201 protein-coding genes, 3 tRNA genes and 2 pseudogenes are annotated in these 210,012 nt (G+C 63.1%); 118 read left to right on the forward strand and 88 right to left on the reverse strand.

The genetic code is table 11. From position 1 onward, the window contains the following. Positions 1 to 82: 82 nt before the first annotated feature. From LU493_RS04935 to LU493_RS04945, 3 genes are read right to left on the reverse strand one after another with little or no spacing between them, the layout of a single operon-like run. Positions 83 to 2,347 (reverse strand): ATP-dependent DNA helicase, encoded by a 2,265-nt coding sequence (locus LU493_RS04935; RefSeq protein WP_275286682.1) that lies wholly within the window; start codon positions 2,345 to 2,347, stop codon positions 83 to 85. Then, entirely contained in the window at positions 2,344 to 4,020 is a 1,677-nt protein-coding gene (locus LU493_RS04940) for a VRR-NUC domain-containing protein (RefSeq protein WP_275286683.1), read from the reverse strand. The genes LU493_RS04935 and LU493_RS04940 overlap by 4 nt, the downstream gene beginning before the upstream one ends. Positions 4,021 to 4,052: 32 nt before the next feature. Next, on the reverse strand, positions 4,053 to 4,580 hold the full coding sequence (locus tag LU493_RS04945) for a retropepsin-like aspartic protease family protein (protein WP_275286684.1): 528 nt from the start codon (positions 4,578 to 4,580) through the stop codon (positions 4,053 to 4,055). 100 nt (positions 4,581 to 4,680) lie between these two features. Between LU493_RS04945 and LU493_RS04950 the strand changes: the two genes are divergently transcribed. Next, a complete protein-coding gene (locus LU493_RS04950; protein ID WP_275286685.1) occupies positions 4,681 to 5,295 on the forward strand; it encodes a flavin reductase family protein in 615 nt (204 codons plus the stop codon). A 52-nt stretch (positions 5,296 to 5,347) separates the two neighbouring features. On the opposite strand, the gene LU493_RS04955 is transcribed toward LU493_RS04950, so the two are convergent. The 4 genes from LU493_RS04955 to LU493_RS04970 form a co-directional block, all read right to left on the reverse strand. After that, a complete protein-coding gene (locus LU493_RS04955; RefSeq protein ID WP_275286686.1) occupies positions 5,348 to 5,500 on the reverse strand; it encodes a hypothetical protein in 153 nt (50 codons plus the stop codon). 158 nt (positions 5,501 to 5,658) lie between these two features. Beyond that, complete coding sequence (locus tag LU493_RS04960; protein ID WP_343076081.1) at positions 5,659 to 7,077, reverse strand: MFS transporter; 1,419 nt, start codon at positions 7,075 to 7,077, stop codon at positions 5,659 to 5,661. 81 nt (positions 7,078 to 7,158) lie between these two features. Beyond that, positions 7,159 to 9,189 carry a CocE/NonD family hydrolase gene (locus LU493_RS04965; protein ID WP_275286688.1) on the reverse strand — a complete coding sequence of 677 codons (2,031 nt, stop codon included), beginning with the start codon at positions 9,187 to 9,189 and terminating at the stop codon, positions 7,159 to 7,161. Positions 9,190 to 9,204: 15 nt separating this feature from the next. Next, positions 9,205 to 10,512 carry an ATP-grasp domain-containing protein gene (locus LU493_RS04970; RefSeq protein ID WP_275286689.1) on the reverse strand — a complete coding sequence of 436 codons (1,308 nt, stop codon included), beginning with the start codon at positions 10,510 to 10,512 and terminating at the stop codon, positions 9,205 to 9,207. Positions 10,513 to 10,625: 113 nt separating this feature from the next. Here LU493_RS04970 and LU493_RS04975 point away from each other — a divergent pair, with 113 nt between their 5' ends. Both LU493_RS04975 and LU493_RS04980 read left to right on the forward strand, forming a co-directional pair. Then, on the forward strand, positions 10,626 to 10,766 hold the full coding sequence (locus tag LU493_RS04975; RefSeq protein ID WP_275286690.1) for a hypothetical protein: 141 nt from the start codon (positions 10,626 to 10,628) through the stop codon (positions 10,764 to 10,766). Next, on the forward strand, positions 10,763 to 11,050 hold the full coding sequence (locus LU493_RS04980) for a hypothetical protein (RefSeq protein ID WP_275286691.1): 288 nt from the start codon (positions 10,763 to 10,765) through the stop codon (positions 11,048 to 11,050). The genes LU493_RS04975 and LU493_RS04980 overlap by 4 nt, the downstream gene beginning before the upstream one ends. A 7-nt stretch (positions 11,051 to 11,057) precedes the next feature. On the opposite strand, the gene LU493_RS04985 is transcribed toward LU493_RS04980, so the two are convergent. Further along, positions 11,058 to 12,227: a toxic anion resistance protein gene (locus tag LU493_RS04985; RefSeq protein ID WP_275286692.1), complete on the reverse strand. Its 1,170-nt coding sequence runs from the start codon at positions 12,225 to 12,227 to the stop codon at positions 11,058 to 11,060. Positions 12,228 to 12,259: 32 nt separating this feature from the next. Then, on the reverse strand, positions 12,260 to 13,324 hold the full coding sequence (locus LU493_RS04990) for a cobyrinic acid a,c-diamide synthase (RefSeq protein ID WP_275286693.1): 1,065 nt from the start codon (positions 13,322 to 13,324) through the stop codon (positions 12,260 to 12,262). A 20-nt stretch (positions 13,325 to 13,344) separates the two neighbouring features. On the opposite strand from LU493_RS04990, the gene LU493_RS04995 reads away from it, so the two are divergent. Further along, positions 13,345 to 14,169: a helix-turn-helix domain-containing protein gene (locus LU493_RS04995; protein WP_275286694.1), complete on the forward strand. Its 825-nt coding sequence runs from the start codon at positions 13,345 to 13,347 to the stop codon at positions 14,167 to 14,169. A 23-nt stretch (positions 14,170 to 14,192) separates the two neighbouring features. On the opposite strand, the gene LU493_RS05000 is transcribed toward LU493_RS04995, so the two are convergent. From LU493_RS05000 to LU493_RS05015, 4 genes are all read right to left on the reverse strand, one after another. Next, entirely contained in the window at positions 14,193 to 14,972 is a 780-nt protein-coding gene (locus tag LU493_RS05000) for a DUF2182 domain-containing protein (protein WP_275286695.1), read from the reverse strand. A gap of 23 nt (positions 14,973 to 14,995) precedes the next feature. Next, the gene (locus LU493_RS05005) at positions 14,996 to 15,628 is read right to left on the reverse strand and encodes a DUF1326 domain-containing protein (protein ID WP_275286696.1); all 633 of its coding nucleotides are present in this window, start codon (positions 15,626 to 15,628) and stop codon (positions 14,996 to 14,998) included. 274 nt (positions 15,629 to 15,902) lie between these two features. Further along, on the reverse strand, positions 15,903 to 17,438 hold the full coding sequence (locus LU493_RS05010; protein WP_275286869.1) for an aldehyde dehydrogenase: 1,536 nt from the start codon (positions 17,436 to 17,438) through the stop codon (positions 15,903 to 15,905). Between the two features lie 24 nt (positions 17,439 to 17,462). After that, the gene (locus tag LU493_RS05015) at positions 17,463 to 18,701 is read right to left on the reverse strand and encodes a Zn-dependent hydrolase (RefSeq protein ID WP_275286697.1); all 1,239 of its coding nucleotides are present in this window, start codon (positions 18,699 to 18,701) and stop codon (positions 17,463 to 17,465) included. Between the two features lie 138 nt (positions 18,702 to 18,839). Here LU493_RS05015 and LU493_RS05020 point away from each other — a divergent pair, with 138 nt between their 5' ends. The 3 genes from LU493_RS05020 (at position 18,840) to aguA (ending at position 22,788) form a co-directional block, all read left to right on the forward strand. Continuing rightward, on the forward strand, positions 18,840 to 20,258 hold the full coding sequence (locus LU493_RS05020) for an aminotransferase (RefSeq protein ID WP_275286698.1): 1,419 nt from the start codon (positions 18,840 to 18,842) through the stop codon (positions 20,256 to 20,258). Positions 20,259 to 20,323: 65 nt separating this feature from the next. Further along, positions 20,324 to 21,667, forward strand: coding sequence for a Na+/H+ antiporter NhaC family protein (locus LU493_RS05025; RefSeq protein ID WP_275286699.1), 1,344 nt, complete (start codon positions 20,324 to 20,326; stop codon positions 21,665 to 21,667). 8 nt (positions 21,668 to 21,675) lie between these two features. Then, positions 21,676 to 22,788 (forward strand): agmatine deiminase, encoded by a 1,113-nt coding sequence (aguA, locus tag LU493_RS05030; protein WP_275286700.1) that lies wholly within the window; start codon positions 21,676 to 21,678, stop codon positions 22,786 to 22,788. Between the two features lie 24 nt (positions 22,789 to 22,812). Here the strand turns inward: aguA and LU493_RS05035 are convergent, their stop codons facing one another. Continuing rightward, positions 22,813 to 22,983, reverse strand: coding sequence for a hypothetical protein (locus LU493_RS05035; RefSeq protein ID WP_275286701.1), 171 nt, complete (start codon positions 22,981 to 22,983; stop codon positions 22,813 to 22,815). A 428-nt stretch (positions 22,984 to 23,411) separates the two neighbouring features. Between LU493_RS05035 and LU493_RS05040 the strand changes: the two genes are divergently transcribed. Both LU493_RS05040 and LU493_RS05045 read left to right on the forward strand, forming a co-directional pair. After that, positions 23,412 to 24,425, forward strand: a complete 1,014-nt coding sequence (locus LU493_RS05040; protein ID WP_275286702.1) for an LLM class flavin-dependent oxidoreductase — start codon at positions 23,412 to 23,414, stop codon at positions 24,423 to 24,425. A 77-nt stretch (positions 24,426 to 24,502) separates the two neighbouring features. Then, positions 24,503 to 24,874 carry a hypothetical protein gene (locus LU493_RS05045; RefSeq protein ID WP_275286703.1) on the forward strand — a complete coding sequence of 124 codons (372 nt, stop codon included), beginning with the start codon at positions 24,503 to 24,505 and terminating at the stop codon, positions 24,872 to 24,874. Positions 24,875 to 24,917: 43 nt separating this feature from the next. On the opposite strand, the gene salA is transcribed toward LU493_RS05045, so the two are convergent. Then, positions 24,918 to 26,228 (reverse strand): salicylate 1-monooxygenase, encoded by a 1,311-nt coding sequence (gene salA, locus LU493_RS05050; RefSeq protein WP_275286704.1) that lies wholly within the window; start codon positions 26,226 to 26,228, stop codon positions 24,918 to 24,920. Positions 26,229 to 26,440: 212 nt separating this feature from the next. Here salA and LU493_RS05055 point away from each other — a divergent pair, with 212 nt between their 5' ends. After that, the gene (locus tag LU493_RS05055) at positions 26,441 to 27,349 is read left to right on the forward strand and encodes a LysR family transcriptional regulator (protein ID WP_275286705.1); all 909 of its coding nucleotides are present in this window, start codon (positions 26,441 to 26,443) and stop codon (positions 27,347 to 27,349) included. A 21-nt stretch (positions 27,350 to 27,370) separates the two neighbouring features. Here the strand turns inward: LU493_RS05055 and LU493_RS05060 are convergent, their stop codons facing one another. The 9 genes from LU493_RS05060 to LU493_RS05100 form a co-directional block, all read right to left on the reverse strand. Further along, complete coding sequence (locus tag LU493_RS05060) at positions 27,371 to 28,576, reverse strand: benzoate/H(+) symporter BenE family transporter (RefSeq protein ID WP_275286706.1); 1,206 nt, start codon at positions 28,574 to 28,576, stop codon at positions 27,371 to 27,373. A 124-nt stretch (positions 28,577 to 28,700) separates the two neighbouring features. After that, complete coding sequence (locus tag LU493_RS05065) at positions 28,701 to 29,939, reverse strand: benzoate/H(+) symporter BenE family transporter (RefSeq protein WP_275286707.1); 1,239 nt, start codon at positions 29,937 to 29,939, stop codon at positions 28,701 to 28,703. 139 nt (positions 29,940 to 30,078) lie between these two features. After that, on the reverse strand, positions 30,079 to 30,879 hold the full coding sequence (gene benD / locus LU493_RS05070; protein WP_275286708.1) for a benzoate diol dehydrogenase BenD: 801 nt from the start codon (positions 30,877 to 30,879) through the stop codon (positions 30,079 to 30,081). Next, positions 30,876 to 31,919 (reverse strand): benzoate 1,2-dioxygenase electron transfer component BenC, encoded by a 1,044-nt coding sequence (gene benC, locus LU493_RS05075; protein ID WP_275286709.1) that lies wholly within the window; start codon positions 31,917 to 31,919, stop codon positions 30,876 to 30,878. The genes benD and benC overlap by 4 nt, the downstream gene beginning before the upstream one ends. Positions 31,920 to 31,967: 48 nt before the next feature. Then, positions 31,968 to 32,459, reverse strand: coding sequence for a benzoate 1,2-dioxygenase small subunit (gene benB / locus LU493_RS05080; RefSeq protein ID WP_275286710.1), 492 nt, complete (start codon positions 32,457 to 32,459; stop codon positions 31,968 to 31,970). 12 nt (positions 32,460 to 32,471) lie between these two features. Further along, complete coding sequence (locus LU493_RS05085; protein WP_275286711.1) at positions 32,472 to 33,851, reverse strand: Rieske 2Fe-2S domain-containing protein; 1,380 nt, start codon at positions 33,849 to 33,851, stop codon at positions 32,472 to 32,474. A gap of 57 nt (positions 33,852 to 33,908) precedes the next feature. Continuing rightward, positions 33,909 to 34,883: a catechol 1,2-dioxygenase gene (gene catA / locus LU493_RS05090; RefSeq protein WP_275286712.1), complete on the reverse strand. Its 975-nt coding sequence runs from the start codon at positions 34,881 to 34,883 to the stop codon at positions 33,909 to 33,911. A 49-nt stretch (positions 34,884 to 34,932) separates the two neighbouring features. After that, positions 34,933 to 35,223: a muconolactone Delta-isomerase gene (catC, locus tag LU493_RS05095; protein ID WP_275286713.1), complete on the reverse strand. Its 291-nt coding sequence runs from the start codon at positions 35,221 to 35,223 to the stop codon at positions 34,933 to 34,935. 42 nt (positions 35,224 to 35,265) lie between these two features. After that, complete coding sequence (locus LU493_RS05100) at positions 35,266 to 36,387, reverse strand: muconate/chloromuconate family cycloisomerase (RefSeq protein WP_275286714.1); 1,122 nt, start codon at positions 36,385 to 36,387, stop codon at positions 35,266 to 35,268. A 107-nt stretch (positions 36,388 to 36,494) separates the two neighbouring features. On the opposite strand from LU493_RS05100, the gene LU493_RS05105 reads away from it, so the two are divergent. Continuing rightward, complete coding sequence (locus LU493_RS05105; RefSeq protein ID WP_275286715.1) at positions 36,495 to 37,397, forward strand: LysR family transcriptional regulator; 903 nt, start codon at positions 36,495 to 36,497, stop codon at positions 37,395 to 37,397. Here LU493_RS05105 and LU493_RS05110 read toward each other — a convergent pair whose 3' ends face one another. From LU493_RS05110 to pobA, 4 genes are all read right to left on the reverse strand, one after another. Then, positions 37,398 to 38,159 carry an ion transporter gene (locus tag LU493_RS05110; protein ID WP_275286716.1) on the reverse strand — a complete coding sequence of 254 codons (762 nt, stop codon included), beginning with the start codon at positions 38,157 to 38,159 and terminating at the stop codon, positions 37,398 to 37,400. It lies immediately after the preceding gene. Positions 38,160 to 38,237: 78 nt separating this feature from the next. Continuing rightward, positions 38,238 to 39,023, reverse strand: a complete 786-nt coding sequence (locus LU493_RS05115) for a M48 family metallopeptidase (RefSeq protein WP_275286717.1) — start codon at positions 39,021 to 39,023, stop codon at positions 38,238 to 38,240. 59 nt (positions 39,024 to 39,082) lie between these two features. Further along, entirely contained in the window at positions 39,083 to 40,036 is a 954-nt protein-coding gene (locus LU493_RS05120) for a Gfo/Idh/MocA family oxidoreductase (RefSeq protein WP_275286718.1), read from the reverse strand. A gap of 74 nt (positions 40,037 to 40,110) precedes the next feature. Then, a complete protein-coding gene (pobA, locus tag LU493_RS05125; protein WP_275286719.1) occupies positions 40,111 to 41,298 on the reverse strand; it encodes a 4-hydroxybenzoate 3-monooxygenase in 1,188 nt (395 codons plus the stop codon). Between the two features lie 149 nt (positions 41,299 to 41,447). Between pobA and LU493_RS05130 the strand changes: the two genes are divergently transcribed. Then, on the forward strand, positions 41,448 to 42,362 hold the full coding sequence (locus tag LU493_RS05130; protein WP_275286720.1) for a helix-turn-helix domain-containing protein: 915 nt from the start codon (positions 41,448 to 41,450) through the stop codon (positions 42,360 to 42,362). 236 nt (positions 42,363 to 42,598) lie between these two features. Then, positions 42,599 to 43,507 carry an MBL fold metallo-hydrolase gene (locus LU493_RS05135; protein WP_275286721.1) on the forward strand — a complete coding sequence of 303 codons (909 nt, stop codon included), beginning with the start codon at positions 42,599 to 42,601 and terminating at the stop codon, positions 43,505 to 43,507. 124 nt (positions 43,508 to 43,631) lie between these two features. Here the strand turns inward: LU493_RS05135 and LU493_RS05140 are convergent, their stop codons facing one another. From LU493_RS05140 to LU493_RS05160, 5 genes are all read right to left on the reverse strand, one after another. Continuing rightward, entirely contained in the window at positions 43,632 to 45,083 is a 1,452-nt protein-coding gene (locus LU493_RS05140) for an aldehyde dehydrogenase (protein WP_275286722.1), read from the reverse strand. Positions 45,084 to 45,128: 45 nt separating this feature from the next. Continuing rightward, positions 45,129 to 46,418, reverse strand: coding sequence for a TRAP transporter large permease (locus tag LU493_RS05145; RefSeq protein ID WP_275286723.1), 1,290 nt, complete (start codon positions 46,416 to 46,418; stop codon positions 45,129 to 45,131). Further along, positions 46,408 to 46,935, reverse strand: a complete 528-nt coding sequence (locus LU493_RS05150) for a TRAP transporter small permease (RefSeq protein WP_275286724.1) — start codon at positions 46,933 to 46,935, stop codon at positions 46,408 to 46,410. Before LU493_RS05150 ends, LU493_RS05145 begins: the two co-directional genes overlap by 11 nt. 6 nt (positions 46,936 to 46,941) lie before the next feature. Further along, the gene (locus tag LU493_RS05155; RefSeq protein WP_275286725.1) at positions 46,942 to 47,970 is read right to left on the reverse strand and encodes a TRAP transporter substrate-binding protein; all 1,029 of its coding nucleotides are present in this window, start codon (positions 47,968 to 47,970) and stop codon (positions 46,942 to 46,944) included. A 159-nt stretch (positions 47,971 to 48,129) separates the two neighbouring features. Beyond that, entirely contained in the window at positions 48,130 to 48,819 is a 690-nt protein-coding gene (locus LU493_RS05160; protein ID WP_275286726.1) for a GntR family transcriptional regulator, read from the reverse strand. 233 nt (positions 48,820 to 49,052) lie between these two features. Between LU493_RS05160 and LU493_RS05165 the strand changes: the two genes are divergently transcribed. The 8 genes from LU493_RS05165 (at position 49,053) to LU493_RS05200 (ending at position 57,819) form a co-directional block, all read left to right on the forward strand. Continuing rightward, on the forward strand, positions 49,053 to 50,120 hold the full coding sequence (locus LU493_RS05165) for an aromatic ring-hydroxylating oxygenase subunit alpha (protein WP_275286727.1): 1,068 nt from the start codon (positions 49,053 to 49,055) through the stop codon (positions 50,118 to 50,120). Next, positions 50,117 to 51,097, forward strand: a complete 981-nt coding sequence (locus LU493_RS05170; protein ID WP_275286728.1) for a PDR/VanB family oxidoreductase — start codon at positions 50,117 to 50,119, stop codon at positions 51,095 to 51,097. The genes LU493_RS05165 and LU493_RS05170 overlap by 4 nt, the downstream gene beginning before the upstream one ends. Before the next feature lie 44 nt (positions 51,098 to 51,141). Further along, positions 51,142 to 52,152, forward strand: coding sequence for a TRAP transporter substrate-binding protein (locus LU493_RS05175; protein ID WP_275286729.1), 1,011 nt, complete (start codon positions 51,142 to 51,144; stop codon positions 52,150 to 52,152). A 280-nt stretch (positions 52,153 to 52,432) separates the two neighbouring features. Continuing rightward, complete coding sequence (locus LU493_RS05180) at positions 52,433 to 53,203, forward strand: crotonase/enoyl-CoA hydratase family protein (RefSeq protein ID WP_275286730.1); 771 nt, start codon at positions 52,433 to 52,435, stop codon at positions 53,201 to 53,203. Between the two features lie 80 nt (positions 53,204 to 53,283). Next, positions 53,284 to 54,051, forward strand: coding sequence for a 3-hydroxyacyl-CoA dehydrogenase (locus tag LU493_RS05185; RefSeq protein WP_275286731.1), 768 nt, complete (start codon positions 53,284 to 53,286; stop codon positions 54,049 to 54,051). Between the two features lie 182 nt (positions 54,052 to 54,233). Then, complete coding sequence (locus tag LU493_RS05190) at positions 54,234 to 56,021, forward strand: acyl-CoA dehydrogenase (RefSeq protein ID WP_275286732.1); 1,788 nt, start codon at positions 54,234 to 54,236, stop codon at positions 56,019 to 56,021. 40 nt (positions 56,022 to 56,061) lie between these two features. Next, on the forward strand, positions 56,062 to 56,835 hold the full coding sequence (locus tag LU493_RS05195) for an electron transfer flavoprotein subunit beta/FixA family protein (RefSeq protein WP_275286733.1): 774 nt from the start codon (positions 56,062 to 56,064) through the stop codon (positions 56,833 to 56,835). Between the two features lie 57 nt (positions 56,836 to 56,892). Then, a complete protein-coding gene (locus LU493_RS05200) occupies positions 56,893 to 57,819 on the forward strand; it encodes an electron transfer flavoprotein subunit alpha/FixB family protein (protein WP_275286734.1) in 927 nt (308 codons plus the stop codon). 355 nt (positions 57,820 to 58,174) lie between these two features. On the opposite strand, the gene fabG is transcribed toward LU493_RS05200, so the two are convergent. The 9 genes from fabG to LU493_RS05245 form a co-directional block, all read right to left on the reverse strand. Next, entirely contained in the window at positions 58,175 to 58,915 is a 741-nt protein-coding gene (gene fabG / locus LU493_RS05205; protein ID WP_275286735.1) for a 3-oxoacyl-ACP reductase FabG, read from the reverse strand. Positions 58,916 to 59,098: 183 nt separating this feature from the next. Next, positions 59,099 to 60,220 (reverse strand): hypothetical protein, encoded by a 1,122-nt coding sequence (locus LU493_RS05210; protein ID WP_275286736.1) that lies wholly within the window; start codon positions 60,218 to 60,220, stop codon positions 59,099 to 59,101. A 57-nt stretch (positions 60,221 to 60,277) separates the two neighbouring features. Beyond that, positions 60,278 to 61,468 (reverse strand): thiolase family protein, encoded by a 1,191-nt coding sequence (locus tag LU493_RS05215; RefSeq protein ID WP_275286737.1) that lies wholly within the window; start codon positions 61,466 to 61,468, stop codon positions 60,278 to 60,280. Positions 61,469 to 61,487: 19 nt separating this feature from the next. Further along, a complete protein-coding gene (locus LU493_RS05220) occupies positions 61,488 to 63,047 on the reverse strand; it encodes an acyl CoA:acetate/3-ketoacid CoA transferase (RefSeq protein WP_275286738.1) in 1,560 nt (519 codons plus the stop codon). Positions 63,048 to 63,146: 99 nt separating this feature from the next. Beyond that, complete coding sequence (locus LU493_RS05225) at positions 63,147 to 64,445, reverse strand: TRAP transporter large permease (protein ID WP_275286739.1); 1,299 nt, start codon at positions 64,443 to 64,445, stop codon at positions 63,147 to 63,149. 3 nt (positions 64,446 to 64,448) lie between these two features. Then, complete coding sequence (locus tag LU493_RS05230; RefSeq protein ID WP_275286740.1) at positions 64,449 to 64,967, reverse strand: TRAP transporter small permease; 519 nt, start codon at positions 64,965 to 64,967, stop codon at positions 64,449 to 64,451. 66 nt (positions 64,968 to 65,033) lie between these two features. Then, complete coding sequence (dctP, locus tag LU493_RS05235) at positions 65,034 to 66,167, reverse strand: TRAP transporter substrate-binding protein DctP (protein WP_275286741.1); 1,134 nt, start codon at positions 66,165 to 66,167, stop codon at positions 65,034 to 65,036. Between the two features lie 255 nt (positions 66,168 to 66,422). After that, positions 66,423 to 66,878: an acyl-CoA thioesterase gene (locus LU493_RS05240; RefSeq protein ID WP_275286742.1), complete on the reverse strand. Its 456-nt coding sequence runs from the start codon at positions 66,876 to 66,878 to the stop codon at positions 66,423 to 66,425. A gap of 23 nt (positions 66,879 to 66,901) precedes the next feature. Next, complete coding sequence (locus LU493_RS05245; protein WP_275286743.1) at positions 66,902 to 68,740, reverse strand: feruloyl-CoA synthase; 1,839 nt, start codon at positions 68,738 to 68,740, stop codon at positions 66,902 to 66,904. A 159-nt stretch (positions 68,741 to 68,899) separates the two neighbouring features. Here LU493_RS05245 and LU493_RS05250 point away from each other — a divergent pair, with 159 nt between their 5' ends. The 3 genes from LU493_RS05250 to LU493_RS05260 all read left to right on the forward strand — a co-directional run bounded on the left by LU493_RS05250 (position 68,900) and on the right by LU493_RS05260 (position 72,015). Next, complete coding sequence (locus LU493_RS05250; protein WP_275286744.1) at positions 68,900 to 69,358, forward strand: MarR family winged helix-turn-helix transcriptional regulator; 459 nt, start codon at positions 68,900 to 68,902, stop codon at positions 69,356 to 69,358. 155 nt (positions 69,359 to 69,513) lie between these two features. Continuing rightward, positions 69,514 to 71,463, forward strand: coding sequence for an FAD-binding monooxygenase (locus tag LU493_RS05255; RefSeq protein ID WP_275286745.1), 1,950 nt, complete (start codon positions 69,514 to 69,516; stop codon positions 71,461 to 71,463). Positions 71,464 to 71,544: 81 nt separating this feature from the next. Further along, complete coding sequence (locus LU493_RS05260) at positions 71,545 to 72,015, forward strand: MarR family winged helix-turn-helix transcriptional regulator (RefSeq protein WP_275286746.1); 471 nt, start codon at positions 71,545 to 71,547, stop codon at positions 72,013 to 72,015. 67 nt (positions 72,016 to 72,082) lie between these two features. Here the strand turns inward: LU493_RS05260 and pcaG are convergent, their stop codons facing one another. From pcaG to LU493_RS05300, 8 genes are all read right to left on the reverse strand, one after another. Further along, the gene (pcaG, locus tag LU493_RS05265; protein WP_275286747.1) at positions 72,083 to 72,715 is read right to left on the reverse strand and encodes a protocatechuate 3,4-dioxygenase subunit alpha; all 633 of its coding nucleotides are present in this window, start codon (positions 72,713 to 72,715) and stop codon (positions 72,083 to 72,085) included. Between the two features lie 14 nt (positions 72,716 to 72,729). Then, the gene (gene pcaH, locus LU493_RS05270) at positions 72,730 to 73,461 is read right to left on the reverse strand and encodes a protocatechuate 3,4-dioxygenase subunit beta (protein WP_275286748.1); all 732 of its coding nucleotides are present in this window, start codon (positions 73,459 to 73,461) and stop codon (positions 72,730 to 72,732) included. A 199-nt stretch (positions 73,462 to 73,660) separates the two neighbouring features. After that, positions 73,661 to 74,572 (reverse strand): pca operon transcription factor PcaQ, encoded by a 912-nt coding sequence (pcaQ, locus tag LU493_RS05275; protein WP_275286749.1) that lies wholly within the window; start codon positions 74,570 to 74,572, stop codon positions 73,661 to 73,663. Between the two features lie 180 nt (positions 74,573 to 74,752). Next, entirely contained in the window at positions 74,753 to 75,952 is a 1,200-nt protein-coding gene (locus tag LU493_RS05280; protein WP_275286750.1) for an alpha/beta fold hydrolase, read from the reverse strand. Positions 75,953 to 75,991: 39 nt separating this feature from the next. Further along, positions 75,992 to 77,200, reverse strand: a complete 1,209-nt coding sequence (gene pcaF / locus LU493_RS05285; protein ID WP_275286751.1) for a 3-oxoadipyl-CoA thiolase — start codon at positions 77,198 to 77,200, stop codon at positions 75,992 to 75,994. Between the two features lie 57 nt (positions 77,201 to 77,257). Then, complete coding sequence (locus LU493_RS05290; RefSeq protein ID WP_275286752.1) at positions 77,258 to 78,046, reverse strand: CoA-transferase subunit beta; 789 nt, start codon at positions 78,044 to 78,046, stop codon at positions 77,258 to 77,260. Beyond that, on the reverse strand, positions 78,046 to 78,864 hold the full coding sequence (locus LU493_RS05295; RefSeq protein WP_275286753.1) for a CoA transferase subunit A: 819 nt from the start codon (positions 78,862 to 78,864) through the stop codon (positions 78,046 to 78,048). Before LU493_RS05295 ends, LU493_RS05290 begins: the two co-directional genes overlap by 1 nt. Positions 78,865 to 79,079: 215 nt before the next feature. After that, a complete protein-coding gene (locus tag LU493_RS05300; RefSeq protein WP_275286754.1) occupies positions 79,080 to 80,447 on the reverse strand; it encodes a class-II fumarase/aspartase family protein in 1,368 nt (455 codons plus the stop codon). Positions 80,448 to 80,602: 155 nt separating this feature from the next. Between LU493_RS05300 and LU493_RS05305 the strand changes: the two genes are divergently transcribed. Genes LU493_RS05305 through LU493_RS05315 form a run of 3 tightly spaced genes read left to right on the forward strand, consistent with a single transcriptional unit; the run spans position 80,603 to position 83,232 of the window. Then, positions 80,603 to 81,382 carry an IclR family transcriptional regulator domain-containing protein gene (locus LU493_RS05305; RefSeq protein WP_275286755.1) on the forward strand — a complete coding sequence of 260 codons (780 nt, stop codon included), beginning with the start codon at positions 80,603 to 80,605 and terminating at the stop codon, positions 81,380 to 81,382. A 57-nt stretch (positions 81,383 to 81,439) separates the two neighbouring features. After that, positions 81,440 to 82,219, forward strand: a complete 780-nt coding sequence (locus LU493_RS05310; RefSeq protein ID WP_275286756.1) for an IclR family transcriptional regulator — start codon at positions 81,440 to 81,442, stop codon at positions 82,217 to 82,219. A 53-nt stretch (positions 82,220 to 82,272) separates the two neighbouring features. After that, the gene (locus LU493_RS05315) at positions 82,273 to 83,232 is read left to right on the forward strand and encodes an AEC family transporter (RefSeq protein ID WP_275286757.1); all 960 of its coding nucleotides are present in this window, start codon (positions 82,273 to 82,275) and stop codon (positions 83,230 to 83,232) included. A 52-nt stretch (positions 83,233 to 83,284) separates the two neighbouring features. Here the strand turns inward: LU493_RS05315 and LU493_RS05320 are convergent, their stop codons facing one another. Then, positions 83,285 to 84,217 carry a LysR family transcriptional regulator gene (locus tag LU493_RS05320; protein WP_275286758.1) on the reverse strand — a complete coding sequence of 311 codons (933 nt, stop codon included), beginning with the start codon at positions 84,215 to 84,217 and terminating at the stop codon, positions 83,285 to 83,287. A 144-nt stretch (positions 84,218 to 84,361) separates the two neighbouring features. Between LU493_RS05320 and LU493_RS05325 the strand changes: the two genes are divergently transcribed. Further along, positions 84,362 to 85,420: an SDR family oxidoreductase gene (locus LU493_RS05325; RefSeq protein ID WP_275286759.1), complete on the forward strand. Its 1,059-nt coding sequence runs from the start codon at positions 84,362 to 84,364 to the stop codon at positions 85,418 to 85,420. Positions 85,421 to 85,541: 121 nt separating this feature from the next. On the opposite strand, the gene LU493_RS05330 is transcribed toward LU493_RS05325, so the two are convergent. The 6 genes from LU493_RS05330 to LU493_RS05355 all read right to left on the reverse strand — a co-directional run bounded on the left by LU493_RS05330 (position 85,542) and on the right by LU493_RS05355 (position 92,127). Beyond that, entirely contained in the window at positions 85,542 to 86,816 is a 1,275-nt protein-coding gene (locus LU493_RS05330; RefSeq protein ID WP_275286760.1) for a TRAP transporter large permease, read from the reverse strand. A 1-nt stretch (position 86,817) separates the two neighbouring features. Beyond that, positions 86,818 to 87,372: a TRAP transporter small permease gene (locus LU493_RS05335; RefSeq protein WP_275286761.1), complete on the reverse strand. Its 555-nt coding sequence runs from the start codon at positions 87,370 to 87,372 to the stop codon at positions 86,818 to 86,820. A 65-nt stretch (positions 87,373 to 87,437) separates the two neighbouring features. Next, the gene (locus LU493_RS05340; protein ID WP_275286762.1) at positions 87,438 to 88,460 is read right to left on the reverse strand and encodes a TRAP transporter substrate-binding protein; all 1,023 of its coding nucleotides are present in this window, start codon (positions 88,458 to 88,460) and stop codon (positions 87,438 to 87,440) included. A 421-nt stretch (positions 88,461 to 88,881) separates the two neighbouring features. Beyond that, a complete protein-coding gene (gene aroQ, locus LU493_RS05345) occupies positions 88,882 to 89,322 on the reverse strand; it encodes a type II 3-dehydroquinate dehydratase (RefSeq protein WP_275286763.1) in 441 nt (146 codons plus the stop codon). Then, entirely contained in the window at positions 89,319 to 90,185 is an 867-nt protein-coding gene (locus LU493_RS05350; protein WP_275286764.1) for a shikimate dehydrogenase family protein, read from the reverse strand. Before LU493_RS05350 ends, aroQ begins: the two co-directional genes overlap by 4 nt. 97 nt (positions 90,186 to 90,282) lie before the next feature. After that, positions 90,283 to 92,127, reverse strand: a complete 1,845-nt coding sequence (locus LU493_RS05355; RefSeq protein ID WP_275286765.1) for a bifunctional sugar phosphate isomerase/epimerase/4-hydroxyphenylpyruvate dioxygenase family protein — start codon at positions 92,125 to 92,127, stop codon at positions 90,283 to 90,285. A 531-nt stretch (positions 92,128 to 92,658) separates the two neighbouring features. On the opposite strand from LU493_RS05355, the gene LU493_RS05360 reads away from it, so the two are divergent. Next, positions 92,659 to 93,348 (forward strand): HAD family hydrolase, encoded by a 690-nt coding sequence (locus tag LU493_RS05360; protein ID WP_275286766.1) that lies wholly within the window; start codon positions 92,659 to 92,661, stop codon positions 93,346 to 93,348. On the opposite strand, the gene glnE is transcribed toward LU493_RS05360, so the two are convergent. The 5 genes from glnE to LU493_RS05385 form a co-directional block, all read right to left on the reverse strand. Continuing rightward, entirely contained in the window at positions 93,334 to 96,327 is a 2,994-nt protein-coding gene (glnE, locus tag LU493_RS05365; protein WP_275286767.1) for a bifunctional [glutamate--ammonia ligase]-adenylyl-L-tyrosine phosphorylase/[glutamate--ammonia-ligase] adenylyltransferase, read from the reverse strand. The genes LU493_RS05360 and glnE overlap by 15 nt on opposite strands. Positions 96,328 to 96,411: 84 nt before the next feature. Further along, positions 96,412 to 96,783 (reverse strand): diacylglycerol kinase, encoded by a 372-nt coding sequence (locus tag LU493_RS05370; protein ID WP_275286768.1) that lies wholly within the window; start codon positions 96,781 to 96,783, stop codon positions 96,412 to 96,414. An 11-nt stretch (positions 96,784 to 96,794) separates the two neighbouring features. Then, the gene (gene dacB, locus LU493_RS05375) at positions 96,795 to 98,246 is read right to left on the reverse strand and encodes a D-alanyl-D-alanine carboxypeptidase/D-alanyl-D-alanine endopeptidase (protein ID WP_275286769.1); all 1,452 of its coding nucleotides are present in this window, start codon (positions 98,244 to 98,246) and stop codon (positions 96,795 to 96,797) included. 85 nt (positions 98,247 to 98,331) lie between these two features. Beyond that, positions 98,332 to 98,661: a DMT family transporter gene (locus tag LU493_RS05380; protein ID WP_275286770.1), complete on the reverse strand. Its 330-nt coding sequence runs from the start codon at positions 98,659 to 98,661 to the stop codon at positions 98,332 to 98,334. Further along, positions 98,658 to 99,077, reverse strand: coding sequence for a PACE efflux transporter (locus LU493_RS05385; protein WP_275286771.1), 420 nt, complete (start codon positions 99,075 to 99,077; stop codon positions 98,658 to 98,660). Before LU493_RS05385 ends, LU493_RS05380 begins: the two co-directional genes overlap by 4 nt. A gap of 112 nt (positions 99,078 to 99,189) precedes the next feature. Between LU493_RS05385 and LU493_RS05390 the strand changes: the two genes are divergently transcribed. Next, positions 99,190 to 100,092: a LysR family transcriptional regulator gene (locus LU493_RS05390; RefSeq protein ID WP_275286772.1), complete on the forward strand. Its 903-nt coding sequence runs from the start codon at positions 99,190 to 99,192 to the stop codon at positions 100,090 to 100,092. Positions 100,093 to 100,095: 3 nt separating this feature from the next. Here LU493_RS05390 and trmB read toward each other — a convergent pair whose 3' ends face one another. Beyond that, positions 100,096 to 100,788 (reverse strand): tRNA (guanine(46)-N(7))-methyltransferase TrmB, encoded by a 693-nt coding sequence (gene trmB, locus LU493_RS05395; RefSeq protein WP_275286773.1) that lies wholly within the window; start codon positions 100,786 to 100,788, stop codon positions 100,096 to 100,098. A gap of 187 nt (positions 100,789 to 100,975) precedes the next feature. Here trmB and LU493_RS05400 point away from each other — a divergent pair, with 187 nt between their 5' ends. From LU493_RS05400 to LU493_RS05430, 7 genes are all read left to right on the forward strand, one after another. Further along, a complete protein-coding gene (locus tag LU493_RS05400; protein ID WP_275286870.1) occupies positions 100,976 to 102,868 on the forward strand; it encodes a beta-ketoacyl synthase in 1,893 nt (630 codons plus the stop codon). Continuing rightward, a complete protein-coding gene (gene coaD / locus LU493_RS05405) occupies positions 102,865 to 103,344 on the forward strand; it encodes a pantetheine-phosphate adenylyltransferase (protein ID WP_275286774.1) in 480 nt (159 codons plus the stop codon). The genes LU493_RS05400 and coaD overlap by 4 nt, the downstream gene beginning before the upstream one ends. A 185-nt stretch (positions 103,345 to 103,529) precedes the next feature. After that, complete coding sequence (locus LU493_RS05410; protein ID WP_275286871.1) at positions 103,530 to 103,778, forward strand: YfhL family 4Fe-4S dicluster ferredoxin; 249 nt, start codon at positions 103,530 to 103,532, stop codon at positions 103,776 to 103,778. A gap of 372 nt (positions 103,779 to 104,150) precedes the next feature. Then, positions 104,151 to 105,680 (forward strand): C69 family dipeptidase, encoded by a 1,530-nt coding sequence (locus LU493_RS05415; protein WP_275286775.1) that lies wholly within the window; start codon positions 104,151 to 104,153, stop codon positions 105,678 to 105,680. Between the two features lie 130 nt (positions 105,681 to 105,810). Then, positions 105,811 to 107,130: an MATE family efflux transporter gene (locus LU493_RS05420; protein WP_275286776.1), complete on the forward strand. Its 1,320-nt coding sequence runs from the start codon at positions 105,811 to 105,813 to the stop codon at positions 107,128 to 107,130. A 116-nt stretch (positions 107,131 to 107,246) separates the two neighbouring features. After that, complete coding sequence (locus LU493_RS05425; protein ID WP_275286777.1) at positions 107,247 to 108,557, forward strand: short-chain fatty acid transporter; 1,311 nt, start codon at positions 107,247 to 107,249, stop codon at positions 108,555 to 108,557. Between the two features lie 128 nt (positions 108,558 to 108,685). After that, a complete protein-coding gene (locus LU493_RS05430; RefSeq protein ID WP_275286778.1) occupies positions 108,686 to 109,195 on the forward strand; it encodes an acyl-CoA thioesterase in 510 nt (169 codons plus the stop codon). 40 nt (positions 109,196 to 109,235) lie between these two features. On the opposite strand, the gene LU493_RS05435 is transcribed toward LU493_RS05430, so the two are convergent. Further along, positions 109,236 to 109,367, reverse strand: a complete 132-nt coding sequence (locus tag LU493_RS05435; RefSeq protein ID WP_275286779.1) for an entericidin A/B family lipoprotein — start codon at positions 109,365 to 109,367, stop codon at positions 109,236 to 109,238. A 203-nt stretch (positions 109,368 to 109,570) separates the two neighbouring features. Between LU493_RS05435 and LU493_RS05440 the strand changes: the two genes are divergently transcribed. Continuing rightward, a complete protein-coding gene (locus LU493_RS05440; RefSeq protein ID WP_275286780.1) occupies positions 109,571 to 110,002 on the forward strand; it encodes an HIT domain-containing protein in 432 nt (143 codons plus the stop codon). Here LU493_RS05440 and LU493_RS05445 read toward each other — a convergent pair. Next, on the reverse strand, positions 109,999 to 110,364 hold the full coding sequence (locus tag LU493_RS05445; protein WP_275286781.1) for a hypothetical protein: 366 nt from the start codon (positions 110,362 to 110,364) through the stop codon (positions 109,999 to 110,001). The genes LU493_RS05440 and LU493_RS05445 overlap by 4 nt on opposite strands. Further along, a complete protein-coding gene (locus LU493_RS05450) occupies positions 110,361 to 110,906 on the reverse strand; it encodes a hypothetical protein (RefSeq protein WP_275286782.1) in 546 nt (181 codons plus the stop codon). Before LU493_RS05450 ends, LU493_RS05445 begins: the two co-directional genes overlap by 4 nt. A gap of 173 nt (positions 110,907 to 111,079) precedes the next feature. Here LU493_RS05450 and LU493_RS05455 point away from each other — a divergent pair, with 173 nt between their 5' ends. After that, a complete protein-coding gene (locus tag LU493_RS05455) occupies positions 111,080 to 111,553 on the forward strand; it encodes a Dps family protein (RefSeq protein ID WP_275286783.1) in 474 nt (157 codons plus the stop codon). A 60-nt stretch (positions 111,554 to 111,613) separates the two neighbouring features. Here the strand turns inward: LU493_RS05455 and rmuC are convergent, their stop codons facing one another. The 3 genes from rmuC to LU493_RS05470 are packed head-to-tail and all read right to left on the reverse strand — an operon-like array spanning position 111,614 to position 116,738. Continuing rightward, the gene (gene rmuC, locus LU493_RS05460; protein WP_275286784.1) at positions 111,614 to 113,047 is read right to left on the reverse strand and encodes a DNA recombination protein RmuC; all 1,434 of its coding nucleotides are present in this window, start codon (positions 113,045 to 113,047) and stop codon (positions 111,614 to 111,616) included. A gap of 11 nt (positions 113,048 to 113,058) precedes the next feature. Beyond that, on the reverse strand, positions 113,059 to 114,525 hold the full coding sequence (locus tag LU493_RS05465; RefSeq protein WP_275286785.1) for an aminoacyl-histidine dipeptidase: 1,467 nt from the start codon (positions 114,523 to 114,525) through the stop codon (positions 113,059 to 113,061). Between the two features lie 32 nt (positions 114,526 to 114,557). Beyond that, entirely contained in the window at positions 114,558 to 116,738 is a 2,181-nt protein-coding gene (locus LU493_RS05470; protein WP_275286786.1) for a tRNA(Met) cytidine acetyltransferase TmcA, read from the reverse strand. Between the two features lie 317 nt (positions 116,739 to 117,055). Here LU493_RS05470 and dctP (LU493_RS05475) point away from each other — a divergent pair, with 317 nt between their 5' ends. From dctP (LU493_RS05475) to LU493_RS05490, 4 genes are all read left to right on the forward strand, one after another. Beyond that, complete coding sequence (gene dctP / locus LU493_RS05475; RefSeq protein WP_275286787.1) at positions 117,056 to 118,159, forward strand: TRAP transporter substrate-binding protein DctP; 1,104 nt, start codon at positions 117,056 to 117,058, stop codon at positions 118,157 to 118,159. Between the two features lie 96 nt (positions 118,160 to 118,255). Next, entirely contained in the window at positions 118,256 to 118,759 is a 504-nt protein-coding gene (locus LU493_RS05480) for a TRAP transporter small permease subunit (RefSeq protein ID WP_275286788.1), read from the forward strand. Then, positions 118,756 to 120,084 (forward strand): TRAP transporter large permease, encoded by a 1,329-nt coding sequence (locus LU493_RS05485; RefSeq protein WP_275286789.1) that lies wholly within the window; start codon positions 118,756 to 118,758, stop codon positions 120,082 to 120,084. The genes LU493_RS05480 and LU493_RS05485 overlap by 4 nt, the downstream gene beginning before the upstream one ends. Positions 120,085 to 120,232: 148 nt before the next feature. Next, positions 120,233 to 121,927, forward strand: a complete 1,695-nt coding sequence (locus LU493_RS05490) for an ABC transporter permease (protein ID WP_275286790.1) — start codon at positions 120,233 to 120,235, stop codon at positions 121,925 to 121,927. On the opposite strand, the gene LU493_RS05495 is transcribed toward LU493_RS05490, so the two are convergent. Next, positions 121,874 to 122,932 (reverse strand): ABC transporter ATP-binding protein, encoded by a 1,059-nt coding sequence (locus LU493_RS05495; protein WP_428994527.1) that lies wholly within the window; start codon positions 122,930 to 122,932, stop codon positions 121,874 to 121,876. The genes LU493_RS05490 and LU493_RS05495 overlap by 54 nt on opposite strands. A gap of 277 nt (positions 122,933 to 123,209) precedes the next feature. Between LU493_RS05495 and LU493_RS05500 the strand changes: the two genes are divergently transcribed. Continuing rightward, positions 123,210 to 124,238 (forward strand): Fe(3+) ABC transporter substrate-binding protein, encoded by a 1,029-nt coding sequence (locus LU493_RS05500; RefSeq protein ID WP_275286792.1) that lies wholly within the window; start codon positions 123,210 to 123,212, stop codon positions 124,236 to 124,238. A 479-nt stretch (positions 124,239 to 124,717) separates the two neighbouring features. On the opposite strand, the gene LU493_RS05505 is transcribed toward LU493_RS05500, so the two are convergent. The 3 genes from LU493_RS05505 to LU493_RS05515 are packed head-to-tail and all read right to left on the reverse strand — an operon-like array spanning position 124,718 to position 128,255. After that, positions 124,718 to 125,431, reverse strand: coding sequence for a sulfite exporter TauE/SafE family protein (locus LU493_RS05505; RefSeq protein WP_275286793.1), 714 nt, complete (start codon positions 125,429 to 125,431; stop codon positions 124,718 to 124,720). Continuing rightward, positions 125,424 to 126,872 carry an amidohydrolase family protein gene (locus LU493_RS05510; protein WP_275286794.1) on the reverse strand — a complete coding sequence of 483 codons (1,449 nt, stop codon included), beginning with the start codon at positions 126,870 to 126,872 and terminating at the stop codon, positions 125,424 to 125,426. The genes LU493_RS05505 and LU493_RS05510 overlap by 8 nt, the downstream gene beginning before the upstream one ends. A 3-nt stretch (positions 126,873 to 126,875) precedes the next feature. Next, positions 126,876 to 128,255, reverse strand: a complete 1,380-nt coding sequence (locus tag LU493_RS05515; protein WP_275286795.1) for a uracil-xanthine permease family protein — start codon at positions 128,253 to 128,255, stop codon at positions 126,876 to 126,878. A 128-nt stretch (positions 128,256 to 128,383) separates the two neighbouring features. Here LU493_RS05515 and LU493_RS05520 point away from each other — a divergent pair, with 128 nt between their 5' ends. After that, entirely contained in the window at positions 128,384 to 129,295 is a 912-nt protein-coding gene (locus LU493_RS05520; RefSeq protein ID WP_275286796.1) for a LysR family transcriptional regulator, read from the forward strand. 61 nt (positions 129,296 to 129,356) lie between these two features. On the opposite strand, the gene LU493_RS05525 is transcribed toward LU493_RS05520, so the two are convergent. Both LU493_RS05525 and LU493_RS05530 read right to left on the reverse strand, forming a co-directional pair. Then, positions 129,357 to 129,860: a hypothetical protein gene (locus LU493_RS05525; RefSeq protein ID WP_275286797.1), complete on the reverse strand. Its 504-nt coding sequence runs from the start codon at positions 129,858 to 129,860 to the stop codon at positions 129,357 to 129,359. Positions 129,861 to 129,949: 89 nt separating this feature from the next. Further along, the gene (locus tag LU493_RS05530; RefSeq protein WP_275286798.1) at positions 129,950 to 130,648 is read right to left on the reverse strand and encodes an ArsR/SmtB family transcription factor; all 699 of its coding nucleotides are present in this window, start codon (positions 130,646 to 130,648) and stop codon (positions 129,950 to 129,952) included. Between the two features lie 117 nt (positions 130,649 to 130,765). Here LU493_RS05530 and LU493_RS05535 point away from each other — a divergent pair, with 117 nt between their 5' ends. Both LU493_RS05535 and LU493_RS05540 read left to right on the forward strand, forming a co-directional pair. Next, on the forward strand, positions 130,766 to 131,878 hold the full coding sequence (locus LU493_RS05535; protein WP_275286799.1) for a cytochrome P450: 1,113 nt from the start codon (positions 130,766 to 130,768) through the stop codon (positions 131,876 to 131,878). Next, positions 131,875 to 132,219 (forward strand): antibiotic biosynthesis monooxygenase family protein, encoded by a 345-nt coding sequence (locus LU493_RS05540; protein ID WP_275286800.1) that lies wholly within the window; start codon positions 131,875 to 131,877, stop codon positions 132,217 to 132,219. Before LU493_RS05535 ends, LU493_RS05540 begins: the two co-directional genes overlap by 4 nt. Before the next feature lie 9 nt (positions 132,220 to 132,228). Here LU493_RS05540 and polA read toward each other — a convergent pair whose 3' ends face one another. After that, on the reverse strand, positions 132,229 to 134,994 hold the full coding sequence (gene polA / locus LU493_RS05545; RefSeq protein ID WP_275286801.1) for a DNA polymerase I: 2,766 nt from the start codon (positions 134,992 to 134,994) through the stop codon (positions 132,229 to 132,231). A gap of 160 nt (positions 134,995 to 135,154) precedes the next feature. On the opposite strand from polA, the gene LU493_RS05550 reads away from it, so the two are divergent. From LU493_RS05550 to LU493_RS05565, 4 genes are all read left to right on the forward strand, one after another. Continuing rightward, positions 135,155 to 135,448 (forward strand): DUF2782 domain-containing protein, encoded by a 294-nt coding sequence (locus tag LU493_RS05550; RefSeq protein ID WP_275286802.1) that lies wholly within the window; start codon positions 135,155 to 135,157, stop codon positions 135,446 to 135,448. 88 nt (positions 135,449 to 135,536) lie between these two features. Beyond that, on the forward strand, positions 135,537 to 136,496 hold the full coding sequence (locus LU493_RS05555; protein WP_275286803.1) for a homoserine kinase: 960 nt from the start codon (positions 135,537 to 135,539) through the stop codon (positions 136,494 to 136,496). An 8-nt stretch (positions 136,497 to 136,504) separates the two neighbouring features. Continuing rightward, a complete protein-coding gene (speA, locus tag LU493_RS05560; RefSeq protein ID WP_275286804.1) occupies positions 136,505 to 138,415 on the forward strand; it encodes a biosynthetic arginine decarboxylase in 1,911 nt (636 codons plus the stop codon). Between the two features lie 287 nt (positions 138,416 to 138,702). Then, a complete protein-coding gene (locus tag LU493_RS05565; RefSeq protein ID WP_275286805.1) occupies positions 138,703 to 141,045 on the forward strand; it encodes a glucose/quinate/shikimate family membrane-bound PQQ-dependent dehydrogenase in 2,343 nt (780 codons plus the stop codon). Between the two features lie 139 nt (positions 141,046 to 141,184). On the opposite strand, the gene LU493_RS05570 is transcribed toward LU493_RS05565, so the two are convergent. The 4 genes from LU493_RS05570 to LU493_RS05585 all read right to left on the reverse strand — a co-directional run bounded on the left by LU493_RS05570 (position 141,185) and on the right by LU493_RS05585 (position 144,905). Beyond that, positions 141,185 to 141,850, reverse strand: a complete 666-nt coding sequence (locus LU493_RS05570) for a fumarylacetoacetate hydrolase family protein (protein ID WP_275286806.1) — start codon at positions 141,848 to 141,850, stop codon at positions 141,185 to 141,187. Between the two features lie 65 nt (positions 141,851 to 141,915). Next, positions 141,916 to 142,914 (reverse strand): ectoine hydroxylase, encoded by a 999-nt coding sequence (gene thpD / locus LU493_RS05575; RefSeq protein WP_275286807.1) that lies wholly within the window; start codon positions 142,912 to 142,914, stop codon positions 141,916 to 141,918. A gap of 188 nt (positions 142,915 to 143,102) precedes the next feature. Further along, on the reverse strand, positions 143,103 to 143,798 hold the full coding sequence (locus tag LU493_RS05580; protein ID WP_275286808.1) for a metal-binding protein ZinT: 696 nt from the start codon (positions 143,796 to 143,798) through the stop codon (positions 143,103 to 143,105). A 114-nt stretch (positions 143,799 to 143,912) separates the two neighbouring features. Next, positions 143,913 to 144,905 carry a zinc ABC transporter substrate-binding protein gene (locus LU493_RS05585; RefSeq protein WP_275286809.1) on the reverse strand — a complete coding sequence of 331 codons (993 nt, stop codon included), beginning with the start codon at positions 144,903 to 144,905 and terminating at the stop codon, positions 143,913 to 143,915. A gap of 85 nt (positions 144,906 to 144,990) precedes the next feature. Between LU493_RS05585 and LU493_RS05590 the strand changes: the two genes are divergently transcribed. Beyond that, positions 144,991 to 145,719 carry a metal ABC transporter ATP-binding protein gene (locus LU493_RS05590; protein WP_275286810.1) on the forward strand — a complete coding sequence of 243 codons (729 nt, stop codon included), beginning with the start codon at positions 144,991 to 144,993 and terminating at the stop codon, positions 145,717 to 145,719. After that, on the forward strand, positions 145,716 to 146,531 hold the full coding sequence (locus tag LU493_RS05595) for a metal ABC transporter permease (protein WP_275286811.1): 816 nt from the start codon (positions 145,716 to 145,718) through the stop codon (positions 146,529 to 146,531). The genes LU493_RS05590 and LU493_RS05595 overlap by 4 nt, the downstream gene beginning before the upstream one ends. 223 nt (positions 146,532 to 146,754) lie before the next feature. Here LU493_RS05595 and hisF read toward each other — a convergent pair whose 3' ends face one another. From hisF to hisB, 4 genes are all read right to left on the reverse strand, one after another. Next, positions 146,755 to 147,528: an imidazole glycerol phosphate synthase subunit HisF gene (hisF, locus tag LU493_RS05600; RefSeq protein WP_275286812.1), complete on the reverse strand. Its 774-nt coding sequence runs from the start codon at positions 147,526 to 147,528 to the stop codon at positions 146,755 to 146,757. 3 nt (positions 147,529 to 147,531) lie between these two features. Then, entirely contained in the window at positions 147,532 to 148,284 is a 753-nt protein-coding gene (hisA, locus tag LU493_RS05605; RefSeq protein WP_275286813.1) for a 1-(5-phosphoribosyl)-5-[(5-phosphoribosylamino)methylideneamino]imidazole-4-carboxamide isomerase, read from the reverse strand. Positions 148,285 to 148,326: 42 nt separating this feature from the next. Beyond that, complete coding sequence (gene hisH, locus LU493_RS05610; protein ID WP_275286814.1) at positions 148,327 to 148,968, reverse strand: imidazole glycerol phosphate synthase subunit HisH; 642 nt, start codon at positions 148,966 to 148,968, stop codon at positions 148,327 to 148,329. Between the two features lie 126 nt (positions 148,969 to 149,094). Beyond that, complete coding sequence (hisB, locus tag LU493_RS05615; RefSeq protein ID WP_013333772.1) at positions 149,095 to 149,688, reverse strand: imidazoleglycerol-phosphate dehydratase HisB; 594 nt, start codon at positions 149,686 to 149,688, stop codon at positions 149,095 to 149,097. 177 nt (positions 149,689 to 149,865) lie between these two features. Between hisB and LU493_RS05620 the strand changes: the two genes are divergently transcribed. The 36 genes from LU493_RS05620 to LU493_RS05790 all read left to right on the forward strand — a co-directional run bounded on the left by LU493_RS05620 (position 149,866) and on the right by LU493_RS05790 (position 181,773). Beyond that, a complete protein-coding gene (locus LU493_RS05620) occupies positions 149,866 to 150,318 on the forward strand; it encodes an acetyl-CoA sensor PanZ family protein (RefSeq protein ID WP_275286815.1) in 453 nt (150 codons plus the stop codon). Beyond that, on the forward strand, positions 150,315 to 152,639 hold the full coding sequence (locus LU493_RS05625) for an AsmA family protein (RefSeq protein ID WP_275286816.1): 2,325 nt from the start codon (positions 150,315 to 150,317) through the stop codon (positions 152,637 to 152,639). The genes LU493_RS05620 and LU493_RS05625 overlap by 4 nt, the downstream gene beginning before the upstream one ends. Before the next feature lie 68 nt (positions 152,640 to 152,707). After that, positions 152,708 to 153,829, forward strand: coding sequence for an A/G-specific adenine glycosylase (gene mutY, locus LU493_RS05630; RefSeq protein WP_275286817.1), 1,122 nt, complete (start codon positions 152,708 to 152,710; stop codon positions 153,827 to 153,829). Continuing rightward, positions 153,826 to 154,098: an oxidative damage protection protein gene (locus tag LU493_RS05635; protein WP_275286818.1), complete on the forward strand. Its 273-nt coding sequence runs from the start codon at positions 153,826 to 153,828 to the stop codon at positions 154,096 to 154,098. The genes mutY and LU493_RS05635 overlap by 4 nt, the downstream gene beginning before the upstream one ends. Before the next feature lie 90 nt (positions 154,099 to 154,188). Next, a tRNA-Phe gene (locus LU493_RS05640) sits at positions 154,189 to 154,264 on the forward strand. 6 nt (positions 154,265 to 154,270) lie between these two features. Further along, a tRNA-Gln gene (locus LU493_RS05645) sits at positions 154,271 to 154,345 on the forward strand. 111 nt (positions 154,346 to 154,456) lie between these two features. After that, positions 154,457 to 154,532 (forward strand) — tRNA-Thr (locus tag LU493_RS05650). An 89-nt stretch (positions 154,533 to 154,621) separates the two neighbouring features. After that, entirely contained in the window at positions 154,622 to 155,512 is an 891-nt protein-coding gene (locus tag LU493_RS05655) for a ParA family protein (RefSeq protein WP_275286819.1), read from the forward strand. Further along, positions 155,502 to 156,911, forward strand: a complete 1,410-nt coding sequence (dnaB, locus tag LU493_RS05660; RefSeq protein WP_275286820.1) for a replicative DNA helicase — start codon at positions 155,502 to 155,504, stop codon at positions 156,909 to 156,911. The genes LU493_RS05655 and dnaB overlap by 11 nt, the downstream gene beginning before the upstream one ends. Continuing rightward, complete coding sequence (locus tag LU493_RS05665; protein ID WP_275286821.1) at positions 156,908 to 157,312, forward strand: DUF7673 family protein; 405 nt, start codon at positions 156,908 to 156,910, stop codon at positions 157,310 to 157,312. Before dnaB ends, LU493_RS05665 begins: the two co-directional genes overlap by 4 nt. Further along, a complete protein-coding gene (locus LU493_RS05670; RefSeq protein ID WP_275286822.1) occupies positions 157,309 to 158,082 on the forward strand; it encodes a hypothetical protein in 774 nt (257 codons plus the stop codon). Before LU493_RS05665 ends, LU493_RS05670 begins: the two co-directional genes overlap by 4 nt. Then, positions 158,079 to 158,291: a hypothetical protein gene (locus tag LU493_RS05675; RefSeq protein ID WP_275286823.1), complete on the forward strand. Its 213-nt coding sequence runs from the start codon at positions 158,079 to 158,081 to the stop codon at positions 158,289 to 158,291. Before LU493_RS05670 ends, LU493_RS05675 begins: the two co-directional genes overlap by 4 nt. 210 nt (positions 158,292 to 158,501) lie before the next feature. Further along, positions 158,502 to 159,206: a DUF2786 domain-containing protein gene (locus LU493_RS05680; RefSeq protein ID WP_275286824.1), complete on the forward strand. Its 705-nt coding sequence runs from the start codon at positions 158,502 to 158,504 to the stop codon at positions 159,204 to 159,206. After that, entirely contained in the window at positions 159,199 to 159,705 is a 507-nt protein-coding gene (locus LU493_RS05685; protein ID WP_275286825.1) for a hypothetical protein, read from the forward strand. Before LU493_RS05680 ends, LU493_RS05685 begins: the two co-directional genes overlap by 8 nt. After that, positions 159,702 to 161,741 carry a ParB family protein gene (locus LU493_RS05690; protein ID WP_275286826.1) on the forward strand — a complete coding sequence of 680 codons (2,040 nt, stop codon included), beginning with the start codon at positions 159,702 to 159,704 and terminating at the stop codon, positions 161,739 to 161,741. The genes LU493_RS05685 and LU493_RS05690 overlap by 4 nt, the downstream gene beginning before the upstream one ends. Continuing rightward, positions 161,738 to 162,349, forward strand: coding sequence for a DUF2857 domain-containing protein (locus LU493_RS05695; protein ID WP_035415583.1), 612 nt, complete (start codon positions 161,738 to 161,740; stop codon positions 162,347 to 162,349). The genes LU493_RS05690 and LU493_RS05695 overlap by 4 nt, the downstream gene beginning before the upstream one ends. Next, positions 162,349 to 163,620 carry an STY4528 family pathogenicity island replication protein gene (locus tag LU493_RS05700; protein ID WP_275286827.1) on the forward strand — a complete coding sequence of 424 codons (1,272 nt, stop codon included), beginning with the start codon at positions 162,349 to 162,351 and terminating at the stop codon, positions 163,618 to 163,620. The genes LU493_RS05695 and LU493_RS05700 overlap by 1 nt, the downstream gene beginning before the upstream one ends. Positions 163,621 to 163,705: 85 nt before the next feature. Continuing rightward, complete coding sequence (locus LU493_RS05705) at positions 163,706 to 164,470, forward strand: PFL_4669 family integrating conjugative element protein (protein WP_052046839.1); 765 nt, start codon at positions 163,706 to 163,708, stop codon at positions 164,468 to 164,470. Positions 164,471 to 164,672: 202 nt separating this feature from the next. Next, the gene (locus LU493_RS05710) at positions 164,673 to 165,152 is read left to right on the forward strand and encodes a DUF3158 family protein (protein WP_275286828.1); all 480 of its coding nucleotides are present in this window, start codon (positions 164,673 to 164,675) and stop codon (positions 165,150 to 165,152) included. A 6-nt stretch (positions 165,153 to 165,158) separates the two neighbouring features. Beyond that, a complete protein-coding gene (locus LU493_RS05715; RefSeq protein WP_275286829.1) occupies positions 165,159 to 165,578 on the forward strand; it encodes a hypothetical protein in 420 nt (139 codons plus the stop codon). 93 nt (positions 165,579 to 165,671) lie between these two features. Further along, the gene (locus LU493_RS05720) at positions 165,672 to 166,181 is read left to right on the forward strand and encodes a single-stranded DNA-binding protein (RefSeq protein ID WP_275286830.1); all 510 of its coding nucleotides are present in this window, start codon (positions 165,672 to 165,674) and stop codon (positions 166,179 to 166,181) included. Positions 166,182 to 166,272: 91 nt separating this feature from the next. Further along, positions 166,273 to 166,845: a PH domain-containing protein gene (locus LU493_RS05725; RefSeq protein WP_275286831.1), complete on the forward strand. Its 573-nt coding sequence runs from the start codon at positions 166,273 to 166,275 to the stop codon at positions 166,843 to 166,845. A gap of 53 nt (positions 166,846 to 166,898) precedes the next feature. Then, positions 166,899 to 167,471 (forward strand): hypothetical protein, encoded by a 573-nt coding sequence (locus LU493_RS05730; protein WP_035415423.1) that lies wholly within the window; start codon positions 166,899 to 166,901, stop codon positions 167,469 to 167,471. A 75-nt stretch (positions 167,472 to 167,546) separates the two neighbouring features. Beyond that, entirely contained in the window at positions 167,547 to 167,726 is a 180-nt protein-coding gene (locus LU493_RS20015) for a TraR/DksA C4-type zinc finger protein (RefSeq protein WP_409359854.1), read from the forward strand. A 111-nt stretch (positions 167,727 to 167,837) separates the two neighbouring features. Then, positions 167,838 to 169,883: a DNA topoisomerase III gene (locus tag LU493_RS05735; RefSeq protein ID WP_275286832.1), complete on the forward strand. Its 2,046-nt coding sequence runs from the start codon at positions 167,838 to 167,840 to the stop codon at positions 169,881 to 169,883. Positions 169,884 to 170,732: 849 nt separating this feature from the next. Then, positions 170,733 to 171,287 carry an STY4534 family ICE replication protein gene (locus tag LU493_RS05740; RefSeq protein ID WP_275286833.1) on the forward strand — a complete coding sequence of 185 codons (555 nt, stop codon included), beginning with the start codon at positions 170,733 to 170,735 and terminating at the stop codon, positions 171,285 to 171,287. A gap of 172 nt (positions 171,288 to 171,459) precedes the next feature. Beyond that, the gene (locus LU493_RS05745) at positions 171,460 to 172,224 is read left to right on the forward strand and encodes a hypothetical protein (RefSeq protein WP_275286834.1); all 765 of its coding nucleotides are present in this window, start codon (positions 171,460 to 171,462) and stop codon (positions 172,222 to 172,224) included. Positions 172,225 to 172,371: 147 nt separating this feature from the next. Next, positions 172,372 to 173,001 carry a PilL N-terminal domain-containing protein gene (locus tag LU493_RS05750; RefSeq protein ID WP_052046816.1) on the forward strand — a complete coding sequence of 210 codons (630 nt, stop codon included), beginning with the start codon at positions 172,372 to 172,374 and terminating at the stop codon, positions 172,999 to 173,001. Continuing rightward, on the forward strand, positions 172,994 to 173,788 hold the full coding sequence (locus tag LU493_RS05755; RefSeq protein ID WP_275286835.1) for a hypothetical protein: 795 nt from the start codon (positions 172,994 to 172,996) through the stop codon (positions 173,786 to 173,788). The genes LU493_RS05750 and LU493_RS05755 overlap by 8 nt, the downstream gene beginning before the upstream one ends. Before the next feature lie 10 nt (positions 173,789 to 173,798). Beyond that, positions 173,799 to 174,446 carry a hypothetical protein gene (locus tag LU493_RS05760; RefSeq protein ID WP_275286836.1) on the forward strand — a complete coding sequence of 216 codons (648 nt, stop codon included), beginning with the start codon at positions 173,799 to 173,801 and terminating at the stop codon, positions 174,444 to 174,446. Then, on the forward strand, positions 174,443 to 175,174 hold the full coding sequence (locus tag LU493_RS05765; protein ID WP_275286837.1) for a TIGR03759 family integrating conjugative element protein: 732 nt from the start codon (positions 174,443 to 174,445) through the stop codon (positions 175,172 to 175,174). The genes LU493_RS05760 and LU493_RS05765 overlap by 4 nt, the downstream gene beginning before the upstream one ends. A gap of 343 nt (positions 175,175 to 175,517) precedes the next feature. Next, on the forward strand, positions 175,518 to 176,282 hold the full coding sequence (locus LU493_RS05770; RefSeq protein ID WP_275286838.1) for a transglycosylase SLT domain-containing protein: 765 nt from the start codon (positions 175,518 to 175,520) through the stop codon (positions 176,280 to 176,282). Positions 176,283 to 176,303: 21 nt separating this feature from the next. Next, positions 176,304 to 176,885 (forward strand): integrating conjugative element protein, encoded by a 582-nt coding sequence (locus LU493_RS05775; protein ID WP_275286839.1) that lies wholly within the window; start codon positions 176,304 to 176,306, stop codon positions 176,883 to 176,885. A gap of 10 nt (positions 176,886 to 176,895) precedes the next feature. Continuing rightward, positions 176,896 to 178,905: a PcfJ domain-containing protein gene (locus LU493_RS05780; RefSeq protein ID WP_275286840.1), complete on the forward strand. Its 2,010-nt coding sequence runs from the start codon at positions 176,896 to 176,898 to the stop codon at positions 178,903 to 178,905. Beyond that, positions 178,902 to 181,082 (forward strand): type IV conjugative transfer system coupling protein TraD, encoded by a 2,181-nt coding sequence (gene traD, locus LU493_RS05785; protein WP_275286841.1) that lies wholly within the window; start codon positions 178,902 to 178,904, stop codon positions 181,080 to 181,082. Before LU493_RS05780 ends, traD begins: the two co-directional genes overlap by 4 nt. Continuing rightward, complete coding sequence (locus LU493_RS05790) at positions 181,069 to 181,773, forward strand: TIGR03747 family integrating conjugative element membrane protein (RefSeq protein WP_275286842.1); 705 nt, start codon at positions 181,069 to 181,071, stop codon at positions 181,771 to 181,773. Before traD ends, LU493_RS05790 begins: the two co-directional genes overlap by 14 nt. Positions 181,774 to 181,823: 50 nt before the next feature. Here the strand turns inward: LU493_RS05790 and LU493_RS05795 are convergent, their stop codons facing one another. Next, a complete protein-coding gene (locus LU493_RS05795) occupies positions 181,824 to 182,246 on the reverse strand; it encodes a DUF6166 domain-containing protein (RefSeq protein ID WP_275286843.1) in 423 nt (140 codons plus the stop codon). Positions 182,247 to 182,492: 246 nt separating this feature from the next. On the opposite strand from LU493_RS05795, the gene LU493_RS05800 reads away from it, so the two are divergent. The 18 genes from LU493_RS05800 (at position 182,493) to LU493_RS05885 (ending at position 197,858) form a co-directional block, all read left to right on the forward strand. After that, positions 182,493 to 182,789 carry an RAQPRD family integrative conjugative element protein gene (locus LU493_RS05800; RefSeq protein WP_275286844.1) on the forward strand — a complete coding sequence of 99 codons (297 nt, stop codon included), beginning with the start codon at positions 182,493 to 182,495 and terminating at the stop codon, positions 182,787 to 182,789. Further along, a complete protein-coding gene (locus tag LU493_RS05805; protein ID WP_084076112.1) occupies positions 182,789 to 183,019 on the forward strand; it encodes a TIGR03758 family integrating conjugative element protein in 231 nt (76 codons plus the stop codon). The genes LU493_RS05800 and LU493_RS05805 overlap by 1 nt, the downstream gene beginning before the upstream one ends. 87 nt (positions 183,020 to 183,106) lie before the next feature. Beyond that, positions 183,107 to 183,475, forward strand: coding sequence for a TIGR03745 family integrating conjugative element membrane protein (locus LU493_RS05810; protein ID WP_275286845.1), 369 nt, complete (start codon positions 183,107 to 183,109; stop codon positions 183,473 to 183,475). Between the two features lie 18 nt (positions 183,476 to 183,493). Then, entirely contained in the window at positions 183,494 to 183,910 is a 417-nt protein-coding gene (locus LU493_RS05815; protein WP_052046822.1) for a TIGR03750 family conjugal transfer protein, read from the forward strand. Then, positions 183,907 to 184,602 carry a PFL_4703 family integrating conjugative element protein gene (locus LU493_RS05820; RefSeq protein WP_275286846.1) on the forward strand — a complete coding sequence of 232 codons (696 nt, stop codon included), beginning with the start codon at positions 183,907 to 183,909 and terminating at the stop codon, positions 184,600 to 184,602. The genes LU493_RS05815 and LU493_RS05820 overlap by 4 nt, the downstream gene beginning before the upstream one ends. Next, complete coding sequence (locus tag LU493_RS05825; RefSeq protein WP_275286847.1) at positions 184,599 to 185,474, forward strand: TIGR03749 family integrating conjugative element protein; 876 nt, start codon at positions 184,599 to 184,601, stop codon at positions 185,472 to 185,474. The genes LU493_RS05820 and LU493_RS05825 overlap by 4 nt, the downstream gene beginning before the upstream one ends. Beyond that, a complete protein-coding gene (locus LU493_RS05830) occupies positions 185,471 to 186,946 on the forward strand; it encodes a TIGR03752 family integrating conjugative element protein (protein WP_275286848.1) in 1,476 nt (491 codons plus the stop codon). Before LU493_RS05825 ends, LU493_RS05830 begins: the two co-directional genes overlap by 4 nt. Before the next feature lie 43 nt (positions 186,947 to 186,989). Next, positions 186,990 to 187,391, forward strand: a complete 402-nt coding sequence (locus LU493_RS05835; protein WP_428994528.1) for a TIGR03751 family conjugal transfer lipoprotein — start codon at positions 186,990 to 186,992, stop codon at positions 187,389 to 187,391. 74 nt (positions 187,392 to 187,465) lie between these two features. After that, entirely contained in the window at positions 187,466 to 190,327 is a 2,862-nt protein-coding gene (locus LU493_RS05840) for a conjugative transfer ATPase (protein WP_275286849.1), read from the forward strand. After that, positions 190,324 to 190,911 (forward strand): DUF2726 domain-containing protein, encoded by a 588-nt coding sequence (locus tag LU493_RS05845; protein WP_275286850.1) that lies wholly within the window; start codon positions 190,324 to 190,326, stop codon positions 190,909 to 190,911. The genes LU493_RS05840 and LU493_RS05845 overlap by 4 nt, the downstream gene beginning before the upstream one ends. Then, positions 190,881 to 191,534, forward strand: a complete 654-nt coding sequence (locus LU493_RS05850) for a hypothetical protein (RefSeq protein ID WP_035415446.1) — start codon at positions 190,881 to 190,883, stop codon at positions 191,532 to 191,534. The genes LU493_RS05845 and LU493_RS05850 overlap by 31 nt, the downstream gene beginning before the upstream one ends. Further along, on the forward strand, positions 191,531 to 192,304 hold the full coding sequence (locus tag LU493_RS05855) for a DsbC family protein (RefSeq protein ID WP_275286851.1): 774 nt from the start codon (positions 191,531 to 191,533) through the stop codon (positions 192,302 to 192,304). The genes LU493_RS05850 and LU493_RS05855 overlap by 4 nt, the downstream gene beginning before the upstream one ends. Positions 192,305 to 192,327: 23 nt before the next feature. After that, complete coding sequence (locus LU493_RS05860; RefSeq protein WP_275286852.1) at positions 192,328 to 192,852, forward strand: hypothetical protein; 525 nt, start codon at positions 192,328 to 192,330, stop codon at positions 192,850 to 192,852. Positions 192,853 to 193,160: 308 nt separating this feature from the next. After that, the gene (locus tag LU493_RS05865) at positions 193,161 to 193,583 is read left to right on the forward strand and encodes a TIGR03757 family integrating conjugative element protein (protein WP_035415451.1); all 423 of its coding nucleotides are present in this window, start codon (positions 193,161 to 193,163) and stop codon (positions 193,581 to 193,583) included. Continuing rightward, entirely contained in the window at positions 193,580 to 194,536 is a 957-nt protein-coding gene (locus tag LU493_RS05870) for a TIGR03756 family integrating conjugative element protein (protein ID WP_275286853.1), read from the forward strand. The genes LU493_RS05865 and LU493_RS05870 overlap by 4 nt, the downstream gene beginning before the upstream one ends. Positions 194,537 to 194,538: 2 nt before the next feature. Then, the gene (locus LU493_RS05875) at positions 194,539 to 195,969 is read left to right on the forward strand and encodes a hypothetical protein (protein ID WP_275286854.1); all 1,431 of its coding nucleotides are present in this window, start codon (positions 194,539 to 194,541) and stop codon (positions 195,967 to 195,969) included. A 10-nt stretch (positions 195,970 to 195,979) separates the two neighbouring features. Beyond that, on the forward strand, positions 195,980 to 196,339 hold the full coding sequence (locus LU493_RS05880; RefSeq protein WP_275286855.1) for a hypothetical protein: 360 nt from the start codon (positions 195,980 to 195,982) through the stop codon (positions 196,337 to 196,339). A gap of 1 nt (position 196,340) precedes the next feature. Continuing rightward, positions 196,341 to 197,858, forward strand: a complete 1,518-nt coding sequence (locus tag LU493_RS05885; protein WP_275286856.1) for a conjugal transfer protein TraG N-terminal domain-containing protein — start codon at positions 196,341 to 196,343, stop codon at positions 197,856 to 197,858. 36 nt (positions 197,859 to 197,894) lie between these two features. On the opposite strand, the gene LU493_RS05890 is transcribed toward LU493_RS05885, so the two are convergent. Both LU493_RS05890 and LU493_RS05895 read right to left on the reverse strand, forming a co-directional pair. Then, on the reverse strand, positions 197,895 to 198,266 hold the full coding sequence (locus tag LU493_RS05890; RefSeq protein ID WP_275286857.1) for a hypothetical protein: 372 nt from the start codon (positions 198,264 to 198,266) through the stop codon (positions 197,895 to 197,897). 75 nt (positions 198,267 to 198,341) lie between these two features. Further along, positions 198,342 to 199,262 (reverse strand): Rpn family recombination-promoting nuclease/putative transposase, encoded by a 921-nt coding sequence (locus LU493_RS05895; RefSeq protein ID WP_275286858.1) that lies wholly within the window; start codon positions 199,260 to 199,262, stop codon positions 198,342 to 198,344. A 512-nt stretch (positions 199,263 to 199,774) separates the two neighbouring features. Between LU493_RS05895 and LU493_RS05900 the strand changes: the two genes are divergently transcribed. From LU493_RS05900 to LU493_RS05915, 4 genes and pseudogenes are all read left to right on the forward strand, one after another. Next, positions 199,775 to 200,284: a DDE-type integrase/transposase/recombinase gene (locus LU493_RS05900; protein WP_428994526.1), complete on the forward strand. Its 510-nt coding sequence runs from the start codon at positions 199,775 to 199,777 to the stop codon at positions 200,282 to 200,284. A gap of 479 nt (positions 200,285 to 200,763) precedes the next feature. After that, positions 200,764 to 201,177, forward strand: a complete 414-nt coding sequence (locus tag LU493_RS05905) for a hypothetical protein (protein WP_275286860.1) — start codon at positions 200,764 to 200,766, stop codon at positions 201,175 to 201,177. A 26-nt stretch (positions 201,178 to 201,203) separates the two neighbouring features. Then, a pseudogene (locus LU493_RS05910) lies at positions 201,204 to 201,890 on the forward strand (ThiF family adenylyltransferase); the annotation flags it as partial. After that, positions 201,871 to 203,139, forward strand: coding sequence for an MFS transporter (locus LU493_RS05915; protein ID WP_275286861.1), 1,269 nt, complete (start codon positions 201,871 to 201,873; stop codon positions 203,137 to 203,139). The pseudogene LU493_RS05910 and the gene LU493_RS05915, both read left to right, overlap by 20 nt. A 397-nt stretch (positions 203,140 to 203,536) precedes the next feature. On the opposite strand, the gene LU493_RS05920 is transcribed toward LU493_RS05915, so the two are convergent. Continuing rightward, complete coding sequence (locus LU493_RS05920) at positions 203,537 to 204,328, reverse strand: hypothetical protein (protein WP_275286862.1); 792 nt, start codon at positions 204,326 to 204,328, stop codon at positions 203,537 to 203,539. A 259-nt stretch (positions 204,329 to 204,587) separates the two neighbouring features. Between LU493_RS05920 and LU493_RS05925 the strand changes: the two genes are divergently transcribed. From LU493_RS05925 to LU493_RS05950, 7 genes and pseudogenes are all read left to right on the forward strand, one after another. Next, positions 204,588 to 204,827 (forward strand): hypothetical protein, encoded by a 240-nt coding sequence (locus LU493_RS05925; protein WP_275286863.1) that lies wholly within the window; start codon positions 204,588 to 204,590, stop codon positions 204,825 to 204,827. A gap of 99 nt (positions 204,828 to 204,926) precedes the next feature. Further along, positions 204,927 to 205,460, forward strand: coding sequence for a hypothetical protein (locus LU493_RS05930; protein ID WP_275286864.1), 534 nt, complete (start codon positions 204,927 to 204,929; stop codon positions 205,458 to 205,460). Between the two features lie 86 nt (positions 205,461 to 205,546). Further along, positions 205,547 to 205,945: a hypothetical protein gene (locus LU493_RS05935; RefSeq protein WP_275286865.1), complete on the forward strand. Its 399-nt coding sequence runs from the start codon at positions 205,547 to 205,549 to the stop codon at positions 205,943 to 205,945. Between the two features lie 106 nt (positions 205,946 to 206,051). After that, complete coding sequence (locus LU493_RS05940; RefSeq protein WP_275286866.1) at positions 206,052 to 206,996, forward strand: ArdC family protein; 945 nt, start codon at positions 206,052 to 206,054, stop codon at positions 206,994 to 206,996. A gap of 78 nt (positions 206,997 to 207,074) precedes the next feature. Further along, positions 207,075 to 207,212 (forward strand): annotated as a pseudogene (locus LU493_RS20020) (IS1595 family transposase); the annotation flags it as partial. Between the two features lie 192 nt (positions 207,213 to 207,404). After that, entirely contained in the window at positions 207,405 to 208,730 is a 1,326-nt protein-coding gene (locus tag LU493_RS05945) for a DcaP family trimeric outer membrane transporter (RefSeq protein WP_275286867.1), read from the forward strand. Positions 208,731 to 208,904: 174 nt separating this feature from the next. Further along, the gene (locus LU493_RS05950; RefSeq protein WP_275286868.1) at positions 208,905 to 209,918 is read left to right on the forward strand and encodes a L,D-transpeptidase family protein; all 1,014 of its coding nucleotides are present in this window, start codon (positions 208,905 to 208,907) and stop codon (positions 209,916 to 209,918) included. The last annotated feature ends 94 nt before the right edge of the window (positions 209,919 to 210,012 follow it).

The raw sequence follows: 210,012 nt of genomic DNA on the forward strand, positions 1-210,012 counted from the left end.
GTAGCTCGTAGCTCGTAGCTCGTAGCTCGTAGCTCGTAGCTCGTAGCTCGTAGCTCGTAGCTCGTAGCTCGTAGCTCAAAGCCTAGAGTCGCCACCAATCCGGCAACAACCCCCGATTCTCGGCCCGCGCGAAGCGGTCATCCATGAGCACCACCACGCCCCGGTCGTCAGGGCCGCGGATCACCCGCCCGGCGGCCTGCACCACCTTGATCATCCCGGGCACCCGGTAGGCGTAATCGTCGCCACGCCCGAAGCGAGCCTGCAGGCGCTGCTTGAGCGCCTCGTTGATCGGGTCGAAGGGCGGCAGTCCCAGAGTGACGACGAAGGCTCCCACCAGCCGCTCGCCCGGCAGGTCGATCCCCTCGGCGAAGGCGCCGCCGAGCACCGCAAAGGCGATGCCGCTGCCGCCGGGCACGAAATCGGCCAGGAAGGCATCGCGCTCCGCCTCGCTCATGCCGCGCCGCTGGGTCCTCGTCGGCACCTCCGGATGTGACGTCTCGAGCCGTGCCCGGACCGACTCGAGATAGGCGAAGCTGCTGAAGAAGGCCAGATAGTGTCCAGGCCACCGACGATACTGACCAGCCAGTTCCTCGACGATCGGCGCCAGGGAGGCCTCGCGATCCTTGAGGCGAGTCGAGATATCGGCACGGCAACGCACCTCCAGCTGTTCGGCATCGAAGGGCGAGGCAACCCGCCGCACCACGCTGTCGGCCGGCAAGCCCAGCAGGTCGAGATGGTACTCGGGCGGACTCAGGGTCGCGGAGAACAGTACCGTCGAGTGCGCCGCCTTGAAGCGCGGCGCCAGAAAGTCCGCCGGCACCAGGTTGCGCACGCCCAGCTCCGCCCGGCCACGGCCGTTGCGCCGCAGTTCGCAAAGGGAGTGGTCGCCGAAGCGCTCTGCCAGCCGGGTGAAGGTCAGCGCCTCGAACAGGACGTCGCGCAGGGCCGGATCGCCGCCTTCGGGATGCTCGGCCAGATAATCGCCGACCGCCGAGACCGTCCGCTGCAGGGCACCGAGCCAGCCATCGGGCACCGCCGCCAGGGCCTGCCATTCGGTATCCGGCGTGTCGCGCAACAACGCTCGCCAGCGCCGAACCAGGCCGCCCAGCGGTCGCTTCAGCGCCGGAGGCGCCTCGCGGTGCAGCCGGTTGAGCCGCTGTTGGGAGAGCCCGGCGCTGTACATGCCCCGCGCCCGTTCCACCAGGTTGTGGGCCTCGTCCACCAGCAGCGACAAACGCCAGTCGTCGGCCCGGGCGAGGCCATGCAGCAGCGCGCCGTCATCGAAGTAGTGATTGACATCACCGACCAGCACATCGCACCAGCGCGCCAGTTCCTGGCCCAGATAGTAGGGACAGACATCGTGCTGCAGCGCCAGCTCGCGCAGGCTCTCGCGATCCAGCCAACCTCGCTCGACGGCGGCCCGGCGCGCCTCGGGCAGCCGATCATAGAAGCCCCGGGCCAGCGGGCAGGACTCGCCATGACAGGCACGATCCGGATACTCGCAGGCCTTGTCCCGGGCCACCAGTTCCAGCACCCGCAACGGCAGGCGCGTCGCCTCCCGGGTCTCGGCACCGAGCGCCGACAGGGCATCCAGCGCCAGCCGACGACCCGGCGTCTTCATGGTCAGAAAAGCCAGCCGGTCGATATGGTGACGCGGCATCGCCATCAGGGTGGGATACAGCGCCCCCAGGGTCTTGCCGATGCCGGTGGGCGCCTCGGCCAGCAAGCAGCGACCGCTCGCCGCGGCCCGGTAGGCGTCTTCGGCGAGCGCGCGCTGTCCCGGACGAAAGTCGCCATGGGGAAAGGCCAGTCCGGCGAGTGCGTTGTCGCGGCGGTCGCGATGCTCCGACTCGCACGCCGCCCAGGCCCGGAAGCGCCGGCATAGCCCCGCCAGGAAGTCGTGAAGCTCGCCGGCTTCGGCTTCCCGGGTCAGCACCGTCTCGGTGCCGGTGACGATATCCAGATAGACCAGCGCCAGGGTCACCCGCGCCAGCCCCTCGGCCTCGCACAGCAGGGCACCATAGGCCGAGACCTGCGCCCAGTGCAGGGCTCGCTGGTTGGCGCCCATGCGCGAGAGGTCCCCACGATGCGTCTTGATCTCTTCGAGCCGTCGGCGGCGCGGATCGAAGCCGTCGGCGCGTCCAACGACGATCAGGCCCTCGATTCGCCCCGACAGCGCCACCTCGGCCCGATAGCTTTCCTCCCGGCGCGCGACCACCCGAGCATGGCTCTCGATGCCCTCGCGGGCGCTGGGCGCGGGCGTGAAGCGGTGATCCAGATCGCCCTCCCGGGCGGTGAACTCGCACAAGGTGCGTACCGCCACCCGATAACCCTCGCCCGTCGTCATGGCGCCTCCCGCCACGTCACATGACACACCGCCACCGGGATGTCATGCGACCGGAAGAAGCTCAACCAGCGGCGCTGATTGTCCTGCAGGCGGTCTCCCGGTCCCTTGACCTCGATCAATCGATAGCCCGGCGCCTCGCCATCGGGCAGGAACTGGATCAGATCGGGCAAACCGGAACGATTCGCCAGAGGGTCGGCCAGCAACCGCTCGAAGCAGGCGCGCAGATGCGTTACCGGCAGGCGCGCCAGGGCAAGCTCGACCAGCGACAGCGGTAGCCGCTCCCAGTGGACGAAGGTCGCGGCCAGCCCCTGCTTGGCATGCCAGCGATCGAGGATGGTATGGCGATAACGTCCGTCGTCCAGTTCGGCCAGGCAGGCGTCGAACCGGTCCCGGCGGCGTGCCACGAAGTCTTCGCGGCCCAGGTCCGCCGGCCCGGACTGAAAGGGATGGAAGAAGGCTCCGGGCAAAGGCGCGAAGATCGCCTCCCAGCACAGCAGGCCGAACAGCCCCGCGATCAGGGCGTTTTCCACGAAATGGACCGGCGCCCGGGGTGTGGCCAGATGCTCGGCGACGGCAAGCTCCACCCCCTCGGCGTGGGGCGGCAATGTCAGGTCGAAGCGGCTGGGCCGTGGCTCGGGCGCCTGGGGCGGTGGCGTCAACCCGAGTCGACGACACAACCTCGGCCGCAGGCGCGACAGGGCCTGGGCCTCGCGCTCACCGACCGGGGCCGCCCGCTCGAGCAGGGCATGCGCCAGCTCGTGCTCGCCGCGCCGCTCCAGCAAGCGCAGCCGGCGAATGCGCCCCTCGCCGCTCCCCGCCTGTTCGTAACAGGACAGGGCCGCATCGCCCTCTCCGCGACGCTCGGCTTCCTGCCCCAGGCGCACCAGCAAGCGTGCCCGACGACTCGCCAGCCAGGCGTTGCGCGGAGGGGCATTCCCCAGCAACGCTACCAGCGCCAGCGGACAGTCGCCCTCGTCGAGGCACTCGCGCAACCTATGGAAAACGAGGTAATCGTCGACTTCCTCGCGACAACCGAACGCCCGCGAGCCGGCATCGAAGGGCACTGTCTCGAACTGCTGCACGCCCAGCTCGGCCATCACGAATTCCGACCAGTCCTGGCGCATATTGCCGAAGAACATCAGACGCAGCCGGTCACACAACGCCATCACCGTCAGGCGTACCAGTCGATCCGGTGCCGCGGGCCACCACTCGGTCAGCGGCCGAGGCGTGATCAGCCGGGGTTCCAGTGCCTCACGCAACGCCGCCTTGCTCGAGGCGCGCGGCAGGCCGGCGGCAGCGATCTCCCCGGCCAGCGCCTGGCGCAGCTCGGGAAGGCGCAACTGGCGGAACAGCTCTCCGACACCGCATTCGGGGTCGTCCTCGACGAGGCCGGCTTCCCGCAACGACGCCAGGGCCGTCTCGACGGCGCCGATCTCGGCATACTCGAGGCGCGAGTGCCGAAAGACCTCGCCACGACGCATCACCATGCGCACCAGCAAGGCCCGGGAGGCCACCGGCAGCCGGGGAAAGGCCGCGAGAAAGCCGCGCTCGGCGTCGTTCAGCAGGTCGTCGTGCCGCGCGGCGACCCAGTCCAGCACGAACTGGAAGTTGGTCAGGTAATAGCGAGGGTCGCCGAGAGACGCCGAGACACTCGTGGCAGAAGCACTGTTCATGCATACATGCTAACAGCTCGACGCATCATGCCCTATCCCGAGGGCGTCCGGGACGGCGCCTCCAGGGTCATCCGATCCCCGCTGATCGCGATGTCGAAGCGTCCAAGATAGCTCATGCCCAGCAGGGCCTTGTCGCCCAGTCCCCCGCTGATAGAGCCGCGAACCTCCCGGGCGGTCAAACCGCCCAGGCTGACCGTGTCGAGGGTGGTCAGATGGCCTCGCGCTCGCCCATTGGCGGTGGAGAACCAGGCCTCGCCCTGCCGCTCCAGGTCGAGCCGCTCGGCCAGGGTATCGGACACCGCCACATAAGTGGCACCGGTATCCAGCAGGAAGGGAACCGGCTCGCCATTGATGCGCCCGGTGGCCACGAAATGCCCCGAGGCGTTGCGCTCGAGGATCAATGTCTCGCCGGCCTCCACATTGGCCAGATGGGCATTCGGGTTCTCCCGACGCTCCAGCACGCCCTGCAGCCACCAGGTACCGAGCCCCAGCAACAATACCCAGAACAACAGCATCATGCCGAGGCCCATGCGCCGCACCCCGCCTCCCGGTTCGCTCATTCATCGCCCTCCCCTCGTCCGGTCGCGCCCATCATGACACTGGACGCCTGCCGGCGCCCATGCTGGGATGAGGCCTCCCGTTCATCATCAAGGAGCGACCATGAGCGACGCCCTACTCACCGCCGACGCCCTCGAGGCCGGCACCATCTATCGGCTGCTTTCCGGCGCCATCGCGCCGCGCCCCATCGCCTGGGTCGCCACCATCGATGCCGCGGGACGCGCCAACCTGGCCCCCTTTTCGTTCTTCAATGTGGCCAGCGTCGACCCGCCCGTGCTGGCCTTCTCGCCGTTGCTGGACGGCAAGGGCAACGCCAAGGACACCCTGCGCAACCTCGACGAGGTGGCGGAATGCGTGGTGCACATCGGCGGCGAAGCGCTGGCCGAGCCTCTCAACGCCACCAGCGCCAGCCTGCCCCGTGGCGAGGACGAGTTCGACCACGCCGGCCTGACCAAGGCGCCGCTGGGCGAGCTCCGGGTGCCGCGCATCGCCGAGGCCCCGATCGCCTTCGGCTGCCGGCTGCGCGAGGTGATCCGCTTCGGCGACCGCCCGCGTTCCGGCAACCTCGTGCTGGCCGAAGTGATAGCGGTTCATGCCGACGACGACGTCTGGGACGGCCGCCACGTGAACATCGAGGCCCTGCGCCCGATCGGTCGCCTCGCCGGCGCCGACTACAGCCGTACCCGCGACCGCTTCGTCCTGGAACGACCACAGTGACGCAGCGCACCCGCGCGCCTCGGGGCCTGCCCGATGCGTCGACGAGCGGCGCTCAGCGCCGGGCCCGTTCCCCGAGGGCCAACGCCTGCCTCGTCTCCGCGTGAGCCCCGGTGGGCGCGTCGCCGGCCCGCGCCATGTCCATGCCGACCAGGATCACCAGCGAGATCAACGCATAGGCGGCGAAACGTTTCCATGCCCGGATCATGCTGCCCTCCTCACGGCATCATGGCCATTGGACGACAGCAGAACGCGGCGGACGTGCAGGGCCGCCGGGGCGGCGGCGGGGAGATTCAGCGTTGGCATGGCGTGTTCTTGTGGCCTGAAGTGAGCCGCCAGCATACCAGAGCCCCGCGTGCCCCTGCCTCAACCACCATGGTGGGCTTCCCACTCTCTGGCCGCCTGCATGCCTCGCGTCTGACTCACGCCCAGACAGATCAGGATAGCGACGATGAACAGCGCCGCACACAGCAGGATCGAGGCCTGCAGGCCGACCACCGACTGCAGCAGGCCCAGGCCGATGATGCCGACGACGCCGGCCAGCTTGTTGGCCAGGCCCCAGAAGCCGAAGAACTCGGCGGCCTTGCGACGCGGCGAGAACAGCCCTACCAAGGCGCGGCTGGCGGACTGGCTCGAGCCGAGGCTGAGCCCCGCCAGGCAGCCGACTACCAGGAACAGGTGCTGCGCTTCCCAACCGAGGCCGAGGCGTGCGTTGAGCCAGGCGGTAAGCTCGGGCGTGGCCCAGATCGCCAGGATCGCCGCGACCCATAACCCCAGAGTGATCAGGTAGGTCACCCGGGTACCGATGCGATCCTGGAAGGCGCCGAAGCCCAGGGCACCGGCGGCGGCCGTGATCTGGACGATGATGAACATGACATTGCGGATCGCGGCGTCCCAGCCGATCACCTGGGCACCATAGATGAAGGCGAAGGCGATGATGATGTAGACCCCCGCCATGGAGAACAGCAGGGATACCAGGAAGAGGCCCAGGTCGCGAAAGCGACGCAGCTCGTGCAGGGTCGTGGAGACCCGCTGCCAGGCGATCCGGTGATAGGGCACCCCTGGCGGCTGCGGCGTGCCGCGCTCGCGAAGCCACAGGAAGGTGGGGATGGCGGCGAGCAGGAAGAAGGCAGCGGCGAAGGGCCCCACCCAACGCACCCGATCGAAGTTCGCGGCGGTAGCCTCGCCCAGCACCACTAGGGTGAAGCCGGCGGCGAAGAGCCCGCCCACATAGCCCAGTGCCCAACCGAAGCCCGAGATGCGGCCCAGCGCCTCCGGCGGCCCCAGGTCGGGCAAGAAGGCGGCGATGAAGGACTCGCCCATCGAATAGGCGTAGTTGGACACCACGATCAGCGCCAGCCCCAGCACCACATAGCCGGGAGCCACGAAGTAGAGCATGGCGGTGGCCACGATGGTGACCAGGTAACTGGCGAACAGGAAACGCTTCTTCTCGGCTCGATAATCCATCACCGCGCCACACAGCGGGCCGGTGACCACCACCAGCAGGTAGCTGATCGACAGCGCCAGGCTCCACAGGAAGTTGGCCAGCCGATAGTCGTCGCCGCGATCCCCGACGATCACCGTGGTGAACAGTTCGCCGAACACCACGGTGATGATCAGCAGGGTGTAAGCCTGGTTGGCGAAGTCGAACATCGCCCAGCCCAGGATCTCCTTGCGCGAGGCCCAGGGCGTCGCAGGCGCGTCGGCGGTCGTCACGCTCATGGGGGCATCCCTGTCGAGAAACGAAGCCCAAGATAGCAGCCTGCTCTCGGCGCGACCATTCATTGCCTTCCTGTCGCACGCTCGCCCGCTGGCCGGTCTCCCCTCGGCGCCCTGCCAATGGCCAAGGTCGGCCCCGATACCCCGCTACACCAGATCCCGCGGTATCGTCTCGTCCCAGGTGCGGGCGAAGATGCGGGTCTCACCCTCCCAGGCATCCAGGGTGGCGCGCAGCCGGAAGTTGTCCGGATCGCTGGTCATCAGAGTGCGGGTCAGGGTGCGCACCTCCCAGTCGCCACGCTTGAAGCTGCGCTCCCACTCGGTCCAGCCGCTGACGCTGTCGTAGCTGCCGTAAGCGTAGCGGTAGCGTTCGATGACCCGGGCGGCGATCTCCAGGTCGATATCGTCGAGCCGGTAGCGCCCCTCGTCGTTGATCACCTCGAGGGTGGTCTGGTCGTTGGCCAGATCGCGGATCACCCGCCAGCTCTCCTGGGTGGGCTGGATCAGGGTCCTGGCGATCGGCGGCGCGCCTTCCGGCTCGGGGAAGGCCGGCAGGGCAGCCTCCTCCGCGGGCCGCGGCGTGCGCACCGGCAGGATCAGCCGGCTGCGCCCGGGGCACAGGGTCAGCGTGACCGGCCGCGGCGCCGGCCAGGCCAGCGGCCAGTAGCTGGTGGAGAGCGCCAGGCGGATGGCATGGCCGGCCGGGAACTGCTGGGCGATATGCTTGAGACGGACCCGGACTCGGTAACGCTTGCCCGGCACCAGCGGCTCGGGCTGCGCGTCGCTGTCGCGGTGGGTAAGGTTCAAGAGGCCATAGGAGACCCGGGTGGCCTTGTCGTCCTCGGCGACATCGATCAGCCGCAGCGCCACCATGGCCACCGGCTGGTCGGCCTCGAGTTCAAGCTCGACCGTCGGCTGGCCGCAGATTTCCACCGCCTCCTCGAGGCGCGGGGTCTGGAAGACCAGCGCCCCGCCGTCCTCGTCGCGCTGGTCGTGGGGGAGGTCCGGCGGGGCATTGTAGGAGCACCACTTGCCGGCATAGAGCCCCACCGAGAGCGGCGAGCGAATGGCGAGCATGGCATCGTCGTCCTCCTCGTCCGGGGCCTCGGGCTGCAGGTCGTGGCCCGCGGTGAGCCGAAAGGAGGCCTCGACGATACGCGGCGACGGCCAGTCAGGTTCGGACACCCAGCGCCCGGGGCGCATCTCGTAGCGCGCCGAGGGCGGCACCGACTCCTGCATCCACACCCGCAGCATGGGCTCGTCCATGATCCCGGTGTCATGTCCCTTGAGCCACTGGTCCCACCAGCGCAGCGACTCCTGGAGGAAGCCGATGGCCGGCCCCGGCACGCCCAGGTGCGGGTACTTGTGGGCCCAGGGGCCGACCAGCCCCTTGCGTGGCACCGTCAGGCCGGCCAGCAGCCGGAAGACGGCGTTGCAGTAGCCGTCGGCCCAGCCGCTGATGGCGTAGATCGGGCAGCGGATGGCCGCGAAGTCCTCGCATACCGAACCGTGCCGCCAGTAGGCATCGCGGCGCTGGTGTTCCAGCCACTGGGCCAGCCACAGGCCGCTGCCGTCGAGGCGCTCGAGCCACATTTCCCGCCAGCGGTCGCCGACCAGCGCCGGGTCCGGCGGGCAGGCGTTGCCGTCGAACATGGTCGAGGCCCAGGACAAGTTGTCGCCCAGCAGGCAACCGCCCATGTGGTGGATGTCATCGGCGTAGCGATCATCAGTGGAGCACAGGGTGATCACCGCCTTGAGTGCCGGCGGGCCCAGGGCGGCGATCTGCAGGCCGTTGAAGCCGCCCCAGGAGATGCCCACCATCCCCACCTCGCCGCTGCACCAGGGCTGGGCGACCAACCAGTCGATGATCGCCATGCCGTCGGCCAGTTCCTCGGGCAGGTACTCGTCGGTGAGCACCCCGTCGGACTCGCCGGTGCCGCGGATGTCGACCCTTACCCCGGCATAGCCGTGGCCGGCCCAGTAGGGATGCGTCTGGACGTCGCGGGCGGCGGTGAGGTCACGCTTGCGATACGGCAGGTACTCGAGGATCGCCGGCACCGGATATTGCTCGGCATCTACCGGACGCCAGATGCGCGCCGCCAGCCGGGTGCCGTCGGCCATGGGGATCCAGGTTTCCTCCTCCCGCACTACGCGGGGAAAGTCGTCGACGATGCGCATCCCTGTCCTCCTTCCTCAGCCCTCGATCTCGTCGAACTCGAACGTCAGCCGTGCCGCCAGGCGCTCGTAGGCCTCGAGCAATTGCTCCGCGCTCTCGGCCCCCATCCAGATGTAGGCCAGCGCATAGCTGTAGCTGTCCTGTTCGGGCATCGTCGACAGGCGCTGCCCGGCTTCCACCTGCAGGGCGATCACGCTGCTCGGGAAGTCCGCCTCCAGGGCGGCGACTTCCGCGTCGCTCGGCACCCGGGTGGCCACGGCATCGACGAAGAACACCCGGTAGAAGAACTTGCCCGCCACCGCGTAGTCGCCCCGGCGATGCGGCATGTCGGGGCGCCGGCCCAGCGCCAGGTCGATGGTGACCTGCTGGTGGCTGACCCCGTCGACCTTCGCGAAGAGGTCACAGTGGGACTGGGAGATGCGGGTATTGATCTCCAGCAGCCAGATGCGGTCCTGTACCTCGTCCCAGAAGTACTCGATATTGAAGGCCGAGTTGTCGAAGCCGATGTGGCGCATCACCGTGTCGGTGAGTTCGCGCATCTTGTCCTGGATGGGGGCGGGCAGCCCCGAGGGATAGCGGTAATGGAAGAAGCTCAACACCTGGGGGTAGCGCAGCGAGTCGACGATGCCGTAGCTGACCACCTCGCCCTCGAAGACATAGCCCTCCACGGTGCACTGCCAGCCGCCGATGATCTCCTCGGCCATGCAGAAGTGGCCGTCCACGGCGGCGATCTCGTCGGGCAGCCGGGCGTGCTCGAGCACGGTGTTGAAGGGGTCGGCGATCAGGCCGATATCCTCGCGCAGCTTCTCGATGGCGTGGTAGAAGTCCTCGGGGGTGTCGATGCGGAAGCCCAGCCGCGACCCCGAGGACTTGATCGGCTTGACGAAAAAGGGGAAGTAGAGCCCGGCCTCGCCGATGCGGGTCAGGGCGTCGTCGTCGAAGGGGTCGAAGGCCGTGAAGCCGGGAATGTAGTCGGGAATCACCTCCTTTTGTACCTTCCGGCTCCAGTACTTGTGCTCGCACTTGAGCAGGCTCGCCAGCGTCGGCGAACGGGTGCCGAAACACTCGCAGAGGATCGGCAGCATGGTCGAGACGGGGAAGTCCATGTAGCCGACGATGGCGTCCACGCTGCCGTCGAAGGCCTCCAGATGATCGGTCGCCTCCTCGAGCATGGCGGCGATATCGAAGACCTCGGTGTCGTAGACCGCGGCGGGATCGATGACCCCGTGGAAGCGACAGCCGCCGGCGCCCCTCAAGTGTTCGAGTCGCTCCCGATTGAGGTCGTTGAGTCCCACCACGAAGACATTGCGCACTCCGCTATCCATGATCGCCCCTTGCGGCCTCGGGCCGCGTCATCAAGGCATCACGGCCCATCCCGGATGCCTTCGCGACGATGCGAGCATCGCTTCCTGCAGCATAGTCCAGGGAGTGTCCTCCCATGACGACACGTGCTCGTGGTGCGTTGAAACGCGGTTCGTGCGCGACGCCGATCGAAGCCTCCAGCGAGCCATGTCGGGAACTCATGCTGATCGACGGGATCGTCAAGGGAGAGCTGGATCATCGTGCGGAGGAGTCATGAACCAACGAGATGCCTTTATCGAGCGCTTGAAGGACAGCCTCGCCGACTGGAACGCCGAGATCGAGGCACTGGCCGAACGAGCGCGCCAGGCCGGTGACCGGACCAGCGAACGCCATCAGGAGGACCTCGAGCGCCTGAAGGCGCGACGCGACGAGGCACGTCGTCGGCTCGACGAACTGCAGGCCTCCGGCGAGGAGGCCTGGGACGATATGCGTCAGGGTGCCGATGAGGCCTGGGAGCAGTTGCGGGAAGCGTGGAAACGGGCCAGCTCACGCTTCAAGTGAGGGAAACTCAGCGCGTCTCATCGCCGCCCGACTCGCCCCGGTCCAGACGCTCGGTCGCCGAACGCCCTCGCTGGGCCAGGCCTTCCAGGCGCTCGATCTGTGACGCCAGCTGCGGCAAGGCATCACGACGATAGTGCGCCAGGTCGTCGATCGCGCCCATGACATCGCCAAAGGCACGCTCCAGCGACTGCATGTCCAGGGTCGCCGAGGACGCCCGGGTCTGGATGTCAACGCCCTGCCGCTTCAGGGCCTCGGCGGTACCGGCGATGGTCTCGGAGGTGGCGGCATTGAGTGACTCGATGCGCTCCAGCACCAGTCGCTGGTTGGCCAGCGCCAGGGCCACCGTGGCTGCCACGCTGAGCGCCGAGACGGTGACGTTGATCGCCCGGTCCACGCCCCGCATCAGTTCGCGGTTGTTGCGGATGATGACCTCGAGGGCCAGCACGCCCTGCTGACTGACCGCCTGCTGCTGCTGGAGATCGAGAATCCGCTGACGCAGGGGGAACAGCAACTCTTCCTCGACGAAACCGCGTCGCTGTTCGTCGAGTTCCGGCAGGGCGTTTTCCAGGCGAGAGTCGATGGCGCGCCCCAGCGCGACCTGGCGCTCCAGTTGACCGAGCGTCTCGCGAAGGGCCTGTTGATCGTCGCTCAGGGTGAGATTATCCCGGGCCAGCCGGTCGCGTCCCCCCTCGAGATCGGCGATGATGGCATCGAGCGCCTGTTGGGCGGTCTCGAAGCGCTGGAAATAACGCTGCAGGCGCGTCCCCATGCCGGGAATCCAGCGTCGAAGACGATCCATCGGCCCCGGCTCCAGGCGGTGGTGACGCGGATCCAGCGAGGTCATCCGGCCCCGCAAGTCTCCCAGCGCCTTGGCGACCGCCCCGCCATCGTCTCCATCGCGGGCCAACTGGTGCAGCGGGGTCTTGAGCATCTCGCTCTGGTGGGCGGCCTGACGCTGAAGGTCGAGCCCCATCTCGTCTACTGCCCGGCGCTGCTCCGCAGCGTCACCGGCCTTGTCTCCCAGGATCTCCTCGACGAAAGCCTCGGCCGTCGCCTCGAGTTCCGGGTCCAGGGTCTCTCGATGCGCCGGCTCGTCGTGCGCCAGTTCCTCGGCGATACGCTCCACCGGCGGCAGCGAAAGGCGGCCATCCAGTTGGTCTGTGGACGCGTCAGTCATGGTGTTTCCCCCTTGTCAGCCAGGCCCCTTGCTCAATCGGATGGACGCGACTGCTGCCGCTGCCCATAACGCTCGGCCCCCTCGATGAAACGCCGTAGTTCGTCACAGGCCCGCTCCGCGCCCAGGGCGGCCTTGGGTCGGCCGGTGACCACGCTGGAAAGCGTCACCGCGGCATCGTCGAGCGCCGTCAACGCCGCTTCGTTGCGTGCCGCGAGGCGGCGCAGGGCGATCTCGGTTTCCTCGATCAGCGCCAGCCGTCGCCGCAGGGCCTCGGTCTCCTCGGCGGAGAGGCGTGGGGCATCCTTGGCGAGCCGACGGCGCACATAGTCGACATCCATGCCACGAATGCCCTTCGCCCGGTCGACCATGGCATCAAAGTCGTCGATGGCCCCGAGGCTCACCTGGTCGACCAGCGAACGTGCTCGCTCGAAGGCCAGTTCGCCGGGCTCGAAACGCGCTTCGAGCACGTCATTCACATGCCGATAGCGGCCATGGAGGCGATCGACCCGGGAGGCCAGCTCAGGGCGATCAACGCCAAGCAGCTCGCCCTTGGCACGACACAGAGCCCGGACGATCTCGTCGGCACCCACCGGCGGGCGAGATGGGTCGAGCTCGACGACGCCGGCTTCGGCGCGTGAACGCTCGCGACGGCGTGCGGCGTCATAACGGTGCTGCCGGCGGCGTGCCCGCCAGCGATGCCAACGGCGTTCCAGGGGCAACTCGACAGCGATGGCGACCAGGCCCGCCAGCCAGCCCAACAGACTGGGACCGAAGCCTCCCCACAACGACGTCAGCCACATCAGCAGGCTGATGAAGGGCAGCACGGCACCGTAACGCACCAGCACGCGCCAGCGCTGCGGGGACTCGGTGGGCAGTGCCAGCCGCGGCTTCACCAGGCCGACCAGGCACCACGGCGGGCAAGTGAGGAACAGACCATAGGCCGCCCCCTGCAGAAACTCCAGCATGGTGTCGTCGATCCTCCGCTGTTGCTCGTCCGGCCCCTTCATGATGCGGTTCCGGGCGCCGCTTAGCCACCCCGCATTGCAGGGCGGTTCACCGACCGCCTCCGTGATATGCTGCCGAATGCGGTTCATCATCCATCAGCACGGTTATCCTCGTGACTCCGACCGAGCATCTCGCCAATGCCGCCAGCCTGACCTGGCACCGTCACCTGGCCCGCCTGTTCCAGGCCGCCGCCGGCAGCGGCTTTCCGACTCTGCTGGAACAGACGCTGCGCGAGCTGGTCGGTTTCGACACCATCCTGATCAACACCTACAAGGGACAACGGCGACCGCTGCTGATTCACGACAATTATCCACCGACGCGCCGCGAACAGGGCATCGAACGCTACCTGAGCCAGGCCTACCTGCTGGATCCCTTCTTCAAGGCCGTTCACGACGGGTTGGAGAGCGGCGCGCATCGACTGCGGGAACTGGCGCCGGACCGCTTCGAGAGCAGCGATTACTATCACCACTATTACCGAGCCCTTGGGCTCACCGACGAAATCGGCCTTTTCGCCAGGGTCGATACCGACGTGGTGATGGTGGTCTCACTGGGATTCCGCGACGATGCGCCCCGGGTCACTCGCCGAGATCTGCTGGCGCTGCGCCACATCATGCCGGTGCTCGACGTCCTGCTCGGCGAGTACTGGAAGTGGCAGGAGCACCGTTTCCACCAGTGCCTGGCCGAACGCGAGCCGGTGGAAGAGGCCTTCGACAGCTTCGGCCAGGAAAGCCTGACGGCGCGCGAACGGGAGATCGTGCGCCTGCTGCTGGCCGGCCACTCCACCAAGTCGGCGGCCCGCGAACTGGGCATCAGCGACGGCACCGTCAAGGTCCACCGCAAGCACCTCTACCAGCGCCTCGAGGTCTCCAGCCAGTCGCAGCTGTTCCGGCTGTTTCTCGACCATGTGGCACTGGTCTCCCGCCAGCAGGCCGGCTAAGCGCTCCCTCAATGGGCAGTGCCTCAGGTCAGGACCGCCCATAGAACCACCCCGCCCCAGACCACCAGCACGCCGCCCAGGAGGCGCCCCAGCCGGTGACCGGCCGGAGCCAGCTTCTCGACCAGCACCCAGAGCGCCAGCCCGGCAACCCAGAGCAGGCTCATGACGCCACCGACGAACAGCAGCAGCATCAGCACCCAGCAGCAGCCGAGACAATAGGCGCCATGGTGCAATCCCATCACCAGGGCGCCCCACCTTCCCTCACGCCACCGAGTGAGCACAAACTCCAGCGGTGAACGGCAATGGCGCAGGCAGGCCTCCTTGAGTGGCGACCACTGGTAGAGCCCAGCACCGATCAGCACCACCCCCGCCACTCCCTGGCTGGTGAGAGCCAGCATCGGCGACAGCAGCGCGGCCCGCTGCAGTTCGTACTGCAGCAGCACCGCCGCCAGGCTGAACAGCATCCAGACAATCAGGTAGCCGGCAGCGAAGAGTCCCGTCGCCGCGGCAGCCTCACCACGGTCACGACGCCGCCGGGTCAGGGTGGCATGCAGCAGAAGCATGGGGGCGGCACTGGGCAGCATCATCGCCGTCATCATCAGCCCCCACATCAGCAGCATCAGCCCCGATTCCAGGGGCGTCCAGGGGCCTATCGTCATGGGCATCAAGAGGGCCTGACCGTGGGCCATCCAGAGGGCCTCGGCGATCAGATAGCCCCAGCACAGGGCGGAAACCATCCCCAGGGCGACCAGGGTCCAGAAGCGGTCGCGGCGCAGCAAGCGCTCCAGCGCATGGTCTTCCACTCCTTACCTCCCGGCCGCCTCGCTCAGGCGGCCACCCCATGGGGCGTCTGTACCACATGGGCCAGGGTGCTATGGGCCCCTCGAGTGGTAAAGGCCAGATCGCCGGCGCTGTCGATATCCGCCGAGGCCACCTCTCCTTCGAGATGCTCGAAGCCCTCCGGCATCACGACCCGGATGCGATGCGGCGTCTCGGTTACCGGATTGCGAATCGGCGCTACTCGGGAACTCAGGACGCCGGGCATCTCGAGTCGGGCGGTGCGCGCCGCCAGGTCGAACTCGAAATCGATCGGCGCGAAGCGGGGGTCGTGCAGGCGGGCCACGATCAGGCTGAAGATATGGAAGAGTGTTCCTTCATCGGAGTGCTCCCCGGAGAGGATCGCGAACAGCGCCTCACGCTGCTCGGGGGTGGCACGCTCGTCGATCAGTGGCTGGGCATCCCCGTTGCCCTCGTGCAGGGGCCCGGGGAACTTCACCACCACGAAGAAGCTCAGGCCGTCGAGGCGCGTCGTGCCGAAGTGGCCCGAGGCGATGCGCATGCCCAGGAAGCCCTGACACTCGCCCTGGGTCGGCGGGGCCAGGAAGTCGCAGGGACAGCCGAAGGCGCAGTTGCAGTTCTTGAGCCAATCTCCTTCGAGACGCCAGTCTTGGCGGGACATAATGGAATCCTCCCCTTAGCCATCGGACAGCGGCCGGTTGCCGGATTGGTCACCGGCCCGTGGAGGCTCCCTCCGGGAGCAGGACATCTTTCTCCCTGTCCTACGCAGTGTAGACGTTACAACCCCGGAGGCATGGGATTATCGAAAGCGGCAAGCCTGGCCACGACAAGGTGCCCCAAACGTACAAAAGCCGGCTCCGGAGGCGTAAGAGCCGGCAAGACAACGAGGACCAGACATCCTCATCAGCGCACAGTAAGACCGATAAGGACGACGCTCAGGGCACGAGCGTCATCCACACGCTCTTCAGATCGGAGTACTCCTCCAGCGAGTGGTGAGACTTGTCGCGGCCGTTGCCCGACTGCTTGACGCCGCCGAAGGGCACCGTCTGGTCCATGTCCGCCCAGTTGTTGACGAACACCTGGCCCGAGCGCAGCCGCCGGGTGACGCGCATGATGCGGTCGATGTCCTGGCTCCACAGGCCCGCCGCCAGGCCATAGTCGCTGTCGTTGGCCAGCCGCACGGCCTCTTCCTCGGTGTCGAAGCCGAACACCGCCAGCACCGGCCCGAAGATCTCCTCGCGGCCGATGGCCATGCCGTCGGTGACGCCGTCGAATACCGTCGGGCCGATGAACAGGCCCTTGCCATTCGGCCCCTCGCCACCCAGCGCCTGGCCGCCGGTGCGCAGGGTCGCGCCCTCCTCCACGCCACGGCGAATGTACTCGAGGATGCGGGCATGCTGGGTGTCATCGACGATCGCGCCCATGAAGCTGTCCGGGTCCAGCGGATCGCCGGGCTGCATGCGCTCGGCGGCGGCCAATACCTTGTCGACGAAGGCCTCGCGAATCGTATTCTCGACCAGCAGCCGGGAGCCGGCGATGCAAACCTCGCCCTGGTTGTGGAAGATCGCCGCCGCGGCATGCTCGGCCACCCGGTCCAGGTCCTTGCAGTCGGCGAAGATCACATTCGGGCTCTTGCCGCCGCACTCCAGGAACACCTTCTTGAGGTTCGACTGGCCGGCGTACTGCATCAGCTGCTTGCCGACCCCGGTGGAGCCGGTAAAGGCCAGGCAGTCGACGTCCATCGACAGCGCCAGCGCCTTGCCCACGGTGTGGCCGAAGCCCGGCAGCACCTGGAAGACGCCGCGCGGCAGGCCGGCCTCGCGGGTCAGTTCCGCCAGACGCAGCGCCGAGAGCGGCGACTTCTCCGAGGGCTTGAGGATGACGCTGTTGCCGGCGGCCAGCGCCGGGCCGATCTTCCAGGCGGTCATCATCAGCGGGAAGTTCCAGGGCACGATGGAGGCCACCACACCGAGCGGCTCGCGCATCACCAGTCCCAGGCTCTCCTCGCCGGTGGGCGCGACCTCGCCGTAGAGCTTGTCGATGGACTCGGCATGGTAACGAATGCAGCCGATGGCACCGGCCATGTCGCCCATGGCACTCGACACCGGCTTGCCCATGTCCAGGCTGTCGAGCAGCGCCAGCTCGTGCTGGTTGGCCTCCATCAGCGCGGCGAGCTTGAGCAGCACGGCCTTGCGGCCGCTCGGCGCCCGCCGCGACCACTCGCCGCTCTCGAAGGCGTGTCGGGCCGCGGCCACTGCCGCCTCGGCATCGGCGGCGTCACAGCTGGCCACCTCGGCGAGCGTCTCGCCGGTGGCCGGATTGACGGTTGTGAAGGTCTCGCCGCCGGCGGCCTCGACGAAGGCGTCGTCGATATAGGCGCGGGTCTCGAGGCGCTGCTCGGTCGTCAGGCGTTTGGCCAGCGCCTGCCAGTCGGCCAGGGTTTCGGGAATCGAGGGTTCGGGTCGAGTCATGTCATTCATGGCGGTCTCCCGGCATCAGGACGCGCGGTCGGCGCGTTCGAGAATGGCATCGCAGAGCACCTGGGCACCTGCGGCACAGTGTTCCGGCGTGGCGTACTCGGCCTCGTTATGGCTGATACCGTCGCGACAGGGGACGAAAATCATGGCCGTCGGCGCGACGCGGGATACATAGACGGCGTCATGGCCGGCACCGCTCATCATGCGACGATGGGGCAGCTCACGCGCGCGGGTCGCCCGCTCCACGGCGGCAACGCATTCGGGGTCGAAGGTCACCACCGGCGAGGCCCAGATCCGCTGCTGGGACACCGTCACGCCGAAGGTCTCGCCAGCGGCGGCCAGCTCGCGCTCGAACAGCGCCTGGAGGGCGTCCAGCTCGGTTTCCACCACGTGCCGCAGGTCGATGGTCAGCGTCACGTCGCCCGGCACCACATTGCGCGACGCCGCCTCGATATCCAGGCAGCCGCAGGTGATCTTGGTATCGCCGCTTTCATCGGCCAGGGCATGGGCCTGCAGCCGATCGATCAGGCGCGCCGCCGCGGCCAGGGCGTCGCGTCGATAGCGCATTGGCGTGGGGCCGGCATGAGCCGACTGGCCCGAGAGTGTCACGTCGAACCAGCGCATGCCCTGGACGCCGGTGACCACCCCGATGGCTTCGTGTTCTTCCTCGAGCACCGGGCCCTGTTCGATATGCAGTTCGAAGAAGCTGTCCAGGCGGGGCTCGCCCACGGGCAATTTACCGGCGTAGCCGCAGGCATCGAGGGCCTCGCCAAGCGTCACGCCGTCGCGATCCTCGCGGGCCAGGGTCGACTCGACGCTGAACGCGCCGGCATAGGTGCCGGAGGCGACCATCGCCGGGGCGAAGCGGCTGCCTTCCTCGTTGGTCCACACCACCAGTTCCAGCGGTCGCTCGGTGACGATGCCCTGATCGTCCAGGGTGCGAAACACCTCGAGCCCGGCCAGCACACCGAGGATGCCGTCGAAACGGCCGCCCTTGGGCTGCGTATCCAGATGGCTGCCCATGGCCACCGGGTCAAGGTCGTCGCGCTTGCCGGCGCGGCGGATGAAGAGGTTGCCGATGCGATCGACCCGCCAGGTGCAGCCGAGCGATTCGCACCAGTCGAGCAGCAGGCGCCGGCCGTCGGCATCCTCGGGGGTCAGCGCCAGGCGGCAGCTGCCGCCGTTGGCGGTGGGGCCAATCTCGGCCATGGCCATCAGCGTATCCCACAGCCGCTGGCCGTCGATGGAAATCGTCATGGTAAGCCTCTCCGGTCGTTGTTCGTCATGGCAGCGACCTTACGAGGGCAACGCGAGTCCCCGATATACCCCAATCAGGATATGTCGCCTCCTCCCCGAGGCTGGCTAGTCTGGCGCCTACTCAGAGGAGGTATTGCCATGACCACAACAAGCACCCGTCAGACGACCGACCGCCCCGTCCTCGATGCCGAGACCCTGTGGCAGAAGGACAAGGATCATTTCATCCACCCCTTCACCGACTTCAGCACCTTCCATGAGGAAGGCTGCGACCTGATCACCGACAGTGACGGTATCTATGTAGAAGACGCACGCGGCAATCGCTTCATCGACGGCATCGCCGGGCTGTGGTGCGTCAACGTCGGGCACGGCCGCGCCGAGATCGGCCAGGCCATGGCCGACCAGGCCACCCGCATGGCCTACTTCTCGACCTTCAACAACCTGTCCAACGCCCCGGCCGCGGAGCTCTCCGCCAAGCTCGCCGAGCTGGCCCCCGCGCATCTCAACCATGTGTTCTACAGCTGCGGCGGCTCGACGGCCAACGACGCCACCATTCGCCTGGTGCACTACTACTTCAATCGCCTGGGCAAGCCGAACAAGAAGCGCATCCTGTCGCGCAACAACGCCTACCACGGCACCACCTACCTGGCCGCGACTCTGACCGGCATCGAGAGCAACAACTGGGCGTTCGACACCCTCGACCACCTGGTGACCCACCTCAGCGAGGCCAATTGCTATCGTCGCCCCGAGGGCATGAGCGAGGCCGAGTACTGCGACCACCTGGTGAAAGAGTTCGAGGACACCGTCGCCGAGATCGGCGCCGACAACATCGCCGCCTTTATCGCCGAGCCGATCATGGGCGCCGGCGGCGTGCTGGTGGCCCCCGAGGGCTACCACAAGCGCGTGCAGGCGGTATGCCGCGCCAACGAGATCCTGTTCATCGCCGACGAGGTGGTCACCGGCTTCGGTCGCCTGGGGCACTTCTTCGCCTCCGAGGCGGTGTTCGAGACCCAGCCGGACATCATCAACTGCGCCAAGGGGCTGTCTTCCGGCTACGCGCCGCTGGGCGCCACCCTGATCTCCGACGAGCTCTACGAGGTGCTGGGCACCCCGCAGGGCAAGGGCGGCGTGCTGAGCACCGGCTTCACCTACTCCGGCCACCCGGTAAGCTGCGCGGCGGCGCTGAAGAGCATCGAGATCATCGAGCGCGAGGCGATCTGCGAGAATGTCCGCGAGGTGGGCCCCTATCTCGAGCAGCAGCTCAAGACGCTCTCCCACCACGCCACCATCGGCAACGTGCGGGGCAGCCACTTCATGATGTGTCTCGAGAACGTGGCCGACAAGGACACCAAGGCGCTGCTGCCGGTGGAGGCGCGGGTCGGCGACCGCATCGCCTTCGAGGCCCAGCAGCGCGGCCTGATCATTCGCCCGGTGGGTCACCTGAACGTGATCTCCCCGACCCTGATCTGGAGCCGCGAGACCGTCGACACCGCGGTGGCGATCCTCGACGAGGCACTCGCCGCGGCCACCGAATCGCTGCAAGAAGACGGCTTCCTGTAAGACGTAATTACCCGGTCGCCACTCGACCGGGGCCGTCACCCAACAACGACAATAGAGATCGACCCATGGAAACCTTTGGCGCCTGGAGCCTGATTCCCACTCTGGTGGTGCTGGGAATGGCCATCCTGACACGACGCACCATCGAATCGTTGCTGACCGGCTGCCTGGTCGGCCTGTTGATGACCGATCCCACCAACGTGGTCTCCCGAGGCTCGGACATTCTGCTCGACGTGCTCGGCAACGACACCGTCACCTGGATCATCCTGGTCTGCGGCCTGTTCGGCAGCCTGATCGCCCTGCTGGTCAAGACCGGCGGCGTGCTCAGCTTCGGCGACACCATGACCCGACGCATCCACAGCCGCTCACAGAGCCTGCTGACCACCTGGTGCCTGGGACTGATCATCTTCGTCGACGACTACCTGAATGCCCTGACCATCAGCGCCTCGATGAAGAAGATCACCGACCGCTTCGGCATCTCCCGGGAAAAGCTGGCCTACATCGTCGACTCCACGGCCGCACCGATCTGCATCCTGGTGCCCTTCTCCACCTGGGCGGTGTTCTTCGCCGGCCTGCTCGAGGAGAACAACGTGACCGGCAACGGCATGGGCCTGTACATCGAGGCCATCCCCTTCATGTTCTATGCCTGGGTAGCCGCCGCCATCGTGCCGCTGGTCGCGCTGGGCTGGGTGCCCGATCTCGGTCCGATGAAGGCCGCCGAGGCCCGCGCCGCCGGCGGCCAGCCCATGCCCGACGGGGTCGATGACGATGCCCTGGAAGTCGACGAGAGCAAGCCACGCCCTCACCTCCTCAACTTCCTCGTGCCCATCGTTACCCTGATCTTCTTCACCTGGTACTTCGACATCGACATCCTGCGCGGGGTGATCGTGGCGCTCGCGGTGACTCTGGCGTTGATCCTGTCGCAGCGCCTGTTGAGCTTCCACGAGACCTTCGATACCGCCCTGGAAGGTTTCAAGGCCATGATCATGCCTCTGGGCACCCTGGTGGCGGGCTTCGCCCTCAAGGAAGTCAATGACGTGCTGGGCCTCACCGACTTCGTGATCGGCACCGTCCAGCCGCTGATGACGGCCGGGCTGCTGCCCGCCGTGGTCTTCATCACCATGGCCTTCCTGGCCTTCGCCACTGGCTCCTTCTGGGGACTCTTCGCCGTGGCCATGCCCATCGTGCTGCCCTTGGCAGAGAGCGTTCAGGCCGACATGCCACTGGTGGTCGGCGCCCTGATCTCGGCCAGCGCCTTCGGCAGCCATGCCTGCTTCTACGGCGACTCGACGGTGCTGTCCGCCCAGGGCAGCGGTTGTTCGCCGATGGCCCACGCCCTCACCCAGTTGCCCTATGTGCTGATTGCCGCGGCCATCGCTACCGTTGTATTCCTGACCGTCGGTTACCTGTGAGAGAGCCCATGACCACTCCGACATCCTCCGCGACGCCCGCCGCACTCGGTTTTTCCATGCCGGCCGAGTTCGCCCCCCACGAAGCCTGCTGGATGCTCTGGCCGCAGCGTCCCGACACCTGGCGCTACGGCGCCAAGCCGGCCCAGCAGGCCTTCGTCGAGGTCGCCACGGCCATCGCCGAGAGTGAAACCGTCTTCGTCGGCGTCAACGACGAGCAATACGAGAACGCCCGCAATCAGTTGCCCGACAGCGTCCGCGTGGTGGAGCTCTCCAGCAACGACGCCTGGATGCGCGACGTCGGTCCGACGTTCCTGACACATCCGGACGGCCGACTGGCCCTGGTGGACTGGGAGTTCAACGCCTGGGGCGGGCTCGAGGGCGGACTCTACTTCCCCTGGGACAAGGATCGTCGTATCCGCACCAAGATCGCCGAGATGCTCGGCGTGCCCCGCTTCGACGCCTCGGTCGTGCTGGAGGGCGGCGCCATTCACGTGGATGGCGAGGGCACGCTGATCACCACCGAGGAGTGCCTGCTCAATGCCAACCGCAACCCGGCCCTCTCCCGGGACGACATGGAGCAGGTCCTGCGCGATACCCTGGGCGTGGAGACCATCATCTGGCTGCCACAGGGCTGCTACCTGGACGAGACCGACGGCCACGTCGACAACCTGTGCTGCTTCGTCGCCCCCGGCGAAGTGGCCCTGAGCTGGACCGACGACCCGGCCGACCCCCAGTACGCCATCTCTCGAGAGGCGCTGGCCGTGCTGGAGAACGCCACCGACGCCCGTGGTCGATCGTTCAAGATTCACAGGCTCCCCCAACCGGGACCGCTGCACATCGGCGAGGACGAGGCCAACGGCATCGACCGTCTGAACCATTCGCACCCGCGACGCCCCGGCGACCGCATGGCCGGCTCCTACGTGAACTTCTACATCGGCAACTCGGTGGTGGTGATGCCGCTGCTCGACCCGGCACGGGACGACGAGGCCCGCGCCATCATCGAAGGGCTTTTCCCGACGCGACGCGTGATCGGCGTGCCGGCCCGCGAGATCCTGCTCGGCGGCGGCAACATCCACTGCATCACTCAGCAGCAGCCCCGGAGACATCGCGGTCAAGCGTGACGAAGTGAACGACAGCCACGGTCCTCATAGCGTCAGGTTGAGGATCAGCGCCGCCCCGCCTACCAGCAGGGCGGTGAGCACGGCGAGCGTCACGACCCTGTCCAGCCATCGGTCGAAACGGGCCCAACCGCACCGCAAACGTCGACTCGGCGCATGCCGCCGAGTCGCGCCGGTCCGCCTGCGAGTCCGCGACATCCCCGCCATTTTCCCTCCGACACCCTGAGCGCCCGCGGTAATCACCACGCGACCGTCTCCATCCATGTGGTCAATCTCGCCGTCCTGGCGAAGAAAAACGCCAATACCATGAGTATAAGTAAACGCACGCCGCATGCCATGCTTTACGTATACCTTGTCAGCATAATCGCACGCGCGTGACGACTCCCCCGATCGCCCTTCCCCATTGTTTCTTCCTGGCGTCGCCCTCACCTACAAAGAAAGCATGCTAATAAAATGCTGACTCCATCGCCGCGTGTCGCCAAGCGCAAGGCATCCGGAACACAGAAAGCGAGACATGACATGACGTCAGGCGAGCTTTCGACCGGGCTGGCGCACCAGCACCGCGTAACACAGCGATTAGCACACAGGCATTTACGCAGTATTTTCATGATTTTCTGGAGATCCCCATGCCCCGACTGGCCGACACGCCCCTCTCCGTTCTGGACCTGGCCCCGATCCGACAAGGCGGCAGTGCCGCCGACAGCTTCAATGAAAGCGTCGCGCTGGCTCGCCTGACCGAACGCCTTGGCTTCACGCGTTACTGGGTCGCCGAGCACCACAGCATCGATGGCATCGCCAGCGCCGCCACCGCCGTGTTGATCGGACACCTGGCGGGACAGACCTCGCACATCCGCGTGGGCAGCGGTGGTATCATGCTACCCAATCACCCGCCTCTGGTGATCGCCGAACAGTTCGGTACCCTGGAGACCCTCTATCCGGGCCGCATCGATCTCGGCCTCGGGCGTGCCCCGGGCTCCGACGGCGCCACCATGGCGGCCATGCGCCGTGACCCGCGCGCCGGCGTGGACGATTTCCCCCAGCGCCTCGAGGAGCTGCGCGGCTTCCTCGACGACGAGCGGGCCAACCAGCGTGTGCGCGCCATCCCCGGGCAAGGCACCAGAGTGCCCCTCTGGCTGCTCGGTTCCAGCGACTACAGCGCGCGACTGGCCGCCCGTGAAGGCCTGCCCTTCGCCTTCGCCGCCCAGTTCGCCCCCGCCCAGTTGCACGACGCCCTGCGGCTATATCGCGACAACTTCCAGCCGTCTTCGGTACTGGACGCGCCCTATGCCATGGTCGGCCTGCCGGTGGTTGCCGCCGACGACGATGACCGGGCGGAGTTTCTCGCCTCGACGGCACGCCAGAAGTTTCTCGGCATGATACGTGGCCGCCGCACCCGAGCCCTGCCGCCGGTGGAGCAGCTCGACTGGTCGCCCCTGGAACAGGCACAGGTCGAGCAGTTCTTCGGTGCCGCCGTGATCGGTGGCCCACAGCGCGTGCGCGACGGCCTGGAAGGCTTTCTGGAAAGCACCGGAGCGGATGAGCTGATGATCCACACCGATGTCTACGCACAGGAGGATCGGCTGCGCAGCTACGACATCCTCGGCGAGCTCTGGCAGACTGGACGTACGGAACCTTCTTGATGCGCTGCTTGCCCAAGCAGGAACAGTCATCCACGGCGTGATCGCCCGACCGGGCGATCCGCCTCTATGGAGCCTTCATGTCCGACTCCAATGATCCGCGCAACAACGCCGCCTGGCGCGCCGCACAACAATGGCAGCAGCGTGCTCGTCAGGCCAGGCCCGGCGGCCATGTCAGCGGCATCAAGCTGCTGTTCACCTGGTTGTTCTTTGGCGTGATGATGATCATCGGCACCGTGATCGGCCTGGTCTTCCTGCTGATCGGCTGGGCCATGCTGCCTTTCCTTCGACGCCGCATGAAAAAGCGCATGGAGGCAATGCGCGCCGATCAGGCCCAGGATATCGGCGGCGGGCAAGCTTACCGAGAGCCCCGCTCCGGCGATGGCCGGGCGCGGGACCACCAGGTGCTCGAAGGTGACTACGAGACCCGCGACGACCGCTCGAATTCCTGAGTCGCATCGCCCAGCCAGCGGGACAGTGGTGATGGGGTCGGGATCAGGCTGAACGCCTGTACTCCCAGCCCAACCGGCAACGCGCCGCCGTCACGTCATCACGCGGATCGTGATTCCAGAGCCAGTCGAAGCGCCGCTCCAGGTCGGCGGAGAGACGAACCTCGTCGGCACCAATCTCCTCCCCACAGTACTCGTAGAGTTCTCCGGCCTCGCGGGACGTCACCTGGACGCGACAGGCACGGGCATGCCGCACCGCCTCGAAGGCCGACAGCACGGTCGCGGCACCGTCGCGGTCGCAGGCCGGGTCGCCCAACAGGCTGGCCAGCACGTAGGCATCCTCCAGCGCCTGGCCGGCCCCGGCACCCTGATGGGGCAGCATGGCGTGGGCGGCATCGCCCACGATCAGCACCCGGTCGCGGGCGTAGCGCGGCAATTCGGGCAACTCGTGCAGAGCCCAGCGGGTCGGATGATCAATGCAGCCCAGGATGGCCTTCGAAGCGGCGCCCCAGCCAGGGAAGTCGTCGAGCATCGCCTGCTGACTCACTTCCACGACCCAGGGCGCGCCCTCCGGCAGCCGCGGCTCGGGGCTGGAACGATCGGTGATGAAGGCCACCACGTTGATCAACGCCGCCTGCTTCACCGGGAAGGTCAGGATATGCCGATCGGGCCCCAGGTACATCTGCGGCACCATGGCCAGCCGCTCGTCACAGCCCGCCTCGACTATCGCCCGACGCAGCCGTTCGGTGGGTACCAGGCCGCGATAGGCCTGGGTCCCGCTCCAGCGCGGCCCGACCTCGCCGTAGTCCGCTACCGGCAGCACGTGCTCGCGCACCGCCGATTTGATGCCGTCATAGCCGATCAGCAGGTCGCCGCGGAACTCGCTGTCATCCTCGAAGCGCACGCAGACGCCCTCGGCGTCCTGCGCCACCGTCCGGCAGCGCTTGCCGAAGTGCGCGATGCCCTCGGGCAGGTGAGCCACGATAGCATTCAGGAAGTCGGCACGATGGACCGAGGACTGCCCGCAGCCGGCCGCCAGCGAGGCGGTCAGATAGGCTTCGTCCCGGCCACGCCTCCACTCGAACCAGACGTCCTCAAAGGGCGCTGGCGAGGCATCGGCGATGCGCCGATAGGCCGTCTCCAGGCCGAGCAGCGAGATGGCCCGCACCGCATTGGGGCCGAAGGAAACCCCGGCGCCGATCTCCGAGAAGCGTTCGGCGGCCTCGAAAAGGTGGACCTCGAGGTCCGGCTGTCGGGAGAGTGCCACGGCGAGGGCTACGCCCCCGATGCCGCCGCCGACGATACCGATGCGAAGACGCGGGTCACGGGGAGTCGAGGTGGTCGTATCTGCCTGCATGATCGCTGCTCCTGTCCAAAGAAGGTGACGTGGCATCACGCTAGGCGCTCTCCGATATGACTCACAACGAAGTGCCTTTCATTCCTCGGATAAACGGCATTAATATCTAGAAAAACCAGTGTATTACCGACGCCTCCGGGAGCCGCCCTCGACCTTTGTCTAGGCCAGTGCCCACGGGGCGCCGCCCCGACATCGACGGAGACAGGCCCGGCATGCGCAAGCTCTCGGAGATCGATACCAATCTGCTGGTGGTGTTCGACCTGCTCTACCGGCACCGCAACACCCAGCGGGTCGCCGAGCAACTCGGCCTGACCCAGCCGGCGATCAGTCATGCACTGAATCGCCTGCGCAAGCTGCTGGGCGATCAGCTCTTCGAGCGCACCTCGCGTGGCCTGATGCCCACCCCCTATGCCACTCGGATCCACGAGCCGATCACCCGGGCCCTGGCCGGCCTGCAGGAGGCCCTCAACCTGAGTCACGACTTCGATCCCGCCACCAGCCGGCGTACCTTCCAGGTCGCCATGAGCGACATCGGCGAGCTCTATTTTCTGCCCCGGTTGATGTCACGGCTGGCCGAGCAGGCCCCCCACGTCTCGCTTTGTACCGTGCGCAGCGATCTCGGCGAGCTGGCGCATGACATGGAGGAAGGCCACGTAGATCTGGCGGTGGGGCTGATCCCGCAGTTGGGGGCCGGTTTCTACCAGCAGCGACTGTTCGTGCAGCGCTACGTCTGCCTGATGCGGGAGGATCACCCCTTGGCGCAGGGGGAATTTTCCATGGAAGACTTCGTCGCGACCCGCCACCTCGTGGTGGAGGCCAAGGGCACCGGGCACGGCCGGATCGAGGAGCTGCTGGCCAAGGGCGGCATCGTCAGGCCGGTGCAGCTTCGGCTGCCGCATTTCGTGGCCGTGCCCTACATCGTCAGCGGCACCGACCTGGTCGTCACCGTCACCGACAAGCTGGCCGAGGCCACCGCGTCACGCTTCGGGCTACACGCCATGCCGCACCCGGTGAGCCTGCCCGAGGTGCCGATCAACCTGTTCTGGCACCGCCGCTTCCATCAGGATGCCGGCAATCGCTGGCTGCGGCGACTGATCCACGAGATGTTCGCCGAGGGCTGAACGGTCCGGCACCCTTGGCGTTCATCGGGCGCCGTCGGACGTCCGCACCGCCTCGTCCCTAGCGGTGAAGCGGCGATGCAGGACATTGTAGGCGATGGCGCCGACCACCACGCCCCAGAAGGCCGAACCCAGGCCCAGGAAGCTGACACCCGAGGCAGTGGCGAGGAAGGTGATCACCGAGGCCTCGAGATGGTCCTTGCGGGCGGCGAAGGCGCTGACGTTGCTGGCGATGGCGCCGATCAGCGCCAACCCCGCCAGAACCGCCACGAACTCGCCGGGCAGCGAGGTGAACAGCAGCACGATGGTGCCGGCGAAGGTGCCACCGATCAGATAGAAGACGCCGTTGGCGATCCCCGCCACATAGCGCCTGTCACGATCCGGGTGCGCTTCTTCGCTGGTGCAGATCGCCGCGGTGATCGCCGCAATCACCGTGGTGATGCCACCGAAGCAGGCGGTAGCCAGCGACGTCAGGCTGGCCACGGTGACGATCGGACGGGCCGGGGTGTGGTAACCGGAGGTGCGCAGGATCGCCATGCCCGGCAGGAACTGCCCGGTCAGGCTGACCAGCACCAGCGGGATCGCCAGGCCGAGCGTGCCCTGCCAGGTCCATTCGGGCCGAATGAAGGTCGGCGAGGCCAGCTGCACGGTGACGCCCTCGAGGCTCGCCCCCTCCAGGGCCACGGCCAGGCCGACACCGACGATAAGCAGCCACACCAGGCAGTAGCGCGGCGTCAGGCGCTTGAACACCAGATAGGCCAGCAGCATGCCGATCATCAGCGCCGGTACCGTGGCCAGCGACTCGAAGACCCCGACCCCGAACTGGAACAGGATGCCCGCCATCATGGCACTGGCGATCCCGGGCGGGATCAGTTGAATGATGCGGTCGAAGGTGCCGCTCACGCCGATCACCAGGATCACCGCCGCCGCGGTGAGATAAGCGCCCACCGCCTCGTTGAGGGACAACTCGGGGAACAGCGTCACCAGCAGCGCCGTCCCCGGCGCTGACCAGGCCGTCACCACCGGCACCCGGAGCCACAGGCTGAGCCCGATGCCAGAGACGGCGGCCCCCATCGAGATCGCCCAGACCCAGGATGTCATCATGGCGTTCGACACCTCGGCACTCTGGGCAGCCTGGAAGAAGATGGCCAACGGCCCGGCATAGGAGACCAGCACCGCCACGAAACCGGCGGTGACGGCGGGGATCGACCAATCCTTGAAGCGTCGCATGGCGAGTTCCTCGAGATGACAAACGCGGTGGCGCCGAACCGGCGACACCGCAGAAGAAAAAAGGCCCGTGCTGACGGGCAACGACGGGCCAACGGAGAACCATATACCGCTCGATGCCCCGCCGTCAGGCGCTGGGCTCGTGGGCGACCCGGCGAATGAACTCGAAGTCCTTGGTCTCGAAGAGCAGCGAGATGAGCACCCCCAGCACCAAGGCCCAGAAGGAAGAACCGATGTCCAGGATCTGCAGCCCGGAGGCGGCGATCAGGAAGGAGAACAGCCCTCCCATCTCGTGCTTGCCGGAGAAGGCCATGTGCATCGCCGAGGTAATCACCTTGAGCAGAGCCAGACCGGCGACGATGGCCACGAAGTAGGACGGCATCGCCTCGATCAGGTTGATGACAAAACCGTAGAAGGGAGCCGCCACCATGAAGATGGCCCCGGCGATCACCGCCGCCACCCAGCGCTTGTCCAGCTTGCCGGACTCGGGGGAGGAACAGATACCGGTCATCGGCGCGGCGATACAGGTGCTGTGCAGGTTGAAGAAGGCCGAGATCATGGTGCCCAAACCGCCCACGGCAGTGATGGCATTGGCTGGCACTTCCTTGTAGCCCATGCCCTTGACCAGCCCCACGCCCGCGGGCGTCTCCATACCGATCAGAATCAACGCCAGCGGCAGGCCGTAGGCCAGGAAGGCCTCCAGGGTGAACTCGGGAGCGATGAACTCGGGGAAGTTCACCGAGAACTCGACGCCGGAAAAATCGATACCGGCATAGCTCATGTAAGCAATGCCGGCCAGCATGGCCACGATCAGCGGCGGCACCCGGCGCAGAAAGCGCGCCGACAGGAAGAAGGCCAGAATCATGATGGCCGCCGGCAGGAGGGCGTTCTCCAGCGGTTCCACCATGTTGAGGCCGAACTTGAGCAGGATGCCGCCAACCATGCCCATGACGATCGGCATGGGAATCAGCTTCATGACGATGCCCATCACCCCGGCGAGCCCGGCCACCAGCGCAATGGCTCCGGCGATCAGCGAGGCGCCAAGCGCTGCCTCCACGCCGACCACGGGAATGATCGAGGCGAACAGCAGCGCGCCGGGAATGGAGTTGGCCATCGGCAGCGGCAGTCGATAGTAGGCGGGCATGAGCAGCCCGAACAGGCCATTGATCAGCAGGTAACTGATGACCCAGATCATGATGAAGTGGGGGTCGAGGCCCGCGGCGGTCCCGGCACCCACATGGATCACGCTGGCACTGATGCCGAAGATACCGGCCACGACGCCCGCACTGGCGTTGTCGACGTTGAGATCGCGGATGAAGTCAGCCGGCGCATGCCGCAGGCTGACCCCCTTCTCGATATGTTTCATGCTGTACTCCGGATGTTGTTGTCATTGATATCGGGGGCTGTCGGAGACCGCCCCTGCCGGGGCGGCGTTTGGCTTTGCTGGCGTTAGCTGGTTGGCCTTGACTGAAAAGTCACCGAGCGCAGGCCCTTTTCAGCGAGGCCTAGCCGAGGTCTCCCCCGGCCACCGGCAACACGCTGCCGGTGATATAGCTGGCCTCGTCCGAGGCCATGAACAGGATCGGAGCAGCCATCTCGTCCAGGGTGCCGTAGCGACCGAACAGGCAGCTCTGCTCGGTCTGGTCGATATGCGCCTGGAACCAGGCCTGCTCCGTCTCGTTGCGCGGCTCCGGGGTGCCCCGGGAGATGCGCCGCGGTGGCGCCTCGGTGCCGCCGGGGGCAGTGGCCACCACGCGGATGCCGTGCTCGGCATATTCGAAGGCCAGCGAGGCGGTCATGGCGTTGACCCCGCCCTTGGCCGCCGAGTACGGAATGCGGTGAATGCCACGGGTCGCCGCCGAGGAGACGTTGACGATCACCCCGCCGCCCTGCTCGACCATGACCGGCAGGACCGCACGGCAGCACCAGAGCGTCGGCATCAGCGATCGGGTGATCTCGGCCGAGACCTCGGTGGGGGTGAACTCGGTGAACGGCTTGAAGTTGATCGCTCCACCCACATTGTTGACCAGGATGTCGATCCGGCCGAAGTACGCGCGGGCCTCGGCCATGGCGCGCTCGGCGCCCTCGAAGGCCTCCAGGTCGGCCTGCAGGGCGATGGCGTCGATGCCCTCGGCCGCAAGCTCGTCCGCCACCTCCCGGACGAGATCGGCGCGATCCACCAGTGCCAGACGAGCCCCCTCGGCAGCGGCGCGCTCGGCGACGCGCCGGCCGATGCCCTGAGCGGCGCCGGTGATCACCATCACCCGGTCCTGAAAGCGCGACCCATCGAAACGTAGCGCACTCATGCAGCCTCCCCGGGCGCCTGGTTGGGGGTGAACTTCTCGTAGTGGAAGCTCTGCGGCGCGATGCCCTGCTCGTCGAAGTGCTTGAGCACGGCGTCGACCATCGGCGGCGGCCCGCACAGGTAGACGTCGACGTCGCCATCGTGGAGCACTTCGGCATCCATGTGGTGGGTGACGTACCCCTTGCGCGGATGCTCACTTGCCTCGTCCACCACCACGGTGGTGTAGGTGAAGCTCGGCAGCCGCTCCTTGAGGGCATCCAGGGCGTCGGTCTTGACCAGGTGATCGTCCTGGTTGACGCCGTAGATCAGGTGGATCGGCTGATCACAGCCCTGCCCGCCTTCCCGCTTATGGGCCATTTGCTCGAGCATCGACAGAAAGGGCGCCAGGCCGGTACCGCCGGCCAGCATCAGCACCGGCCGGGTGATCTCGCGCAGATAGAAGCTGCCCATCGGCCCGGTCAGGGCGAGGCGCTCGCCGGGCTTGCAACGGTCGGTCAGGTAGCCGCTCATCAGGCCATTCGGCACATTGCGGATCAGGAAGCTGACCCTCGAGTCGCCCGGCCGGGAGCTGAAGGAATAGGAGCGATGTTCGCCGGTACCGGGCACATCGATATGGATATACTGACCGGGCAGGAATGCCAGCTCGGCGCCATCTTCCAGATCGATGGAGAGCTCGATGCTGTCCTCGGAAAGCGATTCGACGGACGTCACGGTTCCCTCGACCTTGCCCACCGCTGTCTTGCACAGACGAGAGGCGACCGGCACCTCAATGACGCAGTCGGAGGACGGCACCATCTGACAGGTCAGCACCTGCCCCTCGGCGGCCTCCTCGTCGGACAGTGCCTCTTCCAGGTATTCGTCGCCCATGTCGAAGCCGCCTTGCTCGCAATGCCCCTTGCAGGTGCCGCAGACACCGTCGGAGCAGTCCATCGGCAGATTGACTTTCTGCCGGTAGGCGGCGTCGAGCACGGTCTCCCCTTCATGGCAGCCGATGAAGCGGGTCACCCCGTCTTCGAAGTTGAGGGCAATGGTATAGCTCATGGTCGTTCTCCTCCCCACCGGTCCAGCGACGCAGTCAGCATGACCCGGTCAGATGTGGTAGACGTCGATGACCTGGTGGATGTAGTCATTGTTCAGGATCACTTTCTTGCGGGTGATCAGCGGCGTTTCCCCCGACACGTCCAGGGTGTAGAAGGAGGCACCGAAGAACTGGTTGGTCTGCTGGTAGCGGTGGCTCAGGGTGTGCCAGTTGAAGCGCAGCTCCACCGCGTCGCCGTCCTGGCTCAGCACCTCCAGGTTGCTGATCAGGTGGGTGGTGCGCGGCTCGGGAATGCTGGTCGCCCCGCTGCGCTCGGTCTTGATCCGATAGACACGGTCCTCGAGCCCCTCCCGGTTCGGGTAGTAGATCAGCGAGATCTCGGACTGCGGGTCCTCGGTCAGCCGGTCGTCGTCGTCCCAGGCCGGCATCCAGAACTCCGCATCCTGGTGGTAGCACTCGAGCCAGTCATCCCACTGGCGGTCGTCGAGCAGGCGCGCCTCGCGGTGCACGAAAGCCTGAATATCCTCGAATGTGATGTTCATGATGCTCTCTCCTTATGCCGACTCGCTGACGGACTCGGTTGAAATAAACCGGCCGCGTTCACGATCGATGGCGCGCAGCATTTCCTCGACCCAGTGCTTGTGGTGCAGCACATAGAGCCCTTCGTCTTCCGGCGAGGCCCCGCTCAACAGTGGTTTCATGTCGATCGCCCGGGCGTTGTCGTCGGCGCCCTCGATCCACTGTCTGGCGCCACGCGACAGGTCGTTCCACTCGGCGTCCAGGCCCTGATAGCCGTTCTGACAGGCGCGGAACTCTTCCAGGTCGTCCGGCGTGCCCATGCCCGAGACGTTGAAGAAGTCCTCGTACTGACGGATGCGCACGCGGCGACTCTCGGCCGACTCGCCCTTGGGCGCGAAGCAGTAGATGGTGACCTCGCTCTTGTCCACGGCCAGCGGGCGGACCACCCGGATCTGGGTGGAGAACTGATCCATCAGATAGACATTGGGATAGAGGCACAGATTGCGGGTCTGGTTGACGATGGAATCGGCCCGCGCCTCGCCGAGCTGCTCCTCGATCCAGTCCTTCTGGGTATAGACGGGGCGCACCTCGGGATTGAGCAGGCGCGTCCACAGCATCATGTGGCCATTCTCGTAGGAGTAGAACCCGCCCTGGCTCTTCGACCAGCCGTCGGCATCCACCGCCTGAGTGCCGCCGGCATCATAGTTGCGACGATCCATGGTCGAGGCATAGTTCCAGTGCACGGTGCTGACGTGGTAACCGTCGGCACCGTTTTCCGCGCCCAGCTTCCAGTTGCCGTTGAAGGTATACGAGGAGGTGCCCCGCAGGATCTCCAGGCCTTCCGGCGCCTGGTCGACGATGTTGTCGATGATCTTTGTGGTCTCGCCCAGATACTCCTCCAGCGGCATCACGTCGGCACTCAGGCTGCCGAACAGGAAGCCCTTGTAGTTCTCGAACACCGGCAGGCGCTTGAGATCGTGGGAACCGTCCTGCTTGAAAGCATCCGGGTAGGCACCGGTCTTCTCGTTCTTGGCCTTGAGCAGGCGGCCATCGTTCTTGAAGGTCCAGCCGTGGAAGGGACAGGTGAAGGTGCCCTTGTTGCCGCGCTTCTTGCGGCACAGGGTGGCGCCGCGATGGGCACAGGCGTTGATCAGGGCGTGCAGCTCGCCGGCCTTGTCGCGGGTGATGATCACTGGCTGGCGGCCCAGGGTGACGGTCATGTAGTCGCCGGGCTCACTGATCTGGCTCTCGTGGGCCAGGAACAGCCAGTTGCCCTCGAAGACGTGTTTCATCTCGAGTTCGAAGAACTCGGGGTCGGTGAAGATGCTGCGATGCACGCGGAAGATGCCGGCCTCGGCGTCGTCGACGACGGCACCGCGGACTCGCTTCTCGAGCTGGTCAAGCTTGCTGGTCATGATCGGATTCCTCGCGGTTGTCATGGGGGCAGGGAAGCGGGGACGGTGCGGGTCGCCTCAGACCTTGGCGCTGCCCGCCAACTGACTGGCCCGATCCTGCTCGTTCTCCTTGGCACGCGGGCGGGCATGGCGATGCTGCAACGCCTGGTCGTCGGTCGCCGACAGCTCGACGTCGAACACCACCTCGGTGAAGGCCCCCTCCAGGCCACGCCGACTCGCCTCGGCGGCATCTTCGATGCGCTGGCCCTCGACCACCAGCTCCTCGCGGGTGGCAAAGGCGAAGTCGTCATAGGTGTAGGGGTCGCCGGCCAGGTTGATCTGCGTCGTCAGGTGCTGGTGGCCCAGCGCCGAAATGAAGTAGTGGATATGCGCCGGGCGCTCGCCATGACGTCCGAGCGACTTGAGCACCCGGTCGGTCGGCGCGCCTTCCGGAACGCCGTAGCCGGAGGGGATAATGCTCTGTGCGGTATAGCGCCCCTCGGCATCGGTGACGATGGTGCGACGCAGGTTGTATTCGCTCTGGGTCGGATCGAAGAAGGAGTAACCGCCCCTGGAATCGGCATGCCAGATCTCGACCTTGGCGCCAGCGATCGGCTGACCGTCGGTATCACGTACCTGACCGGTCAGCCACATGGTTTCCCCGTCCTGGTCCTTGCCGTCATCCATTCGCGCGAAGCCTTCCGCCTCCGGGGCACCGGCCACGTAGAGCGGCCCCTCGATGGTACGCGGCGTGCCGCCGGTGCGCCGGGCCTCGGCATCGATGGCGTCCTGACGCATGTCCAGGTAGTGATCGAACCCCAGACCCGGCGACAGCAGCCCGAACTGGGTCTCACCACCCAGGGCGTTGAGCAGGCTGACCGTGGACCAGTACTCCTCGGGCGTGACGTCGAAGTCGTCGATCAGCTTGTAGAGGTCGGACAACAGGCGATGCATGATCCGCTTGGCGCGGTCATTGCCTTCGGCCTGTTCGAGACCGCTGACGGCCTTCAGGAAGTTCTGAACCTCGGGGGTGTCGAAGATGGTAACGCTCATGATGTGTTCTCCTCGTCATTGTCGTTTTTCTTGTGGTGATACCGCCGGCTCAGCGGTCGTCGTCGCGGACCGACGATGGATGGCGGCACAGCGGTGTCACACTGATGGCCATGTAGGGAAACAACGGCAGGTTCGAGACGAGATCCTGCAGTTCGGCGTTGTCGTCGACATCGAAGATGCTGACGTTCGAGTAGCTGCCGGCGACCCGCCATAGATGACGCCACTTGCCGGCCCGCTGAAGCTCCTGGGAATAGGCCTTCTCGGTGGCCTTGATCTCGGCGGCCCGCTCGGCCGGCATATCCGGCGGCAGCTTCACGGTCATTTCCACTTGAAACAGCATGTCTCTCCTCCGATTCTCATGGCGGCTTGAAACGGGGCCCATTCACGCCGGACGGGCGTAGTGGGCGAGCTTGTCTTCGTCGAGGGTGATGCCGAGCCCGGGGCCGGACGGCAGGTCGACACCGAATTCGTGGTAGCGAAGCGGCGTGGTCACGATGTCGTCCTTGAGCAGCAGGGGACCGAACATCTCGGTGCCCCAGCGCAACTCGCCCAGGGTCGACCAGGCGTGCAGCGAGGCAGCGGTGCCGATGGTGCCCTCGAGCATGGTGCCGCCGTAGAGACCAAGGCCGGCCGCCCGGGCCACCTCCGCCAGCGCCAGGGCGCCACGTGGCCCGGCCGACTTGGCGATCTTCAGGGCAACGGCACCGCTGAAACCCGCTATCGCCAGCGTCATGCCATCGCGGGCATCAGCCACGGCCTCGTCGGCCAGCACCGGCACCCGGAAGCGCTCGGCCAGGCGAACCAGACCGTCGTGGTCCCGAGCCGGGATGGGTTGTTCGATCAGCTCGACACCGGCGTCCTGCAGAGCGGCGATGCCGCGCACTGCGGAGGCCTCGTCCCAGGCCTGATTGACATCGACCCGTACGCCGGCCCGATCCCCCAGTGCCGCCTTGATGGCCGCCACATGGCGCACGTCCGCATCCACGGTGTTGGCACCGATCTTGAGCTTGAAGTCGCCATGGCGACGGTCGTCGAGTCGCTGCTCGGCCTCATCGATATCCTTGTGGGTATCGCCACTGGCCAGGGTCCAGAGCACCGGCAGGTGAGCGTGGCGGCTGCCCCCCAGCAAGGTGGACAGCGACACGCCCAGCCGCTTGCCCTGGGCATCGAGGAGCGCGGTCTCGAGAGCCGACTTGGCAATGGCATTGCCGCGTGCCTGGCCATCCAGCCGGGCACGCAGCCGGTTGACGGCATCGGAGGCTTCGCCGATCAGCAGCGGTGCCAGGTAGGTATCGATATTGAGCTTGATGCTTTCCGGACTCTCGGGACCATAGCTCAGCCCCCCGATGGTGGTGCCCTCGCCCAGGCCCTCGATGCCGTCGGAATGGCGCATGCGCACGATGACCAGCGTCTGGCAGGCCATGGTGGCCATCGACAGCTTGTGCGGTCGGATAGTCGGCAGGTCGACCAGCAAGGTCTCGATGGACTCGATCACGGCGGACATGTGGGCTCCCGATGCAAAACCAGACTGAAGGTGTAGGGCGCAGTCTGATTGCGCGTCGTACGGGGAACCAATATGGTTTGAGTGCCCAGCCATACCCTGGAGGTATCATGGAGCTACGCCATCTTCGCTATTTCTGCATCGCGGCCGAGGAGCTGAACATGACGCGAGCGGCCGCCAGGCTGCATATGGCGCAACCCCCTTTGACCCGACAAATCAACCAGTTGGAATCGGAACTCGGCGCCAGGTTATTCGAGCGTGGCGCGCGTGGGCTGACCCTGACGGCGGCTGGCCAGTTCTTCCATGAGCATGCCCTGCAGATACTGGAAAAGGTCGACACCACGGTGACCGCCACTCGGCGCATCGCCCGCAGCCATCGCGAGCTGTTCGGCATCGGCTTCGTGCCATCGTTGTTCTACGGGCAGCTACCACTGCTGGTACGCGGTTTGCGACAAAAGGATGACGTGGAGTTGACCCTGGTCGAACTGACATCGATCCAGCAGGTCCAGGCGCTCAAGGCGGGACGCATCGACATCGGTTTCGGACGCCTGCGCATCGACGACCCCGAGGTCGAGCAGGAGATACTCTTCGAGGAACCCTTGATGGTCGCCATGCCTCATGGCCATCCCCTGGAAGGCACCACGCCGAGCATGGCGGAACTGGCCGACTATCCACTGATCCTGTTCCCGGCCACACCGCGCCCGAGCATGGCCGACACAGTGCTGGGGATGTTCCGTCGACGCGGCCTGAAGGCCCAGATCGCTCAGGAGGCCAACGAGATGCAGACGGCCCTCGGCCTGGTGGTCTCGGGCCTGGGCATCACCCTGGTCCCCGAGCAGGTCAAGCGCCAGCAGCGAGACGGCATCAGCTACGCCTACCTCGCCGAACGCCATATCACCACACCGATCATCTGCAGTCGGCGCAAGGGCGAGCCCCCCTCGTCGGTCATGCAGCAAGCCAACGCCATTCTGGAGGTTCTGGTGGAAAATCGCCGGACCGGACGCTACCCCTGATCAACGCTCGTCGGGAGGCGAATCACGCGCCTCGCGCAGGGCCGCGACTTCCTGGCGAAGCGCCTGGATCTCGCCATACAGGTCGCGGATCAACTCACGACTGGCGCGGTGCTGACGGGCATTCTCGTCGTCCTGTTCCTCGACGAACAACGAGCCGACGTAGGCGGCGAAACTGCCGAACATGCCGACCCCGGCGACCATCAACATGGCCGCCACGACGCGCCCCAGGGTCGTGATCGGATAGTAGTCGCCATAGCCCACGGTGGTGACCGTGACGAAAGCCCACCACAGGGCTTCCTCGGCGGTATCAATGCTGCTTTCCGGGTTAGGGCCTTCCACCATCAGGATCGTCATGGACCCGAAGGCCACCAGCAGCAGGGTCGCCGTCGTGACCGAAACGAAAAACCCCTTCGCACGGTTGCGGAACAGCAGTCGCCAGATCATGTGCAGCGACTTGATCGCCCGCAGCAGGCGAATGACCTGAACCACCCGCACCAGGCGACCGGCGAACAGCCAGCCAGCAGGAATGCTGGCCACCAGGTCGATCCAGCCCCAGCGCATGAAGCGCCACTTGTTGCGCGCGGCTCGAAACCGGATGCAGAAATCGGCGAAGAAGAACACACAGACGAGCAGGTCGATATAGTGCAGCAGGCGCGACATCTCGGGCGAAAGCGTGAACAGCACGTCCACCGCCAGGGCACCGAGCACATAGATCGACAGCACCAGGATCAGTAACTGGAAGGGGGATAGACGATCATCCATGGACGGCTACCGGGTTGCGAAGACAGGCCCTCGCCACCTTACCCGGCCATGCCCGGCTTGTCGCCCTGAAGGAGAGTGTCACGAGCAGGACGAGGGAGCCGCCGTTTCACGGATGCCTTGTGCCTCCGGCAGGTGCTCCTGCAACAGCTCGATGCGCGACTCATGCGCCGGATGGGTCGACAGGAATTCCGGGGGCTGGCTGCCCCCGGCGGCGGCCATGTTGCGCCACAGCGATACGCTCTGGGCAGGATCGAAGCCCGCCTCGGCCATGATCATCAGGCCCATCAGATCGGCCTCTTCCTCATGGGTGCGACTGAAGGGCAAGGCGATACCCAGTCGCGCCCCGATACCCAGTGCACGCTGCAACGGCTCCTGGGCAAGCTCACCCTCGCCGAGCAGGTCGACCAGCAGCAGCGCCGACTTGATGCCCAGTTGCTGGGTCATGCGCTCGTTACCGTGATCGGCCAGCACATGCCCGATTTCGTGCCCGATCACCGCCGCCAGCTGTGACGGCGACTCGGCCACCCTCAACAGGCCGGCATGCACGCCGATGCGGCCACCCGGCAAGGCGAAGGCATTGGACGACGACCGATCGAATACTGCCACTTCCCATTCATCGGGCATGTCCACCTGCGGGTAATGGCGTCGCGCGGCGGCTACCAGTTCCCGAGCGATGCACTCCACTTGCCGATGGGTCGCGGACGCGGAGGCGATCGGCCCTTGCTGTCGCATCTGTTCGAAGGCATCCGCCCCCATCCGCGACATCAACGCCTCGGGCACCAGTGCCAGTTGCTGACGACCGGTGGGCGTCTGATCGCAGCCGGCCAGAAGCACCCCCAGCAGGAGAGCCAACCATACTCGCATCACGCTTCCTCGACTCACGGTAAGGGCCGGACCGGTCCCCGATATGCGACATGATCTCCCTATTCGGTCGACGATGTCACGCATCGCTGCAGTCGATCGAGCAGCCGCATCGCCGGCAGGCAACGGCCGAAAGAGGCCTCGGGTTCTCGGTCCTCCAGGATGGCGTCGATGAACTCCCGGTCCTGATCCGTGAAGCCGTTGCCGGGCAGTACGATCGCCTCGCCCCGATGATCCTCGAGCTCGTCGCGGAAGGCCCGGAAGGTGTCTTCTTCGCCGATGTAGCGATAGAAGCCACCGAAAGGACCGCGGTTGTTGAAGGACAACGCCAGGGTCGCCAGCACACCACGGCGCGAACGCAGCCCGATGCTCATGTCCATGGGGATGCCGAGCTTGGGGTGATCCGGCCCCTGGCTCCCACAGACCTCGAGTTCGACATCATCGAGCAGCCAGGCAAAGAGATCGATGCTGTGGCAAGCGTGGTGCCACAGCAGGTTATCCACCCAGCGCCGTGGCTGGCCTTGCATGTTGAGGTTCTCGCGGCGGAAGAAGTAGGTCTCCGAGACCAGGTGCTGAAGGTGGAATTCGCCGGCGACCAGGCGCCGCTTGAGTTCGCGATGCGGCGCATTGAAGCGCCGTGTGTGGGCCACCATGCAGACCTTGCCGGAGGCCTCGGCCCGGGCGGTGATGCGCTCGGCGTCGGCAAGGCTCAAGGCCATGGGGATCTCGCACAGCAGATGCTTGCCGGCAGCGATGACCCGCTCGGCCTGCTCCGCGTGAAGGTGACTGGGCGTCGCCAGGATCACCGCATCGAGGTCCTCCCGAGCCAGGGCGCCATCGAGATCCAGGCTTACCTCGGGAATCTCCCACTCGCCGGCGAAGGCACGGGCATCGGCATCCTCGCCGCCGACCAGGCAGGCCACTTCCACGCCAGGGACCTCGTCGAGGGCCCTCATGTGAACGCCGGCGATACCGCCCTCGCCGGCCAGCAACAGACGCAACGGTCGCTCACTCATGGTCTTCTCCCTGCACGAATCTCGAGCGCGTGATCCCAGAGGCACCCCTCCGCAGAAGGCCAGCCGCCCATGACCTACTCCAGAGACTCGTAGGGCAGCCCCACATAGTTCTCCGCGATGGTGGTCAGGCCCGCCTCGGACCCGGTCACATAATCGAGCTCGGCCTGCTGCATGCGGCTGCCGAAATCTTCCTCGTCGGAGAACTTGTGCAACATCGAGGTCATCCACCAGGAGAAACGCTCGGCCTTCCAGATGCGCTTGAGACAAGTCTCGGAATAGCGCGGAATCAGGTCGGTACGCCCCTCCCGATAGACCTTGACCATCAACCGGTAGAGCGTATTCACGTCACTGGCCGCGAGATTGAGCCCCTTGGCCCCGGTGGGCGGCACGATATGCGCGGCGTCGCCGACCAGGAAGAGGCGGCCGTATTGCATGGGCTCGACCACGAAACTGCGCAACGGCGCGATGCTCTTCTCCAGCGAGGAGCCGGTGATCAGCTTCGCCGCCACGTCCTCGGGAACACGACGCTTGAATTCTTCCCAGAAGCGCTCGTCCGACCAGTCCTCGACCTTCTCCTCCAGCGGCACCTGAAGGTAATAGCGGCTGCGGGTCTCGGACCGCATGCTGCATAGCGCGAAGCCACGCTCGTGGCGGGCATAGATCAACTCGTCGGCGACCGGCGGCGTATCGGACAGCAACCCCAGCCAGCCGAAGGGGTAGACGCGCTCGAACTCCTTGATGCGGTCCGCGGGGATCGACTGGCGTGACACGCCATGATACCCATCGCAGCCCGCCACATAGTCGCAATCGAGGCGATGCGTTTCACCATGCTTGTCGACGAAGGTGACGTAGGGACGGTCGGTCTCGAGGTCGTGGGGCTGCACCTGGTCGACTTCGTAGCGCGTCTTGCCGCCGTTGGCCTCGCGGGCCTCCATCAGGTCACGGGTCACCTCGGTCTGGCCATAGACCATTACCTGCTTGCCGCCGGTCAGGCCGGCCAGGTCGATGCGTACCCGGCGGTTGTCGAAGGCCAGCTCGACCCCGTCATGGGGCAGACCCTCGGCATCCATCCGCTCGTCCACACCGGCCTCGCGCAGCAGGTCGACCATACCCTGCTCCAGCACCCCGGCGCGAATGCGGCTGAGCACGTAGTCTCCCGAACGGCGTTCGAGGATGACATTGTCGATGCCCTGACGCTGCAGCAACTGTCCCAGCAACAGGCCCGAAGGCCCGGCACCGATGATGGCGACCTGTGTCTTCATGGGAGTCCTCCCCGGCAATCATGGATGATTCAATGAATTGCATTTTTCAATGAAAACACTGTCCATATAAGGCAATATCCACATCATCACTTGGACATTCACGGCATTGACTGCCTACATTGGTCGTAGAGCCACCATCAGGATGCCCCATGCCCGATTCTCTCGTGCCCGTCTTCCAGCTCTACGGCGAGACACGCCGGTGGCCGACGCCCGACCTGTTGCACTGCGAGTCGATTCCCGAGCGCAGCCGCCGCCATGACTGGCGTATTCGCCCCCATCGCCATGCCGACCTCTGTCACCTCCTGCATCTCGCCGATGGCCGGGTAGCCCTGGAACTGGAAGGCGGTGGCCGATCACTCGAGGCCCCGCAGTTGATCGTGGTGCCGGCCATGAGTATCCATGGCTTTCACTTCTCGCCGGATACCCAGGGCCACATCATCACCCTGTCACGCCCGCTGGTCGAAAAGCTGCAAGGGCGCCTGGCCGGCCAGGCCGGCGTACTGGCGAGGGCCAACTCCCATGCGCTGAGCGCGACGCGCCATCATGAGCGCATCGCCACCCTGGTCACCCAGATCGACGACGAGTATCGCCATCCGGCCCTGGGACGCACGCACCTGCTGGAAGCCCTGGTGGAAGCACTGACCATCGAGGTGGCAAGACTGTCCGAGTCGGCCTCCCGCCGGCCCCCGACCCGTGCGCGCCCTCGCCAGCGGGACAAGGCTCGGGAACATCTGCAGGCCTATCAGGCCCTGATCGAAGCGCAGTTCAGCCAGCAGCCCAGCATCGAGTGCTTCGCCGAACAGCTGGGCCTGACCAGCGCCCACCTGAACCTGCTCTGCCGACGCCTGGCCGGTCGCAGTGCGCTGCAGTTGCTTCATGAACGGCTGTTGCTGGAAGCCAAGCGCCAGCTCACCTACACCAACATGACCGTCGGCGAGGTCGCCGAGGGCCTGGGGTTTTCCGAACCAGCCTATTTCACGCGCTTCTTCAAGCGGCTCACGGGGCTGCCACCCAAGGACTTTCGACGACGTCAAGGCGATGGCGCTTCCCCGGACATATCATGAGAGCCCCGCTCTTCTTCCCGCCACCTACCAGGCTGCCCGCGAGTCGCTTCCCGGATGATCCGTGATCCCTCACGGCGCCGCTCATCGAGGCGCCGCCCCACACGTTCGTCGAATTGCATGCCACTTCATGGTTGCTAGGCTTCTGATCGAATAACAAACAATAGTTCGCATTGAGAACAGAATGTACTGTCGTGCCCATCCCTCACCCTGAGCGCTTTCTCCAGAAGGAACAGCACATGAAGAAACGTATCCTCCCGCTGGTACTGCTCGGTCTATCGGCGACCGCATCTCACGCGGCACTCGCGAACACTCAAGTGGTGATGCTGGGAACCGGAACCCCTGTTCCCGATGGAGAGCGGGCGGGGTCGAGCATTGCGGTCATCCACGATGACGAGGCTTATGTCTTCGATATCGGCGCTGGTGCCGTGGAACGGGCGACCCAGGCGGCCGAGCGATTCGATATCGAGCCGCTGAGCCCCATCAACATCGACCACCTGTTCCTGACCCACCTGCACAGCGACCACATCCTGGACTTCCCGGAGCTGCTCGGCACCTACTGGTGGCGACGTGCCGACCAGCTTCAGGTCTTCGGCCCCGAAGGCACCCAGGCGATGAGCGAAGGCGCCTATACCATGCTGGCCGACGACACCGAGACTCGCCTGAAGGACAAGAGTCCGGTGACCAATCCCGATGCGGCCTACGCCGATGTCACGGAAATCACCGCCCCCGGCACCGTGTTCAAGCAGGACGATATCCAGGTCGAGGCCTTCCCCGTTTCTCACGGCGACTGGGACAAGGCCTATGGCTACAAGGTCACGACGCCCGACAAGACCATCGTCATTTCCGGCGACACGTCGCTCAACGACGAGGTTCAGCGCCAGGCTGAAGATGCCGATATCCTGATTCACGAGGTCATCAGCCGCCGCGGTTGGGAGGAACTTCCTGAGCAGTGGCAGGCCTATCACCAGTATGCCCACACCCTGACCGATGAGCTCGCCGGGCTCGCGGGCGCGGCCGAGCCGGACCAGCTGGTGCTATACCATGTTCTGCATTACGGAGCGCCGATCGAGTCGGTTCTCGACGAGGTGCAAGCACAGTACGATGGCAAGGTGGCTCTCGCCGATGACCTCGACATCTTCCGATGAGGCGCCGTTTTCCACACGATCATGAGAGAACGCCATGACCGAGCGCCGTTCTCGACAGGCGCTCGGTGCCACCATTGCCGCCGCCATGCCAGCCGCGTGACGGCGGCAACGTGTTGCCTCGTACTCAGATCGGATAGTGGCGCGGCCCGAGCTGGACCGTCATCCAGCGCAGATCGGTGAACTCTTCGATCCCCGCCTTGCCGCCGAAGCGTCCATGGCCGCTGGCCTTGACGCCCCCGAACGGCATCTGCGGCTCGTCGTGTACCGTCGGCGCATTGATGTGGCAGATCCCGGAGCGGATACGCCCTGCGAGCTTCAGAGCCCGAGCGGTATCGCGGCTGAAGACGGCCGCCGAGAGCCCGTATTCGCTGTCGTTGGCCACGCGCAGGGCCTCTTCCTCGCCGTCGACACGGATGACCGCCACCACGGGCCCGAAGGATTCCTCGGCGTAGAGCCGCATCCCGGACGTCACCCTGTCGACCACGGTGGCGGGCATGATCACGCCTTCCGACTTGCCACCGGCCGCGAGGCGAGCTCCCCGAGTCACCGCATCGTCGAGCATGCCATTGAGCTTTTCTCCGATACCGGCATCGATCAGGGTGCCAAGCTCGTTGCCCTCCTTGCGCGGGTCTCCCGCCTTCAGCGCCGAGGCCCGGGCAGCCAGCTTCTCGACGAAGGCATCGGCCACCGAACCATCCACGATGAGACGCTCGGTGGACATGCAGATCTGCCCCTGATTGAAGAAGGCACCAAAGATCGCCGCATCCACCGCGGCATCCAGGTCGGCATCGTCCAGCACCAGAAAAGGGGCCTTGCCACCGAGCTCCAGCAACACCGGCTTGAGGTGAGTCGCGGCCTTCTCGGCGATGATCCGCCCGACCCCGGTGGAGCCGGTGAAGTTGATCCGGGCCACGGCCGGATGGGCGATCAAGGTCTCCACGACCTCGGCGGCATCCGACGGGTCATTGGTAATGAGGTTGACCTCGCCATCGCCGAAACCCGCCTGCTGCAGGGTCTCGACGATCAAGTGATGCGTGGCGGGACATTGTTCCGATGCCTTGAGGATGACACTGTTGCCGCACGCCAGAGGGGTGGCGATGGCGCGAGTGCCCAGGATGATCGGCGCATTCCAGGGTGCAATGCCCACGACCACACCGCAGGGCACCCGCACCCCCATGGCGAGGCTATCCGGCACGTTCGAAGGAATCACATCGCCCTGAACCTGGGTCGTCAGGGCCGCCGCCTCACGCAGCATGCCAACCGCGACCGAGACGTTGAAACCGGCCCAGCCGGGAGTCGCCCCGGTTTCGTCCACCATGTGCTCGACGAACGCCGACTGGCGAGCCTCCATCAGCTCGGCTGCCTTGAGCAGCTTGAGACGCCGCTCCTCGGGACCGCTCCGAGAACAGGTCTCGAAGGCCCGCCCCGCCGCATCGGCAGCATCCCGAGCATCCTGGACACTCGCCGCCGCGGCACGGGTCACCACATGCCCGGCCAGGGGATTGGCGCGTTCGACAGTGGCATGATTCGATGCGGGGCACGACTGCCCCCCGATCAAGAGTTCGAGAGACGTCATCGTCTGGACTCCTCGTCGTCGGAAGGGAGAGCCGGCCGTGCCGGCTCAGAGCAGAAACAGAGAGGTCAGCACCGGGAAGGCGATCAACACCGCCAGGCGCAGGAAGTCCGAGACGATGAACGGCGCCACGCCACGGAAGATCTCGCCCAGCCCCACGTGCGGCGCCATCGCCTTGATCACGAAGACGTTCATGCCCACCGGCGGGGTGATCAGGCCCAGCTCCACGGTCAGCACCGTGACGATGCCGAACCACACCGGGTCGATGCCCAGCGCCTGGATGATCGGGAAGACCACCGGCACCGTGATCACCAGCATGGCGATGGCGTCCATGAACATGCCCAGCACGAAATACATCAGCAGGATGCACAGCACCACCACGATGGGCGCCAGCTCCATCCCGAACAGTGCGTCACTGATCGAGAATGAAATCCGCGACACCGAGATGAAATAGCCCAACGCATCGGCACCGACCAGCATGAAGAACACCACCGTCGACAGCGCCAGGGTTTCCTGGACCGCCTGCCACAGCTCACGCCCCCTCAGGCCCTTGACCAGGGCGTAGAGCAGGGTCGCAAAGGCACCCACGCTGGCCCCCTCGGTGGGGGTGAAGATCCCGAAGTAGATGCCCAGGATCATCAGCAGGAAGACCGCGAAGAAAGGCACCAAGCCTCCCATCGAGGCCAGCTTCTCGCGCCACGATGTCGGCTCGCCGGCCACCGCCAGCGAGGGCTTGAGACGCATCACCAGGGTCACGGTGAGCGAGTACATCACCAGCCCCATCAGTCCCGGCACCAGCCCGGCCATGAACATGTCGCCCACCGACTGTTCGGTCAGCACGGCATAGATCAGCAGCGCGATGGAAGGCGGAATCATGATGCCCAGGGTACCGCCGGCGGCCAGCGCGCCGGTCGCCAGGCCTCGTTGATAGCCGTAGCGTTCCATCTCTGGCAGTGCCACCCGCGTCATGGTGCTGGCGGTGGCCAACGAGGAACCGGAAATCGCCGAGAAGACACCACAAGACCCCACCGCGGCGATGGCCAGTCCACCCTTCCAGCCACCGCAGATCACCCGGGTAGCCTGGAACAGCTTGCCGGCCATGCCGGAGTGCGCCGCCAGCACGCCCATCAGAATGAACATCGGCACGGCGCTGAAACTGTAGTTGGACAACACCTCCACTGGTACCGTCTTGAGCTGGGAGATGGCGGCATCCCAACTGATTATCTGGGCGAACCCCACCACCCCGACGATCAGCATGGTCAGCGCCACCGGCACACGCAGGATCATCAGCACCAGCAACCCGCCGAGGCCCAGGGCCCCGATCATTTCACTCGCCATGGGACACCTCCGCTTCGCGTCCCCAGAGCGCGCCAAGCAGTGCATGCATCAGACTGCGAACCCCCAGCAGCAGACTCAGGACCGCGGCCACGGAGTAGATGGGACTCATCGGCAGTCGCAAATCCTGGGTGACCTCACCGTGACGCGCCGCCGCCGAGGCCGAGTCGAGCAGGCCGAGGAAGAGGATCAGACCGAGCGCCGCGAAGCCCAGCAGATACACGCCGTGCAGGCGATGCTTGAGGGCCGGCGCCAGCCCGTGCGAGAAGGCCTCCACCACCACCTGGCTCTTCTCGACATTGGCCGCCATGGCAGCCAGCAGCGAGCACAGCATCAGGTAGCTGACCAGCTCCACGCTGCCGGTCACCCGCAGGGCAATAGCTCCCTCGGTGAGGCGATACAGGTAGCGAGTGCCGACATCGGCGATGGTCACCGCCAGCAGCGCCAACAGGGCGACGCCGGCGACGACACGACAGACGAGGGCCAGCCAGTGGCTGACCCTTTCCAGTTGGCCCGGCATGATGACTTACTCCTGAACGCTGGCGCAGGACTCGCTGGCGACCAGCGCTGCCTCGTAGACCTCGCGGCCCGGCAGGCCGCGTTCCTCGAGGTCGGCCAGGTAGCCGTCGATACCTGCCTGGAGCGGTTGTTGCCAGTCCGCATCCTCCAGCGGATTGTCGATCTCACGGATGGTATGGCCGGCCTCGACGGCCTCCTGCTTGCCCTCGCGGTCGAGCCGATCGAAGACGTCGCCGGCGTTCTCGGCCCAGCGCATGCCCGAATTGTCGTCGATCACTGCCTGCTGCTCGGGGCTCAGGCTGTCATAGGTCCGCTGGCTCATGGTGGCCACGAATATCAGGGTGTAGAAGGGGACTTCGGTGTGGTAGTTGACCAGCTCATTGATGCGGAAGCCCTTCAGGCCTTCCCAGGGGAAGCTCAGGCCATCGACCACGCCGCGCTGCATGGCGGTATAGATGTCCGGGGCCGGCATGCCGACCGGCGTGGCCCCCATGTTCTCGAGCATGTCCCCCGCCACGGACGTCGGACGACGGATGCGCAGTCCCTCGAGATCGGACGGCACCTGGATGTCGGTGTCGATGGTATGAATGCCGCCAGGCCCGGTGGTGAACATGAACAGCGGCCGCGTATCTTCGTATTCCGAGTCCAGGTGCCCCTCGTCATAGAGCGTCTGCAGCACACAGGCCCCCTGGGTGGCAGTGGTCGCCACGCCGGGCAGCTCGACGATCTGCGACAGCGGGAAGCGACCGGCGGTATAGCCCTGGGCCGTGGCACCGATATCGGCGACACCATTGCCCACCGCCTCGTAGATGGCATCGGGCTTGGCCAGAGTGCCGGAGGGATACATCTCGACACTCAGCTCACCGCCGGATTCCTCCTCGACGGTCTCGGCCCAGTCCTCGAAGAGATCCTGATTGATCCCCGATGCGCCGGGCCAGAAATGGGCCATGCGCAGGGTGGTGGCGGCTTGGGCGGACGTGATAGCCGTGCCGGCGAGCGAGGCCGCCAGCACGCAGGCAGTAACCTTGGTCTTCATGGGATCCTCCGGGAATCGGTGTCGTTATCGTTATTGGCGTCAAAGTTCGCATAGAGAACATGAGTTCGCATCATGAAGCAAAGATAAACCACCCCGACGGACCGGGAAAAACGACTTTGGTCGTAGTCACCCCCTCTCGAGCCCTCGAACCAGGAGCCATCAAACCGGCAAGTGCGGACCCACATCCAGCAGTTCAGCGTAGCGCAGACCGATCAGGGCATGCTCTCGCATCAGCATCTCGGCCCTCGCCCCCTCGCCATGGCGCAGCGCCTGGACCACCAGTTCATGCTGCACCTGGGCCAGCTGCAACTTGCGGTATTCGCGTTCAAGCGCTTCGCTATCGATGATGATCGAATCTGCCGCCGCGAACGGCAGGTGGTTGTTGCGGGCAATCGCATCCCCGATCACCGAACTACCGGCCGAGCCGACGATGCTCTCGTGGAAATGCCGGTTGAGCTCCCCCCAGGTCTCGATATCGGGTTCATCGAGGTATCCCTTGGCGAGCAGATCCCGCCCTTCCTGGATCCAGAACGCCAAGTCGGCAGCCAACGCTGACGACAAGCCTTGCTCCGCCAGGCGTCGCGCCGCCAACCCTTCCAGTGCCCCACGCACTTCCACGGCACAGAGCACATCGGCTTCGGTGAACTCGCGCACCCTGAAACCGCGCTTTCCGGCCCGATGCAACAACCCTTCCTGTTCCAGGGTACGAAAGGCCAGGCGCACCGGCGTCCGTGAGACACCCAACTGCTCTGCCACCGCCACTTCACCGAGGCGTTCCCCTTGCTGGAAGGCACCTTCGCCGATCAGCTTCCGCAGTCGGCCCACCACGCTTTTGTCGCTGTTACTCACTTGAATTTCCTGTCGTCGCTGTGGGATGAACCACCGCTTCATTTTGGATCCAACTAAAGCATAAGTTGACCGAAACAGCATCAAGGCTATCTACTTTGGATCCAAAACAACAATTCTCAACCATAAACAAGCGTGGATCCCTGTCGCGATCAAAAAGCCCGACCGTCGTTCCACCGGGATCGACAAAGTGAGGCCATGATCCGTGCAGCCCGGAACCACTCGAGGAGAAAACCGTGACACATCAAGCCCCCTACCCCAAGAATACCTGGTATGTCGCCTGTACCCCGGATGAGCTCGAAGACAAGCCTCTGGGACGCACCATCTGCAACGAACCGATTGTCTTCTTTCGCGGCGACGAAGGACGTGTCGCCGCCGTGGAAGATTTCTGTCCCCACCGTGGAGCACCGCTGTCGCTGGGCTTCGTGCGCGACGGCCAACTGGTGTGCGGTTACCACGGCCTGGAAATGGGCTGCGACGGCAAGTGTTCGAGCATGCCGGGGCAGCGCGTGCGGGGTTTCCCGAGTATCCGCACCTACCCGGTGGAGGAGCGCCATGGCTTCGTGTGGATCTGGCCCGGGGATCCAGACAAGGCCAACCCGGCCCTGATACCCGAGCTGCATTGGGCCGACGATCCGGCCTGGGCCTATGGCGGCGGGCTCTACCACATCCACTGCGATTACCGGCTGATGATCGATAACCTCATGGACCTGACCCATGAGACCTATGTGCATGCCTCCAGCATCGGCCAGCCGGAGATCGAGGAAGCCGCCCCCGAGACCAAGGTCGCCGGCGAGGAAGTGATAACCGGACGCCATATGCACGATATCCCGGCACCGCCCTTCTGGCAGACCGCCCTGCGCGGCAATGGCCTGGCCGCCGACGTGCCCGTGGATCGCTGGCAGATCTGTCGCTTCACGCCCCCGAGCCATGTGCTGATCGAGGTTGGAGTCGCCCATGCCGGGCATGGCGGTTATGAAGCCCCCGCCGACATCAAGGCCTCGAGCATCGTGGTGGACTTCATCACTCCCGAGACCGACACCTCGATCTGGTACTTCTGGGGCATGGCACGCAACTTCAAGCCGGAGGACCAGGAACTCACCGACCGCATCCGCGAGGGCCAGGGCCAGATCTTCTCCGAGGACCTGGAGATGCTGGAGTCCCAGCAACGCAACCTGCTGCGCTACCCGGACCGGCAGCTGCTCAAGCTGAACATCGACGGCGGCGGCGTCCAGGCGCGGCGCATCATCGACCGCATTCTCGCCGAAGAGCGCGAATCTCTCGACGCGGAGGCCTCGGCATGAGCAACACACCTCTTTCCTTGATCGTCGAGGTCAAGGCGCGGCACGAAGAGGCCCACGATATCGCCACCTTCGAGCTGGCCGACCCCCATGGTCGGCCGCTGCCGGCGTTCAGCGCCGGCGCCCATATCGATGTGCAGGTTTCTTCTCAAGGTCAGGACGGGATAATCCGCCAGTATTCGCTGTGCAACCACCCGGAAGAACGCGATCGTTACCTGATCGGTGTCCTCCGTGACCCGAGTTCGCGAGGTGGATCCGTCACCATGCATGACGAGATCCGCGAAGGCGACCTGATCCAGATCAGCGCGCCCAGGAACCACTTCACGCTCGAGCCGGCCGGACGCCTCCTGCTGCTGGCCGGTGGCATCGGCATCACGCCGCTGCTGTGCATGGCGGAACGCCTGGCCCACACCGATACCGACTTCGAACTGCACTACTGCACCCGTTCGCCTGAACGCACGGCCTTCCGCGAGCGCATCGCCGACTCTGGTTTCGCCGATAAGGTGCACTTTCACTTCGACGACGGTCCACCGGAACAGACGCTGGATCTGGAGACGCTGCTGGCCACGCCGGAGCCCGACACCCGAGTCTATGTATGCGGCCCCACCGGCTTCATCGATGCCGTGATGTCGACTTGCCAGACCGCTGGCTGGCCCGCCGATCGGCTGCATACGGAGTACTTCGCCGGTGCCGTGGCCAATACCGAGGATGACGACAGCTTCGAGGTCAAGATCGCCAGCAGCGGCGCCAGCTATACCGTGCCGGCCGACAAGACCGTGCACCAGGTACTAGCCGAGAATGGCATCGACATCATGGTCTCCTGCGAGCAGGGCGTGTGCGGTACCTGCCTGACCCGGGTGCTGGAGGGCGAGCCCGACCATCGCGACCTTTTCCTGGAAGACCACGAGCACGCCGCCAACGACCAGTTCACCCCCTGCTGCTCGAGAGCCAGGAGCAAGACCCTGGTGCTGGATCTCTGACTCCAACTTCCCACACATAACCACAACGACACGACGAGGATGTTATGCGACTCAACCGGACCGTGACCTGCCTGGCACTCGCCAGTGCCCTGACCTCCCATGCGGCCCTGGCCGAGACCACGACTCTGCGCATCGCCCATGTCTGGCCCGGCGGCTCGATGATCGACCAGGAGCTGTTCCAGGCCTGGGCCCAGAGCGTCGAGGAGGCCTCCCAGGGCCGACTGGAAGTGGAAGTCTATCCCGGCCAGACCCTGACCAAGTCCGACAAGGCCTACGAAAGCACCGCCAGCGGCATCGCCGACATTGGCGCCTCCGCCCAGGGCTATACTGCCGGACGCTTCCCCCTGACCCAGGTCGTCGAGCTACCCGGCGTCTCGGCCAGTAGCCGTCAGGGATCCTGCATCCTGCAATCCCTCTATGACGAGGGCCACCTCGACGCCGAATACGCCGATACCCGCCCCTTGTTCCTGTTCACCACCGGTCCCGGTTACCTGCATACCAGGAACACGCCCGTCGAGACGCCCGACGACCTGGATGGATTACGTCTTCGCCGCCCCACTCCTCTGGTAGGCGACATGTTCGAGCGCCTTGGCGCCCAGGCCGTGGGCATGCCCGCCCCGGATGTCTTCACCGCCATGCAACGCGGCGTGGTAGACGGGCTGAGCTTCAACTGGGAAGGCATGAAAACCTTCCGGCTCAATGAGTTAGCCAGTCATCATACCGAAGTTCCCCTTTATGACCTGTCACTGTTCGCCACCATGAGCCAACGCACCTACGACGGTCTGCCCGACGACCTGCAGCGGGTCATCGACGAACACAGTGGGCTGGAGTGGTCACTGCGCGCCGCCGAGGTCTATGACGAGCTGATTCGCCAGGGACGCCAGGAAGCCGAAGCGGCCGGCGACGACTTCGTGGTCATCGACAATGCCCTCGACCATCCCGACTGGGGCCCCGTACTGCAGGAAACCACCGACCACTACCTGGAAGAGGTCGGTGGAGAGGCCGTTGACATCTACGAGGCCGCCATGGACCTGCAGGAGAAGTGCTCCGCCTGACACGCCATCATCGAATATTCCTCTTGAACGGCGGCCCTTGGGTCGCCGTTTTTTTCTGTCTATCGGGCGCTCGGTCCGACCAAAGACGTAGTTCAGCGAGGTGACCATCGGGAGCATCTGTTGTAATCTTTAAATTGTTTATAGAGACAACAGTATGGATAATAAACCAAGCTCGAATCTGTCCCGACGCGCAGAGCGGCACAGTTCCTTTTATACCGACATGCCAGCTGCGTCTGTCATCACGCTTTGATTACTCAACTTCCTATCGCCGAGGCCAATCATGACCGAGCCCCTCGTCAAGACATCCCAGGACGACAGCATCTACACCATCACGCTGGCGCGGCCCGAGAAGCGCAATGCCGTCAGCGACCGCCTGCTGAGCGCCCTGGAAGAGGCCCTGCTCGCCACCCCGGAAGGTACCCGGGTGATCATCCTCGCCGCCGAGGGCAAGCACTTTTGCGCGGGCCTCGACCTCTCGGAGCATCAGCATCGCGATCCCTTCGGTGTGATGCAGCACTCACAGGGCTGGCACCGCATCTTCGACCGTCTGCAGAACGGCGGCATTCCAGTGGTCTCCGCCATGCAGGGTGCGGTGATCGGCGGTGGCCTGGAACTCGCCACCGCCACCCATGTGCGTGTCGCCGAACCCAATACCCTCTACCAGTTGCCCGAGGGACGCCACGGCATCTTCGTCGGCGGCGGCGCCTCGGTGCGCGTGGCCAATCTCATCGGCCCCGGACGCATGTGCGAGATGATGCTCACGGGTCGCATCATGGAAGCCGACGAGGGTCAGCGCCTGGGGCTTTCCCATTATGTGGCCGGTGAAGGCGAGAGCCTCGACAAGGCTCGCCAGCTTGCCTCCCGCATTGCCGAGAACGCGCCCATGGCCAACTGGGCCATGGTCTCAGCCATCTCGCGCATCGACAACATGTCCAGCGACGACGGCCTGTTCGTGGAGTCGCTGACCGCCGCCCTGACCCAGACCAGCCCCGAAGTGGCCGAGCGGATCGGGGAGTTTCTCGAACGCAAGGACAAGGGCCCGCGCACCTGAGGAAAGACTGATGGATGGCGACCTTCGCGACATGAATCAGCGCCTTCCATCGATATCGTTCGTCGTTTCAGGAGAGCACCATGAAGTTCCAGGACAACACCTTTATCGTCACCGGCGGGGCCTCCGGCCTCGGCGAGGCCACGGTGCGCGAACTGCACGGAGCCGGCGCCCGGGTGGTCATCGCCGACCTCAACGGCGAGCGCGGCGAGGCGCTGGCGTCAGCGCTCGGGGAAGGTGCGGCCTTCTGGCGCACCGACGTCACGGATGAGGCCGACGGCCAGGCCGCGGTGGACCTGGCCGTGTCACGCTTCGGCGGACTGCAGGGCCTGATCAACTGCGCCGGTATCGGCGATCCCGCCAAGGTACTGGGCCGCCAGGGTCCCCAGCCACTGGAGACCTTCTCGCGGGTCGTGCAGATCAACCTGATCGGCACCTTCAACATGATCCGACTGGCGACCGCCGCCATGGCCGAGAGCGCCCTCCAGGCAGACGGCGAGCGCGGCGTGATCGTCAACACCGCCTCGGTGGCCGCCTATGATGGCCAGATCGGCCAGGCCGGCTACGCCGCCTCCAAGGGCGGCATCGTGTCGATGACCCTGCCCGTCGCCCGGGAACTGGCCCGCCACGGCATCCGTGTGATGACCATCGCCCCGGGGCTGTTCATGACGCCGCTGATGGAGACGCTGCCCGAGGAGATCCAGCAGTCACTGGCCGAGTCTATCCCCTTCCCCCACCGCCTGGGCCGACCCGACGAGTTCGCCCGCCTGGCCTGCCAGATCGTCGACAACGCCATGATGAACGGCGAGACGATCCGGCTGGATGGCGCCCTGCGCATGGCCCCGCGTTAACCATTTGCCTGGCGCCTGACGACTCTCCCCGCTGCTTCAGGCGCCACAGGCAGACGACACCCCCTAGGCACTCCGCCACCCGACATGCTGGCCACCGATGGCGGCCGGGCGGGCCGCCTGTGCCATAAATCGGCGCCGCGCCGATACCGGGCATCTGCTCCATCGGCAAGGAGAACACCACCATGATCGATTACCACGCGCCGCTGCGTGACATGCAGTTCATTCTCGACGAACTCGCCGGCCTTCCCGACCTGGCCGCGCTGCCCGCCTGCGAGGAGGCCTCCCCCGACCTGGTGGCGGCGATCCTCGAGGAGGCCGGCAAGTTCGCCACCGGCGTGCTGGCCCCGACCAACCGCCAGGGCGACCTGGAGGGCTGCCGCCTGGAGGGCGAGCGGGTCATCGTGCCCAAGGGCTGGCAGGCCGCCTACGATCAGTTCCGCGAATCCGGCTGGCTGGGCCTGTCGCTGCCGGAACAATACGGCGGCCAGGGCCTGCCCAAGCTGGTCTCCACCCCGGTGTGGGAGATGTGGTTCTCCAGCAACATGGCCTTCACCATGCTGCCGCAGCTCAACGTCGGCCAGGCCGAGGCGCTGCTGATCGCCGCCAGCGAGCAGCAGAAGGCCACCTGGCTCGAGAAGATCGTCAGCGGCGAATGGGCCGCTACCATGAACCTCACCGAGCCCCAGGCCGGCTCCGACCTGGCCGCCACCCGCATGCGCGCCGAGCCCGACGCGGACGGCGACTACCGCCTCTTCGGGCAGAAGATCTACATCTCCTACGGCGAGCACGAGCTCACCCCCAACATCCTGCACCTGGTGCTGGCCCGGCTGCCCGATGCCCCCGAGGGGGTCAAGGGGCTGTCGCTGTTCCTGGTGCCCAAGTACCGCCTCGACGCGGACGGAAATCCCGGCGAGCAGAACGACGTGCGCTGCATCTCCATCGAGCACAAGATGGGCATCCACGGCAGCCCCACCTGCACGCTCAGCTTCGGCGACCAGGGCGGTGCCGTGGGCCAACTGGTCGGCGAGCCGCACCAGGGCCTCAAGACCATGTTCGTGATGATGAACGAGGCCCGCTTCGGGGTCGGCGTGCAGGGCCTGGCGCTGGGCGAGCGCGCCTACCAGGCGGCGCTGGAGCATGCCCGGGAGCGGGTCCAGGGGCGCAACGTGGTCAGCGGCGAGATGGGCCTGCCGATCCTGCACCACCCGGACGTCAAGCGCATGCTGGTGGGCATGCGCGCGCGACTGCTGGCCATGCGCACCTTCCTCTACACCGCCGCCGGCTGGTTCGACCTGGCCCGCCATCATCCGGACGCCGAGGTCGCCGACAGGCACCGGCGCTACGTCGACCTGCTGATGCCGGTGGCCAAGGGCTGGTGCACCGAGGTCGGCAACGACCTGTGCGACGAGGCGATCCAGGTGTTCGGCGGCATGGGCTTCGTCGAGGAAACCGGCGTCGCCCAACTGTTCCGCGACGCCCGCATCATCACCATCTACGAGGGCACCACCGGCATCCAGGCCAACGACCTGCTGGGCCGCAAGATCCTGCGCGAGAACGGCGAAACGCTGTGCGAGCTGCTCGACGACATCCGCGCCTGTGCGAGCTCGGTCGGCGAGGACGAGCGCCTCGCCGAACTGGCCGAAGGCCTGGACGAGATGCTCGACGCGCTGGCCGCCACGACCGACTGGCTGCTCGCCCAGGGCAAGGATCAGACCGCCGCGCTCTACGGCGGCGCGGTGCCCCTGCTGCACCTGCTGGGCACCGTGTGCGGCGGCTGGCAGCTGGCCCGGGCCGCCCAGGCGGCGCAGCGCCAGCGCGATGCCGGCGAGGGCGACGCCGACCACCTGGCCGACGTCATCGAGCTCGCCCGCTTCTACATGGCCAGCATCGCCCCCGAGGCAGCGGCCCATGCCCGGGCCGTGCGCGACGGCGGCCGGGTGCTGGCCCGGTTCCCCGAAGGCGGGCTCTAAACCCTGCCGCTCATCCTTCAAAGGTGATAGGAAAAACGTCATGAAAGTACTCGTCGCGCTCAAACGCGTCATCGACTACAACGTCAAGATCCGGGTCAAGCCGGATCACTCCGACGTCGATCTGACCAACGTCAAGATGGCCATGAACCCCTTCTGCGAGATCGCCGTGGAAGAGGCGGTGCGGCTCAAGGAAGCCGGGGTGGCCACCGAGGTGGTCGCCGTCACCGTGGGCCCCAAGGCCGCCCAGGAGCAGCTGCGCACCGCCCTGGCGCTGGGCGCCGACCGGGCGATTCATGTGGATACGTCAGTGCAGACCGACGCGCCGGTCGAGTCGCTGGCCGCCGCCAAGCTGCTGGCCAAGGTGGTGGACGCCGAGCAGCCGGGCCTGACCATCCTCGGCAAGCAGGCCATCGACAGCGACAACAACCAGGTGGGCCAGATGCTCGCCGCCCTGACCGGCCGCCCCCAGGGCACCTTCGCCTCCGAGGTGGTCGTGGACGGCGGAACTGGTGAAGAGCGCCTGAAGGTGACCCGCGAGATCGACGGCGGCCTGCAGACCGTCGCCCTGCCGCTGCCGGCCATCGTCACCACCGACCTGCGCCTCAACGAGCCGCGCTACGCCAAACTGCCGGACATCATGAAGGCCAAGAAGAAGCCGCTGGACACCCAGACCCCGGACGAGCTGGGCGTGTCGGTCTCCTCCGGCCTCAAGCGGATCCGCGTCGAGCCGCCGGCCGAGCGCCAGGGCGGCGTCAAGGTGGGCTCCGTGGACGAGCTCGTGGACAAACTCAAGAATGAAGCCCAAGCGCTTTGAAAAAAGTGCTTTGAAAATTGTTCTTGGAAAACAGTTGCTTTGAGAGGAGCTGATCGGATGAGCATTCTGGTACTCGCGGAACATCACGACGGCCAGCTGGCCGAGGCCACCGCCCACGTGGTCGCCGCCGCCCAGCAGATCGGTGGCGACATCGACGTCCTGGTCGCCGGTGAGAACGTCGGCACCATCGCCGAGGCTGCCGCCAGGCTCGACGGCGTGACCAAGGTGCGCGTGGCCGACCATGCAGTCTATGCCCACCAGCTGGCCGAGCCGCTGGGCGGGCTGCTGGTGTCGCTGGCCGACGACTACAGCCATGTGCTGGCGGCGGCCTCGACCACCGGCAAGAACGTCATGCCGCGTCTCGCCGCGCTGAAGGACGTCTCGCAGATCTCCGAGATCATCGCCGTGGAGAGCGCCGACACCTTCAAGCGGCCGATCTACGCCGGCAATGCCATCGCCACCGTGCAGAGCGAGGATGCGCTGAAGGTGATCACCGTGCGCGCCACCGCCTTCGACGCGGTCGGTGAGGGAGCGGATGCCGGCGTCGAAGCCGTCGACACCGTGGTCGACAACGCCCTGTCCTCCTTCGTCGGCGAACAACTGGCGCAGAGCGACCGTCCCGAACTGGGGGCCGCCAAGGTGGTCATCTCCGGTGGGCGCGGCATGGGCAACGGCGAGAACTTCAAGCTGCTCGAGGGTGTCGCCGACAAGCTCGGCGCGGCCATCGGTGCCTCGCGCGCCGCGGTGGACGCCGGCTTCGTGCCCAACGACATGCAAGTCGGCCAGACCGGCAAGATCGTTGCCCCGGAGCTGTACATCGCGGTGGGCATCTCGGGCGCCATCCAGCACCTGGCGGGGATGAAGGACTCCCGAGTGATCGTGGCCATCAACAAGGACGAGGAAGCGCCGATCTTCCAGGTCGCGGACTACGGTCTCGTGGCGAATCTCTTCGAGGCGCTGCCGGAGCTCGAACAGAAGCTCTAAGGCCGAGGAAAGGCGCGACCCCATCGGTCGCGCTATCGAGGGTCACTGGTCTCGTGGCGAATCTCTTCGAGGCGCTGCCGGAGCTCGAACAGAAGCTCTAAGGCCGAGGAAAGGCGCGACCCCATCGGTCGCGCTATCGAGGGTCACTGGTCTCGTGGCGGATCTCTTCGAGGCGCTGCCGGAGCTCGAACAGAAGCTCTAAGGCCGAGGAAAGGCGCGACCCCATCGGTCGCGCTATCGAGGGTCACTGGTCTCGTGGCGGAACTCTTCGAGGCCCTGCCCAAGCTCGAGCGCAGGCTGTAGCCCCGGGAAGGCGCTGCTCGGTCAGTGCCTTCTGCATGGAACCCCCGCGGCATCAGACGTACATCCCGCCGTTGACGTTCAGGGTCTGGCCATTGACGTAGGAAGCCTCGTCGGAAGCCAGGAAGGCCACCACCGCCGCGATCTCCTCCGGCCGGCCACTGCGGCCCTGGGGAATCCGCGCCAGCAGCTTGTCGCGGATCTTCTCGGGGACCTGCGCGGTCATCTCGCTGTCGATGAAGCCCGGCGCCACGGCGTTGATCAACACGCCCTGGCGCGCCAGCTCCTTGCTCAGGCTCTTGACCAGGCCGATCACTCCCGCCTTGGAGGCCGAGTAGTTGGCCTGGCCGACATTGCCCTCGTTGCCGGAAATCGAACTGACACAGACGATGCGACCCTTCTGCCGCTCGACCATATGCCGGGCGACTTCCTGAGTGCAGACGAACATCGAAGTGAGGTTGGTATCGAGCACCGACGCCCACTGCTCGTCGGTCATCTTCAGGAAGGTGGCATCGCGGGTGATGCCGGCATTGTTGACCAGGATGTCCAGGCGGCCGAAACGATCCGTCACGCGCCGGACCAGCGCCGCCACCTGGGTGCGATCGGCCACGTCGCAGGCGACCGCCAGGCTGTCGTGGCCCCGTTCGACGAGCGCTTTCGCCATCCGCCGGGCAGCCTCACCGTCGATATCCACCACCACGGTGCAGGCACCTTCGGCGGCCAGCCGTTCGGCCATGGCAGCGCCCAGGCCACGTCCGGCACCGGTCACCACGGCCACGCGTTCGAGCAGCCTCATGAACTATCTCCACAGTGGAAAGGCGGTTCCCTCATGCATCAATATTTCACCCATGCCTGAGCGCCCATGCATGTCATGGGATAAACGCCAACACAGAAAAGAGGCGAATCACCGAGAAAAATCAGCCGATGACTCGCCTCAAAAGATCAAAACAGGAAAAAGACTTACCCAGGCGCCACTACATTAAAATTTATACATTGCCATCACCTCCACCTGCTGACCACCCGGGCGAAGTGGCATGGTGAAAGCACTTCGATCACGCCATTCGATACCAAAGTCCAAGCCAGGCAAGTACGTATAGATCAGGTTGACATTGACCTTCTCCAGGGTATCGTCAGGAACCGTCGCCGCCGTCTCATCAGCCGTCACTTGCGCATAACGAATATTGCCACGAAGCTTATCGCTGAACTTTTGACTTATCCCTGCAGTAAACCCGGTCGTGCTCACCAGCTCTCCCGTGCTATCGACCTCCCCCCGAGACGCGATAGTGGCGGGATTTGTCGCACCGTTATACCCCCAGCCTGAATACACATTATTACCTTCCCCCGTGTATCCACTCAGCGCGAGAGAGGTGCCACCAAAATTAAGCTTCCCCGCCAGGGAGAACGCCGCACCAAACTCCGAATCATCCGGCCCTGTCTCGACTTCCCGGCCCGTTACGGCAGCATTGAAGGCATGCCCTGCCTCGGTTCGATGCGTGTATGACGCCACCATGTCGGGGAGGTCGGCATCGCTGTAGACAGGATCCTGAAGGCTGAAACGCAGGCCTCCCGTCGTGTAGTGCATGACGAGATCTGGCCGCACGACAGCACCGCTGCCGGACACAGTCCCCACTCCCGTACCGTAGAAGTCGAGGATCTCTACGTCGAACGGCGCATTGGCGTAGAACTGCCCCGTCCACGTCTGACCGAGTGTCAGGTTATCGACCTTGATATAGGCATGACGCAATCGCATGGCATAGCTCGTGTCACTCGCGTCGGTGGCGTTGTCCCAGAAGTCCCCTTCCACGAAGGCTGTTACATCATGCCCCTCGATCTCTCGATCCACCTTGACGTTGAGTCGAGACTGGCGAGCAGACGAATCAAAGTAGCTTTCATCACCATCGGGATCGGTAAAGATCCCCTCTGCCTTGACATAGCCACCAACGCTGAACGTCGTTCCGTCAACCTCCCCAATTTCAAGGGCATAACCCTGGGAGGAAATGGAGGCTACTGCCACGGCCAATGCGAGTTTGTTTTTAATCTGCATTCTCGTTGTGCTCCGTTTTGTTATCTTGATGGAAGGCTCAATCTCTAAAAGAGCCATGGAAGGGGTATCCCCCCGTGAAAACGTCTTCCCCCTGCTCTGTCACTGCCGTTTCCGTCAGCCCACCTTGACGACCAGCGCCGCCGCCGAATCCCCTGCTGCACAGCCGGTCACCAGGGCATAACCACCGCCCTTGAGCGCGGTCTCCTCGATGGCCTCGATCAGCAGCCGCGCCAAGGTCGGGCCCTGAGGGTGGCCGAACACCAGGGACGTGCCGTAGTTGTTGAAAGTCTCGGCATCGAGGCCCAGCGCCTTCGCCAGATGCAGGTCATTGGCGATGAACGGTGAGTGGTTCTTGACCGTCTTGATCTGGTCGAGGGTCACTCCGGCCTGCTCAAGGGCCCGTTGCGCCGCCGAAGCCGGCGCCATGGGCATATGAGCCGGCTTGGTACGCGCATGACCGTAGGCCACCACCTGCACCGCCAGTCGGGAATCGGTACTGAGGTCCCGGGCCCGCTCGCGGGTGGTGACGATGAGGCCGGCATTACCATCGGCCGGGTGGGTCTGGGCACCGAAGGTATGAATGCCGTCGGGCTGCACCGTGCGCAGCCTGGCCAGGCCCTCGGCGCTGGTGGACATCACGCCCTCGTCGGCCTCGACGAGCCGGGTCTCCTTGCGCGAGACGGGGACTGCCAGCGGGAACATGTAGCGTTTCTGGAAGGCACGCTCGTCGACCAGGGCCTCGGCATACTGCTCATAGCGATGCAGGGTCAGCTCGTCGGCCTGCTCGCGGGTGAAACCGTGCTCGCGGGCCACGTTCTCGGCGGTGGTCAGCATGTCCTTGCCGGTGGCCGGGTCGGCGGCGATGTTGTCCATGTTCCAGTTCTCGGCGATCACCTCGCCGCCAGGCCCGTCGGGATTCGGCCAGATGGTGTGGGGCGCATTGGAGGTGCGATCGGCGAGCAGGCAGTAGGTGGTCTCGAAGCCACCGGCTTCCACCGCCAGGGCGGCATTGAACACCGCGGTAGTGGCGGTGGCGCAGGCCTGCGTGATGTTCTGCCCCGGCGCCTGGACGGCGCCCATCATGGCCGCCGCCCAGGGGGCGCCATAGAAGATCGACTTCTGGCCCACCGAGACCCCGAGGTAGAGGTAGTCGATGATCGCCGGATCGAGGTCGCGGGAGGCGAACCAGCGCTTGCTGGTGGCCGCCCCCAGTTCGATCGAGTTGACGTTGGCCAGGCTGCCCATCCACTTGCAGAAGGGGCTGGAGTAATAACCGCCGTAGGGGATATAGGCGTTCTTGAACATGTCTTTTCCTCCTGGATGTTCAGTCGCGCGCCAGATGCTCGCGCAGTCCGCCCCACCGGGGCCGGAAGAGCTCGGCCGGCATCTCGCGCAGCGAGTCGGCAATGCGCGGAACGAAATCCATGGCCGCCAGGATGTCGCGCTCGACGTCGAGGCCCGGCGCCACCTCGGTGAGGGTGATCTCGCCGTCGATCAGCTCGAACACGCAGCGCTCGGTGACGAACAGCACCGGCTTGCCGATATCCCGGGCATAGCGCCCGCTGAAGGTGATCTGATCGACGCGCTGCACGAACTTGCGGCGATGGCCTTCCTGGCGGATGGCGAGGCGATCGTCCTCCACCGCCACCTCGCCGCCGTTGGTGAAGGTGCCGCAGAACACCACCTTGCGGGCGTTCTGGCTGATATTGATGAAGCCGCCCGGGCCCACCACCTTGTCGCCGAACTTGCTGACGTTGAGGTTGCCCTCGTGATCGGTCTGGGCCAGGCCCAGGAAGCAGACGTCCAGGCCGCCGCCGTCGTAGAAATCGAACTGGTAGCCGTGGTCGATGATCGCCTCGGCGTTCCAGGAGGTGGCGAAGTCGCCGCCGCTGGCCGGCACCCCGCCATAGGTACCGAGCTCGGTGGTCAGGGTCATCAGGTCGCTGACGCCCTCCTCGGCGGCGACGCTTGCGACCCCCTCGGGCATGCCGATGCCGAGGTTGACCATGCCGCCCGGCACCAGCTCCATGGCGGCGCGCCGGGCGATCACCTTGCGCGGGTCGAGCGGCATCGGTGCGATGCCGCCGAGCGGCACCTTGAGATCGCCGGACAGCGCCGGGTTATAGCCGGTGGCCATGGTCTGCATGTGTTGTTCGGGTTCGGCCACCACCACGTGGTCCACCAGGTCGCCCGGTACCTTGACGCGCTGCGGGTGCAGGCTGCCCTGCCTTGCCAGGTACTCCACCTGGGCGATGACGATGCCGCCGCTGTTCTTCGCCGCCTGGGCCATGGACAGCTGTTCGAGGAAGATCGCCTCGCGTTCCAGGCTCAGGTTGCCGCGCTCGTCGGCGGTGGTGGCGCGGATCACCGCCACATCCACGGGGAAAGTCCGATAGAGCAACCACTCCTCGCCCTCGAGGTCGAGGCACTTGACCAGATCCTCCTCGGCCGCCGCGTTGGCCTTGCCGCCCTCCAGCCGCGGGTCGACGAAGGTGCCGAGCCCCACCTTGCTGATCACCCCGGGCTTGCCGCCGGCGATGTGGCGCCACAGGTGGGCCAGCACTCCCTGAGGCAGCAGGTAACCTTCGATACGATTCTCGCGGATCAGCTCGCCCATGCGCGGCGCCTGGCCGGTGTGGCCACTGACCAGCCGCTTGACCAGGCCGGCATGCCCCAGGTGATTCATGCCACGGGTCTTGCCATCACCACAGCCACAGCTGTGCGCCACCGTCAGGTCGCGAGGGGCACCGGTTTCAAGGAAACGCGTTTCCAGCGCCGCGGCTATCGCTTCGGCGAAGCCACACAGGCCCGCGGTGGTCCAGGCAATGGTGTCACCGTCCCCGATCAGGCCAGCCGCAGTTTTGCAGTCGATCACCTTGTTCACTGTGAAGCCCCCATGCGCCAAAAGTTATGAAATAAAATATATTGTTTATACAACAAACAAATTAAGCGAAAACTTGGCACGTCCCTCCATACGGCGCGATCAGCCGCCGGTCAGTACCAATACGATCTGGGGATAGAAGATCACCAGGGCGACCACCAGGATATCGGCGACCAGGAAGGTCGCGACGCCCTTGAAGATGTCGATCAGGGAAGCGTACTGCCCCGCGACACCCTTGATGACAAAGATGTTCATGCCCACCGGAGGGGTGATCATGCCGATTTCTAGCAGCTTGACCAGCAATACCCCGAACCAGATCAGACTGACGTCATAAAGCTCGAACACTGGCAACAGCACCGGCAGAGTCACCAGCATGGCGCCGAAGGGCTCCATGAACAGTCCCAGGAACAAGTAGATGCAGACGATCACCAGCATCAGTTCCAGAAAGGAAGGATCCCAGCCGGTCACCAACCCCGTCACCTGACCTGCCAGCCCGCTCAGACTGAGAAACAGGGTAAACATGCTGGCCCCGACGCCGATGATCAGCAGCGACGAGGTCGTCGATAACGTCTCGAGCAGTGCCGCCTTCATCGACTGACGATTCAAGCGCCCGAGCATCAAGGCGACCAGGATGGCGCCAGCGGCGCCGACCGCCCCTGCCTCGGTAGCGGTGAAGATGCCCGAGAAAAGTCCACCGAACACCAGAACCCCCAGCACCAGCACCGGCCAGATATCGACCAGAGCCTCGCGGGCCCCCACCTCCCGGGCACCGATGGCCTCGCGCGGCACGATATCGGGACGCAACCAGCTGACCACCAGGATCACCAGGCTGTAGCTCAGCGCCGTCAGCAGGCCGATGGTGATCCCCCCCAGGAAGACCTGGGTAATGGAAACCTGGGCGAAGACTCCATAGACGATCATCAGGATACTGGGAGGAATCAGCGCGCCGATGGTGCCACCGGCGGCGATGGTGCCGCAGGCAAAGCTCGGCTTGTAACCACCGTTGACCATTTCGGGAATGGCGATACGCCCCATGGCCGCCGAACAGGCGACGCTGGAACCACTCACGGCGGCGAACCCCGAACTGGCGACAATGCTCGAGATCGCCACCCCGCCCGGCAGCCAGCGGAACAAGACCTTGGCGGCATTGAACAGCCCCTTGGTGAGGCCGGCATGAAAACAGACGAAGCCCATCAGCAAGAACATCGGTACCGCACTGAGCGTCCACTTGGCGATGAACTCATAGGGCGCGGAGGACAACATGCCGATGGCGGTATCCCAGCCCAGCATCAGGGTCATGCCGCCCATCGAGACGCTGATCAAGGCCAGGGCGACCGGGACACGCAGGGCCAGCAGCGATAACAGGGCGATGAGACCATAGAAGCCGATAGTGACGGACATGGGTCACTTTCCTCCTCGGGGCTCGAGAGACGAAGATGTGTCTCCCATCAGGAAGGGCAACCGGACCAGGCAGACCAGAGCCGCCAACGCGAAAGCCAGAGGCAGCACGAAATAGGTCGGCCAGACCGGCATGGGAACGTTGAGAGACATCACGTAGGAACCGATGTCGTACTGCTCCATGGCCTTGCCCCAGGTAGCCACGGCCAGGACGGCGTAGATCGCCACCGAAAGCAGCGATACCAGGACGTCCGACAGTCGCACCAGCCAAGGCCCCATCAGCCCTTCCAGCGCCTCGACGGCGATCATGTCGCGTCGCCACTCCACCCACCCCAGGGGCAGCAGCGCCATGGTAATCAGGTAATAGCGGGTCACCAGCTCCACAGTAGCCGGCATCGATACCGACAGGGTCGAGCGCAGCACCACATCCAGCGTGATATGAATCACCATCAGCAAGATGCCGATAGTCCCCAATAGCGCCAGCCCGACGGCGGCCTGGTTGGTCAAGCGATACAAAACGGCCATGAGCGCGCCTCCTGCATCATCGGCGGGCCCGGAGACCGGCAAGAGCCGATCTCCCGGGGCATGACATCAGGTTCCGTAGGAAGAGAAATCCACCTGGTTCCAGATCTCGCGTTTCATGGCCTCGGCCACCGCTTCGGGATCCTCACCGACTTCCTCGACGATGCCGGTCCATTTATCCACCAGGCCCTGGAAGCGCTCGATCTTCGCCGCCGCATCCTCGACCTCATAGCGACTCTCGGCCTGCTCGGCGGCATGGGTCAGATCCTCTTCGAGGAAGGCCTCGGTGGCTTCCAGCAGTTCGGGATCAGGCTCCACGACCTCGATGTCACTCTCCTGGGCGATCTCCCGGGCCTCATCCGCCATCTCGTAGCCCCAGCGCTGAGTGATGGCCGCACTCGCTTCCACGGAGGCCTCGACCAGCGACTTGCGCTGCTCGGGAGAGAATGAATCCCAGGCCTGCTGTGCGACCGCATGCGAGATGGAGCTATGGAAGGTGCCGAGTTCGATGTCGGTGATATAGTTCAGCGCGTCATCCAATCGGAAGGAGATGATATCGGCGACGGAGGCAACGCTGCCCTCGATCACGCCCTGCGAGAGCGCCTCATACTGCTCTCCCACGGGAATGGAGGCCGGCGATATACCCACCGCTTCCGCCCAGCGGGAATACTGGGGGCCACCGACCCGCATGCGCAGCCCCTGGAGATCATCGAGGGAACTTGCCGGCTCGGTACTGAGGATCCGATACAGGTCGGAAGCATGGGAACTGGTATAGACGATACCCAGCTCCTTGAGTTCTTCCTGGCACTCGCCACAGGTGACGATGTACTCGGTCACCGCCGCTCCCATGGCATGAGGGTTCGTGCCCAGAAGCGCCAGATCCCCCACCAGGTTGATCTCGGGCAGGTCGGCCGGGAAGTAGGCCGGCAGGAAGAGCCCCACTTCCACCATGCCACTGCGCAACGCATTCCGCATATTGCCGATATTGGCTATCTCGGTACCCAGCAGATTTCCCGTGAGCTCGCCGTCGGTCTTCTCTGCCAGGCGCTCGGCGAATTCGGTGAACATCGGGTCATACGCCGGATGCGCCGGTGGCACACCCGGCGCCATGCGTAGATCTCGAGCCTGGGCCTGACCGGCGAACGCCAGACTCCCCAGAGAAACAGCAATGGCCAGGAACTTGAGCAGGGGACGATGCATCATGGATCACCTCAGCGTTTTTCGAGCTTGTAATTGTTATCTATATAAACAATAGATAATCACATCTATCTTGTTTCGGATTATAGTCCAGGTCACCACCTGTCCCGATACCAGACTTTGGTATACCGCGATGTACCGCCCATCGGACCCGACGCACGCACCCGCGGAGGACGCAGGACAAGCCGCCGACCGACGAGAAACTCGACCAGCATGGCCTGCCCGCCGAGCGAGCGAGTGAAACGGCGGCATGTGTCAGGCTCAGCAGCTGGACACCCGGTCCGACGGGGCACGCTTCTCTCCCTGCCTCAACGCCACCTTCACCTCCTCGGGCACCGGACGGCTCTTCAGTCGCCACGGGTCGTCCGGGTGCTGCTCCGACCAGACGCGGGTCACCCTGGCCTCCACGGCCAGGATCTCCTCCCGATGGAGGGCGTGGTACACGTCGAAGCTGCTGTTGCGGAACTCGGCGATCCGCGTCTCGATGCGTATCTCGTCGCCGAAGCGGCAGGGCGTCGTGAAACGGCTGTGCAGGTCGACCACCGGGTAGCCGACCACGCCGAAACGCGTCTGCAGGGTCGCCAGGTCGAAGCCGGCCCTGGCGAACAACAAGCATGTCGCGTGATCGAGATAAGCCAGGTAGCGAGGGTGGAAGACGATCCCTGCCGGATCGCAATCGCCCCATTCGATGGAGCGGACATGGGTGTGGGTCAGCATGTTGTCCTCTTCGATGCCCTGGCTCAGTCGAGCCGAAGCACATCCTCGGAAGGCTCGGCGGCGTAGAGCTTTTCTACGGTGGCAGCCCGGTTCTCCAGCACGGCGCGCTGGTTGATGGAGCCCTTGTCGGTGGCCTCGTTGGCATCCAGACGCGGCGGTTCGGTGAGCAACACCGCCCGCCGAACCCGATTGGCACTGCCCGTACTCTCGACGGCCAGATCGCGAAGCATCTCGAGAAACCGGTCACGCACCGGCTCGCTGGCCAGCACCCTGCCGACCCCGGCCTCATCCCCCAGCCCCGCCAGGTCACGGCACTTCTGCATATCCGGAAAGATCATGATCGAGACATAGGAGCGATCGAGCCCGGCGATCACCACATCCTTGACGTGTGGCGCCCCGACTTCAATGATGCGAGCCCTCAGCGGGCCCACGCTGACCCAGGTGCCGGTATCGAGCTTGAAGTCCTCGGAGATGCGCCCGTCGAAGCGCATGCCGCGCTGGGGATCGTCCGGGTCGATGAACTTGACGGCATCGCCCAGACAGTAGAAGCCTTCCTCGTCGAAACTCTTGGCGGTGATCTCGGGCTGGCGCCAATAGCCCGGCATCACACTGGGTCCCTTCACCCGGCATTCGAGCTTGCCGCCGTTGGGCACCAGCTTGACCGTGACCCCGCGCGCCGGCAGGCCCACCACGCCGGACTGCGACTCCTCCAGAGAGGCGAACATCGCCGAGGGGGCCGTCTCGGTGGCCCCCAGCCCGGTCAGCATGCCGACCTTGCGACCCAGGGTCTGGATGGCCAGGCGGTCGAGCTCGTCCCAGATATGCTGGGAGAGTCCCGCCGCGGCGAAGAACATCAGGTTGAGGCGAGAGAAGAAGGTCTCACGCAGGGCATCGTCACGCTTCAGGTGATCGACCAGGATCTCGAACCCCTTGGGCACATTGAAGTAGACGGTCGGCGCGATATCGCGCAGGTTGGCGATGGTCTTCTCGAATTCGCCCGGTACCGGGCGGCCGTCGTCGATATAGAGACTACCGCCGTTGTAGAGCACGATGCCGGCATTGTGGTTGCCGCCGAAGGTATGATTCCAGGGCAACCAGTCCACCAGCACCGGCGGCTCGTCGCGCAGGAAGGGCATCTGGGCCGCCAGCATCTCCTGGTTGGCGCAGAGCATCCGGTTGGTGTTGATCACCCCCTTGGGCATGCCGGTGGAGCCGGAGGTGAACAGAAACTTGGCGATGGTATCCGGGGTGACGGCCGCATGGGCCGCGTCGACCGCCTCGGTTACCGGCGTGTCCAGAAGCTCGTCGAAGGCGCGCGCGCCGACCACCTCACCGGGCTCCAGCGCCAGGCAGACACAGTCATCGGCCTTTACTGCCGCCAGGGCGGCGGCAAAGTCATCCGCCTTGTCGACCAGCACCATGCCCGGCGTCAACAAGTCGGTGATATGGCGTAACTTGCCGAAGTCCTTGCTGACCAGCGAGTAAGCCGGCGATACCGGCGCATAAGGGATCCCCACGTACATGGCCGCCATCGCCAGCAACAAGTGCTCGATGGAATTTCCGCTGAAAATGGCCACGGGACGTTCGGCATCAAGGCCCGCATCGAGCAGGCCCTGGGCCAGGGAGCGCACCTTGGTCAATGTCTCGGCATAACTCAGCCGCCGCCACTCGCCGGTAACGTCACGACGCGCCACGAAGCAGCGCTGCGGGGCGTCGAGCGCCCAGTGATCCAGTCGCCCCATCAGGGTTTCCGGATATTCGCCGAGCGGTTCTTCGACACGCAGCAATTGCACCCCATCATCACGACGGGCGAGGTGAGCGGTCGCCGTGCCCAGACGGACATCGCGGAAGGAATCTAACATGATCGCACCCTGTCATTATGGTCATTGTCGAGAAGGGTCGACCCGCCCTACCCCGGGCGTCGACGCCTTGGTAGCATGTACTTAAAGAATTTCATAAATTGTTTATCGTATAAACATTATTAGCATTAAACATTGGTCTATAAACATCAGGACGGGCTCATGAACAGCGACGACAAGAATGGAATCGACTACTCGATGCTGCAGTCGCGTCTCGGCTACAAGCTGCGGCGCGCCCAACTGGTCTACTTCGACGTTTTCTCCGAAGCCTGTGCTCAGGAGGGCATCACGCCGGGCCTGTTCGGCATCCTCGCTATCGTCTACCACAACCCGGGGCTCACCCAGTCGGCCGTATCGAATGCCCTGGATGTGGATCGCTCCGCCATGGTCGCGGCCATCGACAAGCTGGAAGGCATGGAGGTCGTGGAACGTCGGAAATCGAAGAATGATCGCCGCTCTTACGCCCTGTACCTGACAGAGAAAGGCAAGGCCTTCACGGAACGCCTCGATTACAAGGTGAATGAAGGCGAGTCGGCCTTCGACAGCTTCCTGTCCAAAGGGGAGCGGGAGTGGCTTCTGGATACGCTGGACCGGATCATCCAGGCCAGAAAAGGGGGATAAGCCCGCTCACGGCATCTCGGGCACCATCGCCCCGAGACCGTACTCCTGGTTGCCGTCGCCTCGAGACAAGAGGCTAGCCAAACGTCTCATTGCCTTGCCACCCATCAATCACAATACTGATCATCACAATAGTGATAAATGATTAAAGGTGACCCATGCAATTCCATCTCGATGGCTTCCGGACCGGCGATCCAAGCATTCACGAGCCCGCCGAGACACTGGCCAACTCGGATGCGCTGCCACCGGAGGTGGATGTGCTGATCGTCGGCTGTGGCCCGGCGGGCTTGACCCTGGCATCGCAACTGTCGGCCTTCCCCGGCATCACGACACGCATCGTCGAGCAGAAGGAAGCTCCTCTGACACTCGGCCAGGCAGACGGGATCGCCTGCCGCAGCATGGAAATGTTCGAGGCCTTCGGTTTCAGCGAACGCGTCCTCAAGGAGGCCTATTGGGTCAACGAAACGACCTTCTGGAAGCCCGACACGCAACATCGCGAGACCATCGTGCGCAGCGGTCAGATACAAGATACCGAGGATGGCCTCTCCGAATTCCCCCATGTCATCCTCAACCAGGCGCGCGTTCATGACTTCTTCCTCAGCACGATGCGCGACTCGCCCAGCCGACTGACGCCGAACTACTCGCGTCGCCTGATCGACATGACGATCGATCCCGACCTCTCCCGGGCGGTAACGCTCGACGCGACCGACTATCCGGTCACCGTGACGCTGGAGCGTTCCGATCCGGCGCACCGGGGCGAGGTGGAAACCGTGCGCGCCCGCTATGTGGTCGGCTGCGACGGCGCCCGCAGTACGGTCAGGAAATCACTCGGGCGATCTCTGAACGGCGACTCCGCCAATCAGGCCTGGGGGGTCATGGATGTCCTCGCGGTCACCGACTTCCCGGATATCCGCAAGAAATCGGCAATCCACTCCGCCAACGAAGGCAATATCCTGATCATCCCTCGTGAAGGCGGCTACCTCGTGCGCCTGTATATCGAGCTGGACAAGCTCAGGACCGATGAACGGGTCGCCAACCGCCATATCACCTCGGATCAACTGGTCGCTGCGGCGCAGCGCATCCTGCACCCCTATACGCTGGACGTGAAGGAGATCGCCTGGTGGTCGGTGTACGAGATCGGCCAACGGCTATGCGACAAGTTCGACGATGTCCCCGCAGACCAGGTATCAACGCGCATCCCGCACGTCTTCATCGCCGGGGATGCCTGCCATACCCACAGCCCCAAGGCGGGCCAGGGCATGAACGTCTCGATGCGCGACACTTTCAACCTGGGCTGGAAACTGGCCGCCGTGTTGCAGGGCCGATCCACGCCGGAACTTCTGCACACCTACACCACGGAACGGCAGACCGTCGCCCGGGAATTGATCGACTTCGATCGTGAATTCGCCAGGATGTTCAGCGCCCCTCCCAAGGGCTCCCCGGAGGACAAGGGCGATGGTGTGGACCCGGCAGCATTCCAGCAATACTTCGTCCAGCAGGGCCGCTTCACTGCCGGAACGGCGATTCAGTACTATCCCTCGTTGATTTCCGCCGAACCCGTTCACCAGCATCTCGCCAAGGGCCTGGAAATCGGCAAACGCTTCCACTCCGCCCCGGTCATCCGACTGGCGGACGCCAGGCCTCTGCACCTCGGGCATGTCGTCAAGGCAGATGGCCGTTGGCGTCTGTTTGCCTTCTCCGGCAACGAGGATCCCGCGGCTCCCGATTCGGGGCTTCGCTCGCTGTGCGAGTTCCTCGAGGCGTCACCCGACTCGCCGATCAGGCGCTATACACCGACGCATGCCGACATCGATGCCGTGATCGACCTGCGCGCCATCTGCCAGCAAGGATTCCGCGATCTTTCCCTGGACGCCTTCCCGCACTTGCTGTGGCCCGCCAAGGGCCACTACGGACTGCATGACCACGAGAAAGTGTTCTGCCCGGACACGAAGGGCGACCATGACATCTTCGACATGCGCGGCATCGACCGTGAACGGGGCTGCATGGTGCTCGTGCGCCCGGACCAGCACATCGCGCATGTACTGCCGCTCGATGCCCATGAGGCCCTGGCCAGGTTCTTCGCCGGTTTCATGATCGACGCGAACTGATCCACGATGCCGCAAACCGCCGGACCGGCGGCACCTGCTACAATCCGCCGGTCGCTTCATTTATTGCCTCGAGTAGCTCCCATGACCGACTCCCCCCTCTCCCAGGCCAATGCTCTGCCCGGCAACCTCCTGAGGCGCTGCCATCAGATCAGCGTGGCCATTTTCCTGCGCAAGTGCGAGGCCTACCAGTTGACCCAACTGCAGTACGTGATGCTTTCGGCTCTGGAAGAGATGGGCTCGATCGACCAGATCACCCTGGGCCGGCATACGGCACTGGACCGCAACACCGTGGCCGTGGTGGTCCGAAAGCTGGAAGAGCGTGGTCTGGTCTCCCGCCGGCGCCGTCCGGAAGACCGTCGTTCCATGCTGGTCACGATCACCGGGGAAGGACGGCAACTGCGCCATCGGGTCGAGGCAACCGTCGCCGAAGTGCAGGACGAGATCCTGGCGCCTCTCGAGGAGGCGGAAAAGACCCAGCTCTGCCGGCTTCTGCAGCGCCTCGCCGATGGCAACAACGCACACAGTCGTGTGCCGATCCAGCCAGCCGGTTGACCGGTCTGGCCATGGAAACCTGCGGGCCCCGCAGGCTCGGGGCCCGAGTCATCGTCATGATGCCCGCTCAGAAATCGAAGAACACCGTCTCGCCCTCACCCTGAAGGCGGATGTCGAGGCGGTAACGCACCTTGTCGTCGACCTCCTCGCGCTTGGCGATCAAGGTCCGACGGCGCGCCGGCGACTCGATGGCACCCAGTACGGGACAGGCGGCATTGGCCTCCCCCTCGTCCTCGAAATAGAGACGGGTCTGCAGATGAATATTGATGCCCCGAGCGAAGATCGCCAGGTTGATGTGCGGCGCCATCACCTTGCCATCGCCGCGAGCCACTGCACCGGGCTTGATGGTGGTCAGCGACCATTCGCTGTTGCCATCGGCAGTGGTGGCGGTACGGCCAAAGCTGTTGAACGCATTCTGCAGGTCGAATGCCGGCTGATACTGGCCTCGGGCATCGGCCTGCCAGGCTTCCAGCAGGGCATCGCGTACCAGGTCACCGTTACCGTCGATCACGGTACCGACCACCTCGATGAACTCGCCCTCGGCCTCGGGCGTGGCCATCCGGTTCCAGACTTCCTCATCGCGCTCGGGCAGGCCGGCCACATCCAGGGCCAGACCGATGTGCACATAAGGCCCGGCGGTCTGGGAGGCGGTCTCGCGCAGTATCAGCTCGCTGCAGGGCTGGGAATTCGGCTGTCGCATGGTCTCGGCTCCCCTCATTGATTCTCGAAGTAGGTCTGCAGCTCGCCCCGTACCACCAGGTCGAAACGATAGGCCAGGCAGTCCATGGGACGACTGCGCGCCATGTCGAGACGGCCGGTCATGGTCTCGACGGCCTCGGGGTCCTTGAGCGTCTGCACGATCGGACAGATCGGAATCAGCGGATCACCCTCGAAATACATCTGGGTCACCAGGCGGGTAGAAATCGACGGGCCCATCACCGACACATGGATATGCGCCGGGCGCCAGGTATTGATGCCATTGCCCCAGGGATAGGGGCCGGGCTTGATGGTGCGAAAGCGGTACCAGCCCTGCTCGTCGGTGAGACAGCGCCCCACGCCACCGAAGTTGGGGTCCAGTGGCGCCAGGTAGCCATCCTTCTTGTGGCGATAACGGCCACCGGCGTTGGCCTGCCACATTTCCACCAGGGTATGCGGTACCGGCTTGCCGAACTGATCGACCACCCGGCCGAACAGGATCATGCGCTCGCCTACCGGCAAGCCATCCTGCCCCTGACCCTGTCGATAGTTCATCAACAGGTCGTTGTCGTAGCGCCCCATGCGCAGCTGGCGAAAATCCGGCCCGGTCAGTTCGGAGACGCTGGATGTCTGCAGACTGACCAGTGCCTGGCTAGGCGAGCGGGGCACGGATGTCTTGTAACCGGGGGCATAGGCCGGTGGATGCCAGTCACGGTCGCGCTCCACGAAGCGTTTATTATCGTCTTGCATCTTGGTGTCTCTTGCTGGCTGACGGAAGGCGACGCACCGCACTGCGTGGCACGTCGGCCGATGATGGCAGTGTGGCGCCTGGCCGCAAGGCTGCCAATTGACGTCTCGACGAGAGGTCATAACCCAGGAGTTATGACATCAGAGCCCCATCGAGGTCGGTCTGAAGGCTTGTCGAGCGCATGCAGTCGTCGGTTGAAGTTCAGCGCTCGGCGGCCACTTCGCGCAATACCTCGCAGAAGGCCTCCAGCGCCAGAGAGGGCTCCATGCTGGCATTGGTGCATAACCCCACCGAGCCGCCCTGCTCTTCCAGCGGCAACGCCAGCTCGATGACGTGTCCTGCTTCCAGGTCGTCGATCACCGCCTCTCTCGGGGCTACCCAGATGGCATCACCCTCCTGCGTGTAGCGGTGGCTGATCGGCAGCGACAGGGTTTCCAGCAACTGACCGGGCAAATCCAGCGAATGGCGCACGCAGAAACTATCGACCTGCTGGCGCAGTGTGGTCTGCGGTGGCGGCAACACCCAGGGGAACTCGACCAGTCGACCGGGCGCCAGAGGGGTGACGCCGGCCAAGGGGTGACCAGTGCGCACCACCAGCACCAACGGCTCGTAGTAGAGATGCTCGAAGGTCAGGTCACGAATCTCGCGCGCCTCGGTCATGCGCCCTACCACCAGATCAAGTTCGCCGAGACGCAGTTGCGAGAGCAGGAAAGCACTGCGCCCGGCCACCACCTTGACGCCGACCTCCGCCGCCTCGTTTTCCTGCCAGCGGCGGATGGCCTCGGGCAACAATCGACTCTCCACGGTGGACAGCGCCCCGATACGCAGCCAGTGCCCCCGATGGGTGTCGCTCACCGCCGTCACACCTTCCTCCAGCGCACGAATCGCCGGCCCGGCATGACGCAGGAAGGTCAGCCCGGCCTGGGTCAGCGCCACGCCCTGGGCGCTGCGCTCGAACAGCTCGGCGCCCAGCGTCTCCTCGAGCTCACGGATGGTCTTGGAGATCCCGGGTTGGCTGATCGCCAGGCCATCGGCGGCGCGTGCGAAGCTGCGCCGCTTGGCAACCTCGAGGAAGGCCTGCAGGTGACGCAGCTTGATACGTGAACTCAGCATCCTGGCCTCCCTCTTCTCGCGCCCCGATTCATGTCCCACCTCCTCGACTTACGCCAGAACCTAGCCCGGCTCGCCAGGATGCCATATCGCATCCTGAAAACATCCAGAGGCTCGCGGAGATGTGTCTGAGTCGCGTCGCGAGCGAAGAGAGGCTGGTCGCCACCGGAGCGCAGCAGCGAGTCAGGGCGTCTCCCCTCCCCAGCCCAGCTGCTTGGCCAGCGCGAAGGCATGGTTGGCCGCCGGCACGCCGCCGTAGACCGCCACGTGCATCAGCACCTGGCGCAGCTGGGCCTCGCTGAGGCCGATGCGCTTGGCGGTCTTGAGGTGCAGCTCCAGCTCCTCGCGGCCCAGGGCGGCGAGGATGCCGGTGGTGATCATGCTGCGCTCGGCGCGGGTCAGGTCCTCGTTGCCCCACAGCTCGCCCCAGGCCAGGCGGGTGATCATCTGCTGGAAGGGCGCATCCAGGCTGTTGGCGTTCTCGGTGGAGCGCGCCACGTGGGCCTCGCCCAGCACCTGCTTGCGGGTCTCGAGGCCCTCGTCATAGGACACGCCCTGCTCACCGACCCACGAGCGGTCCGCGGCCATCCACAGCAGCAACCGTTTGGCGAACGCCGCGGAGACCTCCACCGAGGGCACATGGCCGACGGCCTCGAGCACCTCCAGTGGCGCGCCGTCGCACTCGGCGGCCAGGGCCTGCAGGGTCTCGGGCGGGGTCGCCATGTCCTCGCTGCCGCCCAGCAGGTGGACGTCGACTCCCTCCGGCCCAGTGCGGCCACCCTTGAGCTGGCCACGGAAGTCGCTGTGGCCGAGCATCTCGCACAGTCGGGCATAGCTCTCGCCGTCGGTGCGCGCCATCTGGACGCACCAGCCACTCTCCAGGGCCGGGTCGCGCTCGATGAGGCCGGCGGCGAACCAGCGCGGCACGATCTCGCCGGCCATCGCCGCCAGGCCCTCGTCGCGCACGCGGCCGGCGCGGGTATTCCACATCTCGGCGTTGCCGATCACCGCCCCGGTGTTGGTCAGGGTCGCCGACAGCAGTCGCTCGGCGTGGGCCTTGAGCAACTGCTGGCCGACCACGCCGCCGATGGAGGTGCCGACGAAGTGGAAGCGTGCCGCGCCGGCGCGCTCGGCCAGGGCCAGGGCCTCGGCGGCGAGCGCCTCGGGGGTGATCTCGCTGCCGTCGGCCGGCCAGGCCTCACTGGCGCCGTGCCCGGGCAGATCCCAGGTCAGCACCCGATAGCGCGGCAGCAGCGACGCCAGCACGTCGTCCCACACCGCCTGGGTCATGCCCAGCGGATGGGCCAGGACCACCAGTGGATTGGCCTCGGCGCCCAGCAGGCGATAGGCCACACTGCGGCCCTCGATATTCAGAAATGCCATTCGATCTCTCCCCTCTTATCTCTTCCCTCTTCTATCCCGTTACGCCCGCTCGATCAGCGTGGCGATGCCCTGCCCCACGCCGACACACATGGTGCACAGCGCATAGCGCTTGCCGGTCTTCTGGAGCTCGTGGGCGGCGGTCATCAGCAATCGTGCGCCTGACATGCCCAGCGGATGGCCCAGGGCGATGGCGCCGCCGTTGGGGTTCACGCGCGGGTCGTCATCCTCGAGACCCAGGTCGCGCATGCAGGCGAGTGCCTGGGCGGCAAAGGCCTCATTGAGCTCGATGACGTCGATCTCGTCGAGGGAGACACCGGTGCGCTCGAGCAGACGACGCACCGCGGGCACCGGGCCATAGCCCATGATACGCGGCTCGACGCCGGCGGTGGCCATGCCGACGATCCTGGCCATCGGCGTCAGGCCGTGCTGCTCCATCGCCGCCTGGCTGGCCACCAGCATTGCCGCGGCGCCATCGTTGACCCCGGAGGCGTTGCCCGCGGTGACGCTACCGCCTTCCGCCTTGAAGGGCGTCGGCAGCTTGGCGAGCTTCTCGACGGTGGTGCCGGCGCGCGGGTGCTCGTCGGTATCGAAGACCAGCGGTTCCTGCTTGCGGCGCGGGATCTCGATGGCGACGATCTCCTCGGCAAAGCGGCCGGTGTGCTGGGCCTCGGCGACCTTGGCCTGGGAACGCGCCGCGAAGGTGTCCTGGTCCTCCCGGGAGATGGCGAACTGCTCGGCCACGTTCTCGGCGGTCTCGGGCATCGAATGGGTGTCGTAGACCTGCTTCATCAGCGGATTGACGAAGCGCCAGCCAATGGTAGTGTCCTCGATCTGCTGGCCACGAGCGTAGGCGCTCTCGGCCTTGCCCATCACATAGGGCGCCCGGGACATGGACTCCACGCCGCCGGCCAGCGCCAGGTCCATCTCGCCGGCCTTGATGGCGCGGAAGGCGGTACCCACGGCATCCATGCCCGAGCCACACAGGCGATTCAGGGTAGTGCCGGGCACCGAGGGCGGCAGGCCGGCCAGAAGCGACGACATGCGGGCGACATTGCGGTTGTCCTCCCCGGCCTGGTTGGCACAGCCCATGAAGACTTCCTCGATCGCCGCGGGCTCCAGCCGAGGCGTCTCGGCCAGCACGGCCTTGAAGATATCGGCGGCCAGGTCGTCGGGACGTACGCCGGCCAGGGTGCCGCCGAAGCGGCCGATGGCACTACGGCGCGGATGACAGAGATAGACGTCGGTCATGGCAAGACTCCTTGATCGCCCCGGCGCAGCCGGGACGACGATGTCGTTGGCGGCGGCTTACTGGCCGGCGTGGGCCCGGGCGGTCCGATCCTTGAGCTCGCGCAACACCTCGAGCTCGCGGGCGCCGGGCTCCGGGGTGCTCTCCAGGGCCTCGGCGAAGCGAATCTCCCAGCCGGTGGCCTCCTGGACCTGCTCGGCGGTCACACCCGGGTGCAGCGATACCACCACCAGTTCCTTTGTCTCCGGGTCCGGCTTCATCACGCACAGGTCGGTGATGACCCGGGTCGGGCCACGGCCGATGTTGGGCACGCCGTCGCGGGCCTTGCCGTCGCGGCCGAACCCCAGGGTGGTGACGAAGTCGACCTCATCAACGAAGGTGCGCCTGGAGTGCTTGAGGGTGATGAAGACCTCCCCCGCATTCGTTGCAATTTCGGGGGCCCCGCCTCCGCCCGGCAGACGTACCTTGGGGGAGGTGTAATCGCCGATCAGGGTGGTGTTGAGGTTGCAGTAGCGGTCGATCTGGGCGGTGCCGAGGAAGCCGACGTCGATCTTGCCGCCCTGCAGCCAGTAGCGGAACATCTCCGGCACCGAGACGGTGGTCAGCGCGGTCTCGCACAGCTCGCCGTCGCCGATCGACAGCGGCAGCACCTCGGGCTTGGTCTGCAGGGTGCCGGACTCGTAGATCAATACCACGTCCGGGGCATGGGTCAGGCGCGCCAGGTTGGCGGCCTCGGACGGCAAGCCGATACCGACGAAGCACGTCATCCCGTTCTCCAGCGCCCGCGCGGCGGTCACGGTCATCATCTCGCCGGCGGTGTAATCCAGGCTCTTCTCGACAGCACTCATCAGGCGTTCCCCCCTGCGTTCATGACATTGTCGTCGATCCACTTGGTGAACGTATCGCGGTCGCGCGCGATGGTATCCCACTCCTTGTAGAAGTGGTTGTCGCGTGGGTAGTAGCCATGTGCGTAGGACGGCAGCGAGCCCTTCTCGGCGACGCTGATGGCATCGATGGCCCAGCCCGGGATCACGCAGGCATTGGGATGGGTATCGAGGTCGTCGACGATCTCCTCGACGGTGACGATGCTGTGCCTGGCGGCCAGCACGGCCTCCTTCTGCACGCCGACGATGCCCTCGACCAGGACGTTGCCGGCGCGGTCGGCCTTCTGGGCGTGGACGATGGAGACATCCGGGCGCACGGACGGGACCGCGGCCAGGCGCTCACCGGTGAAGGGGCACTCGATGAACTTGATCTGGTCGTTGACGTTGGGCAGCTCGCTGCCCACATAGCCACGCAGTACGGCCAGCGGCAGCCCGGCGGCCCCGGCCTCGAAGGCGCACGCCATGGCGGCGTGGCTGTGCTCGAGGATCTCGACCTGGTGCGGCCAGCCCTTCTCGACGGCATCGCGCAGACGGTGCAACGACCCGACCCCCGGGTTACCGCCCCAGGAGAAGATCACCTTCTTCGCGCAACCGGCACCGATCAGTTGGTCATAGACCAGGTCCGGCGTCATGCGGATCAGCGTCAGGTCGCGCTTGCCCTGGCGGATGAGTTCGTGCCCGGCGGCAAAGGGAATCAGATGGGTAAAGCCTTCCATGGCCACGGTGGCACCGTCTTCGACGTAACGTGACACCGCATCATGCAGGCTGAGGATCTCGGCCATGATGGATCGCCTCTGGTTGAATCACGCACCGGCGCTTTTCGAAACGCCTGTCGGGCGGCGAAGGTCACCACCCAGCAAGGTGCGCTTTACGAACATAGGTTTGTTATGCGAACAAAATAATCCGGCATTCACGGCCCGTCAAATAGGCAAGAAAAATGGGGGCAGGTATTCCCTGCCCCCATCACGGACGTCTCTTTCACTGAATTTTCAGTTGCTTACCCACCTTCCAGCCAGTCACGAGCACGCGACACCTGTGCCTGGCTGCTACCAAGGTATAAGGCTGGATCCGTAGCGGCCTCGAGGTCCACACGCGCGATCCCGGCCGCCAAGTCGCCGTGGCGGGAAGCCAGCAGTGCCTCGAGGACCTCGGCGTAGTCACGGCCCTGACGACGCGCCTGGTCCGCCGCCTCTGCCGCCAGCACCTTGGCTTGCTCCGCCCCCAGATGCGGCGTCAGCAGTCTGGTGACCGGCTCGGCCATGATCGCACCGCCGGTTATCCTGAGATTGCGTTGCATGGCCTCGTCATGCACCTCAAGCCCCTCCAGCAACACGGCGGCCTGTTCGAGGACACCCTCCAGCAACAGCGCGCTGTCGACCAGTGGTGCCCATTCGGCATGCCACTCCCCCAGCCCGCGCTCCAGCGGCTGGGCCGTGGCATTGAGGATGACCGAGGTATGCCCGTGGATCTGGCGACAGGCTCCCCGGATCATCGCGCAGCGTACCGGGTTGCGCTTGTGAGGCATGGACGATGACTCTCCCATGCCTTCCCCGGCGGGCTCGGCCACCTCACCGACTTCGGTCTGGGTCATCAGTGACACGTCCAGCGCCATCTTCTCGGCGGCGCCGGCCACGGCATCTAAGGCCGTCGCCAGGGCATGGATCGGCTGACGGTCGGTGTGCCAGGGCAGCACTGGTGCCGACAGCCCGAGCCGCTCGGCCAGGCCGTCCATGACGGTGAGCCCCAGGGCCTCCCAGCCCGGCCCGTCTAAACCAGAGTGCACCCCCACGGCACCACCGAACTGCACGGGAAGCCCCGGCTCGGCCAATGCGGCGAGGCGCCGCCGCGCCTGCTCGAGACCCAGCGCCCAGTGGGCCACCTTGACGCCGAAGGTGATCGGCAGCGCCTGCTGCATCAGGGTACGCCCGACCATGGGCGTTTTTTCATGGGCACGCATCAGCGACAGCGCCACCCGTCGACAGCGCGAAAGCAGTGAGTCCAGGCTGTGCAAACGTGGCATCAACATGGCCATCAAGGCAGAATCGATCACATCCTGGCTGGTCGCGCCGAGATGCCAGTAGGGCTTGAGATCATCGGGGAGCGCGGCCCGCCCGGCCTTGACGAAAGGAATGGCGGCATTACCCCCACTGGCGACGCCCTCGGCGATCGCCCGCCGATCGAAGTCCTGGCCTTCCAAGTGCTCTCGCATGCGTTCGGCGGTACCGGCGGGAATGGCCCCTTCGGCCTCCTGGGTCTCGGCCAGGGCCAGTTCGAAAGCCAGCATGGCGCGAACGAAGTCCTCGTCACGACATGTGGCCAGGCCACTCTGGCTCATGAAAGGATGCTGGATCAGGGCGTCGGACATGGCAGGCTCTCCACTGGCGGGCACAACCGACCTCGAAGCAGGGTCGGTTCATCCCTTGACATAAGTCGTACAAGTGTTCGCAATTCGAACAGATATGCTAGATTGGTGACGAGTGACCTAGCAAGTCGACATGAACCCTCTGCGAAGACACGCCCATGCAAGACGAGACACTGACAGCCGATGATCGCGACTTCGTGACGGCATTGGCCAGCGGCCTGGAAGTCATCCAGGCCTTCGACGAAGACACCCCGCGCATGACGCTGAGCGAGGTCGCCGCCAAGACGGACATGAATCGGGCCCGCGCCCGCCGTTTCCTGCTGACGCTCCATGCCCTGGGTTATGTCCGCAAGCAGCAACGCCACTTCGAGCTCGCCCCAAAGGCACTACAGCTGGGCTATGCCTTCCTGTCGGCCAACAACTACCGCTCGGTGATCCAGCAATATCTGGAAGACATCACCGCCGAGATCGGCGAATCCTCGTCGCTGGGGGTGCTGGACGGCAACGAAGTGATTTACGTGGCCCGCTCTTCCGCCAAGCATAGACTGATGGCGATCACCCTGTCGGTCGGCACACGCCTGCCGGCGGCCTATACCTCGATGGGACGTGTGCTGCTGTCGCAGTTGCCGGATGAGGAACTGGCCCGCTACCTCGAACAGGTGAAGCTCGAACCCCATACCGAGCGCTCCATCACCGACACGGCCCAGTTGCGCAACTGTCTCGAACAGGTACGCCAACAGGGTTACAGCATCGTCGATCAGGAACTGGACCCGGGTCTGCGCTCCCTGGCCGTACCGGCCTTCGATGCCAACGGCAAACTGCTTGGCGCCATCAACATCAGCACCAACGCCGCACGCATCGACTTCGACACCCTGACCCAATCGTTTCTGCCGCTGCTGCAGGACAAGGTGCAGTTGATCCAGACCCATGTCAGCTGAGCGCCACACACATCCTGACAGAAGCAACGTTCTCCCGGCCGCTTACAGGAACCTCCCATGGCATCAAGCTTGATCGAGCGCACCCTCGGCGTGCTGGACGCCCTGTCCGGCGACGTACGCGGGCTTCCGCTGCAGACCATTGCCGAACGGCTGGCAATTCCCAAGAGTGCCGCGCATCGAATCTGCCAGGAACTGATCCGCCTGGGCTATGTGCGCCAGGAACCGCTCAGTTCCCACTACCAGCTCACCACGCGCCTGGTCGCCATGGGCAGCCGTTTCCTGGCCAGCAGTGGAGCCCCCGACGTGATCCAGCCGATCCTCGACCGGCTGGCCGAGGAATCCGGCGAACTGGTCCGCCTGGGCATCATCGAAGGGCAGCGTCAGGTCTGGATCGCCAAGGCCCAGGGAGCTCGTTCCGGCCTGCGCTATGATCCAGACATGGGGCGCGAGGCACCGCTCTACTACACCGCCTCGGGCCATGCCTGGCTGGCCAGCCTCAGCAACGAAGAAGCGCTCGCCCTGGTCGAAACCCAGGGCATCGGCGACCCGGACAACTTCGGCCCCCAGGCACCACGCTCCCATGCCGAGCTCATCGAGTGTCTAAACCGGACTCGAACCCACGGCTACAGCTGGCAGGTGGAACACGTCGGGATCGGCACGGCGGCACTGGCCGTCGTGGTGTCCCATCCGCTCGACGGTCACGTATTGGGGACACTGAGCGTTGCCGGGCCCAGCGTGCGCCTCAGCGAACCGCGTATGCACCGCCTGGCACCGGAGCTGCTGCGAGCCGCCGAGGAATTGTCACAGGCCTGGCTGTCCTCGCGACTGTTCACCTGATTCCATCGCCCTGTCCCCTCACCTGCCCCATCGCACGACGGCAAGGAGGCCCTGTGCTCGAGATCCTCGTCATCACCACCCCGATCTTCCTGATCATCGGCCTCGGCTACCTGGCCCGGGCAGGCCGCCTCATCGACCATGAGGCGCTCAAGGGCATCGGTACCTTCGTCATGTACTTCGCGTTGCCGGCACTGGTCATCCGCGCCCTGACCCAGAACCCCCTGGAGGAGGTCTTCGACCCCCACTACCTGCTGGCCTACGGCGCGGGCTCGCTGGCGGTGTTCGGCCTCGGTCTGGCGCTCACCCTGGGTCTGGAGCGCAAGACGCTGGCCGCCGGGGCCATCCAGTCCCTCGGCATGTCGGCCTCCAACAGCGGCTTCATCGGCTACCCGGTGGCGGCCATGGCGCTGGGGCCGCCCGCGGCGGTCTTCCTGGCCCTGAACATGCTGATCGAGAACCTGCTGATCATCCCGCTGGCCCTAATCCTGGCCGAACTGGGTCACCAGACCGGCAATGGCCTGCGCGAGACGCTGCGCCAGACGGGACTGCGCCTGGTGCGCAATCCCATCCTCATCGGGCTCGCGATCGGCGTGTTGCTGGCCGCGACGGGCCAGCCTCTGCCCCGCTCCCTGGCCAAGGTCGTCGACATGCTGGCCGGGGCCGCTGGCCCCGCCGCCCTGTTCGTGATCGGCGGCTCGCTGTTCGGCCTGCGCGTCCAGGGCATGGCGCTGGACATGGGACAGATCGCCGTCGGCAAGCTGGTGCTGCACCCATTGGCGGTGCTCGGCGTCTTCCTACTGCTGCCGGACGTCGATCCCCTGCTGATCACCGGCGCCTTGCTATTCGCATGCGCGCCGATGATCAGCGTCTATCCGCTGTTCGGTCAGCGCTTCGGTCTCGGCGACATCTGCGCCGCCACCCTGATGGTCAGCACCTTGGCGTCCTTCGTGACCATCAGCCTGGTTCTGTGGCTGACGCGTCATAGCGGCCTGTTCGTCCTTTCCACAGGTTAACTCGAAAGTGTGGCCCACGGCGGTACATGAATGTCCTTGAATATGATTCGGGCTATATCCTTTCCTGCCAGCGATCCCAAGGAGGGGAAGGCGACACCTCCTCGAGCAAAAAATCCATGAAGGCACGCACTTTGGGCGCCTTGAGTCGGCGTTCGGGGGTCAAGACATAAAGCTCGCGATGGCCGGGCATGACCTCACAGTGCCATGGCTCGAGCATTGCAACCAAAGCCCCAGTGGCCAACTCCTCAGCGAGCAGCCAGGTGGGAAACATGACCACCCCCTGGCCAAGAAGCGCCGCCCTCAGCAAGCTCTCGGCATCATTGCTGACGAGACTACCCTCGACCTCATGGGCAACTTCCTTCGTCCCATCGCCCTGCTGGAAATACCAGCGCTGGCGGCCCAGCTCTCCCTGATAGATCAGGCAGTCATGCTCGACAAGTGCCTCGGGAGCTTCCGGCCTTCCCCGCCTTGCCAGGTAGTCGGGTGACGCGGCGACGACGTAGTTCATCGGCGCCAGTTGCCGTGCAATCAGCGATGAATCGGATAAATTACCGACTCGGAAGGTAATGTCATGGCCTTCGCGCACCGGGTCGACGACGTGATCGCTCAACTGCAGCTCCGCCTTGATACCCGGGAAACGGCATTGAAAGCGATGAAGCAACGGCACGATCTGGCGCTGGCCGAGGGCCACCGGAGCATTGATGCGCAACACACCACTAGGTTCCGCCTGTGGTTGATTCAGCGCTTCGGTTGCCATGTCGAGGCGTTCGAGAATATCGCGCACCTCTTCGTAATAGCGCCAACCTGCCTCGGTCAGGGTGACAGCACGGGTGTGCCGATAAAGCAGCGGCTGCCCCACCGATTCTTCCAGTCCACGAATCTGTCGCGAGACTGATGATACTGCGCGGTGAAAATGGTGCGCGGCGGCGGTAAAGCTGCCGGTGGCGGCGACACGTTCGAATACACGCAAGGCGTTCAGGTCCATCGCATCAAGGCTCATTGTGTTGCGCTCTATGCAATAAAGATTTTCAATACTACCGATTGTAGCAACAGTTGCCCTCTATCAAACTGCACCCATCGATCTGGCGTGAAGCCGGATCTTCTCGAACTTCCAAGAGGGACAACGATCATGCGCAAAGGCACAGCACTCGTTGTGGGCGCCACCGGTATCACCGGCGGCAATCTGGCTTCTTATCTGGTTGCCAGCGGGTGGACCGTTTACGGTCTATCGCGCCGTGCCACCGAACAGAGCGGCGTGATTCCCGTTGCCGCCGATCTGTTGGACAAGCCGGCCACCGAGCAAGCGCTCGCCGGGCTGCCGATCACACACGTTTTCTACTGCACCTGGATTCGTCGCGACGACGAGAAGGCCAACGTCGAGGCCAACAGCGCGATGATGCGTCATCTGTTCGAAGCGCTCGATAGCGATAACCTGCAACATGCCTCGCTGGTGACCGGCACCAAACAGTATCTGGGGTCGTTCGAGGCCTATGGTAGCGGGCGTATCGAGACTCCGTTCCGCGAATCCGAGCCGCGCGTGCCGGGCGATAACTTTTACTACGCGTTGGAAGATGTACTGTTCGAGGCCGCCGAGAATCACGGCTTTGCCTGGAACGTGCACCGACCGCACACCGTGATCGGATATGCCCGCGGCAACGCCATGAACATGGGCACGACGATTGCCGTCTACGCATCGATCTGCAAGGCAACCGGCCAGCCCTTCGTGTTCCCGGGATCGCAGACTCAGTGGAATGCACTTACCGACATGACCGATGCGCTAGTGCTGGCACGGCAGATGGAATGGGCGGCGACCACGCCGGGCGCAGCGAATCAAGCCTTCAATACGGTCAATGGAGATGTCTTCCGCTGGCGCCGCATGTGGCATGAGATCGGCGAATACTTCGGCCTCGAGGTGGCTGACTGCCCCGAGACGCCGCAGCCGCTGGAGAATCAGATGGCCGACGCGGAATCGACCTGGCGCGAAATCGCCGCGAAGCACGATCTCGTCGAGCCGGACGTCGGCAAGCTGGCTTCCTGGTGGCACACCGATGCCGACCTGGGCCGCGATCAGGAATGTGTCAACGACACCACTAAGTCCCGCGACTTCGGCTTCGACCATTTCCGCGAGACACGCGGCGCCTTTTTTGATCTATTCGATCGGCTTCGCGCCGAGAAGATCATCCCCTGATATCAGGAAGACAGGATCGAGAAATGAGCCCGGTGCCAAATGGAGCCGGGCTTTTTTCTTATTTCGGCGGGCGTTCCCGAGAGGAAACCTGCTACTCGACGATGCCAGCCCGACTCGCTGGTCAGTAACCAAGCAATGTCGGTAAACCGGTGACGGTAACAGGCACAAAGGTGATGATCAGCAGTACCAGCAGCTCCACCAGGAACAGCGGCAAGATCCGCATCGACAGGCGTCCCAGCCCGACCTTGGCCACCGAATCGGCGACGAACAGGCACAGCCCCATGGGCGGGGTGATCAACCCGATCATCAGGTTGAAGATCACGATGATGCCGAAGTGGACCGGGTCCACCCCCAGGCTCACCGCGATGGGATGCAGGATCGGCACCAGCACCAGCATGGCGGCGATGCCCTCGAGGATCATCCCCACCAGCAGGAACAGCACGATCACCGCCAGCAGGAAGGTCCACTGTACGGAGATGTAGGATAGCGTCAGCTCAGTGAGCAGATTGGGAACGCGGTTGTAGGTCAGCAGCCAATTGGCGGCTCCTACCGCAGCGATGATGATCATGATCACCGCGCTGTCGACCATGGTCCGCGAGAAGATTCCCGGCAGGTCCCTCCAGCTCAGCTTGCGGAACAGCACCGTGCCCACGAACAGCGCATAGGCGACCGCGAAGGCCGCGGCTTCGGTAGGCGTGACGATGCCCAGCAGGATAGCACCGACCACGAACACCGGCATCAGCAACGGGATGATGCCATCAACCAGGATGGTGCGCTTCTCCTCCTTGGGCATATCGACCTCGTGACGCTTCTCGTACTTGCTGGCAAACAGCAGCACGTAGCCTGACAGGAAGACCGCCAGCAGCACCCCGGGCACGATCCCCGCCAAGAACAGCGAAGGCACCGAGACCCCAGTCACGATCAGCGCATAGATGATCACCGGAATGCTCGGCGGAATGATCGGCCCGATCACCGAGGAGGCGGCGGTCAGCGCCGCGGCAAAATCTCGCGGATAGCCCTCCTTCTCCATCTCGGGAATGAACACTCGCCCCAACGCCGAGGTATCGGCCACCGCAGAGCCAGACAGTCCGGCGAAAATCACCGAGGCCCAGATGTTGACGTGGGCCAGGCCACCCTTGACCCGCCCGATCAGCACCTTGGAGAAGGCGATGATGCGCACTGTGATGCCGCTCTCGTTCATCAGCTCACCGGCCAGCACGAACAGCGGAATGGCCAGCAGAGCGAACGAGTTGAGACTCGAGAACATCTCGGTGGCTACGGTGGAGAGTTGGTAGGGGAAGCCGGCGGTGACCATGAAATACAGCAACGCGGCGACGATGGCGAAAGCGACCGGCACGCCGATGGCGAGGCCGAGCAGCAAGATGACGTAAACCATGTCAGGACACCTCGGAAGAGGGAGAGCACAGCGCCGCCAGGCGCTCGACGAGTTTGATCAATGCCGCGAAGGCGAGCATCACACCCCCCAGGCACAGCGCAAACTGGTAAGGTGCCAGGGTACCGAGAGCGGTGAGGAACTCCAGCCCGGTAGCATCGCGCAGGCTGCGAACCGGGCCACTGAGCCCGGAGATGCGCATGCCGCCGCGACTGGCCATGAAGAGGTAGCCCGACCAGGCCAGCAAGGCGCCGATCACCACCACCGCCAGGTCGACGATCACGAACAGTGCCTCGCGCACGCGGGCCGACAGGAAGTCGACGACGATGCCCAGGCGCACATGGCGGTCCTGCACATAGGCCAGCGCCATGCCGAACATCACGCCGTAGATGCCCAGGAAGACCGGCACCTGATCGCCCCAGGCCAGGGAACTGCCGAATACGTAGCGGATGAAGGCATTGGAGAACACGATCAGGAAAATCAGCGCCATGGAGAGTCCCGCTCCCAGAGCGAAGACTCCTGTGGCGACGCGCCGCGTCGTCCGAAAGAGGGTAGCCATAAGCGTTCCATCCAAAACAGGTGCGGAGGAGCACCGTGCCGGCTCACCAGCACGGTGCGGGAGGCTTATTCGTCGGCGGTGGCGGCGGCCACGGCCTCCTGGAGACGATCGACCCATGCCGCGTCGTCACCCAGATCGTCGCGCAACCACTCGATGACCGGCGGCTGAGCCTGCTCGCGGAACGCCGCCAACTCCTCAGGCTTCGGGCGATAGACCTGCATGCCCTCCTCCTGAACGGCCTTCAGGCCCTCGGCGGTGGTGAACTGCTGGATGGCCCGTCCCATGTTACCGGCGATTTCCCCGGCGCGTTCAAGCACCTGCTGCTCCTGCTCTGAAAGCTGGTTGAAGAACTGGTCGTTGATCAGCAGAAAGTCGGTGCCGTAGACGTGGCCGTCCAGGGTCATGTAGTCCTGCAGCTCATGCAGGTTGTTGTTGTAGATGGTACCTACCGGGTTCTCCTGGCCATCGACGACCCCGGTGGAGAGTGCCGTAGGTAGCTCGGACCAAGCGATCGGCGTGGGCTCGGCGCCCAGTCCCTTGACCATCTCCACGTAGAGCGGGATGTCCTGCACCCGGAACTTGAGGCCTTCCATGTCCTCCGGCGTGCGGATCTCGTGGTCGCTGTTGGTGAAATGGCGGAACCCGGTTTCGCCGTAGCCCAGGGTACGCAGGCCGGTCTGTTCGAGGCAGTGCTGTGCCAGGGCCTCGCCGAACTCGCCGTCGAGCACCTCCCAGGCGACCACCGGCGATTCGAACATGTAAGGGATGTCCAGCACCCCTGCGGCCGGACAGATCTTGGACATCGCGCCCGAGACCATCACCACCGGCGTCATGCCATCGATGGCCTGCTGGATCATCTCGTCCTCGTCGCCCAGCGAGCCGGCGGGGAACAGTTCCACCGTCAGATCGGTCTCCGCTTCGACGATATTCTTGAAGATCCGCGCGGCGGCCCCCTTCTTGGAGCTCTGCCAGTTGTCCGGGTCAACGTGGCCAAACCGAATCGTCTGCGGCTGGGCCTGGGCAACCGAAGCAATTCCGACGGCGAGGGCGGTGCCGAGGAAGGCAAGTTTGGCAGCTCTGAAGGTCATGGGTTATCCCCCTAGATTTGATTTGTCATCTTTATCGGTCACCGACGGTAGGGACGTCGGAGTTCGCCTTGCGAACTAAAGTGCACGAAACGAACACTAGAATTCCCCCGCCTGAGTGTCAACGCGCGACGCGGGGATTACGACCAAGGTTTAAGGCACATCGCTTTCTTCCTACCCCACATATCACAGTATGGCGTCCATGGCCGGCTCCTTCTCATCAGCGCCGCATGGGCGCCGGTGAGCAGGGGCTGGCAGCGAGAGGAGTCATGTGAGGCGATGAACGAGAGAGGTGTTGGCCCGGCGTTGCGGAAGCACACCCGCACGTCGGAGAGCGTCGCCACGGAACATGGCGGCGACACAAAAAATGCAACGACATTCCAGAAAGCAACCTCGCGAACAGCAGCTTCGCAGGGCCCGGCGCTCAGCCCGCCTTGATCAACGCCTCCAGGGCGGCGTGGTAGCCCTGGCTGCCGAGGCCGGCGATCACGCTGTCGGCGCGCAGCGAGACGTAGGAATGGTGGCGGAAGGTCTCGCGCTTGTGCACGTTGGAGAGGTGCACCTCGAAGACCTTACCGTCGAAGGCGTTCAGGGCATCGAGGATAGCCACCGAGGTGTGGGTGTAGGCCGCCGGGTTGATGATGATCGCCACGGTGCCGTCCAGTCGGGCGGCGTGGATGGCATCGATCAACTCGCCCTCGTGGTTGCTCTGCCGGCAGGCAATCTCCCAGCCATTGTCCGCTGCCCTCTCGTAGAGGGCGTTGTTGATGTCTTCGAGGGTCTCGTAGCCGTAGATCTCCGGCTGGCGGGTCCCCAGCAGGTTCAGGTTGGGGCCATGCAATACCAGCACCTTGCCCTTGCTCATGAATCGCTCTCCTTCAGCAGCTGCCGCTTGTAATGATCAAACAGCGCACCGGCCTGCACATCGGCCGCGGCGCGCTTGTCGGCATCCTCGCAGAACCGCTTGAAGGCGTCGACGCCCTGGAAGACGAACAGGCTGACGCCGCTCATCACTCCAGCGTCGGCCGCCTTGGCCGCAGCGATGAACTCGGTGACCGCCGGCACATAGACAGCGTCGAATATCCAGTGCCTGGACTCGATCAGCTCCTTGGGCAGCGGGCAGCCGGGGCTCTTCTCGTGGCCGATGGGCGTGCAGTTGACCAGGCCGTCGCAGTGCCCCACTGTCTCGGTCAGTTGATCCTGCGTGATCCAGGAAGCCGGAACCCCCTGCGCCTGCAACTCGCCGGCGAGCCGACGCGCCCTGGTCTCGTCGAGATCGAGCAGAACCACTTCGTCAGCATCCAGCGTGCCGAGCCCGAAAGCCACCGCTTTGCCCACGCCCCCAGTGCCGATCAGCAGCACCCGCCCCGGTACACGCTCGCCGAAAGTGGCATGAAAGCCACTGACGAAGCCGGTAAAGTCGGTATTCTCGGCGAAGATTTCACCGTCCTCGAACACCAGGGTATTGGCGGCACCGACCATGTACGCCCCCTCGGAGGCCTGATCAGCCAACTGCACGGCCTCCTCCTTCCAGGGGAAAGTGACGTTGACGCCACGATAGCCTCTGGCGATGACCCGACGCACCTGACTCTCCAGCGAGTCGATGGTCATCTCGTTGGCGTCGAAGAGATCATAGGTAACAGGAATGCCGGTCAGTTGGCCGAGCCGCACGTGCAGGTCCGGCGAGCTGGAGTTCATTATGGCTTTGCCGATCAACCCCAATTTCATATCATTGTCTCCTGAACGAGGATGAGCTTTCGGCGATCGAAACACTCACACGAAGCTCACCCGTCAACCTCCGGGCCGCCACCTACTCCGCGGGGCCTCAGTTGGCCTTGGACTGAGCCGCGAGGCGAATCCCCGCATTGGCCTCGCCGAACTGCTGGTAACCGCCACGCCGCTCGACGAGCTCGAAGAAGAAACGCCCCGAGAAGGTTTCGGTATAGGCATGGAAGAATTCACCCTCGTCGTTGCGATCATAGAGGATATTGCGAGTACGCAAGGCCTCCAGCAGAGCCTCGTCGAGACCGAAGCGGGCTTCCAGATCGTCGTAATAGTTGCGCGGGATCTTCAGCAACGGCAAGCCGCGCCCCTGAATCTCGTCGACGGTGGCGAAGATGTCGCGACTCTCGAAGGCGATCTGCTGCACGCCGCCACGGAATTCGCTGAGGAAGCGCCCGGGCTGGGTCTCCTGGGCCTGTGACACGGTGAGCGGCAGGCGGATGCTGCGGTCCGGGCTGACCACCGCCTGGCTGACCATCATGCCGCGCGGATCGACGATCTCGTTTTCCGCTTCGGCGGCAAAACCGAACACGGTGCGATGGAACAGCTGCCAGCCCAACAGTTGGGTAGCCGGCAGCACATAAGAAAGGTGATCGATACGTACCAACCCAGCCTCGTCACGGCTCTCCTGGTCGAAGAGTTCGAAGTCGGTCCGCCACTGCAGGTCCTCGGCAGCCTGGTCATCGACCAGGTAGACCAGGCTACCCTCGATGCCACGCAGCGCCGGGATTTCCATCTCGCCCTCTCCGACCTGACCGCGGAAACGCGGCGCCAGGAAGGCCCTGGCTCTGGCCTGCGATTGCTCCACGTCATCGACGCGAAAGCCCACGGCGCAGACCGAGGTCCCATGCAGCAGACGGAAAGTATGGGCGAAGCTGTCAGTCTCGAAATTGAGCACAAGGTGAATGTCACCCTGCTTCCACAGCTCGACGTTCTTCGAACGGTGGCGCCCCACGTGACGGAAGCCGAGCGCGCCGATGAATTCGCCCAGCGGCGCGGCACTCTCCTCGTCGAGGGTGAACTCGATGAAGTGGATGCCGTGGTAGTGCGGCGCCGGCGGAATCCGCCCCGCCCAGGGCCCGTCCTCGACCAGATTCTCGAGCCAGATCAGTGAGCGCAGGCCGTCCAGGGCGGTGATCTCGGTGGGCGCGGCGCGGAAGGCGTCGCTGAAGATCTCCAGCGACAGCGGGCCATCGTAGCCCGACTTGGCCAGCTCACGCATGAAGGCCTCCAGCGGCAGCCGCCCCTGCCCGGGAAAGCAGCGGAAGTGACGGCTCCACTGCAGCACGTCCATGTCCATCAGCGGCGCGTCGGCCACCTGCACGAAGAAGATCTTGTCCCGGGGAATTTTGCCGATCGCGGAGAGGTCGTGTCCCCGCGAGAGGATATGGAAGCTGTCGAGCACCACCCCCAGGTAGGGGTGATCGGCACGCCGCACCACCTCCCAGGCATCGCGGTAGTCGGAGATGTGGCGTCCCCAGGCGAGCGCCTCGAAGCCGATGCGGATGCCGCGCTTGGCAGCGCGCTCGGCGAGCTCGCGCAGGTCGGCAGCGGCGCGGTCGAGATCGTTGTCGACCTGGGGCGAAACGTTGCTGCAGACCAGCAAGAAGTCGGTGCCCAGTTGCTCCATGAGATCGAACTTGCGCTCGGCACGCTGCATGTTACGGCTGCGCTGGGGCTCGGGCATGGCCTCGAAGTCGCGGAACGGCTGGAAGGCGACGATGGTCAGCCCCAGCGAGGCACATAGCTCGCGAATCTCCTCTGGCGAGCCATCGAACGACAGCAAGTCGTTCTCGAAGATCTCTACGCCACCATAGCCGGCACGGGCGATGGCTTCGAGCTTGGTACGCAGATCTCCACTCAGGCATACGGTGGCGATGGCACGCATCAGAACCTCCTGGTCAGACGGATCGTGAGACCCTCGCCACATCTCCCTGATGGGGTCGTTCCGACGAGGCGAGTGACGCCCAATAATGTTCGCACAGCGTTCTTAAGTTCGCATTATGCACGAACTACAGGGGGTAAAAGCAAGCCACTCTCAGGACCGGATGCCTCTCAGCATAGAAGCCTATCCCCATAACCGGCCCGTTATCGGCACTCTTCTCCTCCCAGCCACGGCCTTTCACCTGCCAACGTGACCACACCGCCCATACCGCGGCATTGACAGATCTGGAAAGCGATTCTAGTTTGTTCGCCCAAAGTACGAAAGTTCGATTATCGTACTCACTGACATGATAAGCATCACGGGGTGATCGCCAATGCCATGGACCCAGTCCAACATGATCATTCTGGTATCGTGGGTGAACATCCCGAACGAACGGCGGGGAGGACTTCTCGCTGCCCAAGAGGCAGAAACACCCCCGGACCCAATCGAGACGCGGCCCCGAGCCAGCCGCGTTCGCGCGCAGCGGAGCCTGACGTGAGCGATTTCTTCTCCGATCCGGACAACGTCCTCGTCTTCGATTTCGACGGCGTGATCCTCGACTCGGCGAGCCTGAAGCGCGAGGCCTTCGCCGCCCTCTACAACGACCAGCCAGAGCCCCTGCAACGGGCAGTGCGTGCCTATCTGGGTCGGCGCGGCGGCCAGCCCCGGGAGGTCAAGTTTCGTCATATCGAGGCCCAGATCCTGGGCCGCACGGCCACCGACACATCCATCAATGAGCTCTGCCGGCGCTTCAAGGACAATGTCGAGCGACGTATCGTCGAGGCACCCGCCATTCCCGGGGCACTGAAATTCCTCGCGCGACATCGGGGTCGCCTGCCGATCTATCTGCTCTCCGCGACTCCCGAGCAAGAACTCAGAAACATCGTCTCGCAACGCGGCCTGACACCTTGCTTCGACGACGTCATCGGGTCACCACCGGATAAAGTCACAGGCCTTCACAACTTGCTGAATCGCCATGGCTACCGAGCAGAACATACGGTCATGATCGGCGATTCCTACAACGACTACCGCGCCGCCCGCTCCAACGGTACGGGGTTCATCGGCATCACTGCCGAGCCGGCAGCCTCGCCCTTCCCCGATGATGTCGTGACGGCTCTCGACCTATGCGGCCTGGAAGCCGCACTCGCGACCTGGTACCGCCACGGGGACTCAGGTAGCGACTGACCCCGGCTCGAGCAGCCGTTCCCATACCGCAATGACGGCATCGCGGTGTAACTGGAAGTCCTCGACCCCGCCGCGGGCCGGTTCGCGGGTCAGGGCCGAGCGATGGGACGCCGTGCGGCAGGCCAGATAGGCCTCGCGCAGCCGGCGGCAATCGTCGGCCGGCAGTCGGCCGGTCTCCTCGAGGGTCTCGAGGATGCGCATGTTGTCGCTGTAGGTCAGCAGCTCGGGCGTCTCGTGCCCCATGGCGAGCACCGCGTACTGGCACAGGAACTCGATGTCGACCATACCGCCCGGGTCGTGCTTGAGATCGAAGCTGTCGGCATCGGCCTTGCCGCCCAGGTGCTCGCGCATCCGGTTGCGCATGGCCACGACCTCCCCCCGCAGCTCGCCGAGGTCACGTTCGCCGCCGAGGATATCGCAACGCACCTTGGCGAAACGCTCGCTCAGCGTTTCGTGGCCCGCCACCACACGCGCTCTGACCAGGGCCTGATGCTCCCAGGTCCAGGCTTCGCGGCGCTGGTAATCGGCGAAGGCATCGAGACTCGAGACCAGCAGGCCCGAGTTGCCCGAGGGACGCAGACGCATGTCGACCTCGTAGAGGCTTCCTGCCGGCGTCATGGCAGTGAGCAGGTGGATGATGCGCTGGCCGAGCCGGGTGAAGAATACCGCGTTGTCGATGGGCCTTGCTCCGTCGGTGCTGCCCTGCCCGGCGCCATCGTGCAGGAACACCAGGTCCAGGTCGGAACCATAGCCGAGCTCGATGCCGCCGAGCTTGCCGTAACCGATGATCAGAAATTCCGGCACCTGGTCGCAACGCCCGCCATCTCGACGTTCGGGGAAACCATGCTTGCGCGTCAGGTGCTTCCAGGCCATGGCCAGCACCGCCTCGAGAACGACTTCGGCGATATAGGTCAGATAGTCGCTGACCTTCATCAGGTGACGGGTGCCGGCGATGTCCGAGGCGGCAACGTGCAGCACCTGGGCGTGCTTGAAGACCCGCAACGCCTCCAGCTGACCTTCTTCGTCATCCTCGGGAATCCGCCCCAGGGTCTGGCGCAGCTCATCGGCCAGACGCGTCTTGTCCGCCGGTGTATAGAGAGTATCCGGCGTGAGCAGTTCGTCGAGCAGGATGGGGTAGCGCGCCAGTTGCTCGGCAATCCAGGGGCTGGCGCTGCACAGCCGCATGAGATGCTCCAGGGCCACCGGGTTCTCGCGCAGCAACGCCAGATAGGCGGTGCGTCGCAGCACCGCCTCGATCAACGGCAGCACCCGCTCCAGAGCCGTATCGGGCGCATCGCTGTCCGCGGCAGCCTCCAGCAGCAACGGCATCAGGGCATCGAGACGCTCGAAGCCGATGCGCTGCATGGCCTGGACCTGCCGGGAGCGGCGCAGCGCCATCAACCGGCGCAGGCTGGCATCGGCCGCGACGAAACCGCCCGTCTCCAGCAGAGCCATGGCCTCCTCGTCGCTTTCATGGCCGCGCCACAGGGCGCGCCACTCATCCAGCTCGACGCCGCCATCCGCCACGGGCGCCTGATCGTTGTGCTCCGCCTCTTCCTCGGGCTCGGCGATCACCGCATCGAAGTGCCGACGTACGCGTGCCCGGACCTCGTCGAGTCGCGCCATCACCGCCGGCCAGTCTTCCATGTCCAGTCCCAGGGCGACGCGCTCGCGTTCGAGCTCGCCATCGGGCAGGGTCTGGGTCTGGCGATCCTCGAGGGCCTGCAGGATATGCTCCAGGTCACGCAGGAAGCGATAATCCGGTTCGAGTTCGTCGACCACCTCTTGCGGCAGCAACCCCAGCCCCGGTAAACGCTCGAGCGCAGTGCGCAACGAGGTCACCTGCAGTTCCGTGTCACGCCCTCCGCGGATCAACTGGAAGGCCTGCACCACGAATTCCACCTCGCGGATGCCACCGGGGCCGAGCTTGATGTTGTCCTCCATGCCACGGCGCTTCACCTCGCGGTTGATCATCGACTTCAACTCGCGCAGCGATTCGATGGCACCGAAGTCGAGGTACTTGCGATAGACGAAGGGCCGCAGGCTCGCCAGCAACTCATCGCCGGCATCCCGATCACCGGCGACCGGCCGCGCCTTGAGCATGGCGTAGCGTTCCCATTCACGCCCCTGATCCTGATAGTAGCCGGCCAGGGAGGCGAAGCTGCCGACCAGGGGCCCGCCATCCCCCAGGGGACGCAGCCGCATGTCGACTCGGAAGGCGAAACCGTCGGCGGTCACCGCATCCAGCGCGGCGATCAACTTCTGGCCGAGCTTGGTAAAATATTCCTGATGCGCCAGCGACTTGCGCCCCCCCTGGGTCTCGCCCTTCTCCGGAAAGGCGAAGATCAGGTCGATGTCGGAGGAGAGATTGAGTTCGCCGGCCCCGAGCTTGCCCATGCCCAGTACCACCAGGCGCTGCTCGCTGCCGTCGGCCCGCACCGCAGGACGCCCCCAGCGCGGCTCGACGTGGGTCTCGAGCCAGGTCAGGGCCGCATCCAGGCATACCTCGGCCAGGCGCGACACGGCACCGCTGGTGCCCCACATGTCGAGGCCCTCGGGGCGTGTCAGGTCGCGCCACACGATGCCCAGCATGCGAGCCTGCCGAAAGCGACGAATGGCGGCATGCATGGCCGCTTCATCCTCGACGTCCTCGAGGCGTCCTTCGAGCGACTCGCGCAGTACCGCCTCGGACGGCGCTTCATCCAGCTCGCCTTCGGCGTCCAGGTGGGCGAGCCAATCGGGATGCCGTACCAGTGTCTCCACGGCAAAGCCGGAAACGGCCAGCACCCGGGCCAGTTGTTCGCGCCGACCGGTCGACAGTGCCGTCCAGCACTCGCTGGGCGCCTCCTGCCCCTGCATCGAGGCCAGGTTGTCCGCTTGCTCGAGCGAAGCAGCGAGGCGCTCCCAGGCATGTCGCAACGCCGTGGCCGGCGGTTCGGGAATGGCATCCAGGGGCAGGAAATCGGCAGGCAGGGCCATGGGCGTCTCATCGTCGGCTGGCGAATGCCCTCAGCATAACCAAGCCGGCGCCTCCGACACTAGGCGTTATCCGAAAAGCGCCCGTCAGCCCAGGAGCTTGTCCCACAACAGCAGCCCCCAGGTCAGCCCGGCGAAGATCAACGCCAGCATCACCGCGGCCGAGCCGATGTCCTTGGCACGCCCGGAGAGCTTGTGACGCTCGGGCCCGATGCGATCCACCACGCTTTCGACGGCGGTGTTGAGCAGCTCGACGATCAGCACCAGCAGGCAACTGCCGACCAGCAGGATCCACTCCACCGGCGACCCACCGACCCACCAGGCCAGGGGTATCAATACCAGGCAGAGGCCAAGCTCCTGACGAAAGGCCGATTCATAGCGATAGGCCGCCTTGAACCCCTTCAAGGAATAGCGGGTGGAATGCACCAGGTGGCGCCAGCCGGTGTGTCCAGGTTTCATGGTCGGGGTTCCTAGTGGGACTCGATAAGTTGGGCCAGATCCTCGGAAAGGCGTTCCAGCACCATTGTCCAGTTGAGATAAGGGGTCGACTCGGTGCCGTTGACCAGCACGGTGAAGGCGCCCCATCGGTTCGATTCCGTACGGAAGTAGCCGGTGATCGCCCGCACCCTCACCGGCTCGTTGAGGGTGCCGGTCTTGATCATCACGCGATCCTGGAAGTTTGCCGGCCCCTTGCGGATGAAACGCATCACGCCACTGCTGGGCGACTGCAGGCCGGCCACGAAACTGGGAAACAGCGACGGTTGGTTGAACATGTAAGCCAGCAGGCCATTCACGCCACTGGCGGTGGTCCGATTCTCCGGCGTCAGGCCGCTGCCGCTGCGCAGCGTCAGGGGGCCATGCCCCGGGATGCCGGCGGCGAAGGCTTCGATGGCCGCGCCTCCCTGCTCCAGGGTCGGGCGCGGCCCCGTCGCCATGTCCAGCGCCAGGACATCGGCCATGAAATTGTTGGAGTAATTGAGGGTCCGCAGCAGGATCTCCTGGAGGGGCTTGCCGTCCACCGCTGCCAGTTGTCGTGACGAGGCCGGCGGCTTGACGGTGCTGGTGGCATGCCCACCGCGAACCCGAATACCGGCACGCTCGAGCATCGCCTTCAGCAATTGCGCGGTCTGGTCGGCCGGATCGGCGCTGGCACGGTAGAGGTCGCGAGGATAGGCGTTGGTGGAAATCTGACCGCTGAGGCGCATCACATCACCGCCACCCTCGGTCAGTCGCAGGGCCGATAGCTGGGTCCCGCTATCGGCGGCCCTGGTGTCGACCCGATTGTCGATGCCCGGCAGCAGGACCTTGCTGTCGCAGCCGGTGACCGCCGCGGACGTGCCGGGTGCCGCTCCCGGCGCGACATTCACGCACCAGCTGCCGAAATTGACGCCCGCCGAAGAGAGCAACGCACTATAGCTGTTATCCACTCGACGGCGCGCCTGACAGCGATCGGCGGTGATGCAATCCACCGGGCCAAAGCGCCATTGACTGACCACCAGCCGGCCGGTCACCTCGCGCACGCCGGCCTGGTGCAGTCGCTGCACCAGCCGCCACAGGTCTTCGCTGGTCAGTGCCGGATCGCCGCCGCCGTCGAACACCAGATCGCCGCCAAGCACCCCATTGGCATCGGGCTCGGCGGTACTGACCAGGCGAGTGGTAAAGCGGTGCTGGGGACCGAAGCGATCGAGGGCCGCCGCCGCCATGTACACCTTGGAAACCGAGGCCGGCGACAGCGAAAGCGTCGGCGACAGGCTTGCCAGGACCTCGTCGGATCGGTCCCCCGTCCCCAGCAGGCGTGCCTCGGCACTGATGCGAAAGCCGTCGTCGGTCAGCGTCGAGAGTCGCGAAAACCCCGATGCCATGGCGGACAACGGCAGCAATGACAAGACCAGCAGACAGCAGCTCAGCGTGCGATGAAACATGATGGCATCCATGCAGCGTGATTCGGGCGACGTGGCGACACCGCAGTTTACCCGGGCATGGGAAGCGTTTCGACCGTGCGTCGGCTCAGTGCGCCACCGACGAAGAAAATATCTGAATCACCGCCACGCCGCCGATGATCAGAGCCATCCCCACCACCGCCGGTAGATCGGGGCGTTCGCCATAGACCACCATGCCGACCAGCGTCACCAGCACGATGCCGAGCCCTGCCCAGACGGCATAGGCGATCCCCACCGGCAGGGTACGGAACACCAGCGTCAACAGATAGAAGGTCGTGACATAGCCCACCACCACCAGCACGCTGGGCCAGAAGCGCGAAAATTCATCCGATGCCTTGAGGGCTGATGTCGCCACCACTTCGGCGATGATCGCCAGGGCGAGAAACACATAACTCATCCGCACTCTCCCCGCGCCAGTCGCCGGCGCATGACATGATCGAAAGCCGTGTTGAATACCATGGCATAGGCCAGAAAGAACAGCATGAAGCCGAGATCCAGCCAGAAAGCCTCGATGATCCCGATACCGAGCCACCAGGCCACGGCCGGCAGCGTCATGATCAACAGTCCCAGCTCGAAGCCGAAGGCTTGGGCCAGGCGCTGGACGAGGGTACGTCGACGCGTCGGCACCCAGATATCGAAGAGCCGGTTCCATACCAGGTTCCAGAGCATGGCGGCACTCGCCAGCCCCACCGCCAGCACGCCGATCTCGCCCAGACCGTGACCGGTCAGCCAGCTCGCCAGCGGCGTCACCATCACCAGCCCTCCCATCTCGAAGAGCAGGGTGTGCGTGACCCTTTCCTTCCAGGAACGCATCGTGACCTCCTCACCCACATCGTTCGGGCCGACATGGCCTCGACGTGACGCCCCATTCTCGTCATCATGGCGATGGATGCGAGTTGGAATCCATCACTTTTTCAGATAGGTCATGAACGTCATGCGCTGGAGCATCGACCAGCTCGAGATCCTCATCGCCTGCGCCGAACGGGGTTCCTTCTCGGCGGCGGCCCGCCACCTGGGCCGAGCCCAGTCCGCGATCAGCACCGCCATCGCCCACCTCGAGACCGACCTCGACTGCCAGCTGTTCGACCGTACGGGACGAATGCCCCGTCTCACGGAAGCCGGCGAGGCGCTACTCCACGAGGCCCGGGCCGTGATCCGCCAGTGTCAGCGACTCGAGTCCCGGGCCCGTGCCATCGGCCAGGGCGAGGAGGCCCGGCTGGTCCTGGCCATCGACGAGGCCCTGGTGGAAATGCCGCCGGTGGACGAAAGCCTGGAAGCGCTGGCCGGCCACTACCCGTCCCTGCAGTTGACGCTGCTCTACGGTGCCCAGGGCGATATCGCCGGCTGGGTGGAAGACCGCACCGCCGATCTCGGCATCCTGCTGCGCCAACAAGGCCAGGGGCCGCTACTGGAAGGCATCCGCATCGCCCATCTCCAGCAAGCCCTGGTCGTGGCACGCCACCACCCGCTCGCCGGGCTCGCTGCCCCCTCGGCAGGGGATCTGGCCGGACATCGTCAACTGCTGATCGCCTCGCGCAGCGAAGGCGATGCCTGGCAACCGCTGAGTGCCCAGTTCTGGCGCCTCAACAGCTTCTACTCCATGGCCGAACTGGCAACCCGGGGACTCGGCTGGGCCCTGGTGCCACAGCACATCGCCCAGTATCCGCCCTTTCGCGACGACCTCATCCACCTGGCCAGCGACGCCCTCGGCACACCGCCGGTCATCGAGGTCGAAACGGTCTCCCGCCGTGACGGCGGACGCGGGCCCATCGCCCAGTGGCTGCAGCGTACCCTGGGAGAACGCTTTCGTGATCATCGACTCAGGTGAGTGTCATCGCGCCGCTGGCAGCAGTTCGGGACGATGCGGCAGCTCGGTCACCAGCCGCCAGAGCGACTGCCCACTTTGCCGATACTTGCCCTCGAAGGGCGTCAGCGGCTCGCCGTCGGGCTCGAACGCCTCGACCCGCCCCTCGACGCCGGTGGCCTGTCGCAGCGCCAGAGCGAACTCCTCGACGTAGAGCCGCCAGTTGGAGCGCAGTTCGAGCCGCCCACCCAGGGCCGGAATGACCGGAAACACCGGATGGCCATGCCAGCGCATCTTGAGATGCACCGACTTGGGATAAGGATTGGGATACAGCAGGTAGTGCCGCGCCGGCCGCCAGCCTTCGGCCAGCCCCAACCGCCAGAAATCGACCAGGTCGGCACGCACCAGCAGGGCGTTGTCGGGCAAGGTGCCATGATCCCGCGACAACCGATCGGCACTGCGATCGACGCCGATCACCGCGCATTCGGGATGTGCGCTGGCCAAGTGGCGGGTCGACAGCCCCACCCCGCAACCGGCGTCCAGGATCAGCGGCATGTTCGCCCGGGCGGCGCGCCAGTGCTCGGCTCGCTCGAAGGCCTCTCGGGTATGCTCGGCCACGGGCTTGCGCAAGGGATGCTGCAATGCCCGCTCGACGCGACGATTCAGGTCCCGGTGAGGGCCGGGCTGATTGGAGACGATGGCGCGGGAATGTCCAGTCATGAAAGGAACCGATGGCGAAGGCGACGGTCGGGCATTCTAGCAGCCACCATCGCCCCGGCGCAGCGGCCCGGCATGACGCCGTGGCGGGCCGGGTGCTATGATCCATGGCCTATCGAGAGACGATTCTGCCCTGTTATTTCAATCCAACGAGGAACCCGGCTTGTCACACTTACCGGTGATCGTGGGCATGGGCGGCGTAAATCCCGCCGGCCGCACCTCGGGCCATCAGGCGTTTCGCCGCACCGTGCTCGACGCCCTGCCCGATGATGACCAGGCCCAGACCCTGCTCGGCCTGGCGGCGATGATGCGCCTGGCCGACGCCCAGGCCGACGGAGCCTGGCACGACGCCGAAGGCCATCCCCTCGACGCCGCCACTCTCGTCGAGCGCACCCGCCAGCGTGTACTGGACCATACCCTGATCCGACGCATCGAGGATCCCCGCTTCAACGCCGAGGGCTTGCCCGCCAATCGCCGGGCGACGCTCGCGCTGGACACGCCCTTGACGTTTCGCGTGCGCCGTCGCCAGTTACCCGACGACCTGCCGCCGACCTGGCAGGTTCGCGAGATCGACCGCCGAAACATGGAAGTCACGGTGCCGGCCGGCGAGATGGACGTCATGCTGCCCGAGACCCGCCCCGCCCAGGTGCGCGCCGCCGGCCAGCTGCCCTCGGGCTTCGAACCCAGCCGCTTCTACCGCAGCGTTCACCACCCCCGCGGGCTCTCCATGGCGATCTTCGCCGCCAGCGACTGCCTGGGCGACAGCGGCCTGGTCTGGGATGACCTGCGCGACCGCCTGGATCCCGACCAGATCGCGGTGTACGCCGGCAACTCCATCGGCCAACTCGACGATGAGGGCTGGGGCGGGTTGCTCAAGAGCTTCGTCTCCGGCAAGCGGGCCACCTCCAAGCAGATGCCGCTGGGCTACGGGCAGATGCCCGCCGACTTCCTCAATGCCTACGTACTGGGCAGCGTGGGCGGCACCGGCGCAGCGCTGGGCGCCTGTGCCAGTTTTCTCTACAACCTCCGACTGGGCGTGGACGACATCCGTGCCGGGCGCCGCCGCATCGTGATGGTCGGCACCGCCGACGCACCGATCACCCCGGAAATTGTCGAAGGCTTTCGTGCCATGGGCGCGCTTGCCGATGACGACAGCCTGCGCGCCCTGGACGCGCTGGAACTGCTGACCGACGCCGACTACCAGCGAGCCTGTCGCCCCTTCGCCCGCAACTGCGGCTTCACCATGGGCGAATCCAGCCAGTTCCTGATGCTGATGGACGACGCCCTGGCCCTGGACGTCGGGGCCGAGCTGCTCGGCAGCGTGCCCGATGTCTTCGTCAACGCCGACGGCTGGAAACGTTCCATCTCGGCACCGGGTATCGGCAACTACATCACGCTCGGCAAGGCGGCATCGCTGGTGCGCGACATGCTCGGCGAAAACGCCCTGCGGCATCGCACCTTCCTGCATGCCCACGGCACCAGCACGCCCAAGAATCGCGTCACCGAATCCCACGTCTTCGACCTGGTCGCCCAGGCGCATGGCATCGAGGACTGGCCGGTGACGGCCATCAAGACCTTCGTCGGCCATTCCCAGGGCGGCGCCGCCGGCGACCAACTGGCCAGCGCCCTGGGCAGCTTCGCCCATGGCCTGCTGCCGGGCATTCCGACCCTCGACGCCGTGGCCGACGACGTCCACACCGACCGGTTACGCTTCTTCCGCGATCCTCTGGCCTTCGAGGCAGACGCCGCCTTCATCAACGCCAAGGGCTTCGGCGGCAACAATGCCACCGGCGTGGTGCTCTCCCCCGGGGTCACCGAGCGCCTGCTCGCCGCCCGCCACGGCGAGGCCGCCATGAACGATTGGCGCGCCCGTCGCGAGGGCACCCGAGAAACCGCCGCCGCTTACTGCCGCGATGCCGACCGCGGTCATTTCGCGCCCCGTTACCGCTTCGGCGAGGGCGTGCTCGAGGGCCCCGAGCTCGACGTCGGTGATGACGCCATTCATATCCCGGGCTATGCCCAGCCGGTCTCGCTGGCCGTGGACAATCCCTTCGGCCGGCTCGACGACGGGGAGGACTCATGAGTACCGCCGTTTATCCCGGAACCTTCGACCCCATCACCAACGGCCACTACGACCTGATCGAACGCGCGGCGCGCCTCTTCGACCACATCGTGGTAGCCATCGCCTCCAGTCCCGGCAAGTCGCCGGCCCTGGACATCGATGCGCGCATCACCCTGGCCCGCAAGGTGGTCGAGCACCACGACAACGTGGAAGTCGTCGGTTTCTCCGGCCTGCTCACCGAATTCATGCGCCAGCGCCAGGCCCGCATCCTCCTGCGCGGCCTGCGCGCGGTGTCCGATTTCGAGTACGAGCTGCAACTGGCCAACATGAACCGCGCCCAGATGCCGGAGCTGGAGACCGTCTTCCTGACACCGGAAGTGGAAAACTCCTATATCTCCTCCACCCTGGTGCGCGAAATCGCACGCCTCGGCGGCGATGTGTCGCAGCACGTCCACCCCGATGTCGCCGAAGCGCTCAAGAATCGCTACAATACCTGACCGAAGTACTCGGGCTTATGTGCCCGACATCGATTTGCTCAATTCCCGTTTAGCATCTTGTGAGCTGAAGCCAGACAAGGCGAAGTCGAGCACGCGGCGCCGTTCAGGCGTACTGAATGAGCGCCTTGACCGAGACGTCAACGCCCCGTATGGCCGATGCGCAGCAGATTTTCATGAGGCGTTCCATGGCCCTGATGATCACCGACGAATGCATCAACTGCGACGTCTGCGAACCCGAATGCCCCAATGACGCCATCTCGCCGGGGGAAGAGATCTATATCATCGACCCCGATCATTGCACCGAATGCGTCGGCCACTACGACGAACCGCAGTGCCAGCAGGTCTGCCCGGTCGACTGCATCCCCCTCGACCCGGAACGCAAGGAGTCCCGGGAAGAACTGATGGAAAAATACCGGATCATCACCGCGGCCTGAGAGGGTGTTTACAAAAGTCACGAGCGACGGCCAGACAAGGCGAAATTAGGCGAGAATGCGGAGTTTATCCGTACTAAATGAGCACTTCGAGCCGAATTTCAACGCAGTATGGTCGAGCGCAGTAATTTGTAAACACCCTCTGAAGAAGGCTCTCGCCTTCCCCCTTGAACAGGCCCGACCACTCGCGACACGGCCAGACTCCCGGCAGCCCCTCGTCGCGGCGTTCCATCGCCCCTGTCTCCCCCGATTGATTGAGCTAAGCTTGATCCGAGGCAACAACGTCCGGCAAGCCGGTGTTCTGGCAGTCTTTCCATGCCGTCCTGCAAACACTCTGGCTTCCATGATCGGCGACAAACCACCGAGGAGACATTCATGTCCTTGCGCTACCCCGCAACATCCATGCTGATCGCCCTGTCGGCTCTGGCCACCAGTCCTGCGGTCTGGTCGAGCTATGCCTTCTACGTTGGCAAGGACTTCACCGAAAGCGGTGCAGTGATGATCGGCGGGACCGGCGAAGAGGTCTCGAGCCACTGGCTCGAAATCGTGCCGGCCGAGGACCATGACAGTGACGCAACCCTGTCCGTGGGCGTCACCCGGGATGCCTCCATTCCTGGCAAGCTTCTCGACATCCCGCAGGAGTCTCATACCTACCGCTACCTTTCCATGTCGTACTCGGACTATGTCGGTTTCCCCGCGCCGCTGACCAATGGCGGCGTCAACGAGCATGGTGTGGCGGTGCGTGACGTCTGGGCGACCAACCGCAGCGAGTTGATCGACATGACGCAGACGCCGCAACGCGGCCCTCAGTACAGTGACCTGGCCCGGCTGGTCATGGAGCGGGCAAGGACGGCTCGCGAGGGGGTCGAGCTGATTGGCGAGCTGATCGAGCATCATGGTTACTCCACCTATGGCGGGAATACCCACTTGATCGCCGACGACAAGGAAGGCTGGGTCGTTTGGGAGTTTGCAGGCAGCCAGGGGTTATGGGCCGCCGAACGGCTGGGACCGGATGAAATCCGAGTGCTTTATCCCGGCTATATCGAGGATTTTCCCACGGATTACCGGGACAATCCGGACTTCATGGGCTCGGACAACCTGGTGAGCTTCGCCGAAGAGCAGGGCTGGTACGATGGCTCGAGCGACTTCAATGTCTTCGAGGTCTACGGCCGGCAGGACACCGAGGCCCGCACCGGTGGCTACAAGTACATGACCCAGGCGGAACTGGAGCAGGCCGTCGAGGAGATGGCTCCCGTCACCGAGCGCGATATGATGGCCCGCGTCCGGGATCCTCGTATTGCCGATGATGAGGCCGGCTATGGGCAAGTGATCAGTCTCTTCGGCGATACCGACAGCGACCTGATCCGCGCCTGGGTAGCCCCGACAGGTTCCGTGGCCGCCCCCTTCGTGCCCTGGTGGCTGGGTGTCCAGGAGATACCACAGGAATATGGCCAGCACCGTTACCTGACCAAGGGAGCCGCGTCCCACTTCCTCAATCCGGACTTCCAGGTTCAGGAGGCCGCCGATTTCGCCGGACGCCGCTTCAAGCAGGTGATGTACCTGACCTGCGAGAAACCCGATACCTTCCTGCCCCGTATCACCGCCATGCTGGAAGGCTTCGAGCAGCAGAGCTTCGAGGACCTTGCCTGGGTCGAGACATCGGCCCGGACGCTGATCGAGCAAGACCAGCGCGATGCTGCCAGGAAGCTCCTGACTCACTACAGTCAAACCCGCGCCGCCGACGCGATGACACTGGGGGATACCCTGGTCGACTGGCTGACAGCCTCTCTCACGCTCGAGGGCGGTCGTCGAGCCCCCGAAGGCGCATTGATCAATGATCCGGGCGGCGAAACCGTCAACTGCCTGGCCGACGCCGATCCCGACAAGCCCAAGGACGCCCAGTAACGGCACCGGCAACGCCATGAAAAACTGAGTCGATCCATGAAACGGCTCTCGTTGACCACGAGAGCCGTTTTCTTGCCCAGACGAGCTATCTCCCCCATCCTGTCGGGCTCGCTGAACCTCCGGAGCCGTCGTGTCATCTTCCGATCCCGCCCATCGGCGCATCTGGTCACTGGCCTGGCCGATCATTCTCTCCAACATCACCGTACCGCTGCTCGGCCTGGTGGATACCGCCGTGGTCGGACATCTGTCGGACTCTCGCTATCTGGCCGCGGTCACCCTGGGCGCGACCCTGTTCGGCTTTCTCTACTGGGGCTTCGGCTTCCTGCGCATGGGCACCACCGGCTTGACCTCCCAGGCGTCGGGCCGCGGCGACGACGAAGGCGTACGCAACCTGCTCGGCCAGTCGATGCTGCTGGCGCTGGGCATCGGCCTCGTGCTGATCCTGGCGGGCGGCCCGTTGGTCGAGATCGGTCTCTGGCTGCTGGACGGCAGCGCCGAAGCCACGGCGCTGGCGGGCGAATACGCGCGGATCCGGCTATGGTCGGCGCCAGCGGTGCTGGCCAACTATGCCATCCTCGGCTGGTTCCTCGGTCAGCAGAATTCCCGGGTAACGCTGATCATCCTGGTACTGACCAACGCCGTGAACATCCTGCTCGACCTGCTCTTCGTGGTCGGACTCGGCATGACCAGCGATGGCGTGGCCTGGGCCACGGTCATCGCCGACATCAGCGCCCTGGTGGTGGGGCTCTGGCTGGTCAGCCGTCAACTACGCCGGCTCGGCGGCCGCTTCCGGCGCGAGCGGCTCCTGCGTCTCGACGCCTACACCGAGCTCTTCCAGGTCAATGCCAACCTCTTCGTGCGCACCCTGGGACTGCTGTTTGCCATGGCCTTCTTCACCGCCCAGGGGGCGGCTCAGGGCGATACCATTCTGGCCGCCAATGCGGTGCTGTTGCAGTTCATCATGCTCACCTCCTACGGGCTGGACGGCTTCGCCCACGCCGCCGAAGCCCTGACCGGCCACGCCGTGGGCCGTGGCCGCTGGCGGGAGTTCGCCCTGGCGGTACGCGGCGCGACCCGGTTCTCGCTGCTGACCGCCGGCGGTGCCGCCCTGGCCTTTGCGCTGGGCGGCCAGTGGTTGATCGCGCTGCTCACCGGGCTGCCGGACGTTCGCGCCAGCGCCGACGAGTACCTGCCCTGGGTGGTGGTCATGCCGCTGATCGCAGTGTGGAGCTACTTGCTGGACGGCGTCTTCATCGGCGCCACGGCGATTCGCGAGATGCGCAACAGCATCTTCATCGGCCTGGCCGCCTACCTGCCCGTCTGGTGGCTCACCCAGCCGCTCGACAATCACGGCCTTTGGCTGGCCTTCACCGTCTTCACCGCGACCCGCTCGGCCGTACTGATCGCCTATTATCGGCACTATCGTCGGTGGCACTGGCGTGATGCCTGAACGGGTCCCCGACCTTGAACTTTGGTGGCTTTGACAGCTCTCGTGAAGTCGGGCAACTTGATGCTGCCAACTCACTGATCTGACAAAAATTCTCGTCGCCTAGAGGCCAAGCTGCCATGCTCAAGTCACTGTCGCGCCCAGCCGTCAAACTGGTCGAGCGGTATCTCCCTGACCCTTACATCTTCGTGCTGCTGCTGACGGTGATCGCCGCCGCTGCGGCCATCGCCGTCGAGCGTCAGACACCCCTGGCGGTCCTGCGCTTCTGGGGCGACGGGTTCTGGAACCTGCTGTCATTCTCGATGCAGATGCTGCTGGTGCTGGTCACCGGCTTCATGCTGGCCAGCTCGCCCCCCGTCAAGCGCCTGCTGCAGCGCCTGGCCGGCCTGGCCAACAACGCCGGCGCCGCCATCATCCTGGTGACCCTGGTATCGTTGGCCGCCAGTTGGATCAACTGGGGCTTCGGCCTGGTGGTGGGCGCCCTGTTCGCCAAGGAACTGGCCCGCCAGATTCGCGTCGACTATCGCCTGCTGGTCGCCAGTGCCTACTCCGGCTTCATCGTCTGGCATGGCGGGCTGGCCGGCTCGGTGCCCCTGACCATTGCCACCGATGGCCATTTTGCCGCCGAACAGATCGGCGTCATCGGCACCTCCGAGACCATCTTCTCGCTGTTCAATCTCGGTATCGTGGTGGTGCTGTTCATCGCCATGCCGCTGATCAATCGGATGATGCTGCCCGATGAAAAGGACAGCGTGTACATCGACCCGAGCCTGCTGGACGAGGAAGAAGAACGTCGCGTCCGCATCACCCGGCCGGCGGAGCGTCTCGAGAACAGCGTGACCCTGGCCTGGCTGGTCGGCATCCCGGGGCTGCTGTTCCTGCTCGACCACTTCGTGCTGCGCGGCGGCGGCCTCAACCTCAACGTGGTCAACTTCCTCTTCCTGTTCCTGGCCATCGTCCTGCACCGCACGCCCCGCAGCCTGCTCGAAAGCCTGCACGAAGCGATCAAGGGCGGCGCCGGCATCGTCATCCAGTTTCCCTTCTACGCCGGGATCATGGCGATCATGGTGCAATCCGGCCTGGCCGAGACGCTCTCCGGCGCCCTGATCTCGATGGCCTCCGAGGCCTCGCTGCCCTTCTGGAGCTTCATCAGTGCCGGCATCGTCAACATCTTCGTCCCCTCCGGCGGCGGCCAATGGGCCGTGCAGGCACCGGTCATGCTGCCGGCCGCCGAGGCACTGGGCGTGGACATTCCTCGCATCGCCATGGCCGTGGCCTGGGGCGACGCCTGGACCAACCTGCTGCAACCCTTCTGGGCCCTGCCGGTCCTCGGCATCGCCGGCCTCAAGGCCAAGGACATCATGGGGTTCTGCCTTATCCAGCTGCTGCTGACGGGGGTGATCATCGCCGCCGGCCTGACCTGGCTCTAGCCATTGTCTGAAAACTGCCTGCGCTCATCGACTTTTCGGACAGTGGCCATGGAAGCACTGCGCGCCCGCTCCCCTTCAACGGGGGGCGGGCGTTATGCTGTAGGCAACCATCGCAAGAGAACCCGCAAATGACCGAACACGCGCTACCCGGTCAGCACGAACTCTCCATGACCGTGCTGATGACCCCCGATATGGCCAACTTCAGCGGCAAGGTCCATGGCGGCGCCATCCTCAAGAAACTCGACGAGGTCGCCTATGCCTGCGCCAGCCGCTATTCGGGTCACTATGTCGTGACGCTGTCGGTGGACCAGGTGCGCTTCAAGCAGCCGATCCATGTCGGCGAACTGGTCACCTTCCTGGCCAGCATCAACCACGTGGGTCGTTCCTCCATGGAGGTCGGCATCAAGGTGGTGGCCGAGGACATCCAGAACAAGTTGATCCGCCACACCAACAGCTGTTACCTGACCATGGTCGCGGTGGACGAGGCGGGCAAGCCGGCCGGCGTTCCGCCCCTGACGCTGGCGACCCCCGAACAGCGGCTGCGCCACGAAAAGGCGGCGTTGCGCAAGAAACTGCGCAAGCAGGCCGAGGAAGAAGAGGAGCGGCAGACGCGGGCAGCGCACGACGCCAGGGAGTGAGCCACGGCCCGGCTTGCCGGGCCGTGACGCAGGCAGAGCATCAGGAGGATGAGTCCTGAATGGCCTCACCACCCCGTTCGATGTCCTGACCGACACCTCGCACGGTATTGCACCCCGCGAGCAGCGACAGAGTGAACAGGGTGATCATCATCAGAGAAAGGGTCCGTTTCATCGGGCTCTCCTTGTCACGGCTAGGTAGGGGAAACGGCTGAGCTCCTGGCGCATTGCCTTCCTCTCAGGGCTTCCGGGACAGGATGCTACTCGTTCAATCTAGCAGGATCGGCGATCCTGCACAGCCCCTCATCGCCATCCTGTCCCCCTCGCGGCGGGGCTATGGCATGCTGGGCACATACCGACGACGTCAAGGAGCCCTTCATGCCGGATTTCGAACCGGACGCCCGCCTGGTCGACGACAGCTACCCCGTCACCGAACTCCCGCTCTGTCAGCTGCGACTGATGGACGATGCTCGCTTTCCCTGGCTGGTTCTGGTGCCGCGCCGTGTCGGCGTTACCGAGGTCATCGAGCTCGACGAGGCCGACCAGCGCCAGTTCTGGCGGGAAGCCACCCTGGTCGGCGGTGTCCTGAAGGCGTGCCTGGCGGGCGACAAGCTCAATATCGCCACCCTGGGCAACGTGGTCGCCCAGCTACACCTGCACGTGATCCTGCGCCGCCATGACGACGACGCCTGGCCGGCACCGGTCTGGGGCCACGGCCAGGCGTCTCCGTATGACCTGGACGGGCTGGCCAGCATTCGCGACCGCTTGCTGGCGGAGATAGAAGCCATCGACTGGGAGGAGCCCGCCTAGATCTCGCTGCCCAATCGCGAGCGCAGCGTCATCATCCACGGCTCGAGCAGGCGCGAGGGAAGAGGACGACCACCACGCAGGGCCGTCATCTCGACACGACTGCCTCGTTCTGCCGACGCTACCTCGAGGCGAATCCGGTAGCCGGGCCAGCGCCCGAGCACGGCCTCGACACGCCCCAGGTCGCCATCGGCGTGACGCACGACATAGCCCCGCTCCATCAGCAAGGCCATGGATTCATCCAGCACAGCGGCCACCGAGCCCGGCACGGTCCCCGTGACGGGCTCGGCGGGCGCCGGCGGTGCCATGCTCGCGCAACCTCCCAATGTCAGCATCAGGGCAATTCCCAGCAACCCGCGTCTCATGGCGATGTCTCCCCGGCCTCGATGGCATCGCGGAGTTCATGACAGAAATCCGCGTCACTGGCAGTACGCGACTGTCGCAACTGGCCCCGCCAGTCGTACAGCTGCACGTCCCGTGACACTCTCACCGACTCGCTGCCGACCACCACCGAGACACGTTCGATCCGGGTCGCTTCCTCGGAGGCCGCCCCTCCACCGCCGAAGCCGATACCCAGTCCCACGCCGGATGACACATGGCCGCCACTGCCCCCGAACAGAAAGCCACCGAAACGCGGTTGGGGATCGACGGCATTGTGATAGAGCGTGCGTTCGGCACGCTCGGCACTGACCAGCCCCAGCGAGGTATCGGTATCCCGCACCAGGAAATCCCGGCTCTCCAGCACCTCGACCACGCGGGCCAGTGGCACGGCGCCCTCATTCACCGGCCAGTGGCAGGCAGCGGCAGGCGCCGGTTCGGCTTCCGGCATCCGGGTCGGCGTCGCCTGACAGCCAACCAGCGCCAGGAACGGGGCCATCAACAGGATCTTCCGGTATCCGCCAGCCATGCGCGTCTCTCCTTGGTGTCTCCTCGACAGTCTAGCAGCCGCCGACCACTTGAAGCCCCGCCAGGTCGCCCGCATGTCATCAATCAGCGCTATGGTGGTCATGCAGGAAATTCGCTTAACGGCCACCACCCCGACGCCTATACTGGCCCGACACGAATCAAGGAGGCATTCGCATGAGCGATACCAACAGCATCGGCCTGCACGAAGGCAGCGCCAGCCAGCTTGCCGAGCGACTCAACGCCCTGCTGGCCAACTATCAGATTTTCTACATGAACGTTCGCGGCTATCACTGGAATGTGAAAGGCGAGAACTTCTTCGAGCTGCACACCAAGTTCGAAGAGTTCTATACCGACCTGCTGGTCAAGGTCGACGAGGTCGCCGAACGTATCCTGACCCTCGGCCATCAGCCGGTGCACGCCTACAGCGACTACTTCCGCCTCTCCACCATCGAGGAAGAAAAGAGCATCCATGATGGCGTGGCGTGCGTCCGAGGCGTGGTCAAGGGCTACCAGACGCTGATCGAGCTGCAGCGCGAGATCCTGTCACTGGCTTCCGACGCCGACGACGAGGGCACCGCGTCTCTGGTCAGCGACTATATCCGCGAGCAGGAGAAGACGATCTGGATGTTGAACGCCTATCTCGGCTAAGAAGGCGTTTACAACTTACTGCGCTCGTAACACTTGTAAACACCTTCTAGCTCGACGAATTCACATCCCGTCTTGTCCATCATCGTCGCCGCCTTTCGGGGCGGCGTCGTCGTGTTCGGGGGATTCATCCGGTACCTCGCCGTCGGCGGCGCGCACCAGGTCGTCGGGCAGCGGCTTCTTCATGCGCACGCCCAGGCGTTCCAGCTCCCGGGCCTGTGCCACCAGGCTGCCCTGTCCCGTCGATAACCGCCGCATGGCGCGGCGATGGCTGTCCCCGGCACGCTCAAGGTGTCGCCCGACGTCGTCCAGGCTCTCGACGAATCCACTGAACTTGCTCAGCAGGCGCTCGGCGCGCTCACCGATCAGGCGAGCGTTCTCGTTCTGTCGCTCCAGGCTCCACAGGCCCGCCACGGTGCGCAGGCTGGCCAGCAGCGTGGTCGGCGTGACCATCACCACCTGCCGATCGAAGGCTTCCTGGAACAGGGTCGGATCGCGCTCGAAGGCCGCCGCAAAGGCCGGCTCCACCGGCACGAAGAGGAACACGAAGTCCGGGGAACGCAGCGTCGACAGGCGGGGATAGTCCTTGGCCGACAGCCCCTGGACATGCGCGCGCAGCGACTGCAGATGATCGCGCATCGCCGCTTCCCGCCCGGCCTCATCCTCGGCATTGACCACCCGCGTCCAGGCACTGAGCGATACCTTGGCATCGACGATCAAGTGGCGATCCTCCGGCAGATAGATGATCGCATCGGGACGTCGCCGCCCCTGCTCGTCGTGCAGCGTCACCTCACGGCGATATTCGATATCGCGGCGCAGGCCACTGCGCTCGAGCACCCGTTCCAGGATCAACTCGCCCCAGTTGCCCTGGGCCTTCTGGTCGCCCTTGAGTGCCCGGGCCAGCCCGGCGGCTTCCTCGCCGAGCCTGGCATTGAGGCCGGCGAGCTGATCCAGCTGGGCCTTGAGCGAGCCGCGCTCACGCTGCTCCTGACCGTGCAGCTCCTCGACACGCCGACGAAAGTGATCGACCTGCTCACGGAACGGCTTGAGCAGGGCCTCGAGGCTCTCTCGACTCTGGGAGCTATAGGTACGCTGCCGCTCGTCGAAGACCTGGCCGGCGAGCTGGTGGAACTCGTTCTTGAGCCGTTCGCGGGCGTCTTCCAGCAATGCCAACTGCTCGCGGTGCCGCAATGCCGTCTGCTCACGCTCCGTTTCCAGGCGTGCCGCCCGTTCGCGCTGTTCGGCGAGTTGGCCCTGGGTCTGCTCGAGCGTCGTCTCGACATTGGCCAGCCGCTCCCGACAGCCATCCAGTTGGGCGTCGCTCTGGGTCAGCTCCTGCTCGAGCCGCACCACGGCGGCGTCGCGCTCGGCCAGGCGCTTGGCAGCGGCGTCATGCCGACGACGTTGCCCGAGTCCCCACGCCAGGCTTGCCAACGCCACCAGGCTCAGCCCGAGCGGCAATGCCCAGGCGGACGACGCGAGCCATGCCTCGTTCATGCTGCCCCCCCTCAAGCCGTCGGACTCGCCAGATCCTCGACCAGGGTGCGCAGCATGTCCCAGAACTCCGACACCGAGTCGATCTCCACGCGTTCGTCCGGCGAATGCGCGCCACGGATCAATGGGCCGAAGGAGATCATCGACAGCTCCGGATACTTGGCCCCGAGGATGCCGCACTCCAGGCCCGCATGGATCACCTTGATGGCAGGATCGACGCCCAGTCGATCGCGGTGCAGAGTACAGAAACGTGCCAAGAGCGGGCTCTCGGGCACCGGTGTCCAGCCGGGATAGGCGTTCTCGACCCGGGTGCGGGCACCGATCAGCTCGAACAGCGCGCGAAAGCGATCGGCGATGTCGGCACGGGCGCTGTCACGCAGCGAGCGCACCAGGGCGCACAGGTGGAAACGTCCTCCTTCCAGGCGCACCACGCCGAGGTTGTTGGAGGTTTCCACCACGCCCGGCACGGCGGTGCTCATGCGCTCGACGCCACAGGGCGCGACATGCAGGGCGTTGATCAACAGGCGGCTGGCGTCACGGGTCAGGACCTCCGCACCCTCGGTGTCACCGGGGTCGAGTGTCAGCTGCAGGCCATCATCGACCCCGGCCAGTTCGTCGCGCAACGCCTGCTCCAGTGCCGTCAAACGGGCTCGAGCGGCTTCCACTTCGTCGACGGGCAGCGCCAGGGTGGCAAAGGCCTCTCGAGGCAGGGCATTGCGCAGGGTGCCACCATGGTAGTCGACCAGGCGCACATCGCAGTCGCCAAGACAGCGCAGAGCCCGCACCAGCAACCGGTTGGCGTTGCCGCGGCCCTTGTCGATATCGATGCCGGAATGCCCCCCGCTCAGCCCGGTCAGGGCGAGGCGCATCGACGTCTCGTCCTCGCCCAACGCGGTGGTGGGCAACTGTGCCTCGACGACCACGTCGGCCCCACCGGCGCAACCGATGTAGACCTGGCCACGATCCTCGGAATCGAGATTGAGCAGAATCTCACCCTCGAGCCAGCCCTCCGCCAGGTTCAAGGCGCCGCCCATCGAGGACTCTTCCTCCAGGGTGAACAGCGCCTCGAGCGGCCCATGCACCAGCGAGTCGTCCTCCAGGATCGCCAGCGCCGCCGCCACGCCCATGCCGTTGTCGGCTCCCAGGGTGGTATTCCGCGCATGCAGCCAGCCGTCTTCCACATAGGTCGCGATGGGATCGCGGGTGAAGTCGTGGGGATGCTCGGCGTTGGCCTGGGCGACCATGTCCAGGTGTCCCTGCAGGATCACCCCCGGCGCCTGCTCGTGGCCGGACGTGGCGGGCTTGCGGATTCGCAGGTTGCCGAAGCCATCGCGGTCGTGGGACAGGCCGAGCCCTTCGGCCCAGGCTTCAAGATGCGCCACCAGGGCCACCTCGTGGCCGGAGGGACGCGGGGTGTCGCACAGGGTGCGGAAATGGCGCCACAGCGGGCGCGGCGCAAGTTGCTCGAGATGTGCGTTCATGGCGCTTCTATACCGTGATTGACTCGGAGACTCTACCGGCCGTCCTCAGCCTTGGGAAGGCTAGCCGCTTCGAGCCACCTGGCGACACTTCGGCGGCGCCAGGCATCAACCTGCCGGGCACCGCTGAGCGACAACCGCCGGGCGAGCCAGTCGTCGGAGCGCCCCTGAAAGGCCCAGGCAGCCAGCATGGCCAGCTCGGCATCGCCCTGACCATGAGCGGCGACAATGCCGATCAGCGCCTGCATGGCCGGTCTCGCCATGGCCGGATCGCGATGGCCATGGGCCACATCATCGAGGTCACGGCGGTCCTCCGCCGACAGTGACCCGACGGCGCGATCGCCGAGCAGGGTCAAGGCCACCAGGGGCTCCAGGTCAGCCAGTTCGAAGGCCAGCAGACCGGGAAGCTGGCGATGGAAGCGACGCGTCAAACGGTCCGCCAGGGCTTCGCCGCCGGCGCTGACAGCTCGCACCACCATCAGGGCATACTCGCCGGTGGAGGTCTCGCGGGTCACCCCGAGGCGCACCACTCGGAATCCCCGGGCCTGCCAGAAGGCCAGCAGGCCGGGCTCGGCGCCGAAGCTCGCCCCGAGCAGGTCGATACCATCCGCGTCGGCATCGGCCTGCTCGGCCGCCAACAGCCGCGTCCCCAGGCCCTGTCGACGGCACTGCGACACCACCGCAATGCGCGAGACGCGACGTAGCCGGGCCGTCAGGGCCTCGCGTTCGCCGGCATGGGCCGCCAGCGACTGGGCCAACAGGTGACCACGAGGGCGCCGCTCGCCACGCGCCACACGCTCGGCCAGATCGGCATCGAAGTTCCCCTCGTCGCCGGTGACCACCACCGCCTCGATGCCGGCCTTGCCCGACAGGCTGGCGACACGGCTCCCCGGCGCATCCAGCAACCGCCGCAGGTCACCGGGCGTGGTGCGGTAATGGGCCTGGACCAGCAGGCCGAAGATGGCACGCAGGCGCGGCTCGTCAACGGCCAGGTCACGACGATCCTCGCGCTGCCAGTACTCTGCCCCGGGCTGTCCGGTCTCGCCATCCGGTTCCGCATCGAGCATCAGCAGGCGCGAGGTCAGCGCCTCCAGAGGATCCCCCTCGGCCCAGCGCACCGGCATGGCCAGATGGCATTCACGCCAGTCCGGGGCCAACCGGTCGAGTCGCTCGCGAAAACGCAGTGCAAAACCACGCCCGGCCCCTTCATAGCCATGCACGGTGGTGGCGAAGGCGATGCGCGGAAAGGCCTCGAGCCAGCCGCCCAGGAGGCCGGCGGGAATCGCCGCGGCCTCATCCACCAGCAGCCAGCCCCCCGCACCGCCGGCCTCACCGCGCTCGATTCGCGCCTGGAGTTCATCCGGCGCCAGGAAGATTACGCGACCCGCGTCGGTCTCGAAGCGATTGCCCCGGCGCGCACCCTCGGGGCACAGCACCGTCAGACGCTCGAAGAGCCCCGCCACCGCTGCCGGACGCGGAGCGGTCACCAGGATGTCGCCGACGCCTCGCGCCAGCAGTCGGGCACAGGCGATCCCCAATGCCGCCGTCTTGCCGCGCCCGCGGTCGGCAGTGATCACCAGCGGTCGACGACGGCGCAGGCGCACGAGCCGCGCCACGGCATCGGCCTGATCCCGGGTGAGGCAAGCCGGGTCCGGCGGCACCGACACGTCCCGGGGAACGTCGGTCAGCACCGGCGTGACCGGCGATTCCCCTTCCGTCCAGCGCGCCACGTCCGTCGAATTCATCAGCAACGTCGCCAAGCGCATCAGGTATCGACACGGCAAGGCCTCCACCGACCAGGGGTGCTCGGCCAGGCGCGCATAGTCGGCATCGGGCCGTGTCCCCCAGTCGACGGGCGTCATCAGTACCATCACCCCCCCGGCACGCAGGGTGCCGGACAGGGCGCCGAACGCTTCGGGGTCGAATCCGGCCCCCGGGGAGACTGCATCGAAGACGACCAGATCCTGTTCGCCACCGAGTCGAGTCCGTGCCTTGCTCGCCGGCAGCCACTCGGCTGCCTCGATGCCACCCGGTGACTCGGGCGCGACCCAGAGCGGTGCCCCCCAGGCCTCGCCGCACCATAGCCGCCGGGCACGCTCACGACAGCACTCGACGCTACCCCGCAGCCAGATCAGTCCCCGCCAGCGTCGCGCGACGAGCGCCCGATGAAAACCGTCCAGATCGGGCGGCAGATCATGCCTGGGTAGTGGCGACATGCGGACTCCTGAGCCGATCAACTTTGGTCTAATGAGACTCGGCAATTAAACGCTCGATTGCACTGCGGCAACGCAACATGAAGAACCTCGAATTCCGTCCATCTCACTGATATGTCACCTATATTCATAATTCATCGTCATGTGCGACCGCCACAAGATAGCGTGAAACACGACCATGGTGGACATCGAACCTCACGGAAAAGCCATGCTAGCTTGATGACTGGCACCGTCCCGCTGCCGTCCTGCATCCGGGATGGTCACGCTCTCTGTCCGCGTCTCTTCTCGACAACCACAACAAGTCCCAGAGGGAGTCTCTCATGACAACACGCTTCACTCTCACCGGCCTGGCCGCCGGTATCGCCCTGGCCACGCTGGCGACCAATGTCCAGGCCCAGGAAGAATGGACCATGACCACCACCTGGCCGGACAACCTGGATCTCATCCAGATCGACCGTCACTGGGCGGAACTGGTCAACCAGCTGGCCGGCGACGAACTGCAGATCGAGTTCCGTGCCGGTGGCACGCTCATGCCCGGCACCGAGGTATTCGATGCCACCGAGACCGGCAGCATCGAAGCCGCCGGCGACTGGCCCGGCTACTGGGCCGGCCGCAGCCCGGCCTTCTCGCCGCTGGCCACCACCACCAGCCTGTTCAATGGCGTCGACTATCTGAACTGGATCCAGCAGTGGGGCGGCTTCGAGCTCTATCAGGAGGTCTACGGCCAGTACAACATGGTCTATCTGCCCTACGGTATCACCAATAACGAATCCGGTTTCCGTGGCGGCACGCCCATCGAGAGTCTCGCCGACCTGGAAGGCAAGCGTCTGCGCCTGTCCGGGCGCGACCAGGGGCGTGTACTGGAGCAGCTGGGCGGTTCCCAGGTCACTCTCGCTGGCGGCGAAATCTACCAGGCCATCGAGCGTGGCGTGGTCGACGGCGCCGAGTTTTCCACGCCCGGCGTGGACTACAAGGCCGGCTTCAACGAGGTCGCCGATTACTGGCTGACCCCGGGCTGGCACCAGTCCGCCAGCGTGTTCGGCGTGATGATCAACCAGGATGCCTGGGATGCACTGTCCGAAGAGACGCAGGAAAAGCTCAAGATCGCCGCGGACGCCACCATGGCCTGGTCGCTGGCCTGGTCCGAACGCCAATCCACCGAAGGCACGGTGAAGTTCCTCGAGGACGGCACGGAGATCAACCAGCTTTCCGAGGAGGATCTCGCCGAGATACAGCGCATCACCAACGAGGTGATCGTGCAGGGCGCCTGTGAGGATCCGATGCATGCCAAGATCTATCATTCGATGATCAGCTACATGGAGCACTACGCCAACTGGCGCGACATCTCGGTGCCGTACAACATGAGCCGAGTCACCGACAACCTGCCGCCCCTGGAGGAAATCGAAGCCTGCATGGAGCAATGAACCGGAGTCGCCGTCAACCGGGACGGGAGGGCCCCATCGGGTCCTCTCCCTTCCATCGACCTGACCTCGACACCGACTCACGCCGGGATCCCCATCATGAATGCCATGACCAGAGCCATCGATGCCCTCAACGAGGCGTTCGGGCGCCTGATCGCCCCATTGCTCGCCGTGATCACCCTGATCGTGATCTACGACATCGCCATGCGGTTCTTCATCGGACGCCCCAGTGACTGGGCCTTCGATGTCACCAAGATGCTGTTCGGCGCTCACTTCATGCTGATGGCCGCCTATGGACTGCGCCATCATGCCCACGTGGAAGTCGACGTGCTCAAGCGCCTGCTGTCACGACGCAAGCAGGCGGCCCTCGAGCTCCTCGGCTATCTGATCTTCTTCGTTCCCTTCATCGGGATGCTGCTCAGCCTTGGCTGGGATTTCTTCCTGCGTTCCTTCAGTCGCGGCGAAACCACGTACGGCATGGTGGCCATCCCCGTCTATCCGGTGAAGGCGGTCATCGTCGTCACCGCCGCTCTGCTCCTGCTCCAGGCCCTCGCCGTGGTGAGCCGTGCCATTCAGGAATTGCGCCGGGAGGAAACCCCATGAGTGCCGAGATGCTTACCCTGTTCATGTTCGGCGGCCTGCTCGTCGGCCTTTTCATGGGCCATCCACTGGCCTTCGTGCTGGGCGGCGTCGCCGTGCTCGGGGCCTGGCTCGGGCCGGGCGCCAATACTCTGGGCATCCTGATCAACAACATCTACGGCAACGCCATGGACAACTACGTCCTGGTCGCCATCCCCCTCTTCGTGCTGATGGCCCGCTTCCTCAATGACTCCGGCGTCACCGAGAAGATGTTCGAGTCGATGCGCCTGCTGCTGGCCAACCTGCGCGGCGGCCTGGCGCTCACCGTGGTCATCGTCTCGGTGCTGCTTGCCGCCACCACCGGCATCGTCGGCGCCTCCATCGCGGTGATGGGCATGATCGCCCTGGTGCCGATGCTCAAGTACTCCTACAACAAGGAACTGAGTACCGGGGTGATCATGGCCAGCGGCTGCCTGGGCATCCTGATTCCCCCCAGTATCATGCTGATCCTGATGGCCAGCTACTCACCGGTCTCGGTAGGCGCGCTGTTCGCCGGCGCCCTGGTGCCGGGCGTCATGCTGGGCGCAATGTATGCCCTCTACGTGCTGATCATCTGCTACCTGAAACCTTCCTATGGCCCGCCGGTGCCCGTCGAAGAGCGCGCCGACACCTCCACGGGCGAATTGCTGGTCATGCTCGGCAAGTACGTGCTCCCCCCCATGACGCTGATTCTCGGCGTCCTCGGCTCATTGTTCACCGGCATCGCCACCGCCACCGAGGCCTCGGCCATCGGCGTGGCCATCGCCTTCGTGCTCTTTTTGATCTTCGGCGATCGCAAGGCCTCGACCTGCTATCGCACCCTGGTAGAAGCCAGCAAGACCACCACCATGGTGATGCTGGTGCTGGTGGGGGCCACCGCCTTCACCGGGGTCTTCTCGATCGGTGGCGGCATGGACGTCATCAGCGACGTCGTCCTGGCCATGCCCGGCGGTACCACCGGCGCGCTGATCCTGATGCTGTTCCTGGTGTTCATCCTCGGCATGTTCCTGGACTGGACCGGCATCGTGCTGCTCAGCTTTCCGATCATGCTGCCCATCGTCGAGCAGATGGGCGTGGACGTCCTGTGGTTCGTGGTCATGGTCGCGGTGGTGCTGCAGACATCCTTTCTCACTCCCCCCTTCGGCTATGCCCTCTTCTACCTCAAGGGGGTGGCTCCCCAAGGGGTCGAGATCGTCGACCTCTATCGGGCGGTGATTCCTTTCTGTGCGCTGATCGTGCTGGCCTGCGTGCTGATGGCCCTCTTCCCCTCCCTGATAACGGGGCTGCCGGCGGTGATGCTCGGTCACTGATCGATATCTCCATGCCGCCTGCCGTCACGGCAGGCGGCGCCGTATCATGCGCCTCGATGCAGCCCCCGCGTCCAACTGATAGTATTCTCGCCTGCCATCCCATCGCATTCGACCGGTGCCGGGTCCCCTCACCGGAAGGAGTTGTCGCTTGTCCAGTCCCGCCAGCCATCGACCCACCGCGTCCGCCCGACGGTTGTCGCTGCGCCTCGATGCCTGGAACCTGCTGACCCTGGGGATCGCCGCCATCGTGGTGCTGCCGGTCCTGGTGGTGTTCGCCCATATCGTCATGCCCACCGAGGGGATCTGGCACCACCTGGCCAGTACCGTGCTGGGACGTTACCTGGCCAATACCCTCTTTCTGGTGATCACCGTGGGCCTGGGTACCTTCGTCATCGGTACCGGCACGGCCTGGCTGGTGGTGATGTGTCGCTTCCCGGGGCGTCGCCTGTTCGAATGGGCCCTCTTGTTGCCGCTGGCGGTGCCGACCTATGTGATCGCCTATGCCTACACCGACTTCCTGCAGTACGCCGGCCCGGTTCAGGGCTGGTTGAGGGAAGCCTTCAACTGGGGACGCGACGACTACTTCTTCCCCGAGATCCGCTCCCTGGGCGGGGCCGCGACCCTGATCACCCTGGTGCTCTATCCCTACGTCTACATGCTGGCCCGGGCCACCTTCCTCGAACAATCGGTGTGCGTGCTGGATGTGGGTCGAACCCTGGGCCGCGGTCCCTGGCGTCTGTTCGGTGGCGTGGCGATTCCCCTGGCACGACCGGCCATCGTCGGCGGCGTCTCGCTGGCGCTGATGGAGACCCTCAACGAATTCGGTGCGGTGCAGTACTTCGGCGTCGACACCTTCACCACCGGCATCTATCGCACCTGGTTCGGCATGGGCGAGCAGGTCGCCGCAGCCCAGCTGGCGGCCTGTCTGCTGACCTTCGTGATATTCCTGGTGCTGCTGGAGCGCGCCTCGCGAGGCAAGCGTCGCTACTTCCATACCACGGGGCGCTATCAGCGCCTGCCGGAGTTCCCGCTCACCGGCTGGCGGGCAGCGGCGGCCTGTCTGGCCTGTCTGTTACCGGTGCTGATCGGCTTCCTGATCCCCAGTGGCCTGCTGGGCTATCTGTCGATCAGGGGCGGGGATTCGCTGTTCGGCCCCCAGTTTCTGGAATTCGCGGGCAACAGCCTGGTGCTGGCCATCCTGGCGGCGGGTGCCGCGGTGGGCCTGGCGCTGGTGCTGAGCTACGGCGCCCGGCTCAACCCGGGGCCGGTGACCCGCACCGCTACCCGCGTGGCCGCCATGGGCTATGCCGTGCCCGGCTCGGTCGTGGCGGTGGGCATCCTGATTCCCTTCGCCTGGCTGGACGACCAGATCAATGGTTGGCTACGCGCTCATCATGGCGTCATCGCCGGCCTGATCTTCAGCGGCTCGGCCTTCATCCTGATCTATGCCTATGTAGTGCGCTTCCTGGCAGTATCGTTCAATGCCCTGGAGGCCAGCCTCGGCAAGGTCACCCCCAACATGGACGCGGCGGCCCGCACCCTGGGTCAGACCGCCAGCGGCACCCTGCGTCGGATACATACGCCGATCATGCGCAGCAGCCTGCTGGCCGCCGCCATCCTGGTCTTCGTCGACGTGATGAAGGAACTGCCGGCGACCATCATCCTGCGCCCCTTCGACTTCGACACCCTGGCCGTGCGCGCCCACAACCTGGCCGCCGACGAGCGCCTCGCCGAGGCCTCCACCGCCTCGCTGTCGATCGTCGCGGTGGGCATCATTCCCGTGGTGCTGTTAAGCCTCGCCATGCGCGGCGCTCGCCCCGGCGGGAAAGACGAACACCTGTGAGGGGTCCAGGCAAATCGCCACCGGCTGCCCTTCCTCGGGCAGGAAGACGCCCGGCACCCGAGCATGCAAGTGCGCCTCGCGGCCATCGGCGCCATGCGCGCAGATATGCAGCAGGCTGGTACGCCCGAGCAACTTGGCCATGACCACATGGCTATGGGCAGGCGCCGGCGGTGTCGCCAGCGCCTCGACCCGCAGCGCCTCGGGGCGGATCATCACCCGAGCGCGCTCGCCTTCCGCCAGTTCCGGGGCCGCCACGTCGCCCACTGGCGTGGCCACACGTCCCCCTCGCACCTCGCCGAACAGCTCGTTGACCGTGTCGAAGAAGGTCACCACGAAGGGATCGGCCGGCTCGCAGTAGAGTTCCCGGGGGGTGCCCATCTGCACGACCTGGCCATCACGCATCAGGGCGATGCGATCGGCCATGAACATCGCCTCCTCGGGATCGTGGGTCACCAGCAGGGCCCCGGCCTCCAGTTTCTTGAGGACGTGCAGGGTATCGTCGCGAATGCGGTCGCGCAGCCGCGCATCGAGACTCGAGAAGGGTTCGTCGAGCAGCATCAGGCCGGGCTCCGGCGCCAGGGCCCGGGCCAGGGCGACGCGCTGCTGCTGCCCTCCCGACAGGGTATGCGGGTAACTCTCGGCATAGCCTTCCATGCCCAGTTGAGCGAGCAGCGCCATGGCACGCTCGCGGCGACGCCGTGCGGGCAACGACTCCAGTCCGAAGGTGACATTCTCGAGGACGTTGAGATGCGGGAACAACGCCGACTCCTGGAAAGCCAGGCCGACATTGCGTCGCTCCGGGGGCACGTGCGGCTCTCCCAACGTCCGCCCATTGACCGCGACATGCCCCCGCTGCAGAACCTCGAGACCAGCGACGATGCGCAATAGCGTGGTCTTGCCACACCCCGAAGGGCCCAGCAGGCAGACGACCTCGCCCTGGCGTACCGTCAGGTCGATTCCCGCCACTGCCGTGTGACGGCCGTAGGCGTGATGGATATCCCGCATGGTCAGGACAACGGGGGCCTTCGACTCGAGTGGCTCGACGGCGTTCTGAAAGGAAGCATGGTGCATGGCGTTCGCCGGCTGAGAAGTTCGCGTCTCATGGTAACGCGAAAGCGTCTTCGACACGTTGCGATTTTCAATGACGCCACCTCAACGTCCAGGTCAACGTTTTTCATATCCCGTGGTTGACGCCCTTCTCGACAAACGCTTCAATACACGACAGGAAATGCAACGCATTAACATCCAAAAATCATTTCCAACACGCTTGAAGAGGTCTGCCATGCCCCACTACCAGCGACTCGTCATGCCGCTTGCCGCCCTGCTGACCGGCGCGGCCTTCGCCACCAATGCCGCCGCCGATGAGCTCAACATCTACTCGGCACGCCACTACGACTCCGACCAGGCGCTCTACGACGCCTTCACCGAAGAGACCGGCATCGAGGTCAATGTCCTTGAGGGCGATTCTGACCAGCTCATCGAGCGCATCCAGCGCGAAGGCGAGGCCAGCCCCGCCGATGTGATGATGACCGTCGACGCCGGCCGCCTGTGGCGCGCCGAGCAGGAAGACATCTTCGCCAGCATCGACTCCGACGTGCTGGCCGAGCGCCTGCCGGACTCGATGCGTCATCCCGAGGGCAAGTGGTTCGGCTTCAGCCAACGCGTTCGCGCCATCTTCTACAACCCTGATGAAGTCGACGCCGACGAACTCAACACCTACGAAGACCTGGCCGACCCTCGCTACGAGGGCCAGGTGTGCATTCGTTCCTCCAACAACATCTACAACCAGTCGCTGCTCGCCTCGTTGATCGCCCATCACGGCACTGAAGACGCCGAAGCCTGGGCCCAGGGCGTGGTCGACAACATGGCCCGCGACCCCGAGGGCGGCGACACCGACCAGATCAAGGGCGTGGCCAGCGGAGAATGCGATATCGCCGTGGCCAACCACTACTACTATGTGCGCCTGCTGGAGTCGGATAACGACGCCGACCGGGAAGTCGCCGAGAGCGTCGAGATCATGTTCCCCAACCAGGACGGCCGTGGTGCTCACGTCAACGTCGGCGGGGCGGGCGTCGTGCAGAACGCACCGAACCACGACAATGCCGTTCGTTTCCTCGAGTTCCTGGCCTCCGATGAAGCGCAGCATGGCTTTGCCGCCGGCAACTACGAATTCCCGGTCGTCCAGGGCGCCGAGAAGAGCGACGTGCTGGGATCCTGGGGTGACTTCAAGAAGGATCAGTTGAACATCAGCGAGCTGGGCGAGAACAACCCCGAGGCGATCAAGATCTTCGACCGCGTCGGCTGGCGGTAAGACGTCACCGGACGCCGATAGCAAGGGGCCCGCGGCAATGCCGCGGGCCTCTTTCGTTCGTCGCCGGTTCGCCCTAAAGGAAACACTGCTTAAATGCCTGCGCATGCAAATCGCTGCGCTATAGCCGCCATCCCTGGCGGCTACCCTGCGGGCCCGTCTAAAGACGGTTCAAATTCGCTCCTGGCGAATTTGTGCGCGGTGCTTGAAAGCTCGCCTAACTAAACGTTATGTCTCGCTTTCTGTGCTCCGTGCGCCTTGCGTTTCACTATGCTCGGCGATTTATTCAGCGTTTCCCGAAACGCCGTATGGGCGAGCGCAGATAGCTCTCGGGCAATGCCTGGGCTCTGTCCGAAAAGTCGACGAGCGATGGCCAGACAAGGCAAAAATCGGCGAAAAGACGGAGTTTACGCGCTGTAAATGAGTACTTTGAGCCGATTTTTAACGCCGTATGGGCGAGCGCAGGCACTTTTCGGACGAGGCTAGTGGGGGATCATCAGCGCCACCCCCGACACCAGCGCAAACAGCAGCACCCCCTGACGCAGCCGGCGAGCATCGAGGCGCTGGTGCATGACGCGGCTGGCCACGCTGCCGACCAGCAGTGGCGGCAGCAGGTAGAGCGCCCAGCGCAATTGTTCCATACCGACCTTGCCCGCCGAAGCCAGGATCACCAGCGAGATCAGCTCGCCGACCAGGAAGCAGCAGGCGATGGTCGAGCGCAGCTCCGGGCCGGGGCGGTGCTGGTAGAGCAGCGCCAGCGGCGGGCCGCCGACGCCGGTGGCGGTCTCGGTCACCCCGGTGATCAGCCCCACCGACATGCAGGCCCCCGCCCTGGGGCGGAACACCGGCGCGAACAGCGCGGCCAGCACGGCCAGCACCGTCGAGGCGCCGATCAGCTGGTTGAGCCCGTTGGTGCTCATCACCACCAGGATCCACAGCCCCAGGAAGGTCCCCGGCAGTCGGCCCAGGCCGATCCAGGCGCTGCCCCGCCAGTCGATGGCCTCTCGCTCACGCAGCGCCACATAGAGGTTGAGCGGCAGCATCAGCACCAGCAATGCGACCGGCAGCAGGTCGGGGCGCAGCAGCCCCATCACCGGGGCAACGATCAACGCGAAGCCGATGCCGATCGCCCCCTGCATGAAGGCGGCGATGGCCGTGGCCGCGGCGAGGACGGCGTAGACGACGAGCTCACTCATGAGGCCCCCGCGCCTCCGCATCCGACCGCGACGCCATGACCCGCGCGCGATGGGTCATCGAGGTCGGGTGCACCCGCTGGATCGGGGCGTTGGCCACCGCGGCGCCGGCCGCCTCGCGCACCTCGGCGAGCAGCGCACGGGCGTCCCAGTCCACGGGCCAGCCCTGCCACAGCCGCAGCCGACCGTTGGTGAACACCGCCTCGATCTGATCGCGGTTGGCGTAGCGAACCAGCTCCCAGGGGCGGTCCCAGGATGGCGTCATCTCGGGCACATTGAGATCCACCAGCAGGAAGTCGGCGGCCAGCCCCGGGGCGATCGCTCCGGTCACGCCCGACAACCCCGCCGCGTCGGCGCCGCCGCGAGTGGCGTGATCGAGCCACAACCAACCGCCGCCGCAGGAGGAATCGCCGCTGGCCAGCCCGAAGGTCAGTCGCTGGCTGGTCTCGGCGGCGTCCAGCAGCCGGAAGGCGTCGCTGCGCGTGCCGTCGCTGCCCAGCCCGAAGCGGATCCCCTGGGCGGCCATCTGCAGCGCCGGTGCCACGGCGTTGCCTTTCCAGCTGCTGGCCACCGGATTGAAGGCCACCGCGGTGCCGGTGTCGCGCAGCAGGTTGAGCTCCTCCGGTGTCACCAGGGTGGCATGGGCCACCAGCGTCTGCGGGCCCAGGGCGCCGACGGCGTGCAGGTGCTCCAGCGGCCGCTGGCGACGCGCCACCAGCGAGCGCTCCACGGCCTGCAGGTGCTCGTTGACGTGGGTCTGGAAGATGGCGCCGTGTTCGGCGCACATCGCCGCGACGTCGTGCAGCATGGCGTCGCTGGCCACCTCGGGAATCGACACCGCCAGCGACGGATGCACCAGATCGTGGCCCGACCAGCGCGCCAGATGACGCTCGGCGTCGCGGCGTATTACCTCGCCGTCCTCCTGGCTGCCGCCCAGGTCGTTGCAGATATAGCCCAGCACGCAGCGCAGTCCACTTTCCTCGGCGGCAGCGGCGATGCCATCGAGCTCGGCCGCGGCACGGGTGCCGGCGTCCACTGCGGTGGTGAAACCGCCGCGCAGCGCCTCCAGGGCGGCAAGCCGGGCGGAGAGATGCACCAGCCGCGCGTCCAGGCTGCCCTCCAGTGGCACCCAGATGCGCTTGAAGATCTCCGAAGGCTCACCGAACACCAGCGACTTGCCGAGCGACTGGGTCAGATGGTGGTGAGTATCGACGAAACCGGGCATCAGCAGCTTGCCGGGCATCTCCAGCGGCGTCAGGTCGGGATGGCGGGCCAGCAGCTCCTCGCGGTCGCCGATCTCGGCGAAGCGGCCATCGGCCACCAGCACCGCCTGATCGCGAACGCCGCCCTCCTCCAGCAGTACCTCTTCGGGCAGCAGCAATAGCGTCTCGGCGGCGAAATCGGCCGGGGTCAGCGAGGCAGTGGAATACGATGTCGACGACATGGGTTACTTTCCTTTGAGCTCTTGACGGGACAACGCCTCGCCCGCGGCGGCATCGTGGCGGCGGCCGAGGTGGTGAAACAGCAGGTTGACCAGCACGGCAGTCAGTGTGCCCATGGCCAGGCCGTTGCCGAGCAGGATCTGCAGGTGTTCGGGGAAGGCACTGTAGAAGCCGGGCACCAGGATCGGCAGCAGCCCCATGGCCAGCGCCGAGGCCAGGGTGAACATGTTGCCGTGCTCATCGAAGTCGACCCGGCGCAGGATGTTGATGCCCATCACGCCGATGATGGCGAAGACGATCACCGCGGTGCCTGCCACCACCGCGGTGGGCAGCAGCGACGCCAGCCGACCGAGCGGCGCGAACAGGCCGAGCAGCACCAGGATCAGCCCGGCGGCGACGGTGACATAGCGCGAACGCACCCCGGTGGCACGCACGATGCCGATGTTCTCGCCGCTGGTGATGATCAACGAGGTACCGAAACAGCCGCCGAGCAAGGACCCCAGGGCGTCGGCGCGAATGTTGCGCGGCACCAGGGCGCGGGCGTCGCCGCGCTTCTCGACGATCTCGGCGGTGGCCAGGGTCTGGCCGGTGGCTTCGGTCATCGACACCACGCTGAAGATGATCAATGGCAGCGAGGCGAAGAGGTCGAACTTGGGCATGCCGAAGGGGAACAGCGAAGGAAAGGCCACCACCGGCCCGGTGAGCACGCCACCGAACTCCATGACGCCGAAGACCGCACTCAGGGTTGCACCGGTAAGCAGCCCTATCATGACCGCGATGCGTCGCAGCATGCCGGTGAAGATCCGGGCACTGAGCACGATCGCGGCCATGGTCGCCAGGGCCAGAGCGATGCTCGGCAGGTTGGCGAAGTCCGGCGAGCCCTCCTCGCCGGTGATCAGCCCGCCGAAGATGCGTACCAGGTTGATCGCCACCAGCAACAGCATGGTGCCGATCACGATCGGCGGGAAGAACCTCAGTACCTTGGTGAAGAAGGGCAGCGCCAGGAAATAGAACACCCCGGTGAGGATCACCGCACCGGTAGCCGTCTGCAGGTCGGTAGCCTGGGCGATGGTCAGGAAGATCACCAGCGGCGCCCCGCCCGGCACCTGGACGAAGGGCAGACGGGCCCCGATGCCGAAGGGACCAAAGGACTGCAGCAACGTGCCCAGCCCGCAGACCAGGAAGGTGGCACTCATCAGCGCGACCATGACCTCGTCGTCGAAGCCCATCGCCTGGCCGACCAGGAAGACGGCGGTGATCGGCGCGGCGGCCATCACCAGCACGTGCTGAACGCCGAACAGCAGCATCGAAGGCAGCGGCAGACGCTGGTCGACCGGCTCGGTGCGGGACTCACGCGAGCCGAGCGGCTCGGGAGAAATGCTCATGGGGACATCCTCGATTGTTGTTGTGGAGGTCCCCTCAAGCTAGCGCCGGCCGACCGTACTGGTCCATAATAAAGTTTCGCTCATATCGTTGCCAAAAAGGCAACACTTGGCACCGAGGGAGAGACCACATGCAGCTGATGCTGACCGGATTGCGCTACTTCGAGGAAGTCGCCCGCCAGGGCTCGCTGCGCAAGGCGGCGGAACGGCTGCATGTGGCTGCCTCGGCGGTGAACCGGCAGATCCTCAAGCTGGAAGACGAATTGGGGGTACCGCTGTTCGAACGGCTGCCGCGGGGCCTGCGACTGTCGCCGGCGGGGGAACTGATGCTGGCCCATGTCCGTCAGTGGCAACGCGACGAGCGCCAGCTGCTGGAGACCCTCGGCGACATCCGTGGCACCGGCTGCGCGGAGATTCGTATCGCCACCGTCGAATCGCTGACCGACCAGGTGCTGCCGGAGCTGCTGGGCCGCTTCGGCGAGCGTTTTCCCCGCGTCCGCTTCGCGCTGCACACCGGGCTGACCGAAGAAATCCTCGAGCGGGTCGCCACCGGCGAAGCCGACATCGGTATCTGCATGAACCCGCCGCCGACGCGGCGCATCCGCTTCATCGAGTCGGTGGAATTGCGATTCGGCGTTGCCATGGCGCCGTCTCATCCGCTGGCGCAGGCCTCGGAAGTCAGGCTGGCCGAGTGCAGTGCCTATCCGGCCATTCTCCCGGACGCCGAGATGTTTCGTGGCTCGACCCTGGAGCGGGCACTCGCCAAATCCGATGTGGAACTCACCCCGCTGGCCGGCGGCAACCGAATCCTGGCGATCAAGTCGCTGGCCCGGGCAGGGCTCGGCGTGGCCTTTCTCAACGCCCTCGATATCGCCCGCGAGCTGGCCCATGGCGAGCTGGTGTTCCGCCCGCTGCGGGACCTCCGCGTCGACGGCGCACGGCTGGTGCTATGCAGCGCCGCCGACCGCTCGCTGCCGATGGCGGCGGCCGTGCTGATGGAATCGCTGAGCCAGGCGCTGCGCGACCTGGCTCCCCTCGACTGAGGCGCCACGCCATGGAACGACGGGCCCGCGGCAACCGCTGCGGGCCCGGCCGAGAGAGCGCTCAATCCTCGTCAGGCAAGGGCGCGGCATCCCCGGCATTGCGGAACACCCCCAGGGAGCCCATGCGACGACCGCGATCATTGAGGAAGCTCTCGAGCACCACCACTGGCTCGGTGCCCCGGCGGGTGAACTCGAGCCGGTCAGGCGCCGCGCGCCGAGATTGCCAGCCCTCGCCCAGGCAGCGGCCCAGTGCCTCGCCTCCGGCGACCAGGGCGCCACGCGGATCGTCGGTGGCCATCGGGCCGAAGCACAGGTAGTGGTCGGGCCGCCGGGCCGAGGTGATCACGCAGGCATCATGGAACGCCTGGGTGTCGGTCTGCCAGGTGCGCGTCAGCGAGGTGGTTTCAAGGCGCCCCTTGATGTCCCCAAAGCCCGTCTCCGCGCTCGCAACCGCGTGATTCAGAGCCTCGCAGTCGAATCGCTCCGCCGCCGTCTGGGTGGCCTGGGTCGCGCAGCCGGCCAGCAACGCCATCCCCGCCAGCCAGATCCTTGCCATTGTTGCCATGCTCATCTCCTTGTCTGCCTCTGTGACACCGCACGAGCACCGGTTCCGGAACTCCACCGACACGATAGCACCGGCACGCACCGCTGGCCTCAATCGGGTATCTCGATATGGAAGCGGCGCTCCAGAGCCTGTCTCCCCCTCGATGTCAGGCGGAGGGCTCGGCCATCGAGGTCCCGCCTGACCCATTCCCGACCGATGGCGTGATCCAGCAAGGCCGCCCCCAGGGCCCCCGCCAGGTGCGGGCGACGCTCGCTCCAGTCCATGCAGGGACGGGCGAAGCGGCGACGCCGGGCACGCACCGTCGGGACGTCCAGGCCCATGTCACGGAAGACACGCTCCCCCTTCTCGGTCAGATGGTAATCGCTGCCCGCCTCGGCGGCAGGCGTCAGCCAGTCGGCCCCGACACAGGCATCATGGAGCGTCACCGCCAGTTCGCCGGCCATATGGTCATAGCAGGTCCGGGCGAAGCACAGGCGCTGCGGCGTGTTCGGCGCGAAGGTCGGCGTATCGCCCTGCCCGATGACCATCAGCCCCTCCAGCGCCTCGGCGACTCTCGGGTCCTCCAGCGCATAGTAGCGATGACGCCCCTGAACGTACCGTCGCAGCAAGGTCATCTCGGTGAGGCGCGCCAGATGGGCGCTGGCCGTTGGCGGGCCGACCCCGGCGATCACCGCCAGCTCGGTACTGGTCCGCGCATGGCCATCCATGAGCGCACACAGCATGCGGGCCCTGGCGGGCTCGGCGATCGCCGCCGCCACCCGGGACATCGCGAGGTCCGTGACTGCCATATTTCGCTCCCGATCGAATCATGACCCGCGACAGGCACCGATACTGGGTCGGTATGCCATGTCAGGCCTCCTGACGACTCTAGCGCCATCATGCCGGACACGCACAAGGAATATCCGATGCTCCCCCTCGAAGCTCCCAGTCACCCGGATCCCTATCCTTCCTACGCCAGCTTGCGACTGCGAGGTGGCCTTCAATACCTCGAGGCACCAAACCTCTGGGTCGCCAGCGATGCGGCTACCGTCACCGAGGCCTTCGAACAGCCGGCCTGCCACGTGCGGCCACGCCGGGAACCGGTGCCCGACATGATCGCCGACGGCCCGGCCGGCGAACTCTTCGGTCGGCTGATGAGAATGAACGAAGGAGAGGCCCACCAGGCTTCCAGGCAGCGCCTGATACCCTTCCTGGACGCCCTCGATGACGAAGAGATCGCCAGGCTGACCCGGCACCGCCTCGACGCATCGGACGCTCCAGCTCCGTCGGACACCATGTTCCGTGTGCCGGTCACGGTCATCGCCGCCCTGCTCGGGTGTCCTCCCGAGCACGAAGCCTGGCTGGCCGAGCGAACATCGCGTTTCGTGGCCGGCTTGAATCCGCTCGGCCATACGGCCCGACGAGACGCCGCCCACCGGGCCGCCGAAGATCTGATGAAGGTAGTCTCAGGTTTCGAGACACTCCCTGCGGGGCCGAAGGATGCACTGGCCTCGGAGGTCCTGGTCGCCAACCTGATCGGCTTGTTGTCGCAGACCCATGACGCCACGGCCGGCTTGATCGGCAATACCCTGCTCGCCCTGCGGAAACACCCGGCGCTACGCGAGTCACTCACCCGCCGGCCCGAGGGGATAACCGCCTTGGTCGAAGAGGTCGAGCGCCACGACCCGCCGGTACACAGTACCAAGCGCTACGTCGAGGCGCCCTGCCGGTTGGGCGGCACACGCCTGGCACCCGGCGACACCGTGTTGATACTGACCGCCTCCGCCAACCGCGATACCTCCCTGGCCCCGGATGCCGACCACTTTCGCCTCGACCGTCGTGAACGCGTCAGCTTTTCTTTCGGCGCGGGACGTCACCACTGCCCGGGAAGACGCCTGGCACTGGGCATTGCCACCCATGTCATCACCGGTCTGCTCGAGCGTCGTGAATACTTCAACACCCTTCACCATCACGGCTATCTGCCATCGCGGCACGGCCGGATCCCCCGCCTCACCTCGACACAGGAGGAACACGCATGATTGCCGTCATCTTCGAAGCCCGACCGCATCCCGACCAGCGTCAGCGTTATCTGGACATCGCCGCCGAACTCAAGCCGCTGCTCGATGACGTGGAGGGATTCATCTCCATCGAACGTTTCCAGAGCCTCGCCGACCCCGAGCGGCTATTGTCACTGTCCTTCTGGCGCGATGAGCAGGCCGTCGCCGAGTGGCGTCGCCTGGAGGCCCATCGTGCGGCCCAGAGCGCGGGGCGCCGATCGGTGTTCGCCGATTACCGACTGCGTATCGCCCGGGTCGAGCGCGACTACGGCATGGACGAACGGGAACAGGCCCCTGCGGATAGCCGAGAGGCTCATGAATGATGCGTTCCTTCAGTGCGCCTCGTCCCAGTTGGCGCCGCTCTCGGCTTCGACGATCAGGTCCACGTCGAGCTCGGCGGCAGCCTGCATGCGCCGTTTCGCCTCGGGGATGAAGACCTCGACGGCGTCCTCGGCGACCTCGAAGACCAATTCGTCGTGGACCTGCATGACCATCATGGCGTCGATGTCGCCCTCGGCCAGCCAGCCGTCGACGTCGATCATGGCGCGCTTGATGATGTCCGCCGCCGTGCCCTGCATGGGCGCATTGATGGCCGTGCGCTCGGCGCCCTGACGACGATTGCGGTTCTGGGAGTGGATCTCCGGCAGGTGAAGCCGTCGACCGAAGACCGTCTCGACGTAGCCGTCATCCGCCGCCTGGGCGCGAATGCGCTCCATGTAGCGCGCCACGCCGGGGTAACGGTCGAAGTAGCGGTCGATGTAGATCTGCGCCTGGTTGCGCTCGATGTGCAGCTGCCGTCCCAGCCCCCAGGCACTCATGCCGTAGATCAGCCCGAAGTTGATCGCCTTGGCGCTGCGGCGCTGCTCGCCGGAGACCTTGTCGAGGCCCACGCCGAAGACCTCGGCGGCGGTGGCGGCGTGGATGTCGCGGCCCTCGGCGAAGGCCGCGAGCAGCCCCTTGTCGCCGGAGAGGTGCGCCATGATGCGCAGCTCGATCTGCGAGTAGTCGGCGGCGACGATGCGATAGCCGGGCCGCGCCACGAAGGCCTGGCGGATCTTGCGCCCCTCTTCGGTGCGGATCGGGATGTTCTGCAGATTGGGGTCGGAGGACGACAGCCGTCCGGTGGCGGTGACCGCCTGGTGATAGCTGGTGTGCAGCCGGCCGGTGGCCTTGTTGACCAGCCGGGGCAGCTTGTCGGTGTAGGTGGAGCGCAGTTTGGAGAGGCCACGGTGCTCCATGATCACCTTGGGAAGCGGGTAGTCCAGTGCCAGCTCCTCGAGCACCGCCTCGGCGGTGGAGGGCGCCCCCTTGGGCGTCTTCTTGATCACCGGGATCTGCTGTTCCTCGAACAGGATCTGGCCGAGCTGCTTGGGCGAGCCCAGGTTGAACTCGCGCCCGGCCAGCTCGAAGGCCTTCTCCTCGAGTTCGCCGATGCGCTTGCCGAGCTCCTGACTCTGGGTATGCAGGCGCTCGGCGTCCAGCGCCACGCCGCCACGCTCGATGCGCGACAGCACTCGGATCAACGGCCGCTCCAGGGTGTCGAGCACCTCGGCCAGGCGGCCCTCGACCTCGACCCGGGGGCGCAGCTCATGATGCAGGCGCAGGGTGATGTCGACGTCCTCGCAGGCGTAGGGCGCGGCCTGTTCCAGGGCGACCTGGTTGAAGGTCAGCTGCTTGACGCCCTTGCCGGCGATCTCCTCGAAGCTCACCGTCTTCTCGCCCAGATACTTGAGCGCCAGCGAGTCCATGTCGTGTCGGGTGGCGGTGGAGTCCAGCACGTAGGACTCGAGCATGGTGTCGTGCAGGGCGCCGGTCACCTCATAGCCGTGACGCGCCAGCACCGAGACGTCGTACTTGAGGTTCTGGCCAACCTTGGCCTTGTCCGCATCGGCCCAGAGTGGCGCCAGTGCCTCGAGCACGGCCTTCCGGTCGAGCTGTGCCGGGGCGTCCAGGTAATCGTGGGCCAGCGGGATATAGGCAGCCTCCCCCGGTTCGAGGGACAGCCCGACGCCGACGATCTCGGCCTCCATGTAGTCGAGGCTGGTGGTCTCCAGGTCGAAGCAGAACACCTCGGCGTCCTTGAGGCGCGCCAGCCATTCGTCCAGTACCGCCTGCTCGGTGATCACCGCGTCGTGACGCGTCTCGTCCTCGCCGACGCTCGCAGCATCGCCTGCCCCGGGCGTGGCGGTCCCCCCCGACACGTCATCGACACCCTCATCACTGCCCTCCAGCAGTTCGGACAGCCAGGCCTTGAACTCCAGGCGGCGATAGAGCTCGAGCAACGCTTCACGGTCGGGGTGGGCGATCCCCAGGTCGTCGAGCCCGACCGGCAGTTCGCAGTCGGTTTTGATGGTGGCGAGCTCATAGGAGAGGAAGGCCTGCTCGCGATGCTCCTCGAGCTTCCCGGGCAGCGTCTTGGCGCCGCGGAAGCCGAGCGTCTTGACCTTCTCGAGATCGGCATAGACGGTCTCGAGGCCGCCCTCCATGCCCTGCAGCAGGCCCAGGGCGGTCTTCTCGCCGACCCCGGCCACCCCCGGGATGTTGTCGACCTTGTCGCCCATCAGAGCGAGGAAGTCGATGATCCGCTCCGGCGGCAGGCCGAACTTCTCCGTCACGCCCGTCACATCCAGGGTCTCGTCCTTCATGGTGTTGACCAGGGTGATGTGGGCGTTGACCAGCTGGGCCATGTCCTTGTCGCCGGTGGAAATCACCGCATCCCGGCCGGTCTGGGTGGCATGGTGCGCCAGGGTGCCGATGACGTCGTCGGCCTCCACGCCCTCGATGCACAGTAGCGGCAGGCCCAGCGCCCGCACGCAGTCGTGCAACGGCTCGACCTGAGAACGCAGGTCGTCCGGCATCGGCGGGCGCTGCGCCTTGTACTCGGCATAGAGGTCATCGCGGAAGGTCTTGCCCGGGGCATCGAACACCACCGCCATGGGACTGTCGGGGTAATCCTTGAGCAATCGCTTGAGCATGTTGAGCACGCCCTTGATGGCGCCGGTGGGCTGCCCCTCCGAGGTGGTCAGCGGCGGCAGGGCATGGAAGGCTCGGTACAGATAGGAGGAACCGTCGACGAGTACGATGGGAGTGTCGGCCATGAATCGGCATCCATTGATGTCTGAGTAGAATGATGTCCGGGGAGAAAACGCAGTTCTGAACCCCATGATACGCATAGCCGACGATGTTTGCCGCGAGGTATGCCTCGACCGGACGACGGCATACACTAGGGGAAGATGACCGAGGTCCCCGGAGGTTGCCATGTTGTCCCTGTTTCGTCCGTTCGCCGCACTGCTCGTCGGTGGCAGCCTGTTGCTCGCCGGGCTCCCGGCGTCGGCCCAGTCCGGCGGATCGCCCGAGCCCGAGATCACCACCCGCCAGGAAGCGGATCGCAGCATTCGCGAGTACCGGCTCAACGGCGAACTTTACGCCATCGAGGTTCGGCCTTCATCGGGGCCCTCCTATTACCTGCTCGACCGGAACGGTGACGGCAACTTCGAGCGCCAGGACGGCGGCGATATCATCGTCCCCGATTGGGTGCGGCAGGATTCCTGATCGCCAGGCGACACGCCGCAACAGCATTCGGCATCGATGCGCCAAGCCGCTACAATAGGCGATTTGGCATAGCCCGCGCGAGACACACATGGCCGTATTCACACCGCTTACCGACGCTCAGGTCGCAGCATTCCTGAGCCGCTTCGACGCCGGCACGCTGGTTGCCGTCGAAGGCGTGCCCGCCGGCACGGAGAACAGCACCTTCTTCGTCACCACCGACCGCCAGGAACTGGTACTGACCCTGTTCGAGCAGGGCGAGCATGAAGAGCTGCCGTTCTTCGTCGAACTGCTGGACTATCTCGACGAACACCGCCTGCCGGTGCCCGGCCCCCTGCACGACCATGACGGCATCGCCCTGCACAGCCTGGCCGACAAGCCGGCCCTGTTGTTCCCCCGCTTGCCGGGACGCCACCCTCATCATCCCAATCTGGCTCAGTGCCGTGCCCTGGGCGAAGCCCTCGGCCACATGCACAAGGTCTCGCAGCGCTTCCCGGGACATCGTCCCAATCCGCGTGATCTCCACTGGCTGCTGCCCATGCACCACAAGGTCCTGGCCTACCTCTCGCCGGAGGATCAGGCGCTGATGATGGACGAGGTGGAAATCTACCAGGGCTTCTTCGACGAGGCCCCGGAATTGCCGCAGGGCGCACTGCACGGCGACCTGTTCCGCGACAACACCCTGTTCGACGGCGACCGCCTGGGCGGCATGATCGATTTCTACAACGGCTGCACGGGTGATCTGCTGTTCGACCTGGCCATCGTCATCAACGACTGGGCCACCCATGCCGACGGTCGCCTCGACCCCGAACGCTACGCCACCCTGCTCGCCGCCTATCAGGCCCAACGACCGCTGGAAGCCGCCGAGCGCGACGCCTGGCCGATGATGCTGCGCATGACGGCCCTGCGTTACTGGCTCTCGCGCCTGTTGGTGGTCTACGTGGATCCACCGGCCCATGACCTGACGCCCCACGATCCCGACCAGTTCCACACCATCCTCAAGCGTCGTCTGGAGGACGGTGCCCTGCCGCTACCCGAGGTCACGCCTTGAAGGCCTCCATGAGCAGTGCCGCCGGGCCCGCCCATCGCGCCCGGCATACCTGGAACATCGATCAATGGGGCAGCGGCTACTTCGACGTCGACGATGCCGGCCAGGCCCTGGTGCGGCCGCTCGGAGAAGAGACCGAAGGGCCAGCCCTGCCGCTGACATCACTGGCGACCCGGCTTCGCGAAGCGGGACTGCGGCTGCCGGTGCTGGTGCGTTTCACCGATATCCTGCACGACCGCGTCGAACAGCTGTGCGCCGCCTTCGACAGCGCCATGACCGAGGAAGATTTCGACGGCGGCTATACGGCGGTCTACCCCATCAAGGTCAACCAGCAGCACCGGGTGGTCGAGGAAATCCTTGCCACCCAGGAACGCGGCCGGGGCCGCGTCGGCCTGGAGGCCGGCAGCAAGCCCGAGTTGCTGGCGGTACTGGCACTTTCCGGCGACGGTCCCTCGTTGATCGTCTGCAACGGCTACAAGGATCGCGAATACATCCGCCTGGCACTGATGGGCGAACGACTGGGCCACCGCGTCTACCTGGTGGTGGAGAAGCTTTCCGAGTTGCCGTTGATCCTCGAAGAAGCCGAACACCTCGGCGTCAGGCCGCGCATCGGCCTGCGCGCCCGTCTCGCCTCGGTCGGCAAGGGCAAATGGCAGAACACCGGCGGCGAGAAGTCCAAGTTCGGTCTCACCGCCGGCCAGATCCAGACGGTGGTGACCCGGCTGACCGAGGCCGATGCCCTGGGCTGCCTGCAACTGGTGCATTTCCACCTGGGATCGCAGATCGCCAATATCCACGATATCCAGCGCGGCCTGCGCGAATGTGCACGCTTCTATCAGAACCTGCTGGCGATGGGCGCGCCGGTGGATACCGTGGATGTCGGCGGCGGACTGGGCATCGACTACGAGGGGACTCGCTCACGCAGCTTCTGCTCGATCAACTACTCGATGCGCGAATACGCCCGCAACGTCGTCTCGGCCTTCGCCCAGGTATGCACCGCCGAGGGTCTGCCCCATCCGCACCTGCTCAGCGAGTCCGGCAGAGCCCTGACCGCCCACCATGCGGTGTTGATCACCAACGTGATCGGCGAGGAACGCCCCGACACCCAGGCTCCCGAGACACGGCACCATGCCGATCCCCAGGTGGCCGAACTGTGGCGAGTTCACGACGAGCTGCACGCCCTGCATGATCCGCGCGGCCTGGTCGAAGCCTGGCACGACCTGACGCAGGCACTGTGCGAACTCCAGGACCGTTTCGTCATGGGGCTGGCCGACCTCGGCGCCCGTGCCGAGGGAGAAGGCGTCCACTCCGCCGCCTGTGCCCGGCTGCGCGAGCGGCTGGATCCACGCAACCGCGCGCATCGCGAGATTCATGACGAACTGGCCGAAAAACTCGCCGACAAACTGTTCGTCAACTTCTCGCTGTTTCAGTCGGTACCCGATGTCTGGGGGATCGACCAGATCTTCCCCGTGCTGCCACTTTCCGGCCTCGACCGCGAACCCTCGCGCCGCGCAGTGATTCAGGACATCACCTGCGACAGCGACGGCCGCATCGACGGCTATGTCGACGGCCAGGGCGTCGAATCCACGCTGCCGCTGCCGGAATGGCGCGACGATGAAGAGCGCCTGATGGGGTTCTTCCTGGTCGGCGCCTACCAGGAGATCCTCGGCGACCTGCACAACCTGTTCGGCGACACCGACTCGGTGGATGCCTCGCTTTCCCCCGACGGCGAATGGCGCTTCGACCATTTGCTGCGCGGCGACCGGGTCGCCGACGTGCTGGGTTACGTCAACTTCGATGCCGAAGCCCTGCGTGCCCGACTCGCCGAGCAGCTCGCCGCCAGCGACCTGAGCGACGACGAACAGCGACAGTTCCGGCATGACCTGTCCGCCGGACTGGAAGGTTATACCTACCTCGAATGAGCGGTTTTCGACGCGTTCGGCACTGACATTCCCGATCCATTAGACCATAGTGATAATCACGGTCCGTCCGTGGCGGGACGCCACGCGAGGGGCGTCTTTAATTCACAGGCTAACTATTATAAAATGAAATCAATCAACGACTCCGCAAGCACTGAATAAATCGACGAACGGGTTCAAACACCGAATGCCACGCTCATCGCGGCCGCTGCATTCGGTGGCACGGCTGGCGTGCGGTACCGGGATCGCGACCATATTCAGGGCTTCTTCCATGGCAAGGAGCTTGGATCATGATCATTCTTTCGCTCATCTTCTGGCTGGTGGGGCTGGCACTGTTGGGGGGTGGCATCTGGCTCATCACCCTCGACGGCAGCTGGTACTACGCGCTGGCCGGTATCGTCCTGATCGTGGTCGGGGCCTTGACGCGATCGCGCCGCCCCACCGCCCAGGTGTTATACGCTCTCTTCCTGATCGCGACCGCCGCCTGGTCGCTCTGGGAGTCCGGTTACGACTGGTGGCCCCTGGCCACCCGCCTGGGTCTCTTCCTGATCCTCGCGATCCCGCTGCTGATACCGGCCAAGGGTGGCAGCCGCGCGGGCCTGGCCCTGCTGCTGCCGGTCTGGGCGATCATCGGCGTGGGGACCCTTGCCAGCCTCAGCGTCGATGCCCATCGTATCGAGGGCGAATTGAGCCGCGATGTGGTCGCCGAAGCGCCGACGACCGGGGACACGCCCCGGGAAAGCTGGCATGCCTATGGGCGCGACAACCTGGGACAGCGCTATTCGCCGCTGGAACAGATCACGCCGGAGAACGTCGATGACCTGGAACTGGCCTGGCAGTATCAGACCGGCGACGTGAAAGGCCCCGAGGACGTCGTCGAAACCACCTACGAGGCGACCCCGCTGAAGGTGGGAAATTCGCTGTTCCTGTGCACCCCGCACAACTGGCTGATCGCCCTGAATGCCGATACCGGCGAGGAACAGTGGGTCCATGACGCCAAGGTGCCGGCCGAGAGTTCGCGTCAGCACCAGACCTGCCGTGGCGTCTCCTATCTCCCTCCGAGCTCCGGCGACGCGGATGCCATCGACGTCCAGGTCGCCAGCGGGCCGGCTGAGGACCTGGATGCCATGCAATGCGACGCCCAGCTGTTCCTGCCGACCTCCGACGCCCGCCTGATCGCCGTCGACCCGGCGACCGGCGCGCGCTGCAGCAATTTCGCCAGCAACGGCGAGCTGGACCTGCTGCACAACATGCCGTTCAAGCAGGCCGGCTTCTACTACTCCACCTCGCCGCCCGTGGTCGCCGATGGCAAGGTCATCGTCGCCGGTTCGGTCAACGACAACTACGCCGTCGAATCTCCCTCCGGCGTGATCCGTGCCTATGACGCCAAGACCGGCGAGCTGGTGTGGAACTGGGATGCCGGAAATCCGGACGAGACCGCGCCGATCGCCGAGGGCGAGACCTATACCACCAGTTCGCCGAACAGCTGGTCGATCGCCAGCGCCGACGAAGAACTGGGCATGGTCTACTTCCCCATGGGCAACCGCACGCCGGATCAACTGGGCATGTACCGCAGCGAGGCCGAGGAGAAATACGCCAGCTCAGTGGTAGCGCTGAGCCTGGAAACCGGCCAGGTGGAGTGGGTCCAGCAGTTCGTGCACCACGACCTGTGGGACATGGACACCCCGGCCCAACCCAGCCTGCTCGACCTCGAGACCGACCAGGGTACCCAGCCGGCACTGGTGATACCCACCAAGCAGGGCGACGTCTATGTGCTGAACCGAGAGACCGGCGAGCCGATCCTGCCGATCTCCGAGCAGCCCGCCCCCCAGGGCACCATCGAGGGTGACTATGCCGCCGAGACCCAGCCGGCCTCGAGCCTGAGCTTCCGGCCGCCGACCCTGCGCGAGGCGGACATGTGGGGCGCCAGTCCGATCGACCAGCTGATGTGTCGCATCCAGTTCAAGTCGCTTCGCTACGAGGGCCAGTACACTCCGCCCTCCGAGCAGGGCACCATCGTCTTCCCGGGCAACTTCGGGGTCTTCAACTGGGGCAGCATCGCCGTGGACCCGAAGCGCCAGGTCATGTTCGGCATGCCGCTCTACCTGGCCTTCACCTCCACTCTGGTGCCCAAGGAAGGCGCCGAGCTGGGCGAGACCAACCAGGGCGAGCAGGGCCTCAACGAGAACGCCGGCGCCGACTACGCCGTGGACATGAAGCCCTTCCTCTCGCCGTTCGGCGTGCCCTGCCAACAGCCGCCCTGGGGCTACGTGGCCGGCACCGACCTGCGTACCGGCGAGACCGTCTGGAAGCACAAGAACGGCACCATCGAGGACATGACGGCACTGCCGTTGCCGATCAAGATGGGCGTGCCGGGCATCGGTGGCCCGGTGATCACCGAAAGCGGCGTGGCCTTCCTGGCCGCCAGCGTGGATGACTACCTGCGCGGCTATGACCTCAGCACCGGCGAGCAGCTGTGGCAGGCCCGTCTGCCGGCCGGTGGCCAGGCTACCCCCATGACCTATCTCAACAGTCAGGGCGAGCAGATGGTCGTCCAGGTGGCCGGCGGGCACGGCTCGATCGGCACCACCATCGGCGACTACGTGATGGCCTACAAGCTGAAGCAGGACTAGGCCCGACCCTACCCCGGGCGGCTTTCGCCCCCCGGGGTAGCCCCATGCGACAAGGCCCCGCCGGAATGAACCGGCGGGGCCTTGTCGTCGAGTATGGCCAACGAGCTCAGCCTGATTCGATCGCGTTACGTCACCCCGATCAATCCACGACCCGGGTTTCCACGGCCAGGCCGCCGGTCAGTTGAAGGCACAGTGAGGCCCCGCGGGGCAATTCTCCCACGCCCGCAGGCGTGCCCGTGAGCACCACGTCCCCCGGCAACAGCGTGAAGTGGCGGCTCATTTCCGCCAGCAACGTGGGTATCGAGAACAGCATGTCGGCGCCCAGTCCATGCTGTCGACGCTCGCCATTCACCTCCAGGGTAAACTCCAGCGCACTCCAGTTGGGCGTCTCGACGAGCGGCAGGAAGGCCGACATCGGACAGGCGCCATCGAAGGCCTTGGCGACTTCCCAGGGCTGGCCCTTGTCCTTCAGGCGCGCCTGGACATCGCGAAGCGTCAGATCCAGCGCCAGGCCGATACCCACGATGGCATGCTCGGCCTGGTCGGGCGCGACCTCGCTCAACGGTTCGCCGATCAACAGGGCCAGCTCCGTCTCGAAATGGACCTCACCACGCGCGAAGGGCGCCTCGATGGGCGCGGCCAGATCCACGGCACTGGTGGCCGGCTTGATGAACAGCAACGGTTCGCTGGGGACCGGGTTATTCAACTCCCGGGCATGCTCGGCATAGTTGCGGCCGACGCAGACGATCTTGCCCAGCGGTTCCGGAAAACTCCGGCCATCGGTGAAACGGGGTACGAAGCGCATGTCCGACTCGACTCCTTGTTCGGGTGAGGCCCCGCAGGGCCCGACTCCATCAGTCTACCCTCGAGTCAGGTATCCGGCGACCATGCTTCATCCGGTGCATGGGCCAGGAAGCGTGGGCGTCGCTTGGTGGCCGCATAGGGCTCGACGCAACGATTGTCACGGCGGTTGTAGACGAAGAACGCATTGCTGCGCGGATCCGGTGACATGTTGGCGTTGGAGCCGTGCAGGGTATTGCAGTCGAACAACAGCAGGCCACCCGCCGCGCCGGTGGGTGCCTCGATGCCGTGCCGGTCGATCAACGTGCGCAGGGCGTCGGCGCCGGGCACGCCGAATTCCTGGGTCTTGAGCGACTGCCGGTGGTGATCTTCCGGCGTTTCCCCCAGGCATGGCACGAACACTCTGTGCGAACCGGGCACCAGCATCAGCGGCCCGTTGAAGGTGTGGTTGTCGGTCAGCACGATAGAGGCGCTCACCGCGTTCATGGCCGGCATGCCATCCTCGGCGTGCCAGGTCTCGAAATCCGAATGCCAGTTGAAGCCCTTGCCTTCGAAGCCGGGCTTGTAATTGATGCGTGACTGATGGACATAGGGCTCGCCACCGAGGATCTGGCGGGCGCGCCCCATCAGGCGCTCGTCGTTGGCCAGACGGCTGAATATCCGCGACAGGAAGTGCACGGCGAACAACGAACGGATCTCCTTGCCCTGAGGCTCGGTGATGGAGAAATCGCGTCCGCGGAAATCATCCCGGGCCAGCAGGGCGTCGAGCTCTCGACGCAGTGCCTCGAGCTCCTCGCCTTCGAGGAAATCCGGCTCGAAGAGAAAGCCCTGACGCTCGAAGGCGTCGAGCTGCGGGGCCGATAGTGGCCCATCTGCCTCGCGCCCCTTGACCACCGGCTCACGACGATTGAGCCAGGGGAGATCCAGCGGCTCGGTCAGGCGTGTCGGATAGGGATCCTGCCCCGGGCGAGGCGCGCTGCGGACCCGGCTTTCGGCTTCCGGGGACGTCAGGTCGGTTCGGGCGTTCGCGTGTGGCAGCGGTCGGCTGGACGATGTCTGCACTGACATCCAATACCTCCTTTCACAGTCGGAATGGGTTCAGATTCGATCTCGTTAGCGACGGCGGTCAGCCGCGGGCGGTCCATTCTGGACCCGCGTGGGGAGGGTGGTGGCGCCCGGGGGAGTTTTCAAGGGCAACGGCGCGGGTCGGGGAGCGGGGGCCGGCATCCCGCCAGGCCGCCCCCCGGCCCTCCTGCTCAGTGAGCCATCATTTCATGGACGATCTGCTGGCCGTCCATGTCCGATGGGTAGTAGGTCGGCCAGTGCTTGACCTCGTCGAGCAGAGCCGCCCGATCATCGCCCCAGTAGAGGTGATAATGGCCGGCATCGGTCGGATAGATGCTGTGGTCGCTGAACTGAATGTAGTCCGGTAGTTCATCACCACCTTCCTGGAGTTCGAAGATGAACCGCACGCCTCGGTTCCCTGCCTCGTAATTCAGGATCTCGTAGCCATCGTAGGCATACTCGCCGGACATCGTGTCACCATCCTCATGGAAGGCAACGGTGCTGCCATCGATCACGATGCGATCGACATCCGTCTCGTAGCCTCTCTCATAGTATTTCTTGTATTCCTCGGCGGTCTTCTCATCGCTCTTCTCCGCCTTGTCGGCCATGACCGGATCGAGCGTGCCATCCTGGAGATAGGGATAGACCGACTGCCAGTCTCCTTCCCAATCGGAAAGCTCGCGATCCTTCACCTGGCTGTCGTCGAAATAGCCCGCATAGATATCGCTGTCATGGCTGGGATCATCATGGTCATGGTCGTGATGGTGGCCATGATCGTGATCATGGTCACCATGGCCGCTTTCGTGCGCCATCGCCGACTGACCTGCCGTCATCGCCAACAGGCTGATGGCCAGAACGCTCGCTTTCTTCGCATATGGCATGCTCATGATTTGCTCCTTTGCTCAATCGATCGAGTGGGTTGAACCACTGCGTTTTTCACGTGACGTCATAACGTTTTCCGGCATACCTCAGCGCCCATCCGCTCGAGGTGCGACACCGAATCAGGCCCCCGCGGCGCATTGCACCACGCCATCCGCCAGCTGGCGCAGCAGCCGAGGATAAAGTCCTTCTCCGGGAGGCAATCCCGTCCCCAGGGGATCGATCACGATCGATGTGTCGACGCCGGTATCGGCGAACACGTTTTCCACCAGCTGAGGATTGAACTGCGGCTCGTTGAAGACACAATCGACGTCCAGCGCATTCACTAGCTCTCGGAGCTCATCGATACGTGCAGGACTCGGATCCGAAGCATCTCCCAGGGAAATGGCGCCGGCCGCCGACAGGTCGAAGCGATTCTCGAAATACTGATAGGCATCGTGAAACACGATGAAGCGAGTATCCTGGGCATGCGCGAGACGCGCCCTCAGTTCCCCCATCAGCTCATCGAGCTCTGCCTTGCCCTGGCGCGCGTTTTCCCGATAGATGTCCGCATTTTCCGGGTCCGCATCGGAAAGTGACCGGGCAATCGCAGCCAGCCATGCCTGCGCATTTTCCGGATCGAGCCAGGCATGCGGATCGGTGCCATCATGGCTGTGGTCGTGGCCGTGGCCGTGGCCGTGGCCATGATGATGATCGTGGGCCTCGAAGGTGGCTCCCTGACGAAACGCCAGGGTTCCGGTCTCCGGCACATCCAGCAGGGCAACGCTCTCGGCATCGGCGGCCAGGCTATCCATGGATCCCTTCAGCCAGGGCGCCAGCGCTTCACCGACCCAGAACACGACATCGGCATTTTCCAGTGCTCCGGCCTCCGACGGTCGCATGGAGTAACCATGGGGCGACGCTCCCGGCTGGATGACCAGTTTCGGTGAACCCAGCTCGCCCATGACACGGTCAACCAGCGAGTGAACCGGCGGAATGTCGACCGCGACATCGGGGACATCCGCGGCGGCGATGGCTGGGGTACTGGCTCCCAGCAAGGCCGCCCCCCAGTAACGGGCACGCAACATCATGATCTCCTTGTACAGCAGGTAACGGGGAAATTGAGCGATGCGCATTTATGTTATAACATAACTTTTCTGTCAAGCCGGCCAGGACAATATCCCGGCTTGGCAAGGCTCGTACGCTGCTGGTAGATCCCCCATGACATTGCTGACCATCGAACACCTGGATGTCGATCTTGGCGGCCAGCCAATCCTCGACAGCATTCAACTCTCTATCGAGCGCGGCGAGATCGTGACTATCGTCGGGCCCAATGGCTCGGGGAAGACCACCCTGCTGAGGGCCATCATCGGCTCGCTGGCGCCTGCGAGGGGACGTATCCAGCGTGCGCCGGGGCTGATGCTGGGATATGTTCCGCAGCGGTTTCACCTCGACCCGACACTGCCGATGACGGTGTCCAGGTTCATGGGCCTGCCAAGGCGGCACGCTCCCGGCCAGATCGACCAGGCCCTCGAGAGGGCTGGCGCCGCCGGACTGGGCAGGCAGCAGATGAGATCACTGTCGGGCGGTCAATTCCAGCGCATCCTGCTGGCCCGCGCCTTGCTGGAGTCCCCCGACCTGTTGATCCTCGACGAGGCGACCCAGGGACTCGATCAGCGCGGTGTCGCCGACTTTTACCGCCAGTTGGAAACCGTGCGCCGAGAGCTAGGCTGCGGCGTTCTGATGGTCAGTCACGAACTGCATGTCGTGATGCGCGCCTCGGATCGCGTCGTCTGCCTGAACGGGGCAATCTGCTGCGAAGGCACGCCGGAACGCGTGGCCTCCTCGCCGGCCTACCGCGCCATGTTCGGGCACGACACTCAGGATGCCTTCGCCCTGTACCGTCATGACCACTCCCATCAACAAGCGCCAGCGGGGTTGGCCTCATGATACTCGACGACTTTCAGGTTCGCGCCGCGCTGGCCGGTATCGGCGTTGCCCTGGCCGCGGCCCCGCTGGGTTGCTTCGTGGTGTGGCGGCGCATGGCCTATTTCGGCGATGCCACCGCCCACGCCGCCGTGCTCGGTGTCGCCCTGTCGCTGGTGCTCTCGACCTCAATCCTCGCCGGCGTGCTGACCACGTCACTGGTCATGGCGACGGTCGTCTCGTCGCTGAGCGGTCGGGGCTATGCCATGGATACGCTACTCGGCGTCATGGCGCACTCGGCACTCGCCCTGGGGCTGGTAGCGGTATCCTTCGTCTCCGGGGTGAGGATCGACCTGATGGCCTACCTGTTCGGCGATATCCTGGCGGTTGGCAAGTGGGACCTGGCCATCATATGGGCAGGGGCACTGCTCGTCCTGGGGCTGATGCACTGGCGCTGGTCCAGCCTCCTGACCGCCACGCTGAATACCGACCTGGCCCACGCCAGCGGCATCGCCCCCGGGCGAGAGCAGCTGATACTGACGTTGTCGCTCGCCGTGGTCGTTGCCGTGGCACTGAAGGTCGTCGGCGTGCTGTTGATCGCGGCACTGTTGATCATCCCCGCCGCCACGGCGCGCCCCTTCAGCCGCACGCCGGAGAGCATGGCCCTGCTGGCCGCCCTCTTCGGTGCCGGTTCCACCACGGGGGGACTGCAGGCGGCGTTCTGGCTGGATACACCCACCGGGCCCACCATCGTCAGCCTGGCCGCGCTGCTGTTCCTGCTTTCCAGCCTGGCCGGCCGCCTGACGCCCAGCGTGATGAAGACGACAAGACAGTAAGGTAGCGCCACTCTCAAGCAGCGCTCGAAGGAAATACTGAATAAATCGCCGAGCATAGTGAAGGCTAGGCCCGTTCCCGACGGGCCATCGCATTTCCCACATCCGTGTGGGTCACGCGAGGCGCACGGAGCACAGAAAGCGAGACATAACGAGGGGTTAGGCGAGCTTTCGAGCACCGCGTAACGACGCGATTTGCATGCGCAGGCATTTAAGCAGTGTTTCCTTAAAGGCGCATCTCGATACCCCGCTCGGCCATATAACGCTTGGCCTCGGGAATGCTGTACTCCCCGAAGTGGAAGATACTGGCGGCGAGTACTGCATCGGCTCCGCCGTCCTTGACGCCTTCCACTAGGTGATCGAGGTTGCCGACACCGCCGGAAGCGATCACCGGCACGCTCACCGCATCGCTGATGGCACGGGTCACGCCGAGGTCGAAGCCCTGCTTGGTACCGTCGCGATCCATGCTGGTGAGCAGCAGTTCGCCGGCCCCCAGCTCCACCATCTTTTGGGCCCACTCCACGGCGTCCAGGCCGGTGGAACGACGGCCGCCATGGGTGAAGATTTCCCAGCGCGGCGTCTCGCCCTCGCCGGAGACCCGCTTGGCATCGATGGCCACCACGATGCACTGGCTGCCGAAACGTTCCGCAGCTTCATGGACGAATTCAGGATTATGCACGGCGGCCGTATTGATCGAGACCTTGTCGGCGCCGGCATTGAGCATGGTGCGGATATCATCGCAGGTGCGAATGCCGCCCCCCACGGTCAGGGGGATGAACACCTCGCCGGCGATGCGCTCGACCATCTCCACCGTGGTGTCGCGGTCCTCGTGACTGGCGGTGATATCGAGGAAGGTGATCTCGTCGGCCCCTTGATGATTGTAGCGCTGAGCGACCTCCACCGGATCACCGGCATCGCGGATGCCGACGAAGTTGACGCCCTTGACCACACGCCCCGCGTCGACGTCCAGGCAGGGAATGATGCGCTTGGCGAGTCCCATGGTTCAGCTCCCGGTTCGTTGGCGGGTGAGTTCATCGCACAGCCGCTGGCCCTCGGCCACGTCCAGGCTGCCTTCATAGATGGCGCGGCCGGTGATGGCGCCTAGAATGCCCGGCTCGCCCGCCTCGACAAGCGATCGCAGGTCATCGAGATTGGTGACGCCCCCCGAGGCGATCACCGGCAGGCCGCCCTGGCGAGCCAGTTCGGCGGTGGCCTCGACATTGACGCCGCCCATCATTCCGTCACGGGCAATATCGGTATAAACGATGGCGGAAACACCATCGTCGGCGAAACGCCTGGCAAGTTCGGTGGCCTTGAGGGTGGATACCTCGGCCCAGCCATCGGTGGCCACGAAGCCATCGCGGGCATCGAGGCCGACGATCACGTGATCCGGGAAGGCACGGCACATCTCGGTGACGAAGTCGGGTTCCTTCACTGCCTTGGTCCCGATGATCACCTGGGAGACGCCTGCCTCCAGATAATGCTCGATGGTCGCCGCGCTACGAATACCGCCGCCGATCTGGATCGGCAGATCCGGGTAGGCGCGAGCAATGGCGGTGACCGCCTCACCATTGATCGGCCTTCCTTCGAAGGCGCCGTTGAGATCGACCAGATGCAGGCGGCGGGCCCCGGCCTCGACCCAGCGCGCGGCCATGGCCACCGGATCGTCACCGTAGGTGGTAGCGTCGTCCATGCGCCCCTGCTTGAGACGAACGCACTTGCCATCCTTGAGATCGATGGCGGGAATTACCAGCATGTCAAATCCTCCAGGGCGGATCCGGTGTGCCACCGGGCCCGTTCAGGGCGCCCAGTGAACGAAGTTTTCCAGCAGCCTGAGACCAGCCCGGGAACTCTTCTCGGGGTGGAACTGCACGGCGAAGGTGGCATCGCGGCCGGTCGCCACATGGGCCGAGACCCGGCCATAATCGGTGGTGCCGAACAGTCGGGTGTCGTCATCGACCTCGACATAATAGCTGTGCACGAAGTAGAAGTGCTCGTCCTGGTCGATGCCCTGCCACAAAGGATGATCCTGATGCTGACGCACCAGGTTCCACCCCATGTGTGGCACCTTGCAACGATTGCCGCTCTCGTCGTGCATATCGGCGGGGAAACGCCGCACCTGGCCGGACATGAAGCCCAGGCAGTCGATGCCCCCATTCTCTTCGCTGCGCTCATGGAGCATCTGCTGGCCTACACAGATTCCCAGCAGCGGCTTGTCCTGGCTGGCCAGCAACTCCTCCACCAGGCCACGGAGTTCGGTGCGTTCCAGCTCACCCACGCAGTCACGAATGGCGCCCTGGCCGGGCAACACCAGCCGCGTGGCGCCGTTGATGCGTCGCGGGTCACGAGTCACCACGACATTTTCGTGGGTCACGTGTTCCAATGCCTTGGCGACGGAGTGCAGATTGCCCATTCCGTAGTCGATGACGGCAATGGTCATAGAGTGCTCCTCGTATCGGTCGACGGGTTCAGGAAACTCTTTCAAGCCCCCTTTCAGGCAACCCTGTCTGGGTACCTGTGCATGAGAACCGCAGTGCTTCGCTCGACGATTGACGCAGCCTTTCCTTCACAGACTGCCCTTGGTGGACGGCATCCGGCCGGCCATGCGCGGGTCCTCGGCAGCGGCCATGCGCAGGGCACGACCGAAGGCCTTGAAGATGGTCTCCGCCTGATGGTGGGCATTGAAGCCCTTCAGGTTGTCGATATGCAGGGTGACCCGGGCATGATTGACGAACCCCTGAAAGAACTCCCAGAACAGTTGGGTGTCCATCTGTCCCAGGACGGCACGGGTGAATTCGACGTCCATGAACAGGCCCGGACGGCCGGAAAAATCCACCACGACCCGGGATAGCGCCTCGTCGAGGGGCACATAGGCGTGGCCATAGCGGTAGATGCCGCGCTTGTCGCCGATCGCCTGGTCGAAGGCCTGCCCCAGGGTGATGCCAAGATCCTCGACCGTGTGGTGAGCATCGATGTGCAGGTCGCCCACCGCCTTGATGTCGAGGTCGATGAGCCCATGGCGTGCCACCTGGTCGAGCATGTGATCGAGGAAGGGCACACCGGTTTCGCAGGTCAGCCGCCCCTCGCCATCGAGGTTCACGGTGACCGTGATCTGGGTTTCCTTGGTGTCGCGGGTGACCGTGGCGGTACGCTCGGACATGTTGCATCTCCAGCGCCGTGGCGCTTGTCGAAAGAAGACCGGCCGCTTGGACCAGAACGCGCCGATGGCGGGCCGCCGACGCAGAGCCGCCATTATAGTGAAACGCCACCCCCATCCGCTACAATGCCAACCATTCAGCGGTGGCGGTATCCGCTACCCTATACGGGAGAATCATGCATGCCGGTCACACTCCAGCGAGTCGACCAGGCGGTCTGGGCGTCGAATACCCAGGCCCGCACCGATCTACTCCGCATCTATGCCGATGCCCCCACCGAACGTCTACCGCAGGATCCCGAGGCGTTCGTCCGCGAGCATCTGGCGGCGGCACACTTCTTCTGCTGTGCGCACTTCAACGACCGACTGCTGGGCGCCGTGGCGGTTCGTCCCGATGCCGAGGCCTGGTGGCTTTCCCATCTCTGTGTGCGCAAGACCACGCGACGGCGCGGCGTCGGCTCGCGCCTGCTGGCACTGACGAGCGAAGCCGCGCATCACGATGGTCTTCGACTACGCGTGATAAGCTCTCAACTTTCCGTGGCCGACCAGATGCTGTTGAAGCGGCTCGGCTATCGCCTGACCCAGGCGGGTGACTACTTCGAACTCGACCTTCCGCCCAAAGGAGCCGGGCAATGAAGCGAATCCTGCGTACCTTGCTGGCCACCATCGGCATTCTCGGGCTGGTGGTGGTCGGTGCCGTGGTCTTCGTCACCACCTTTTTCGACCCCGAGGATCTCAAGCCACGTCTCATCGAGGTGGTACGCGAGCACAGCGGGCTGGAGCTCGAGCTGGACGGGCCGCTCAGCTGGTCCTTCTACCCCCGACTGGGGGTCAGCGTCGAAGCCGCCGAGGCACGCCTGCCGACCCAGTCATCCGATGCCCACCCATTCGCCGCCTTCGACCACGCCGAAGTCAGCCTGGCCTTCGCCCCCTTGCTGCGCGGGGAAATCGCCATCGATGGCCTGACTCTCGAAGGGCTGTCGCTGAATCTGGCCCGCGACGCACAAGGTCGTGGCAACTGGGAAACGCTGATTAATCGCCTGGAGAATCGTGGCGAGGAAGCCGAGGCCGTTCTCGCGCCGGCCAGCGCCGGCCCGAACCCCGACTCGACCGCGAACGAGAGTGGATTGTCCGTGGCGCTCAACATCGCCAGCGTTCAGATCCATCAAGGCCGAGTCAACTACCGTGATGCCCAGGCAGAGCAGGAAGTGACCCTGGAACAGCTCAACATCACCGGCCATAACGTCAATCCCGACCGCCCCTTCCCGCTCAACGCCAGCCTGCGCATGACCCTGAGCGACGGCCTTGCCACCGAGACACCGGCTCTGGTCAGCGACATCATTCTCAAGACGCAGGTCGACCTCGGCCTGGCCGAAGGGCGCCACGTCCTTCAGAAACTGTCCCTGCAAACCGATTCCCGCATCGGCGATGCCCAGGAGGAACAGAAAGCCAATCTCAGTGCCGCCGAGGCGACACTCGATCTCGGCCAGCAGCACGTGACGTTGACCGATGGCCAACTCGATACCAGCCTGCTGCACCCTCGACTGGGCGAGAAACGTCTGGCACTGGCGATGGACGTTCAACTGGAAGCCGACCTGCCGGCCCAGACCGCCCAGCTCCGTGAGCTGCACCTGACGGGCCCCGATGGCCTCGAACTGGATGGCAACCTCAACCTGGCCAACCTGTCGACGGCGCCGACCTATCGCGGTCAATTACAACTGGCACCATTGTCGCTGCGCCCCTGGCTGACACGCTTCGACGTCATGCCCGCCACCGCCAGCGACACGGCGCTGAGCGAGGTCGGCCTGGCCAGCCCCGTCGAGGGGGACTTGCAGGCCATCACCCTGGACGGCCTGACCCTGAGTCTGGACGGCAGCACCTTCAGCGGTCGCCTGGGTGGCCACTTCGATGGTTCACGCCTGACTCTCGATCTGCAGGGCGATACCCTGAACCTGGACGATTACCTGCCGCCCGACACCCCCGCCGCCGACACCAGCGCCAGCCTGCCCCTGTTCGATCGCGCCTATGCCGAACAGCCGCCAGCATTGCTCCCCGCGAAATGGCTGGCCGACCTGGACCTCGAGGCGGATCTCGAGCTCGGCGAGCTCCACCTCCTGCAACAGCGCTTGCAGAACGTTGCGTTGACGCTGGAAGGCCAGGAAGGACGCCACCGGCTGACTCGCTTCGCCGCCGACTTCCACGACGGCCAACTTTCGGCCACCGGCTCGCTCGATGCCCGCGAGACACCACTGCGCTGGCAGCTGTCACCCAACGTCAGCGACGTGCGACTGGGCGATCTTCTGGAAACCCTCAACGAAGACCCGGCTCCCCTGCAGGGCCTGCTGGCAGGGAGCGGCGAACTCGAAAGCCGGGGCAACAGCCTGGCCGAACTCAAGCGCGGCCTGAATGGCCATCTCGAGACTCGACTCGCCGAGGGCCGCCTGATCGGGACCAACATCTCTCGACAACTGTGCACCACGGCGGCCCGTCTCGAGGGCGAGAACACCAGCCGTGACTGGGAGGAAGACACACGCTTCCAGCGTGCCGATGCCAGCTTCCGGATCCGCGATGGTATCGCCGAGAGCGACGACCTCGCTGTGACGCTTCCAGGCATTGCCATGAACGGTCAGGGTCAGCTCGATGTCGGCAGCGAACGCTTCGACCTCAAGGCCGACGCCCGCTTCACCGACACCGTGGACGCGGCTTGCGAGGTCAACCCGCGACTCAAGCAGATCCCCTTCCCCGTCCACTGCGAAGGACAGCTGAGTGGAGACAGCAACGAGTGGTGCCGCTTCGATCGCCAGGCACTGCAGTCTTCTCTCGGGAAGCTGTTGCGCCGGGAAGCCTCCCAGCGTGCCGGCGAGGAAATCGACAAACGTCTCGATGATGCCATGGACAAGCTCGAGGAAAAGGCCGGCAGTGAACTTCGTGGCACCCTCGAGAGTCTATTGGAATGAGCATCAAGTAAAGCCAGTCACTGCGCCGGTCTCCACGATCGGCGCTTTTTTGCGTGTCGAGCCCATACATGACCGACAATCCACCCGCCATCCTGCCGCCCGAGACCTTCCAGCGACGCTTGCTGGACTGGTTCGATGTGCATGGACGTCACGATCTGCCCTGGCAACGGGAGCGGACACCCTACCGGGTCTGGGTCTCGGAGATCATGCTCCAGCAGACCCAGGTCACCACCGTGATCCCCTACTTCGAGCGCTTCATGGAACGCTTTCCCGATGTCGAGGCCCTGGCTAGCGCCGATCAGGACGAGGTCCTGCATCTCTGGACCGGCCTCGGTTACTACGCGCGGGGACGCAACCTGCACAAGGCCGCCCGGGTCGTGATGGAAGAACATAACGGTGTCTTTCCGGTACATAGCCTCGAGGCCATGGCCGGGCTCCCCGGCATCGGCCGCTCCACCGCCGGGGCCATCATCGCCCAGAGCACCGGCCGCCGCGCGGTGATCCTCGACGGTAACGTCAAGCGCGTGCTGACCCGCCTGCATGCCGTGGAAGGCTGGCCAGGGCGCCCCGCCGTGGAACGTCGTCTGTGGTCGCTGGCCGAACACTACACACCCGACGAGCGCGTGGTCGACTTCACCCAGGCGATGATGGACCTGGGCGCGACACTTTGCCGGCGCGGTCGTCCCGATTGCGAGCACTGCCCTTTCGAGACCGAGTGCCTGGCCCATGAGCGCGGCGAGGAACGCCGTTTCCCTGAGTCCAAACCGAAGAAGGCACTCCCCACGCGACGGACTCTCATGCTGATGCTGCAGGACGCCTCCGGCCGGGTGCTGCTCGAACAACGCCCGTCCAGCGGACTCTGGGGAGGCCTCTGGAGTCTGCCGCAATTCGAGGACCACGCGGCACTGCAAGCCTGGCTGGATCGGCACGCCCCCGGCGCCGAGCTCGATGGCACCTGGTCCACCTTTACCCACGTCTTCAGCCACTTCCGGCTGGAGATCACCCCTCAACCGGCACGAGTGTCGCACCTCGACGCGGTCGGGGAGACGTGGTGCTGGTTCGATCCCGCGGATCCTGCCAACCTCGGACTCGCCGCCCCGGTGAAAGGCTTGCTGGAGTCGCTGCGTCCCTTCACCCTGTCCGCACCCGCAGGTCACGCAACCGAATCAGCCAAGGAGCCATCCCGATGACCCAGACCGTATTCTGCCGCAAATATCAGGAAGAGCTGGAAGCCCTGCCCTTTCCTCCCTTACCCGGCGAAAAGGGCCGCGAGATCCAGTCCAGCGTCTCCAAGCGCGCCTGGGAAGAGTGGCAGGCCCTGCAGACTCGCCTGATCAACGAGAAGCATCTCAATATGCTCGACCCGACGGACCGGGCCTACCTGATGGAGCAACTGGAGCGCTTCCTGAACAACGAGGAAACCGATCAGGCAGAGGGCTACGTGCCTCCCGAACAGTGAAGTGCCTCAAGGTGCTGTATACGCCATCTTTTTGAAAAGAAACGGTTGACGTGAAAAGGCCTTTAGGGTTTAATACGCACCGTTGGCGCGGGCCAGATAGCTCAGTCGGTAGAGCAGGGGATTGAAAATCCCCGTGTCGGCGGTTCGATTCCGTCTCTGGCCACCACAATGCTGGGGTATCGCCAAGTGGTAAGGCACTGGTTTTTGGTATCAGCATGCGCAGGTTCGAATCCTGCTACCCCAGCCACGCCAACCCGTTTCACGTTCTGCTTTATACAGCGTGGATCGTTCCGAGCCGACATAGCTCAGTTGGTAGAGCAACTGACTTGTAATCAAGAGCGGCAGAAATTTGGGGAAAGCTGGCATAGCTCAGATGGTAGAGCAGCTGACTTGTAATCAGCAGGTCCCGGGTTCGACTCCTGGTGCCAGCACCACCCAACCTACCTTACGCGCCTCCTAAGAAAATTTCACGCCCAGGCATCTATTGCACTCATTCAATTCAACTTGGATGAGGTGCAGCTAAATGCGTGTTTCTGCAACAGTTTGTTCCAAGGGCGGCGTCGGCAAGACGACCTCAACCGCCAACCTGGGTGGCCTGCTGGCCGATGCAGGGTTCAAGGTTCTCCTCATTGACCTGGACTCCCAGCCTACCCTTTCCTCCTATTATGAGCTGACCCATCCTGCTCCCGGCGGGGTGTACGAACTGCTCGCCACTGACCTGGTTGACCTCGACCAGATCATATCCCGGACGTCCATTCCCAATCTCGATATCGTTGTCTCCAACGACTATCGGAATCAGTTGCAGCAGCTGCTTCTCAACGCGCCCAATGGCCGATTCCGCCTGATCGGGTTGCTCGAACGCTTCTCGGATCGCTACGACGCCATCCTCATCGATACACAGGGCGCTCGCTCCATCCTGCTCGAGATGGCCGTTCTCGCTGCTGATCACCTCGTTTCCCCCATTGTCCCCGAGTTGCTGACTGCCCGTGAATTCGTGCGCGGCACACAGGGGATGCTCAGCGAGATGCGTGAGCTCACTCAGTACACGCGCTTCGACGTCCCTCCCGTTTCGATCCTCCTCAACAAGATGACCGATCAGCTGAAGGATGCCCGCGATATATCGGACAGCATCCGCAGCATGTATGCCGAAGTCGAGGATCACGGCATTCGAGTGCTCGACACGCCGCTGGTCAACCTTTCCGCGTATCGCTCGGCTGCGCTCCAAAGCCAGCCGGTGCATCGCGTCGAGCCTCGCAAGCCTTCTGGTCGTAAGGCGCCGTCTTGCGCTGATCAGATCAAGGCCATCGCTGCCGACCTCTATCCCGAGTGGGCCGACGCCATCCACGCGGTCGGTGCGACCAAGCCCAATAGCAAGCCGGGTACAGATAAATCGGGGGTGGGCCATGTTCACTGATGCCCAGTCCCTCGCGCCTAACGACGTTGAAGCTATGGGACTCGTTCCTCCCCACAGCATTGAGGCGGAACAGTCCACCCTGGGCGCACTGATGCTCGACAACAGCAAGTGGGACGACATCTGCGAAATCGTCGATGCCGAGGCGTTCTATTGCTACCCCCATCGCCTAATCTTCCAAGCCATGCGCGAACTCGCCCTGAGCGAGCAGCCGTTGGATGTGGTGACAATCTCGGAGCTTCTGGAGCGTGACGGAAAGCTCGAGACCATAGGTGGACTGGCCTTCCTAGCGGAAATCGCGCGCAACACACCGACCGCGACCAACATCCTGGCGTATGCCGACATCGTGCGCGAGCATCAACTCCGCCGACAGCTCTCCTGCATGGGGCGTGATCTCAGCCAGCAGGCGCTTGAGGGTAACCACCTCAGCAAGGCGATAATCGAAGCGACTGAGCGTCAGCTGTTTGAGCTGGCCGAAGATCGCCAGACTCAGTCCGCTGGTATTCGCTCTGCCCTGTCGTCAGCGATCGACACGATCGATCGCGCCTTCAATGCCAAGGATGGCATTACGGGGACACCCACTGGCTATAAGGATCTCGATAACCTCACCTGTGGTTGGCAGAACTCGGACCTGATTGTCATCGCCGGACGGCCTTCTCAAGGCAAGACCACCCTGGGAATGAACTTCGTCGAGAATGCGCTGATCGCCACGGCCGGCAACACCGAGCTTTCCAATTCCCCTATCTTCGTCTTTTCGCTGGAAATGCCCGAAGAACAGCTGATGCTGCGTCTCATGTCCAGCATTGGCCGGTTGGACATGAGTCAGCTGCGATCTGGGAAGCTGGACGACGGTGGTTGGGAGAAACTGACAGCCGCCACCAACCGCATCCTCGAATTTGAGGATCGCCTGTTCATTGATGACTCCAGTGGCATTTCAGCCACGTCACTCAAATCTCGCGCTCGCCGACTGATGCGTCGCCACGGCAAGCCGGCGCTGATCCTGATCGACTATCTGCAACTCCTCGAAGAGCCCGGATGCGAGAACCGCAATAACGAGATATCGGCCATCTCACGCATCCTCAAGGCCACCGCAAAGGATCTTAATTGTCCCGTCATCGCGCTCGCACAGCTCAACCGAGGACTTGAGAACCGTCCCAACAAACGTCCGGGCCTTGCTGATCTGCGTGACTCGGGCGCGATCGAGCAGGACGCGGATGTGATTGGGTTTGTGTACCGCGATGAGGTCTACAACCCGGACAACCCTGACGTGAAGGGATTGGCCGAATTGATTATTGGCAAGCAGCGCAACGGCCCCACCGGCACTGTCCACCTGGCATTCCTGGGGGCGAGTACACGGTTCGAGTCCTTGGAATGGAAGCAGACGCAAGGAGGCTGGTCATGACTACCGATTCTCGTATGCCCAAGGTGTCACAGCGACTCAACGAGCGCAGTCGTCTCGCCCTCGAGAGACACGCCTCAGAAGAGGCTGCCGTTGAGCAGCGCCTCAGCACACTGGACCAGAGCGGCCCCACGGCACTTGAGCGCTTGGCTGAGGTGGCCCAGGGCTATAGCGGCCAGTGCCACCACTGTCGCCGGATCTTGCTCGCACTCTACAACGGCCCCGAGTGGCCGCTCGAACTCACCCGACTGCGCTGCCTGGACCGCGACCTGCAGCGGGCTGCGCTCACTGTGATCGAGTGGTCCGCTTACTCCGGTCACGAACTGCACGAGTCCCTGGACGACGGTGAGGCATTGATGCGGCGCTTCTGGCACGCCGAATCCGACAAAGGAGGTGAGTCATGAATACGCCTTCTACCTCGACCGTTGGCTTGGATCCCACTAGTCGCATGATCAACCACATGGAGGTGGAGATCGCGCGCTTAATCACGGCAGAGTCGGCACTGCTCCGGGTCGCCGGCATGCTCGGCATTCATGCCGAGCCCGATGGCCAGGGCCGCTACAGCGGCCAGGCCATTGCCGATCAGGTGCGTGACGCACTCGATCAGCGGCAGGTCGACCAGGCGCTGGCCACCACGCCAACGCCCACGATTCTGACAGCTTCTGGCACGCCGATGTCACTGACGTTTCCTGCGTGGCAGAACATCGATGACCAGGACATTGCCCAGGCGCTGTCACGTATCTGCCGATTCGGTGGCCACTCTCGCCAGTTCTATTCCGTCGCTCAGCACTGTGTGCATGTCAGCGAGATCGTCCCCCGTGAGGACGCCCTGGCTGCCTTGCTGCACGACGCCACCGAAGCCTACATCGGCGACATGGTCTCGCCGCTGAAATCGATGCTGCCGGCTTACAAAGCCATCGAGAAACGCCTCTGGTCCGCCATTGCCCAGCGATTCAGCGTGGACTCGGTGCTTCCTGCCTGCGTCAAGTCCGCCGACCTGCAGTTACTCGCCACCGAGCGGCGTGACTTGCTGCCGGACTCACCCATGGAGTGGCCCTGCCTCGAGGGTGTCGAGCCACTCACCGATCCTATTGAACCCTGGTCCCCTGACATCGCCGCCCTCGCCTGGGGGTTGCGGCTCGACGAGCTCCTGGCAGAGCGGGAGGTGGCATGATGGACGAGCAGACAATGAAACAGGAGCTTACCGAACTGGAAGCCCGCCTGGCCGAGCTGCGCGCGCAATGCCAGCAACTGGAGCACGACGTTCTGGCCTTACAGGCCCGTAAACGCCAGTTGATCCATGCCTTGGATGGTCAATTGGACCTGTTCCGAGATCACCTTCACCACAGCGAGCAGCTGCTCGAGGAGGTCCGCCATGGCTAAGCGGTATGGCAAGGGTCTGCAGAGGGTTGTTCGCTTCGCAGAGGCTCACAACTGGCATATCGAGCGCACCCGAGGCGGGCATATCAAAATGACCAAACCCGGGATGCCCCCCGTCTTCACCAGCTATTCACCAAGCGATGCTCGGTCGCAGCGCAACGCCATCGCGTTACTTCGCCGTGTGCAGAGAAGCTCTGGCGTAAGGAGGGAGTCATGATCCCCGATCGCATCATGCGCAAGATCGAGCGCTGTATGGCCTTATCCCAGAGCTCCAATGCCCACGAGGCAGGCATCGCGCTGCGTCAGGCCCAACAGTTGATGCAGCGCTATGGCCTTAACGAGCAGGATATCACCCTGGCGTCGGTGACCGACCATATGGCCACCGCCCAGGCTGGCAAGGTGCCGCCCCGCTATCTCAATGCGCTTGCCACTCTGGTCATGAAAGCCTTCGGCGCCCAGGCGATCTATTTGGCCACGCCGCAGATCCGCGGTACCCAGATTCGCTGGCTCGGTCAGTGGCAGTTCCTGGGCACCGACGGGGCCAGCCAGGTGGCCGCTTACGCCTACGAGGTCCTGCAACGCCAGTTGATCCGTGATCGCAAGGCCTACCAGTCGGGCCTCAGCAAGCGCATCAAGCGTGCCACGCGCGTCCGCCGTGGCGACGCCTATGCCGAGGCCTGGGTCGCCGGTGCACGGGAATCCATCGTGCCGGTCGAGCTTTCCCCGGCGGCGACCGAGGCCCTCGAGGCCTATGCCGAGCGGCAACACGGTGAGCTCTGTTCTCTGTCGTCACGCCAGCGTGGCCAACTCCGCCACCACGATTATCAGGCGGTCCACCAGGGCTACGACGCGGGCCGGCAGGTCCGGCTGCACGACGCCATTGAGACACCGGAACGGGAGGCCCTGGGTCATGGCTGACATCCTGAATTTTCCCGTGCGAGAAGCACATGGTCACGGCATGGAGCGTTATCTGATGGGGCGCGAATGTCTAGCACTGGGGCTGATCGATCCCTTCGCCAACTGGGTAGAAACACTGGACAGCTGGTTTGACGAGCATCCCCAAGCACGAACCAATCGCAATGAAGCGCTCCGCTCACTGCTTGCCGACACATGGCTGGTGTTTCACATGGCCTGTGACAAGACCAGTCAGCTGGAAATGCAGCCACACCATAGCTTGCGCTGGGCGCAACTCCAGTATCACCGACTGAGTGACATCGAGCTGCTGGTGATCGTCAGCGACAACCTGAGTGATCTGCGACGGGGAATCAATGAGTTGAGCCAGCGGTATCCCCCTGAATCGCGCAGTGACCTTGGCCTTTTCGCGCTGGTCCAGGGCATGAACCACCTGGGACAGCAACTGGATCGACTTTTCGAGACTGAATATTCCGCCTCGCGGCAGCCGGAGTGGACATCATGAGCAAGACAGCCATTACACCTGACCAAATCGCGGCCAAGCTGACCCAGCCTGGACCTAAGCTGAGCACTAAACCCGCCGATCGGCTGCCGGCACCGACCACCGAGCAGGCGATGACCCTGACCCTGGATCAGTTGCGTCCCTATGATCGCAATCCGCGTACACAACGGAATGCCAAGTACGACGAGATCAAGGATAGTATCCGAGCCGTGGGGCTAAAGCAGAAGCTGACGGTCACCCAGCGTCCAGGTGATGACCGCTACATGATCTCCGATGGCGGTAACACGCGGCTGACCATCCTCAATGAATTACATGAGGAAACCGGCGAAGAACGATTTTACTACCAGGACTGCCATTTCATTCCTTGGCAAGGCGAGATCAACGTCCTCGCCGGGCACCTGGCCGAGAACGACAACCGTGGTCAACTCAGCTGGATCGAGCGGGCACGGGGTGTCTATGACTCCAAACGGATGATTGAGGAGGAAGCTAACGAATCCATCTCCTTGCGTGAACTGACTCGTAGGCTGAAAGAGCTCGGTTTTTCTATCAGCTTGAGCCACGTTTCCAAAATGCTCTATACCGTAGAGCACTTCCTGCCCACCCTCCCTCTGACGCTCGATAGCGGCATGGGTAAGGGGCAGATCGAGAAATTGATCTCCTATCGGCAATTCTGCGAGGAGTGCTGGGAGCGTTGCCGTGCCTACTGGGAAGCCCATGCCGATGATCTCGGTGAGGGTGAGCAGTGGGCTAACAGTGTCATTGAGGGTGACTTCGCTCAGGCATGGCATGACGAGATGACCCAGCTCGATCATGAAGGCCAGACGGAGTTTCGCTGGAACATCGTCGAGGACCGTCTCAAGGGCATGCTCCACGACCATACTGGGCTCCACTTCAACCCTATCGATATGGCGTGGAAGAACTGGTTTACGGTACGCAAGCATGCGCGTGCAGCCAGTGAGGAAGAGAAAGCCGATATCTGGACCACGGTCGACAGTGAACTGGAGCGGCTGCGTCATCCCCAGGAACGCCACCTCTATCCGCCGAAAGAGGACTCCAGTAAGGGAAGCAAGACCTCATCAAAACCATCTCAAAAGCTGGCGTCTGGAAACCCTTCGCCTGATGCCGATGAAACCGGTCACAGCGAGAGTGGTGCCGAGGGCTATCATGATGATCTGACCTTCGAAGAAGGCCAGACCGATCTGTCACCCCCCGCCGCCCCCAAAGCCAACGAGCGAGGTGTACCTACCCCAGGTGGAGTCGATGAGTCCGCACAGATGAAAGAGATGCGGGCTCAACTCGCCAAACTCGAGCAACGGAATGCCGAGCTTGAGGCAGAGTCTCAGAAGCCTCTGGTTGCCCCACCATCGACTGGCTCCAGTGAGTCCAGTGGCGATGACCTTGCAGGACTCTTGGATTCCGATGGGTTCATGCAGGAGCACAACCCACAGCCGACTCGGTCGCCCGAGGAACAGGAAACTCTGGTCGACGACTTGACCCTCTCACCCTATGAAGAGAGTGAGGGGCATCGGCAGCTTCGCCACTGGCAAGCGAAAGAGCATGGTGAAGAAGCCATCGACTTCGAAGCCGCCGCCCTCAAATCTGTGCCACTGATGTCAGGCGGCCCCGTCGCACCGATCACTGATCTCTGGCATGTCCCGGCTTGGCGCCGGAATGCTCGCGATCTCCGCATGCAAATTGGCGAGGTCGTCCAGGCCTTGGCCGGTTGGGCCGACATCGAGGTCTCTGGCACCAGTGAAATCATCCGCCTCAACGCCCGTGATGGACTGGGGTACGAGCTCGACCCGCTCGGCGACAATCCAGGACGCCGTGCTCAATTGATCTGGCAGCTACTCGCTGGCCTGCAGGGCGACATCGATCCGATGCTGCCCGCCGAGATTTCATTGTTCGGGGAACTGGTCGGCAGTCACGGCACCGACAGCGATGTTTGCCTGCCTGATGGCCTGTTCATCCGCGTGTTCTGGCTGACTCGCCTGATCCGTGTATTGCGTGAAGTACTCGCAGAGGGGGATCCCCAATGACGACGCCACAACTCAACCATGCACTTTTCAACCAGGCACTGGTGCTGATCCGTGAGGGTGATATGCGCCGGGCGCGCGCACTCGGGTTCAACAATGAAGAGCTGCAGCGCCTGAGTCGACTGCGGGCCAGCGAGATCGAGAGCCTGATCAACGAGTTCCCAGGAGTCGCACGATTCGAGCTGGATCACGACACCTTCAAGGCGGCTCTTCGACGCATCGATCGCGATCAGGATCGCGACAGCCTCGTTGATCACTGCATTCGTCACGGGGCCAGCGTGCAGATGTTGGCCACCTTCTTTGGCCTGACACCGAACGACTGCTCAGCGCGGCGCACCCTGCTCGGGGTGCCCAGTCGGCAGGGGCGCCTGCCCATGCCAGAGGAGGCTATCGAGGTCGATGCCTGGCACCGCTGGCAGACCATCAGTGACGATCCGTCCAGTCCGTCAGCCGCCGAGGACATCAAAGGCATGTTGGTGCTAGCGGAAGAAGTCGAATTGCCACTGGCCGTGATCTGGACACTGATCAAGCAATGGACGACGCCAGAGCAACCACGGCAGGAAAGTCTGCCGGGTGAGGACGAGGGCGAGATGCGTGCAGGAGTGGCGTGATGAAGAGTTTTGACGCGCTTGTCGGGCGCGCCGCGTCATCCCTGACTCAACGCCGAGGCAATGATGCCTCGGCGTCGGCCGTTGAAGATGACGCACTCGACGGACTGCTCTTCATGGGAAATCCCCATGAAACAGTGCCTCGAGCACTACTGCTGGATCAGCGGTTGGGCGCTGTCGATGTATTGGGTTGGCAAATGATCCGGCTTCTGTCGAATGCCGACCGCACAACCGCGTTTCCGACCTATGACGAACTGGAGCCGTTGTTGCGATCAGGGGCCGGACAGAAAGCCTCGCGGAAGACAGTTGCCAGAGTGATCGCGATCCTCCGTCTGACACGCTGGATGACTCTGGGGATGAAGGCTCGCAATACCACGAACGGGCGCATGATCGGCAACGTCTATGTGTTACATGACGAGCCGCTGGCTCCTGCCGAGTCACTGTCCCTTGACCAGGACTACATCGAGTATGTGATCCGTTGCACGAAGCACAGCAACAAGGCCGTGGCCACCGTCGCTCGACTGGTTAGGGACGAGCTGGCCGAAAGTGGTGTGCTCGAAGTTCCGACGCGACTGGACGTCATCGAACAGCGTGCCAGGCACCAGTGGGAATCCGAGTTTCCAGCGGAAACTCAGGCATCAGCCCCCCAGTTCCCTATGGAAACTCAGGCAAATTCACCCAGTTTCCAGCGGAAACCAAGGCAGTTTCCAGGCAACGAATCGCCCAGTTCCCAGCGGAAACTCAGTCCAGAATCAGAAGCTTACAGCGCAGTTTCCATTGAGGACGCCCCTACTACAGTACGTAGTTATACAAACTCAGTATGTAAAACCACCGCGCGCGAGGATTCCCAAGCGTCATTGATCTGGTCATGGCCACTCGAGTTGACCAGTGAGGAACGTGAGTCGGTGACGGTCATGTTGAACGGTCTGCCAAACGACGTTCAGCAGGCGGTGATCGACGAAGCTGCCGGACGACTCGAGGCTGGCAAGGTGAAGTCCCCCAAAGGCTTCCTGCACACCCTGGCCAAACGTGCGGCCTCGAATCAATTCCAGGTCACGCACTTCGGGCGAGGCATTGCTGACAAGCGAAATGGACAATCCGTACAGACGCCATCACAGACATCTCCAGTGGATCCTTATACCCCATCACCCCCTGGCCCCCGATCCGCTGACTCACTGATTGACCAGGCCCCTCAACCGATCTCTGCGGAAACGCAGAAGGCCCGAGAGAACATGCTGAAACGCCTGGGGATACATCCAGCTAGAAACCTATGACATCGCCTTTAACGTTTTCGGTGGGGCGCAATTCGAGAAGCATTGATGATGGGATCCCATCCAGTGCATTGACTCAGGAGAATTTATGGCCGGTGCAGAGCCCCGTGTAGGGCAGTTGCGAAGTCGGATCGAAATGACCCTGCACACCTACCCCGCCGTGCTTGCCTGGCATGGCCGAGGGGTTGAGAGCGGAAAACCCCAGGTGGTCGGACTGAAAACCTACTTATTCTTGGCTGGACGCATTCACCAGGCCGCAGCGAAGGACGATCCATATGCTGACTACTGGCTACTGAGTCTTGAAGACAGGACCAACACATCACGTCAGGCGCTTAGACAGCTCAGAAAGCGAATCGACAAGATACTGACTGAAGACATCCCGGAAGGATTAGAGGTCAGCCGCAATGTCAGCCAACAGCCGTTCACGACACCGGTGTTTACCGGAGGCCATATAGGTTGGCAAGCCGTCATGCTGCTCATGGAATACGACGGCATTGTGCGAGATGTGCTGCTTGCCCATCACATCGGTCTAATTGGCAAGAAACAAATGGCGTCCATGATCCGGGACCAGGGAGGGCATGCGATACGTTCTTTGTGCTTTGCTCCGGCCAAGTTCCCCGGGTTCTCTGGTGCCACACGCGACGACTTCGCAGCAAACAACGCCAAAGCCCGAGCTGCCAGGGAGAAATTCGGCGAGTTGCCGCAGGACATCCTTGAAGGGACGCGCCGTAGCGAGTTTGCTCCATCGCTTCGACGTGATGGAACGGTGCCCGCTTCTGGTGGTGAGGGACTGGAAGGCGCGGACCTCGATAGCGATCAGTTAATGCCTCAAAGCGACGAAACAAAAGACTGAGGCCACCTTCGGGTGATGACACTGTCATCACGTCCAACTGGGTGGCTGGGGTGTTTCCCCCGGAAACAGCCCAGGAAGGTGGCAGCCGGGTGTTTCCCCCGGAAACAGCCCAGGAAGGTGGCAGCCGGGTGATGACACTGTCATCACGTCCAACTGGGTGGCTGGGGCAGCGAGTTTTTAGATACCACGACAGGACATGACCATGAATTCGACTGCACTGGAACAGCGTCAAGACTTTGCACTGGATCAGTACGCAAAGGGCCTTTTAAAACCCTTTCTTAAGGGTAAAGGGGGAATCATCCGATTCAGGGATGAGCTCGAGGAAGAATGCCGGAGACTTTGGCAGGAGGCGGCCGACTTTGCCAACCAATACAACCGGACCGTGGTCCAGGCCGGTCTATGGCTAAAACCGCACAACAACAGTGGAGGCCGAGTTCGCGCAGTGCAGTGGCGAGACAAGGGGCAGACCCAGATGGGGCGACGTCTACTGGAAGCGGTTTTGCAGTATGGAGATGTCCCGCAGGGCATGAAGCGGCAATTGGTCGAGATCGAAACCGAGCGGGCCATCTTCAATGCCAAAATCGCAGCGGTGACTCGCCAGGTGGATCGACTTAACAAAGTCATCAATGACCTGGATGAGATCGAAACGATGGAAAACTCACACCCTACAACAACGGGATGACTGGTCATGGATAAGCAACAGGAATTGATTCAGGAGGCCATCCGGGAGGCACGACGGGAAGAGCTTCGGGATCCGTATAACTATGCGGAACAGGTGGGTAATGTTTTTGTCGCCACGATCAAAACACTTATTGCTGCCGTCGCACTTCTAGGCGGCTTGACGATGGGAGGCGCATTGATCTCGATTTCAGTAGCTCCGATCAATCCATTGAGTGGCGTTACATATACCGAACTCCATTATCTCAGCCAGAGACTCGTCACGTTTCTAGGCTCCTGCACGCTCGTTTGGTGTGCGATGCGTAACGTTGGCGGGTATTGCAACGTTTTTCGCCGGGAAATTCAGTGGCGAATTGACTATATCAATTCGGCAGGGGCGACACGCGATGCGAGGAAAGCCCGGGACAATGCAGACGAGGCAACAGAATGAATGTCCTGATAGCGCCTTAACATTCTTGGCGGACAGTCCCGATTCTCGTCATGGACAGTGCTCATACATTCACTTATCGCAGGAGCTTTTGAGATGAGCACGCATTTTATGGGCGAGGGGAACATCGGAACTGATCCTGAGTACAAGTTGCTCCCTGCCAACGGCAATCAGCCACCACGTGGCGTGATGCGCTTGAACGTCCGCTTCGACAATCCCGTTCCCACGGATACAGGCAATGTCGATCGCGGCGGATTTTGGGCCAATGTGGAAATCTGGCACCGCGACGTCGAGAACTGGGCGACTCGCCTCTATCAGAAGGGGATGCGCGTCATGGTGTCAGGTCGCATGGTGCTCGATGAGTGGAAGGATCGGGAAACGGGAGAAGACCGCTCTCAGTTCAAGGTGCAAGCCGTTCGCATCGGCATCCTGCCCTTCCGAATCTCACAGGTCGTACTTGAGCCCGCCAATAACACGCCGCAACAGCCTGCTCAACAGCAACAGCCTTCGCCGGCGCATAACCAGAATGGAGCCTATTCCAAGGCTGCCGGTCCAGACGGCGAATGGGAAAACCCGGTGGGCCAAGGGGTGACACCTGACCAGTAATCATACCCCCCTGTAGGCGCTCTGTTTGCAGGGGGATCTCTGAACCTACTCAGGTATCGACGTAGAGGTATGACCCATGGACCCTAGTCTGATGGATTCCAATGAAGTCCGGCCTGCACCAGGGATAGATGCACCGAACAACCAGAAGGAAGAGCATGTCGCAGTATTCAAGCCTTCAGCCAAAGCAGCGATCCCTACGGCATTAGGCTGGGTTCTACTGGCAATCGCGTTTTCGGCATCATTGGTTTTTGCAATGATCCAGCGGCCGGACCTGGTCTACTTGCCTGGAACACGCTTGGCACTGCTCTTGGGCCTCATCTGGGCCGTGTGCTTGATACCGCTGTTATACAAGTTGCTAGTCCTGAAAACGATGACCTACTCCCTTTCGACTCAGCGTCTTGAATATACCCGGGGTATTCTACATCGCCGTCGAGATCAGCTAGAGTTGGTACGGATTCGAGATATCACCTCGAATCGAACGCTGATGGACCGGCTGTTAGGCATTGGCACCGTTATCTTGGATACCGTCGACCGTTCTCATCCCGAATTCAGAATCCAAGCCCAACCGAACGTGTATGAGCTCAGCGATTGGCTGCACAAGTTGAATGCTGCAGAGCGTCAGCGACTTGGGTATCGGGAGTACGAAGGAACGCAGGGACTCTGAAACAGTTGTCCCTAGTTGGTCGACTGAATGCCTGATTCAATAAGGATGTGGAAATGAAACGTGTATTGATGACTGCAGGACTACTGGCACTGACAGGGTGCGCCGCTCAGGACCATTACTACTCTCAGGGCGTGTGTGTGACATGCATCAACAACCCGATCACCGGCGAGCCAGTGAACTACGACCCCAGTGAAACGCCACAACGGGTGGCGACCAATGCGCAAGGCGAGACCGTCGATGTCAGCAATCTGGGGAGTCAACGAGGATCTGTCGATATCGAGTCTCCCGTCGACGTGGATACCGCCTATGCTCGCATCAAGTCGGCGATGGGGTTCCGTTCGCCGAACGATTTTGAGAGCCCCGAGAGTACGACAGCGAAAATGCAGATGGGTGATGCCGCCTGGAAGCATGACCGCACTCCGGGTGCCTACTACAACCTCGGGGACTACGGCCGCCAGACGGTCGGTGGCACGCGCTACTCCATCCTCCAGCGCGTTCAAATCGAGAAGAGTGGCGCCGGTTCGCGGATCCATTACAGTTGGGCACCGGCAGACAAGCGGATTCCCTATGATGGGGCCGCGATGGAAGATGCACTGACGCAGCGCCTGAACGCCGCCTTGCAGTAAGGGTTGTGTATCCACCTGACGTGAGGGATATCTATGGCTGATGAGGCTGATTTTGCAGCAGCAATCACCGACCGGATGGTCAGCGAGAGAGTCGGTGGTGTTTTGAACAGCGTCAGTACTGTCGCTGATAACACCCACTGTGAAGAGTGCGGCGATGCAATCCCTGCGGCACGCCGGATAGCCGCCCCATGGGCGACAGTGTGTGTACCGTGCAAAGAAGCTCAGGAAAGAGCTTCGACGCACTATCGTCGATAACCTTGTTCTCGGTTCGGTAAGAACCGTGACGCACCCGATTAACCTTCCTGACTGACGCCTCCCATCTCACGGGGCATCGTATTCCTCAGTAGATTTCCACGAGGATACTCCATGCCCCGGCTCTTTCTCTGCGAAAAACCCAACCAGGCGCGTGACATCGGCAAGGTGCTGGGTGCCACTCGCCGTGGAAACGGATGCCTTCATGGTGACGACGTCACTGTTACCTGGGCAGTCGGCCACCTGCTCGAACAAGCGCCTCCTGATGCCTATGACCCAGCCCTCAAGCGCTGGTCATTGGACTCGCTGCCGATCCGACCGGCGCAGTGGAAGAACATCGTGCGCAAAGATGCAGCCAAACAGTTCAAGGTCATCCAGGGCTTGCTGAAACAGTGCAGTGAGGTGGTGGTGGCCACGGATGCCGATCGCGAAGGTGAAGTGATTGGGCGTGAGATCCTCGATGCTTGTCATTACCGTGGGCAAGTATCCCGGCTCTGGCTATCGGCGTTGGATGAAACGTCGATTCGCAAGGGGCTGGCTAGCATCCGCCCCGGAGAATCGACGGTCTCACTGTACCAGGCGGGGTTGGGGCGTTCGCGTGCTGACTGGTTGGTGGGCATGAACCTGACGCGAGCGTTCACGGTGCTGGCTCAGCAGCAAGGCTTCGATGGCGTGTTGTCGGTGGGCCGTGTACAGACACCAGTATTGGGGATCGTCGTCCGGCGTGACCAAGAGATCGCCAATTTCGTCCCCAAGCCCTTCTGGGAGGTACTGGCCAATCTGCAGGCCCATGGTGGTGCCTTCCAGGCAAAGTGGGTGCCGAGCAATGAGTCCTGGCTCGATGAACAGGGGCGATGCGTCAATCGTGAGGCTGCGCAGGCGGTGGCCGCTCGCGGACAGGGTGAACAAGCGAGAGTGGTATCGGTCGAGACCAAGCGCAAGCGTGAAGCCGCTCCACTGGTAATGGACCTCGGTACGCTGCAGCAGGAATGCTCGCGGCGGTTCGGCTTCGGGGCACAGCAGGTGCTCGACATCGCGCAGTCGCTCTACGAGACACATAAAGCGACGTCTTATCCGCGCACAGACTGCCGCTATCTGCCGACATCGATGCTGTCCGAAGTCGAGGTCGTCGTGAAGGCGCTCCTGCATTCGGATGCCTCGCTCTCACCGATCATCGAGCGTCTGGATGTGAATCTCCAGAGCCGCGTGTGGAACGACAGCCAGATCACGGCTCACCACGGCATCATTCCCACCACCACCCCGTGCGACATCTCGCGGATGAATGAAGCTGAGTGGCAGGTCTATGACCTCATTCGGCGTCACTACCTCGCCCAGTTTTTGTCCGCGCATGAGTATGACCAGACTGATGTCCAGTTGGACTTGGCCGGCGAGCGTTTTGTGACCTCGGGCCGGCAGGTCTGCGCCGAGGGGTGGAAAGCGCTGTTTCCCCGAGGGAAGGGCAAAGGGCAGGACGACAGTGATACAGATGACGACGAATCGACTGGAGCGCAGGCGCTCCCGCCTCTGCGTCAGGGAGAGAGCTGTCCTGTGCAGGCGCTCCAGGTCAAGGATCGTCAGACACAACCCCCGAAGCCGTTCTCGGAAGGGTCGCTGATCTCGGCAATGAAGAACGCCGCCCGTTTCGTGACCGATGAACGCTTGAAGGCCCGGTTACGCGAGAGCGCGGGCATTGGTACTGAAGCGACACGTTCCGGGATCATCGAAACGCTGCTGGCCCGAGGGTTCCTCCGCAAGAAGGGACGCACGATTGTGTCCACGCCCTTGGGGCAGGCATTGATCGCGGCGCTCCCTCCGCAGATCAGCAACCCCGGAATGACAGCGCTTTGGGAACAGGCCCTGGACCAAGTCGCCGAAGGTTCCTTGTCGCTGGATGACTTCATGCAGCGTCAGAACGCCCTGATCGACAAGCTGATCGGCTTGGCGCTCCAGCAACCCCGTTTGAATCTCCCGGAAATGCCGAGCGAGAGCTGTCCGCTGTGTCAGGCGAAGATGCGCAAGAGGAACGGTGAGGATGGGCCATTTTGGGGTTGCACACGGTATCCCGAGTGTAAAGGCACCAAGCCGATCGGCAAGAAGAAGCGGAAATCGGGCAGCCGAAAATCAACGTCCAGGAAGAGAGCCAGCGGCAAGGCACCATGAGTTGGTGATGTGACAGGCGCCTTCCTTGCCATCAGGGCAACACTACTTGATAATTGAAACCCTACCCCGTTGCCAACTGACGGTCATCAGTTGGTCCCTTTGGACTCTCCATGAGTCCGATCCCAAAGCGCGAACACCTGGCGAAAGCGCGCACCCACCGCAAAGACTCTTTGCACTACATTGGCATGTATCGGGTTCCAGGTTCCTTATGTTTCAGGTCGACCGGTCGTCGACCATCTCCTTCAGTCAGGTTGGACCGGCCAGCAAGACGCCCACCACAGGGTATCTTGCTGGCCGGTTGGACTGTGCTTCACGATGGCGGTGCCGGTCGCCTGACCCTCCGGCTCCCTTTGTGCGGGGATCCGCGCACAAACGTACCTGTCCAACGCCATGAATCGGGACGGGATGCACAGGCAGATTCGATCGCATGGCGACGAGGGGCATGACGGTCGATGGTCGGCATAATGGCAGTCTTCACACGCTACCCATACCGGTTTCCGGTAGCTGATTCGACTTGCGGTATTGGTCCTCAATCCAAAGTCGAGGCAGCGAGGCAGAGCCTCGCAGCCCCGGCTTGAGATTGATGATCAGGATTCAGGGTTGACGTTCTACGCGAGTGGCGCAATCCTACAGGTGTCAGACGTTGACTGTTGACGGTAATAACAGCGCCCTTTGCCCTTCGGGGCACCTCCCAAAGCCGTAACGCATCCCGAGAGACGGCACCCTGACGGGTTGGATGCAGATTTCAAATTCTCGGCAATTTGCCGAACCACCCATCCGGGGAAACGCTTCCCCGATGGGGATGGTGTTTCTCCCGGATTCGTATGTCTCAACTCCAGGAGAATCACCATGACGACTTCCACCGATAAGCAATTCTTCGATCTGCACATCACCGGCGTCGGCTATCTCAACCGTGTTCGTGAAGTGTCGCTGAAACGCGGAACCCCTTTCTGGGCCTGCGATATAGCGGCGCTCAACGGTCCTAGCGATGACGTTGGCTACACCCGTTTCGACTGCCGCGTCAGCGGTCGTGAAGCGGAGAGGCTGGTCAAGAAATGTGAACAAGCGGTCAACATGAAAAAGAAGGTGTTGATCGGTTTCCGACTCGGCGATCTGTGGACTGATACGTTCACCTATTCCAAAGGTGATCGTGTCGGCCAAACAGGCGTCAGCCTGAAAGCCCGTCTGCTGTACATAAGCTGGATCAAGGTCGATGGCGAAATGGTCTATCAGGCCCCTCGCCGCGACAGTGATCAGGCCCAGCCTGTTGAGTCCCAGGACCAGCAGTCCGAGGCCACTCAGGCCTCCGGTAATGCCCCCGAAGCATCACCGGTCCCGAGCAGCTACGCTGCCGTTCATTCAGGTGAGGCCGCTGGATCCTTCGATTCGCCAGCCACGCACTGAAACTCTGCACTTCCAGCCATCCATTCAGCCGGGGACATGATTCCCGGTTGGATGGAGGTTGATGTCAGTACCACCTCTAATTCTCAAGCCGTGAATTAGCCATTTCTCTCCCTCCCGGGGCCATTCCCCGGTGGGATGGCTCCATCTCAACGAAACGCATTGGAGCGATCCCATGAGTGATTATCTGAACCATCAGCTTGCTTCCGAAGATATTGATGTCATTCTGGCCGCCTTGAGGCTACTGCAGCGTACGATCGATCTGGACATACCGGATGCGATTCAGACGATCGGTGGTGAGAGCCTGAAGACCGTCGACATCAATGATCTGTGTGAGCGACTGAACCTGGACGGGCAGCCCAGTGATCAGGATGCGCGAGATGTTCTCATCAAGCGCTTTCGCGCAGAACTCTCTCGGCCCGAGTGGAACTCGGATACGGCTGCCAATCTGGCCACGGCCCTTGCCGATGCCGGTTGGCCCATTTTCCATCCTGGCCATGAAGGCTGGTTTCTCGACGTCGTCGATGGGGCATATTCCGTGATGGCCAAACCGGATGGCCCTTTCAGGTCCAATGCCGAGGTCATGTCAGCCATTGCCAGGCAGTTCGCTGCCGGTAGTCGTTGGCATGGGCAGGTACTGGATACGATCGGCATGACGGCTTGTGGCCACGGACAGCCCATGCTGAGAGTTGTCGGCTTTGGTCTCAATGCCCAGGATGTTGTGGTGGCCAATGACTTGATGCCAGAGCGCAGCCTGGAAGTTGGTCGTCGCCCTGAATTTGGTGTCTGGTCAATTTGCCGACGAAATCCGCAAAGCTTCGAGGCCGAGTGGGTTGCCGATCGGAGCGACTGTCGCAGTGCTCTCCAGTACTGCGCTAACCGCTTGGGTGCCGACATCAACGACGAAATTGTCGAGTCCTTCCTTACATACTTTCGATGATTCACTCAAACGCCCTTCGGGGCGTTTTGTATTTCTGGGTTGCTGTGTCAAGAAACCCGATCCTGCCTGTTTAACATTCCCCGTCGACCCGTTCCCCCCATGGCGGCACCGTAAGCCTGATTCTGATCAGAACATTACGAGGCCAACATGATGCATGCCTTCCCACGTTTCCTGTCCTGTGGTGTTGCGATGGTGCTGCTGGCCGGCTGTGCCCACCAACCTCCGGTCAACACGGGCACCACATCGAAAGTGGATGCCGCCAGTGCTCTGCAGATCTCCCCACTGGATGAGCCCGAGGTCATCACCACGGAACACCAGGTGGTCACCGGTCCCAATCCCCCGCATCGCGGCATCGTGGATCCCGATGTCTATGACCAGGAGTTGATCCCCGTCGAAGTGCTTCGCACGGGACGATATCAGCTGGTCACCATGCAGGCCCCGATGGGGCAGAGACATCTGCTAGAGCAAATCGTCAACGTGCACATTCCGCCGAGCATTTCCACCACGGTGGGGGATGGCATTCGTTACACCCTCAAGAACACGGGATACACCCTCTGCCCCGCGACTCGAGATCACCAGAAGTGGCTCTACAGTCGTCAACTGCCCGCTGCCCATTACCATCTTGGGCCCATGACGCTTCGTGAGGCTCTGCAGGTACTCGCCGGCGATGCCTGGGAACTCGAAGAAGATCCTGTGCGCCGTCAGGTCTGTTATGAGCAACGAGACCTGCGCACGGTGGAAACCACGACCGTTGTTCCGGAGCGAAGCCATGAGTGATCAGACTGACAAGCTGACCATGGATTCGGAACCCAATGAGGTCTCAAGGGATCCGCTCAATGCCGACCCCGATGAACGTCTTCCCAGAAAGAAGAACCCGCCTCGTCTCTTACTGATGGTTGGCGGTCTAGCAGTCGGGCTGGTCATGCTCCTGGTTGCCTTCCTGCTGGTACTGGGAAACGAACCGGCTGAATCGCCTGAACCTGCTGCACCGGTTCAACCGGACCAATCGGAAGCCATCACGCGGCTTCAAGGATCCGTGCAGGACCTGGAGCAGCGTCTGGGCTCGTTGAATGACCTGAATGCTCGCGTGGCCTCCATGGAGCAGCGCCTGAATGAGGTCAATGCGCAACTCGACCAGCAATCAGGTGCGCTTAATGTCGAGAACATGACCCATCGTATGGAAGCACTGGAAGGTTTCCTCGAGGAGGCAAGACGCCAGATCGACATGCAGCTGACGGCACTGGAAGAAGTGGTGTCGAATCGCCTCGCCGAGGCGTCTGTCGCGTCTCAGCAAGCCGAAGAACCTGAGCCGTCCCCCTCACCTGCCAAGCCACGTACGGCAAGCCGTCCTGCCATCCCCCGTCTTCCTCTCCACATTTCCGGCGTCGAGTACCGAGGTGGCCGTCCCTACTTGAGTGTCGCCACCGGCCCAGTGAATGACCTCGACCAGGTGAGATTGCTGGGAGAACGCGAATCCGTGGGGGAGTGGCAGCTGGTCACCATCAATGCCTCAACGGCGGTATTTCGTTATCGCGGGCAGAACGTCACGGTCAATCTGCCGTAGGAGCTGAATGATGAATCTGGCAATTCGCATGACCCCTTTCGAGCGTAGCGGCATCCGCCTCAACGCCATTGCCACGATAGCGGTCCTGGCGATGTTCACCTTGAGCTCGGCGCAGGCCACTGTCCCACCAGGGACGGACATTGTTCCTCCGGATGAACTCACCGACCAGCTGGAAGACGCGTCTAGCGCGTCAGCACCCGTGACAGAACTCCAAGACGACGTCAGCGACCTGGATCAACGCGTCACTGAGCTCGCGCCCACGGATCGCAAGCTCGAAGAGCTTTCCACGCGTCTTTCAGACACGACGGTTCGCCTGGAAGAGAAGCGCCAAGCGCAACAGGCATTGGCCGATCAGCTTGATGCGCTCGAGGGATCGGTCAAAGCGCTGGTCGCCATGACCGAAGAACGCATCGCGGATATGTCCCAACGTCTGGCTCCCGAAAGCACTGATGATGAATCGCCGGAGAAGGAAGCGCGCAAAACTCCCGAGGGTTCTGAAGACAAACCCGGGGAGGTATCAGGTTCTTCCAGCGGCGATGGCAATGCGGACACCGATCAGAAGGCTGCCGCAGAAGGAACCCGCTCACAGCCCGAATCAGGTTCGTCTGAAGCGGTGGCTGAGAAATCCGCCGACGACAAAGAGGAGGCCAGTTCATGACTCGCAATGCGCTATGCGTGATGGCAGCGGCGATACTGCCCTGCCTGGCACTCCCTGCATGGGGGCAATCGATCCAGGATGCTGAAGAGACCCAGCAGCGTGACTCGACAGTTTCTGAAACCGTCATTGAACGGAGCCAACAGCGAGCTGCTGATGCCTGGGGCCTAGATCAGCAGGAGTACCAACGCTACAAGACGATCATGGAAGGACCTCGTGGCACCTGGTCCCCCGATCTGGACCCCTTGACGGCACTGGGGCTGGAGGCCCGCTCGGACGCCGAACGTCAGAAGTACGCCGAACTGTTGGTAGAGATCGAGCGCAAACGTGTCGAGGCTGAGCTGGCGTTCCAACGTGCTTATGACGACGCCTGGCAGCGTCTCTACCCTGGCGACATGCCGGTCAACTCCTTCACCACCAAGGGCGGCATCGATGCCACTCAGTCGGTATTTGGTGATGCGACGGCGTCGTCCTCTCCTCGCTTGAATGTGGTCGTGGCCACCCAGGCCTGTGGTCAGTGCGATGCCACGGTAAAGCGTCTGTTGAGCAATGGTGCGGCCATGGACATCTGGATTGTCGATTCCGAGGGGGATGACGAGCGCATTCGCCGTTGGGCGGCCAAAGTGGGGATTCCCCCCGACCAGGTGCGTAACGGAAGCATCACCCTCAATCATGGTGGCTCGTACAATTTCGACAGCGCTGAGTTGCCGCGTGTCGCGCCGAGGGGGTGATCTTTATGCAATCACAATCGAATATCACCTCGGTTTACATGGACGCTAGGCGATCAGCTTCGTCAACAGAGCACTTTCTCTATCTGGATAAGCGTTTCGATCGATTCTTTGTCGCGCTGTATGGATGGCCGTCCAAAGAGATTATCGGCTATGCCGAATATCAGTTTGCGTGTTGCGAGGAGAGTAAATCGGCTTCCCCGATGTTGCACGCTCTGACGAGACTGCTGCCGCCAGAGTCTCAATGCCCTGGCCCCATCATTCCGTTGAACGCGGTTTTATACCGCTCTCAGGAAATTCTCCAGTCGCCGCACACCCCTATCCCTATACAAGGAAAGGGAGTCTGATGATGCGAATCGCAATGTCAGCAGTATGCATGGTGTTGGGGATGTGGTGGGTAAGTTCTGCTATTGCCGGACCTAGCCCAGACATTCCTTCCGCTTACGTTGTGGCATCAGAGGACAACGGCATCCCACCAGAAGTGCTCTATGCCGTGGCCATGACGGAATCGAAGATGTCTTTGGAGCATACCGTGCGGCCCTGGCCATGGACCTTGAACGTGGGTGGCAAGGGGTACCGGTATGACACACGTAATGAAGCCTGTAGTGCACTTCGTTCGTTCCTGCAGCAGACACGTGTCGTAGATGTCGGCATCGCCCAGATGAACGTGCGCTGGCAGACCCAGGTATTTGGTCCAGGAAAGCGATTTGCCGATCCCTGTGCAGGGTTGGATCCGTACGCGAACCTCGATGAAGCCGCCAAGGTGATTCGCCAGCACTACGATGCGTCTGGGGACTGGGTGGTGGCCGCGGGTCGGTATCACCGACCAGCCGGTGGGGCGCCGGCAGCACGTTATCGCCGGAAAGTTCGCGAGGAGCTGGCTCAACTGGGCGCCTCACCCACGCTGGGGACTGATTCTGCCGAGCTCATGCTGGCACACACCGCGTCTTCCCATCACCCAGCTCCCTCTTTATCTACCCCCTCCGTCCCTGCCAATGACGCCAACCTGACCTGGATCACGCCATCCCCCCGATCGCCGGAGTTCGAGGTCACTTGGGTCACACCGGAACCGCGTCGCTGGATGGCAGAAGTCGCCGTGGCCAGCCGCTGATCCACGACCAGGAGCATGCCCATGAATCTTGTGAACCATCACTCCCTCAGCGTAATGACAGGCTGTTTGATACTGGCTCTGACCTCGTTCGCTCAGGCACAAGTGGCACCTGTTCAACGTCCGCCCGAATTGCCGGATCTGGAGGTGGTGGCCGATCACGGCGGCGAGCCAGCGCGCCCCTATTACGTGGCCATCAAGGGGGCCGGCGTCGACGAGCAGGAAGGCTACTCCCCGCAGATGGGACCGCAGTCGCGCCCAACTAATCGGTACAGCGAACAGGATATGTTGCCAGTCGAGAGCGAGCAGCTGACCCCGGGTCAGGTCGTAGCGCGAGAACTTGATCTCCCGGGAGGGTTTACCCCGATCTTTGTGATCGGTGACGACGCACTGTCGCGTCAGTGGCTTGACCAGAGAGGTGACATCCTTCGCGACATGAATGCCGTGGGTCTAGTGGTACAGGTTCAGGATGAACAGGCCATGCAGGAACTGCGTCAGGCCGCTCAGGGATTGGAGTTACGTCCTGTCTCTGGAGACGGTCTGGCTGAACGAGTAGGGCTTCAACACTATCCCGCCCTGATCAGCCAACGCGGCATCGAGCAATAGAGGGGGCACCATGAATCCAGTATTACCGTCCCCTGATGCCTTAGCCGAGTCGGTTGATCACTATATTCGGCACAGGAAGCCTGGAGAGGATGCACTTGAAGGGGCTTGCGATCTCATCTGGCCGTCGCTTGAGTCGCTGATGGTGGAGTGGCTGTCGGAGACGGATATCACGCGCCTGTTCCGTTCCGAGACAAGCCAGGATGGTGCGGTCAGCTTCACCATGGCGGGATTGTGGCGCATCGTTCGCTCTCAAGGCCGCACCCGTACCTATCGACGTGATCTCAAGCGGCGACAATGGAAAGCGGACAAGACGCTAGATCGTTGGCCAACACTGAAACTGCTGCCGTGTGGCACCGACAAGCAACTACCTTTTGCCTGGGAAAACCTCCTCGAGCACGCCTTCAACGAAGTGTTTCAACAAGCCGTCGCTGCACTGACATTACCTCAGCCGTGGCGAAGAGATCTGCAGCGTGAGCTGCGGATACGCTGGCACCGTCTAAATATTGCGCAGGTGCTCATGGGCCTTGATCGTGATGTCGGGCATTTGGTCCTACATGTCCATAATCGGTATCCCTTGGAGGCAGAGAACTGCGAATCGTGCATTGATGACTGGGGAACGATTCACGGGATCACCGTCACAGGCTATGCGGAATACCCTGGCCCTGACAGAGGTCCGGAGGTGTGTGCGCAGTGCGCTTACAATCAGCGCGTCCTTGAAGAGTACGAACGGCACACCAAGAACCAATTGGCGACTTACGATCGCTATCTGAGCCATATCCGGGCGTTGGACCTGGGGCGTGGGCGTCCCTACTATCAACAGCGCCACATTGCCACTCGCAACATGAAGGCCCTCGGGTCGGCACTATGGCGCGATGTCGTTGATCGGGCGTCTCTCTCGCTGACATCTCGTATTGTCGGGCCTCGAGCACGGCTACTTCTCACGGATCTTCTTCGGGTCCAGGTTCAGCATGCGGCTGTCGAGCGTATCGCCACTGAAAGGCCGCAGTTGCTTCCCATGCTCTCCGTCATTCATCCCCGCCATTGGCACCGCGACGATCTGTTTTCTCGTCGACTCTGGGTACGCCAGAGAGACGAGAAGACGATCGTGGATCGCAAGACGTTCTGTCCCAGCCGTCGGATAGGCAGCCTGAATGAGAAGCGGAGCTTCCGCTTTCTGAGCCGGTCGCCGGCGTCAGTGGTCACGATGATCCTGAATGTCTGGCAGGACACGTTTTTCGGCTGGCACCGCAACGAGGCGGATGCGGTGTTGCAGTTTATTCAGGCAGTGACCCCGACACAGGATCATCGCCCCTATGCGAAGGTGCTTGGCGCCACGGCTGGGTTGAAAGTGGTGAAAGAGATCAAGGGGAACCGTTTTGGCCGAGACCGACTGACAACAGCACTGGCGATACCTGTTTTTGGTCGCCTGGCGAGAGCCTGGGTGGCGGATCGTCTGGAAACCTGGCGGACACGGGGGTATCGCGAACTCATGCGAACCCACCCCCAAGCGGAACAAGCACTGCGCAACGCGCTCGATTGGAGTGCCAGTACCGACCACCACTTACCCGACAACAACATGGATTGGAAAGCGATACAGCGTCACTCCGATGCGTGGCATGAAGCATTGCAACAGCAGCACCGCGACCGAGCGCAGTATCGCGATCAAGCGCTTGCCTGGACGTCCCCTCTTCAAGAGATACGGTCTGACACCTACGTGGCCGTTGCATTGACCGATAGCCAGTCCCTGCAGCAGGAAGGCCATGAAATGGGCCACTGCGTGGATTCCTATGACATTGAATGCTATGAGGGTAGTTACCTCGTGTTCTCGATCAAGCCTCTCGGCCACGACGCAGACAAGAACGATCGGGCAACCCTCGGTGTGTATTACAGCCGTTGCGGTGCCCGATTCGATCAACTTGAAGGCCCCTGTCACCAATCCACTCCCAAGCCCATCCAGGACCTTGCTCAATACGTTGTTCAATCCCTCAACGACGCCATCCTGGAGGAGAAAGCCGCATGAGCAGTCATCATCCTCTGGAATCGCTATTACGTCCTGCTGTCGAGCTGAATACCGTTTGGGTCTGTCTCGGCTGTGCCGTGCTCTGTATCTATGCGCCCTGGTCACTAGCGTTGACGCCAAGTGTGGGGATGACCACCGCTGCCGGTTTCCTGGCTTATGGTGCCTGGCGGTTTCGCCAGGCGTGGATCGTATTGCGCTATCGGCGCAACATGCGCCGACTTCCGCGTTTCGCCCTTCCGGCGAGGAAAGTGCCCGTCAGCCAGCGCAGCTTGTGGCTCGGCAAGGGGTTCATGTGGGACTCCCAACATACGCAGCGGTTACATGAGTCTGCGCAACCCGCAGCAAAGGTCTACGTACAGCCAAGCGTCTGGTTCAAGCGAGCACGGCGATTGGAGCAATCCTTGGAAGGCGGCGCGGTAGGTAAGCATATCGCTTCCCTGCTGCGCTGGGATTCCCCTTTAAACCCCGTGCGTCCTCTACCACCGGTTGGAGGCCGTCCCGCGCTACATGCCGTGGAGTGGAAAGAGCATGATGTCTGGATGCCGCTGGGTGAGCGCGTCGGACATACCCTCGTTGAGGGCACCACGCGGGTGGGCAAAACACGTCTGGCCGAGATCCTGATCACTCAGGATATCCATCGTGGTGACATCACCATCTGCTTCGACCCCAAAGGGGACGCGGATCTGTTGCTGAGGATGTATGCCGAAGCGCAGAAGGCGGGTCGAGGCGATGAGTTCTACATTTTCCACCTGGGTTGGCCTGACGTCTCTTGCCGCTATAACGCAGTGGGGCGCTTTTCGCGACTCTCTGAGGTACCGACTCGCGTGACGGGACAGCTATCCGGCGAGGGGGACAGCGCGGCGTTTCGTCAGTTTGCCTGGCGATTCGTGAACATTGTCGCCCGGGCGCGCCATGCGTTGGGCGAGCGTCCCTCCTACAACCAGATTCTGGCGGATGTCGTGAACATCGATGCGCTCTTGATGCAGTACGTTCAGGAGACACTGGAACAGCAGATGCAGGGCGCCAACCAGAAGATCACCGAGATCGAGGGCACGATCAACGAGAACAAGCTCCCCAACAACATGAAGGGGCGCCATAAACGGGTAGTCGCGATCGTCCAGTACCTGCAGCAGCCAGAGGTCATCGAGACACTGACCGACCCCGTCCTGGATGGGTTGCTCAGTGCGGTGCGCTACGACAAGACCTACTTCGACAAGATCGTGGCCTCGCTCCTGCCACTGCTCGAGAAGCTGACCAGCGGCAAGATCGCCGAGTTGTTGAGCCCGGACTACGACGACATCGAGGACGAGCGCCCGATAATCGATTGGCAGCAGATTATTCGCAAGAAGGGCATCGTCTATGTGGGCCTCGATGCGCTCTCCGACTTCGAAGTCGCACAGGCAGTCGGCAATTCCATGTTCGCCGACATCGTCAGCGTCGCCGGCCACATCTATAAATTCGGGTCCGATGATGGATTGCCAGGCAGTCGTTCTGGGAAGAAATTGCCGATCAACCTTCACTGCGATGAGTTTAATGAGCTCATGGGGGATGAATTTATACCTTTGGTCAACAAAGGGGGCGGCGCGGGGATCCAAGTGACCGCTTATACCCAGACGCTCTCTGACATCGAGGCGCGGATCGGGTCCACGGCGAAAGCAGGTCAGGTCGTCGGAAACTTCAATACCTTGATCATGCTCCGTGTACGGGAAGAGCGTACGGCAAGGCAGCTCACCGATCAGTTACCCAAGGTCAATGTCTCCACCAGGCTGATGGTCTCCATGGCCAGCGACAATGCCGACGTGAACAGTGACCAGGACTTCTCGAGCTCAGCGGGCGATCGGATAGGCACCGAGTCCGTCGACATGCTGGTCCCCAATAACATTATTGGTCTTCCCAAGGGCCAGGCCTTCGCTTTGTTGGAGGGTGGCCAGCCTTGGAAAATCCGCATGCCAATGCCGCTGCCGGACAAGACAGAAGATGTGCCGAAGGATGTGGCCGATATTGCCAAGCGGATGCGAGCCAAGTACAGCACGGGCGATCAGTGGTGGGAAGCGGTGATGCCGCCGCCAGTCCATCTGGACTTCGAGCCCCCGGAGCCGGCGTCTCGACCCCAGGACCGTGATGTGCCCGAGGCACCTGGCGACAACAGCGGGGTGGCTGACCATGGCGAGCTCTGAAGCTCCGGCAAAGCGAGCGGAGAGTAAACGCTCGGGCGTTATTGCGACACTGCTCAAGTTGCCCTTCACCCTTCTCGTGATTGTTGCCATCTCGATCATCTGCTCGATCCTGATCGAATGGGTCGGCATCACCTTTGGGTGGTTTAGTCAGGCAGGCTCAGAACACGCACGTCAGACCATGATAGCCGAGATGGGGTACTTGGACAGTCAATTCACGCGATCGCTGCTGGTTTCCTCGCCGGTGGAGTTTGCGACCATGATCGTGAATACCTGCTATCAGTGGCTGTTCGTGAAATCCGGGGTTGCCGCCTGGGCTGAGACAGGGAGCGGTTCCGAGGGCTGGATCGGTATCATCAAGACATATCTGCAGGCAGGCATGTATGTCACGCTCATGACCCTGACGCGTTGTGTGATCCTGATGTTGACCGCCCCCCTGTTCATCCTGGCTGGCCTGGTCGGTTTCACCGATGGACTGGTCAGCCGCGATCTTCGCCGGTTCGGTGCAGGCCGAGAGTCGGCCTTTGTTTACCATCACGCCAAGCGGATGGTGACACCGATATTCCTCACCGGTTGGCTGATCTATCTCTCTCTGCCGTTCTCGATCCATCCCAATCTGTTTCTGCTGCCGTGTGCGCTACTGTTCGGCGCGATGATCACCATCGCCACTTCGAGCTTCAAGAAATACCTTTGAATGGGCGGGATCCGACAGCCCCGGCGCAAGGGAGCCGGGGCCGGAATGGTTCATTCAACAAGCTCGGGAGTGCCGCAGCGCTCATAGATGTGGACAACCGGGAGGTCCATTTCTTCATCGGCGGGAAGACGCGATACCACCTTATCCAGTATTTCGATGGCCTTCTCGGCCTGGTCTTCACGCACATGAATGGCGGGATAGATCAGGGCAGCAAGGGCATGGCTCAAACACTGGGGGCCGGTACCTGAATAGCCCCATGCAAAGCCGCCTTCATACTGGAAACGATCATAGCGCGGTATGACCAGTTGCGCCGCGCTATCGTCGCAATGACGATACAGAACCACCGGAGCGTCCTCCACGAAGCGGAAGAGCAGCATTCCACTAACGCCATGCGCCGGATTGGCAATATCCGCCTGGGTCACATTCTTTACCTGGCTGAAATCAAAATCCTCAAGCCCCCGACGGTCACTCATACGATCACCCTCCCTGATGGAACATCCCGTGGAATGTCTTAGACCAGGGGCTAGCCGTCAAGTCGCTGGACAAGAATACCTGTCTGATCCGCTTAACGTTTCTGGCTGATCCCGCGAACACATCCCTCGACCATGGACTCATGTCGTCACCACCCACGGCAGGATTCCATTATGACGGAGCGGAAGCACTCTCCCATCTCAGGCCCGGACGCTACAGGCAAGGCGGCGCTTCTCCTGGGACTGCTGATGGCCAGTTCGATGTCACTGTCGGTTCAGGCGAGTGACATCGATGAAATTCAACGTCGCGATCTCGCCCTGATCCAGACCCAGATCGAGCAGATCAAGGTGGTCGTCGATCGCATCGATGCGCGACAGCAGAAGACCAGCCCCGAGAATACTCGCATCTATTTCGATACCCGCATGCTGCGATCGGATCTCAAGTCCATTACCTCCGGTATCGATGCCTACCTCGCCCCCGAACGCCTACTTCCGCGTCAGCCCATGCCGCTGAATGGCGACTACCTCGAAGATCGGGGGCAGTGATGGCGCTTTCAATGCAAGAAGCCTTCAAGGCTGGTGCAAGCGCCACCCCCGATGACCTCTACCTGTTGATCGCTGGTGTCGGTTGTGCCCTGGCGGTGATCTGGCTGGCGTGGCTCGGCGTCAGCAACTGGCGCGGTTGGGTGGGAGGCATGTTCAGCGAGCACGTCATGACCTGGAATTTCATCCGGGGCGTGATGGTGGTCGTGATTCTGTTCTGGCTGTTCTTGTAGCAGCGCAGCTGGAAGCCCTTTCCCGGGGCACCATTCCTCCTCGCGTGAGGAGGTTCATCAGCAAGAGACCCAAGGAGTAATGGAACCATGAACGTCATCACGTCACTTTACAGCCGAACCAAAGGCGTACTTCGAGGTGGGGTGGCCACGCTTGCCTCTCTACCCGCCGTTGCACTCGCGGCGTTGCCTCAACAGGAAAACATTACCGAAGGGACAGACGGTAACCTTCTCGACACCTTCCGCAATGTGGGGTCGGAAGGCTTCAGTATCGCCTTCATCGTCGTGACAGCCTTCGCGATTCTCGCCTACATCGGTGCACTGATCTGGGCCTTCAACGAATCGAGAAAGAAAGGCGAGTGGGGCCTATTCGGGATGGTGGCTGGTCTTGGGGTTGTCATGATCGTCGTCGTTATCTGGCTGGCCAATTACGGCGACCCGATCATGCAGAGCACTTAATTACGGAGGTGTCGGGCCATGACCATCGATTTCATTCCCTCTCGCTTGAACGCCACCCCCGTCGTCTTTCGCGGCATGACCGGAAAGGAGTTGGTGATCTGCACCTTTGCGGGGCTGATGGCGTTCATTCCTGTCGGGTTGATCGGCTGGGCAGTCGTGGGCATGGGGGCCATGGTCCCGACCTGCATGTTTGCAGGAGCTGGTCTCTTTCTGTGGTTTGGCGGCGCATTCATGCGTCGGCTACGCCGAGGGCGCCCTAGCTCCTGGGTGTATCGCAAGATCCAGTGGCAACTCACCAAAGCAGGGCTTCCCGTGCCGGGGGGTAATGAATTGATCCAGGAATCCATCCGTTGGCGCATCCGACGCGATCCCGTTCGGCGTCCAGTGACGAATTCGACGGGACGCCTCTCGCGCAGCAAGGGAGATAACTCATGAGTCGTAAACGTCATGCCTTGGCGGCCCGGGACGCTCATATCACCACGTTACGTGGCGTCATCGTGGTGATGGTCCTGGTGTGCGCGGGACTCTACTGGGGGTGGAAGACGTCACCGGATCGGCTGGATGTCCATGTTCCCCCGGATCTACGCACCGGCAGCACTCGCGAGTGGTGGAAAGTGCCGGAGCCCAATATCTATACCTTCGCCGTCTATGTCTGGCAGACGATCAACCGCTGGCCGGTCAATGGCGAAGTCAACTACAAGCGCAACATTCAGGCGTACAGCACCTTCCTGACGCCCGGCTGCCGTAACTACCTCGAAAACGAGTATGAGCAGCGCCGCGCCCGTGGCGAATTGAAGGGACGTGTTCGAGGAATCTATGAAATTCCCGGTCGAGGGTTCCAGGACGAGAGCCCTGATGGACCCGGTGGCGTGCAGGTGATCGATCGAGATCACTGGATTGCCACGCTCGATATGGGGGTCAGTGAATCCTACGCCGGCACGTCCGTTCGTGACGCTTTCGTTCGCTATCCCATCTACGTCAGCCGCGTGGACAACGATCCCGATTCGAATCCCTGGGGGCTGCAGATCGGTTCCGCTGACGGATGCTTTGCCGGGGTGCCCCAGCGACTCGGGTATGCCGACGACGACAGCGACGCCGACCAGCCAAGCGAGGTAGCTTCACCATGAGTAGACGCCTGTTATCCCGACTGAGCATTGCGAGCGCCGCTTTGGTGCTCGCCACCCAGGCACAGGCGGTGGAGATCCTTCACTGGGATCGCAAGCCTCTGCCGGTCGACCTCCCGGTTGGAACGGAACGTGTGATCGTGCTGGATCGCAATGTACGGGTGGGTCTCCCACCCGAGATTGCCGACTCGGAGACACTACGCGTTCAGAGTGCCGGTGGTGCCATCTATCTAAAGGCTGACAAGCCGTTCGATACCCAACGGGTTCGCCTTCAGGACGTCGAGACCAATGAAGTGGTCCTGTTTGATCTGACGGCCATGGAGACGGGAGCAAGCGACGAAGAGATTCAGGTGGTGTTTCCTGAAGACGATCACGTCGATTCAGAGACTGCCTCAAGCTCGGATTCCCAGGAGCAGGATGAAGGTTCGTCGTCATCGGCCAATACACCGGTTCCTGTGGTACTGACACGCTATGCGGCGCAATCCTTATACGCCCCGACGCGGACCATTGAGCCGGTGCAAGGCGTCAATCGCGTGGCCATGCGACTGCCTGAAAGCCTGCCCTCGCTGTTGCCGGCTTTACCGGTATCCGCCAAACCGGTTGCCGCCTGGAAACTCGACGGGTGGACCGTCACGGCAGTGAAGCTCTCCAATCGCGACCCATCTCGGGCGTTTGAGCTGGACCCACGCTGGCTGCAAGGCGATCTCTTCAGCGCCACCTTCATGCATCCCACGCTCGGCCGCCGAGGCTCGGTGCGGGATACCACTACCGTCTTCATCGTCACTGATGGGGTGTCGTTGGCTCAGGCGGTGCCACTTTCGGCCTCCGTGGCCGAGGACCACTCAGCCCACGCAGATGCGGGAGGTGACTCATGAAGCTCAAGGGCAACGGCCTGGTCAGGATTCTGGTGCCGTCATTTCTCGCCCTGGTCGCTGTGATTGTCATTCTCTGGTCGGGATCCGATTCCAGCCAGCAATCAGGGACAAGTGGTGAAGAAAGCGATCCATCGCTGACGCTGAGTGAAGATGAGCTCAAGGCGCTGGGGATCGAGGGAGACACGCCACAGGATACAGTCGCCACTCTGGTCGGTCAGACGCGAGCCATGCGAGAAGAAATGAATCGAGTGCTTGAGACCAACCAGAAGCTCCGGGAACAAAATGCCGACATGCTCGAGGAGCGCCGTGATGTTCAGAGCCAGATTCGTAGTGCTCTGCATCAACAGGAGCAGGAATTCGATCAGGAGCGCCGGGCGTCACAGCGTGAGAACCAGAGCCTGCTTCAGAGCTTGCAGCGCGAAATCGGTAATCTGAAGGACGGCTTCTCTGGTGAAGGCAACAATGAGGACGTGCCGATCGGTCTGGGGCTTGAAGGCGGCGGTGCTGGTGGCACCGGCAGTAATCTGGCCTGGGTCGAACCCATGGATCAACGCGTTGAGGAAGGTCCTGGTCGTCGTGGTCAGGAAGGACCGACGTTCCCGACATCGTTCCAATCTGCAGCAAGTGATGTCGGTGACGCTGCCTCGAGAGCGGGCAGTGCGGTCAAGGCGAGTGCCACGGGACAGCCCGATGAAGCCTCTGTCGAACCGGTCTACACCATCCCCGAGAACTCCACTTTGATGGGATCGCTGTCCATGACGGCGCTCCTGGGCCGGGTCCCGGTCGATGGCACCGTAAATGATCCCTATCCATTTAAAGTGATGGTGGGTAAGGACAACCTCACCGCGAACGGCATCGAGCTCCCCGAAGTACAAGCTGCAGTGGTCAGTGGGACAGCAACGGGGGATTGGACCCTCTCCTGCGTGCGCGGAAACATCTCGTCGATGACGTTTGTGTTCGAGGACGGCACGGTTCGAACCGTGCCGTCGCCGGAAGACGTCAATCAGAGTCGTGGCAATAGTAACGATCGCAATCAAAACCAGACGATCGGAGGCGGTGACTCCATCGGCTGGCTGAGTGACAGGAACGGGATTCCCTGCATCAGTGGCATGCGTCGCAGCAACGCCAAGGAATACCTGAGTACGCAAAGCCTGCTCACTGCTGCCGGGGCCGGTGCGGCGACGATGTTGTCCGATGACGATTCGACCTCAATCACATCCATCGGCGCCGATGGCAGCATTTCCCAGGCCATGACAGGCAACCAGGCCATGGGGCAGATCCTCTCTCAAGGGGTGAATGACATGTCCCAGTGGGTCAACAGGCTGTATGGCGAAGCATTTGCTGCCGTTTATGTTCCCCCCGGCCAGGACGTGGCCATTCACATCAACAAGCAGATCCCGATTGATTACGAGACCGAAGGGAGGAAGGTGCGCTATGACTCATCAAGGGCAACCACACACGGGCTCGACTGATCGCAGGGCCTTCCCACGAGCCACTCTATTCACTCTGGCCCTGGTGGGATTGGGGCTGCTTTCCGGCTGTGCGACGTCCAAGGACGAGCTGATGCCTACCAACGGGATGACCATGCAGGAGCTCTGGAAAGAGGGCTCCCGGCAGAGTGCGAGTGGCAGCGCTGGGAAACAGGCCGTGCTGGAAGCCCGGGGGGCGTTGCGTCGTCCGATCGGGGATGGCGAGGTGACTGCTGAACAGACGCGCTACACCCGTGACGCGGCCAATGAGATCTACAGTCAGTTCTCGCGCCTACCGAACCCGGACCTGGTGATGTACATCTACCCCCACCTGGCCGGTGGGGAGTCGGTGCCGGTACCGGGTTACTCCACCATCTTCCCGTTACACACAAAGCACCAGTACGCCATGCCGGGTGAGGGAGCTCGTCCGGTGGGGAGGACGCGCTGATGTCATTCAATGACCTGATGAATCGCTGGTTCGGTGGTGCCGAACAGCAGGCTGATCCCATCGATGCCTCCGAGATGAATGGCAATGGCGAGCGGCCATTGGCGGTCCCAAGGGGGAAGTCGATCACAGAGCAGGACGTTGATCGGCTCTACAAACGGGCGCCGTCCTTCGCCAACTATCTGCCCTTTATCGAGTATCTGACCGATTCAAAATGCTTCCTGATGGATGATTGTCGCTCGGTCGGCATCGTGGCCGAGATCATGCCGCTCGCGACCGAGGGGCGGTCGGAGGATTGGCTCAGGGATAAGCGTGACCTGATCGAAGGGGCATTTCAGGATGCTCTGCCACAGCACGACAACTCACCCTGGGTCGCCCAAATCTACGCCCAGGATGAAGTCGACTTCCGCGACATCATGGATCGGCTGAAAGCCTATATTGATTGCCCGGATCCCGAATCAACGGAGAAATCCAGTGGCTTGCTCGAGACCACCTATACCCAGGAGTGGTTGAGTCAGTTTGAGCGGCATCTGAAATCCATCTCTCAGGAGGGTGGCGTGTTCCACGACGACGTGGTGACGCAGACCTCCTGGAAGGGACAAACGCGCCGCACGCGCCTGGTGCTCTACCGCCGCCTGAACAAATCCGCAGGATCAGGGCGTGGCAACCCGATGACGCCGGAAGAAGATGCCAATATGGTCTACGACCGCCTGGCGTCGGCGCTTGAAGGGGCAGGCCTCACCCTACGACGTTATGATGGGCGAGACTTCCATCGCTGGATGGTAGCCTGGTTCAATCCTCGCCCGTCTATGTTCCCCGACGATCCCCAGGCCTTTCTTGATCTGGTCGACTATCCCGGCGACAACAACCTGCCCTACGACTATGACCTGGGGGGCGATGTCCTTTTCAACATCCCGACGTCTGATGTCGACAAGGGGCTCTGGTATTTCGATGGCCTGCCACATCGGTGTCTGGTGGTGGATGAGCTGCGCAAGAAGCCGGAGATCGGACACATCACCGGTGAGGTCAAGCGGCAAGGCAGCAAGTCCAAGGTCTCCAATGCGCTGATGGATGTGCTACCCGAGGGTACCGTCATGGTATTGACGGTGGTGGCATCGCCCCAGGAACCCCTCGAGGATCATGTCAATCGGCTCAGCAATAAGGCGCATGGCGATAGCGTGCTGGCAGTCAGCGTGCGTAATGACTGCAAGAAAGCCAAGGAATACATGGCGGAGCGCCATTTCCTGTACCAGTCCTCCCTGGTGTTTTACTTGCGTGGTGACAATGAAGAGGACCTGCGCTTAAAGACCCAGGCGTTGAGCACCAAGCTGTATCAGTCCAGCCTGAAGCCGGTTGAGCCCGAGGATGAGATCGCCGCCCTCAACACGTACCTTCGCTGGCTACCGATGGCCTTCGATCCCGACAAGGATGCCCGTAACCGCTGGTATACCGCCTACAACTACGTTCAGCACATTGCAAACCTGAGCCCCTTCTTCGGTCGAGCTCGTGGTACGGGGCGACCGGGTATCACAAATTTCAATCGTGGCGGCGAAACGCTTTCGTTCGATCCCTTTCATTTGGCCGATCGCGAGAAGAATGCGCATGCCTTCATCAGTGGCCCGACAGGGGCAGGTAAATCGGCCTCACTGACGGCCATCTGCGCTCAGCTGATGGCTGTGCGCCGGCCGCGTTTGTTCATCCTGGAAGTAGGCAACAGCTTTGGCTTACTCGCGGACTATTTCGAACGTAACGGCTTGAGCGTCAACAAGGTCAAGCTGTCACCCGGCTCAGGGGTCTCCCTGGCCCCCTTTCTGGAAGCACACCGGCTACTCGAGGACGAGCGTGCACGCAAGCAGGCCGACGAAGATGCCAAGGCACGTGCCCAGGGTGAGATAGACGATGATGCGTTGCCAGCGCCGATCGAGGATGAGGAGGAAGAGCTCGACGAAGACAAGCGAGATCTTCTCGGTGAGATGGAGATCACCGCACGGCTGATGATTACCGGTGGGGAGGAAGACGAGGAACGTCGCTTTCGTCGAGCCGATCGGCGAATTGTGCGCGACGCCATCATGCGCGCCGCACGGGTGACGTTTGAAGAAGGACGTCCCTGCAAGACTGAAGATGTTTGCGATGCCTTCTTCGAGATCTCTCGCGACCCGAGTTTCCATGAAGACACCCAGCGCCGCATTGAAGAGATGGGCCTGAACATTGGCCTGTACTGTGATGGCTTCGATGGCGAGGTATTCAACTCGACCGGAGACCCTTGGCCCGAGTGCGACGTGACCCTGGTGGACCTGGCCACTTACGCCCGTGAGGGGTACGGGGCGCAGTTGGCACTGTCCGTCATCTCGATCACCAACATGATCACCAACCTGGCAGAGCGGACGCAGTATGACGGTCGCCACATCGTCCAAATCATCGACGAGAGCCACGTTGTCACCGTCAATCCCTTGCTGTCACCGTTCTTCGTCAAGGTCGGCAAGATGGGGCGTAAGCTCTTTTATTGGCTGTGGTTCGCCACTCAGAACGTCGAAGATTTCCCTGACGCGGCCGAGAAGCTGCTCAACATGATCGAATTCTGGATCTGCCTGGTGATGCCACCGGATGAGGTTCAGAAGATCAAGCGGTTCAAGTCACTGACACCGGCCCAGGAAGAGCTCCTCCTCTCGGCATCGAAGATCTCCAAGAAGTATACCGAAGGCGTCGTCCTGGCCTCAGCGGTTGAGGCGCTGTTTCGGGTGGTACAGCCGAGTCTCTACCTGGCGTTGTCCGGGACCGAAGGGGACGAGAAGAAGGCTCGGCGCAATGTCATGCTGGAAAAGCGTTGCTCCGAGTTGGATGCCGCCATCCACCTGGCCAAGGAGATGGATGCGAAACGCGGCTTTATCGAGGAGGACGCTTCCGGCGCCGATCGGGATCGGGCAGAGGTCTCGGCATGAGTGAAACAGTCGCCCCGTCAGGTGCGGTCACTCTCGGGACGATTGCGATCTTGGGGCCTCTGGTGCTGGCTACTCTCTATGTCCTGGTGTCGCTGGTGTTTTGGCGGCGGGGAAAGGGAACGTTGCCCTATGAAAGACAGCCCGCCCTCAACTCACCTACCGAGCAGGCGTTCTATGGCGCCGTTTCGCTGGCCGTCGGATCCAGCGCGATGATCGCCTGCAAGGTACGTATCGCCGATGTACTCCGCGTGCGTTTCCGCCAACACCACTCTCGCGACCAGCGCTGGTGGCGCTACTTCCGCTTGATCAGCTCCAAGCACGTCGATCTGGTGCTGTGTGAGCCTCGCGGCGGACGAATTCTCATCGCGATCGAGCTCGACGATCGCAGTCACCGTCGTGGCGACAGGAAGCGTCGCGATCGGTTCGTGGATCGGGCCTTTGCCTCAGCAGGCATCCCGCTGCTGCGCTTTCCCGCCCGTGGACGCTACAACGTCCAAGAGATCCGCGCTCAACTTGCTCCCCATCTCACGCCCCCGGAAGAAGGATCGGTGGTATGTCAGAAATCCAAGTCTTCGACACCGTGAACGCCGATGCGCGCGAACGCACACTTCATTTGCTGCCGGTCCTGCAGGCAGACCCTTTTGACAAGTTAACGGCTGAGGACATCACCCTGAACGTCTCAACTAGCTGGATGAAAGAACCTGTCAGCCCTGATGGGGGCTGGGTCATCCATCAACCCTATCCCAATGGGCTCTATTTCGTGGGGGGATCCTCTGAATGCCAGCTGGGGGAGTTCATCACGCTCCCCGCGGACCTCACTGCGGGAGAAGTCGTATTTCAATGGTCTGTGGCTGTCGAGAACCTGCCGCCCGGCCGCTTTCAGATCGAACACCGTATCGAGCTGACCTTTGAAGAAGGAGACGGACGTACCTACTCCATGGACGTGGCCAACTGGTGGGCACAGAGCGAGTTTGCTGGCGAAGGGCACACTACCCCCGAAATTGGCCGCAACCGCTTTTCTCGATTGCAACATCAGGGAATCTCGCCATCACGACGGGCGCACGTTCATGAGTCGATACGCGAGGGGTGTCGCTATCTCGACATCCAGGAGTCCTTGTCTCTCCCTGCTATCACGCTGGGTGATTGCTGGACCATTCAAACCTATGGGGGCGAGTCCGCTCTCTCCTGCCTGGAGGCGCTGCGATGAAACGTCAACTGACCGGTCTGATCCTTGGTGCGGCCGTCGTGGCCATGACGGCCTCGACAATGGTCTTGGCTGCATCAGGGCAGGATGTGCCGGAGGCACTGGAGGATCTCACCATCAATGGCCAGGCCATTACTCCTGAGTCAATTCATCGTGTCGACCTCGAGGGGCCAATATACGAGGTGCGGCTACGCAATGGGGACACCTTCTACAGCGACGCTCAGGGGCGTCACATGGTCGTGGGGACTCTCTACGACAACGCGCCAGAGGGGCTCATCAACGTCACCGAGCAGCGCAACCGTCAAGAACGGCTGGAGCAGCTGCAGGATGTGTCTGAGGAAGATCTGGTGACTTACCCCGCTCAGGGAGATGACCTTGGCGAGATCACGGTCTTCACGGACACAACCTGTCCCTATTGCCAGAAACTGCATCAGCAGATCGATCAACTGACGGCAGCCGGTATCACGGTCCACTACGTACCGTTCCCACGTGCCGGAAGCCAGTCCCCAGCCGCACGTCAACTGGCACAGATCATGTGTTCCAAAGATCCACAGGAAGCGATGACGGCCGTATTCGAGGGTCGTCCCCTCCCCTTGGAGGTGGAACCGGTTGAAAGCTGCCAGTCCGCTGTGAAAGACGGATTTCAGCTGGGGCAGCAATTTGGCGTGACGGGGACTCCGACGATCGTCTTGCCATCGGGGGAGATGGGGGAAGGGTACCGGCCTGTTGATCAAATGGTGCAGGCCATTGGCCGTACGTCAGGAAATCACTGAGACAATCGAAGAGAAGTACGGTCATGAACATTATTGTGATGACAGGCGAAACCGGTATCGGGAAATCTCGAGTGGTCGAGGCATTGGGCGTGGGCCGCCGCGTGATGCTGATCGATCCGCTTGTGCAGTGGTCGGTGCCAACAGCTCCTGCCGAAACGGTACCGGGAGATGGTCACCAACAGTGGTCAGCGCCTACAGGTCCCGCCGACCTGGTGGTCTTTGATCATCTCTCCTTCTTGCCGGATGCCGAGGATCAGGTGCGACAGGCCACGGCATGGTGCGAGGCGCACCAGGTCAATCTGCTCCTAGTTGTGCAGTTCCAGGAAGATCTCGAGTCGCTGGGAATCTCGAGCCTGCGTGATGCACAGGCCACCGTGTCGCTGTCACGCCCTCCACAGACGGACACGCTCAACGTCAGTATCCGATACCAAGAAGAAACAACAGTCTGGAATGCCACCTTCGATACCTATCTAAATGTCGCGGATAGCACAGCGTTCAAGCGACTCCTCAAGACCACCACGAACCGGAAAAGCAGGAAGGCCTCTTGAAGGCTCCACCCCGCCTGGGCAGCGGGGTGATCTGATGCCAATGGGCAATACGGCGCCTCTTGCTGATTGGCATTTTGTACCTGAGAGGCGTCTCAGGCCGCTAACGGTGGAGCGCCATCCAGATTGGCAACGCTAGCGGCCTGAGCGCCGCTCTCAGTGTAATCACTCCTCAGCACATCAATCCAATGGCTTCCTCGTGCCAATGGCTCCGCAGCAAAAACGTACAGCCTTCCATTTAACATTCTTCGATGCCCTTACTGCCAAGGCTGCTCACCATGGCCACATGCCCACCTTTCCAGGAGGCCACTGTGGCACGACATCCGACACGCTGGTTGATTCCCCTGCTCTCAATACTCGCCCTGCCAGCATGGGCTGGCGTCGAAGTGTTCACCGTCGCCGGCGAGCCCATCGTCAACGCGCCGGAGTCTGCAGCCGTGGTTGAACTGGATGCCCCGGCCAGACTCGACGCGCAGATTTCGCGAGATCTGCCGGCAGATCCCGATCGCGCGAAACAGATTCTACGGTCGCGCATGAGCGGCCCAGACTGGCAGGCCACGCTGGACCGCTATGGCGAGACATATACAGGCGTAGCGCGTGCCTGGATGCTCGGTATCGAAAAAGTTCCCGCTGTCGTTCTCGATGGTCGCTATGTCGTGTATGGCGAGGCTGACGTCCAAGTCGCCCTCGAGGAGATTGCACGGTACACCCGAGACGAGGATGACACCCCATGAAGCGGACGCTCTCCACTCTGCCGATGGCAATAGCCTGCGCCCTGGTCATCAGCATGGCCAGCTTGACGTCGGCACCTCAAGCACGCGCCCTCACCACCCCCGAGATCGTCGAGTCGTCGTTGAGTACGCAGTGTCTCGATTACCAGGTCATTGGTTTCTGTGCCTGGCTTTATTGCACAGCCTTCGGCTGTACCGTACGCACATCCATGCGCGTGAAGCATTACATCCCCGAGCTGGTGGTGTCGTCCTACGAGAACACTGGTGATAACCCCTGGAGCGAGGTGGCGATGCTTTCCCCGCCAACAGGGAATGCCACGGGCGGTGGTCGCGCGACAGAGGAAGCCGATAGCCGCCATTCCAACACCAGGTTCAAGAATACCGATGCGATTGGCCACCCCGGGGGCGCGGTCTTCTACCGGATGCTCAGTTCCTTCGGGTACTCCTGCGATAGTGAGGCACTGCCCTATACCCCCTATTTTCTATCGACACTGGATGCGCTGGCCTGGCGCTCGTCCCTGCCCGAGATGGCGTATCCCGAGGCCCTGACACCCGGCATGCGTGAGATGGGCTCTGTGGGGGATCTGTGGAGCCCAATTTATCCGCGCAGCGGTTTCGTCTCTCAACCCCATGACTACAAAGCGGCGGCCACTACGGCTCAGCGTGCAGCGGACGTCGTGACTCGAAATGGACAACCTCACGTCTACATGCCACTGGCCCCAACTGACAACCCAAACGCTGGTAAGTGGGCACCTGACCCGGTCAAGGAAGGGGATCCAGACACGCACAAGTGGCAGCGCCTGGAACCCAACATGAGCATGTCCTGCTCGATTTTCCCGGATGGGGGAGAACGCCATCAACTCCAGGATCCCGGCAACTACGCCTGGGCGCTGTGGCGACCCTATCGGTGTTGTGCCGTCCGGGGGCAAGAACTGCTGTATTTCACCGGAGAGTAAGCATGAATCGACACATCCTGCAGAGCCTGACGCTCTCGGTGGCACTGATCACCCCACTACTCGCTCAGGCGCAATCAGCGGACAGGCTCTATTACGACATTGGGGGCGCTGCCCCTTTCGGTGCGTCTGCAGGGCTGGGACATGGCCCGAGGATGAGTGGAATGGGGGTCCGTTGGAACGTTGATGCCACCTGCGGCAATTTTGATATCGGCGCGACCGTGAGCAATCAGCTCAACGGACTGACGGATGGCTTTCAGAACATGATGGGGGATGTTGTACAGAATGCCACCGGCGCTGTGGCCAGTCTGCCGGCGATGATCATCCAGCGATCCAATCCCGCGCTCTATGATCTCCTGACCAATGGTGTCCTGCAGGGACGAATGGACTTCGACAAGTCTAAGCTCTCCTGCCAACGCATGTCCGAAGCCCTGGCCGACGCCACGATCGGGGGGCAAATGCAGCAGAGTGCCATGGCGGAAAACTGGCAGGACATCGCGAGCTCGAACCCCGATGCTGTGGCAGCTCAGGAAGAAGCCGAAGCCGAGGCCGGCAACGCGGGGCGCACCTGGGTGGGCGGTCAGAAGCGTGGTGGCAGCGGCCAGGCGCCCATGCGCGTGGTCGAGGACACAGCGAAAGCAGGCTACAACCTCCTCCATGGCCGTACCGACACAACATCGAATGCGTCAGTTTCGGGTGGTGGTGGAGGCTGGGGATCCGTCGCCACCTCCAATGGTGACTGGGTTGGTGGTGGCGGTATTGCCGGTGGCAGCGGTAGCGGTGGTTCCGGGAGTGGCAGCGACTGTAAGGGCGGTATGTGCACCATATGGGGATCTCCCGAGGAAGCCGCCGAATGGACCAAGAAAATTGTTGGCGATACCGAACTGCGGTCCTGCGATGGATGCGAGAAATCCGAGAGTGTTGCCGGTACCGGTTTGATCCGGGAGCTCGAAGACGAACAGCAGTCCATTCACCAGAACCTGGTTGAGATGCTGAACGGAAGCAAAATCACCCAGGACAAGCTGAATGATGTCTCTGCAGGCAATGGCCTGGCCGTGTCTCGTGGCGTGATCGAGGCGATGCGCACCGATCCCCAAGGCCCCCTTCTCGCCCAGCGCCTGGCCAGTGAGATGGCCCTGGCCAGGACCCTGACCAAGGCGATGTGGGCGCGAAGAGCGTTGATTGCGGGCACAAGTGACCCGGGTATCGAGAATAATCCCGAAGGGATGACGGCCCTGGATCGCAAGCTCGAGGCCTTCAACCGGGATATCGAGCTACTGCAGAGCGAGATGGAAATCCGCAAGTCTCTTGCCAGCAGTGCTGCAACGTCAGCGCTCCAACGGGCGGCCAATCGAGCCAGGGACTCTATGCAGAACGAAACGAACATCCCGCGTAGTGAGCTGGATGGCCGTGGTGCGCCGATCGAAGGTCAATAAGGAGCCCCCAATGGTTCGGATTTTCAAACGTCACCCATTGCTACTGGGGCTCTTGGGCCTGATCGCCGCATTTTGGGTTGGTGCCCTCATCGTTTTCATCGGGATGCGCCTGTATGGCGGCATCAGGGACTTCCAGGTCGCTCTGGGTGAAAACCGTCATTGGCTGATGGTCTGGCGTGTCCTCTTTTATGGGGGGATCGCTTTGGCTTGGTTCCGGCTCTGGCGACCGAAGATCCTGCGGAGCATTGAGCAGGACAAGGATGGCGGTCGGCAAGGCCGTGTCCTCCTGCACAAGCTCGAACGCATGATTCTGATCGTTGTGGTTCTGATCGAGGGCTGCAACCTGTTCATCTGGTGGGGAGGAGCCTGACATGGCGACGTTCGCAGTCAATGACTACATGGAAGGCACTATGCTCACCCTGGGCTGGGTCGTTAACAATGGCATCTGGGATGCCATGACCGCGACCGGGATCGCTGTTGTTCCCTTCATCGCATTGGTCGCGGGCGAGTGGTTCAAAGCGCGACAGGAAGGCGATGACGAGGGGAACAAGGGGGTACTGTCTCTCAACCGCATCGAGTCGCGGCTCTATGTGATGATTATTGTAGTAGCGTTTACCTGCGTGCCCGTTTTCACGTTCAACGTGAACCCGGTGAACGTCAACAAAGACCACGCAGAGCAATGCGGGACGGTCATGCTATCCAGTGGCCAATGGGGAGAATCGACAATGACGTCGATTGACGGGCAGCAGGCCCGCTTGCCCATGTGGTGGGCACTGACGCACTCGATCTCCAAGGGCTTGACCAACGTGGCCGTCTCGAAGATCCCCTGTTCGACTGACTATCAGTCTATCCGTACAGCACTCGACCTCTCATCGATCTCCGACCAGGGACTGAAGCGTGAGATCGGGGAGTTCCAGTTGGCGTGCTTTGGACCGGCCATGAACAAGCTGTTACAGAGTGGCACCACCCTCGAGGAGGCCAAGGGGATGGATGTTGACTGGATTGGGTCGAAACACTTCCTTGAGACATCAGGTTTCTATGACAGCTTTTACGCCAAACGCCCTATCCCGGGTTTCCCCTATAACTCGGATCGGGACGAGGCCCGGCCCAGTACAGGCCCAGGGCAGCCGGGGTATCCCTCTTGTCGCGAATGGTGGAGTGATGGCTCGGCAGGGTTGGCAGCGCGACTTCAGGATCAGGTCAGCGGTTGGGATCGGATAACAACAGCCCTGCTTCATGATGCCAAAGCTGCCATCAGCAAGGAGGCCGCTGCAGAGCACATGATTCGTCGCATGGTGAGCCCCCGATCAGGGGCAGCCAACGGTAACACCAGCCAGGCCTCCATGGGGTATCGGAGCCTCGATGGTGGTGTTGATGATGCGGTGGTTGCCGTGGCGGGGATGGCAGGTAACGCCATGGCCACAGTGCCGTTTCGTGCCGGTATGGATAGCCTCAAGCAGTCATTGCCGATGATTCAGGGCGTGTTACTGATGGCGATCGTCATCTGCCTACCGTTCGTCATGGTCGCTTCGGGCTACTCCGTCAAGGTCGTAGGGATGGCCATGTTCGCCCTGTTCGGCCTGTACTTCCTGACCTTCTGGTGGGAATTGGCACGCTGGCTGGACTCCAACCTGGTCAACCTGATGTACAACAGCGCAGCAGCGAAGCTGAACTGGCTGGCCGGGGTTGAGAATGCGAACGACAAGATGGTGCTTCAGTTCGTCAACGGCATGATGTTTCTTGTTCTGCCAAGCGTATGGATTGCCGCGTTGGGATGGGCAGGAGCCGGTGCTGGAAACGCTATTTCTAGCGGGATTAGTAATTCTGGCAATGAAGCTAAAGGTGCAGGAGGCAAAGCAGCTGATAAGGCGCAGGACAAAGCCATGTGAAGACATAGAGCCAGCGGAAGCTGGCTCTATTTTTTCCTATTCGTCGTCATCGAGACGGTATTTGATGACGCCGTTTTTGTCGTAGTATCCTGGGCCGCCTAGCCCATACATATCAAGTTTCGCAGCATCTGAGCTTGAACTGGAGCCTTGCTTACCACCAATGATAGTTTTACCGGCTTCAGCCGAAGCTTGGCCGAGCGTGCGTACTAACCCTTGAGACTCGCCGTTCCCGAACAGGAGCGCTGACGTGAAAGCTGCAGAGCCTTTGAGCACCTGGCGGGCGGTGTAGGGGCGATGGGAGGCGGTGCCCTTTTCTGGACGCTCAGGCGCAACGTGCTCGTCCTGGTCACGGCGATGACCGAACAGCTCTGTTGCGTTGTCGTTCCACAGGAGCTTTTTGAGGCCCATGGGACACCTCCAGAATACGGGCACAGTTAGTCCGAGAGTAGCTTGCAAGCCAGATCAGTGCAATTCGAGCCTGGGTCAGCGCTTCAGCTCTTCCCGCAACTTACGGACCTGCTCGATGTCCAGCCCAGACAGCTCAGAGATCATCTGGTCATCCATGGCGGTTCGCTCGAGCATTTTCTGAGCCACCTGACGAGCGTGATTCTCTTCGCCTACCTGCTTCCACTGCTCGGGCCACTGCTTTGCACGTTCAGCCAACATGTTGTGCACCTCGTTCAAGTCGTTGAGCGACTGCCACTCAGCCCCTTCGCTCTCGGGCACCCAGCTCGGCAGCAGCACGCGCCGGATCCAGAGGACGAAGTGCCGGCGTAGCTGGGTCTGCTCCGGCGCTTGTAACCATTGTACCAGTAATCCGATCAGGTCGATGGCATCCTGCTGATCACGGTGATGTTCCAGCCGGAAGATGGCCGACACCACATTTCGGGTCTCTTCCGACCACTGCTCGCTGGTCACGATAGCGCCCTCGTCCAGGAGCAGATATGGGAGGTCAGGCCGGTAATGCTCCAAGCCTCCCGGTACCGGTTGGACAAGCTCAGCCACGTTGAGTGCCGCATTCCAACGTTTTTCGCCGTTGTACAGCACGATAGGCAGTACGGGGGGCAGCTTGCCGTCCTGGGTCAGCTTCTTCTGTTTGACCAGTTCCTGATACAGCAGCCCCACGTAGGTCATGATGCGCAGCGCCATGAACGGGTCGACGGTGCTCTGGAACTCGATCAGCAGGTAGACATATACCCACTCGTCGCCAAAGCGTACACGCCAGATCACATCACCTTCACGATCACGTAGGTCATCGGTGACGAAGGTACTGCTGACCTTCTCCAGCGAATCGAGGTCCAGGCGATCAATCCATTCTTCCTTCACGAAGCCTGTCAGCAGATCGCGGACGACCCTTGGCTCGCTGAACAGCAGCTTGTAGCTGAGGTCATGCTGGTTGTTCATGACATCTCCATCATTCGATGGCAGCAGCTTACCACGGAGGATATTCCTCCTCGATTGGAGTGCGGCCGGAAGTTGAGCACCGAGAAAGGCGCTCTCTCGCTCAATCCAGGCAGCCTAGACCGGGAAGTGCCCACAGATTTTGCGTACAGCCGCCACGAGGGATGAAAGTCACAGACTGTCTCAGCTTTGACCGATTAGCTGTTTAGTCCCTGAGGTATCATGGTTCATAGTACGAACCATTGTCCGAAGAGGATCCATGGCTCGAGTACTTCATCAACGCGCCAAGACCACGTACGCCATCCGAAATGACATACAGCGATCGTCAGCTTCGGTCGCGAAGCTGAGCCACCGTTACAACCTCAACCCTCAAACAGTGCGTAAGTGACGACGTCGCGGTTCCGTGGAAGATGAGTGCATGGGGCTCTAAGCAGCCAAGCTCGACATCCCTATCAGAACCTTGAAGAGGCCGCGGCGATCACCTTTAGACGCACCTCCTGGTTCGCCCTAGATGATTGTCTCTTTGCGCTCCAGCACTTTATCACTCATCTGACGAGATCCGCACCGGGGGCAAGGCGTATCTGTTCGTGACCGTCGACCGCACCTCCAAGCTTGTGCATGCCCGGCTTTATCCGAAGGCACAGCGGGAACAGACGGCTGAGTTCCTCGAAGACGTGCTACAACAGTTGCCGTATCGGGTTCACACCCTACTAACAAATAACGGCTCTCAGTTTGTCAAGCGACCAGGGGCAGAATCCTACAAGCCGCATCGCTTTGATGTGGTCTGCTATCGGAATGACATCGAGCATCGCCTGACATGCCCCTTCCATCCGTGGAGCAACAGGCAGATTGAGCTGATGAATCGCCCCATCAAGGAAGCGACCATCCGCCGCTTTCATTACGCCAGCTTAGGCGAGCTGAGTGCCTATCTAAAGGACTATCTCTGGGCGTATAACAATGCTCACCCGCTTCGTGCGCTCAAGGGAAACGCCCATTGGATTCATTCTCGAACTCTAGCTGGATGACCCCGAGAGATTCCATGATGGCCCCGTCCACTACATCCCGGGACCATACACCTAGGGTTTGCAAAGGCATCATCGTCCGCGTTTTTAACCCTCTCCAATTTTGCTATCTCCCTGACTTATGATCATCATTAGCCTTCCTTACACAAATGGCAATATGTCTAAGCGTCGCGATAGCGAAATATTATAAAATAATTGATTGCTCATTATTATAATAAATTAGAATTTTAAAAATGCACTGCTAATTGTTAAATGGCTGCTAATAATCAGCGGTTAAATTAATGACCAAGAGGGCATGAAAATGAACACTCTTTCTACAGATGCATTTGAAGTCAATTTTGAAGTTCTCGATGAGAGGGTAAACTTTATCTGCGAGGAGGCTGTTAACTTCTTATCAGAAGATGAAGCCGAGGAAAGTTAAATGGCATTATGGCTTGGCTGGTAACCAGCCAAGCCTTTATATTTTCCAGAGGGGAGTAAAAATGCTAAAACCCATGCTTAAAAAATCTCATCATATACTTAGGAGCCCTGATGGAGATATCTGTATTGGTGAGTTACCAGGTTCTTCTTATGTTGTAAAAAAACCTCCCCAAGCATTCGTCGACCTCCTTCACTGGTTGAATGGTGATTTTAGCATTGAGAGAATAAAGGCTGCATACAAAAAACAGCATTCTGAAATCAAAAACCCTGAAAGCGTGGTTGAAAAGGTAATATCACACTTATCCAAATTGAATCTTCTTGAAGATGCCTCGAGAACATCAAAGCTCTTGAGCCAGCAAGAGATTGAGCTATACGACAGACAGCTGTTGTATTTTTCTCAAGTTGAAAAGAATAACCTCCCTAGCTTCATCTACCAAGAGAGGTTAAAAAAACCAAGGTTGCTGTTTTTGGCTTAGGAGGATGGGGGACTTGGGTTTCCAAACTTCTTGCTCTTCATGGGTTCGGTAACTTAAGGCTTGTTGATGGAGATAAGGTTGAAACCTCAAATCTCAATAGGCAGGTTTTATTTCGATTTAGACATGTAGGAATGTCTAAAGCAGAGGCTTGTAAAGAAAGCATACAAGATATAAATCCTTTTGTACATGCTGAGGCCGTTGATGAATACGTAACTGGGAGTGGGGATAAAATAGAAAATCTTTTAGATGGTGTGGATTTATTGTTCTTGGCGTGGGTAAACCTCTCAGCATTTACGGGAAAATCCGTCGCATCAAAGATTCATGAAATTGCCAAGAAGAAGGGCGTAAAAATCATTGAGTTTGGCGGTGATCCCCAAAGCGTTTATGTGGGGCCTATATATTATGCTGACAATGACAGCATAAGCCTAAGCGATGTCAATGCCATGGTGAAAAAAGAATGGTTTGACGATGTGCCAGGAGACGTGAAGAAGTTTAGAGATGCAAGGATTAACGAAATGTACGATGATGGAAACAGGATCGTAAATGCTTGGCAAACCTCTCCTTCATTGTCAATCATGGCGGGAATGGCTGTGGATCAAGCAGTAAAACTTATAAGTGAGTGTGAGCCTGCGTCACTAACAGGAAAAAGAATCACTCTTTCATTGCAAAGCTATACTTTAAAGGAGACGTTCTTTGATCAGCGCGGCAAATAGAAAAGATTCCGGGCTGCCCATTGCTCACTTGTTCTCGGAGTTTGGCTTCCAATTTTCATATATCATCATACCCTTGATAGCGGCAAGAGCCCTAAACGCATCAGGATTTCAGATGGGGATCTTGATGTCAGTGGGGGCTGTCAGCGTTTTAGCTGCCCCATTTGTTGGGGCAGCATTTGATAAAAATAGAAAGTATGTGGCAGGCATGATTGTTTCCGATATGGCAAGAGCCATACTTTACTTTGCCATAATCATGAGCTTTTCATACATAAACATGTACTTTCTAGTTACTCTAATGCTTGGCATAACTTTTTTTACAATCTCGTTTGACATTTGCAGGACATCATATGTGGCGGACAATTACAAATCACCACATAACTTCAACAGCTTGCTTCTTCTTATCACGTCTGCAGCAGAGATTATAGGCCCTGGAGCTGCATCGCTTTCTTTGTCAAGCATGGGGTATCAAGCCTCGCTTGGGTTCGTATGCGTTTCATTCTTGCTTTCAGCATTTTTCATCTTATACCCGAAGCTTAATAGAGCTTCTTTCTACACTTGCAACTATGGCCAGACGGAGATAGATTGCAAACCCTACTCCGATGATAAAAAATCCATTGGAGCATTAAGCGCCGCTTATTACATCATTAGAAATAGGGATATCTTCAGTTTTTTTGTTCTTGCTATTGGATGGTCTTTTTGCTCCAGGGTCTTGATGTCGGTTTTTTTTATAAGCTCTGTTAAGAACTTTGGGCTTACGGATTATGAAGTGAGCCTCCCTGTTGTAATAGGCGGAGTGGGCACAATTTTATCCGCTTTGATTTGCAGATTTTTTTTTGGTGGGCGTAACCTGCTAGCCTTTAATAGAGGGTTCTTTTTTTGTATCTTTCTAGCGGCAGTTAGCTTGTTTTTTTCTGACAAAATCAGCTCGTTGTCATTATTTCTTTTATGCTGCTTTATGTTTCTTTTGTTCCTTGGTGCAGGGGCCTGCAGGACGAGCTCTCTTACCTATCGCCAGGTCAACGTGAACATTGATCTTCTTGGGAAGATAAACTCCTATTTCTTTATAGGGACTAATGTTTCGATTCCTTTCGGAGCTATGCTGGGTGGGGTGATGTATGATTGCGGAGGTTTGGAAATGGTTTCAGTATCAAGCCTTCTGATGTTTTTTGTTTTTTTGTCAATGTCATTTATTGACCCCGAAAAAATGTTTTTTAGAAGCTATTTGAATTCTCGTGACCAAGAACAATGAATGTGGCCCTGTCGTTGTAGTTGTAGGGTGGGAGGCAGCTCAGCCCATAAGGAAGTTCGAGCGGTAATATCTGGTCGGTTCAGTAGCGCCGTACCTCAATGGTGGGTCGCCCCTTGTCCGTGACGATGACCGCCTTTCCCGAGATTTCGACTTAGAGAATAGAGTTCGAGCGCCTGGGCTTTGAACTCTGACCAAGACACCTGACGTATACATCTCCCCATCATAAAGTGTATGATCCCGGGAAGTGCCCAAAATTTTTGCGTACAGCCGCCACGAGGGAAAGGGAAATGGCGCAGGCAAAGGGCTTGAATGGAAGGGGGAGTAAGGGGAAGGGGCTTACCCGGATTACAGGGGGAGAACCCCAAAGGGCCAGGGAAAGGGCAAAGGGCGCTTCCCCCTAATACCCTCTTACGAACTTGGAAACGAAAGTTGCGATAGCCCATCGGAAAGGAGATCGATAAGCTCTTTCCCAGTCTTGGGTGCTGGACTTCAGTTGGTTTTGCAGCCCCCACCTTTCCATCTCCAGCATGCCCTTCTCGCGCACTTGCTCCGACAGGTACTCGTCGAGATTGCACCATTCCAGCTTGGCACTCAGCGACAGCCTTTTCTCCTCAGACAGCGGCGTCAGGTCCTTGGCCAGCATAGGTGCTGACCGTCCTGCCAACTTGCGTTCATCCAGATACTCGAAGATGAGGCCGAAGTTTTCGTAGAAGCGATTGCGACGACTTGTGTTCTCTCCTCGAGCATCGGATTCCAGTAGCCTGACAGGCATCACACTTGCTTCTGGCCACTGCCGAGCCCAATGAACGATCTCGTTCATGAAGAAGGAGCCGATACCACGCCCTGCAAGCCACCCCGGGTCTACGACACAATAACCACCTTCGGAGATAAAGGAGCTTGTAAGGCGCACATGAGGCCCCCCCATGATGCAGCACTCATATGATGCTGAAAACTCACCTCCTTCTCGCATCCGTCCCAGCACGGTTCCTGAGATTATCTGGTAGTGAAATCTCAGACTGACACTTGTCACCACCCCTTCATGCTGAGAGAGCCGTTCATCACGCTCAACCAGGAGAGCAACTTCCTTGTCCTGCTCTTCAGACGGTTTGAGACGCAGCACGAAGATCCGCGGTGTTGAGAAATTGTCCCTCGAGCTAACTTTGTCGAGCGATGGCAGTGACTTGAACATTGAACCTCCTTCCATGGCCGCTTCGGACATCGTGATGACTCACGCCCAGGCGGGGCTTGCAAGCCCCGCCTGGGCGTTTCATACTCAATTTGCACCCGTTGGCTGCTGACGGCAACAGCAGCACCCTTTGCCCTTCGGGGCAGCCCGAAAGCCGTAACGCATCCCGAGAGACGGCGCCCGCAAGGGCTGGATGCTACCTCACCCTACCAGGGAGACTCTCCCTGGACGGGAGTCTCCCATCTAATATAAGGAGATTCCCATGCAGCTAGGCATTGCCTTGTACAACGCCTTGCGTTCCGCCGACATCTCGGATGAGAAGGCAATGGATGTCGTCAATGCTCTGGAGAGCGAGATGAATCAGCACCTTGCAACCAAGCATGACCTGAAACAGGAGATCAGTCAGTTAGAAACTCGGCTGACCGTTCGGATTGGCGGCATGATTGCTGGCTCAGTCGGCGTTCTCAGTATCGTCATGGCTGTGTTGAAGGTCTTCGGCTGACCCAACAGCTTCGATCTACCTCTGTACTTCTACCCATCTGGGGACACATCCCCAATGGGGATGGTGTGTCTCCCGGATTTGATCCACTGGAGCATCACCATGAAGAAGAATCCGCTCAAAGGCTCTCGCACCTTAATTCTCTCCGTTCTGATTCCGCTTATGTTTCCGCAGGTCATGCCCGAGCCACTCCGGTGGATCTGGTTGACGCTTGTCGCCCTGGTGGTGCTCAAGCGCCTCGGAATCATCAGCTTCGGCCTCGATCGTAGTGCATGCGATGAAGGTGAGACGACTTCCTCGAAGTCCTCTGCCTCCGATCAAGACGGCGTTACACATCGAGGAGAGATCGTTGCCCATGGCAGCGCTCCCTATCAGTTCGATGAGGCAAACCGCCTCAGCTATTACATCACGCTGCGAAATGAGCGTGGTGATGACAGGACCGTGTGGGGTGTCGATCTCAAGCGCGTGGCGCAAGAGACCACGCTGGCGGTTGGGGACACCGTCGCGCTCGAGTTTCTCGGACGTGAAGCGGTCGTCGTCAAACAGCCGGTTCGCAATGAACAGGGGCATGTCGTGAATCATCGCAAGGTGAGCACGCATCGCTATTCCTGGAAGGCACACGTTCTGCCGGTATAAACCAAGCGGTATCCACCCCAAGGGGAAGTTCTTTCCCTTTGGGGCGAGGTGCTTCCCCTTTTTTGTTCAATCGAAGGAGAAGCACGATGAATACTGCTACGACTCAACATGCCGTTCCGCGCCTCGATGTCACTACCAAGGCCATGTATCGCGGCCTGTGCCCATCAGATCGGAACTGCATGGTCCACATGGAGCAGCCTCTGTTGAACGAGGTTGTCATGTTATCTGCCGCTACCTCAGCACATGAGCGTGTGCCTGGGATGTTCTGGCTGGATCTCATAGACGGCTTCATGGACAGCGCGAGAGACCAACTCGCCGGTGTTCCTTCGGGCTGTCGTGTCTTTGACTGTGAGGTCGAGGTACACGGCAACCCCAGCGTCAGCAACTTGCCATGCTCACTGCGGGTTCATGTCGAGGTGCAGCGCTTCTGGCACAAGCAAGTGCTGGTGTTCTCTCTGGCCGGTCACAGCGTCATGGCTGCCTGACCCTCCCTTTATCCACGACATAGCCCGGTTCGCCGGGCTCTTCTCTCCTACCCCGACCGGGATGCGCTCCCGGTGGGGGCCTCTCGGTCGTCATCTTGAGGGTCTAATGATGGCCGACATCTACCAAGCCGTAACCGACCGTATCGTGGCACAGCTGGAACAGGGCACTATCCCCTGGGTAAAGCCCTGGAACCGCTCAGATAAACCGGAACCGGCCCTGACGCCCCGCAATGCGGTTACCGGCCGCCCCTACAATGGCATCAACGTCGTGCTGTTGTGGTCGGCCGCGGCGGAAAACGGCTATACGCAGGACCGCTGGCTCACCTTCAAGCAAGCCAAGGAGGCCGGCGGCAGCGTCAAGAAAGGCGAGACATCGACACTCGCCTGCTTCTACAAGCCGATGAAGAAGCCCAAGCTCGACGATGACGGCAACCAGGAGCTGGACGAGGAAGGCAATCCCAAGGAAGAGCGTTTCGCGATCCTTCGTGGGTTCAACCTCTTCAACATCGACCAGTGTGAAGGGTTGCCGGACGAGATCACTGAGCCGGGATCTTCTGTCGAGGCGGCCTTTTCACCTCATGAGGAGGCCGATCATGTGATGGCGTCCAGTGGCGTGGCGATCGAGCATATCGAAGGTAACCAGGCTTTCTACACGCCAGCCCTGGACCGGATTCGGCTACCGGCACGCCACCAGTTCGATCTGGCCGAGCGCTACTACAGCACGGCCCTGCACGAACTGGTGCATTCCACCGGCCACCAAAAGCGACTGGCCCGTGAGGGCATCGTCGCCTTTGATGGCTTTGGATCGCCGTCCTACGCGCGAGAGGAGCTGGTCGCGGAGCTGGGCATGGCCTATCTCTGCGGACATCTCGGTATCGCCGGCGAGCTGCAGGACGCCAGTTACATCGCGAACTGGATCGCCGTGCTGCGCGAGGACAAGCGAGCCATCTTCAACGCCTCGGGCCATGCCCGAGAGGCGGCCGAGTTCCTCCTGGAGCGGGCGGAAGTGACGCCCCGACAAGAGGCCTCAACCGGCCGACAATGTGCGTGACGACAAGGCCTGGGGATTCCCCAGGCCTTTTCATTACACCATCGCTCGGAGGTGTCCATGATTGCTGGGCAAGATCACATCACCGATAGCTACCATGCGATACGTACGCGGCATGTGCCGCATTTACCTGACCGAGTCTGAGTACCGTGGCTTCTGACGAGGGCGGTCAGAACATCGCCGATGCCGTATCGGCTCCTGACGCTGGCTGAGCCATATGTGCATATCAGGCAAGGAAATAAATTAGTTCATTTTTTGTATAAGAAAAGTGCCCAATCCTTGTAATTCTCCCCCTCGACTCCCGACAAAATTACCAGGCACGCAGAGTCGTGACCGAGCTCACTTAAGCGCATTTCACTAATAAAGGTGAAGCGCTTCTCTTACAATCATAAAAAAACGAGGTAGGGAACCATGAACAGCACAATGAAAAGAAAAGCCGCTCCGGCTTTCATTCTATCTTTCGGAATCGGGATAACGCACTTACTAGCCGGCTCACAATATGCCATCGCACAAGATAGCGATAGCGAAATCGAAGAACTTAAAGAACAGATGCGGGCATTACAACTACAGATAGAGGAGATGAAAAAGAATCAAACAGAAGCTGACAAACCCAGGAAGATGGAAGCAGACAATGTGGTGACAGGCGGGGATATACCCGGAAGCTTTAAATTACCAGGCAGCAATACATCAGTAAAAATAGGAGGATACATAAAGTTCGATGCTATCTATGATCTTAACCAGGATCTTGGCGACACCTTATTCGTCGATGGCTTAGACGTCTCCAATGAGGACAGCAACTCCTCATTTCGGGCTCATGCCCGACAATCGAGGCTTTACCTCAAGACCTCCACCCCCACCTCTCTGGGCAACGCCACTACCTATATCGAAGGAGATTTCTTCGGGGGTGGGGGTAATGAGGTCTTCAGCAATTCCAGTGGTTTTCGGCTGCGCCATGCCTATGGTGAGCTAGCAGGTCTTCTGGCCGGCCAGACTTGGTCGAACTTCATGCATTTCGCGGCTTATCCCACCACCGTCGATTTCGATGGTCCGGTGGGAGTAAGCTTCATTCGGCAAGGTCAGTTACGTTATACTCTGCCAGCCGGTCCCGGTGAGTTGTCGCTCTCGGCAGAGAATCCTGAAGGTACCGGGTTCGAAGATGCGCGTGATACATCACCCGATGTGACCGCCCGTTATCATTGGAATGGGGAGAATACGGAAGTTGAAACTGCCGCAGTGGTACGACGCCTGAAAACGGATAGCCCCGCTGCCTCCAGTGATGATTCCACCTTCGGTTATGGACTGATGTTGGCAGGTAACGTCGATGTGACCGATAGCACCCGACTCATGGCAGGGGTCATGTATGGGGACGGTATCGGCCGCTATATCTATACCGCCAATGGGGTCGAGGACGGCGAGGATTCCATCGGCGCGGCCTATATTAATGCAGGTGGCGAACTGGAAACCATCGAAGCCTATGGTTTTAACGTCGCTGTAACTCAGCAATGGACCGACAAATTTTCCTCCGGCCTTTCCTTTGGTCAAGTGCGAGGCGATCGTCCGGCGGACCTCTTTCCGACTTCGACACGTACTCTGCAGAGCATCCATTTTAGCAACTTCTACCAATGGAGCGAGCCTGTGACATTGGGATTCGAGATCTCAAATGGCTTCAAGGAACTACAGAACCGGGATTCCGAAAATAACACGCGTCTTCAGCTCTCTGCCAAGTACACTTTCTAAGTAATTATGTCTCTGTCTTGGGTGCCCTTCTGGCACCCTTTTTGTTTTCGCCAGGCATGGTGGTGTTGAATCTGGTTGACGAGGCGCTGAAAAGAAGTGCCTCAGTACAGTTAAGCAGCCTGCCTTTGACACATCTACACTCTAAGTAATGGCAATCTTGAGAAGGTAAATTGAATGATACCTATTTCTCTATCTGGCCAGGCCATTCGGCTTGCCCTGCCCCTGAGCCTCGCCGCCATACTCTCTTTGCCGCTGCAAGCAGCCGATGGCGATCTACCCCAGGGCCATTATCGTCTTCCCGAAGACGGCACCCTGATCGGCAAGGTCACCACTGTGGAGGCCGATGAGGATGACACCCTAATCGATATCGGCCATGAACATGGTATCGGCTATAGAGAGATGGTACGCGCCAACCCCGACATCAGCGTCTGGTATCCCGGCGAGGGCACCGAAGTGACCATTCCCGGCCGCTTCATCCTCCCGGACGCCCCTCGCGAAGGCGTGGTGGTCAACGTTGCCGAGATGCGCCTTTACTATTATCCACCCCGCGCCGAGGGCAAGACCGCCACAGTTGAAACCTATCCCATCGCTGTCGGACGTATGGACTGGCAAACACCGCTAGGCACCACCACTATCACCGACAAGGTCGAAGACCCGGCCTGGTATCCTCCCCAGTCCATCATTGAAGAACATGCGGCCGATGGCCGGTCGCTGCCCAGCGTAGTGCCTCCGGGCCCCAACAATCCTTTAGGCCAATATAAGATGCGCTTAGGGATTCCTGGCTACCTAATCCACGGCACCAACAAACCCGAGGGTATCGGGATGCGAGTTACCCATGGCTGCATCCGCATGTTACCTGAGCACATCGATTCGCTCTTTTCTCGCTTGCCAGTCGGCACCCCTGTGCACTTGGTCAACGATAGTTTCAAGCTCGGCTGGTCCGACGGCACTCTCTATGTACAGGCTTATCCCTATCTGGACGAAGAGCAGGGGACAACTATCCAACGCGTCACCGAAGCGCTCTCCCAAGTCGAAGCCAGTATCGACTCCAATGACTATCCGATCAATTACGGACGGTTACGCGAAGTTGTCGAGGTACCAAGAGGTATTCCGGTAGCACTGAATGCCGACGCCGAAGACACCCAGGAGACCAAACCTAGGTTTTGTCCGAAAAGTCGGATTTGCTAATGTGCACCATGCCGCAACTGCATAGGTGATGCATGGCAGGACGCTACGAGCTCTCCGATCGAAGCTGGGAGATGATCGAGGATATCGTCTCGCC

The organism is Halomonas elongata (assembly GCF_029081005.1).
In the GTDB taxonomy this organism is placed as follows: Bacteria; Pseudomonadota; Gammaproteobacteria; order Pseudomonadales; family Halomonadaceae; genus Halomonas; species Halomonas elongata_B.

Coding starts and splice junctions, on each gene's coding strand:
- LU493_RS04935 (WP_275286682.1), bottom strand. CDS start 2,347: ATGACGACGGGCGAGGGTTATCGGGTGGCGGTACGCACCTTGTGCGAG.
- LU493_RS04940 (WP_275286683.1), bottom strand. CDS start 4,020: ATGAACAGTGCTTCTGCCACGAGTGTCTCGGCGTCTCTCGGCGACCCT.
- LU493_RS04945 (WP_275286684.1), bottom strand. CDS start 4,580: ATGAGCGAACCGGGAGGCGGGGTGCGGCGCATGGGCCTCGGCATGATG.
- LU493_RS04950 (WP_275286685.1), top strand. CDS start 4,681: ATGAGCGACGCCCTACTCACCGCCGACGCCCTCGAGGCCGGCACCATC.
- LU493_RS04955 (WP_275286686.1), bottom strand. CDS start 5,500: ATGATCCGGGCATGGAAACGTTTCGCCGCCTATGCGTTGATCTCGCTG.
- LU493_RS04960 (WP_343076081.1), bottom strand. CDS start 7,077: ATGAATGGTCGCGCCGAGAGCAGGCTGCTATCTTGGGCTTCGTTTCTC.
- LU493_RS04965 (WP_275286688.1), bottom strand. CDS start 9,189: ATGCGCATCGTCGACGACTTTCCCCGCGTAGTGCGGGAGGAGGAAACC.
- LU493_RS04970 (WP_275286689.1), bottom strand. CDS start 10,512: ATGGATAGCGGAGTGCGCAATGTCTTCGTGGTGGGACTCAACGACCTC.
- LU493_RS04975 (WP_275286690.1), top strand. CDS start 10,626: ATGACGACACGTGCTCGTGGTGCGTTGAAACGCGGTTCGTGCGCGACG.
- LU493_RS04980 (WP_275286691.1), top strand. CDS start 10,763: ATGAACCAACGAGATGCCTTTATCGAGCGCTTGAAGGACAGCCTCGCC.
- LU493_RS04985 (WP_275286692.1), bottom strand. CDS start 12,227: ATGACTGACGCGTCCACAGACCAACTGGATGGCCGCCTTTCGCTGCCG.
- LU493_RS04990 (WP_275286693.1), bottom strand. CDS start 13,324: ATGATGAACCGCATTCGGCAGCATATCACGGAGGCGGTCGGTGAACCG.
- LU493_RS05005 (WP_275286696.1), bottom strand. CDS start 15,628: ATGTCCCGCCAAGACTGGCGTCTCGAAGGAGATTGGCTCAAGAACTGC.
- LU493_RS05010 (WP_275286869.1), bottom strand. CDS start 17,438: ATGACTCGACCCGAACCCTCGATTCCCGAAACCCTGGCCGACTGGCAG.
- LU493_RS05015 (WP_275286697.1), bottom strand. CDS start 18,701: ATGACGATTTCCATCGACGGCCAGCGGCTGTGGGATACGCTGATGGCC.
- LU493_RS05020 (WP_275286698.1), top strand. CDS start 18,840: ATGACCACAACAAGCACCCGTCAGACGACCGACCGCCCCGTCCTCGAT.
- LU493_RS05025 (WP_275286699.1), top strand. CDS start 20,324: ATGGAAACCTTTGGCGCCTGGAGCCTGATTCCCACTCTGGTGGTGCTG.
- aguA (WP_275286700.1), top strand. CDS start 21,676: ATGACCACTCCGACATCCTCCGCGACGCCCGCCGCACTCGGTTTTTCC.
- LU493_RS05035 (WP_275286701.1), bottom strand. CDS start 22,983: ATGTCGCGGACTCGCAGGCGGACCGGCGCGACTCGGCGGCATGCGCCG.
- LU493_RS05040 (WP_275286702.1), top strand. CDS start 23,412: ATGCCCCGACTGGCCGACACGCCCCTCTCCGTTCTGGACCTGGCCCCG.
- LU493_RS05045 (WP_275286703.1), top strand. CDS start 24,503: ATGTCCGACTCCAATGATCCGCGCAACAACGCCGCCTGGCGCGCCGCA.
- salA (WP_275286704.1), bottom strand. CDS start 26,228: ATGCAGGCAGATACGACCACCTCGACTCCCCGTGACCCGCGTCTTCGC.
- LU493_RS05055 (WP_275286705.1), top strand. CDS start 26,441: ATGCGCAAGCTCTCGGAGATCGATACCAATCTGCTGGTGGTGTTCGAC.
- LU493_RS05060 (WP_275286706.1), bottom strand. CDS start 28,576: ATGCGACGCTTCAAGGATTGGTCGATCCCCGCCGTCACCGCCGGTTTC.
- LU493_RS05065 (WP_275286707.1), bottom strand. CDS start 29,939: ATGAAACATATCGAGAAGGGGGTCAGCCTGCGGCATGCGCCGGCTGAC.
- benD (WP_275286708.1), bottom strand. CDS start 30,879: ATGAGTGCGCTACGTTTCGATGGGTCGCGCTTTCAGGACCGGGTGATG.
- benC (WP_275286709.1), bottom strand. CDS start 31,919: ATGAGCTATACCATTGCCCTCAACTTCGAAGACGGGGTGACCCGCTTC.
- benB (WP_275286710.1), bottom strand. CDS start 32,459: ATGAACATCACATTCGAGGATATTCAGGCTTTCGTGCACCGCGAGGCG.
- LU493_RS05085 (WP_275286711.1), bottom strand. CDS start 33,851: ATGACCAGCAAGCTTGACCAGCTCGAGAAGCGAGTCCGCGGTGCCGTC.
- catA (WP_275286712.1), bottom strand. CDS start 34,883: ATGAGCGTTACCATCTTCGACACCCCCGAGGTTCAGAACTTCCTGAAG.
- catC (WP_275286713.1), bottom strand. CDS start 35,223: ATGCTGTTTCAAGTGGAAATGACCGTGAAGCTGCCGCCGGATATGCCG.
- LU493_RS05100 (WP_275286714.1), bottom strand. CDS start 36,387: ATGTCCGCCGTGATCGAGTCCATCGAGACCTTGCTGGTCGACCTGCCG.
- LU493_RS05105 (WP_275286715.1), top strand. CDS start 36,495: ATGGAGCTACGCCATCTTCGCTATTTCTGCATCGCGGCCGAGGAGCTG.
- LU493_RS05110 (WP_275286716.1), bottom strand. CDS start 38,159: ATGGATGATCGTCTATCCCCCTTCCAGTTACTGATCCTGGTGCTGTCG.
- LU493_RS05115 (WP_275286717.1), bottom strand. CDS start 39,023: ATGCGAGTATGGTTGGCTCTCCTGCTGGGGGTGCTTCTGGCCGGCTGC.
- LU493_RS05120 (WP_275286718.1), bottom strand. CDS start 40,036: ATGAGTGAGCGACCGTTGCGTCTGTTGCTGGCCGGCGAGGGCGGTATC.
- pobA (WP_275286719.1), bottom strand. CDS start 41,298: ATGAAGACACAGGTCGCCATCATCGGTGCCGGGCCTTCGGGCCTGTTG.
- LU493_RS05130 (WP_275286720.1), top strand. CDS start 41,448: ATGCCCGATTCTCTCGTGCCCGTCTTCCAGCTCTACGGCGAGACACGC.
- LU493_RS05135 (WP_275286721.1), top strand. CDS start 42,599: ATGAAGAAACGTATCCTCCCGCTGGTACTGCTCGGTCTATCGGCGACC.
- LU493_RS05140 (WP_275286722.1), bottom strand. CDS start 45,083: ATGACGTCTCTCGAACTCTTGATCGGGGGGCAGTCGTGCCCCGCATCG.
- LU493_RS05145 (WP_275286723.1), bottom strand. CDS start 46,418: ATGGCGAGTGAAATGATCGGGGCCCTGGGCCTCGGCGGGTTGCTGGTG.
- LU493_RS05150 (WP_275286724.1), bottom strand. CDS start 46,935: ATGCCGGGCCAACTGGAAAGGGTCAGCCACTGGCTGGCCCTCGTCTGT.
- LU493_RS05155 (WP_275286725.1), bottom strand. CDS start 47,970: ATGAAGACCAAGGTTACTGCCTGCGTGCTGGCGGCCTCGCTCGCCGGC.
- LU493_RS05170 (WP_275286728.1), top strand. CDS start 50,117: ATGAGCAACACACCTCTTTCCTTGATCGTCGAGGTCAAGGCGCGGCAC.
- LU493_RS05175 (WP_275286729.1), top strand. CDS start 51,142: ATGCGACTCAACCGGACCGTGACCTGCCTGGCACTCGCCAGTGCCCTG.
- LU493_RS05180 (WP_275286730.1), top strand. CDS start 52,433: ATGACCGAGCCCCTCGTCAAGACATCCCAGGACGACAGCATCTACACC.
- LU493_RS05185 (WP_275286731.1), top strand. CDS start 53,284: ATGAAGTTCCAGGACAACACCTTTATCGTCACCGGCGGGGCCTCCGGC.
- LU493_RS05190 (WP_275286732.1), top strand. CDS start 54,234: ATGATCGATTACCACGCGCCGCTGCGTGACATGCAGTTCATTCTCGAC.
- LU493_RS05195 (WP_275286733.1), top strand. CDS start 56,062: ATGAAAGTACTCGTCGCGCTCAAACGCGTCATCGACTACAACGTCAAG.
- LU493_RS05200 (WP_275286734.1), top strand. CDS start 56,893: ATGAGCATTCTGGTACTCGCGGAACATCACGACGGCCAGCTGGCCGAG.
- fabG (WP_275286735.1), bottom strand. CDS start 58,915: ATGAGGCTGCTCGAACGCGTGGCCGTGGTGACCGGTGCCGGACGTGGC.
- LU493_RS05210 (WP_275286736.1), bottom strand. CDS start 60,220: ATGGCTCTTTTAGAGATTGAGCCTTCCATCAAGATAACAAAACGGAGC.
- LU493_RS05215 (WP_275286737.1), bottom strand. CDS start 61,468: ATGTTCAAGAACGCCTATATCCCCTACGGCGGTTATTACTCCAGCCCC.
- LU493_RS05225 (WP_275286739.1), bottom strand. CDS start 64,445: ATGTCCGTCACTATCGGCTTCTATGGTCTCATCGCCCTGTTATCGCTG.
- LU493_RS05230 (WP_275286740.1), bottom strand. CDS start 64,967: ATGGCCGTTTTGTATCGCTTGACCAACCAGGCCGCCGTCGGGCTGGCG.
- dctP (WP_275286741.1), bottom strand. CDS start 66,167: ATGATGCATCGTCCCCTGCTCAAGTTCCTGGCCATTGCTGTTTCTCTG.
- LU493_RS05240 (WP_275286742.1), bottom strand. CDS start 66,878: ATGCTGACCCACACCCATGTCCGCTCCATCGAATGGGGCGATTGCGAT.
- LU493_RS05245 (WP_275286743.1), bottom strand. CDS start 68,740: ATGTTAGATTCCTTCCGCGATGTCCGTCTGGGCACGGCGACCGCTCAC.
- LU493_RS05250 (WP_275286744.1), top strand. CDS start 68,900: ATGAACAGCGACGACAAGAATGGAATCGACTACTCGATGCTGCAGTCG.
- LU493_RS05255 (WP_275286745.1), top strand. CDS start 69,514: ATGCAATTCCATCTCGATGGCTTCCGGACCGGCGATCCAAGCATTCAC.
- LU493_RS05260 (WP_275286746.1), top strand. CDS start 71,545: ATGACCGACTCCCCCCTCTCCCAGGCCAATGCTCTGCCCGGCAACCTC.
- pcaG (WP_275286747.1), bottom strand. CDS start 72,715: ATGCGACAGCCGAATTCCCAGCCCTGCAGCGAGCTGATACTGCGCGAG.
- pcaH (WP_275286748.1), bottom strand. CDS start 73,461: ATGCAAGACGATAATAAACGCTTCGTGGAGCGCGACCGTGACTGGCAT.
- pcaQ (WP_275286749.1), bottom strand. CDS start 74,572: ATGCTGAGTTCACGTATCAAGCTGCGTCACCTGCAGGCCTTCCTCGAG.
- LU493_RS05280 (WP_275286750.1), bottom strand. CDS start 75,952: ATGGCATTTCTGAATATCGAGGGCCGCAGTGTGGCCTATCGCCTGCTG.
- pcaF (WP_275286751.1), bottom strand. CDS start 77,200: ATGACCGACGTCTATCTCTGTCATCCGCGCCGTAGTGCCATCGGCCGC.
- LU493_RS05290 (WP_275286752.1), bottom strand. CDS start 78,046: ATGAGTGCTGTCGAGAAGAGCCTGGATTACACCGCCGGCGAGATGATG.
- LU493_RS05295 (WP_275286753.1), bottom strand. CDS start 78,864: ATGGCCGAGATCCTCAGCCTGCATGATGCGGTGTCACGTTACGTCGAA.
- LU493_RS05300 (WP_275286754.1), bottom strand. CDS start 80,447: ATGTCCGACGCCCTGATCCAGCATCCTTTCATGAGCCAGAGTGGCCTG.
- LU493_RS05305 (WP_275286755.1), top strand. CDS start 80,603: ATGCAAGACGAGACACTGACAGCCGATGATCGCGACTTCGTGACGGCA.
- LU493_RS05310 (WP_275286756.1), top strand. CDS start 81,440: ATGGCATCAAGCTTGATCGAGCGCACCCTCGGCGTGCTGGACGCCCTG.
- LU493_RS05320 (WP_275286758.1), bottom strand. CDS start 84,217: ATGGACCTGAACGCCTTGCGTGTATTCGAACGTGTCGCCGCCACCGGC.
- LU493_RS05325 (WP_275286759.1), top strand. CDS start 84,362: ATGCGCAAAGGCACAGCACTCGTTGTGGGCGCCACCGGTATCACCGGC.
- LU493_RS05330 (WP_275286760.1), bottom strand. CDS start 86,816: ATGGTTTACGTCATCTTGCTGCTCGGCCTCGCCATCGGCGTGCCGGTC.
- LU493_RS05335 (WP_275286761.1), bottom strand. CDS start 87,372: ATGGCTACCCTCTTTCGGACGACGCGGCGCGTCGCCACAGGAGTCTTC.
- LU493_RS05340 (WP_275286762.1), bottom strand. CDS start 88,460: ATGACCTTCAGAGCTGCCAAACTTGCCTTCCTCGGCACCGCCCTCGCC.
- aroQ (WP_275286763.1), bottom strand. CDS start 89,322: ATGAGCAAGGGCAAGGTGCTGGTATTGCATGGCCCCAACCTGAACCTG.
- LU493_RS05350 (WP_275286764.1), bottom strand. CDS start 90,185: ATGAAATTGGGGTTGATCGGCAAAGCCATAATGAACTCCAGCTCGCCG.
- LU493_RS05355 (WP_275286765.1), bottom strand. CDS start 92,127: ATGCGTGCCATCGCCACCGTATGCCTGAGTGGAGATCTGCGTACCAAG.
- glnE (WP_275286767.1), bottom strand. CDS start 96,327: ATGGCCCTGCCTGCCGATTTCCTGCCCCTGGATGCCATTCCCGAACCG.
- LU493_RS05370 (WP_275286768.1), bottom strand. CDS start 96,783: ATGAAACCTGGACACACCGGCTGGCGCCACCTGGTGCATTCCACCCGC.
- dacB (WP_275286769.1), bottom strand. CDS start 98,246: ATGTTTCATCGCACGCTGAGCTGCTGTCTGCTGGTCTTGTCATTGCTG.
- LU493_RS05380 (WP_275286770.1), bottom strand. CDS start 98,661: ATGAGTTATGTGTTTCTCGCCCTGGCGATCATCGCCGAAGTGGTGGCG.
- LU493_RS05385 (WP_275286771.1), bottom strand. CDS start 99,077: ATGCGTTCCTGGAAGGAAAGGGTCACGCACACCCTGCTCTTCGAGATG.
- LU493_RS05390 (WP_275286772.1), top strand. CDS start 99,190: ATGAACGTCATGCGCTGGAGCATCGACCAGCTCGAGATCCTCATCGCC.
- trmB (WP_275286773.1), bottom strand. CDS start 100,788: ATGACTGGACATTCCCGCGCCATCGTCTCCAATCAGCCCGGCCCTCAC.
- LU493_RS05400 (WP_275286870.1), top strand. CDS start 100,976: ATGGGCGGCGTAAATCCCGCCGGCCGCACCTCGGGCCATCAGGCGTTT.
- coaD (WP_275286774.1), top strand. CDS start 102,865: ATGAGTACCGCCGTTTATCCCGGAACCTTCGACCCCATCACCAACGGC.
- LU493_RS05410 (WP_275286871.1), top strand. CDS start 103,530: ATGGCCCTGATGATCACCGACGAATGCATCAACTGCGACGTCTGCGAA.
- LU493_RS05415 (WP_275286775.1), top strand. CDS start 104,151: ATGTCCTTGCGCTACCCCGCAACATCCATGCTGATCGCCCTGTCGGCT.
- LU493_RS05425 (WP_275286777.1), top strand. CDS start 107,247: ATGCTCAAGTCACTGTCGCGCCCAGCCGTCAAACTGGTCGAGCGGTAT.
- LU493_RS05430 (WP_275286778.1), top strand. CDS start 108,686: ATGACCGAACACGCGCTACCCGGTCAGCACGAACTCTCCATGACCGTG.
- LU493_RS05435 (WP_275286779.1), bottom strand. CDS start 109,367: ATGAAACGGACCCTTTCTCTGATGATGATCACCCTGTTCACTCTGTCG.
- LU493_RS05440 (WP_275286780.1), top strand. CDS start 109,571: ATGCCGGATTTCGAACCGGACGCCCGCCTGGTCGACGACAGCTACCCC.
- LU493_RS05445 (WP_275286781.1), bottom strand. CDS start 110,364: ATGAGACGCGGGTTGCTGGGAATTGCCCTGATGCTGACATTGGGAGGT.
- LU493_RS05450 (WP_275286782.1), bottom strand. CDS start 110,906: ATGGCTGGCGGATACCGGAAGATCCTGTTGATGGCCCCGTTCCTGGCG.
- LU493_RS05455 (WP_275286783.1), top strand. CDS start 111,080: ATGAGCGATACCAACAGCATCGGCCTGCACGAAGGCAGCGCCAGCCAG.
- rmuC (WP_275286784.1), bottom strand. CDS start 113,047: ATGAACGAGGCATGGCTCGCGTCGTCCGCCTGGGCATTGCCGCTCGGG.
- LU493_RS05465 (WP_275286785.1), bottom strand. CDS start 114,525: ATGAACGCACATCTCGAGCAACTTGCGCCGCGCCCGCTGTGGCGCCAT.
- LU493_RS05470 (WP_275286786.1), bottom strand. CDS start 116,738: ATGTCGCCACTACCCAGGCATGATCTGCCGCCCGATCTGGACGGTTTT.
- dctP (WP_275286787.1), top strand. CDS start 117,056: ATGACAACACGCTTCACTCTCACCGGCCTGGCCGCCGGTATCGCCCTG.
- LU493_RS05480 (WP_275286788.1), top strand. CDS start 118,256: ATGAATGCCATGACCAGAGCCATCGATGCCCTCAACGAGGCGTTCGGG.
- LU493_RS05485 (WP_275286789.1), top strand. CDS start 118,756: ATGAGTGCCGAGATGCTTACCCTGTTCATGTTCGGCGGCCTGCTCGTC.
- LU493_RS05495 (WP_428994527.1), bottom strand. CDS start 122,932: ATGCGGGATATCCATCACGCCTACGGCCGTCACACGGCAGTGGCGGGA.
- LU493_RS05500 (WP_275286792.1), top strand. CDS start 123,210: ATGCCCCACTACCAGCGACTCGTCATGCCGCTTGCCGCCCTGCTGACC.
- LU493_RS05505 (WP_275286793.1), bottom strand. CDS start 125,431: ATGAGTGAGCTCGTCGTCTACGCCGTCCTCGCCGCGGCCACGGCCATC.
- LU493_RS05510 (WP_275286794.1), bottom strand. CDS start 126,872: ATGTCGTCGACATCGTATTCCACTGCCTCGCTGACCCCGGCCGATTTC.
- LU493_RS05515 (WP_275286795.1), bottom strand. CDS start 128,255: ATGAGCATTTCTCCCGAGCCGCTCGGCTCGCGTGAGTCCCGCACCGAG.
- LU493_RS05520 (WP_275286796.1), top strand. CDS start 128,384: ATGCAGCTGATGCTGACCGGATTGCGCTACTTCGAGGAAGTCGCCCGC.
- LU493_RS05525 (WP_275286797.1), bottom strand. CDS start 129,860: ATGGCAACAATGGCAAGGATCTGGCTGGCGGGGATGGCGTTGCTGGCC.
- LU493_RS05530 (WP_275286798.1), bottom strand. CDS start 130,648: ATGGCAGTCACGGACCTCGCGATGTCCCGGGTGGCGGCGGCGATCGCC.
- LU493_RS05535 (WP_275286799.1), top strand. CDS start 130,766: ATGCTCCCCCTCGAAGCTCCCAGTCACCCGGATCCCTATCCTTCCTAC.
- LU493_RS05540 (WP_275286800.1), top strand. CDS start 131,875: ATGATTGCCGTCATCTTCGAAGCCCGACCGCATCCCGACCAGCGTCAG.
- polA (WP_275286801.1), bottom strand. CDS start 134,994: ATGGCCGACACTCCCATCGTACTCGTCGACGGTTCCTCCTATCTGTAC.
- LU493_RS05550 (WP_275286802.1), top strand. CDS start 135,155: ATGTTGTCCCTGTTTCGTCCGTTCGCCGCACTGCTCGTCGGTGGCAGC.
- LU493_RS05555 (WP_275286803.1), top strand. CDS start 135,537: ATGGCCGTATTCACACCGCTTACCGACGCTCAGGTCGCAGCATTCCTG.
- speA (WP_275286804.1), top strand. CDS start 136,505: ATGAGCAGTGCCGCCGGGCCCGCCCATCGCGCCCGGCATACCTGGAAC.
- LU493_RS05565 (WP_275286805.1), top strand. CDS start 138,703: ATGATCATTCTTTCGCTCATCTTCTGGCTGGTGGGGCTGGCACTGTTG.
- LU493_RS05570 (WP_275286806.1), bottom strand. CDS start 141,850: ATGCGCTTCGTACCCCGTTTCACCGATGGCCGGAGTTTTCCGGAACCG.
- thpD (WP_275286807.1), bottom strand. CDS start 142,914: ATGTCAGTGCAGACATCGTCCAGCCGACCGCTGCCACACGCGAACGCC.
- LU493_RS05580 (WP_275286808.1), bottom strand. CDS start 143,798: ATGAGCATGCCATATGCGAAGAAAGCGAGCGTTCTGGCCATCAGCCTG.
- LU493_RS05585 (WP_275286809.1), bottom strand. CDS start 144,905: ATGCGCATCGCTCAATTTCCCCGTTACCTGCTGTACAAGGAGATCATG.
- LU493_RS05590 (WP_275286810.1), top strand. CDS start 144,991: ATGACATTGCTGACCATCGAACACCTGGATGTCGATCTTGGCGGCCAG.
- LU493_RS05595 (WP_275286811.1), top strand. CDS start 145,716: ATGATACTCGACGACTTTCAGGTTCGCGCCGCGCTGGCCGGTATCGGC.
- hisF (WP_275286812.1), bottom strand. CDS start 147,528: ATGGGACTCGCCAAGCGCATCATTCCCTGCCTGGACGTCGACGCGGGG.
- hisA (WP_275286813.1), bottom strand. CDS start 148,284: ATGCTGGTAATTCCCGCCATCGATCTCAAGGATGGCAAGTGCGTTCGT.
- hisH (WP_275286814.1), bottom strand. CDS start 148,968: ATGACCATTGCCGTCATCGACTACGGAATGGGCAATCTGCACTCCGTC.
- hisB (WP_013333772.1), bottom strand. CDS start 149,688: ATGTCCGAGCGTACCGCCACGGTCACCCGCGACACCAAGGAAACCCAG.
- LU493_RS05620 (WP_275286815.1), top strand. CDS start 149,866: ATGCCGGTCACACTCCAGCGAGTCGACCAGGCGGTCTGGGCGTCGAAT.
- LU493_RS05625 (WP_275286816.1), top strand. CDS start 150,315: ATGAAGCGAATCCTGCGTACCTTGCTGGCCACCATCGGCATTCTCGGG.
- mutY (WP_275286817.1), top strand. CDS start 152,708: ATGACCGACAATCCACCCGCCATCCTGCCGCCCGAGACCTTCCAGCGA.
- LU493_RS05635 (WP_275286818.1), top strand. CDS start 153,826: ATGACCCAGACCGTATTCTGCCGCAAATATCAGGAAGAGCTGGAAGCC.
- LU493_RS05655 (WP_275286819.1), top strand. CDS start 154,622: ATGCGTGTTTCTGCAACAGTTTGTTCCAAGGGCGGCGTCGGCAAGACG.
- dnaB (WP_275286820.1), top strand. CDS start 155,502: ATGTTCACTGATGCCCAGTCCCTCGCGCCTAACGACGTTGAAGCTATG.
- LU493_RS05665 (WP_275286821.1), top strand. CDS start 156,908: ATGACTACCGATTCTCGTATGCCCAAGGTGTCACAGCGACTCAACGAG.
- LU493_RS05670 (WP_275286822.1), top strand. CDS start 157,309: ATGAATACGCCTTCTACCTCGACCGTTGGCTTGGATCCCACTAGTCGC.
- LU493_RS05675 (WP_275286823.1), top strand. CDS start 158,079: ATGATGGACGAGCAGACAATGAAACAGGAGCTTACCGAACTGGAAGCC.
- LU493_RS05680 (WP_275286824.1), top strand. CDS start 158,502: ATGATCCCCGATCGCATCATGCGCAAGATCGAGCGCTGTATGGCCTTA.
- LU493_RS05685 (WP_275286825.1), top strand. CDS start 159,199: ATGGCTGACATCCTGAATTTTCCCGTGCGAGAAGCACATGGTCACGGC.
- LU493_RS05690 (WP_275286826.1), top strand. CDS start 159,702: ATGAGCAAGACAGCCATTACACCTGACCAAATCGCGGCCAAGCTGACC.
- LU493_RS05695 (WP_035415583.1), top strand. CDS start 161,738: ATGACGACGCCACAACTCAACCATGCACTTTTCAACCAGGCACTGGTG.
- LU493_RS05700 (WP_275286827.1), top strand. CDS start 162,349: ATGAAGAGTTTTGACGCGCTTGTCGGGCGCGCCGCGTCATCCCTGACT.
- LU493_RS05705 (WP_052046839.1), top strand. CDS start 163,706: ATGGCCGGTGCAGAGCCCCGTGTAGGGCAGTTGCGAAGTCGGATCGAA.
- LU493_RS05710 (WP_275286828.1), top strand. CDS start 164,673: ATGAATTCGACTGCACTGGAACAGCGTCAAGACTTTGCACTGGATCAG.
- LU493_RS05715 (WP_275286829.1), top strand. CDS start 165,159: ATGGATAAGCAACAGGAATTGATTCAGGAGGCCATCCGGGAGGCACGA.
- LU493_RS05720 (WP_275286830.1), top strand. CDS start 165,672: ATGAGCACGCATTTTATGGGCGAGGGGAACATCGGAACTGATCCTGAG.
- LU493_RS05725 (WP_275286831.1), top strand. CDS start 166,273: ATGGATTCCAATGAAGTCCGGCCTGCACCAGGGATAGATGCACCGAAC.
- LU493_RS05730 (WP_035415423.1), top strand. CDS start 166,899: ATGAAACGTGTATTGATGACTGCAGGACTACTGGCACTGACAGGGTGC.
- LU493_RS20015 (WP_409359854.1), top strand. CDS start 167,547: ATGGTCAGCGAGAGAGTCGGTGGTGTTTTGAACAGCGTCAGTACTGTC.
- LU493_RS05735 (WP_275286832.1), top strand. CDS start 167,838: ATGCCCCGGCTCTTTCTCTGCGAAAAACCCAACCAGGCGCGTGACATC.
- LU493_RS05740 (WP_275286833.1), top strand. CDS start 170,733: ATGACGACTTCCACCGATAAGCAATTCTTCGATCTGCACATCACCGGC.
- LU493_RS05745 (WP_275286834.1), top strand. CDS start 171,460: ATGAGTGATTATCTGAACCATCAGCTTGCTTCCGAAGATATTGATGTC.
- LU493_RS05750 (WP_052046816.1), top strand. CDS start 172,372: ATGATGCATGCCTTCCCACGTTTCCTGTCCTGTGGTGTTGCGATGGTG.
- LU493_RS05755 (WP_275286835.1), top strand. CDS start 172,994: ATGAGTGATCAGACTGACAAGCTGACCATGGATTCGGAACCCAATGAG.
- LU493_RS05760 (WP_275286836.1), top strand. CDS start 173,799: ATGAATCTGGCAATTCGCATGACCCCTTTCGAGCGTAGCGGCATCCGC.
- LU493_RS05765 (WP_275286837.1), top strand. CDS start 174,443: ATGACTCGCAATGCGCTATGCGTGATGGCAGCGGCGATACTGCCCTGC.
- LU493_RS05770 (WP_275286838.1), top strand. CDS start 175,518: ATGATGCGAATCGCAATGTCAGCAGTATGCATGGTGTTGGGGATGTGG.
- LU493_RS05775 (WP_275286839.1), top strand. CDS start 176,304: ATGAATCTTGTGAACCATCACTCCCTCAGCGTAATGACAGGCTGTTTG.
- LU493_RS05780 (WP_275286840.1), top strand. CDS start 176,896: ATGAATCCAGTATTACCGTCCCCTGATGCCTTAGCCGAGTCGGTTGAT.
- traD (WP_275286841.1), top strand. CDS start 178,902: ATGAGCAGTCATCATCCTCTGGAATCGCTATTACGTCCTGCTGTCGAG.
- LU493_RS05790 (WP_275286842.1), top strand. CDS start 181,069: ATGGCGAGCTCTGAAGCTCCGGCAAAGCGAGCGGAGAGTAAACGCTCG.
- LU493_RS05795 (WP_275286843.1), bottom strand. CDS start 182,246: ATGAGTGACCGTCGGGGGCTTGAGGATTTTGATTTCAGCCAGGTAAAG.
- LU493_RS05800 (WP_275286844.1), top strand. CDS start 182,493: ATGGCCAGTTCGATGTCACTGTCGGTTCAGGCGAGTGACATCGATGAA.
- LU493_RS05805 (WP_084076112.1), top strand. CDS start 182,789: ATGGCGCTTTCAATGCAAGAAGCCTTCAAGGCTGGTGCAAGCGCCACC.
- LU493_RS05810 (WP_275286845.1), top strand. CDS start 183,107: ATGAACGTCATCACGTCACTTTACAGCCGAACCAAAGGCGTACTTCGA.
- LU493_RS05815 (WP_052046822.1), top strand. CDS start 183,494: ATGACCATCGATTTCATTCCCTCTCGCTTGAACGCCACCCCCGTCGTC.
- LU493_RS05820 (WP_275286846.1), top strand. CDS start 183,907: ATGAGTCGTAAACGTCATGCCTTGGCGGCCCGGGACGCTCATATCACC.
- LU493_RS05825 (WP_275286847.1), top strand. CDS start 184,599: ATGAGTAGACGCCTGTTATCCCGACTGAGCATTGCGAGCGCCGCTTTG.
- LU493_RS05830 (WP_275286848.1), top strand. CDS start 185,471: ATGAAGCTCAAGGGCAACGGCCTGGTCAGGATTCTGGTGCCGTCATTT.
- LU493_RS05840 (WP_275286849.1), top strand. CDS start 187,466: ATGAATGGCAATGGCGAGCGGCCATTGGCGGTCCCAAGGGGGAAGTCG.
- LU493_RS05845 (WP_275286850.1), top strand. CDS start 190,324: ATGAGTGAAACAGTCGCCCCGTCAGGTGCGGTCACTCTCGGGACGATT.
- LU493_RS05850 (WP_035415446.1), top strand. CDS start 190,881: ATGTCAGAAATCCAAGTCTTCGACACCGTGAACGCCGATGCGCGCGAA.
- LU493_RS05855 (WP_275286851.1), top strand. CDS start 191,531: ATGAAACGTCAACTGACCGGTCTGATCCTTGGTGCGGCCGTCGTGGCC.
- LU493_RS05860 (WP_275286852.1), top strand. CDS start 192,328: ATGAACATTATTGTGATGACAGGCGAAACCGGTATCGGGAAATCTCGA.
- LU493_RS05870 (WP_275286853.1), top strand. CDS start 193,580: ATGAAGCGGACGCTCTCCACTCTGCCGATGGCAATAGCCTGCGCCCTG.
- LU493_RS05875 (WP_275286854.1), top strand. CDS start 194,539: ATGAATCGACACATCCTGCAGAGCCTGACGCTCTCGGTGGCACTGATC.
- LU493_RS05880 (WP_275286855.1), top strand. CDS start 195,980: ATGGTTCGGATTTTCAAACGTCACCCATTGCTACTGGGGCTCTTGGGC.
- LU493_RS05885 (WP_275286856.1), top strand. CDS start 196,341: ATGGCGACGTTCGCAGTCAATGACTACATGGAAGGCACTATGCTCACC.
- LU493_RS05890 (WP_275286857.1), bottom strand. CDS start 198,266: ATGGGCCTCAAAAAGCTCCTGTGGAACGACAACGCAACAGAGCTGTTC.
- LU493_RS05895 (WP_275286858.1), bottom strand. CDS start 199,262: ATGAACAACCAGCATGACCTCAGCTACAAGCTGCTGTTCAGCGAGCCA.
- LU493_RS05905 (WP_275286860.1), top strand. CDS start 200,764: ATGCTAAAACCCATGCTTAAAAAATCTCATCATATACTTAGGAGCCCT.
- LU493_RS05920 (WP_275286862.1), bottom strand. CDS start 204,328: ATGTTCAAGTCACTGCCATCGCTCGACAAAGTTAGCTCGAGGGACAAT.
- LU493_RS05925 (WP_275286863.1), top strand. CDS start 204,588: ATGCAGCTAGGCATTGCCTTGTACAACGCCTTGCGTTCCGCCGACATC.
- LU493_RS05930 (WP_275286864.1), top strand. CDS start 204,927: ATGAAGAAGAATCCGCTCAAAGGCTCTCGCACCTTAATTCTCTCCGTT.
- LU493_RS05935 (WP_275286865.1), top strand. CDS start 205,547: ATGAATACTGCTACGACTCAACATGCCGTTCCGCGCCTCGATGTCACT.
- LU493_RS05940 (WP_275286866.1), top strand. CDS start 206,052: ATGATGGCCGACATCTACCAAGCCGTAACCGACCGTATCGTGGCACAG.
- LU493_RS05945 (WP_275286867.1), top strand. CDS start 207,405: ATGAACAGCACAATGAAAAGAAAAGCCGCTCCGGCTTTCATTCTATCT.
- LU493_RS05950 (WP_275286868.1), top strand. CDS start 208,905: ATGATACCTATTTCTCTATCTGGCCAGGCCATTCGGCTTGCCCTGCCC.